The organism is Microbacterium murale (assembly GCF_030815955.1).
Classification (GTDB): Bacteria; Actinomycetota; Actinomycetes; order Actinomycetales; family Microbacteriaceae; genus Microbacterium; species Microbacterium murale_A.
This window is the reverse complement of sequence record NZ_JAUSXK010000001.1, coordinates 1,188,901-1,414,695: the sequence shown is the minus strand read 5'-3', so window position 1 is coordinate 1,414,695 and position 225,795 is coordinate 1,188,901. Positions and strand designations below refer to the sequence as shown.

At 66.7% G+C, this 225,795-nt stretch carries 211 protein-coding genes, 1 tRNA gene and 3 pseudogenes (1 of these 215 only partly in view); 94 read left to right on the top strand and 121 right to left on the bottom strand.

Annotation, left to right across the window (positions count from 1 at the left end; all coding sequences use genetic code 11):
- Positions 1 to 4 precede the first annotated feature (4 nt).
- The 10 genes from QFZ46_RS06925 (at position 5) to QFZ46_RS06880 (ending at position 9,833) form a co-directional block, all read left to right on the top strand.
- Positions 5 to 937, top strand: a complete 933-nt coding sequence (locus QFZ46_RS06925; RefSeq protein WP_307364518.1) for an ABC transporter permease — start codon at positions 5 to 7, stop codon at positions 935 to 937.
- Complete coding sequence (locus QFZ46_RS06920) at positions 937 to 2,916, top strand: dipeptide/oligopeptide/nickel ABC transporter permease/ATP-binding protein (RefSeq protein ID WP_307359754.1); 1,980 nt, start codon at positions 937 to 939, stop codon at positions 2,914 to 2,916. The genes QFZ46_RS06925 and QFZ46_RS06920 overlap by 1 nt, the downstream gene beginning before the upstream one ends.
- Positions 2,906 to 3,265 (top strand): ATP-binding cassette domain-containing protein, encoded by a 360-nt coding sequence (locus tag QFZ46_RS06915; RefSeq protein ID WP_307359752.1) that lies wholly within the window; start codon positions 2,906 to 2,908, stop codon positions 3,263 to 3,265. Before QFZ46_RS06920 ends, QFZ46_RS06915 begins: the two co-directional genes overlap by 11 nt.
- On the top strand, positions 3,252 to 3,770 hold the full coding sequence (locus QFZ46_RS06910) for an ATP-binding cassette domain-containing protein (RefSeq protein WP_307359750.1): 519 nt from the start codon (positions 3,252 to 3,254) through the stop codon (positions 3,768 to 3,770). The genes QFZ46_RS06915 and QFZ46_RS06910 overlap by 14 nt, the downstream gene beginning before the upstream one ends.
- A gap of 28 nt (positions 3,771 to 3,798) precedes the next feature.
- Positions 3,799 to 4,701 (top strand): alpha/beta fold hydrolase, encoded by a 903-nt coding sequence (locus tag QFZ46_RS06905; protein ID WP_307359749.1) that lies wholly within the window; start codon positions 3,799 to 3,801, stop codon positions 4,699 to 4,701.
- Positions 4,698 to 6,305, top strand: a complete 1,608-nt coding sequence (locus QFZ46_RS06900) for an ABC transporter substrate-binding protein (protein WP_307359748.1) — start codon at positions 4,698 to 4,700, stop codon at positions 6,303 to 6,305. Before QFZ46_RS06905 ends, QFZ46_RS06900 begins: the two co-directional genes overlap by 4 nt.
- A gap of 173 nt (positions 6,306 to 6,478) precedes the next feature.
- Entirely contained in the window at positions 6,479 to 7,231 is a 753-nt protein-coding gene (locus QFZ46_RS06895; RefSeq protein WP_307359747.1) for a 3-oxoacid CoA-transferase subunit A, read from the top strand.
- Positions 7,228 to 7,863, top strand: a complete 636-nt coding sequence (locus QFZ46_RS06890) for a 3-oxoacid CoA-transferase subunit B (RefSeq protein ID WP_307359746.1) — start codon at positions 7,228 to 7,230, stop codon at positions 7,861 to 7,863. The genes QFZ46_RS06895 and QFZ46_RS06890 overlap by 4 nt, the downstream gene beginning before the upstream one ends.
- Positions 7,860 to 9,029, top strand: a complete 1,170-nt coding sequence (locus tag QFZ46_RS06885) for a thiolase family protein (protein ID WP_307359744.1) — start codon at positions 7,860 to 7,862, stop codon at positions 9,027 to 9,029. The genes QFZ46_RS06890 and QFZ46_RS06885 overlap by 4 nt, the downstream gene beginning before the upstream one ends.
- A gap of 9 nt (positions 9,030 to 9,038) precedes the next feature.
- The gene (locus QFZ46_RS06880; RefSeq protein ID WP_307359743.1) at positions 9,039 to 9,833 is read left to right on the top strand and encodes an IclR family transcriptional regulator domain-containing protein; all 795 of its coding nucleotides are present in this window, start codon (positions 9,039 to 9,041) and stop codon (positions 9,831 to 9,833) included.
- A gap of 30 nt (positions 9,834 to 9,863) precedes the next feature.
- Here QFZ46_RS06880 and QFZ46_RS06875 read toward each other — a convergent pair whose 3' ends face one another.
- From QFZ46_RS06875 to QFZ46_RS06860, 4 genes are read right to left on the bottom strand one after another with little or no spacing between them, the layout of a single operon-like run.
- Positions 9,864 to 10,517, bottom strand: coding sequence for a response regulator (locus QFZ46_RS06875; RefSeq protein ID WP_307359742.1), 654 nt, complete (start codon positions 10,515 to 10,517; stop codon positions 9,864 to 9,866).
- A complete protein-coding gene (locus QFZ46_RS06870; protein ID WP_307359740.1) occupies positions 10,514 to 11,806 on the bottom strand; it encodes a sensor histidine kinase in 1,293 nt (430 codons plus the stop codon). Before QFZ46_RS06870 ends, QFZ46_RS06875 begins: the two co-directional genes overlap by 4 nt.
- Before the next feature lie 17 nt (positions 11,807 to 11,823).
- On the bottom strand, positions 11,824 to 12,636 hold the full coding sequence (locus QFZ46_RS06865) for an ABC transporter permease subunit (protein ID WP_307359739.1): 813 nt from the start codon (positions 12,634 to 12,636) through the stop codon (positions 11,824 to 11,826).
- Complete coding sequence (locus QFZ46_RS06860; RefSeq protein ID WP_307359738.1) at positions 12,633 to 13,559, bottom strand: ABC transporter ATP-binding protein; 927 nt, start codon at positions 13,557 to 13,559, stop codon at positions 12,633 to 12,635. The genes QFZ46_RS06865 and QFZ46_RS06860 overlap by 4 nt, the downstream gene beginning before the upstream one ends.
- Positions 13,560 to 13,785: 226 nt before the next feature.
- Here QFZ46_RS06860 and QFZ46_RS06855 point away from each other — a divergent pair, with 226 nt between their 5' ends.
- Together QFZ46_RS06855 and QFZ46_RS06850 are read left to right on the top strand one after the other, a co-directional pair.
- Entirely contained in the window at positions 13,786 to 15,324 is a 1,539-nt protein-coding gene (locus QFZ46_RS06855; protein ID WP_307359736.1) for an MFS transporter, read from the top strand.
- Positions 15,325 to 15,333: 9 nt separating this feature from the next.
- Complete coding sequence (locus tag QFZ46_RS06850; protein WP_307359734.1) at positions 15,334 to 16,350, top strand: magnesium and cobalt transport protein CorA; 1,017 nt, start codon at positions 15,334 to 15,336, stop codon at positions 16,348 to 16,350.
- Positions 16,351 to 16,354: 4 nt separating this feature from the next.
- Here the strand turns inward: QFZ46_RS06850 and QFZ46_RS06845 are convergent, their stop codons facing one another.
- The 6 genes from QFZ46_RS06845 to QFZ46_RS06820 form a co-directional block, all read right to left on the bottom strand.
- Positions 16,355 to 17,440 (bottom strand): PQQ-dependent sugar dehydrogenase, encoded by a 1,086-nt coding sequence (locus QFZ46_RS06845; RefSeq protein WP_307359732.1) that lies wholly within the window; start codon positions 17,438 to 17,440, stop codon positions 16,355 to 16,357.
- A gap of 46 nt (positions 17,441 to 17,486) precedes the next feature.
- On the bottom strand, positions 17,487 to 18,680 hold the full coding sequence (locus tag QFZ46_RS06840; RefSeq protein WP_307359730.1) for a MalY/PatB family protein: 1,194 nt from the start codon (positions 18,678 to 18,680) through the stop codon (positions 17,487 to 17,489).
- A 151-nt stretch (positions 18,681 to 18,831) separates the two neighbouring features.
- On the bottom strand, positions 18,832 to 20,391 hold the full coding sequence (locus tag QFZ46_RS06835) for a molybdopterin-dependent oxidoreductase (RefSeq protein WP_307359729.1): 1,560 nt from the start codon (positions 20,389 to 20,391) through the stop codon (positions 18,832 to 18,834).
- 52 nt (positions 20,392 to 20,443) lie between these two features.
- A complete protein-coding gene (locus QFZ46_RS06830) occupies positions 20,444 to 21,427 on the bottom strand; it encodes an acetylxylan esterase (RefSeq protein WP_307359728.1) in 984 nt (327 codons plus the stop codon).
- A gap of 3 nt (positions 21,428 to 21,430) precedes the next feature.
- A complete protein-coding gene (locus tag QFZ46_RS06825; RefSeq protein WP_307359726.1) occupies positions 21,431 to 22,591 on the bottom strand; it encodes a mandelate racemase/muconate lactonizing enzyme family protein in 1,161 nt (386 codons plus the stop codon).
- 58 nt (positions 22,592 to 22,649) lie between these two features.
- Positions 22,650 to 23,453 carry an IclR family transcriptional regulator gene (locus QFZ46_RS06820; RefSeq protein ID WP_307359724.1) on the bottom strand — a complete coding sequence of 268 codons (804 nt, stop codon included), beginning with the start codon at positions 23,451 to 23,453 and terminating at the stop codon, positions 22,650 to 22,652.
- A 232-nt stretch (positions 23,454 to 23,685) separates the two neighbouring features.
- Between QFZ46_RS06820 and QFZ46_RS06815 the strand changes: the two genes are divergently transcribed.
- From QFZ46_RS06815 to QFZ46_RS06800, 4 genes are all read left to right on the top strand, one after another.
- Entirely contained in the window at positions 23,686 to 24,618 is a 933-nt protein-coding gene (locus tag QFZ46_RS06815) for a carbohydrate ABC transporter permease (RefSeq protein WP_307359722.1), read from the top strand.
- Complete coding sequence (locus QFZ46_RS06810) at positions 24,618 to 25,475, top strand: carbohydrate ABC transporter permease (protein WP_307359721.1); 858 nt, start codon at positions 24,618 to 24,620, stop codon at positions 25,473 to 25,475. The genes QFZ46_RS06815 and QFZ46_RS06810 overlap by 1 nt, the downstream gene beginning before the upstream one ends.
- Before the next feature lie 54 nt (positions 25,476 to 25,529).
- Entirely contained in the window at positions 25,530 to 26,843 is a 1,314-nt protein-coding gene (locus tag QFZ46_RS06805) for an ABC transporter substrate-binding protein (protein ID WP_307359720.1), read from the top strand.
- Between the two features lie 91 nt (positions 26,844 to 26,934).
- Positions 26,935 to 29,586: a golvesin C-terminal-like domain-containing protein gene (locus QFZ46_RS06800; RefSeq protein WP_307359716.1), complete on the top strand. Its 2,652-nt coding sequence runs from the start codon at positions 26,935 to 26,937 to the stop codon at positions 29,584 to 29,586.
- A 182-nt stretch (positions 29,587 to 29,768) separates the two neighbouring features.
- On the opposite strand, the gene QFZ46_RS06795 is transcribed toward QFZ46_RS06800, so the two are convergent.
- Both QFZ46_RS06795 and QFZ46_RS06790 read right to left on the bottom strand, forming a co-directional pair.
- Positions 29,769 to 30,488: an SDR family NAD(P)-dependent oxidoreductase gene (locus QFZ46_RS06795; protein WP_307359714.1), complete on the bottom strand. Its 720-nt coding sequence runs from the start codon at positions 30,486 to 30,488 to the stop codon at positions 29,769 to 29,771.
- Positions 30,485 to 31,402, bottom strand: a complete 918-nt coding sequence (locus QFZ46_RS06790; protein ID WP_307359713.1) for a dihydrodipicolinate synthase family protein — start codon at positions 31,400 to 31,402, stop codon at positions 30,485 to 30,487. Before QFZ46_RS06790 ends, QFZ46_RS06795 begins: the two co-directional genes overlap by 4 nt.
- Positions 31,403 to 31,513: 111 nt before the next feature.
- Between QFZ46_RS06790 and QFZ46_RS06785 the strand changes: the two genes are divergently transcribed.
- Positions 31,514 to 32,419: an SMP-30/gluconolactonase/LRE family protein gene (locus tag QFZ46_RS06785; protein ID WP_307359710.1), complete on the top strand. Its 906-nt coding sequence runs from the start codon at positions 31,514 to 31,516 to the stop codon at positions 32,417 to 32,419.
- Between the two features lie 22 nt (positions 32,420 to 32,441).
- On the opposite strand, the gene cls is transcribed toward QFZ46_RS06785, so the two are convergent.
- A complete protein-coding gene (gene cls / locus QFZ46_RS06780; protein WP_307359707.1) occupies positions 32,442 to 33,914 on the bottom strand; it encodes a cardiolipin synthase in 1,473 nt (490 codons plus the stop codon).
- A 109-nt stretch (positions 33,915 to 34,023) separates the two neighbouring features.
- Here cls and QFZ46_RS06775 point away from each other — a divergent pair, with 109 nt between their 5' ends.
- Positions 34,024 to 35,646: a molybdopterin-dependent oxidoreductase gene (locus QFZ46_RS06775; RefSeq protein WP_307359705.1), complete on the top strand. Its 1,623-nt coding sequence runs from the start codon at positions 34,024 to 34,026 to the stop codon at positions 35,644 to 35,646.
- Between the two features lie 120 nt (positions 35,647 to 35,766).
- Here QFZ46_RS06775 and QFZ46_RS06770 read toward each other — a convergent pair whose 3' ends face one another.
- From QFZ46_RS06770 to QFZ46_RS06760, 3 genes are read right to left on the bottom strand one after another with little or no spacing between them, the layout of a single operon-like run.
- The gene (locus tag QFZ46_RS06770) at positions 35,767 to 37,185 is read right to left on the bottom strand and encodes a dihydrolipoyl dehydrogenase family protein (protein WP_307359703.1); all 1,419 of its coding nucleotides are present in this window, start codon (positions 37,183 to 37,185) and stop codon (positions 35,767 to 35,769) included.
- Positions 37,185 to 37,760, bottom strand: a complete 576-nt coding sequence (locus QFZ46_RS06765) for a hypothetical protein (protein WP_307359701.1) — start codon at positions 37,758 to 37,760, stop codon at positions 37,185 to 37,187. Before QFZ46_RS06765 ends, QFZ46_RS06770 begins: the two co-directional genes overlap by 1 nt.
- A 31-nt stretch (positions 37,761 to 37,791) precedes the next feature.
- On the bottom strand, positions 37,792 to 38,223 hold the full coding sequence (locus QFZ46_RS06760; RefSeq protein WP_307359699.1) for an organic hydroperoxide resistance protein: 432 nt from the start codon (positions 38,221 to 38,223) through the stop codon (positions 37,792 to 37,794).
- A 106-nt stretch (positions 38,224 to 38,329) separates the two neighbouring features.
- On the opposite strand from QFZ46_RS06760, the gene QFZ46_RS06755 reads away from it, so the two are divergent.
- Positions 38,330 to 38,920: a TetR/AcrR family transcriptional regulator gene (locus QFZ46_RS06755; RefSeq protein WP_307359697.1), complete on the top strand. Its 591-nt coding sequence runs from the start codon at positions 38,330 to 38,332 to the stop codon at positions 38,918 to 38,920.
- Between the two features lie 6 nt (positions 38,921 to 38,926).
- On the opposite strand, the gene QFZ46_RS06750 is transcribed toward QFZ46_RS06755, so the two are convergent.
- From QFZ46_RS06750 to QFZ46_RS06740, 3 genes are all read right to left on the bottom strand, one after another.
- Positions 38,927 to 39,805: an SMP-30/gluconolactonase/LRE family protein gene (locus QFZ46_RS06750; RefSeq protein ID WP_307359695.1), complete on the bottom strand. Its 879-nt coding sequence runs from the start codon at positions 39,803 to 39,805 to the stop codon at positions 38,927 to 38,929.
- 197 nt (positions 39,806 to 40,002) lie between these two features.
- The gene (locus tag QFZ46_RS06745) at positions 40,003 to 40,737 is read right to left on the bottom strand and encodes an SDR family NAD(P)-dependent oxidoreductase (RefSeq protein ID WP_307359692.1); all 735 of its coding nucleotides are present in this window, start codon (positions 40,735 to 40,737) and stop codon (positions 40,003 to 40,005) included.
- Between the two features lie 2 nt (positions 40,738 to 40,739).
- A complete protein-coding gene (locus QFZ46_RS06740; RefSeq protein ID WP_307359691.1) occupies positions 40,740 to 41,366 on the bottom strand; it encodes an NADPH-dependent F420 reductase in 627 nt (208 codons plus the stop codon).
- A 188-nt stretch (positions 41,367 to 41,554) separates the two neighbouring features.
- On the opposite strand from QFZ46_RS06740, the gene QFZ46_RS06735 reads away from it, so the two are divergent.
- Positions 41,555 to 42,217: a TetR/AcrR family transcriptional regulator gene (locus QFZ46_RS06735; protein ID WP_307359688.1), complete on the top strand. Its 663-nt coding sequence runs from the start codon at positions 41,555 to 41,557 to the stop codon at positions 42,215 to 42,217.
- Positions 42,218 to 42,255: 38 nt separating this feature from the next.
- On the top strand, positions 42,256 to 43,374 hold the full coding sequence (locus tag QFZ46_RS06730) for an epoxide hydrolase family protein (protein WP_307359686.1): 1,119 nt from the start codon (positions 42,256 to 42,258) through the stop codon (positions 43,372 to 43,374).
- Between the two features lie 25 nt (positions 43,375 to 43,399).
- Here QFZ46_RS06730 and QFZ46_RS06725 read toward each other — a convergent pair whose 3' ends face one another.
- Positions 43,400 to 44,113, bottom strand: coding sequence for an SDR family oxidoreductase (locus QFZ46_RS06725; protein ID WP_307359685.1), 714 nt, complete (start codon positions 44,111 to 44,113; stop codon positions 43,400 to 43,402).
- A 166-nt stretch (positions 44,114 to 44,279) separates the two neighbouring features.
- Between QFZ46_RS06725 and QFZ46_RS06720 the strand changes: the two genes are divergently transcribed.
- Positions 44,280 to 44,891 (top strand): TetR/AcrR family transcriptional regulator, encoded by a 612-nt coding sequence (locus QFZ46_RS06720; protein ID WP_307359684.1) that lies wholly within the window; start codon positions 44,280 to 44,282, stop codon positions 44,889 to 44,891.
- Positions 44,888 to 45,412 carry a PaaI family thioesterase gene (locus QFZ46_RS06715; RefSeq protein WP_307359682.1) on the top strand — a complete coding sequence of 175 codons (525 nt, stop codon included), beginning with the start codon at positions 44,888 to 44,890 and terminating at the stop codon, positions 45,410 to 45,412. The genes QFZ46_RS06720 and QFZ46_RS06715 overlap by 4 nt, the downstream gene beginning before the upstream one ends.
- 63 nt (positions 45,413 to 45,475) lie before the next feature.
- On the opposite strand, the gene QFZ46_RS06710 is transcribed toward QFZ46_RS06715, so the two are convergent.
- The 3 genes from QFZ46_RS06710 to QFZ46_RS06700 all read right to left on the bottom strand — a co-directional run bounded on the left by QFZ46_RS06710 (position 45,476) and on the right by QFZ46_RS06700 (position 47,825).
- Positions 45,476 to 46,333, bottom strand: coding sequence for an alpha/beta fold hydrolase (locus tag QFZ46_RS06710; RefSeq protein WP_307359680.1), 858 nt, complete (start codon positions 46,331 to 46,333; stop codon positions 45,476 to 45,478).
- A gap of 25 nt (positions 46,334 to 46,358) precedes the next feature.
- Positions 46,359 to 47,354 carry an NADP-dependent oxidoreductase gene (locus tag QFZ46_RS06705; protein WP_307364516.1) on the bottom strand — a complete coding sequence of 332 codons (996 nt, stop codon included), beginning with the start codon at positions 47,352 to 47,354 and terminating at the stop codon, positions 46,359 to 46,361.
- A 120-nt stretch (positions 47,355 to 47,474) separates the two neighbouring features.
- Complete coding sequence (locus tag QFZ46_RS06700; RefSeq protein WP_307359678.1) at positions 47,475 to 47,825, bottom strand: DHCW motif cupin fold protein; 351 nt, start codon at positions 47,823 to 47,825, stop codon at positions 47,475 to 47,477.
- A gap of 172 nt (positions 47,826 to 47,997) precedes the next feature.
- Here QFZ46_RS06700 and QFZ46_RS06695 point away from each other — a divergent pair, with 172 nt between their 5' ends.
- Both QFZ46_RS06695 and QFZ46_RS06690 read left to right on the top strand, forming a co-directional pair.
- Positions 47,998 to 48,777 (top strand): alpha/beta fold hydrolase, encoded by a 780-nt coding sequence (locus QFZ46_RS06695; protein ID WP_307359676.1) that lies wholly within the window; start codon positions 47,998 to 48,000, stop codon positions 48,775 to 48,777.
- A 94-nt stretch (positions 48,778 to 48,871) separates the two neighbouring features.
- Positions 48,872 to 49,807: a GNAT family N-acetyltransferase gene (locus QFZ46_RS06690; RefSeq protein WP_307359674.1), complete on the top strand. Its 936-nt coding sequence runs from the start codon at positions 48,872 to 48,874 to the stop codon at positions 49,805 to 49,807.
- Positions 49,808 to 49,944: 137 nt separating this feature from the next.
- Here the strand turns inward: QFZ46_RS06690 and QFZ46_RS06685 are convergent, their stop codons facing one another.
- The gene (locus QFZ46_RS06685) at positions 49,945 to 50,820 is read right to left on the bottom strand and encodes a LysR family transcriptional regulator (RefSeq protein WP_307359671.1); all 876 of its coding nucleotides are present in this window, start codon (positions 50,818 to 50,820) and stop codon (positions 49,945 to 49,947) included.
- 109 nt (positions 50,821 to 50,929) lie between these two features.
- Here QFZ46_RS06685 and QFZ46_RS06680 point away from each other — a divergent pair, with 109 nt between their 5' ends.
- Complete coding sequence (locus QFZ46_RS06680) at positions 50,930 to 51,925, top strand: nitrilase-related carbon-nitrogen hydrolase (protein WP_307359668.1); 996 nt, start codon at positions 50,930 to 50,932, stop codon at positions 51,923 to 51,925.
- 15 nt (positions 51,926 to 51,940) lie between these two features.
- Here QFZ46_RS06680 and QFZ46_RS06675 read toward each other — a convergent pair.
- From QFZ46_RS06675 to QFZ46_RS06645, 7 genes are all read right to left on the bottom strand, one after another.
- Positions 51,941 to 52,014, bottom strand: a tRNA-Gly gene (locus QFZ46_RS06675).
- A gap of 110 nt (positions 52,015 to 52,124) precedes the next feature.
- Positions 52,125 to 53,633 carry a PucR family transcriptional regulator gene (locus QFZ46_RS06670; RefSeq protein ID WP_307359665.1) on the bottom strand — a complete coding sequence of 503 codons (1,509 nt, stop codon included), beginning with the start codon at positions 53,631 to 53,633 and terminating at the stop codon, positions 52,125 to 52,127.
- Positions 53,630 to 54,667, bottom strand: a complete 1,038-nt coding sequence (locus QFZ46_RS06665) for a DUF917 domain-containing protein (protein WP_307359663.1) — start codon at positions 54,665 to 54,667, stop codon at positions 53,630 to 53,632. The genes QFZ46_RS06670 and QFZ46_RS06665 overlap by 4 nt, the downstream gene beginning before the upstream one ends.
- A 9-nt stretch (positions 54,668 to 54,676) precedes the next feature.
- Positions 54,677 to 55,780, bottom strand: coding sequence for a DUF917 domain-containing protein (locus QFZ46_RS06660; protein WP_307359660.1), 1,104 nt, complete (start codon positions 55,778 to 55,780; stop codon positions 54,677 to 54,679).
- Complete coding sequence (locus QFZ46_RS06655) at positions 55,777 to 56,868, bottom strand: DUF917 domain-containing protein (RefSeq protein WP_307359658.1); 1,092 nt, start codon at positions 56,866 to 56,868, stop codon at positions 55,777 to 55,779. Before QFZ46_RS06655 ends, QFZ46_RS06660 begins: the two co-directional genes overlap by 4 nt.
- On the bottom strand, positions 56,865 to 58,418 hold the full coding sequence (locus QFZ46_RS06650; RefSeq protein ID WP_307359655.1) for a hydantoinase/oxoprolinase family protein: 1,554 nt from the start codon (positions 58,416 to 58,418) through the stop codon (positions 56,865 to 56,867). The genes QFZ46_RS06655 and QFZ46_RS06650 overlap by 4 nt, the downstream gene beginning before the upstream one ends.
- Positions 58,419 to 58,446: 28 nt before the next feature.
- Positions 58,447 to 59,820, bottom strand: a complete 1,374-nt coding sequence (locus QFZ46_RS06645) for a purine-cytosine permease family protein (protein ID WP_307359653.1) — start codon at positions 59,818 to 59,820, stop codon at positions 58,447 to 58,449.
- A gap of 159 nt (positions 59,821 to 59,979) precedes the next feature.
- Between QFZ46_RS06645 and QFZ46_RS06640 the strand changes: the two genes are divergently transcribed.
- Genes QFZ46_RS06640 through QFZ46_RS06630 form a run of 3 tightly spaced genes read left to right on the top strand, consistent with a single transcriptional unit; the run spans position 59,980 to position 62,857 of the window.
- On the top strand, positions 59,980 to 61,017 hold the full coding sequence (locus QFZ46_RS06640; protein ID WP_373457668.1) for a zinc-dependent alcohol dehydrogenase family protein: 1,038 nt from the start codon (positions 59,980 to 59,982) through the stop codon (positions 61,015 to 61,017).
- A gap of 36 nt (positions 61,018 to 61,053) precedes the next feature.
- Positions 61,054 to 61,659, top strand: coding sequence for a dCTP deaminase (dcd, locus tag QFZ46_RS06635; protein WP_307359648.1), 606 nt, complete (start codon positions 61,054 to 61,056; stop codon positions 61,657 to 61,659).
- Between the two features lie 40 nt (positions 61,660 to 61,699).
- Entirely contained in the window at positions 61,700 to 62,857 is a 1,158-nt protein-coding gene (locus QFZ46_RS06630) for a hypothetical protein (RefSeq protein ID WP_307359646.1), read from the top strand.
- Here QFZ46_RS06630 and QFZ46_RS06625 read toward each other — a convergent pair.
- Positions 62,836 to 63,735 (bottom strand): alpha/beta hydrolase family protein, encoded by a 900-nt coding sequence (locus QFZ46_RS06625; RefSeq protein WP_307359644.1) that lies wholly within the window; start codon positions 63,733 to 63,735, stop codon positions 62,836 to 62,838. The two genes, QFZ46_RS06630 and QFZ46_RS06625, sit on opposite strands and share 22 nt — an antisense overlap.
- A 92-nt stretch (positions 63,736 to 63,827) precedes the next feature.
- On the opposite strand from QFZ46_RS06625, the gene QFZ46_RS06620 reads away from it, so the two are divergent.
- Positions 63,828 to 64,481 carry a TetR/AcrR family transcriptional regulator gene (locus QFZ46_RS06620; RefSeq protein ID WP_307359642.1) on the top strand — a complete coding sequence of 218 codons (654 nt, stop codon included), beginning with the start codon at positions 63,828 to 63,830 and terminating at the stop codon, positions 64,479 to 64,481.
- A 121-nt stretch (positions 64,482 to 64,602) separates the two neighbouring features.
- Here QFZ46_RS06620 and QFZ46_RS06615 read toward each other — a convergent pair whose 3' ends face one another.
- Positions 64,603 to 65,445 (bottom strand): MarR family winged helix-turn-helix transcriptional regulator, encoded by an 843-nt coding sequence (locus QFZ46_RS06615; protein ID WP_307359639.1) that lies wholly within the window; start codon positions 65,443 to 65,445, stop codon positions 64,603 to 64,605.
- 89 nt (positions 65,446 to 65,534) lie between these two features.
- Here QFZ46_RS06615 and QFZ46_RS06610 point away from each other — a divergent pair, with 89 nt between their 5' ends.
- Positions 65,535 to 66,092: a MarR family winged helix-turn-helix transcriptional regulator gene (locus QFZ46_RS06610; protein WP_307359637.1), complete on the top strand. Its 558-nt coding sequence runs from the start codon at positions 65,535 to 65,537 to the stop codon at positions 66,090 to 66,092.
- Between the two features lie 16 nt (positions 66,093 to 66,108).
- Here QFZ46_RS06610 and QFZ46_RS06605 read toward each other — a convergent pair whose 3' ends face one another.
- Complete coding sequence (locus tag QFZ46_RS06605; protein WP_307359636.1) at positions 66,109 to 67,479, bottom strand: MFS transporter; 1,371 nt, start codon at positions 67,477 to 67,479, stop codon at positions 66,109 to 66,111.
- A gap of 76 nt (positions 67,480 to 67,555) precedes the next feature.
- Entirely contained in the window at positions 67,556 to 68,419 is an 864-nt protein-coding gene (locus tag QFZ46_RS06600; protein WP_307359634.1) for a serine protein kinase RIO, read from the bottom strand.
- Positions 68,420 to 68,707: 288 nt separating this feature from the next.
- Here QFZ46_RS06600 and QFZ46_RS06595 point away from each other — a divergent pair, with 288 nt between their 5' ends.
- Positions 68,708 to 69,910 (top strand): MFS transporter, encoded by a 1,203-nt coding sequence (locus QFZ46_RS06595; protein WP_307359632.1) that lies wholly within the window; start codon positions 68,708 to 68,710, stop codon positions 69,908 to 69,910.
- A 165-nt stretch (positions 69,911 to 70,075) separates the two neighbouring features.
- On the top strand, positions 70,076 to 71,404 hold the full coding sequence (locus QFZ46_RS06590; RefSeq protein ID WP_307359630.1) for a DUF1254 domain-containing protein: 1,329 nt from the start codon (positions 70,076 to 70,078) through the stop codon (positions 71,402 to 71,404).
- Positions 71,405 to 71,652: 248 nt separating this feature from the next.
- Here the strand turns inward: QFZ46_RS06590 and QFZ46_RS06585 are convergent, their stop codons facing one another.
- From QFZ46_RS06585 to QFZ46_RS06555, 7 genes are all read right to left on the bottom strand, one after another.
- Positions 71,653 to 72,564, bottom strand: a complete 912-nt coding sequence (locus QFZ46_RS06585; protein WP_307359627.1) for a helix-turn-helix transcriptional regulator — start codon at positions 72,562 to 72,564, stop codon at positions 71,653 to 71,655.
- Positions 72,565 to 72,592: 28 nt separating this feature from the next.
- A complete protein-coding gene (locus tag QFZ46_RS06580; protein ID WP_307359625.1) occupies positions 72,593 to 73,369 on the bottom strand; it encodes an ABC transporter ATP-binding protein in 777 nt (258 codons plus the stop codon).
- Positions 73,366 to 74,187, bottom strand: a complete 822-nt coding sequence (locus tag QFZ46_RS06575) for an ATP-binding cassette domain-containing protein (protein ID WP_307359623.1) — start codon at positions 74,185 to 74,187, stop codon at positions 73,366 to 73,368. The genes QFZ46_RS06580 and QFZ46_RS06575 overlap by 4 nt, the downstream gene beginning before the upstream one ends.
- Entirely contained in the window at positions 74,184 to 75,047 is an 864-nt protein-coding gene (locus QFZ46_RS06570) for an ABC transporter permease (RefSeq protein WP_307359621.1), read from the bottom strand. Before QFZ46_RS06570 ends, QFZ46_RS06575 begins: the two co-directional genes overlap by 4 nt.
- Positions 75,044 to 76,006, bottom strand: coding sequence for an ABC transporter permease (locus tag QFZ46_RS06565; protein ID WP_307364514.1), 963 nt, complete (start codon positions 76,004 to 76,006; stop codon positions 75,044 to 75,046). Before QFZ46_RS06565 ends, QFZ46_RS06570 begins: the two co-directional genes overlap by 4 nt.
- Positions 76,007 to 76,071: 65 nt before the next feature.
- Positions 76,072 to 77,562 carry an ABC transporter substrate-binding protein gene (locus QFZ46_RS06560; RefSeq protein ID WP_307359619.1) on the bottom strand — a complete coding sequence of 497 codons (1,491 nt, stop codon included), beginning with the start codon at positions 77,560 to 77,562 and terminating at the stop codon, positions 76,072 to 76,074.
- Positions 77,563 to 77,591: 29 nt separating this feature from the next.
- The gene (locus QFZ46_RS06555; RefSeq protein ID WP_307359617.1) at positions 77,592 to 78,311 is read right to left on the bottom strand and encodes a DUF1684 domain-containing protein; all 720 of its coding nucleotides are present in this window, start codon (positions 78,309 to 78,311) and stop codon (positions 77,592 to 77,594) included.
- A gap of 238 nt (positions 78,312 to 78,549) precedes the next feature.
- Between QFZ46_RS06555 and QFZ46_RS06550 the strand changes: the two genes are divergently transcribed.
- The 3 genes from QFZ46_RS06550 (at position 78,550) to QFZ46_RS06540 (ending at position 80,365) form a co-directional block, all read left to right on the top strand.
- On the top strand, positions 78,550 to 78,924 hold the full coding sequence (locus QFZ46_RS06550) for a hypothetical protein (protein WP_307359616.1): 375 nt from the start codon (positions 78,550 to 78,552) through the stop codon (positions 78,922 to 78,924).
- Between the two features lie 88 nt (positions 78,925 to 79,012).
- Positions 79,013 to 79,474, top strand: a complete 462-nt coding sequence (locus QFZ46_RS06545; RefSeq protein WP_307359613.1) for a DUF3817 domain-containing protein — start codon at positions 79,013 to 79,015, stop codon at positions 79,472 to 79,474.
- Between the two features lie 18 nt (positions 79,475 to 79,492).
- On the top strand, positions 79,493 to 80,365 hold the full coding sequence (locus QFZ46_RS06540; RefSeq protein ID WP_307359612.1) for an alpha/beta fold hydrolase: 873 nt from the start codon (positions 79,493 to 79,495) through the stop codon (positions 80,363 to 80,365).
- Positions 80,366 to 80,420: 55 nt separating this feature from the next.
- On the opposite strand, the gene QFZ46_RS06535 is transcribed toward QFZ46_RS06540, so the two are convergent.
- Complete coding sequence (locus QFZ46_RS06535) at positions 80,421 to 81,098, bottom strand: hypothetical protein (RefSeq protein ID WP_307359610.1); 678 nt, start codon at positions 81,096 to 81,098, stop codon at positions 80,421 to 80,423.
- A 142-nt stretch (positions 81,099 to 81,240) separates the two neighbouring features.
- Between QFZ46_RS06535 and dnaK the strand changes: the two genes are divergently transcribed.
- The 13 genes from dnaK (at position 81,241) to QFZ46_RS06470 (ending at position 96,516) form a co-directional block, all read left to right on the top strand.
- On the top strand, positions 81,241 to 83,103 hold the full coding sequence (dnaK, locus tag QFZ46_RS06530) for a molecular chaperone DnaK (protein ID WP_307359608.1): 1,863 nt from the start codon (positions 81,241 to 81,243) through the stop codon (positions 83,101 to 83,103).
- Between the two features lie 2 nt (positions 83,104 to 83,105).
- Complete coding sequence (locus QFZ46_RS06525) at positions 83,106 to 83,762, top strand: nucleotide exchange factor GrpE (RefSeq protein ID WP_307359607.1); 657 nt, start codon at positions 83,106 to 83,108, stop codon at positions 83,760 to 83,762.
- A gap of 11 nt (positions 83,763 to 83,773) precedes the next feature.
- Positions 83,774 to 84,760, top strand: a complete 987-nt coding sequence (locus QFZ46_RS06520; RefSeq protein WP_307359605.1) for a DnaJ C-terminal domain-containing protein — start codon at positions 83,774 to 83,776, stop codon at positions 84,758 to 84,760.
- A 27-nt stretch (positions 84,761 to 84,787) separates the two neighbouring features.
- A complete protein-coding gene (locus tag QFZ46_RS06515) occupies positions 84,788 to 85,213 on the top strand; it encodes a heat shock protein transcriptional repressor HspR (protein WP_307359603.1) in 426 nt (141 codons plus the stop codon).
- Positions 85,214 to 85,345: 132 nt separating this feature from the next.
- Positions 85,346 to 86,035 carry a GntR family transcriptional regulator gene (locus QFZ46_RS06510; RefSeq protein WP_307359602.1) on the top strand — a complete coding sequence of 230 codons (690 nt, stop codon included), beginning with the start codon at positions 85,346 to 85,348 and terminating at the stop codon, positions 86,033 to 86,035.
- Positions 86,032 to 86,988: a carbohydrate ABC transporter permease gene (locus QFZ46_RS06505; protein WP_307359599.1), complete on the top strand. Its 957-nt coding sequence runs from the start codon at positions 86,032 to 86,034 to the stop codon at positions 86,986 to 86,988. Before QFZ46_RS06510 ends, QFZ46_RS06505 begins: the two co-directional genes overlap by 4 nt.
- Entirely contained in the window at positions 86,988 to 87,809 is an 822-nt protein-coding gene (locus QFZ46_RS06500; RefSeq protein ID WP_307359596.1) for a carbohydrate ABC transporter permease, read from the top strand. Before QFZ46_RS06505 ends, QFZ46_RS06500 begins: the two co-directional genes overlap by 1 nt.
- Positions 87,806 to 90,487, top strand: coding sequence for an alpha-L-rhamnosidase (locus QFZ46_RS06495; RefSeq protein WP_307359593.1), 2,682 nt, complete (start codon positions 87,806 to 87,808; stop codon positions 90,485 to 90,487). Before QFZ46_RS06500 ends, QFZ46_RS06495 begins: the two co-directional genes overlap by 4 nt.
- 67 nt (positions 90,488 to 90,554) lie before the next feature.
- Positions 90,555 to 91,814, top strand: a complete 1,260-nt coding sequence (locus QFZ46_RS06490; protein ID WP_307359589.1) for an ABC transporter substrate-binding protein — start codon at positions 90,555 to 90,557, stop codon at positions 91,812 to 91,814.
- A 78-nt stretch (positions 91,815 to 91,892) separates the two neighbouring features.
- Positions 91,893 to 92,759, top strand: a complete 867-nt coding sequence (locus QFZ46_RS06485; RefSeq protein ID WP_307359587.1) for a dihydrodipicolinate synthase family protein — start codon at positions 91,893 to 91,895, stop codon at positions 92,757 to 92,759.
- 42 nt (positions 92,760 to 92,801) lie between these two features.
- Positions 92,802 to 94,310, top strand: a complete 1,509-nt coding sequence (locus QFZ46_RS06480) for an exo-alpha-sialidase (protein WP_307359584.1) — start codon at positions 92,802 to 92,804, stop codon at positions 94,308 to 94,310.
- Between the two features lie 173 nt (positions 94,311 to 94,483).
- Positions 94,484 to 95,485 carry a Gfo/Idh/MocA family protein gene (locus tag QFZ46_RS06475; protein ID WP_307359581.1) on the top strand — a complete coding sequence of 334 codons (1,002 nt, stop codon included), beginning with the start codon at positions 94,484 to 94,486 and terminating at the stop codon, positions 95,483 to 95,485.
- Positions 95,482 to 96,516 carry a Gfo/Idh/MocA family protein gene (locus QFZ46_RS06470; RefSeq protein WP_307359580.1) on the top strand — a complete coding sequence of 345 codons (1,035 nt, stop codon included), beginning with the start codon at positions 95,482 to 95,484 and terminating at the stop codon, positions 96,514 to 96,516. Before QFZ46_RS06475 ends, QFZ46_RS06470 begins: the two co-directional genes overlap by 4 nt.
- A gap of 26 nt (positions 96,517 to 96,542) precedes the next feature.
- On the opposite strand, the gene QFZ46_RS06465 is transcribed toward QFZ46_RS06470, so the two are convergent.
- From QFZ46_RS06465 to QFZ46_RS06430, 8 genes are all read right to left on the bottom strand, one after another.
- Positions 96,543 to 97,238: an alpha/beta fold hydrolase gene (locus QFZ46_RS06465; protein WP_307359579.1), complete on the bottom strand. Its 696-nt coding sequence runs from the start codon at positions 97,236 to 97,238 to the stop codon at positions 96,543 to 96,545.
- A gap of 79 nt (positions 97,239 to 97,317) precedes the next feature.
- Entirely contained in the window at positions 97,318 to 99,183 is a 1,866-nt protein-coding gene (locus tag QFZ46_RS06460; RefSeq protein ID WP_307359577.1) for a beta-L-arabinofuranosidase domain-containing protein, read from the bottom strand.
- Positions 99,180 to 101,789 (bottom strand): alpha-mannosidase, encoded by a 2,610-nt coding sequence (locus tag QFZ46_RS06455; protein WP_307359575.1) that lies wholly within the window; start codon positions 101,787 to 101,789, stop codon positions 99,180 to 99,182. Before QFZ46_RS06455 ends, QFZ46_RS06460 begins: the two co-directional genes overlap by 4 nt.
- Positions 101,786 to 102,364: a D-sedoheptulose-7-phosphate isomerase gene (locus QFZ46_RS06450; protein ID WP_307359573.1), complete on the bottom strand. Its 579-nt coding sequence runs from the start codon at positions 102,362 to 102,364 to the stop codon at positions 101,786 to 101,788. Before QFZ46_RS06450 ends, QFZ46_RS06455 begins: the two co-directional genes overlap by 4 nt.
- Positions 102,357 to 103,319: an ROK family protein gene (locus QFZ46_RS06445; protein ID WP_307359570.1), complete on the bottom strand. Its 963-nt coding sequence runs from the start codon at positions 103,317 to 103,319 to the stop codon at positions 102,357 to 102,359. The genes QFZ46_RS06450 and QFZ46_RS06445 overlap by 8 nt, the downstream gene beginning before the upstream one ends.
- 102 nt (positions 103,320 to 103,421) lie before the next feature.
- A complete protein-coding gene (locus tag QFZ46_RS06440) occupies positions 103,422 to 104,450 on the bottom strand; it encodes a LacI family DNA-binding transcriptional regulator (RefSeq protein WP_307359567.1) in 1,029 nt (342 codons plus the stop codon).
- On the bottom strand, positions 104,447 to 106,294 hold the full coding sequence (locus QFZ46_RS06435; RefSeq protein WP_307359565.1) for an MBL fold metallo-hydrolase: 1,848 nt from the start codon (positions 106,292 to 106,294) through the stop codon (positions 104,447 to 104,449). The genes QFZ46_RS06440 and QFZ46_RS06435 overlap by 4 nt, the downstream gene beginning before the upstream one ends.
- Positions 106,291 to 108,072, bottom strand: a complete 1,782-nt coding sequence (locus tag QFZ46_RS06430) for a hypothetical protein (protein WP_307359564.1) — start codon at positions 108,070 to 108,072, stop codon at positions 106,291 to 106,293. Before QFZ46_RS06430 ends, QFZ46_RS06435 begins: the two co-directional genes overlap by 4 nt.
- Positions 108,073 to 108,121: 49 nt before the next feature.
- Between QFZ46_RS06430 and QFZ46_RS06425 the strand changes: the two genes are divergently transcribed.
- Positions 108,122 to 109,696, top strand: a complete 1,575-nt coding sequence (locus QFZ46_RS06425; protein WP_307359561.1) for a beta-N-acetylglucosaminidase domain-containing protein — start codon at positions 108,122 to 108,124, stop codon at positions 109,694 to 109,696.
- Here the strand turns inward: QFZ46_RS06425 and QFZ46_RS06420 are convergent, their stop codons facing one another.
- Complete coding sequence (locus QFZ46_RS06420; protein WP_307359559.1) at positions 109,697 to 110,992, bottom strand: cytochrome P450; 1,296 nt, start codon at positions 110,990 to 110,992, stop codon at positions 109,697 to 109,699.
- 199 nt (positions 110,993 to 111,191) lie between these two features.
- Between QFZ46_RS06420 and QFZ46_RS06415 the strand changes: the two genes are divergently transcribed.
- Positions 111,192 to 112,508 (top strand): HNH endonuclease signature motif containing protein, encoded by a 1,317-nt coding sequence (locus tag QFZ46_RS06415; RefSeq protein WP_307359558.1) that lies wholly within the window; start codon positions 111,192 to 111,194, stop codon positions 112,506 to 112,508.
- A gap of 214 nt (positions 112,509 to 112,722) precedes the next feature.
- Here the strand turns inward: QFZ46_RS06415 and QFZ46_RS06410 are convergent, their stop codons facing one another.
- Genes QFZ46_RS06410 through QFZ46_RS06390 form a run of 5 tightly spaced genes read right to left on the bottom strand, consistent with a single transcriptional unit; the run spans position 112,723 to position 117,631 of the window.
- Positions 112,723 to 113,115: a DUF1801 domain-containing protein gene (locus tag QFZ46_RS06410; protein WP_307359557.1), complete on the bottom strand. Its 393-nt coding sequence runs from the start codon at positions 113,113 to 113,115 to the stop codon at positions 112,723 to 112,725.
- Between the two features lie 49 nt (positions 113,116 to 113,164).
- On the bottom strand, positions 113,165 to 113,809 hold the full coding sequence (locus QFZ46_RS06405) for an aspartate/glutamate racemase family protein (RefSeq protein WP_307359554.1): 645 nt from the start codon (positions 113,807 to 113,809) through the stop codon (positions 113,165 to 113,167).
- Positions 113,806 to 114,678, bottom strand: a complete 873-nt coding sequence (locus QFZ46_RS06400) for a hypothetical protein (protein ID WP_307359552.1) — start codon at positions 114,676 to 114,678, stop codon at positions 113,806 to 113,808. The genes QFZ46_RS06405 and QFZ46_RS06400 overlap by 4 nt, the downstream gene beginning before the upstream one ends.
- Positions 114,675 to 116,084 (bottom strand): FGGY family carbohydrate kinase, encoded by a 1,410-nt coding sequence (locus QFZ46_RS06395; protein ID WP_307359549.1) that lies wholly within the window; start codon positions 116,082 to 116,084, stop codon positions 114,675 to 114,677. Before QFZ46_RS06395 ends, QFZ46_RS06400 begins: the two co-directional genes overlap by 4 nt.
- Before the next feature lie 11 nt (positions 116,085 to 116,095).
- Entirely contained in the window at positions 116,096 to 117,631 is a 1,536-nt protein-coding gene (locus QFZ46_RS06390; protein ID WP_307359545.1) for an FAD-dependent oxidoreductase, read from the bottom strand.
- A gap of 370 nt (positions 117,632 to 118,001) precedes the next feature.
- Here QFZ46_RS06390 and QFZ46_RS06385 point away from each other — a divergent pair, with 370 nt between their 5' ends.
- The 3 genes from QFZ46_RS06385 to QFZ46_RS06375 all read left to right on the top strand — a co-directional run bounded on the left by QFZ46_RS06385 (position 118,002) and on the right by QFZ46_RS06375 (position 121,380).
- The gene (locus QFZ46_RS06385; RefSeq protein ID WP_307364512.1) at positions 118,002 to 118,913 is read left to right on the top strand and encodes a carbohydrate ABC transporter permease; all 912 of its coding nucleotides are present in this window, start codon (positions 118,002 to 118,004) and stop codon (positions 118,911 to 118,913) included.
- Positions 118,913 to 119,866, top strand: coding sequence for a carbohydrate ABC transporter permease (locus QFZ46_RS06380; protein WP_307359542.1), 954 nt, complete (start codon positions 118,913 to 118,915; stop codon positions 119,864 to 119,866). Before QFZ46_RS06385 ends, QFZ46_RS06380 begins: the two co-directional genes overlap by 1 nt.
- A 149-nt stretch (positions 119,867 to 120,015) precedes the next feature.
- Positions 120,016 to 121,380: an extracellular solute-binding protein gene (locus tag QFZ46_RS06375; protein WP_307359539.1), complete on the top strand. Its 1,365-nt coding sequence runs from the start codon at positions 120,016 to 120,018 to the stop codon at positions 121,378 to 121,380.
- 81 nt (positions 121,381 to 121,461) lie between these two features.
- On the opposite strand, the gene QFZ46_RS06370 is transcribed toward QFZ46_RS06375, so the two are convergent.
- On the bottom strand, positions 121,462 to 122,490 hold the full coding sequence (locus QFZ46_RS06370; protein WP_307359537.1) for a lactonase family protein: 1,029 nt from the start codon (positions 122,488 to 122,490) through the stop codon (positions 121,462 to 121,464).
- A gap of 282 nt (positions 122,491 to 122,772) precedes the next feature.
- Here QFZ46_RS06370 and QFZ46_RS06365 point away from each other — a divergent pair, with 282 nt between their 5' ends.
- The 6 genes from QFZ46_RS06365 to QFZ46_RS06340 are packed head-to-tail and all read left to right on the top strand — an operon-like array spanning position 122,773 to position 129,041.
- Complete coding sequence (locus QFZ46_RS06365; RefSeq protein WP_307359536.1) at positions 122,773 to 124,089, top strand: ABC transporter substrate-binding protein; 1,317 nt, start codon at positions 122,773 to 122,775, stop codon at positions 124,087 to 124,089.
- A gap of 60 nt (positions 124,090 to 124,149) precedes the next feature.
- Positions 124,150 to 125,040 (top strand): carbohydrate ABC transporter permease, encoded by an 891-nt coding sequence (locus QFZ46_RS06360; protein ID WP_307359534.1) that lies wholly within the window; start codon positions 124,150 to 124,152, stop codon positions 125,038 to 125,040.
- Entirely contained in the window at positions 125,037 to 125,927 is an 891-nt protein-coding gene (locus QFZ46_RS06355) for a carbohydrate ABC transporter permease (protein ID WP_307359533.1), read from the top strand. Before QFZ46_RS06360 ends, QFZ46_RS06355 begins: the two co-directional genes overlap by 4 nt.
- The gene (locus QFZ46_RS06350; protein WP_307359531.1) at positions 125,924 to 127,420 is read left to right on the top strand and encodes an FGGY-family carbohydrate kinase; all 1,497 of its coding nucleotides are present in this window, start codon (positions 125,924 to 125,926) and stop codon (positions 127,418 to 127,420) included. Before QFZ46_RS06355 ends, QFZ46_RS06350 begins: the two co-directional genes overlap by 4 nt.
- Positions 127,417 to 128,073 carry a class II aldolase/adducin family protein gene (locus QFZ46_RS06345; protein ID WP_307359528.1) on the top strand — a complete coding sequence of 219 codons (657 nt, stop codon included), beginning with the start codon at positions 127,417 to 127,419 and terminating at the stop codon, positions 128,071 to 128,073. The genes QFZ46_RS06350 and QFZ46_RS06345 overlap by 4 nt, the downstream gene beginning before the upstream one ends.
- An 8-nt stretch (positions 128,074 to 128,081) precedes the next feature.
- Positions 128,082 to 129,041: a ketose-bisphosphate aldolase gene (locus QFZ46_RS06340; RefSeq protein WP_307359525.1), complete on the top strand. Its 960-nt coding sequence runs from the start codon at positions 128,082 to 128,084 to the stop codon at positions 129,039 to 129,041.
- A 22-nt stretch (positions 129,042 to 129,063) separates the two neighbouring features.
- Here the strand turns inward: QFZ46_RS06340 and QFZ46_RS06335 are convergent, their stop codons facing one another.
- A complete protein-coding gene (locus tag QFZ46_RS06335) occupies positions 129,064 to 129,861 on the bottom strand; it encodes a DeoR/GlpR family DNA-binding transcription regulator (protein ID WP_307359522.1) in 798 nt (265 codons plus the stop codon).
- 133 nt (positions 129,862 to 129,994) lie between these two features.
- On the opposite strand from QFZ46_RS06335, the gene QFZ46_RS06330 reads away from it, so the two are divergent.
- The 3 genes from QFZ46_RS06330 (at position 129,995) to QFZ46_RS06320 (ending at position 134,212) form a co-directional block, all read left to right on the top strand.
- Positions 129,995 to 130,978 carry a LacI family DNA-binding transcriptional regulator gene (locus QFZ46_RS06330; RefSeq protein ID WP_307359520.1) on the top strand — a complete coding sequence of 328 codons (984 nt, stop codon included), beginning with the start codon at positions 129,995 to 129,997 and terminating at the stop codon, positions 130,976 to 130,978.
- A 92-nt stretch (positions 130,979 to 131,070) separates the two neighbouring features.
- Positions 131,071 to 132,558: an FGGY-family carbohydrate kinase gene (locus tag QFZ46_RS06325; protein ID WP_307359518.1), complete on the top strand. Its 1,488-nt coding sequence runs from the start codon at positions 131,071 to 131,073 to the stop codon at positions 132,556 to 132,558.
- A 19-nt stretch (positions 132,559 to 132,577) separates the two neighbouring features.
- Positions 132,578 to 134,212 carry a fucose isomerase gene (locus QFZ46_RS06320; RefSeq protein ID WP_307359516.1) on the top strand — a complete coding sequence of 545 codons (1,635 nt, stop codon included), beginning with the start codon at positions 132,578 to 132,580 and terminating at the stop codon, positions 134,210 to 134,212.
- Positions 134,213 to 134,320: 108 nt separating this feature from the next.
- Here QFZ46_RS06320 and QFZ46_RS06315 read toward each other — a convergent pair whose 3' ends face one another.
- Entirely contained in the window at positions 134,321 to 134,890 is a 570-nt protein-coding gene (locus QFZ46_RS06315; protein WP_307359514.1) for a TetR/AcrR family transcriptional regulator, read from the bottom strand.
- A gap of 68 nt (positions 134,891 to 134,958) precedes the next feature.
- On the opposite strand from QFZ46_RS06315, the gene QFZ46_RS06310 reads away from it, so the two are divergent.
- Entirely contained in the window at positions 134,959 to 135,534 is a 576-nt protein-coding gene (locus tag QFZ46_RS06310) for a dihydrofolate reductase family protein (protein WP_307359513.1), read from the top strand.
- Between the two features lie 18 nt (positions 135,535 to 135,552).
- Here QFZ46_RS06310 and QFZ46_RS06305 read toward each other — a convergent pair whose 3' ends face one another.
- The 10 genes from QFZ46_RS06305 to QFZ46_RS06260 form a co-directional block, all read right to left on the bottom strand.
- Positions 135,553 to 135,966 carry a hypothetical protein gene (locus QFZ46_RS06305; protein ID WP_307359511.1) on the bottom strand — a complete coding sequence of 138 codons (414 nt, stop codon included), beginning with the start codon at positions 135,964 to 135,966 and terminating at the stop codon, positions 135,553 to 135,555.
- A gap of 5 nt (positions 135,967 to 135,971) precedes the next feature.
- On the bottom strand, positions 135,972 to 137,408 hold the full coding sequence (locus tag QFZ46_RS06300; RefSeq protein WP_307359508.1) for an aldehyde dehydrogenase family protein: 1,437 nt from the start codon (positions 137,406 to 137,408) through the stop codon (positions 135,972 to 135,974).
- Between the two features lie 16 nt (positions 137,409 to 137,424).
- Complete coding sequence (locus QFZ46_RS06295; RefSeq protein ID WP_307359505.1) at positions 137,425 to 138,198, bottom strand: SDR family oxidoreductase; 774 nt, start codon at positions 138,196 to 138,198, stop codon at positions 137,425 to 137,427.
- Position 138,199: 1 nt separating this feature from the next.
- Positions 138,200 to 139,120: a dihydrodipicolinate synthase family protein gene (locus tag QFZ46_RS06290; RefSeq protein WP_307359503.1), complete on the bottom strand. Its 921-nt coding sequence runs from the start codon at positions 139,118 to 139,120 to the stop codon at positions 138,200 to 138,202.
- The gene (locus QFZ46_RS06285) at positions 139,117 to 139,926 is read right to left on the bottom strand and encodes an enoyl-CoA hydratase-related protein (protein ID WP_307359499.1); all 810 of its coding nucleotides are present in this window, start codon (positions 139,924 to 139,926) and stop codon (positions 139,117 to 139,119) included. Before QFZ46_RS06285 ends, QFZ46_RS06290 begins: the two co-directional genes overlap by 4 nt.
- Positions 139,923 to 141,116, bottom strand: coding sequence for a CaiB/BaiF CoA transferase family protein (locus tag QFZ46_RS06280; RefSeq protein WP_307359497.1), 1,194 nt, complete (start codon positions 141,114 to 141,116; stop codon positions 139,923 to 139,925). The genes QFZ46_RS06285 and QFZ46_RS06280 overlap by 4 nt, the downstream gene beginning before the upstream one ends.
- Positions 141,113 to 142,474 carry an FAD-dependent oxidoreductase gene (locus QFZ46_RS06275; protein WP_307359495.1) on the bottom strand — a complete coding sequence of 454 codons (1,362 nt, stop codon included), beginning with the start codon at positions 142,472 to 142,474 and terminating at the stop codon, positions 141,113 to 141,115. The genes QFZ46_RS06280 and QFZ46_RS06275 overlap by 4 nt, the downstream gene beginning before the upstream one ends.
- Before the next feature lie 7 nt (positions 142,475 to 142,481).
- The gene (locus QFZ46_RS06270) at positions 142,482 to 143,804 is read right to left on the bottom strand and encodes an MFS transporter (RefSeq protein WP_307359492.1); all 1,323 of its coding nucleotides are present in this window, start codon (positions 143,802 to 143,804) and stop codon (positions 142,482 to 142,484) included.
- 156 nt (positions 143,805 to 143,960) lie between these two features.
- Positions 143,961 to 145,148, bottom strand: coding sequence for a CaiB/BaiF CoA transferase family protein (locus QFZ46_RS06265; protein WP_307359489.1), 1,188 nt, complete (start codon positions 145,146 to 145,148; stop codon positions 143,961 to 143,963).
- A 3-nt stretch (positions 145,149 to 145,151) separates the two neighbouring features.
- Positions 145,152 to 145,754: a helix-turn-helix domain-containing protein gene (locus tag QFZ46_RS06260; RefSeq protein WP_307359487.1), complete on the bottom strand. Its 603-nt coding sequence runs from the start codon at positions 145,752 to 145,754 to the stop codon at positions 145,152 to 145,154.
- A 114-nt stretch (positions 145,755 to 145,868) separates the two neighbouring features.
- Here QFZ46_RS06260 and QFZ46_RS06255 point away from each other — a divergent pair, with 114 nt between their 5' ends.
- On the top strand, positions 145,869 to 147,254 hold the full coding sequence (locus QFZ46_RS06255) for a flavin monoamine oxidase family protein (protein WP_307359485.1): 1,386 nt from the start codon (positions 145,869 to 145,871) through the stop codon (positions 147,252 to 147,254).
- Here QFZ46_RS06255 and QFZ46_RS06250 read toward each other — a convergent pair.
- Entirely contained in the window at positions 147,211 to 147,897 is a 687-nt protein-coding gene (locus QFZ46_RS06250) for a Pr6Pr family membrane protein (protein WP_307359483.1), read from the bottom strand. The two genes, QFZ46_RS06255 and QFZ46_RS06250, sit on opposite strands and share 44 nt — an antisense overlap.
- A gap of 179 nt (positions 147,898 to 148,076) precedes the next feature.
- Here QFZ46_RS06250 and QFZ46_RS06245 point away from each other — a divergent pair, with 179 nt between their 5' ends.
- Entirely contained in the window at positions 148,077 to 149,426 is a 1,350-nt protein-coding gene (locus tag QFZ46_RS06245; RefSeq protein WP_307359481.1) for a sensor histidine kinase, read from the top strand.
- A 26-nt stretch (positions 149,427 to 149,452) separates the two neighbouring features.
- The gene (locus tag QFZ46_RS06240) at positions 149,453 to 150,103 is read left to right on the top strand and encodes a response regulator transcription factor (protein ID WP_307359478.1); all 651 of its coding nucleotides are present in this window, start codon (positions 149,453 to 149,455) and stop codon (positions 150,101 to 150,103) included.
- A 64-nt stretch (positions 150,104 to 150,167) separates the two neighbouring features.
- On the opposite strand, the gene mgtE is transcribed toward QFZ46_RS06240, so the two are convergent.
- The 4 genes from mgtE to QFZ46_RS06220 all read right to left on the bottom strand — a co-directional run bounded on the left by mgtE (position 150,168) and on the right by QFZ46_RS06220 (position 153,582).
- Positions 150,168 to 151,538 (bottom strand): magnesium transporter, encoded by a 1,371-nt coding sequence (gene mgtE, locus QFZ46_RS06235; RefSeq protein ID WP_307359475.1) that lies wholly within the window; start codon positions 151,536 to 151,538, stop codon positions 150,168 to 150,170.
- A gap of 314 nt (positions 151,539 to 151,852) precedes the next feature.
- The gene (locus QFZ46_RS06230) at positions 151,853 to 152,509 is read right to left on the bottom strand and encodes a hypothetical protein (RefSeq protein WP_307359473.1); all 657 of its coding nucleotides are present in this window, start codon (positions 152,507 to 152,509) and stop codon (positions 151,853 to 151,855) included.
- Positions 152,506 to 152,949: a MarR family winged helix-turn-helix transcriptional regulator gene (locus QFZ46_RS06225; RefSeq protein ID WP_307359470.1), complete on the bottom strand. Its 444-nt coding sequence runs from the start codon at positions 152,947 to 152,949 to the stop codon at positions 152,506 to 152,508. The genes QFZ46_RS06230 and QFZ46_RS06225 overlap by 4 nt, the downstream gene beginning before the upstream one ends.
- Positions 152,950 to 152,994: 45 nt before the next feature.
- Positions 152,995 to 153,582, bottom strand: a complete 588-nt coding sequence (locus QFZ46_RS06220; RefSeq protein ID WP_307359468.1) for a hypothetical protein — start codon at positions 153,580 to 153,582, stop codon at positions 152,995 to 152,997.
- A 137-nt stretch (positions 153,583 to 153,719) separates the two neighbouring features.
- On the opposite strand from QFZ46_RS06220, the gene QFZ46_RS06215 reads away from it, so the two are divergent.
- Positions 153,720 to 154,961, top strand: a complete 1,242-nt coding sequence (locus QFZ46_RS06215; RefSeq protein ID WP_373457636.1) for a glycosyltransferase — start codon at positions 153,720 to 153,722, stop codon at positions 154,959 to 154,961.
- 11 nt (positions 154,962 to 154,972) lie between these two features.
- On the top strand, positions 154,973 to 156,190 hold the full coding sequence (locus QFZ46_RS06210; protein ID WP_307359467.1) for a glycosyltransferase family 4 protein: 1,218 nt from the start codon (positions 154,973 to 154,975) through the stop codon (positions 156,188 to 156,190).
- 36 nt (positions 156,191 to 156,226) lie between these two features.
- On the opposite strand, the gene QFZ46_RS06205 is transcribed toward QFZ46_RS06210, so the two are convergent.
- Positions 156,227 to 156,760, bottom strand: coding sequence for a hypothetical protein (locus tag QFZ46_RS06205; protein ID WP_307359465.1), 534 nt, complete (start codon positions 156,758 to 156,760; stop codon positions 156,227 to 156,229).
- A 28-nt stretch (positions 156,761 to 156,788) separates the two neighbouring features.
- A complete protein-coding gene (locus QFZ46_RS06200; RefSeq protein WP_307359463.1) occupies positions 156,789 to 156,950 on the bottom strand; it encodes a hypothetical protein in 162 nt (53 codons plus the stop codon).
- Positions 156,951 to 157,059: 109 nt separating this feature from the next.
- On the opposite strand from QFZ46_RS06200, the gene QFZ46_RS06195 reads away from it, so the two are divergent.
- Positions 157,060 to 158,025: a GlxA family transcriptional regulator gene (locus QFZ46_RS06195; protein WP_307359459.1), complete on the top strand. Its 966-nt coding sequence runs from the start codon at positions 157,060 to 157,062 to the stop codon at positions 158,023 to 158,025.
- An 11-nt stretch (positions 158,026 to 158,036) separates the two neighbouring features.
- Here QFZ46_RS06195 and QFZ46_RS06190 read toward each other — a convergent pair whose 3' ends face one another.
- Positions 158,037 to 158,741 (bottom strand): NRDE family protein, encoded by a 705-nt coding sequence (locus tag QFZ46_RS06190; RefSeq protein ID WP_307359457.1) that lies wholly within the window; start codon positions 158,739 to 158,741, stop codon positions 158,037 to 158,039.
- A 53-nt stretch (positions 158,742 to 158,794) separates the two neighbouring features.
- Positions 158,795 to 159,739, bottom strand: coding sequence for an NAD(P)-dependent alcohol dehydrogenase (locus tag QFZ46_RS06185; protein ID WP_307359456.1), 945 nt, complete (start codon positions 159,737 to 159,739; stop codon positions 158,795 to 158,797).
- Positions 159,740 to 159,796: 57 nt separating this feature from the next.
- Between QFZ46_RS06185 and QFZ46_RS06180 the strand changes: the two genes are divergently transcribed.
- Positions 159,797 to 160,420: a TetR/AcrR family transcriptional regulator gene (locus QFZ46_RS06180; RefSeq protein WP_307359454.1), complete on the top strand. Its 624-nt coding sequence runs from the start codon at positions 159,797 to 159,799 to the stop codon at positions 160,418 to 160,420.
- A gap of 24 nt (positions 160,421 to 160,444) precedes the next feature.
- Here the strand turns inward: QFZ46_RS06180 and QFZ46_RS06175 are convergent.
- A pseudogene (locus tag QFZ46_RS06175) lies at positions 160,445 to 161,924 on the bottom strand (peptide MFS transporter).
- Positions 161,925 to 162,015: 91 nt separating this feature from the next.
- Between QFZ46_RS06175 and coaBC the strand changes: the two are divergent.
- The 3 genes and pseudogenes from coaBC (at position 162,016) to QFZ46_RS06160 (ending at position 166,017) form a co-directional block, all read left to right on the top strand.
- Positions 162,016 to 163,218 (top strand): bifunctional phosphopantothenoylcysteine decarboxylase/phosphopantothenate--cysteine ligase CoaBC, encoded by a 1,203-nt coding sequence (gene coaBC / locus QFZ46_RS06170; RefSeq protein ID WP_307359452.1) that lies wholly within the window; start codon positions 162,016 to 162,018, stop codon positions 163,216 to 163,218.
- Between the two features lie 56 nt (positions 163,219 to 163,274).
- Positions 163,275 to 165,426, top strand: a pseudogene (locus QFZ46_RS06165) (ATP-dependent Clp protease ATP-binding subunit).
- 117 nt (positions 165,427 to 165,543) lie between these two features.
- Positions 165,544 to 166,017, top strand: coding sequence for a hypothetical protein (locus QFZ46_RS06160; RefSeq protein ID WP_307359450.1), 474 nt, complete (start codon positions 165,544 to 165,546; stop codon positions 166,015 to 166,017).
- Here QFZ46_RS06160 and QFZ46_RS06155 read toward each other — a convergent pair.
- From QFZ46_RS06155 to QFZ46_RS06125, 7 genes are all read right to left on the bottom strand, one after another.
- The gene (locus tag QFZ46_RS06155; protein ID WP_307359448.1) at positions 166,004 to 166,774 is read right to left on the bottom strand and encodes an enoyl-CoA hydratase/isomerase family protein; all 771 of its coding nucleotides are present in this window, start codon (positions 166,772 to 166,774) and stop codon (positions 166,004 to 166,006) included. The genes QFZ46_RS06160 and QFZ46_RS06155 overlap by 14 nt on opposite strands.
- A 21-nt stretch (positions 166,775 to 166,795) precedes the next feature.
- Positions 166,796 to 167,896, bottom strand: coding sequence for a 1,2-phenylacetyl-CoA epoxidase subunit PaaE (gene paaE / locus QFZ46_RS06150; RefSeq protein WP_307359446.1), 1,101 nt, complete (start codon positions 167,894 to 167,896; stop codon positions 166,796 to 166,798).
- Complete coding sequence (paaD, locus tag QFZ46_RS06145; RefSeq protein WP_307359444.1) at positions 167,896 to 168,396, bottom strand: 1,2-phenylacetyl-CoA epoxidase subunit PaaD; 501 nt, start codon at positions 168,394 to 168,396, stop codon at positions 167,896 to 167,898. Before paaD ends, paaE begins: the two co-directional genes overlap by 1 nt.
- A complete protein-coding gene (gene paaC, locus QFZ46_RS06140) occupies positions 168,390 to 169,229 on the bottom strand; it encodes a 1,2-phenylacetyl-CoA epoxidase subunit PaaC (protein WP_307359441.1) in 840 nt (279 codons plus the stop codon). The genes paaD and paaC overlap by 7 nt, the downstream gene beginning before the upstream one ends.
- Positions 169,226 to 169,528, bottom strand: a complete 303-nt coding sequence (gene paaB / locus QFZ46_RS06135) for a 1,2-phenylacetyl-CoA epoxidase subunit PaaB (RefSeq protein ID WP_307364507.1) — start codon at positions 169,526 to 169,528, stop codon at positions 169,226 to 169,228. The genes paaC and paaB overlap by 4 nt, the downstream gene beginning before the upstream one ends.
- Positions 169,528 to 170,496: a 1,2-phenylacetyl-CoA epoxidase subunit PaaA gene (paaA, locus tag QFZ46_RS06130; RefSeq protein ID WP_307359438.1), complete on the bottom strand. Its 969-nt coding sequence runs from the start codon at positions 170,494 to 170,496 to the stop codon at positions 169,528 to 169,530. Before paaA ends, paaB begins: the two co-directional genes overlap by 1 nt.
- 87 nt (positions 170,497 to 170,583) lie before the next feature.
- Entirely contained in the window at positions 170,584 to 171,003 is a 420-nt protein-coding gene (locus tag QFZ46_RS06125) for a pilus assembly protein CpaE (RefSeq protein ID WP_307359435.1), read from the bottom strand.
- Between the two features lie 95 nt (positions 171,004 to 171,098).
- On the opposite strand from QFZ46_RS06125, the gene QFZ46_RS06120 reads away from it, so the two are divergent.
- The gene (locus QFZ46_RS06120; RefSeq protein ID WP_307359433.1) at positions 171,099 to 173,222 is read left to right on the top strand and encodes a RecQ family ATP-dependent DNA helicase; all 2,124 of its coding nucleotides are present in this window, start codon (positions 171,099 to 171,101) and stop codon (positions 173,220 to 173,222) included.
- Here the strand turns inward: QFZ46_RS06120 and paaZ are convergent.
- Genes paaZ through QFZ46_RS06105 form a run of 3 tightly spaced genes read right to left on the bottom strand, consistent with a single transcriptional unit; the run spans position 173,211 to position 176,850 of the window.
- Positions 173,211 to 175,271, bottom strand: coding sequence for a phenylacetic acid degradation bifunctional protein PaaZ (gene paaZ, locus QFZ46_RS06115; RefSeq protein WP_307359430.1), 2,061 nt, complete (start codon positions 175,269 to 175,271; stop codon positions 173,211 to 173,213). The genes QFZ46_RS06120 and paaZ overlap by 12 nt on opposite strands.
- Positions 175,268 to 176,110, bottom strand: coding sequence for a 3-hydroxyacyl-CoA dehydrogenase family protein (locus tag QFZ46_RS06110; RefSeq protein ID WP_307359427.1), 843 nt, complete (start codon positions 176,108 to 176,110; stop codon positions 175,268 to 175,270). The genes paaZ and QFZ46_RS06110 overlap by 4 nt, the downstream gene beginning before the upstream one ends.
- The gene (locus QFZ46_RS06105) at positions 176,107 to 176,850 is read right to left on the bottom strand and encodes an enoyl-CoA hydratase/isomerase family protein (RefSeq protein ID WP_307359424.1); all 744 of its coding nucleotides are present in this window, start codon (positions 176,848 to 176,850) and stop codon (positions 176,107 to 176,109) included. Before QFZ46_RS06105 ends, QFZ46_RS06110 begins: the two co-directional genes overlap by 4 nt.
- 114 nt (positions 176,851 to 176,964) lie before the next feature.
- On the opposite strand from QFZ46_RS06105, the gene QFZ46_RS06100 reads away from it, so the two are divergent.
- Positions 176,965 to 177,591, top strand: coding sequence for a TetR/AcrR family transcriptional regulator (locus QFZ46_RS06100; RefSeq protein ID WP_307359421.1), 627 nt, complete (start codon positions 176,965 to 176,967; stop codon positions 177,589 to 177,591).
- Positions 177,592 to 177,619: 28 nt separating this feature from the next.
- On the opposite strand, the gene QFZ46_RS06095 is transcribed toward QFZ46_RS06100, so the two are convergent.
- The 13 genes from QFZ46_RS06095 to QFZ46_RS06035 all read right to left on the bottom strand — a co-directional run bounded on the left by QFZ46_RS06095 (position 177,620) and on the right by QFZ46_RS06035 (position 190,299).
- Positions 177,620 to 177,838 carry a ferredoxin gene (locus QFZ46_RS06095; protein WP_307359419.1) on the bottom strand — a complete coding sequence of 73 codons (219 nt, stop codon included), beginning with the start codon at positions 177,836 to 177,838 and terminating at the stop codon, positions 177,620 to 177,622.
- A gap of 13 nt (positions 177,839 to 177,851) precedes the next feature.
- Positions 177,852 to 178,895 (bottom strand): fatty acid desaturase family protein, encoded by a 1,044-nt coding sequence (locus tag QFZ46_RS06090; RefSeq protein ID WP_307359417.1) that lies wholly within the window; start codon positions 178,893 to 178,895, stop codon positions 177,852 to 177,854.
- A gap of 141 nt (positions 178,896 to 179,036) precedes the next feature.
- Positions 179,037 to 179,624, bottom strand: a complete 588-nt coding sequence (locus QFZ46_RS06085; RefSeq protein WP_307359415.1) for a nitroreductase family protein — start codon at positions 179,622 to 179,624, stop codon at positions 179,037 to 179,039.
- A 106-nt stretch (positions 179,625 to 179,730) separates the two neighbouring features.
- A complete protein-coding gene (locus QFZ46_RS06080; protein WP_307359413.1) occupies positions 179,731 to 181,167 on the bottom strand; it encodes an ATP-binding cassette domain-containing protein in 1,437 nt (478 codons plus the stop codon).
- Positions 181,124 to 181,381 (bottom strand): ATP-binding cassette domain-containing protein, encoded by a 258-nt coding sequence (locus QFZ46_RS06075; protein ID WP_307359411.1) that lies wholly within the window; start codon positions 181,379 to 181,381, stop codon positions 181,124 to 181,126. Before QFZ46_RS06075 ends, QFZ46_RS06080 begins: the two co-directional genes overlap by 44 nt.
- A gap of 2 nt (positions 181,382 to 181,383) precedes the next feature.
- Entirely contained in the window at positions 181,384 to 181,917 is a 534-nt protein-coding gene (locus QFZ46_RS06070; protein ID WP_307359409.1) for a GbsR/MarR family transcriptional regulator, read from the bottom strand.
- 37 nt (positions 181,918 to 181,954) lie between these two features.
- Positions 181,955 to 182,875: an ABC transporter permease gene (locus QFZ46_RS06065; protein ID WP_307359407.1), complete on the bottom strand. Its 921-nt coding sequence runs from the start codon at positions 182,873 to 182,875 to the stop codon at positions 181,955 to 181,957.
- Positions 182,868 to 183,800: an ABC transporter permease gene (locus QFZ46_RS06060; RefSeq protein ID WP_307359404.1), complete on the bottom strand. Its 933-nt coding sequence runs from the start codon at positions 183,798 to 183,800 to the stop codon at positions 182,868 to 182,870. The genes QFZ46_RS06065 and QFZ46_RS06060 overlap by 8 nt, the downstream gene beginning before the upstream one ends.
- Positions 183,800 to 185,182, bottom strand: a complete 1,383-nt coding sequence (locus QFZ46_RS06055) for a M14 family zinc carboxypeptidase (RefSeq protein WP_307359402.1) — start codon at positions 185,180 to 185,182, stop codon at positions 183,800 to 183,802. Before QFZ46_RS06055 ends, QFZ46_RS06060 begins: the two co-directional genes overlap by 1 nt.
- Positions 185,183 to 185,196: 14 nt before the next feature.
- Positions 185,197 to 186,792, bottom strand: a complete 1,596-nt coding sequence (locus QFZ46_RS06050; RefSeq protein WP_307359398.1) for a peptide ABC transporter substrate-binding protein — start codon at positions 186,790 to 186,792, stop codon at positions 185,197 to 185,199.
- Between the two features lie 263 nt (positions 186,793 to 187,055).
- A complete protein-coding gene (locus tag QFZ46_RS06045) occupies positions 187,056 to 188,156 on the bottom strand; it encodes an ABC transporter permease (RefSeq protein WP_307359396.1) in 1,101 nt (366 codons plus the stop codon).
- Positions 188,153 to 189,049 carry an ABC transporter ATP-binding protein gene (locus QFZ46_RS06040; protein WP_307359393.1) on the bottom strand — a complete coding sequence of 299 codons (897 nt, stop codon included), beginning with the start codon at positions 189,047 to 189,049 and terminating at the stop codon, positions 188,153 to 188,155. Before QFZ46_RS06040 ends, QFZ46_RS06045 begins: the two co-directional genes overlap by 4 nt.
- Positions 189,050 to 189,108: 59 nt before the next feature.
- The gene (locus QFZ46_RS06035; protein WP_307359390.1) at positions 189,109 to 190,299 is read right to left on the bottom strand and encodes a benzoate/H(+) symporter BenE family transporter; all 1,191 of its coding nucleotides are present in this window, start codon (positions 190,297 to 190,299) and stop codon (positions 189,109 to 189,111) included.
- A 132-nt stretch (positions 190,300 to 190,431) separates the two neighbouring features.
- Here QFZ46_RS06035 and QFZ46_RS06030 point away from each other — a divergent pair, with 132 nt between their 5' ends.
- Positions 190,432 to 191,004, top strand: coding sequence for an NADPH-dependent FMN reductase (locus tag QFZ46_RS06030; RefSeq protein ID WP_307359388.1), 573 nt, complete (start codon positions 190,432 to 190,434; stop codon positions 191,002 to 191,004).
- A gap of 75 nt (positions 191,005 to 191,079) precedes the next feature.
- Here QFZ46_RS06030 and QFZ46_RS06025 read toward each other — a convergent pair whose 3' ends face one another.
- The 5 genes from QFZ46_RS06025 to QFZ46_RS06005 all read right to left on the bottom strand — a co-directional run bounded on the left by QFZ46_RS06025 (position 191,080) and on the right by QFZ46_RS06005 (position 195,744).
- On the bottom strand, positions 191,080 to 191,604 hold the full coding sequence (locus QFZ46_RS06025; RefSeq protein ID WP_307359386.1) for a hypothetical protein: 525 nt from the start codon (positions 191,602 to 191,604) through the stop codon (positions 191,080 to 191,082).
- Between the two features lie 44 nt (positions 191,605 to 191,648).
- Positions 191,649 to 193,139, bottom strand: a complete 1,491-nt coding sequence (locus tag QFZ46_RS06020; protein WP_307359383.1) for a hypothetical protein — start codon at positions 193,137 to 193,139, stop codon at positions 191,649 to 191,651.
- A 32-nt stretch (positions 193,140 to 193,171) separates the two neighbouring features.
- On the bottom strand, positions 193,172 to 193,651 hold the full coding sequence (locus QFZ46_RS06015) for an ABC transporter ATP-binding protein (protein ID WP_307359381.1): 480 nt from the start codon (positions 193,649 to 193,651) through the stop codon (positions 193,172 to 193,174).
- 168 nt (positions 193,652 to 193,819) lie between these two features.
- The gene (locus QFZ46_RS06010) at positions 193,820 to 194,488 is read right to left on the bottom strand and encodes a response regulator (protein ID WP_307359379.1); all 669 of its coding nucleotides are present in this window, start codon (positions 194,486 to 194,488) and stop codon (positions 193,820 to 193,822) included.
- The gene (locus tag QFZ46_RS06005; RefSeq protein WP_307359378.1) at positions 194,485 to 195,744 is read right to left on the bottom strand and encodes a sensor histidine kinase; all 1,260 of its coding nucleotides are present in this window, start codon (positions 195,742 to 195,744) and stop codon (positions 194,485 to 194,487) included. Before QFZ46_RS06005 ends, QFZ46_RS06010 begins: the two co-directional genes overlap by 4 nt.
- 155 nt (positions 195,745 to 195,899) lie before the next feature.
- Between QFZ46_RS06005 and QFZ46_RS06000 the strand changes: the two genes are divergently transcribed.
- From QFZ46_RS06000 to QFZ46_RS05990, 3 genes are read left to right on the top strand one after another with little or no spacing between them, the layout of a single operon-like run.
- Positions 195,900 to 196,343 (top strand): VOC family protein, encoded by a 444-nt coding sequence (locus tag QFZ46_RS06000; RefSeq protein ID WP_307359376.1) that lies wholly within the window; start codon positions 195,900 to 195,902, stop codon positions 196,341 to 196,343.
- 1 nt (position 196,344) lies between these two features.
- Positions 196,345 to 197,040, top strand: coding sequence for a winged helix-turn-helix transcriptional regulator (locus tag QFZ46_RS05995; RefSeq protein WP_307359374.1), 696 nt, complete (start codon positions 196,345 to 196,347; stop codon positions 197,038 to 197,040).
- Positions 197,037 to 197,660, top strand: a complete 624-nt coding sequence (locus QFZ46_RS05990) for a dihydrofolate reductase family protein (RefSeq protein ID WP_307359372.1) — start codon at positions 197,037 to 197,039, stop codon at positions 197,658 to 197,660. Before QFZ46_RS05995 ends, QFZ46_RS05990 begins: the two co-directional genes overlap by 4 nt.
- 41 nt (positions 197,661 to 197,701) lie before the next feature.
- Here QFZ46_RS05990 and QFZ46_RS05985 read toward each other — a convergent pair whose 3' ends face one another.
- The 3 genes from QFZ46_RS05985 to QFZ46_RS05975 are packed head-to-tail and all read right to left on the bottom strand — an operon-like array spanning position 197,702 to position 199,965.
- Positions 197,702 to 198,511 (bottom strand): Cof-type HAD-IIB family hydrolase, encoded by an 810-nt coding sequence (locus QFZ46_RS05985; RefSeq protein WP_307359370.1) that lies wholly within the window; start codon positions 198,509 to 198,511, stop codon positions 197,702 to 197,704.
- 43 nt (positions 198,512 to 198,554) lie between these two features.
- On the bottom strand, positions 198,555 to 199,400 hold the full coding sequence (locus QFZ46_RS05980) for an exodeoxyribonuclease III (RefSeq protein ID WP_307359367.1): 846 nt from the start codon (positions 199,398 to 199,400) through the stop codon (positions 198,555 to 198,557).
- 28 nt (positions 199,401 to 199,428) lie between these two features.
- Positions 199,429 to 199,965, bottom strand: coding sequence for a YbhB/YbcL family Raf kinase inhibitor-like protein (locus QFZ46_RS05975; protein ID WP_307359365.1), 537 nt, complete (start codon positions 199,963 to 199,965; stop codon positions 199,429 to 199,431).
- 87 nt (positions 199,966 to 200,052) lie between these two features.
- On the opposite strand from QFZ46_RS05975, the pseudogene pyrE reads away from it, so the two are divergent.
- From pyrE to QFZ46_RS05960, 3 genes and pseudogenes are all read left to right on the top strand, one after another.
- Positions 200,053 to 200,614: pseudogene (gene pyrE / locus QFZ46_RS05970) on the top strand (orotate phosphoribosyltransferase).
- A 10-nt stretch (positions 200,615 to 200,624) separates the two neighbouring features.
- On the top strand, positions 200,625 to 201,527 hold the full coding sequence (locus tag QFZ46_RS05965) for an ROK family protein (protein WP_307359363.1): 903 nt from the start codon (positions 200,625 to 200,627) through the stop codon (positions 201,525 to 201,527).
- Positions 201,528 to 201,645: 118 nt separating this feature from the next.
- Positions 201,646 to 202,803, top strand: coding sequence for an anhydro-N-acetylmuramic acid kinase (locus tag QFZ46_RS05960; RefSeq protein WP_307359361.1), 1,158 nt, complete (start codon positions 201,646 to 201,648; stop codon positions 202,801 to 202,803).
- Positions 202,804 to 202,877: 74 nt separating this feature from the next.
- Here the strand turns inward: QFZ46_RS05960 and QFZ46_RS05955 are convergent, their stop codons facing one another.
- From QFZ46_RS05955 to QFZ46_RS05940, 4 genes are read right to left on the bottom strand one after another with little or no spacing between them, the layout of a single operon-like run.
- The gene (locus QFZ46_RS05955) at positions 202,878 to 204,260 is read right to left on the bottom strand and encodes a serine hydrolase (RefSeq protein ID WP_307359359.1); all 1,383 of its coding nucleotides are present in this window, start codon (positions 204,258 to 204,260) and stop codon (positions 202,878 to 202,880) included.
- A 56-nt stretch (positions 204,261 to 204,316) separates the two neighbouring features.
- On the bottom strand, positions 204,317 to 204,481 hold the full coding sequence (locus QFZ46_RS05950) for a hypothetical protein (RefSeq protein WP_307359356.1): 165 nt from the start codon (positions 204,479 to 204,481) through the stop codon (positions 204,317 to 204,319).
- Between the two features lie 4 nt (positions 204,482 to 204,485).
- Positions 204,486 to 205,277, bottom strand: a complete 792-nt coding sequence (locus tag QFZ46_RS05945) for an HAD-IIA family hydrolase (RefSeq protein ID WP_307359353.1) — start codon at positions 205,275 to 205,277, stop codon at positions 204,486 to 204,488.
- Between the two features lie 25 nt (positions 205,278 to 205,302).
- Positions 205,303 to 205,908 (bottom strand): bifunctional 4-hydroxy-2-oxoglutarate aldolase/2-dehydro-3-deoxy-phosphogluconate aldolase, encoded by a 606-nt coding sequence (locus tag QFZ46_RS05940; RefSeq protein WP_307359351.1) that lies wholly within the window; start codon positions 205,906 to 205,908, stop codon positions 205,303 to 205,305.
- Between the two features lie 149 nt (positions 205,909 to 206,057).
- Between QFZ46_RS05940 and QFZ46_RS05935 the strand changes: the two genes are divergently transcribed.
- Both QFZ46_RS05935 and QFZ46_RS05930 read left to right on the top strand, forming a co-directional pair.
- Entirely contained in the window at positions 206,058 to 207,350 is a 1,293-nt protein-coding gene (locus tag QFZ46_RS05935) for an alanine racemase (RefSeq protein ID WP_307359349.1), read from the top strand.
- A gap of 44 nt (positions 207,351 to 207,394) precedes the next feature.
- Positions 207,395 to 208,126, top strand: coding sequence for an IclR family transcriptional regulator (locus QFZ46_RS05930; protein WP_307359347.1), 732 nt, complete (start codon positions 207,395 to 207,397; stop codon positions 208,124 to 208,126).
- Between the two features lie 54 nt (positions 208,127 to 208,180).
- Here QFZ46_RS05930 and QFZ46_RS05925 read toward each other — a convergent pair whose 3' ends face one another.
- Positions 208,181 to 208,813 carry a metal-dependent transcriptional regulator gene (locus QFZ46_RS05925; protein WP_307359345.1) on the bottom strand — a complete coding sequence of 211 codons (633 nt, stop codon included), beginning with the start codon at positions 208,811 to 208,813 and terminating at the stop codon, positions 208,181 to 208,183.
- A gap of 22 nt (positions 208,814 to 208,835) precedes the next feature.
- Here QFZ46_RS05925 and QFZ46_RS05920 point away from each other — a divergent pair, with 22 nt between their 5' ends.
- The 4 genes from QFZ46_RS05920 to QFZ46_RS05905 all read left to right on the top strand — a co-directional run bounded on the left by QFZ46_RS05920 (position 208,836) and on the right by QFZ46_RS05905 (position 212,641).
- Positions 208,836 to 209,453 (top strand): TrmH family RNA methyltransferase, encoded by a 618-nt coding sequence (locus tag QFZ46_RS05920; RefSeq protein WP_307359342.1) that lies wholly within the window; start codon positions 208,836 to 208,838, stop codon positions 209,451 to 209,453.
- Between the two features lie 75 nt (positions 209,454 to 209,528).
- Positions 209,529 to 210,746 carry a sensor histidine kinase gene (locus tag QFZ46_RS05915; RefSeq protein ID WP_307359340.1) on the top strand — a complete coding sequence of 406 codons (1,218 nt, stop codon included), beginning with the start codon at positions 209,529 to 209,531 and terminating at the stop codon, positions 210,744 to 210,746.
- Positions 210,743 to 211,399, top strand: coding sequence for a response regulator (locus tag QFZ46_RS05910; RefSeq protein ID WP_307359339.1), 657 nt, complete (start codon positions 210,743 to 210,745; stop codon positions 211,397 to 211,399). The genes QFZ46_RS05915 and QFZ46_RS05910 overlap by 4 nt, the downstream gene beginning before the upstream one ends.
- 99 nt (positions 211,400 to 211,498) lie before the next feature.
- Entirely contained in the window at positions 211,499 to 212,641 is a 1,143-nt protein-coding gene (locus QFZ46_RS05905) for a hypothetical protein (protein WP_307359337.1), read from the top strand.
- On the opposite strand, the gene QFZ46_RS05900 is transcribed toward QFZ46_RS05905, so the two are convergent.
- On the bottom strand, positions 212,616 to 213,527 hold the full coding sequence (locus tag QFZ46_RS05900) for a hypothetical protein (protein ID WP_307359334.1): 912 nt from the start codon (positions 213,525 to 213,527) through the stop codon (positions 212,616 to 212,618). The two genes, QFZ46_RS05905 and QFZ46_RS05900, sit on opposite strands and share 26 nt — an antisense overlap.
- A 34-nt stretch (positions 213,528 to 213,561) precedes the next feature.
- Entirely contained in the window at positions 213,562 to 214,884 is a 1,323-nt protein-coding gene (locus tag QFZ46_RS05895; RefSeq protein WP_307359332.1) for an MATE family efflux transporter, read from the bottom strand.
- 183 nt (positions 214,885 to 215,067) lie between these two features.
- Between QFZ46_RS05895 and QFZ46_RS05890 the strand changes: the two genes are divergently transcribed.
- From QFZ46_RS05890 to QFZ46_RS05875, 4 genes are all read left to right on the top strand, one after another.
- Positions 215,068 to 215,628 (top strand): DnaJ family domain-containing protein, encoded by a 561-nt coding sequence (locus tag QFZ46_RS05890; protein WP_307359329.1) that lies wholly within the window; start codon positions 215,068 to 215,070, stop codon positions 215,626 to 215,628.
- A gap of 112 nt (positions 215,629 to 215,740) precedes the next feature.
- Positions 215,741 to 217,705 (top strand): M13 family metallopeptidase, encoded by a 1,965-nt coding sequence (locus tag QFZ46_RS05885; RefSeq protein ID WP_307359328.1) that lies wholly within the window; start codon positions 215,741 to 215,743, stop codon positions 217,703 to 217,705.
- Positions 217,706 to 217,817: 112 nt separating this feature from the next.
- Positions 217,818 to 218,735, top strand: a complete 918-nt coding sequence (locus QFZ46_RS05880; protein WP_373457635.1) for a serine hydrolase — start codon at positions 217,818 to 217,820, stop codon at positions 218,733 to 218,735.
- 146 nt (positions 218,736 to 218,881) lie between these two features.
- Positions 218,882 to 219,271, top strand: a complete 390-nt coding sequence (locus tag QFZ46_RS05875; RefSeq protein ID WP_307359326.1) for a hypothetical protein — start codon at positions 218,882 to 218,884, stop codon at positions 219,269 to 219,271.
- A gap of 30 nt (positions 219,272 to 219,301) precedes the next feature.
- Here the strand turns inward: QFZ46_RS05875 and QFZ46_RS05870 are convergent, their stop codons facing one another.
- Positions 219,302 to 220,732 (bottom strand): MFS transporter, encoded by a 1,431-nt coding sequence (locus QFZ46_RS05870; RefSeq protein WP_307359325.1) that lies wholly within the window; start codon positions 220,730 to 220,732, stop codon positions 219,302 to 219,304.
- A 70-nt stretch (positions 220,733 to 220,802) separates the two neighbouring features.
- On the opposite strand from QFZ46_RS05870, the gene QFZ46_RS05865 reads away from it, so the two are divergent.
- Positions 220,803 to 222,701: a glycoside hydrolase family 35 protein gene (locus QFZ46_RS05865; protein ID WP_307359323.1), complete on the top strand. Its 1,899-nt coding sequence runs from the start codon at positions 220,803 to 220,805 to the stop codon at positions 222,699 to 222,701.
- Between the two features lie 14 nt (positions 222,702 to 222,715).
- Here the strand turns inward: QFZ46_RS05865 and QFZ46_RS05860 are convergent, their stop codons facing one another.
- Positions 222,716 to 224,617, bottom strand: coding sequence for an ABC transporter permease (locus QFZ46_RS05860; RefSeq protein ID WP_307359320.1), 1,902 nt, complete (start codon positions 224,615 to 224,617; stop codon positions 222,716 to 222,718).
- On the bottom strand, positions 224,601 to 225,795 hold the 3' portion of the coding sequence (locus tag QFZ46_RS05855) for an ABC transporter substrate-binding protein (RefSeq protein ID WP_307359316.1). Its footprint extends 110 nt past the window's final position; only the last 1,195 of its 1,305 coding nucleotides appear in the window; its start codon lies beyond the right edge, outside the window; it ends in the stop codon at positions 224,601 to 224,603. The genes QFZ46_RS05860 and QFZ46_RS05855 overlap by 17 nt, the downstream gene beginning before the upstream one ends.

Below are 225,795 nucleotides of genomic sequence, written 5' to 3'. Positions count from 1 at the left end.
ACCGATGCTGGTACGACGTTTCGTGCTCGTGATCCCCATGATCATTGTCGTCTCGGTGATCATGTTCGTGCTCGCCTCCCTGGTGCCAGGCGACCAGGCCAGAGCGATCCTCGGGGAGACTGCGACGCCGGAGGCGATCGCCGCACTCCGCGAGCAACTCGGTCTGAATCTGCCGTGGTATCAGCAGTACTTGAACTGGGCGTCGAGCGCAGTGCGGGGCGATTTCGGGGCGTCGATCTACAGCGGCGAACCCGTCGTGAGCATCCTCGCGGGCAGATTCCCGGTGACAGCTTCGCTCGCACTGCTGTCGACCCTTTTGATCGCGGTGGCCGGGATCTCACTCGGGCTGATGAGTGCGCTCCGCGGCGGTGCAGTGGGCCGCATCCTCGACGCCGTGTCGCTGTTCGGGCTCGCCGTGCCGAGTTTTGCCATCGCCATCCTGCTCGTCTCGCTCTTCGCCGTCACCGTGCGCATCTTCCCAGCCACGGGTTACACGCCCATCGAGAACGGCGTCGGGCCCTGGATATGGGCACTGGTGCTGCCGGTCATCGCGCTCAGCCTCGGTGGGACAACGCTGGTCGCGAAACAGATGCGCGACTCGGCGAAAGAGTCGCTCAACAAGGATTTCGTGCGCTTTCTGCGGGCGAACGGAGTCGGTGAGGCGTCGATCCTCATACGCCACGTGCTGAAGAACGCGGCGATCCCCTCGATCACGATCCTCGGCATCGGGGCCGTCGCGGCGTTGACCGGAACCGTCTTCATCGAGAACGTCTTCGTCCTTCCCGGCCTCGGGTCCCTGGCGACCCAGGTCACGCTCAATCACGACTTGCCCGTCCTTCTCGGCGTCGGAGTGCTCTTCACCCTGATCGCCGTCGTCATCAGCCTGATCGTCGACCTGCTCTACGGCGTGCTCAATCCGAAGGTGAGGACCGCCTGATGCCCTCTCGTCAAGGTTCGCCCCGCGTCATCGCGAGCAATCGCCGCAGTCTCCTCGTGGACGTGCTGCGCAAGCCCATGGGGGCGGTGTCGATCGCCTACCTGCTGGTGGTGATCGTGATGTCGCTGATGGCGCCCGTGCTCGCGACCCACAATCCGCTGACGCAGAAACTCGATTCGGTGCGGCTGATGCCTTCCGCTGAGTACTGGCTCGGAACCGACGCTCTCGGTCGCGACATCTACAGTCGGCTCCTCTACGGGGGGCAGGAATCGCTTCTCGGAGTCGCGCAGGCTCTCATCGTCGCACTGGCGCTCGCGGTGCCCATCGGCATCGCGGCCGGATACTTCGGTGGATGGTTCGACTGGCTGGTGATGCGGAGCATCGACATCAGCCTGGCCATCCCGGGGATCATCGTGACGCTGGCTGTGCTCGCCATCTTCCAGAACAGCATGTCCGCCGCCATGGTGGTCTACGGCGTGCTCGTCTCGGCGAGTGCCGCGCGCGTGATCCGCAGTGTCGTACTGGGCGTCCGCGAAGAGCTCTACATGGATTCCGCGCGCACGACCGGTCTCACGAATGCGCAGATCCTGGTGCGCCATGTTCTGCCACGTACTCTCGGAGTGATCATCGTGCAGGCGGCCATGCTCGGTGCGATCGCCCTCGGCGTGCAGACGGGCCTAGCGTTCCTCGGATTCGGGCCCCAGCCGCCGGCGCCGACCTGGGGAGGAATGGTCGGCGAGGCTTCGTCGATGCTGCAGTACTTCAGCTGGATGATCGTCCCGACATCGGGGATCATCGTGCTCACGACCCTCGCATTCGGCCTTCTCGGAGACGCCGTCCGCGACGCGAACGCGGAGAGGATCGAGAGACCGGTGCGCGGCACCAGGAGATCCGCGGTCGCGCTCGCTGCCGAGTCGAAGGCCACCGCAGCGGATGCCGCACCGGACGAGGCCGCCCTGCCGGTCGATGAGACGGCACTTCTCTCCGTGAGGGAGCTCACCGTTGCGTTCGGTACCGGTGACAACGAGGTCGTGGTGCTCGACCGGGTGGGCTTCGACATCCGCAAGGGTGAGACGGTCGGGCTCGTCGGCGAGTCGGGATCGGGGAAGACCGTGACGGCGATGGCCGTGCTTGGCCTGCTCGCCGAGGGCGGTCGAGTCGTCTCCGGGCAGATCTGGTTCGACGGCGTCGACATCTCGGGATACACGCGTCGGCAGTATCGCGCGCTCCGCGGCACGAAGATGGCGATGATCTCGCAGGAGCCGATGGTCGCCCTCGACCCGACGTTCCGGATCGGATTCCAGGTCGCCGAAGTGGTGCGCGCACAGCATAAGGTCAGCGGGCGTGCCGCCCGCCGTCGCGCGCTGGAGCTGCTCGAGGCTGTCCGCCTTCCGAATCCCCAAGAGGTCGCGAAACTCTATCCGCACCAGGTGTCCGGTGGTATGGCCCAGCGCATCGCCATCGCTATCGCACTGGCCGGGCGGCCGCAACTCCTGGTCGCCGACGAGCCGACGACGGCGCTCGACGTCACCGTGCAGGCGGAGATCCTCGATCTTCTCCGCGCACTGCAGAGTCGGCTCGGCATGGCGATCCTGTTCGTCACACACGACTGGGGCGTCGTCGCCGACATCTGCGACCACGCGGTGGTCATGTACGCCGGACAGGTGGTCGAGCACACGACCGTCGAACGCGCCTTCGGCGACCCGCTGCATCCGTACAGCCAAGCACTGCAGCGTTCGAATCCGCACGATGCTCCCAAGGGCGTCCCGCTGCCCACCATCGGGGGGATGGTGCCGCCGGCCGGACGATGGCCGAACGGATGTCATTTCGCGCCGCGCTGCGCGCTGGCGACCGAGGCCTGCCGTGAAGGCCGGATCCCGCTGTTGAACGTGCAGGAGGATCACACGGCGAGATGCATCCGGATCGATGCCGCTCGCGTCGCTCGTGCGGAGACCCTGGAGGTGGTCGGTGAACGCTGAGCAGCGCCCTGTGCTCGAAGTCGAGAGTCTCGCGGTGGAGTATCGGCGAGGTCGTCGGCGCACGCGCGCGGTCGAGAACATCAGCTTCGACATCGCCGACGGCGAGACGCTGGGACTCGTCGGTGAATCGGGCTCCGGCAAATCGACGATAGGGAAGGCGATCCTCGGCCTCGCTCCGGTGACCGAGGGGGTCATCCGGTATCGCGGTACGGACATCAGCACGCTGACGAGGATGCAGCGGCGCGCATTGACGAGAGACGTGCAGGTCATCTTCCAGGACCCGCCACAGTTCGCTCGATCCGACGAAGCCCATCGGATACTCCATCGCGGAGCCTGTGCAGATCCATGAGCCGGCGCCCAAGGCGGTCGTGCGTGAGCGCGTGTTCGAGATGCTGCGCCGCGTGGGGCTCTCCGAAGATGCGGCCCAGCGGTTTCCGGCGCAGTTCTCCGGCGGGCAGAAGCAGCGCATAGCGATCGCCAGGGCGCTGATCCTCGCGCCGAAGCTCGTCGTCTGCGACGAGCCGGTCAGCGCGCTCGACCTCTCGATCCAGGCCGAGGTCATCAATCTCATGGCCGAGCTCCAACGCGAGACCGGAGCGAGCTATCTCTTCATCTCGCACGATCTGTCGATCGTGCACTACCTCTCCGATCGCATCGTCGTGCTCAAGAGCGGCCATGTGGTCGAGCGGGGGAGCGCCGAGGAGATCTATCGCGATCCGCAGCAGGACTACACTCGCCTGCTGCTGGATGCCGCACCCGTTCCCGATCCCGCCCTGCAGGCGCGACGGACAGCCGCCAGAGAGAAGGCCGGTCTGTCTGACCGCACCGACGCGATCGCCAGCCGTGTCCGATGACCACGGGCTCAGCCCACAAGGAGGTTCCATGCCCATTCAGAAGCTCGCCGATGTCGAACTCTGGTTCGACGAGTACGGCCCCGACGATGCGTCCGAGATCATCCTGTCCAGCGCGATGGGCTACTCGGGACTCGACGGATACCCCGAACGCCTGTCCGAAGCTCCGACGGAGTACAAGGTCTTCACGATCCAAGCACGCGGCTTCGGCCGATCCTCCCGGATGGACGGGATACCCGCCGAAGGTTGGTTGGCCCAGTGGGCGGACGACGTCGTCGCATTCGCCGATGCGAAGGGCATCGACAAGTTCGTCTACACCGGCGCATCGCATTCGGCGGGTATCGGCTGGTACATCGCCGTCCGCCACCCAGAGCGCCTGAAGGCGTTCGTCTCCGTCGTCGGGACGCCGCACGACCGCTTCGGCGTGACCGACTCCTCCGAGGGGCGCCGTGAATCGATCCGCGCGCGGATGGAGGGCGACGTCGCCGCCATGCGGGTGCAGTTCGAGAAGCTCGGCGGGTGGTTGCACGATGACGAAACCGAGCGTCGCCGCGAACGTGACCGGCTCATCGACGGCGCGATCGAGAGCGCGATGGCGCGCGACGACGACGAGTCGCAGATCAATCAGGGAATGCCTTTCCCCGAGGCGAAGACGAATGACGAGCTCGCGGCTGTGCTGCGCACCATCACCGTTCCCACCCTCATGCTCGCCGGAATGCGCGATGGCATCGTCTCACCCGAATCGTCTCTCCGCGGCGTCATGAACGTCCGAGATTCCAAGGCCGTCTTCTTCGAGAGTGAGGGGCATTACATGACCAGGGAGATCCCCGAACGCCTCATTCGCGAAGTCCGTCTCTACATGGACGAAATCAACGGCACCGCCCGACCCGAGCGGCGGCCGATCATCGATCACACGAAAGTAGACACAGTATGAGAAAGCTGACATGGGATCAGCGCCGCGTTCTGCGGTGGGGGGCGGTCGCCGCATCCTTCGCCCTGATCGCCGGCCTCACCGCATGTGGTCCCGCCACCAACGCCGACGACGCTGTCGGCAACGATGAACCAGTGGCAGAGCGGGGCGAAGAGCTCGTCCTGCAGTTCCGAGGAACTCCGATCAGCCTTGATCCTGCTCTGCAGGGCACGGCCAGCGGTTCGATCTTCACCGTGCTCGCCTATGACCCGATCATCTATCAGGCCCCTGACGGGAGCCTGCAGCCCTCGCTCGCAACAGGGTGGGACTTCATCGACGATGACTACCGTCAGTTCGAGTTCACGTTGAGAGAAGGCCTCGAATTCGCCAGCGGCGAGCCGCTCGACGCTGAAGCGGTGAAGGCATCCATGGAGTACTTCCTTGGCGCGGGCGGCGGACAGATTCCTCGAGTCGGCCCGATAGCGAGCATCGAAGCAGTCGACGAGCAGACGGTGCGCATCAACTACGAGCAGCCGTGGGCTGATGCGGCGTTCTCGCTGACGCAGACGGTGATGTTCGGCAACGTCATCGGTCCTGACGGGCTCGCGGATCCGGATTCCCTTCTCCAGGTCATGGATGGTGCGGGGCAGTATGTCTACGACGCCGAAGCATCCGTGCCGGATTCGGAGTACGTGTACACACTCAACCCCAACTACTGGAATCCCGACGCACAGATGTGGGACCGGGTGACCGTCGAGATCATCGCTGATCCGAACGCCGTGCTCAATGCGGCATCGACCGGCCAGATCGACTTCGGACTCGGATCGCCGCTGTTCGCCGACGCGGCGGAGGCCGCGGGCCTCACCGTGGCGACCGCGCCGTTCTACAACTGGGAGTTGCGACTGCATGACGTCAACGGCGAAGTGAACCCCGCCCTTGCCGATCCCCGCGTGAGAGAGGCGATCGGCCTCGCGATCGATCGTGAATCGATCGTGGCGGCCCTGGGTGGCGAGTACATGACTCCGAGTGACCAGCTCGTCGTCGAGGGCCTCGAGGGGTACAACTCCGATATCGGATGGGAGTTCGACCTCGATCGCGCGAAGGAGCTGATGGCCGAGGCGGGCTACGAGGACGGCTTCACGATGACGGTGCTCGACAGCAGCGTGCAGGACAACCAGTCGCAGATCGCCCAGGCGGTGGCGAGCTCCCTTGCAGAGATCGGCATCGACGTCGATCTCGTGGTGGACGCCGTGAGCATCCCCTCGTTCAGCGAGAAGCTCGAATCCAAGGAGTACGAGGCGAGCTTCTGGGCTTCCAACGGTGACGTCGCCAACTCCTATCGGCCGTTCCGCAGCGCCGGATCGATGAACAACCCGTTCGGGGTCATGGACGAGGAGATGGAGGCGCTGTACGCCCAGAGTCTCACCGTCGGTGGCGACGAACGCGAGGAGATCTACCAGCAGATGAGCGAGCGCTGGCAGGAGGCATCGTTCTCGATTCCGATCCTCACCGGATACTTCGTGAACTACATCGGTCCGAAGGTGACGAATGTCAATTCCTCCGCCAAGAACCCGGTGATGCTGCCGGTCGGGCCTGAGCCCGAGTACAACTGGCAGCCCGTGCAGTGAACTGGGAGAGGACCGCAGCGGAGGTTGCCGCGGTCCTCTTCCGTTCAGGACCGGGAGCGTCGGCTGAGCGCTTCTGAGTCTCCAGCGGCGCGGTTCCTTCCGCAGACGATTGACCGTATACTGGACGCACAGCGAACACACGTTCGCAGAGCGAACACATGCGAGGAGGCCCTGTGATCGACAAGATCGTGCCGGACGCGGCATCCGCCGTCGCCGACATTCCCGACGGTGCGACCGTCATGATCGGTGGCTTCGGCCGAGCAGGGCAGCCAGTCGAGTTGATAGACGCGCTGACTGCGCACGGCGCCAAAGACCTCACGGTCGTGAACAACAACGCCGGCAACGGCGATGTCGGGCTCGCGGCACTTCTCGCCAAGGGTCTGGTCCGAAAGATCATCTGCTCGTTCCCGCGGCAGAGCGACTCCTGGGTGTTCGACGACTTGTATCGCGCAGGCAAGATCGAACTCGAACTCGTGCCCCAGGGCAACCTCGCCGAGCGCATCCGCGCAGCGGGCGCGGGCATCGGGGCCTTCTTCTCGCCGACCGGAGTCGGCACCCAGCTCGCCGCAGGCAAAGAAGAGCGTGTGCTCGATGGGCGCCGCTACGTGCTCGAGTATCCGATCAAAGCCGACTTCTCTCTCATCAGCGCCTATCGCGGCGACCGCTGGGGAAACCTCGTCTACCGTGAGACCGCGCGCAACTTCGGGCCGATCATGGCGACAGCGGCCACCACGACGATCGTGCAGGTCGACGAGGCCGTTGAGCTGGGAACGCTCGATCCGGAGTCCGTCGTGACCCCTGGCATCTTCGTCGACCGTGTCGTAGCGGTGGGCGAGCGGGACTGGCTGCAGGATGGCGTGTTCGTGGGTGGAGTCGACCTCGAGGGTCGCACCCTGGCGGATGCCGGAGAGGACGAGGCCCGATGAGAACGCGAATCACACGCGACGAGCTGGCCGCACGCATCGCGCAGGACATCCCGGAAGGGGCATTCGTCAATCTCGGCATCGGCGCCCCGACGCTCGTCGCCAACTTCCTTCCCAGCGACCTCGAGATCATTCTGCACACCGAGAACGGCCTCCTCGGGATGGGCCCGGCTCCGGCATCCGATCGCGTCGACCCCGACCTCATCAATGCAGGCAAACAGGCGGTCACCGCACTGGCCGGCGCGGCCTACTTCCACCACGCCGACTCGTTCGCGATGATGCGCGGGGGTCACCTCGACGTCTGCGTGCTCGGTGCTTTCCAGGTCGCGCAGAACGGCGACCTCGCGAACTGGTCGACCGGCGCACCCGGTGCGATCCCTGCCGTCGGTGGAGCGATGGATCTCGCGATCGGCGCAAAGGACGTGTACGTGATGACCGATCTGCTCACGAAGACGGGCGAATCGAAGCTGGTCGCGGAGTGCGCATATCCGCTCACCGGCGTCGGCTGCGTGAGCCGTGTCTATACCGACCACGCCGTGTTCGACGTCACGCCGGACGGTTTCCGCGTGCGTGAGGTGTTCGGGGACAACACCGTCGAGTCCCTGGAAGAGCTGACCGGATTGGAGCTGTCATGATCACCACCTTCATATATGACGCCGTGCGCACCCCGTTCGGCCGTGCGGGCGGCGCGCTCGCCGGCATCCGTCCCGATGATCTCGCTGCGAATGTCATGCGTGCCACCGTGGAGCGAGTCGGCCTGGATTCCGCGCGCATCGACGACGTGATCTTCGGCGATGCGAATCAGGCCGGCGAGGACAACCGCAATGTGGCTCGCATGGCGGCACTGCTGGCGGGGTTCCCGACAACCGTCACCGGCGTGACCGTGAACAGGCTGTGCGCCTCCAGTGTCGAGGCCGTCATCCAGGGATCACGAGCCATCGAAACAGGGGATGCCGAGATCATCCTCGCCGGCGGCGTGGAGTCGATGAGCCGCGCCCCGTTCGTCGTGGAGAAGTCGGCAAAGCCGTATCCGGCGACCGGTAACCAGACGATGTGGAACACCGCGATCGGCTGGCGCATGACGAACAAGGCGCTGCCGACGCACTGGACCATCTCCAACGGCGAGGCCGCCGAGAAGACCGCGACGACCTGGGGCATCAGCCGTGCGGACCAGGATGCTTTCGCCGTGCGCTCGCACGACCTGGCCGCCAAGGCCTGGGCCGACGGCATCTACGCCGAGGAGATCGTGCAGGTCGAGGGTGCCGAGCTCGCCCGTGACGAGGGCATCCGCGACGGATCGACCGTCGAGAAGCTCGGCGCCCTGCGCGCGTTGTTCGCTGCCGACGGCACGGTCACCGCCGCGAACTCCTCGTCGATCAACGACGGTGCTTCGGCGGTCCTGTTGGGCGCGGAGGGGGCGCTCGACGTCGAGCCGCTGGCGCGCATCACCGGGCGCGGTGCACACGGCGTCGATCCGGACGAGTTCCCGACGGCGCCGATCGAGGCCGCGAACAAGGCCCTCGCGCGTGCCGGCCGTACGTGGGCCGACGTGGACTTCGTCGAGCTGAACGAGGCCTTCGCATCGCAGTCCCTCGCCTGCCTGCGCGGGTGGCCCGACCTTGACCCCGAGAAGTTGAACATCCACGGCGGTGCGCTGGCGATCGGGCACCCGCTCGGCGCGTCCGGAGGGCGCATCGTCGGTCACGCCGCACACGAGCTGCGCCGTCGTGGTCGCGGCGTCGCAGTCGTCGCGATCTGCATCGGCGTCGGGCAGGGACTCGCCCTCGTGCTGGAACGCTAGGTTGGTCGAGTGACTGAATCGGATGCCGCTGACGCGACGCCGTCCGCCGACTTCGTGCAGTCGCTCGCCCGAGGCCTCGCCGTCATCCGTGCCTTCGACGGCGAACCGGCCGAGCTGTCGCTCGCCGAGGTCGCTCGGCGCGCCGATATCCCGCGGGCTGCTGCCCGGCGGTTCCTGCGCACACTCGAGCAGCTCGGTTACGTGCGTGCGACGACGGATGCGCGATTCGGGCTGACTCCACGCGTGCTCGAATTGGGATACGGGTATCTGTCTTCGCTGTCGTTGCCCGAGATCGTGCAGCCGCACCTCGATGAGCTCTCGCACCGCATGGGGGAATCGGTGTCCGTCGCCGTCCTCGATGGCACGGACATCGTCTATGTCGCACGCGCCGCGGCCCGGCGCATCATGAGCGTGCGCATCACCATCGGCACACGACTGCCCGCCGCAGCCACGAGCATGGGCCGAGTTCTGCTTGCGGCGCTTCCCGAGACGGATTCCGAGGCCCTGCTCGATACTTCGGAACTCATCGCCTACACGCCGCGCACCCGCGCCGACCGTGCTGAGCTCACCGCCGAAGTCGATCGGGTTCGTGCACAGGGATGGTCCATGGTCGACGGCGAGCTCGAAGAGGGCCTGCGTTCGATCGCGATCCCGCTGCACGCCCTCGGGGGAGTGGTGGCCGCGCTCAACGTCTCGACCAGCACCGCGCGCGGCGCGGCTGAGGACGTCAGGGCAGAACTGCTGCCGGCGCTTCAGCAGACAGCGGCCGAAATCGATGCGGAGCTGCGCGCCGCCCGCATCTGACGCTGAGCGTACGTGAGCCGGCCATGATGGTCAGCTCATCCCGTACCGGTGCGCGAGGATGACGGCGTGGATCCGATCCCGGGCCTCGAGCTTCATCAGCACCCGTCCGACGTGCGTCTTGACCGTCGACTCGCTCAGATGCAGCTCGTGGGCGATCTCCGAATTGGTCAGGCCGCGGGCGATCGCCCGGAACACATCGCGCTCGCGCTCCGTGAGAGAGGCTGTACGACCAGAGCCGTCGTCCGCCGCGGGGAGGCGCGGGCCGAGATGCTCGAGGAGCCGGCGGGTGACGCGTGGCGAGAGCGCGGCATCCCCGCGGTGTACGGCGCGCACCGACGAAGTCAGTTCGTGCCGTTGCGCGTCCTTGAGGAGGAATCCGCTCGCACCGGCGCGGATCGCGCCGAACGCGTACTCGTCGAGATCGAACGTGGTGAGCACCAGGACCCGAGTGTCCGGAAGCGAAGCGACGATCGCCTCGGTCGCGGCGATCCCGTCGAGTCCGGGCATGCGGATGTCCATCAGCACGATGTCGGGCCGCAGCTCCGTCGCGCGTCGGATCGCCTCGTCGCCATCCCCGGCCTCGCCGATGACGAGCATGTCGGGCTCTGCTTCGAGCACAAGCCGGAAGCCGACCCGGATGAGGTCCTGGTCGTCGACGAGAAGCACGCGGATCGGGTCGGTCACTCGGACTCCTCAGTCTGGTCGGCGATGGTCGCTTCGGATGCTCCCGGCAGCTCAGCACGCAGCATCCAGCGGCGCTCGCCGACGGGCCCGGAGTGGATCGTGCCGTTCACATGTGCGACGCGCTCGCTGAGCCCGCGAAGTCCGAAACCGCTCGTCCCGGCCGTGTCGGTCACGCCATCGTTTTCGATCCTGATGACGATCGGGTCGCTGGCGTAGTCGATGTGCACCGCGATCCTGGTCGCGCCACGGGCGTGACGCATGGCGTTCGTGATCCCCTCCTGCACGACTCTGCCCACCGCGAAGCCCACGGCCGCTGACACGTTCGGCTCGCCGATCGTCGTGAGCGTGACCGGGTATCCGGCATTCTGGGCGGTGGCCACGGTCGCGTTCGGCGCCACCGATTCCATCGGCGCGAGGGGGACGTCGCCGGCGCCGTCGCGGAGTACTCCGAGCATCGATCGCATCTCCGTGAGCGCGCCGCGGGCAGTCGCTGCGGCGGCGGTCGCGGCATCCCTCGCACGCTCCCGATCCCCAGTGGCGGCCGCGCCCTCGGACAGGGCGACGATGACGGTCAGCGAGTGCGAGACGATGTCGTGCATCTCGCGCGCGATGCGGGCGCGCTCAGCGGATGCCGCGAGCTGAGCCTGCTGGTCGCGTTCGATGAGCAGCTGGCGTGATCTGTCGATCACCGCCTCCAAGTACCGCTTGCGGCCGCCGACATTCACGCCGATGAGTGTGCCGATCAGGGCGAGTGCGAGCTGTCCGAAGATGGCGTTCAACGAGGACTGGAGGGTGATGACCCCGGTGAGCTGGAGGGCGAACGAGATCAGGGTCAGCGAGCCCATGCCGATCGCCAGCCCCGTCCATGCCGTGCGGGCGGATCGGTACACCGCAAGCGAGTAGCTCGCGACCAGCAGCAGCGGACCTCCCGCTGGTTCCAAGAGGAACAGGTATCCGACCGCTGCGATGTACGCGGTGACGAATGCGATCAGCGGCCACTGCCGTCTCCGCAGCAGCAGTGCGCATGCGCTCAGCACCAGCGCGGCGACGACGATGCTCGCAGCCAGAGGCGGAGGGTCGACGAGGACCATTCCGCCGTCGGGCGTCGAGCGGTAGGTGCCGAAGTTCGTCGCCGGCGCGATCGAGAGGATCAGGCAGATGAGTGCGATCAGGACGTCTGCGAAGATCGGATGCCGCGCCCAGAAGCGCCGGACGAAGCCAGGTGTACGCGGCAGCCGCAGCTCCTCCTCCTCGTGGAGGGAGGCGCTGCGGCTGCGCGGGTTCGACACGGCCTCGACTCTACGCGTCACGCGTCGCGGGTGCGCAGCACCGCCCAGGCGGACGCCATGCCGGCAGCGACCCATGCGCCCAGCGTCAGGTAGGCCTCACCTACGGGGATCCCCCAGCCGTCCTGCGGCAGGATCGCACTCTGCGCCGCGGACATCGGCAGGTGGTTGGAGACGTCGATGATCCACGCCCACTCGTCGCCTGGCATCGCGAAGATGTTCATCACGATCGGAAGCACGAACAGCAGCCCGACGGTCGCCGCGATGGCGCCGGCGCCGGAGCGCAGGATGAAGCCGAAGGCGACGCCGATCAGCGCGAACACCGCCATGGCGACGGCCGCTGCGAGGATCGGAAGGAACGAGTCCGCAGGAGTGTCCCAGGGGAACGGCATGTCCCTGGACGCGAAGATCGGCGACACCGCGAGTGCTGCCGCGAGCGAGATGACCACCGAAGCGACGAACAGGAACACTCCGACGACGATCGCCTTCGCCGCGAGCACTGAGCCGCGCACCGGGTTGGCAGACAACGTCGAGCGGATCATCCCGGTGGAATACTCCCCGGTGACGGAGATGACTCCGAGGATGCCGGCGAGCAGCATCGTGAACTGGACAGGGGATACGACGGCCTGGATCGGCTCGAAGCCGGGAACGTCCATCGACTGTGCGATCAGCAACGCGACACCGACTGTGATGACGGCTGTGATGCCGATCGACCACCAGGTGGAGCGGAGGGTCGAGAGCTTGATCCATTCGCTGCGCAGTTGGCGCGGGAAGGCGAGGCGGTACGGCGAGGCAGTTCGTGCGCGCATCGCCGGTGCGGCTGTGGTTGTCATGCGAGTTCCTTTGCGGGATATTCGGCGGAACGGTACTCGACCGATTCGCCGGTGAGAGCGAGGTACGCGTCCTCGAGCGACCCGTTGGTCGGTGTCAGCTCGTGCAGGGGGATGCCGCGGTCAGCGGCGATATCGCCGATACGGGATGCCGGGAGACCGACGATCTCGAGCGATTCCGGACTGGTGCTGACGATCTCGACGTCGGCGCCGGCCACGGCGGAGGCGAGGTCGGCCACCCGCGGGCTCCGCACGCGAACAGTGGTGGTGGTCCACGCCCGGACGAGTTCGTCCAGCGGAGCATCCGCCAGCACCTGACCCCGACCCATGACGATCACGTGGTCGGCTGTCTGGGCCATCTCGCTCATGAGATGGCTGGAAAGCAGCACTGTGCGGCCTTCGGATGCGGCGAAGCGGACGAACTGGCGCACCCAGCGCACACCCTCAGGGTCGAGGCCGTTGACCGGCTCGTCGAGGATGAGCGTGTGCGGGTCGCCGAGCAGCGCCGAAGCGATGCCGAGACGCTGACCCATACCGAGTGAGAACTTGCCCGCGCGCTTGCGGGAGACGGAGCCGATCCCGGCGAGATCGATGACCTCGTCGACCCGCGAGGCGGGGATGCCGTGTGTGGCTGCCATCGCCCGCAAGTGATTCCTGGCGGTGCGGCCGGTGTGCACGGCCTTCGCGTCGAGGAGCACACCGACTTCGGTGAGTGGTGCGCGCAGGCGTCGGTACTCCTTCCCGTTCACCGTCGTCCGGCCCGAGGTGGGCTTGTCGAGGCCCACGATCATCCGCATCGTGGTGGATTTGCCGGCGCCGTTCGGACCGAGGAAGCCGGTGACGGTACCCGGCTGCACGGTGAACGAGATGTCCTGCACTGCGGTCTTGTCTCCGAACCTCTTCGTGAGGCCTTCTGCTGTGATCATGTCTTCAACGCTACGGACGGGCGTCGGGGTGCGCGTCCTCCCCAGGTACCGACCTGCAGCCGGGTTCCGTGGCACTGCGGGCCCACCGCGCTGTCGGGCGCGATAGGCGGCAACGCCGCGCGAGCTGCCGTCGAGGAATCGGCCGGTGAGTATCGTGAAAGCATCGAAGTCGGCGGTCAGGGCCACACGGTCTTGTTCGACCGGACAAGGGCCGAAGGGATCACCCATGTCGAACACCACTCCTGCCTCCGACGCGAGCGGATCTTCAGCATCCGATCCCCAGCGACGTGCGCGGCGCGGCAAGAAAGCGCTCGTGCGCCGCAGAAGGCTCGAAGTCGACGACGTGCTCGTCGTGAAGAAGTCGAAGTTGCGCACGGCGATCACAGGAACCGTGGTCGGCAACTTCATGGAGTGGTTCGACTTCGGCGTCTACGGCTACCTCGCCGTCACCTTGACGACCGTCTTCACGGGTGATGCACCCGGCGGGCTGGGCCTGCTGCTGACCCTGTTCGGGTTCGCGATCTCGTTCCTGGTGCGGCCGCTCGGTGGGCTGGTGCTCGGGCCGCTCGGCGACAGGATCGGGCGCCAGAAGGTGCTGTTCTTCACGATGGCCATGATGGCGATCGCGACCGCGCTCATCGGCGTGCTCCCGACCTCGGCGCAGATCGGCCTCTGGGCCATCGCGCCGCTCTATCTTCTGAAGATGGTGCAGGGCTTCTCCACCGGAGGCGAGTACGCCGGTGCGACCACCTACGTCTCCGAGTTCTCCCCCGACCGCTCGCGCGGCTACTGGTCATCGTTCCTCGACGTCGGCTCCTACATCGGCTTCGCCGCAGGTGCATCGGTCGTCGCCCTGACCACCTGGATCGCAGAGGCGAGCGCGGGGCCGGACGCGATGACGGAGTTCGGGTGGAGGATCCCGTTCCTCATCGCGATCCCACTCGGTGTAGTGGCGATCTGGTTCCGTCTGAAGATCCCGGAGACTCCGGCGTTCGAGGCCGAGCCCGAGGAGGAGCGGGAGGGCAATCCGGACGACCCGCTCGCGCGCCAGGGCATCATCGGCATCTTCCGCCACCACTGGCGCGAGGTGCTGATCGGCATCGCCCTGGTTTCGGCGACCAACACCGCGGGTTATGCGCTGACCAGTTACATGCCGACGTATCTCGAGACCGAGGTCGGCGTCTCCAATCTGATGGCCGCGGTCGCCACCGTGCCGGTGCTGGTGGTGATGAGCGCCTGCCTGCCCCTCATCGGAAAGCTGTCCGACCGCATCGGCCGCAGGCCCGTCTATGCGATCGCGGTGATCTCCACGATCGTGCTGATGGTGCCCGCGTTCGCGGTGATGCAGATCGGTCAGGAGTGGGCGGTCTTCATCGCCTTGGTGATGGTGGCCATTCCGGTCGCGTTCTATGTCGCGATCTCGGCATCCGCGCTTCCCGCACTGTTCCCCACAGCATCGAGGTTCGGCGCGATGGCGATCGCGTACAACGTCGCGGTGTCGCTTTTCGGGGGCACGACTCCGTTGTTCAGCCAGGCACTGATCGACCTCACCGGCAACACCTACATGCCCGCGTTCTACATCATGTTCTTCGCGGCGCTCGGCGGCGTGGCGATGCTGTCGATGAAGGAGACGGCGAAGCGCCCGTTGAAGGGTTCGTTCCCGAGCGTGGAGACGAAGGCCGAGGCCAAGGAACTCGTCGCCGAGCAGGACGGGAACGAACTGCTCGACACCAGCACGATGCCCCTCCCGATGATCCAGGACTGAGGTACTTCGATGGCCATCATCGACAACGGCATCTATGTGAGCGGCGTCCGCACGGAGAATCCACGGACTCTCAGCGAGACCTTCGAGACCATGCGCGAGCGTGGCGGAATGGGGTGGATCGGCCTGTACCGCCCCAGCGAGCAGGAGGTGCGAGAGGTTGCGGACGAATTGGGACTCCACGATCTCGTCGTAGAGGATGCGCTGGCCGGTCACCAGCGTCCGAAACTCGAGCGGTACGGAGACGTGCTCTTCATGGTGCTGCGACCCGCCCGCTATCTCGACGATGTCGAGGAGGTCGAGTTCGGTGAGGTGCACGTGGTCGCCGGTCCCGACTTCGTCGTCACGATCCGCCATGCCGAATCCCCGGACCTCGCGCGCGTGCGGGCCAGGCTCGAGCACGATCAACCGTTGCTGGCGCGCGGCCCGGAAGCAGTGCTGTACGCGATTCTCGACGAGGTCGTCGACGAGTACGCGCCGGTCCTCGCCGGGCTCGAGAACGACATCGACGAGATCGAGAGTCAACTGTTCGTCGAAGATGCAGATGCCACGGAGCGCATCTACAAGCTCGCGCGCGAGGTGATCGATTTCCAGCGTGCGACGCAGCCGCTCGCGGGGATGCTGGAGGCACTGCAGCGTGGATCCGAGAAGTATCAGGTCGAAGTGGAACTCCAGCAGTACCTCCGCGATGTACTCGATCACGTCTTGCGCATCGCTGATCGGGCGACGACGTTCCGGACGGTGCTCGACAACGCTCTCACGGTGGAATCGACCATCGTCGCGCGGCGCCAGAACGAGGAGATGCGTCGGATGACAGAGCTGAGCATCCGTCAGAACGATGAGGTGAAGAAGATCTCGGGGTGGGCGGCGATCCTGTTCGCCCCCACGCTGATCGGAACGATCTACGGGATGAACTTCACCGTCATGCCCGAACTCGACTGGACATTCGGGTACCCGATGGCCGTCGGAGCCATGCTCGCCATGGGAGTGGGGCTCTATGTCGTGTTCAAGAAGAAGGGCTGGTTGTAGAGGATCAGCCGACGACGACCCTGAGGATCCGGTCGTCGTCCGGTCCAGGATCGCCGCGTCCGTCGGTGTTGTTCGTCACGACCCAGGTCGACCCGTCGGGGGCGACGACGACGTCGCGGAGGCGTCCGTACTCGGCGATCAGGTGCTCGGTGGAAGCGGTCAGATCGGAGAGCGGCACTTCGCGAAGACGCTCTCCGCGAAGGTTCGCGATGAGGATGACGTCACCGGCGACGGCGATGCCGCTGGGGCTGGCATCGTGCGGTGCCCACTGCTGCACCGGATCGATGAAGCCGTCCTGCCCGGCGATGCCCTCGACCTCGGGCCAACCGTAGTTGCCGCCCGGTTCGATCACATTGAGCTCGTCCCAGGTGTTCTGTCCGAATTCGCTGGCGTAGAGGGCGCCGGCCGCATCCCAGGCGATGCCCTGGGGGTTGCGGTGACCATAGCTGTACACGGGTGAACCGGGGAACGGGTTGTCCTGCGGGATCCCGCCGTCGGGCGTGAGGCGGAGGATCTTGCCCGCGGAGCTCTCGAGGTTCTGGGCGTTCTGCGGGTTCCCTGCGTCGCCGGTCGTCGCGTACAGCATGTCATCTGGGCCGAAGGCGATGCGGCCGCCGTTGTGATTGCTCGCCGATGGGATGCCGTCGAACACCGTCTCGGGAGCGCCGAGGCTCAATGAACCCGGCTCTCCGATGAGCGAGAAGCGCTCGATGCGATTCTCGTCGCCGGCCGTGTAATACGCATAGAGCTGATCGTCGTGAACCGCGATGCCGAGGAGCCCGCCTTCTCCGCCGGGGACGACGCCTTGGATCACTGCGACCTCCCGCGAGCCTCCAGCGCCGTCGAGCTCGAGGATGCGCGCCGAGTCCCGCTCGCTCACCAGCGCGGTCGTGTCATGGAACGCCACGGACCACGGGGCCTCGAGCCCGCCGACGGCCAAGGACGCTGTCGGTGTCTCGGGTGCTGCCGGGATCGCGGGCGTCGTCTCGGATGAGGTCGGTCCCACGGGGCCGTCGCTGACGGTGCAGGCTGCGAAAGCAGCAGCAGCGAGGAGCAGAGCGGCCGCGCTCAGGAGGCGTCGCGTCGTCATGGATACCCACCCTTCCGCTGTGCTGGTGTCTCTCGCAGCGTCTCGGTCAGTGCGAGGAGACGGCTGACGTCAGCGCTGCGCGTTCTGTCAGAGCTGAGGCGATCCGCATGATCGCCTCGGTGATCAGCGGTCGCGGCATCGCGAAGACGAAGCGCGTGAAACCCACCGCTGCGACACCGCACGCCGCGCCATCGGTCATCGCCACCCCGGCGTTCTCGCGGAACCACGTGCCGAGGTCGCCGGTGAGACCGGTGCCGCGGAAGTCCAGCATCGCGATGTAGGTGCCCTCGGGCGTCGTCATCCGAACATCGGGAAGGTGCTCTGCGACGAGTTCGGCCATCAGGCGACGGTTGCCGTCGAGGTAGTCGACGACCTCCCGCAGCCAGTCACCGCCACCGGCATAGGCGCCGATGTTCGCGACCGCCCCGAGCGTGGAGGTGCCGTGACCGACCCACCCGCCGGCGCTCTCCCACATCAGGGCGTCGTCGTCGTTGGAGAGGATGATCTGCGCGCACTTGAGCCCTGCGAGGTTCCAGGCCTTGGACGCGGATGCCGCGGTGATGGTGTGACCTGCGGCGATGTCGGAGATCGAGGCGTAGGGGATGTGCTGGGCGGGGGCGTAGACCAGCGGCGCGTGGATCTCGTCGGAGAACACTCGTCCGCTCGCGGCGGCGACGGTCTCGGAGATGCGCTCGAGTTCTTCCCGCGTCGATACAGTGCCGAGCGGGTTGTGCGGGTTGCACAGGACGAACAGTTCGCCTCCATCGGCGAAGGCCGCGGTCACCGCATCGTGGTCGACTTGCCAGCGGCCGTCGATCTCGATGCTCGGCACCTCGATGACCCGGCGCCCGTGCATCTGCGGCACCATCAGGAACGGCATGTACGCCGGCGTCGGAACGATGACTGCGGCACCGGGGCTCGTGAACTGCTCGATCGCGAACTCGAACGCCGCGATGACGTCGGGAACATGATGCACGCGCGCCGCCGGAACGCCCCAGCCGTAGGAATCGCGGTACCAAGTCGACGTCGCCTGTGCGAGGTCATCGGCGAGATGGGAGGGGAGGTAGCCGGTGAGGCCGCGCTCCATCGCCGAGTTCACGGCATCCTTCACCGCCGGTGCGACGCCGAAGTCCATCTCTGCGACGAACGCGCCGACCATGTCGGGGAACATCGTCCACTTCATGCTGCCGGCCTCGCGCAGATCGTCCGCCGTGAGTGCGTCGAAGTTCTGGGGCGACATCCGCGCCCTCCTCTCGTTCGGAGCATGGGGAACGGACCGAAGGATCTGCCGCTCCGCATTCCAGCGTAACCAGGATCTGATGCGCGGGGCGGTTCGGGTTCGCGCTGCCGCGACAGCATCCAGGTTTCGCCGACGAGAGGCCGAGACGGTCTCAGCGCACGGTCACAGGGACGGCATGCCATCCCTCCGCGCCGTCGGGCACGACGGGGACGGGCGTCCCGCTCTGCCGTTCTCCCGTCGTGTCCGTCGCGCGAGCCTCGAGCACGTGGTCATCGGGAGTCGCATCCCACTCGTGCACCCATTGGACCCAGGTGTCCGAGGAGATCGGTGCCGCGAGGCGTGCAGGTTCCCACGGACCGCCGTCGACTCTGACTTCGACACCTCGGATGCCCGTGTGCTGCGCCCACGCGACTCCTGCGATTGCGACGGTTCCCGCCTCCACGCTCGCTCGGTTCGAGGGGACGTCGATGCGCGACCCGATCTTGATGGGCCCCTTCTCGGACCACCCGCGATGAGTCCAGTACGCGGCATCGTCGTCGAAGGTCGTGACCTTCAGTTCGGTGACCCATTTCGTCGCCGAGACGTAGCCGTACAACCCCGGGACCACCATCCGCACCGGGAATCCGTGCTCCGCAGGCAGGGGCGCGCCGTTCATGCCGACGGCGAGGATGCTGTTCCTGTTCTCGTCCTCGAGGATCTCGAGCGGAGTGCTCGCCGTGAACCCGTCAACGCTCGTCGAAAGGACCATGTCGGCACCGCTCTGCGGCTTCGCCTCGGCCAGCAGTTCGCGGATCGGGTATCCCAGCCAGACGGCGTTGCCGATGAGATCTCCACCGACCTCGTTCGACACGCACATGAGCGTGATGATCGTCTCGGTGAGGGGAAGCGCCAGAAGTTCGTCGAAGGAGATCTCGAGCTCGTTCTCGACCATCCCGGTCACTCGCAGGCGCCACGTGCTCGGGTCGATGGCGGGAACCTGCAGTGCGGTGTCGATCCGATAGAAGTCGTCGTTCGGGGTGATGAGGGGCGACAGTCCTTCGATATCGAGCGAGGAACCCGCCGGAATCGGCGCTGCAGTCGTCGTGGGCTTGGGCAACGAGATCGCCTCGCGCACGGTGGTGACTGCGACGCTTGCGGCATTGGCGATACGCGCTCCGACGCCCACGACGACAGCGACGGCTGCCGATCCGCCCAGCAGGAGCAGGAAGCTCCGGCGGGTAGGGGCGACCCCCGGCTCCGAGGACTCGCCGTGCATCGTCGCAGCCGTCTCCGACCAGTCGTGAAGACGCCGGATGGCGAGCCGGAGCAGGAGGCAGGCGCCGATCGTCCCGATGATCGCCGGGAGGGCCCAGAGGGCACTCGACTGCGCTCTGCTGACGACCGCCACGGTTGCGACCCCACCCAGGAGCAGGAGGACGACGGTGCCCCAGGGCGGAGTCCGGAACTCGAGCATGCCGGCGCCGGCGGCAGCGATCACGAGGACGATCCCGAGCAGCACGAGGAGGAAGACCTTGTCGTTCGTGCCGAACAGGGCGATCACGGCATCCTTCACCGCCGGGGGCGAGAGGTCGATGATCAGAGAGCCGACCGCGAGGAGCGGGCTGCTCTGAGGTGCGACGACCAGGGCGCCCAATTCGGCGAGGGCGAAGCCAGCGGCCGCGCTGATCAGCCCCGCGAGGGCCGCCCACAACCGTCTGAGTTTCGCATTCACTTCGTCATCGTATGTCGGATACCGGCGGCGCGGTCCTCGATACTCGCTGAGCTCATTCAGACGTGGTGAGCACTGACTGCAAGCGGCCTTCCGGGAGCGCGAAGAAATCGGCGGTGTCCTGCAGCATCAGCTGAACGGTCCTGTCGGCGATCGGCCCGTCGAGGTGTCCGTTCGCCCGCGCCCGGAGTCGCTTGGGGCAGCGGAGCGCGTGGTAGACCGCGAACTGTCCACGAGGGTCGACTGCGGGGTCGAGTATCGCAGGGCTCACCTGTACAGGGATGCGGATGCGCCGCGCGGCGATCGCAGCATCGAAGTAGTCCAGGACGGAGCGCACCTCGGGGTGCCGTCGCACGTGCTGGCGCACCGCCTCGCCGCTGCCGGTGCAGCGGCGACTGAGACGCACCCGATGGTCGCCGAAGCTCGGCACATCGAGTGCGGCGCGGCGGAAACGGGAATCCCAGGGGAGCGCCATCGCGCCGATACCGCCGCCGAAGCTGCTGCCGCTGAGGTCGAGTGCGCCGGACACCGCAGGAACGGCATCGAGCAGCACCGTCGCGGCGCGCCAGATGTCGGCGGCAGCGAAGCGGTGCGAGTAGGTGCCGCGGTGCGCGATCCCTGCCAGCACGTGTTCGTCGGGAAGCGCAGGGAAGCGGCTGGGGGTGTGCGCGTTCGTGCCGGGCGCGCAGGGGAAGATCGCGGCGGTGTCAGCGGGGACCTGATCGAGATCCGGGCCGGCGCGACCTCCGTATCCATGTCCGACCACAAGGCCGCGGCGGACGGCATCCGAAGCGTGCGGAATCATCAGATACGCGGTGGCGAGCTCGTCAGCAGAAGAAGCGAATCGCACCTCCGCCACCTGATGCGTTTCGGTGGCTGGGAAGTCGCGCACGACTTCCCAGCCCACGGTGCCCGTGCCGAATTCGTTGAAGGTCTGCTGCCAGAACTCGTCGAAGTCGACGGGTTCCGCCGGTGGCTCCGGCGGCGTCAGGAGCGCCGTCAGCGAGTACTCCGTCAGTTCCTCGGGGTGCTGCTGCACGGGTCAGTGCACCAGGTACTGCTGGATGAAGGCCTCGTCGACGTCGACGCCGAGACCGGGGCCGGTCGGCACCACGAAGTCGCCGTTGGGCCGCACCTCGAGAGGCGTCGTGAGGAGACGATTCGCGACAGGGAGGGTGAGCGGCTGGTACTCGAACGCCAGGAGCGATGCAGAGCTCGCGGCCACGTGCACGCCGGCAGCCATCGCGATCCCGAAGGCGGCGGAGTGGTGGGGCGCTACCTGGGTGTGGAAGGCATCGGCGACAGCCGCGATCGCGAGCCCCTCGGTGATGCCGGTGCGTCCGATGTCCGGCTGCGTGAGGCCGACCGCTCGGCGGGTCAGCCAGTCCGTGAACTCGAACCTGCTGCGCATCGCCTCGCCGACCGCGATGGGGGTGTCAAGAGATGCCGCGAGGTCGCGGTGCCCTTCGACGTCTTCGGGCGCGAGCGGTGCTTCGAAGAACCAGGCGTGTCGTCTGTCGAGTTCGCGGCCGAGGGCCATCGCCTCGCCGAGACGATAGCTCCAGTGCGCGTCGAGTCCCACCTGCAGGTCGGGGTGCACATCGCGGACGGCGTCGTAGGTGGCGAGGTCGGTGCGGAGGTCTGTGCCGAGGTGCATCTTGAAGCGGCGCACGCCCGCCTCGACGAGTACCGCTGTGCGCTCTGCGATCTGAGCATCGTCGACACCCCGCACTCCCGACACATAGGTCGGCAGGACTTCGGCGAACCGTCCGCCCGCGAGCTCGGACACCGAGAGCCCGGTCGCCTTCCCCCAGAGATCCCACAGGGCGATGTCGACGGCGGCCATGGCATCGGCCTGGTGGCCGGTGAGGTGCCCGCGTTCACGCATGGACTCCGACATCCGATGCCAGAGGGTGCGCACAGAGCGAGGGTCTTCGCCGATGATGAGGGGCGTGAGGAGGTTGTCGACGATCGCCGCGGCGACGGCAGGAGCGACGGGGGCGAGGGCCTCGCCCCACCCGACCAGGCCGTCGTCGGTCTCGATCTTCACGACGAGCGTCTCGTAGCCGGGGGAGTAGAGGCTCCGCCACGGCGGCCGGAGCATGTAACCGCGGTGCTCGACCGCCGCCTCGCCCGCGTAGGAGTTGTCGGCATCCTCCTTCGACAGGAAGAGCGGGAATGTCTGGACGCGCGCGATTCTCACAGTGTCTCCGGTGACTCGGGGGATCGGGATGCCGTCGGCGGATGCCGCAGCACAGGGGTCAGATTGCCGCGAACGCCGTCGCGGAGTGGGAGGGGCTGTAGCCGAGGGCGACGGAGATCTCGTCTGCCGCTTCGATGATCTGCAGCGCGAGCTCCTGGTGCGGTGCCTGCAGGTCGAGCACTGACAGGGGCCCGCTCGCCGAGAGGCCGGCGACGATCTCGCCGCCCTTGGTGCGGATGGGCGCGGCGATGCACGCGCGGCCGAACGCGAGCTCTTCGATCTCGGTCGCATAACCACGGCTACGGGTGTCATCCAGTGCGACCTGCATGGCTTCGCGATCGACGATGGTGTGCGGTGTGAACCGCTGGGGAGCGAGATCGAAGTATTCGTCCACCTTGGCCTCCGACATGCCCGACAGCAGTGCCTTGCCCAGGCCGGTGGCGTGCAGCGGACCGGTGCGGCCGGCCATCGCGAACGACTTCGGAGCGAGTGCGCCTTCGAAGTTGCACAGATAGGTGAGTGTGAACCCACTGAGTTCGGCGACATTCACGCCGATGTCGAGTCGGTGCGCGAGGTTCTGCGCGATCTGCCGTGATGCTCGGAAGATAGGAGAGCCGTTCAGAGCGATCGTGCCGAGGGACACGGCGGCCGGGCCGAGCCGGTAGAGGCCGGTGCGGTCGTCCTGGATGACGAACTTCATGCGATCCAGCGCCGACATCATGCGCGACACGGTGGACTGGCCGAGCCCGGTGAGAGTGCAGAGCTCGGAGACGCGCAGTTCACCTGACTCTTCGGTGAAGCACGCGAGCAACGACATCGCCCTCTCGACGGTCTGGGTGCCGCCTACCGATTCGGATGCCATCGTGACTCCTTCTCCAGGCTGACACCGCACCCTGTGACGCTGCGGCTCGTCGCCGCTGCCAGTCATCCTAATGAGAGAAGTTGCGGCGAGCAACACAAATGTGGGTTAGTTATGCATTTTGTGGATTTCAGATCCGCATTGTGATTTACTGGCCCCACGTCAACGTCGACGATTGTGACGACGACGCACAAGGCCTGGAAGCAGGCCGCCCACTGACTGGAAAGCACACGCAATGCAGCAAGCCACCCTTGACCGGCCCGCGACAAGCGAGCGGGTCGAGCCGCGCTCGGGGCGGCGGTCGACCCTCGGTGCGAAGGACCGCACGTTCGGTTTCATGATCGCGCTCCCCGCGGTCCTCCTCTTCCTCGTGATCGCGATCTACCCGCTCGTCTCGAGCATCGGTACGAGCCTCTACGATCAGTCCCTGCTGAGACCGGAGCGCACCTTCGTCGGATTCGGCAACTACACATCCATCTTCGGTGAGTTCGCAGAACGTCTGGGTACCACCCTCGTCTTCTCCTCGCTCTCCACGATCTTCCCCTTGATCCTCGGCGTTGCTCTCGCAATCCTTCTGAACGCGCGCATCCGCGGACGCACGATCCTCCGTGGAGCGCTCATGCTTCCGTGGCTGCTCCCCGGTGTGGTCGTCTCCTTCCTCTGGGCATGGATCTTCAACGACAGCTATGGCGTCCTCAACCACCTGCTCTCGATGGTCGGGCTGCCGGAGGTCAGCATGCTCGGCAATCCTGCCGGAGCCATGGCTGCCGTCGTGATCGCGAAGACATGGCACTCGTTCCCCTGGATCATGGTCGTCGCACTCGCGGTACTGCAGACCCTGCCGAGCGAGCAGATCGAGGCCGCGACGATCGACGGTGCCACCCGGTCACAGCGATTCCGCTACATCTCACTGCCCCACATCGTCGGTCCTGTCACCCTCGTGGCCGTGCTCGAGTTCATCTACAACTTCGGCAACTTCGACACGATCTTCGTGATGACCGGTGGCGGGCCAGGCGACTCCACCACGACCCTTGCTCTCAGCCTCTACCAGCTCGCATTCGGCAGCTATGAGCTCGGCAAGGCATCCGCCATGGGAGTGCTCTGGCTGGTTCTGCTCGCGATCATCTCGAGCGGATATCTGTTCCTCAACCGACGGCTGGAGAAGTGATGAGTCGTAGTCGTGACGTCGGTGAGGCGATCACCCGTCCAAGCCTGTCGATTCCAGGGCGAGTCGGCCTGACGCTGCTGGTCCTCTTCGGGCTGCTGCCGATCTACTGGCTGATCGCGACGGCGATCACGAGGAAAGAAGACGTCTTCTCCCTCGATCGGCCGCTGTTCCCGGTCAACCCGACCCTCGAGAACTTCGTCGGGTTCTTCCAGAACGACGCTCTGCTGAAGAGCCTCGTGAACAGTGTCATCGTCTCGAGCGGGACGGCGCTCCTGGCGGTCATCGTCGGCGGCTTCATGGCGTACTCGCTCTCGAAGTTCCGCTACCGCGGGCGCAACGCGATGATGTTCATGTTCCTCATCGGGCAGCTCATCCCCGGTGCGCTTCTTCTCATCTCGCTGTACCTGATGCTGAGCTCGGCCGGGCTGCTCTACACGTACACGGCTCTGATCATCTCGTTCACGACCTTCACGCTGCCCCTGGTGGTGTTCCTCTTGAAGGGCATCATGGATGCTCTTCCCGATGACATCCTCGAGGCGGCGAAGGTCGACGGGCTCTCCCGCATAGGGACGATGTTCAGGATCGTGTTCCCGCTCGTCGTGCCGGGAATCATCACGGCAGCGATGTTCGCATTCATGCGCGGCTGGAGCGATCTGCTCTTCGCGCTCACACTCGCCGGTCCGGACAAGCAGACCCTGCCCGCCGGCCTGACTCAGGCGTTCATCCGTGAGGGAACGGCCGATTGGCCGGCGCTCATGGCGGCATCCCTCGTCACATCGTTGCCGCTCGTCATCATCTTCATCATCCTCCAGCGCTACTTCGTCTCCGGCCTCGCGTCGGGGGCGGTCAAGGGATAGCGAAGCTCCACCGAACCACCTCGACCCGATCATCTCGACGAAGGAGCAGTTTCCATGAACATCTCGACCGCGCAACTCAGCCGCCGCGCCTTCCTCGGCGGGAGTACCGCGCTCGCCGCATTCGGCGTCCTCACGCTCGCCGGCTGCGCAACTCCCGCCGCGCCGGGAGCAGGCACCGGTGCCGGCGCGAACGCCGCCACAGAAGCCAAGACGATCAACTTCTACGGCAACTCATTGGGCGAAGAAGCTCTGAAGCCCGCGTGGCAGGCGATCCTCGACAACTTCTCCAAGGCGAACGACGTGACCGTCGCTCCGGTCGTCTACCCGTACGACCAGGCCGCGACGCAGCTGGCACTCACCGGCCGATCGGGCAACCTCATGGGTGTCGGGCAGTCTGGCGGATGGCAGGTGCTGACGCCGATGAACATCCTCGCCGACCTCACCGACCTGGCCGAAGACCTCGAGATCCCGCAGGGCGTGCTCGATGCCTACACGATGGACGGCAAGCTGCTCGTGCTTCCGCTGACCGCAGCCGGCATCGGCATCATCACCAACGGGGAGATCGCGAAGAGCGTCGGCATCAAGTCCGGTATGACCGTGGAGGAGTTCGCCACCGCGCTCGAGAAGATCAAGACGCAGGACCCGTCGTTGATCCCGTATGCCGCGGTGACGAAGAACCCCGATCTGAAGGATGCCGCCCACTGGATGTGGGGCTTCGGGAGCGAGGTCGTCACCGATGACTTCGAATGCACCATCGGTGACGAAGAGAGCGTCGAGGCGATCACCTGGTACAAGTCGCTGCAGGACGCCGGGCTCACGCAGACGAACGTCGCGCGCAGCGATGCGCGCATCCTGTTCGCGAGCGGAAGGGCGGCGCTCTACGACGACGCCCCGCTCGCCTCCACGTTCGTCGTGACGAACGGCGCTGCGCAGAACATCATCGACAACATCGGCGCGATCGCGCGACCGACCGCCAACGGCAATGAGTCGTACAACCGTGCCTGGGGTGGCGGGCTCTTCGCGACTGCAGGGGAGGGCGAGGTCACCAGCCGCGAGTTCATCCTCTATGCCTTGACAGACGTCAAGTCCGCGACGGACCTCTACGAACGATCTGCGGTGGCGCCGGCATCCAAGAAGGTCGCCGACCAGATCCCGGCGCTCGCCGCCGACAAGTTCCAGACCGCGTTCCGTACAGAGGTGTCCGAGCATGCTCGCGGTGCAGCCTGGGACCGCGTCGCAGTGACGGCGCAGATCGACACCGCGATCGGCGCAGGTGTCGCGAACATCCTCGCCGGTCAGGGTGACGTGCAATCCGGCCTCAACTCCCTGAAGAAGGAAGTGCAGGACCTGCTCGACGCGAACTCATAACGTCTCGACGCCGACCGTCTGCGGGGAACCGCGGGCGGGCGGCGATCGGGGTGCCTCAAAAGTATCCGCAGCAGTGCAAAGGAGCATTGTCATGGCACGAGATCGAACCTGTTTCCCCGTCCGTTCGCGACGCCTCGTCGGGCTGTCCGCGGCTTTTGCCGTCGCCGGCGCTCTGCTGGTCGCCGCCCCCGGCGGCAACCCTGCCGTCGCTGTCGAAGAGCCATCGCCTTCGAATGCTCCGCCCGGCTATCAGCTGGCATGGGCCGACGAGTTCGACGGCGTGAACGACGATGGCACCGGACTCGATGAGAGCGAGTGGTTCTATCGAGAGGGGGAGAAGGCCGAGTGCTCGAATCAGCCGGACAATGTGAGCGTCAGCGACGGCCTGCTGCATATCGCCATCAAGGCCGAGCAGGCCAACGGCGAGGATTACACGTGCGGTGGGGTGGTCTCGAATCGCTGGTTCGGCTACGGCTACTACGAGACGCGGGCGAAGCTCTGGGGCGACCAGGGCTTCCATTCCGCATTCTGGACCACCGGGCTCTCGGCGTACATCCCCGATGTGCCCGATTATCGCGGGCCGCACAATCGCATCAACGAGATTGACGGCTTCGAGGTCGATTCGCATGCGCCGGACAAGCTCGCGTACCACTCGCACTGGTTCGTGCCCGAGCACGTCGGCAACCAGGGCAAGCTCATCACCCAGGCGAACTCCGCGCTCGAGTACCACAACTACGGTTTCGAGTGGACGCCCACCGAGGTGCGCTTCTTCACGGACGGCGTGCTGATGAACGTGCTGCCGAAGGCCGGACCGCACGGTATCCAGAACATCTGGTTGACGACACTCGGCTACACCGCACCCGTCGATGAGACGAACCTGCCCGGTGAGACGACGTGGGACTACTTCCGCTACTTCGCACCGGTCGAGAGCGGAGCGGATGCGTCGGCCGCTCAGCTCATCGTCGACAACGGCGATGCCGGGTACGTCGAATCAGGGCAGTGGGCCGATGAGCTGACGGACGGTCGTCAGGTGGCATTCGGTGCTCAGGACAAGTCGGTGCGCCGTGCTGACGGTGCGGGCGCGACGGCCTCGTGGACGCCGGCGCTCACTGAAGCCGGCTCGTACGAGGTCTTCGTCTGGAACGCGAACATCCTGCAGACCGGGCACTCGGCGGCACGATACACGGTCACGAACGACAGCGGAGGCGTCGATGTCGTGGTCGATCAACGCGGGGCGGGGCAGCAATGGGTGAGCCTCGGAGTTCATGACTTCACGCCAGGTCAGGGCCAAGGCGTTGCGGTGGCCGGTGATGCCGCCGGCAGCGGGGTGCTGCGTGCCGATGCCGTGAAGTTCCTGCCGGCGGTGGTCGTCGAAGACGGCGGCGCCGGATACTCGGAGACCGGTACGTGGGGTGGGTCGACGGCGATCACCGGCTGGCGCGGCAGCAGCACCAGGTATGCGAGCGCCTCGAGCGCGACCGCACGCTGGACGCCGGAGCTGGATGCCGGAACCTACGACGTATACGCCTGGGTCGCACCGCGTGGGGAGAACCCATCGGATGCCCGCTACACCGTCGTCTCCGGTGGCGAACGCACCGATGTCACGATCGATGCGAGCGTGCCGACGGCGCGATGGGTCCGGCTCGGCAACTTCGCCCTCGGCGAGGGCGACTCCGCCGACTCCTACGTGGAGTTCGGCAAGGACTACGGTGTGACCGGGATCATGCGGGCAGACGCCGTGAAGTTCGTCGCTGCGGCACCCGAGGCCGGCGCCCCTTCGGCACCGACCGGTCTTGAAGTCGATGTCGAGCGCACGCCGCCGATCGGCGACAACTGGTTCACCGCCGAGTGGGGTGCCGTCGACGACGCCGACGTCGTGGGGTACCACGTCTACCTCGACGGACAGCGTCTCACCTGGCAACCCGTGCAGCGCACGTCGTTCCAGTTCCACGAACTGCTCGGCGGCGAGACCTACGCGATCTCGGTGACCGCGGTCGATCGGCTCGGCAACGAATCGGAGGCGTCCGCCGTGGTCCCTGCGGTCGTGCCGCAGGACACCCAAGCGCCGAAGCCGCCGACCGGTGTCGTGGCCGAGGCGGCCAACGGCAAGGCGGTTCTCTACTGGGACCAGAACAGCGAGCTCGACCTCGGTGGATACAACGTCTACGCCGACGGTGTGCTCATCACGCCTGAACCGTTCGGTAACACGAACGACGCCCACAATCGCGATCTCGGTTTCGAGGTTCCCGATCTGGACAACGGCATCGCCCACACGATCACGATCACCACGGTCGACTTCGTCGGCAACGAGTCGAAGCCGACAACGGTCGAAGTCACGCCGCTGCCGATGACGATCATCGGTGTGGAAGACGAGGGCTACACCGAGATCGCTGGAACCTGGGCGCCCTCGAGCGTACCTGGCTGGCTCGCGTCGAAGACGCGGGCGAGCAAGAACGGCGTCGCGAGCGTAGAGTGGCGGCCCGATCTGCCGGCCGCCGGCGAGTATGAGGTCTGGGCCTGGGTCCCGAACAATTCGAACTCCACACCGGTCGCGCGGTACACGGTGAGCGGCGCCGACGGCACGATCGTCACCGAGATCAACCAGACGAGCGGCGGAATGCAGTGGATGCTGCTCGGCACGAGTCGGTTCGATGCCGGAACGTCAGGGGCTGTGACGCTCACGAACGGCGCCGCCGGATACTTGCGCACGAACGCGGTGAAGTTCGTACCCACGGGCGGGTAGGCCCCGAACACCCCGGGCGACGGGGATGCGGGGAGGAAAATGTCGGCCTCCGACGTGGAGAACCGGCATTTTTCTCCCGGCATCCGGCATCCGGCATCCGGCATCCGATCCGGCACCCGCGGGCCGCGGCATCCGCCGGCCGACCGGCAACGCGGGCGGAGGGGCGGCGGTGAGGCGAGGGCTCAGAGCCAGCGCTCGCGCAGCGACGGCTTCAGCCACGCCGCAGGAGAAGAGATCGACAGACCGCCGTCGACCGGGATCGTCGCACCGGTGATGAAAGAGGCGGCGTCTGATCCGAGGAACGCCACGACCGCGGCCACCTCGTCCGGGCGACCGATGCGTCCGAGCGGGTAGCCCTCGCTCTCGCCGGTATCCGCCGCCGAGATGCTCCCTGGCGCCACGGCATTGACGCGGATCCCCCGGGGGCCGTATTCGAGCGCGAGCTGCCGCACGAGACCTTCGACGGCCGCTTTCGCCGAGGCATACGCCGGCACGCCGGGAGCCGCCAGCGAGGCATTGACCGAGGTCACCGCGATGATCGAGGAGCCGGAGTCCAGACGGGGAAGCACGGCACGGGTGACGTAGAACGCGGAGTCGACTGTTGCTGCGAAAGCGCTGCGCCAGTCCTCATCGGTCGTGGCATCCGCTCGGTCGATGGGCATGCGGGCGGCGGCGAGCACGACGACGTCGATCCGCCCGAGAGCCTCTTCGGCGTCGGACACCGTTTGCGTCGCGGCATCCGATCGGCTGCAGTCGGCGACGATGTACTGCGCGAAGACGGGGTCGGTGGACGCCTCGAGCCCCACTCCGACGACAGCGTCGCCGCGTTCGACGAAGGCGCGGGCGATCGCGAGGCCAATGTCTGATGTGCCGCCGATCAGCAGTACGCCGCGGCGGTTCACACGCGGATCGCGATCGGCAGGGGAGGAAGCTCGAGCTCCTCGATCACGAGGTCGACGGCGGCACGGCTGCCGGCATCCAGGCGCGCTGCCGGGTACCGGACGGTCGCGTGCTCGATGATGCCGCGCGCGACGAGGACCTCCTTGTGCACCGCCCATGCGATGCCGCCCTGCAGCCCTACCAGCACGAGAGGGAGCATACGACGGAAGTCTGCGCGCGCCTGTTCGACGCGCCCCGCGGTGAAGTGCGCGAGTACAGGAGCGAGCAGGTCGGAGAACTCGCATGCGGGCATCGTGCCGACGGCACCCCGGGCGTACTCCTCGAGGCAGAACTGCGCGTTCTGCCCGCCGAGCACCGCGAAGTCGGCGTCGCCGATGGCATCTACGACTGCGCCGACCTTGGGCGCTGTGGGTGGCGACTCGATCTTCACCGAGTCGACGCCGTCGAGTCGTGCGAGCTCAGCGATGAGCGAGGGCGGCATGGTGACGGCCGTGACGCCGGGGGCATCCTGCACCATGATCGACAGTGATGTTGCGGACGCGACGTCGCCGTAGAAGTCCACGAGGGTGGCCGCCGGCGGCTTGACCATGAACGGCGGCAGCACCATGAGGGCGTCGGCGCCGCCCTCTTCGGCGACAAGGGCCTGCTCGATCGAGGTGGCGGTCGAGGTGCCGTTCACCCCGGCGATCACGGGCACGCGGCCTGCGACGATGCCGACGACATCGTCGAGGATGACGCGTCGCTCGTCGCCTGTGAGCGCGAATCCTTCGCTCGCCATTCCGAAGACGGCCACGCCGTCGACGCCGGAGGCGAGCTCGAACTCGACCAGGCGGCGAAGGCTCACGCGGTCGAGCGCGCCCGTCTCATCGAAAGGAGTGGCCAGGATCGGCATCAAGCCGTGGAGCGTCGGAGCCATCGAACAATTCCCTACTTCATCATCATTGATTCGCGAGTATCGCAAGCCGTATGCATATTGTGAGTTAGTCTGCCATATATCGGGTACGACCACCACTGAAGGATGACACTGATGTCGCGCACCACGCCCTCACGAACCGTCGAGATCATCTCGGGGGAGCGATACGTGCAGGCCGAGTCCCCTCGGTGGGACGGCCGCGATGGAGGGCTGGCCTGGATCGACATGGCGACGGGATCGCTCCATCGGGGGCTTCTCGTCGAGGGAACGGTCGTGCCGGTATCGGCGGTGAAGGTCGGCGCGCAGATCGGTGCACCGATTCCGCTGGCTGAGCCGGGGGCCGGGTGGGCGGTCGCCGTCGATCGTGACTTCGTGCACGTGGGGGACGACGGGACGGTCACGCCGATCGCTACAGGCATTGCCGCAGCCGGAAGCTACATGAACGACGGCGGTGGCGATCCGTTCGGACGCTTTTGGGTCGGCAGCCAGTCCATGCCCAGGGCTCCGCACTGTGCGCTGTGGAGCATCGATCCCGAGGGCGCAGCCACGGAACGGCTTGGAGGGGTGACCGTGTCGAACGGGCTCGCGTTCAGCCCGACCGGCGAGACGCTGTACTACATCGACACGCTTCCGCACCGGAGTATCGAGGCGTTCGATGTCGCGCCCGACGGGCAGCTCAAGAATCGGCGCACCGTGTGCGAGGTCGAGGGCGGCAATCCGGACGGGATGACGATCGATCTCGAGGGGATGCTCTGGGTCGCGGTCTGGGATGCCGGCGAGGTGCGCCGCTACTCACCGTCGGGTGCACTGCTGGAGACGATCGAGCTCCCGGCGACTCGTCCCACCGCCGTAGCGCTGGTCGATCGACTGCTCGTGATCACGACGGCGAGCGTGGGTCTGTCGCACCCCACTGATGCAGACGGTGCGCTGCTCGGAGTGGACGTCGAAGTCGGCGGTGCCCCAGCGTTCCCGTGGCGCGGAAAGTCGCCGTCGGTCTCTGACGACATCCGGTTCCGGTGACCGTCGGTACTGGTGGTGCGCCTTAGTTCAGCGCCGAGGTCAGCCTCGCGACACCGTCCAGGAATGTGGCCTTGGCCGGCTCGCGCCGCCATTCGTCGAGGGTGAGCTCGCGGCCGGCATCACGGTAGGCCTGTTCGACCTCACGCATCTGGGCGACGAATGAGGCGCCGCGCACCATCATCGAAACCTCCATGTTGAGGCTGAATGAGCGGATGTCCATGTTGCTGGATCCGATCACTGCGATGTCGTCGTCGATGGAGAAGTGCTTTGCGTGGAGGATGAACGGCGCCGGGTACAGGAAGATGCGCACGCCGGCCTCCAGCAGTGCGTCGTAGTACGAGCGCTGCGCGTGGTAGACCATGCCCTGATCGCCGAGCTCGGAGACGAAGAGCTGCACTTCAAGGCCGCGCTGACGAGCCGTGGTGATCGCGTAGACCATCGCCTCGTCCGGGACGAAGTAGGGGCTCGTGATGATGACGCGGTCTGTCGCGCCGTGGATCAGTGACAAGAACAGTCGCAGATTGTTCTCGGTCTCGTACCCCGGGCCGCTCGGAATGAGCTGGCACACGAGCGCGTCAGCGGACGCACTCGCCGGGATATGCGCTGCTGGAACCGTCTCGTCTTCGAGCAGATCCCCCGTCTCGATGAGCCAATCGGAGAGGAAGACAGCGTCGATCTGGGCGACAGCGGGACCGTCGACGCGTGACACCAGCTCCTGCCATTTCAGGCCGCGGCTGATGTTCTTCGGCGCGTTGTACGTGCGGTCGATGAGGTTCTGGGAACCGATGAACGCGATGTGCCCGTCCACCACGACGAGCTTGCGGTGGTTGCGCAGGTCCGGGCGCTGATACTTGCGTTTGAGGGGCTGCACCGGCAGCATCCACGACCACTTCACACCGATTCTGTCGAGTTCGGCGAACGTCTGCTCGGCATTCGCGACCTTCCGCGACGCGATGTGATCGGCGAGCAGGCGCACGGTGACCCCGCGTGACACGGCATTCTCCATCGCGGTGAAGAAGACCCCCGTGGTCTTGTCCCAGCTCGCGATGTAGTACTCGACGTGCACGTATCGTTCGGCGGCGTCGATGGCGGCGGCCATCGCGGCGATCGACGCCTCGTAGTCGTCGATCAGCTCTGCCGTGTTGCCGTCGACGAGCGGCAGGCCGGTGAGCTTCTCGTTCTGCGCAGTGACGCGCGTGAACCAGGTCGGCCAGGTCGAGGAGTCGACCTGTGCGTCAGCGGCCGCGACCCGATCACGGATGATCCCGTCGATGCGTGCCTGCTCGGCACGGCGCCTCTTCGGCAGCTTGACGTTGCCGATGAGCAGGAACAGCACGAGACCGACGATCGGCAGCAGGAAGATCAGCAGCAGCCACGACATGGCAGCGGTGGGCTTGCGCCCCCGCGGGATGACGATCAGCGCGCCGACGTTGATGGCGAGAATCGCGAGAGCGCTCAACAGCCAGCCGAGGTTGGCCAGAAGAAGGGAGTCCATTCATGCAGTGTGCCGCATGACGTGTTGATCGGGGGAGGAATCACATCCGATAGTTCTCCGGCTCCGAACAACGGGGGAGCGCACTTCACATGCGACGTTGGAGGAGACCGTGGCCGAACGCAAGAGTGGCAAGCGATTCATCGCCTGGGCGGCCGTCGCGGGCGTGATCGGCGGCGCAGTATTCCTCGCGACCGCCGAGCTGTTCGCGCTGCTGTTCGCGCGCGCGGCCAGCCCCCTCCTCGCGGTGGGCGGGTTCGTGATCGACATCGTGCCGCAGCCCTTCAAGGAATTCGCGATCGCCACTTTCGGTGAGTACGACAAGATCGCGTTGCTGGCCGGACTCGGCCTTGCCGTGATCATCGCCTCGGCGATCTCCGGCATCCTTCAGTATCTGCGCCCTCCTCTCGGAGTGATCGCACTCGTGATCGCGGGCGTTCTCTCGACCGCCGCGATCGTGACCCGCGCCGGCGTGACGCCACTCGCCTTTCTCCCGCCCGTTCTCGGGACGATCGCCGGCTCCATCATCCTCGTACTCCTGTCGCGACGTCTGCGCGCGTGGCGGGCTTCCATCGTCGTCGATCGGAAGGGCGAGGACAGCGCGAAGGACAACGCGAAGGACAGCGCGGGCATCGAGGCTGCTGACGGCGAAGCTGCCCGGACCGGGTTCGACCGCCGACGCTTCTTCATCCTCGCCGCGATCTCCGGCGCATCTGCCATCGTCGTCGGCATCACCGCGCGAGCCGTGAGCATGGCAGTGGCGTCGGTCGAGTCGATCCGCAGTGCACTCAAGCTTCCGGCGCCCCGGACGAGCGTGACGGTGCCTGCCGGTGCGGAACTCGACATCAAGGGTCTGAGCCCGCTCTTCACCCCGAACAAGGATTTCTACCGCGTCGACACCGCGCTCACGGTTCCCACGATCGACCCGGAGACGTGGCGCCTCGTGATCGATGGCATGGTCGACCAGCGCGTGGAGATGACGTTCCAGGACATCCTCGACATGGGGCTCGATGAGTACGCCATCACCCTGACCTGCGTCTCGAACGAGGTCGGCGGAGAGCTCGTCGGCAATGCGATGTGGCTGGGCGTGCCGCTACGCGACGTGCTGAAGAAGGCCGGGGTCAAGTCCGGCGCCGACATGGTGCTGTCGCGCAGCGTCGACGGGTACACCGCGAGCACGCCGCTGTCTGCGCTGGTCGACGACGAGCGCGACGCGATCCTCGCAGTTGCCATGAACGGCGAGCCGCTGCCGCTCGAGCACGGCTTCCCGGTGCGAATGGTCGTGCCCGGTCTCTACGGGTACGTTTCGGCAACCAAGTGGCTCACCGAGCTCAAGGTCACGACCTTCGCGGACGATGAGGCGTACTGGACGCCGCGCGGGTACAGCGCCGAGGCGCCGATCAAATTCTCGTCACGCCTCGACACTCCGAGCATCGGCGAAGCGGTACCGGCAGGACGTATCCCGATCGCAGGCGTCGCCTGGGCGCAGTCGGTCGGCATCGAGCGCGTCGAGGTGCGCATCGATGATGGGGAGTGGATGCCGGTCACCACGTCGACGCCCATCAATGACGACACCTGGGTGCAGTGGTTCATGGAGTGGGACGCGACACCGGGCACGCACTACGTCGCGGTCCGTGCGATCAACAAGAACGGTGACCTGCAGATCGAGGAACGAGCGCCCATCGCGCCGAACGGATCATCGGGTTGGCAGCGCTCGCTCATCCGCGTCACCTGACATGAGTACGGTGCACAGCGCCACCCGGGTACCGACGAGGTGCGGTGGGGTGGCGCACACCGCCGACGAGGTTGCTCGGCGCGTCCCTGAACTCCGGGCTGCACCGAGCATCTCGGGCGATCAGCGAGGGCGACCGTAGGCCTCGAGGAGACGGAGCCACACCTCGCTGATGGTGGGATAGGCGGGCACCGCGTGCCAGAGCCGCTCTATCGAGACTTCGCCGACGATTGCGATGGTCGCCGAATGCAGGAGCTCAGCGACATCCTGCCCGACGAACGTGGCTCCGACGATGACGTGCCTGTCTTCATCGATGACGAGCTTGGCTCGGCCGGCGTAGTGATCGGCGTGGAGCTTGGCACCCGCAACCCACCCCAAGTCGTACTCCACCGCACGGGTGCGCAGCCCCGACTCGCGAGCGCCGCTCTCAGTGAGTCCCACGGCGGCGACCTCGGGATCGGAGAACACCACGCGTGGAACCGCTGCATGGTCCGCTGAGGCGACGTGCTGTCCCCACTGCTCGTCCCGCACTGCGGCTCCCTGCAGGCGCGCGGCGATCGCCTCGCCGGCCGCCCGAGCCTGGTACTTTCCCTGGTGGGTGAGCAGTGCTCGGCCGTTCGCGTCTCCGACGGCGTAGAGCCAGTCGGTTCCTTCGACCAGCATCGTGTCGTCGACGGCGAGCGGTGCGCCTGGTATGAGCCCGATCGTCTCCAGGCCGACGTCAGCAGTGCTGGGGCGACGCCCTGTGGCGACCAGGACTTCGTCGGCTTCGTGCTCGGCGCCATCGTCCAGGGCCACGGTGACAGTGCCTTCGGCATCGCGAGCGACCAGCGCCGGAGAAACTCCGATCTGCACGTCCACTCCCTCGTCGGCCAGAGCTGCGGCCACGTGCACCCCCACGAAGGGCTCTTCGCGGTCCAGGAGACTGGTGCGCGAGAGCATCGTCACGTGCGACCCGAGCGATGAGAAAGCGAAGGCCAATTCGGTACCGGCGACTCCGCCTCCGATGATGATGAGTCGAGGCGGGATGCTGTCGGTCGACGTTGCTTCGCGGGTGCCCCACGGTGAAGCATCCGCGAGCCCTGGAATCGGGGGCAGCGCGGGGATCGAGCCGGTCGCCACCGCGACAGCGCGCGCGGAGTAGGTATGGCCGGCGACCCGAACCTGGCCGGGGCCGACGATGCGCCCGTGGCCACGGATCAGGTCGATTCCGGCCGTATTCAACCAGGACACCTGGTTGTCATCCTTCCATTGATCGGTGAATGCCGTCCGCCGAGCGAGGACGGCAGACGCGTCGATCGTGCCGGTGATCGCATCTCGGGCTCCGGCGAGGCGACGAGCCGCACGGATCGCGTGGCCGCTGCGCAGTAGCGCCTTCGAGGGCATGCATGCCCAATAGGAGCACTCGCCGCCGACCAGTTCCGACTCGATGATCGCAACACTCACGCCGCGCTTCTTGGCGTAGTCGGCGACGTTCTCGCCGACGGCTCCGGCCCCGATGACGATCAGATCGTAATCGAAGCTCTTCTCCTGATCCGACATCATGCCTTCTTCCGCAGGATCATGCTCAGTCGAATGGCCGAGACGAGGAAGAAGATGGCGCCGAGGGTGGCGTATCCGGCCACTCCGGCGATGTTTCCGGCGCCCTGGAGGCCCTGGAACAGGAACCCGCTCCCCGCGAACACGGAGATGCCGCCGCTGAGCATCTGCGGCACCTGGCCACCAGCGCGACGGTTGCGGATGGCGGCGATCAACTGCGGGATGCCGGCGCCGATGGCCCACGCGCCCCAGACGGCGAGGGCTGCGGCGATCGAGATCGTCGATGCGACGCCGAGGGCGATCGCGATGATGACGCTGACGACGACGTTGATCCATTCCGCGGCCTTGGACCGCTGCGAGTCGGGGTTGGCGCGGAGTTGCCAGAGCACTGCGCCCGCGTCGAACAGCGGGTAGACGACCAGTAGTGCTGTCAGGACGGGGCCCGCCATGGTCGCGGTCGCGAACACCGAGCCGGCCCAGACGACGGCGAAGGCGAAGCGGATGAAGTACAGACGGCGAAGTGACGTACCGAACGTCGAGGTGGATGCCGACGTGGATGTTGTTGCTGACGAAGTCATGATGTGTGTTGCTTTCGTTGAAGGGCCGCGTTCAGGCGGTGGTCGTGGTGAGGGTGACGGGGATGTTGCCGCGAGTTGCGGCGGAGTACGGGCACACCTCGTGCGCCGCAGCCGTGAGGCTTTCGGCCACCTCGGGATCCATCCCGTTGCCGATGTGGACCTTGAGCGTCGCGCCCAGAGTGAAACCGCCCGCTTCCGTCGGTACGACCGCGATCTCGGCAGTCACCGTGGAGTCGATCAGCTTCAGCTTGCGCTGCGAGGCGACGAGCTTCAGGGCCGAGTGGAAGCACGACGACCAACCGGCCGCGAAGAGCTGCTCCGGGTTGGTCGCTCCGCCGGGTCCCCCCATGGAGGTCGGGATCGCGAGCGTCACGTCGAGGAGGCCGTCGTCGGTGGCGGCGCGGCCTCCGGCGCGACCGTCACCAGTGGACGTAGCGACGGCGGTGTAGAGGGATGCGGACATGATGTCTCCTTGATCGTTGAGGTAGAGTTACTAGTACGTCTACTTGAGAAACCATAGACTGCTTTCAGGGCTGGCGCAACCAGCTCGATCAGGATCGGAGCCCGAAGTGCACGACGACAACCCCGAGCCCTCAGCGCGGAAAACGAGCGGCGCAGGTACTCGACAGCGGATACTCGACGCAGCCAACGAGCTTTTCTACAGCCACGGGATCCGGGCGACGAGCGCTGATCGGATCATCGAGCAGGTCGGCATCACGAAGGTCACTTTCTATCGCCACTTCCGCACGAAGAGCGATCTTGTGGTGGCCTATCTGGAGCAGCAGTCAGCGGCCGAGAGGGCGTGGATGGAGAGCACCGCGCGCGGGGAAGACCCGCTCGCGAGAGCGCGCACTATCGCCGAGGACATCGGTGCAGCCAGCTGCAGTCCGGGATTCCGCGGCTGCGCGTTCATCAACGCGGCAGCAGAGTTCGCAGACCCCGAGGATCCCGTACGCATCGCCGTCGCCGCGCACCGCGGATGGATGGTCGGCCTTTTCGCCGAGATCGCTGCACAAGTCGGCGTACGAGACATCGGATCGGTTGCGAACCAGCTCATGATTCTTCGAGACGGTGCGATGGTGAACGGTTACCTTGGGGACTCGTCGTCCGTCGCGGGGTCGCTCGAGGCGGCATTCATGTCGATCCTCACGCCCGCATGACCGGTGTCAGAACCCAGCCGCCTTCGTCGAAGTGCGGATGCGGTAGAGGCTGGTCGTCGCGGCGATGAAGAGGTCGCTGCCGTCGTCACCGCCGAAGCAGAGATTGGCGACCACCTCGGGGACCGGAATGAAGAGCACTTCCGTCCCGTCCGGTGAGAAGACATGGATGCCGTCGCCGGCGGACGACCAGACGCGGCCGTCGACATCGACCGCGATGCCGTCGGGCAGACCGACCTCGATCGCGGCGAACTCCCGGCCTGTGCTCGCCTGAGGCCCGTTGACGTCGTAGGCGCGGATTCGGTGGTCCCGGCGGGCGCCGAGTTCCGCTCCCGTGTCTGTGACGTAGACGGTGCGACCATCTGGCGAGAATGCGATCCCGTTCGGGCGGTCCATATCGTCGATCACGGAAGTGAGGCCATCGGCATCCGACCATCGGAAGACCCGGCAGCCGCCGTACTCGCGGATACCCGGATGCCCCTCACGCGGCTGAGTGATCCCATAGTCCGGGTCGGTGAACCAGTAGGACCCGTCCGGTGCCAGTGCCACATCGTTCGGGGAGTTCAACCGGTGCTCGCCCCAGCGGCTGACGATCTCGGTGACCGTGCCGTCGGGCAATTCCCGTTCCAGACGACGTCGACCGTGCGAGCATTGCACGACGTTGCCGTCGCGATCCAGCATCCGTCCGTTGGTGAATTCCACATCGCTGCGATGCACGCTCACCTCGGAGGTCGCGGCATCCCAGCGCAGGATGCGGTTCCCAGGGATGTCGCTCCATCGCAGGGCTCCTTCATCGGGGATCCACAGCGGCCCCTCCGACCAGGTCGCTCCGGTGGCAAGCCGCTCGACGGCCGAGCCGTGGGGGAGCAGGTCCGTCTCGTTCGTCATCGACGCCCTTCCGTTCGTGCCTCAGCGTAGACGGATGGATGATGTTGAGGAGAGATCGAAATTCGCACGCCATGGCGAGCCAAGACGTGGCCATGACGTGTGTTCCTTGTGTGGTTGACGGACGAGCAGGTCGTGCGGGCCGTGCGCGGGTCGGGTGCCATCGCGGATCGGAATCCAGACGAGGGCACCCGACACGTTCAGATCACTGTCGTGCCGCCGTCGACGACGAGCTCCTGGCCATTCACGTAGCTCGAGTCATCCGACGCGAGGAACAACGCGACCGATGCGATCTCCTCGGGGTGGCCCATCTCTCGACGTGGGATCACTGACTCGAACGCCGTCTTCATCTCCGCGCTCAACGCGTCGCCCATCATCGGCGTGGCGACCTGACCGGGGGTGAGGACATTCACCCGGATCCTCCTGTCTCTCAACTCGGCCACCCATACCCGCGCGTAGGCGGGCAGTACGGCCTTGCTCGCGGCGTACACGCTCCAATCGGGGTAGCCCCGCAGGGAAGCGTTGGATCCGGTCATGAAGATCGAGCCGCCATCGTTGAAGAGCGGCAGCGCCTTTTGAACCGTGAACAGCGTGCCGCGCGCATTCAGCGAGAAGGCGGCATCGAACTGCTCCGCGGTGATCTCACCGAGCCTGCCCTGCTCGCCGCCTCCGGCGCTGGTCCACAGCACGTCGATCCTGCCCTTCTCCTGCGCGACCGTCTCGAACAGTCGATCAAGATCAGCGAGGTCGGCCGAATCGGCTTGCACGCCGGTCGCATTCCGGCCGATCAGCTTCACGGCTTCATCCACCGCGTCCTTGCGTCGACCCGAGATGAAGACGTGAGCCCCTTCATCCACGAACAACCTGGCACCGGTCAACGCCATGCCACTCGTCGCGCCTGTGATCACCGCGACCTTGCCATCGAGCTTTCCCATGACTACTCCGTTCCTCCGAGATTGACGCCGAGGGAGATGTTGAACCCCAGGCCGTTCCGGGCCAGACCCATCTCCAGCAGGCTTGCGCTCTCCAGCCAGTGCGCCATCTGCAGGTCACCCGCGTCGCGGGGCCGAAGCCCGAGGCTCGTGATGAAGGCCGAGACGGTCGCCTTGGCCTGCGTGTCACCGCCCGCCATGAACACGTCCACCGGTTCGCCGGCGGCCAGGACGTGGCTGAAGAGCGTGTTGAACGCCTTCACGACGTGGGCGTCTGGGGGAGACGCCTCGGCGACCATCTGCGCGACGGAGCTGCCATCAGGGACGGCCAGCCCCGAGGCGTCGGCGTTGAAGGGATTCGTGATGTCGACGATGATCTTGCCGGCAAGCGCGTCGCCGTACTCGCTGACCACCGGTACGGCGCCTGCGAACAGCACGGCCAGGATGACGATGTCCCCTGTCGGCGCTGCGCGCCACGTTCCGACGGTGGCGCCGTCACCGAGCGCCCGTGCCAGGGCCTCAGCTTTGCCCGAGTTCCTGCTGACGATCTCGACCGTGTTGCCGCCCTTGAGAGCCAGGGCGCCGATGGCACTGGCCATGTTGCCCGAGCCGATGATGCTGATGCCGCTCATGATGTGCTCCTTCGTGTTGTGCCTATGTCAGTGAACCGGCGGAAGTCGTCGGCAAGTGACTCGACCCGTCAAGGTGAGGTACCCCTCCGGTTAGTGGATTGAACCGGAGGGGTGCCTCATCTATTCCGGAGTGTGCAAGATACCTCGGAATCGGAGGACCCCCTCCGATTCCGAGGTAATCTGGATGGATGAGCATCAGCGATGTTGATCGGACACGGACGCCCCGGCGTCGTGACGCGCAGGAGCGTCATGTCAGGCTCATCGCTGCGGCCCGGCGCGAGTTCGCCGCCAGAGGCGTGGATGCCTCCTTGGAAAGGATCGCTCGCGACGCTGAGGTTGCCATCGGGACCCTGTATCGCCACTTCCCGACCCGTCTGGACCTGCTCCTGGCCGCCCTTGAGCCTCAACTCCGGGAGTTCATGGACGGTTCCAAGAAGGCTCTCGAGATCGACGACCCGTGGGAAGGATTCGTCTACTACCTGGAGAACCTGTTCCGCGTGCAGGCGGGCGACCGCGGTTTCAACGACTTCCTCTCCCGGCGCTTTCCCGGCAGCGCTGACACCGAGCGCATCCACGACGAGATGTGTCGGCAGATCGAAGACGTGCTCACTCGAGCCCAAGATGCAGGTGAGGCGCGCCCGGACATCACACGGGCCGACATCGTCAACCTCATCTGGTCCAACGGTCGGATGATCGACGCCACCAGCACCACCGTCCCCAATGCGTGGCGGCGTCACCTCCACCTCATGCTCGACGCTTACCGGGCTGAGCGGGCGCATCCGATCCCCGAGCCGCCGATGACGGACGCGCAGCTCTACGACGCCATGGTTCAACTCAACTCGGTGGACTAGAAACCGACATTCCGGGGACATTCGAAACGGAGCACCGCATGCAATCGCCGCTGATCTCAGTCTCCGAACACGACCTACGGGAGCTGCGCGCTCGACTGCGGGCTAACCGTTGGCCGCGGCCGTGGCCCACTGATCCCTGGGCCGCCGGAACGGACGTTCGAGAACTTCGCCGCCTCGCCGATTACTGGGCGGATGGTTTCGACTGGCGGGCCGTGGAAGCCGAGATCAATGCGCTTCCGTCCAATACGGTCAGTATCGACGGTCAGCAGGTGCACTATCTGAGGTTCGACGCGAGTGAGCCGACGGCGCCCTGGTTGCTTCTGACCAATGGCTGGCCGAGCACCGCGTATGAGCTGGTGAATCTGGCACGTCGACTTTCCAGACCGGAGGATTTCGGTCTCAGCGGAGCCCTGGGATTCACCGTCATCGTTCCTTCGTTGCCCGGCTTCACCTTCTCCGATCAGCCCGACTCGTCGCCGCCGCGCGTACCCACCCATGAGGTGTGGCATCGCGTCATGGCCGCGCTCGGCGCCACGCGCTTCTTCGCGCACGGGGGTGATCTCGGTGCAGGAATCACGTCGCGCCTCGCGGCGGCTCATCCCGAATCGGTTCGAGGTGTTCACATCCTTTCCGTGGGGGTGCCGCAGGAACTGGACGAGTCGACGCTCACTGCAGACGAGCGTGCGCACAGGGCGCGGGTCGCGACCTGGCTCGACGTGGAGGGCTCGTACATGCACCAGCACCGCACGCGCCCGATGACGCTTGCGTTCGCGCTCTCGGACTCTCCGGTGGGGCTGCTGAGCTGGATCCTCGAAAAGTACCGGGGGTGGAGCGATCGGCGTGCTTCCCCTCGTCCCATCGACGATGACTTTCTCCTCACGCAGGCGAGCCTCTACTGGTTCACCAACACGATCGGCACCTCGTTGCGTCCCTACTACGACGTGTACCCGCCACACGATTACGTGACGGTCCCGACCGCGCTGGGGCTGTTCCCCGCCGATCTGCAGTATCCGCCCCGCGAATGGGCGGAGCGTACGCACAACCTTCAGCGGTACACCGTCTTCGCGCGGGGCGGACACTTCGCTGCCATCGAGGCGACCGAAGATCTTGCCGATGACATCCGTACCTTCTTCGCAGGTCTTGACTCCTCGGGGTAGTCGCACCCAGTGCTGCGTCGTCGGTCTACTTCGTCGTGGCGAGCTGGGGGTAGAGCGCCTCGAGCGGTGCCGAGAGCGCGGCCCTGACGTTCACGGAGGTGTCATCCGCGAGCACTTCGTACTCGCCCGCCTCAGTGGCGTCGAGCACCTTGGTGACGAGCACGGCGGGGTCGAGCTTCGGGTCGGTGGTGTGCGCGGCCATGGCGGTGTCGACCCAACCGACGTGCACACCTACGACCTGGACGCCGAGGGGCTGGAGCTCGAGGCGAAGGGAGTTCGTCGCGGACCACAGGGCGGCCTTGGTCGCGGAGTAGATGCCGGCGGTGGCGTACCAGGCCAGCGCCGAATGGATGTCGATGATCGCCTTCTCGCCGTCGTTCGCCGTGAGCACGGGAGCGAAGGCGCGGGTCAGGAACAGCGGACCGAGGAAGTTCGTCTCGACGTTCCGGCGGATCTCCTCGTCGGAGTGGGTGAGGATGCCGGGAGTCGACACTGATGCGCCCGCGTTGTTGATCAGTATCGTCACGTCGGGTGCGGCCTCGACGGCAGCACGGATGGATGCCGAGTCCGTCACGTCGAGGGCGAGTGGCACGATGCGCTCGTCGTCCCACTCGCGCGGGGTGCGGGCGGTGGCGTATACCTTTGCTGCGCCGCGGGCGAGCGCCTCGCGGACGAAGTGCGCCCCGATTCCCCCGTTCGCTCCGGTGATGAGGACGATGGCGCCGTTCAATGAAGTCATGATGGGCTTCTTTCTGGTCGTGATCTGTTGGCTGTCAATGCCTCGGGCGCGGGCCTCGTCGTCTCGCACCCGCATGGAAGAATGAGCAGAGCCACGTTCGAGTCTCATGCGACATTGACTACACTCATAACTGAGGCCAGTCATGAGTTATTCCAGGAGGAGCAAAATGCAGGTGGCGTCACAGCAGCTCGGGCGACGCGAGCGGAACAAGCAGGCCAAGCTCGACCGCATCACCGCAGCCGCGACAGAGCTCTTCGCCAAGCATGGCGTCGATGATGTCACCACTCAGCAGATAGCGGATGCTGCGGACATCGGCACCGGCACGCTGTTCCTGTATGCGAAGACCAAGGGTGAGCTGTTGCTGCTGGTGCAGAATGCCCGCTATGCCACCGCGCTGGAACGAGGCCGCTCCGCGGCGGCTGATGCACCGGATGTGCTCGCCGGAGTTCTGGCGCTGGTCGCACCGGTCGTCGAATGCAACCGCACTCAGGTCGACAACGGGCGCACGTATCTTCGTGAGATGGTCTTCGGCGACCCGAGCGAGCCGCATCACGCCGAAGCGCTGTCCATCGTGGGGCAGACCGAGGCGGCCATTGCGGCCACGCTGATCGATCGGGCGGGGCTCGACGCGCCCGCGGCGTCGACGATCGCGCGGGTGGTCTCGGCGATCATGTTCCTGGAGATGGCCGCGAGCGTGAATGCCGGCTCGAGCAACCAGGAGATCCTTGCGAGCATCCGCTCGCAGGTCGCCGCGATTCTTCCCTCAGGACGCTCATGACGAATCAGAACCTGGGCGCTCCGTCGACCCGCTCGCGCACTCTCCACTACGAAGTGCCTGGGCGCGACAAACGAGCCCTGTTCGCCCGCACAGGGCTGGAGCAGTTGCGCGCAGTCGCGGCAGGTGACACCCCGCCGCCGCCGATCAGCAGCCACATCGGCCTCGACTTCGTCACGATCGATGACGGGGATGTCGTGATGACGGCGGTGCCCGACGAGTCGCACTACAACCCGATCGGCTCGGTGCACGGCGGGTTCTTCGCCACCGTGCTCGATTCGGTGTGCGGATGCGCCGTGCACACGACGCTGCCCGCCGGCGTCGGCTACACGAGCCTCGAGATCAAGGTGTCGTTCCTCCGCCCGATCACCGCCGACACCGGACAGGTGACAGCGCACGGATGGGTGACTCGCCGCGGACGCAGCGCCTCGTTCGCCGAAGCCGACATCCGTGACAGTGAAGGTCGCGTGCTTGCGACAGCATCCAGCACCTGTCTGATCATCCAGCTGGACGCTGCCTCGTAGGCATGGCCGCGTCGCGGCGCGTCGAACCTCGTCCTTCTTGCGGTCAGCGGTGGCCCCCGCAGGTCACGGGGCGAGGAACTTCGCGGCGACCGGAGCGAACTCCTCCCAGTACTGGAAGATGCCGCCGTGGCCTGAGTTCGGGTAGATGATCAGCTCGGAGTCCTTGATGCGCCGGTGCAGGTCGGACGAGAGGATCGAAGGAACCATGCGGTCGTTGTCCCCGTTGGCGATCAGCGTCGGCTGGGTGATGATCGAAAGGTCGGACGACGCAGAGCGGCCGTACCGCTGGATGGCCTTCAGCTGAGTGCCGAACGCCTTGTTGCCGATCGGTGCATCGCGGTCGATGGTCCGTTCCTTGAGCCGTTCCACGAACGCCTTGCCTGCCTGCTTGCCCGCCCTGTCGCGGTTGAAGAAGAGGAACTCCTTCGGATCCGAACGTGCGACCACAGAACGGAGGATGTCCCAGTATGTGACGGCCACGACCTTGTCCATGTCTTTCCCACCGCGCGGGCCGGTGCCGGTCAGCACGAGCTTGCGGACCAGATGCGGATGCTTGACGACGAGATCCTGCGCGATCATCCCTCCCATGGAGAAGGAGAAGACGTCGATCTTGTCGAAGCCGAGGGCTGTGATGAAGGAGTAAGCGTCGTCTGCGGCCGCCTCCAGAGTATCGGGTACGGTGCCGGAGGATCCTCCGACGCCGCGCTGATCGAACGTGATCACGTGGCGTGTGCTCGCGATGGCGTCGATGATGCGCGGGTCCCAGTTGTCGAGGGTCGCGGCGAGGTGCACGAAGAAGACGACCGGGATATCGCCCTTCGGCCCGAGCTCGCGGTAGGCGAAGTCGATGCCGGCGGCGGCGATGGTCTTGGCCGGGGCCTTCGCGTATGAGGCGATGACCGGCTCGTGGGTGGCGTTCATGATGGTGACTCCTTCGTGGTTCGTGTCAGGCGCCGGTGATGACGGTCTTGCCGTTGATGCCGCCCTTGGCCAGGGAATCGAGGGCATCCGGGGTCTCGTCGAACGTGAACGTCTTGCCGACCACCGGGCGGAGGGTGCCATCCTCGACGAGGGCCGCGATCTTGCGGAGCTGGTGTCCGTTCGCGCTCATGAAGAGGAACTCGTAGGTCACTCCGAGCTTTTTCGCCTGTCGGCGGATCTTGCCGCTCAATGCGGTGACCGCCAGTCGCAGCACCGGGTTCATGCCGGCCTTCTTCGCGAATGCAGGGTCGGGCGGGCCGGAGATCCCGATCGCCGTGCCGCCAGGACGCAGGATACGCAGCGACTTCTCGAGGTTCGCACCGCCGAGACTGTCCAGCACCAGGTCGTAGCCGGAGAGCTCCTTCTCGAAGTCCTGGCTGCGGTAGTCGATCACCACGTCCGCGCCCAGGTCGCGGACGAAGTCCGCGTTCTTGCCGGAAGCGGTTGTGGCGACGTACGCTCCGAGGTGCTTGGCGAGCTGGATCGTGATCGATCCCACGCCGCCGGCACCTGCGTGGATGAGTACCTTCTGACCTTGTTGTACCTTGCCCCGGACGACGAGCGCCTGCCATGCGGTCAGCGCGACCAGCGGCAAGGACGCGGCCTCCACCGGGCTGATCGAGGTCGGCGCCAGGGCGAGGTCGGTCTCGTCGATGGCGATGCGCTCGGCGAACGTTCCGATCCGCCCGTCGCGCGGCCGACCGAAGACGCGATCGCCGGGCGTGAAGCCCTGCACCTTCGACCCGGTGCGGATGACGGTTCCGGCGAGGTCGTGTCCGAGTACCAGGGGAGTCTTGTACGGCAGGATCGCCTTGAATTCCCCTTCGCGGATCTTCTCATCCAGTTGGTTCACGCCGGCGGCATCCACTCGTACCAAGACGTCGCGGTCACCCACGACCGGCTCCGGCACGTCCGCCTCGTGGACGACCTCCTTGTACTTGTCGAACACGAATGCGCGCATCATTCCATCTCCTCGAACTCGTTCCGGTTGCACTCAATTATGAGCGTACTCAGAAACGAAGTCAAGCCGCCGCCTTGCTCCCACCGCGAGTGTCAGTGGGACGGGAAGTGTGAGGCGCCGTCAATCGACGATGAAGAGCGTCGCGCCCGTCGTCGTCGATGATCGATGTGCTTCCTGGTCGTTCGCGACTTCGTAGCTCTGGCCGGCGTGAAGTGTCACGACCCGGCCGTCATCGAGCTCTGTATGCAACTCGCCGTTCAATACGAGCAGCACGTGCCCGCGCGAGCACCAATGATCGGCCAGATAGCGGGGCGTGTACTCCACCTTGCGCAGGCGCAGTGCTCCGATGGTCTTGGTGCGCCAGAGCGCCTTCCCTGATTCGCCTGGGTGAACGGTCGGAGCGATGGCGTCCCAGTCGGTTGTGGAGAACGCGTGCTGCCCTGGCACCGGGCCGGCCTGCTCATCAGTCATGTCTGCCCCATCCGTCACAAGCTCTCGTGTCCACGAACCCCCAACCTAGTCGGATAGAGCGTCGCGATTGCGTCGATCGCGAGCGTGGCGGAGGTGGTCGGGTCTATCAGGATCGGCGGCGAGATTGCTGGAGAATCTTGACGCGCCCGCAGTGCGGGTGTTGCCTTGAAGAATGGATCACGCCACCTCTGCAGACGGAACTCTCATCGCGATGCACGAGGTCGGTGCGGGCCCGACCGTCGTCATCGTGAACGGCGCTCTGTCGACCGCTCGTGATGCCACAGAGGTTGCGCACGCCTTCGCCGAAGCGGGACTGCGGACGATCACCTACGACCGTCGTGCCCGCGGCGACAGCGGAGACAGCGCGCTGGCCGCGCCGGAGCGTGAGGTGGAGGACCTGGCGGCGGTCGTCGCTGCATCCGGCACCGATGCCGCCGTGATCGGACATTCGTCCGGGGCGATCCTCGCGCTGTACGCGGCGGGAGAAGGTGTGCCGATGTCTCGCCTGTTCCTCTCCGAGCCGCCGTTCCGATTCGGTGAGGGCGACCCCGCGGAAGATCTCGAAGATCGCCTTCAGGCGTTCGTCGACGACGGACATCCTGAAGAGGCCGTCGTGCTGTTCCAGCGGGAGGCCGTCGGTCTGCCGGAATCGTTCATCGAGCAGTTCCGGGCCTCGCCGGCGTTCGCCCAGATCTCACGACTCGGAAGGTCGACGATCTACGACACCCTCGTGACCAGGCGCGTGTCGACGCCGTCCACCGAGATGCTCGGAGTGCGGATGCCGGTGACCATTCTGTGCGGGGACGAGACGATGCCGATTCTCGTGACCGCGGCATCGCGTCTTGCCGAGATGATGCCGCATGCCGAGTTCCTGCAGGTGTCGGAGTCGGTGGGGCACCGGATGGATCCTGCGGCGACGGCCCGGATCGTGGCGGCACGTATCGCTGGTTGATTCGCGGGCCGGACGCGACCAGCGATTTATGCCGGAGGCGGACTCGAACGTACAGTGGCGGATGTGCCGGTATCGCTGTCGAAGAGGGGTCGCGATGACTTTTGAAATCCGCCATTACCGCGGTGCTGACGACCTCGGGCTGTTCCTCAGCCTTCCGTATGTGCTCAATCACGAGGTCGCCGATGACCTCGAAAAGGGCCGGCGGCGCGAAGAGTGGATGTGGCTGGCGACCCGGGACGAACGCCTCGTGGGTCGCCTCTCGCTGTGGAGTCCTCCCGGTGGCGACACTCCCACCCAACTCGACATCTTCGATACCGATATCACGCTCTCTGAGGACGAGCAGCGCCGAGTCGCCGCCGCTCTGCTCGAGGCCGCTCGGGGAGAGGTCATCACAACGCTGAACAGCCCCCCGGAGTTCGCCCGTTACCTGTCGGCGGACTGGCGAGAGCATCCCGACTCCCGCCGCGAAACAGAGATGCTCATCGAAGTGATGGAGGCCTCTGGTGCCCGCGTCGTGGTGGAGAGGCTCCGTATGGAGTGGCGGGCCGGCACACCTATCCCACCGCCGGACGCACGGTTGTCGTTTCGCCCGTTCCGCTCTGAGGACGAGCTGCTCGATCTGACTGCGCTCGTCCTATCCGGGACCCTCGACGCGCACAGCGTGGAGGAGCTCGCCGGCGACGACGCGCGCGCGGTTGCGAGGTCACAGTACGAGGGCGAATTCCAGAAGTACTCGAGCCCGCGCGAGTGGTGGCGCGTGGCCGTGAATGAGGACGGAGACGAGGTCGGCTTCGTGTTCCCTGCCCGGAATTCGTACCACCCGATCATCGCCTACATCGGCGTGCTCCCCGATCATCGCGGCAGGGGCTACATCCACGGCATCCTCTCCGAGGGAACTCGGGTTCTCGGCGGGGCAGGGGCAGACCACATCCGCGCCTCTACCGATGTCGGAAACGTACCCATGGCGAACGCCTTCGCGTGCGGCGGCTATCCCACGTTCGAACGCCTCATCAACATGTCATGGAACTGATCGAATGCAACAGGCAGCGTCTGGGCGCGCATGCCGCTGAGTCATCTGCGCTCAGGTAATTCGAACGTCGGACCTCACGATTCGTCCGGCCGGGAGTGCCGCTCGACGCGGCGCTCGGAGGGCACGTTGGATACACGCTAGGTGCGCGATGCGCCGTCGGAGATCCGGGCGAGTTCGTCGAGGAAGGATCGGACTACGGGCGTCTCGTTGTCGGCGCGCCAGACCACGCCCACCGTCCAGCTCGCGCTCTCACCGTCGAGGCGGTGCATCGACACGCGAGCCGGGGCGATGTTGCGCGCGCTCTCCGGGACGATCGCCGCTCCGACCCCCGCGGCTACGAGGGCGAGAACGGTCTGCAGGTCGTCAGCTTCCTGGATGGTGTCTGACGGAGCCCCGATATGGGCGAGATAGCGGGCTGCCTGGGCCGCCAGACCGGGGCCGCGCCCAGAGGACAGTCGGACGAGCGGATGCTCGTGCAACCACCGGGCGGGTGAGGGCTCGTCAGGCGGCGCCTCCCATGCCTCTGGATGTGCGATCGCCAGCCGATCTGAGAGCACGGAGACGGCGCGCAGGTCCTGCGGGACGGGCATGCGCGCGAAGGCGATGTCCAGCTCCCCGCTTCGCACGCCCTCGATCTGCGCGGACGAGGACATGTCCTCCAGGCGCACCGACACGCCAGGAGAGCTCGAACGATACGCCGCGACCGCGCGGGGAGCGACGGTGATGCTCGAGAGTCCGAATCCGACGGTCAAGTGGCCTTCGTCTCCGGTCGACATGCGCTTCGCCCTGGCGTCGAACCGATCGGTGAGCTCAACGATCGACCGGGCGTGCTCCAAGAGTGCCGTACCCGCGGACGTCAGCACGGCTCCGTGACGACCTCTGCGGAACAACGGCGTTCCCACCAGGGATTCCAGCTGCTGGATCTGCTTGGTGAAGGCCGGCTGCGTGATCGACAGCGCAGCGGCGGCCTCACTGAAGGTCGGCCTGTCCGCAGCCGATACGAATGCGCGCATCAGGCGAATATCCATTCCTAGAACTTATACGAACTTGCCAATTGGTCATTGGAAGTAATGAGAGCGGTCCTCTTGACTGGAAACGAGATCAGACGAGAGGAACGACCAGATGACCGATTCCGCTGCCGGCCTTCGGGTGTCCGTGGTGCAGTTCGAGGCGGTGCCGTCCGACAAAGCCGGCAATCTCGCCACCGTGCGACGTCTCGCAGAGGAGGCCGTCGCGGGAGGCACGCAGCTCGTCATCTTCCCCGAGATGTGCCTGCTCGCGTACTGGCACCTCACGAAGACCACCGTCAAGCACCTCCGTGAACTCGCCGAACCCGCCGACGGCCCGTTGGTGCGCGCGCTCATCGACCTGGCGGCGGAACTGGGAGTCGGAATCGGCGCCGGCTTCCTCGAGTCCGATGGTGACCCGCTCTACAACTCATACGCCGTGTGCTTCCCCGACGGGACGGTGCATGTCCACCGCAAACTGCACGCCTTCGAGCACGCAGCGATCTCCAGCGGTGACCGCTTCACCGTGTTCGATACGCCGTGGGGCGTGCGGATGGCCATCCTGATCTGTTGGGACAACAACCTGGTGGAGAACGTGAGGGCCGTCACGCTGCTGGGCGCGAAGGTTCTCATCGCTCCGCATCAGACGGGCGGCACGAGCTCGCGCAGCCCGCACGGCATGAAGGTCATCCCGTCTGAGCTCTGGCATAACCGGGCGAACGATCCTGAGGCGTTGCGCGATGCGGTCAACGGACCGTACGGCCGTGGCTGGCTCATGCGTTGGCTTCCATCGCGCGCGCACGACAACGGGATCTTCCTCCTCTTCAGCAACGGCATCGGCCCCGATGACGACGAGATCCGCACGGGCAACGCCATGATCATCGATCCGTACGGACGCATCATCGCCGAGACTCCGGTCGCCGACGAGTCGGTGGTGACCGCCGATCTCGACCTGGACCTCTTGCCTCTGTCGACCGGGCGCCGATGGCTTCTCGGCCGCCGCCCCGAGCTCTACGGCGTGCTGACGCAACGATCAGGGCTCGAGCGCGACGCGCGGGCTGCGCGGCACTCCGACGCTCCGGTGCCCGACGACTTCCAGATCGAGCACTGAGCCGACCGGAGGCAGTGGAGGGACTGACGGGAATCGAACCCGCGCTATCTGCTTGGGAAGCAGAAGTTCTGCCATTGAACTACAGTCCCGAACTTGCTCATGAAGAACAGGTGAAGGCAAGCCTACCTGCACTCGCGTGGATGGCCAAAGCATGACAAGGGCCTCGGCATCATCTGGCTGTAGGGGCGATGCGGATCGCTCAGCGCACCGCCCGGCAGGCGAGGTGCACAGCGAGCCGAACCTCGGGATCGCTCATGTCGACGCCCAGCAGCTCCTGTGCCCGCTGGATGCGCGTCGCGACCGTGTTGCGGTGAAGGCCGAGCGCGGCCGCGGTCGGTGCCACGGCGGATTCGTGATCGAGATAGGCCGACAGCGTCGTCAACAGCTCGCCGCCGCCCGACCTCAGCGGGGCGAGAAGAGACTGCGCCGCTGGCACGAAGGTGTCGTTGCCGGTCCAGGCGAGCAGGAGCTGCTCGAGCCCCAGCCCGTCGACGCGAACGAACCAGCCGGTCGCCGAGCGGTTCGCCGCGATCTTCGAGGCGTCGGATGCTTCGCTGAGGGAGGCCGTGAGGCCAGGGGCTCCGCTGGCGAGCGATCCGACGCCGGTCGCGACGTTGAACACGCGCTGGGCGGCGTTGTGCAGCTCGCGCAGCGACGCGACGTGACGCTCGATCTGCGGGGGCGCCGGCGGCTCGGCGAACGTGAGCCACCCACTCACCCCGCGGCCGCTCGTGGTCGCGTGGGAATCGGTCGCGATACGGGCGAGCTCTCCCGTCACGAACCGCAGCAGCTGAAGCGCGTCCACTTTGCTGCGACCGATGACGCGGAACGCCAGGTGATATCCGGTCGTGCGCCAACCTCGCTCGAGCATGCGGCGCTCGACGTCGAGGTCCGATACACCGCGCAGGTCGACGAAGTCGCGCAGGACGCCGGATGACACGGCCGCGTCGTTCACCTCATCGACCTCATCGATCAGTATTCGCGCCGCCACTGCGGGCATGGCGACCTCGGCGGCGACAGCCAACGCGCTCACCTGCCGCTCACCCAGCCCCTCGCCGAAGAACGCCAGCCGCAGACCCTCCCGGCTGGGGCTGTCGACGCGCACCGAGGCAGCGGCGTGATCCGACGCTCGCGCGAGATCCACCCAAGGGCCGAAGTCGATGGCGGCATGGACCTCCGAGTCGAGTTCCCCGCCTGCTTGAAGGAGCACGCCCTCGGCGTCGATCAACGCCACCCCGTGTCCGACACTCGAAGAGAGATGGCGCAGCAGATCCGGCAGGCCATCAGCGTGATATTCGATGGACTGCGCGACCTTGCGGACGTAGTTCAGTGTCAACGCATCCCGCGCCTCGATGAGCTGCCAGCACGCCTTGGCGAGCAGCATCGGACGATCGACGTGGAGCAGGCTGATCCCGAGCCTGCCGGCCAGGGCACGAGTACCTGCGCCGAAGGTTTCCGCGTGAGGAATTGCGAGCGCGCGGAAGCCTCTGTCCCGGATGCGGCGGATGAGTGCATCCTGCTGCCACGGTCGAACGGGTGGCAGGCCGGTCAGAACAGCGAGCCGGTCGGCGCCCTCGGGAGGAAGGGACTCTTCGGCCGTCTCCACGGCGACGCCTGTCCACTCCGCGTCCTCGGGCCCGGCGATCAGCTGCACGCCGCCGTTCTCCGGGTGGGCGAGCAGTGCACTCAGCAGCAGTCCGTCGCTCATCCGTTGGCGTCCAACTCGTTCAGCCCGTACGTGGAGGGAACGACGTGTCGCAACCGATTCGGGGTATCAGACCACCATCGTGGACCGGGCAGGCTGATGACCGCCACGTGACGAGACATCGACAGGTCGGTGACCTCGAGAATGTCACGCGAGATCGCGTCGAGCACGACGATCAGATCGGGAGCCGCGGCATCCAGCCGTCCGTCCGTCATGAAGGCGAGGTTCTCCGAACGCGCCACGAGGCGGTGGATCTCCCCAGCACGTCCGTCGATTGCGATGGTCGTGACGTGAGCGTCTCTGGTGTCGGTCTCCAGCGCGGTGATGCGGCCCTCCGCAAGCAGCTGTCCGTCCAGTGCGCTCGCCAGCGTCGGCAGTGGCAACTGCTTCGCGGAAGCGAACGCCGAGCCCAGCTCGAGTGCGCGCGCGGTATTGCCGACGATGGAGTGCTCTCGCAGCGCACCGACGGTGAACCCGGCGAAGACCATGCCACCCGCCCCGCCGGCCTGAATGGTAGCCGCCCGGACGACGCGCTCGATGTCCACAGCGCGATCGGTCTGGAGCACTGCGACACCGCCGGCTCCGGTGTCGCAGGCCACGACGATGCCGGGAACTCGATCGACCAGCAGCGACATCTGGTCGAGCCCTGGCACGGCGCGGCCGGTCAGATCGGCGTCGACGATCGTGCGATCCCCGGCCAGCGTGAACGGAACCAGACCGTTGAGCCCGCCGCCTTCGAGCGAGCATACGACCGGCACAGGATGCCCCAGCCACCGTTCGACGGCTGCGATGAGCCGTGCGAACGGGTCCGATCCGGGTAGTCGTTCGCCCAGGAGCATGGTCGATCCGACGAAGGCCGCCGCAAGGCAGGGCGATGCCTCGTCGAGTTCGTCGACATCGTGCAGCGTCACCGGCCAGTTCGGCGAATCCTTCAGCACGAGCTCCAGCATCCGCGTGGCTCCACCGCCGCCAGAACCGAGCAGCGCGTACCCCGTCGCGAGCGCCGGGAGGCTGTCGAGCTCGAGGGTGGATGGCATGCGTCCAGCCTAGGCTCGGGCCCGCCCTTCCACCGGGGTGAACGATTCGCTCAGGCCGAAGGCCGCCGGTCCGAATGCGCGAAGCGCCTCCGGCGTGCGCATCATCTCGGGAGTGGAGATGCCGAGCACTCGGACGCGTTGTCCGTACCGCAGGCCCTCCGTGGTGATCGGCTCAGCGGATTCGTGGTCGACGACGCAGATGAGATCCGGCACGATGGCCACGAGCTCGCCATTGCGATGCGCGGTCAGATTCTCGTTCTGAAACGCGATCTCCATCCGATCCGTGCTCGACGGGTCGAGAGCGGAGATGACCGCGCTCCCCTTCGCGAAGCCGTCCGTCGTGCGGCGCTCCACATCAGAGACCTTGCCCACGAACAGTTCTCGGACATGCGAGTACAGCGTCGTGGAAAGGGTGGTGGCGATGGCCTCGAAGGGCGAGCGGTTCTCCTCGCGTGCGAGACGGATCGCGCGACCCAGTGCCAGCGCCATCGAGATCGTTCGAGGCACCGCGGTGCGCTTGACCTCGGCGCCGCTCATCGCGTACTCGGCGATATGAGCGACCCCGCCCAGGCGGATGGCGATGCCGCGTGCGAGCCACTCCATCTGCTTGTCGTCGTCGCCGGTGTCGATGATGACGCGTTCTCCGCGCTCCCCGGCCAGAGCGAGGGGTGAACCGTGCACCCCATAGACCGCGAAGGTCTCCATCGAAAGCTCCGGAAAGGCGCGACCCATGCCGTCGGCGTCGACGACGGGCAATCCTGTCTCCGCCGCGACCACCAGCGGGATCATCGAGTTGATGCCGCCGCACTCGATCGGCATGGTCGCATCCGCACGGCGCCCCAGGTGCTCCTCGAGCGTGCGCAGAGCCAGGGTCGGTTCGAACCCCGCGGGGATCTTCTCGATCATCACCGTCGGCGCGCCCATCTGCGCGGTGGGGATCACGAACATCTCGTCACTCAGATCATCCGGGTCGAGGACGGTGATCGAGCCCTGTCCGAGAACCTGCTCGACGAGCATCTTGCCGATGTACGGATCACCGCCGCCACCCGTACCCAGCAGGGTGGCGCCACGGGCGAGGTCACTCAGGTCTGCAGCTGTGAGCGTCCAGCTCATGCCGCTTCCTCCGCCAGGCCCTCGACACGACCGTCGAAGCGGTGGGAGGGGATGTCGTAGCCGAAGTAGCCCGGACCCACCATCGCGAGCCCGTCCGCACTGTGCCAGCGTTCGTCGCTCGGCGCAGCGATGACCCGCACGCGTTGACCGTAACGCAGCCCCTCGGTTGTGATCGGCTCACCCGAATCGTGTTCGACCACCATGATCAGATCGGGGGTCGTCACCAGAGTGCGACCGTCCAGCTGTGCCATGAGGTGCTCGTTCTGGAAGAAGAGCTCGAGCATCGTGTCCGGGTTCTCGATCCGTGCCCGCCCCCGAGCGAAGCCGGTCGTGGTCGCTCTCTCGACATCGACGACCTTGCCCGCGAAGAGCTCCAGACCGCCGAGAAGCCGGACGGTGTGCTGGACGGGATCGGTGTTGGTCTCACGCGCGTGGGCGATGCCGTCGCCGATCTCGCGACAGAGGGTCAGCGAGCCGGCGACGAGAGCCTCACGGGCCTGGGATCCGAGCATCGGGAATCCTGAGATCATCACGGAGCAGCCCATCTCGACGCAGGCCACTCGTGCTATCCGCTCGGTCCAGCTGTTGTCGACAGTGTTCAGCACGCCGACGTTGCCCTTCTCGTCGCCGAACGCGAGCGGAGACGCAGCGACGCCGTACAGCGTCGGCAGCACCATCTGCAGTTCGGGGAACGCCCGACCCATGCCGTCGGCGTCGATGAGCGGAAGACCGAGGGCCGCGGCGGCGGCGATCGGAATCGTGGAGTTGACGCCGCCGACCTCCGCGCACGCGATGTGCGTGACGGGACGGCCGAGGGAAGCGCTGAGCGCGTGCACCGGGGCGACGACCTCGTCGAGACTCGGGAGCTTCTCGACCATGACCGTTGGAGCGCCCATCATGGCGACGGTGAGCACGAGGGCATCGTCGGGTACTTCATCCACGGACACCACCGTCACATCGCCATGCTGTCGGAGGGCCTGCGCAGCGAGCAGCGCACCGATGTAGGGATCGCCGCCACCTCCTGTGCCCAGCACGGCGGCGCCCCTGGCGAGTCCGGGGATGTCCTCGGCGGTGATGGTCCAGCTCATCGCGACTCCTCCATCTCGAGGTCGCCGACGGCCTTGACGCGGATCCGTGTGGCGTTGCCCGGCAGGTAGGGGATGGGCACTTCATCGAAGTCGACGATGGTGACGGATGCCGGCACTGCGCCGGCGGCGATCGCTTTGTCGATCGCTTCGGCACGGACCGCGGCGATGGCTTCCTCCCGTCGACCTGGTTCGATCGCGTACACCTTGTCGATCTCGCCGCCGACCTGCGCGATGGAGGCTCCGATGGCATTCGCGACGGCATAGTTCTCCGGCCGGTGCACGGCACCGAAGATCGGCAGCTCGTCGGAGAGGAGGATCGAGCCGCCGCCGACGGCGACGACGGGGATCGGCTCGGGCGAGGTGCGCGTCCGATCGACGGCCTCCGCCACGCGCTCGCCGATCCGGGCGAGCACTCGATCGACGAACTCGCGGTCGAGGTGCGCGACCTTCGAGGCGTCTCCGATGTCGGCACGTCCGGCCGCGACGGCGATGTCCGTCGCAGTGAGCGTGGAGCCGCCGAAGACCAGCGCGTCCGTCATGAGGCGGTAGCCGACGGACTCGGGTCCGACCTCGGCGGTCTCCTCGTTCACGATGCTGCCGCCGCCGATGCCGAGCGACAACACATCCGGCATCCGGAAGTTCGTGCGGATGCCGGCGACCTTGACCTCGTTCGCGGTCTCCCGGGGGAAGCCGTTGATCAGCAGCCCGATGTCGGCTGTCGTGCCGCCGACGTCGATCACGGCGCAGGTCGCGAGACCGCTGGTCAGGGCGGCGCCGCGCATGGAGTTGGTCGGTCCTGACGCGAACGTCGCGACCGGGTACAGGCGCACGTAGTCCTCATCCATGAGCGTTCCGTCGTTCTGGCTCAGGAAGATCGGCGCCTCGATGCCCTGCTTGCGCACTGCCGCGGTCAGTCCGTCGACGATCTCGGACGCGAGCTCTCGCAGGGCTGCGTTGATGATCGTGGCGTTCTCGCGCTCGAGCAGGCCGATGCGGCCGATCTCGTAGGACAGCGAGATCGCGACATCCGGTCCGAGTTCCTCGCTGATTATCCGCGCGGCCTCGATCTCGAGATCGTGGTTGACCGGGCTGAAGACGGATGAGATGGCGACGGAGCGGATGCCGTTGGCCTTCATATCGGCGGCGTGCGCGCGCAGCTCGTCCGGATCGAGCGGGGAGATCGGTCGGCCGTCGAACTCGTAGCCGCCGTGCGCGAGATAGCTTCGCGCGCTGATCGCCTCCACGAGCTCCGCAGGCCAGTCGACGAGCGGAGGCAGCGCCTTCGTCGCGGGAAGGCCGAGCCGGAGCGCGGCGGTCGGAGCGAGTCGCTTGGCCTGCACGAGTGCGTTGATGAAGTGCGTGGTGCCGATCATCACCGCGGAGATCTGGTCGCCGTCGAAGTGATGGCCGTTTCGCAGATCTCCGATCGCCTGCACGATTCCGTTCGTGACATCCGGTGTGGTGGCGTGTTTGACGGCTGCCAGCGTTCGGGTGCCGTCCATGAGAACTGCGTCGGTGTTGGTTCCGCCGACGTCGATACCGATGTGCATAGGGGTGTTCGCTTTCTGCTGCTGTGGTTCAGTTCGTGGTGCCGGTGGCGCGATCGGGCACCGCGTCGCCGGGGCGGCCGTCTGCGTCGACTGGGAGCTGGGCGGTCTGCGCGATCCCGACGCCGCGGACCCAGCCGAGCTTTCCGGCGATCACGTAAAGCACCATCGAGAGGACCAGTGAGAGCACCGGAGGGATACCCCAGGTGATGAAGTAACCGGCCACGGCCGAGACCGCCCAGATGATGATGGTCGCCGGCACGATTCGAGGTGCCGTCTCCGGGAGCCTTCCGCTGGCCCGCGTCGCGTCGAGCTCGGGCCGCCAGCGGCGCACGATGAAGTACTCGGCGACCATGATGCCCGCGATCGGCGGGAACGCGACGCCGAGAATCGTGAGGAAGCCCGCGAACTGCCCGAGGATGCCGGCTGCGGCCAGCACCGAGCCGACGATGCCGAGCACGATAGTGGTGGTGACGCGGTTGAGGTTCTTGCCGAAGGCCGTCGAGATGAAGTTCACAAGCCCCAGCGTCGACGAGTAGAGATTCCAGTCGTTGATCTTCAAGGTGCCGGTGATGACGATGATCAGACCGACGAGGCCGACCGACGAGGTGACGATGGCGACGATGTTGCCGGATGCTGCGGCGTGCGCCAGCAGCACGCCGGCGAGGCCGATGACGAACTCTCCGAGCGAGACACCGACCACCGTCTGCTTGATCACGTCGGCACGCGAACGGTTGAAGCGCGTCATATCGGCGGTGATGATCGCGCCGACGATCAGACCGCCCGCGACGATTCCGGTGCCCGCCCAGACGCTCATGGACGGTCCAGGCGCCGGTCCGGTGAGCAGCTCACCGAGGTCGTGATCGGCGAGTTCGCTGATGATGGACCATCCGACCAGGATGAGGAACAGCGGCACCGTGATGTTGGCGAGCCACTGCATCCCCTTGAATCCGAATGCCACGATCGCGGTCACCGCGAGTCCGAACAGCAGGCTCCAGACCCAGATGGGCATGACGCCGGGCATCAGCGCATCGAGCGACTCCGCGGAGATGGCGCTCTGAATCCCGAACCAGCCGATCAGGCTGATGCCGATGGCGAGGCCGACGAGCGACGCGCCGATCTCGCCGAAGCCGGTCCACCGTGCGAGGAGTGCCGTGTTCAGCCCCTCCTTCTGCCCGATGATGCCGACGATGCACATGATCACTTCGAGGATGATCGATCCGAGCAGAAGCGCCAGGAACGCTTCACCGAACGTCATGCTGAAGCCGAGCGTCGCGCCGAGCAGGAACTGGGAGAGCGCCGAAACCTGTCCGAATCGCTGAACCGCGATTCCGAACCAGTGCTTCTGCGCCTCGGGGCGAACGCGGGTCAGAGCGAAGTCGTCTGCGTGTGCCATGCGAGCCATGGGGTTCTCCAGAGGAAGGGGACGGGTTGCGGCCACGCTACTGGCGTGCCCGTGACGCGCATATATGCAGATAGCGGCAATTTGGCGTTGGATTCAGCACTATGCACACCGGTGCCGCGTACGGCAGCGGGCGACAATGGGACCATGCTTCCCTCTGACATGCGTGCGGTCGTGTACTCGGCCTCCGGTGAGCGGCCTCTGGTTCGTGAAGTTCCCGTTCCGGAGTGCCCGTCCGATGGCGCCCTGGTGCGTGTGGAGGCGACAGGCGTCTGCCGCTCGGACTGGCACGCCTGGCGCGGGCACGATCCGGTGCCGTTGCCGCACATACCCGGTCACGAGTTCGCCGGCGTCGTCGCAGCGGTCGGTGCGAATGTGCGGCGATTCGAGCTGGGCGATCGCGTGACAGCGCCGTTCGTCAACGGATGCGGGACATGCAGCTGGTGTCTCGCCGGCGACGCGCACGTCTGCCCGGATCAGACGCAACCGGGCTTCACTCATGCGGGCTCGTTCGCGGAGTACGTCGTCGTCAGAGCAGCTGACGTCAATCTCGTCGCGCTTCCCGACAGCGTCGGCGCGCTCGCCGCAGCGTCCCTCGGATGCCGTTTCGCGACGGCGTTCCGCGCCGTGACCGCGCACGGGCAGGTCGGTGAGGGCACGGAACTGGCGGTGTTCGGCTGCGGAGGCGTCGGGCTCTCGACCGTGATGATCGCGACGGCGCTCGGGGCTCGAGTCACCGCGGTCGATGTCTCAGCAGCTGCGTTGGAACGTGCCAGCGCCCTCGGCGCCGTGCACACCGTGAACTCCGGGGAGTCAGACCCCGTCGATGCCGTGGCGCAGGCGACGGCGGGCGGTGCTCACGTGACAGTGGACGCGATCGGGTCGGCGGCGACCGCGCACGCGGCGATCCGGAGCCTTCGCCGCAGAGGAACGCACGTTCAGGTCGGCCTCATGCTCGGCGAGAACGCGGAGGCCCCGCTCCCATGGGGCCGCGTCGTCGCCTGGGAGCTCCGCGTGATCGGTTCGCACGGCATGCCGGCTGTCGACTATCCGGCGCTGCTGGATCTGGTCCGTGACGGCAGGCTGCATCCGGAACGACTGATCGGTGACGTCGTGGATCTGCAGGGCGCCGCGGACGCCCTCGTCGCGATGGATGATCCGCAGGCCGCGCGGGGCATGGTCGTCGCCCGGGTGGGCTGAGCCGGCGCGCCACTGCGTGTTGACTAGGCTGAACCCGTGCTTCTCAGCGACCGCGATATCAGAGCAGAACTCGCCTCCGGCCGGATCGGCCTGGCTCCGCATGAGCCGGAGATGATCCAGCCGTCCAGCATCGACGTGCGCCTGGATCGGTATTTCCGGCTTTTCGACAACCACAAGTACCCGTTCATCGATCCCGCCGAGGATCAGCCCGAGCTCACGCGACTGATCGAGGTCAAGCCCGATGAGCCGTTCATCCTGCACCCCGGCGAGTTCGCGCTCGGCGCGACGTTCGAGCAGGTCACGCTGTCTGATGACATCGCCGCACGTCTCGAGGGCAAGAGCTCACTCGGGCGACTCGGCCTCATCACGCACTCCACGGCAGGATTCATCGACCCCGGGTTCACGGGGCATGTCACCCTTGAGCTCGCGAACGTCGCGACATTGCCGATCAAGCTCTGGCCGGGGATGAAGATCGGGCAGCTCTGCTTCTTCCGCCTGACCTCTCCCGCCGAGAACCCTTATGGCTCCGGCCCCTACGGCAACCGCTACCAGGGTCAGCGCGGACCGACGGCATCCCGTTCGTTCCAGAACTTCCACCGCACCGACGTCGGCAACACCGACCTGGGGTCGTTCGGCGGCTGACCATGCGAACATCGTCGGGTCCGCACGTAGTATCGAGAGCGTGAGCGGCGAAAACACGGAGAACCCGCAAAATCCCGGCGAGGATGCCACGACTGATGCGCCCGTGTCCGGTGGTGAACCTCCGGTGCCACCGGCCCCGTCCGCACCATCCTCCGCGTCTGGTGTAGAGCCGTTCGCCGTCCCCGCGCCCGAGACGGTCGCGATCCCCGATGCTGAGGCGGCCATCGAGAACTTCGAAGTGCCGCCGCCGCCCACGTTCGGCGCGGTGCCGCCGCCGCCTGGCGCGGAGCCTGTCATCCCGGACCCGGTCATCCCGCCGGCGCCGTCCGAGAATGCTGCGGCTGACGCGACCGACGCGCCCGCGCTCCGCAAGCGCACACCCTGGGCGCCCGATGACACATGGACCTCGGCATCGGCCCACAAGCAGGAGGTGGTTCCGCCGACCGCCGCGCAGAAGGCGGAGTCGCGCGCCGCTGCATCGCGCGCCGCGACGGCCCGCGATGAGGCGAGCCGGAACTACGTCAGCCCGGCCGCTGGCGGTACGGAAGGCAACAGCTACCGTGGCTGGACGGTCGCGATCTTCGCAGGACTCACGATTCTGCTGATCGGCGCCATCGTCTTGATCGCCTACCTCGCGAACAACGCGCCACTGGCACTGCCGTCACCCGAAGAGACGACCGTCGCGTCGTCGCAGGACGAATCCGAAGCAGTCGACACGACCACCGTGACCGCACCCACACTCACCACCGAAGCGCCCACGGCCGCTGCCGGATGCGCTGCGGTGTGCACTGACGTCACTGCGCTCGTCGGTGACGAGGTCGTCGGGCAGGACGGCGTCATCTGGACCCTCGCAGGGCAGTGGACCACCGCTGACCCCGCGAGCCTTCCTGCAGCCGAGACCGTCGTCGGACACTATGCATCGATCGCGGGCGACTTGACCTTCACGATCTGGGCCTTCGACGACGACGTCGCGGCGGATGACGCATTCGCGACGCTTTCTGCAGAGCGCGGCTCGCCCGATCATTCGGACAGCGTCTACGACAACGGTTCCGGCATCCGTGACTCGTTCCTCACCGATGCGAGCGAGACCGTGCTCTGGTCGGTCACCGGGGACGAAGGCCGGCCGTGGGTGATGGAGGTCGCGGGCCCGAACGCCGACGGCGCGGTGTTCGACTTCTACCTCGCGCTGCCGATCTGAGCCGATACCTCCAGACCATCGACGGCATCCACGCCGCCGTTCGTCATCGCGACGACCGCATCGAGCACGGCGTCGTCCGAGAGCAGCCTGGCATGCCCGAGCCCGGATGTACGGATGAGCCGTGACCGTCCGCGGTGCCCGTCGTGAAGGCGAAGAGATCCGGCATCCGGCATCCGGCGATCTTCCCGATCGTGGATGACGAGGAGCTCCGTCGCGTGCGGAAGTGGGCGAGCGACGGCGTCATAGTGCGCGATCGCCGTGGCGGGGGTGTCGTCCAGCCGTGCGTAGAAGAGCCGCTCGAATTCCGAACGTGTCGCGTCGTCGAGTTCGAGCATCGTGCTGAACTCCTGCAGGAAGGCCGTGGGGCTCGCCGCGCTGGCGATCACCGCGACCGATCGGATCGACGCGTCATCCCGCGCGAGGGTCAGGCCGGCGAGACCGCCGAAGCAGTGTCCGATGATGGCCTCGAAGCCGCCGTAGCGGCGCGAGAGCTCGGCGCTCGCGTCGAGCCAGTCGGTGACGTCGGCGCGTCGACCGTCTGAGGCGCCGTGCGCGGGCGCGTCGAACGACACCACCCGGTACCCCGACGAGACCAGTTCGCGGACGAGCGGTGCGAGCTGCGAGGCCCGCCCCTGCCATCCGTGCAGCAGCAGCACCGTGCGCGGTCCCGTACCCCATCGATACGTCGCGATGTCCTGGCCTCGCATCCGCAGATACTCACGATGACCGGCCAGATCGGTCGCCGCATCCCTTTCGTGCACCGCAATCTTCGGACCCGGTCGGAAGAACGCACTGAGGGCGAGTCGAGCCGCGATCGTCGTCGAGATCGCGGCGGAGAGACGGATGCTGTGACGCAGAGCGGTCACTGATGCAGACATGATTCCTCGTTCCTGGGCTGATGGGTTTCCGAGCCGATGAATACGTACGATCGTATGTAGAGTATACGAACGATCGTGCGTACACTAGGGGTATGGCGGAGAAACTCGTTCAGGATGGGCGGCGCGCACGCGGCGACGCGACGAGGCGCGTCGTCTTGTCCAGTGCGACCGACCTCGCCTCCGTCGAGGGGCTCGACGGCTTGACGATCGGGCGTCTGGCCGGATCCTCGGGTCACAGCAAGAGCAGTATCGCCACGCTGTTCGGCAGCAAAGAGGCGCTTCAGCTCGCCACGATCGCCGCGGCCAGGGAGATCTTCATCGACCGGATCATCACTCCGGCACGCGAAGAACCGCGCGGATTACCGCGTCTCGTCGCCCTGCTGCGTGGCGCGATGGCCTACTCCCGCGATCGGGTCTTCCCTGGCGGATGCTTCTTCGCAGCAACGGCTGCCGATGTCGATTCCAAGCCGGGAGCGGTGAGCGACGCTGTGCGTGCCGCGTCAACCGACTGGTACAACTACATCGAGGCGCAGGTCCGTTTCGCCGCCGATGCCGGCGAGCTGGCGATCGATGAGGTGGGTGCAGAGGTGCTCGCGTTCCATCTGATCGCTCTGTACGAGGAGTCCAACTCGCGCTCGCTGCTCATGGATGACGACCGTCCGTACGTGCTGGCAGCAGCAGCGATGACGGAACGACTCATCGCTGCCGGCGCCGCGAGAGATCTGGTCGTCGCACTCGAGAAATGACGATGGCGGATGCCGAAGCATCCGCCATCGGTGAAACTGGGGAGTGCAGGCCGGGTGAAAGAAGAAAAGGGCGGGTGAAGATTGCTCACAACCCGCGTTATTCTTCTTTCATGCTCAGAGTTCACTGCGCATCGCGGCCGCGGGTGAATCCGGCGTCGAAGCCGCGCTCGTAGGAGCCCTGCACGAAGTGTGCGAAGTGCGCACGACCGCGGCCGTGGCCTCGGTGCCCGTGACCCTCGTGGACTTGGCGGCCGCCGCGGTGTCCGCGGTCGGCGTCGTGGCTGAACGGATGTTCGCCGTGCTGGCTGTGCTCGTGCCGGTCGCGCTCGGGAGCGCCGTGGCCCTCGTGGTCGAAATGCCGCTGACGGAAGCCGTGCGTGTCGAACCCGTGGGGTCCGAATCGGCGAGGGCCGAAGCCGTGCGGTCCGAAGCCGTGCGGTCCGAAGCCGTCCGGCCCGAAGCCGTCCGGCCCGAAGCCGTCCGGTCCGAACTCGCGGGGTCCGCCGAAACCGAATGGGCCGAAGCCGCGGCGTCCGCGTCCGCGTGGGAGCGGCGTCTCCTCGTCCCAGCCGAACGCGCGGGCAAGCTGCTCGAGCGTGACCGTGGTGGTGGCGAGGTCGTCGGCGGGAACGGCGTCGGTGACCTTCGCGCGGATGCCGTCGACGATGCTGCCGAGGCGCTCCTTGGCTGTGCGGCCTTCGTCGGTCAGGGTCCAGGTGCCTTCGGCATCCGTCACCCAGCCGAGCTCGATCAGCCGCGTCAGCTTATGTGCGGGCAGCGGACGATCGCTCTTCGGCCGGCCGGCCGGCATCGTGCCGTCGATGACGTTCAAGAGGCGCCATTCGCGGCGCGTGATGCCCTCGGACTCGAAAGCGTTGGCGAACTCCACCGCCATGAGGCGGTCGACGGCCTTGAGCCAGAATCCGAATGGGCGGGATGTCTCATCGGTGTTGATGGTGTTCATGGGATGAATCCTTTGCTTGTAACTGTGCATGTATATGTAGTTTGACATGCAATTCGAATACATGTCAAGTCGCATGTAAAATCAGATGCGTGAGCACTGACAATCCCGATCCGGCCGAGATCATCGCGCAAGCTCTGTCGCGCCTGCGCGGACGGCGACCGCACGGCCCAGGGCGCGGCGGCCCGCATGGGATGCGCGGCGATTTCACGGGGGACCACCACGGGCATGGCCATGGGCTCGGCGAACACCCGCCGCTCGGCCGCCGCGGGATCGTGCCTCCGCCGTGGGCCGGCGGACCTGGCGGGCGCCTGGGAGGACCGGCGTGGATGCGGATGCTGGAGGCCCTGGCCACAGCATCCGAACCGCTGAGCGTCAGCGCACTCGGCGAGGCCGTCGGCGTCGATCAGCCGCGCGCCTCACGACTCGTGCAGCAGGGCGTTCAACGCGGACTCGTGCAGCGGGAGGCCGACCCCGACGACGCACGGCGCACGCGCATCGCCCTCACGGACGCCGGTCGGAAGATCGCTCGCGGCATGCGCGGCGAGCGGCGCGAGGTGCTGACGAAGGCTCTCGAGTCGTTCACCGAAGAGGAGAGCCGCGAGCTCGCCAGGCTGCTGAGCAAGCTCGCCGACAACTGGGGGAGTTGAATCGGAAGTGCGGTCCCTATTCGATGACGGCTTGCTTCGCCTTGACCGGGATCATCAGCACCAGTCCGACGAGCAGGACGAGCACGATGCCGAGTATGCCGAGGCGGGTGTCACCGCTGAGGCCGACGAACAGGGCGAACAGGGTCGGGGCGAGGAATGACACAGCGCGGCCCGTGGTCGCGTACAGTCCGAAGATCTCGCCCTCACGTCCTTCCGGAGTGATGCGCGCGAGCATCGACCGGCTCGCGGACTGCACGGGTCCGACGAACATGCACAGGATGAGTCCGGCGATCCAGAAGCCCACCTGCGCGTCGCCGATGAACAGCACGGCGGTGCCGGCGACGACGAGTCCGATGAGGGAGGTCATGATCACTCGCTTAGGACCGAACGCATCGTCGAGGCGGCCGGCGATGATCGTGCTGATACCCGCGACCACGTTGGCGGCGACGGCGAAGTAGAGCACCTGCGAGCTGGAGAAACCGAAGACCTGTGCGGCGATGATCGCGCCGAAGGTGAAGACACCGGCAAGTCCGTCGCGGAAGACTGCGCTCGCGAGCAGGAACATGAGCACCTGCCGATTCCCTCGCCACAGCTTCGCGATCGTGCCACCGAGGATTGCGTACGAGCGGAAGAACCCCACTCGATTCTGTCGCTCACGGGCAGGGATCTCCGGTACGCGCAGCAGCACCGGAATGGCGAAGACGCCGAACCAGACGGCGGAGGCGAGTACCGCGAGACGGATGTGAAGGCCACCGTCCGTCGTGATCCCGAGCGGGCCCGGGCTCGAGACCAGACCGATGAAGCCGACGAGCAGAATGACCAGCAGCACGATGCCGCCGACGTATCCCATGCCCCAGCCGAAACCGGAGACCCGGCCCATGTTCTCCTTCGTGGAGACCTGCACGAGCATGGCGTTGTAGTTGACTCCCGCGAACTCGAAGAATATGTTGCCGACGGCGAGCAGGGTCGCGCCGAGGATGAGGTATTCGGGAGCGCCGACGACGAAGACCATCGCTGCCATGGCGAGTACAACGATGCCCGTGTTGATGCCGAGCCAGAGCTTGCGGCGTCCGGTTCCGTCGGAACGCTGGCCCAGGACCGGGGCGAGCACGGCGATGAGGACCCCGGCGATCGCGAGTGCCCAGCCGACCAGGCTGGCGTTCCCCGCGAGCGCAGCCACGAGTGTCGGGTCTTTCGCATCTCCAGCAGCAGCCGCCACGATCTCGGGATCGACGAACAACTGGCTCGCCAGGAACGTGCTGAACACGAAGGTCGTGACGACCGCGTTGAATGCGGCGGATCCCCAGTCCCACAGCGCCCAGGCGAGAACACCGCGACTGCGGGCGGGGCGTTCGATGTCTTCGGCCTTCGGTGTGGAAGCGCTCATGGTCGAAGTCTGGCGGGATCCGGTGAACGAGAGGTAGCGGCGCGCCGCGTCGAAGTTCTCGAAGCGGCACCGCCGCTCACGCGTACGACGACGCCACCAGTTCGGCGAACAGCCCCTCCGCATCACACGCCACCCGGTGCCTCGTGAACCAGTCGCAGACGTTCACGCAGTCCCGATGCAGCAGGTCGAGGCCCTGCGGGTTCGCGATGATGTCGACGATCTGCGGCAGGTCGATCACGCGCACCCGCCCCTCGTGAACGAGGAGGTTGTACGGGGAGAGGTCGCCGTGGGCGAACCCTGCTGCCGCGAAGATGCGCATGATGTCGACGATCTGGGCGTAGTAGTCGGCGAGAGCCCGACGGTCGCCGCGCTCCTGTGCGAGTCGGGGCGCTGCTGTGGCCTCCGTTCCGATGAATTCCATCAGCACCTCCGTGCCGCTGACCTGCACGGGGTAGGGCACAGGAGCGCCGAGCTCCCACATCCGGCTCAGCGCATTGAACTCGGCGAACGACCATTCGGCCGCGGCGACCTCCCGCCCGAAGGTGGACTTCTTCGCGAGGGCACGCGCGTCACGAGAGTTCTGCACCCGACGACCCTCGGTGTACGCCGTCGATCGGTGGAAGCTGCGGTGCTCCTCGCTCCGGTAGCGCTTCGCCGCCAGCAGCGTGCGCTGCGCCGGATCATCCGGCACAGCGCGCTCGATCAGGAACACGTCGGCCTCTTTGCCGGTCTTGAGGATGCCGAGTTCGGTGTCGAGCGCGCCAGCCGAGGTCACGACCCATGCGGGCCACGGCTCGGGACCGCGTTCGGAAGGGGTGATGGCCGGCCACGTCGACCAGCGCTGGCCGTCGCCGGGTTCGACGTCGGCGAAGGAGAGTTCGGTATAGGGGAGTTCGTCGAAGGAGAGGGATGCGTCGAACGACGCGAAAGGATCATTCACGGTGGTTGCTCCGGAAGGGAGACCACGCGCGGATCAGGAGCGAGCGGCCTCGAGGGGAAGGATGTCGGCGAGAGGCACGACGAAGACAGTGGACATCTCCGGCTCCTTCCGCTCGGTTCTTCCCGGGGCGACCCCGGTGCCCTCAGACATTACCGCGAGGGTGCGCTGATGTCACGTGATTCGTTCATTCCGTGCTGCGAATCCATGACGCCAAGCCAGCGGACGAATGATCGGATGCTGCGGACGCACGGTCGGGCGCCGGTCGGCCGATGCTGCGAGTCTTGGAACATGACCACGACTGCCTCCACACCTCTTGCATCAGAGACGCACGGCGACCGCATCCGGTACGGCGCACTGATCGTCATGATGCTGCTGAGCTTCCTGCTCGTCACAGCCGAATTCCTCCCCAACGGCATCCTCACGGAGATGGCAGACGGCCTCGGCATCACACCGGGCCAGGCTGGGCAGACGGTGACGGTCACCGCGCTCGTCGGTTTCATCGTCGCGCCGACTGTGGGGATGGTGTTCCCGCACCTCGATCGCCGCACTCTGCTGGTGTGGATGGCGCTCGCCGCTGCGGTGTCGAATCTCGTGGTCGCGATCTCGCCGAACCTGATCATCATCCTCCTCGCCCGTTTCCTGCTCGGTGCGGCGCTGAGCACGTTCTGGGCGATGTCGATCACGGTCGCCATGCGGATCGCTGGACCGGAGCGCATCGGTCGTGCCGTCATGTTCACCTCGGCCGGCACATCGTTGGCCACCGTCGCGGGAGTTCCGGTCGGTGTTCTGCTGAGCGAGATCATGGACTGGCGCGGCGTGTTCGCGCTCGCCGGCATCGCCACCGGGCTCCTCGCGATCGCCCTGCGCGCTCTGCTCCCGCAGGTCCCCGCCGCGCAGGTCTCCAGTTTCAGACTTCTCATCGACACGATCCGTCGCCCCGGTGTCGGTCTCGGACTCTCGGGGCACGTCCTGGTGGTGCTCGGGCACTTCCTCGCCTACACGTACATCCGACTCGCGCTGGAGCGGATGCCGGACGTCGACGCGAGCACGATCGTGGTGCTGCTCGCACTCTTCGGTGTCGGCGGGCTGATCGGCACCATAACCATCGGCGTGATCATCGACCGCTCGTTCCGACTCTTCGCCGTGCTCGGTCCCGCCGTGATCGCGGTGGCCGTCGGAGCGACCATCGTGCTGTCCGGCTCCATCGTCGGCGTCGGAATCGCCGTATTCGTCTGGGGCTTCTTCTTCGCCTCCTGGCTGATCGTCGTCAACACGTGGGTCGGGCACCGGATGCCTGATCGCCTGGAAGCCGGAGGCAGCCTCGTCGTCGTCGGGTTCCAGGGCGCGATCATGGTCGCTGCGGGCGTGGGCGGCGTGCTCGTCGACAGCATCGGCGTGGAGCCATCGTACGGTCTCGGCGCCGCCGCCCTGGTGGCGGGTGCCGCGCTGTTCGGTCTCTCGAACCGCACCCCGGCCGAAACGCACTCCTAGGCGGAACGGGGGCGAGCAACGCACGCCGAAATCGATCGTTTCCGGCAGGCCAGACGCGCACCGCTGAGATCGGTGGTTGCGGGCTGCGTCCTTCGGAGCTCGCCTCTGGGGCGCGGTTCGCTCTAGGCTTCGAGGAACAGGCGAGACTCCAGGGGGAGATGCACAATGTCGCAGTTCGATCTCAACAAGGTCGCCGTCGACGCGTACCTTTACGCGTACCCGCTCGTGACGATGGAGTACACACGGCGGCAGATGACGAACGTCCCGGACGCGAATACTGCGTTGCTGCGGGCACCGGCGAACCAGTTTGCACACGCCCGGGAGTACCCCGCAGCAGACTCCAAGGACGTCGTTCGTTTCAACTTCGACACGCTCTATTCGTTCGCGTGGCTCGATCTCCGCGACGGACCCGTGATCCTCCACGCCCCCGATGCTCCGGATCGGTACTACCTCACACCCATGCTCGACATGTGGACGGACATCTTCGCCGTTCCCGGCAGCCGAAACACTCTCGGCGAAGCTCGCGACTTCCTCATCGCGCCGCCTGCGTGGAGCGGCGAGGTCCCCAGCGGACTCGATCTGATCGTCGCCCCGACGCCGCACGTCTGGGTCATGGGTCGCACGCAGAGCAACGGCCCCGACGATTTTGCCGAGGTGCACCGCATCCAAGACCAGTACCGCATCATTCGCTTGGACGCGTACGGCCAAGAATCCAGCACGCCTTCTGCTGCGCCCGTCGACCCGAGCGTGGATGATGTGACGCCGCCACTGGAGCAGGCGAACGCGCTCACCAGCATCGAGTTCTTCACACTCTTCGCCGAGTTACTGAAAGAGAACCCGCCGCACGCTAACGACTACCCGATCCTGCACCGGATGCGCGCCATCGGAATCGTGCCAGGCGAGGACTTTAACCCCGCTGCGCTGGACGATGCAGCAAATGCCGCCGTCTCGGCAGCCCGAGACACGGCCCTGCAGGATCTCGTGAGAGCGATGACCGAAGCCAGCATCGGCATCGTGCGTAACGGGTGGAACTGGGAGCAGTCGTTTGGAACGTATGGCACCTCATACCGCGTGCGCGCACTTGTCGCAATGGCCGGCCTCGGAGCGAACCTCCCCGAGGACGCGATCTACCCCAACGCCTTCGCCGACGCCGATGGTCAACCATTCACCGGAGCACACGACTACGTGCTCCACTTCGACGCCGGTCAACAGCCGGGCGTGGATGCCTTCTGGTCCCTCACGATGTACGACGGCGACGGCTTCCAGGTGCCGAACCCTCTCAACCGCTTCGTGATTCGCGACCGCGACCCTCTGATTCTCAACCGTGACGGCTCGCTCGACATCTACATCCAGCACACTTCCCCGGGGACCGAGCGCGAAGCGAACTGGCTACCCGCACCACAGGGAGCTTTCGCCCCGATGCTCCGGCTCTACTCGCCCACCACCGAAACCCTTGCCGGCGACTTCACCCCGCCGAAGATCATCAAGAGATAGGGCAACCGAATCACGGTCTGACGCTGAGCCAAGTCCGGCTTACGAGCCGACCGAGAACCCCCGCCGTATGGTGATTCCGGTGAACGTTATCGGACCCCGTTCCGGGACGCGAGACCGGAGCACGCCATAAACGATCGTTTTCGGTGAACCCAGCGCAGATCAGGTTGCTGGAGAGTGCGAGAGACGTACATAGAGTGATTGCGTACCGCCCCACGGCCACCGCCGAGTTGCGGAAGTAGCGGACGAGTTCAGGCCGGTATCGGGGTGCGCTCGCTCGTTCTCCAGCGCGACGGTGTCACACCGGTCGCGCGGCGGAACGCGCGGCTGAAGCCCTCATCCGAGGAGTAGCCGAGCTCTCTTGCCGTCCCCGACACCGTGTTTCCGGCAGCGAGCATCGACTTCGCCGCATCCATCCGCACGTCGGTGACGTAGCTCGCCGGCGACTGGCCGACGACTGCACGGAATCGTTCGGCGAACACCGAGCGTGACATGGCTCCGACGCTGGCGAGTGACTCGACGGTCCACTCGCGCCCCGGCGTCCGATGGATCGCCGCGATCACGCGGTCGAGGAACGGGTCGCTCGAGCGAGCAGCCCACCCGTCGGGAGCGCAGCCCTTCTCCGCCCACGCACGGATCACAGATAGAAGCACCGTGGTCGCCATCATTCGGCAGATCAAGGGATCGCCCGAGCGCGCATCCGTGGCAGCGAACGGGGGCGTTCCCTGTTGGGCCGCGAGAGCTGCGGCGGCCGGCTCGAGTGCAGCGAAGTCATTGACGACGACGAAATCCGGCATCATCTGCAGTGCGCTCGGGTCGGTGAGTTCCAACTCGCCCACAGCCAGAATGGCGCCATTCGGTGCGTCGAGGATGACCGAGCGATCTCCCAGCGTGAGCAGCGCACCGCCCGCAGCCAACTCGCCAGGCGTGCTCGGCTGAGTGACGCTGATCGTCTGGGTCGCACGGTCGATGCCGAGAGTGCATCCGCTGGCAAGCGGCGGGTGGCCTCGCACCGCTCCGGCGACGACGTGCACGAAGCTCACGACGCCGTCGGCGAGGGGAAGCGCTCCGGATGACGGCAACTCGACGCGTCGTGTCCCGCCGGAGAACACGTTCACCCCGGAGAGCACGCGTTCGAGTGTCGCCTGATCGATCGTCGCCATGGTGGTGGCAACGATCAGGCGACGGCGCCTATTCCTGTTCTGCGGTGTGTGGCGGCGGCAGGCGCGGGATCGCCGACACCAGAGTTCGGGCATACTCCGTCTGCGGGCTGTGCAGTACGGCACCGGTGGCGCCCTGTTCGACCACGCGTCCGCCCTGCAGCACGATGGTCTGCTCGCACAGCGCGGCGACGGCACTCAGGTCGTGCGAGACCATGATCAGCGCGAGGCCGGTCTCGCGGCGAAGCCTCTGCAACAGCTCGATCACCTGGATGCGCGTGGTCACATCCAAGGCACTCACCGGCTCATCCGCGAGCAGAACCCGGGGTTTCGAGACGATCGCGCGGGCGATGGCGATGCGCTGCCGCTGCCCACCGGAGAACTCATGCGGGTACCGCCCCAGCACGTCGACATCCAGACCGACGGAGGTGACGGCATCCGTCACCGTCTGCCTCGCCTCGTCGCCGCGTGCGATGCCGAGTGAACGCAGCGGCTCTCCCACGATGCGGTCGATGCGCTGACGGGGGTCGAGCGAGGAGTACGGGTCTTGGAACACGGTCTGCACGTTCGCCCTGAACCGCCGCATGAGGCCGCGATCACGGCGATCGAGCGGGCCGCCGTCGAAATGCACGCTCCCTGCGCTCGGTGACGCGAGCCCGAGCAGGAGGGCGAGGATCGTCGACTTGCCGGCACCGGACTCGCCGACCAGTCCGACGGCTTCACCTGCGGAGACGCTGAGCGAGACGCCGTCTACGACGGTGCGGCTGCCGTACGCGAAGCGCGCATCGCGCAGTTCCAGGATGCTCATCGGCCGGCCTCGCCGTCCGTGGGCGCCGCGGATGCGGGCGCATCGAGCACAGAATCCAGGGCCCGGGCGCTCGCGACCAGCGCTGCCGTGTACGGATCGTGCGGTTCGCGGACGATCTGCTCGACCGATCCCTGCTCTACCGCGCGGCCGTCTCGCATCACGACGACCCGGTCGGTCATGCGCGATACGACGGCGAGGTCGTGGCTGATGAACATGAGCGCCATGTCGTGCTCTGCCACGAGATGGTCGAGCAGAGCGAGGATCTCGTCCTGCACGGTCACATCGAGTGCGGTCGTCGGCTCATCGGCGATCAGCAGCTTCGGCCGCGCGGCGAGGGCGATCGCGGTGGCGATGCGCTGGCGCTGCCCGCCGGACAACTCGTGCGGGAACGCCCTCGCGAACCGGGGATCGGGTAGAGAGACGTCTTCGAGTGCGGCGCGTACGGCATCGTGCAGAGCATCCCCGCGCAGGCCGAGATGGCGCCGTATCGGCTCGGCGATCTGCCGTCCGACGCGCATGAGCGGGTCGAGCGCGGTCAGTGGCTCTTGGAACAGGATGCCGGCCACTGGGCCGCGCAGGGGACGAAGCGCTCTGTCCGGAGCGCCGATGACCTGCGTGCCGTCGAGCAGCACTGATCCGGAGGCGGTGAGTGCGTCGGACAGGAGCCCGGTGACCGCGAGTGAGGTCACTGACTTTCCCGATCCGGATTCCCCGATCACGCCGACGCGCTCGCCGGGCGCGATCGTGAACGACACGTCGTCGACCAGACGCTGCTGCCCGGCGGAGACGGTGAGGCCGGAGACGTCGAGAAGGCTCATCGTTGCCTCCGGCGAGTGGGGTCGATGAAGTCGCGGAGGCCATCGGCGACGAAGTTCACGCCCAGCACGAGCGTGACCAGCGCGATGCCGGGCGCGATCGCGCCGACCGGAGCGGTGAGCACGGTGCCCTGCGCCTCCTGCAGGAGGCGACCCCACGATGCGTTCGGGGGCGGTGCGCCGAGTCCGAGGTACGACAGGCTCGCCTCTGCCAGCACTGCCGCACCGAACTGCAGGGCGAGGTTCACGCCGAGCGTGGGGGCGATGTTGGGAAGCACGTGGAACAGGACGATGCCGTGCCAGCGCGTGCCGCTCGTGCGCGCAGCGGTGATGAACTGCTCCTGCAGGACGCGGCGCGCGAGGATGCGGGTGAGCCTGGCCACGACCGCGGACATCGCGAGACCGATCGCCAGGATCGCCGACCACAGCGAGGCGCCCTGCACGGCCACGACGAGCATCGCGAGCAGCAGGACGGGGAAGGCGATCACGACATCGAGTGTGGCGGAGAGCGAGTCGTCCACCCATGGCCGTGCGAACGCGGCGATGAGACCGATGAGCACACCGAGCGCAGCGGCGAGGGCGACGGAGCCGATCCCGACGAGCAGGGCGATGCGTGCGCCGATCATGAGCTGTGTGAACAGGTCGCGCCCGAGCTTGTCGGTGCCGAGCAGATGCGCGGCGCTGGGGGCTTCCAGCCGTCCGCCACTGATGTCGGCGGGCGGGTACGGCAGCCAGACGAGTGACACGACGGCCAGGAGCACGACGAGCCCGGTGAGGGAGAGCCCGAGCACGAGGGTCGCGTGACGGCCGACGCGGCGCCGGGGCGCAGCATCCTCGATCTGCTGTTCGACGACGGCGCTCATCGGTTGCCCGCCACACTGCCTCGAAGGCGAGGATCGATGAGGCGCTGGCCGATGTCGGCGACGAAGCCGACGAGCAGCACGAAGAGGGTGCTGACCACGAGCACGCCCTGGATGTTCGCGAAGTCGTGCTGTTCGATGCCCGTCAGCAGCATGCTCCCGAGACCGGGGAGTGAGAAGACGCTCTCGACGACGACGGCTCCCAGCAGAGTGGTCGACAGCTCGATGCCGAGGATGGCGACGACCGGCACGGCGCCATTGCGCAGTCCGTGTCGCAGCAGCGCTTCGCCCAGCCCGGAGCCGCCCGCCCTCGCGGTGCGCAGATAGTCACTGCCGAGCACGTCGAGCGTGGCCGCGCGGACGTAGCGTGCCAGCGAGGCGCTCATGACGAGCGCGATCGTGATGACCGGCAGGATGAGGGCGCGCAGTGCTTCGGCCGGATCCTCCCAGTCGTCGCGCGGGAAGCCTCCGGAGGGGAGGATGCCGAGGCCGAGCGCGAAGGTCCAGACCAGGATGATGCCGACCCAGAACACCGGCACCGCGATGCCGAGCTGCGAGAAGCCGGAGAGCACCGAGCCGTACCAGCGGTCGGATTTGACGGCGGCCGTGATTCCCACGACGACCGAGATCACCAGTGCCAGCGTGAACGCGAGCAGCGTGAGCGGCAGGGTGATCAGCAGGCGGGATGCGATCTCCGGCGCCACCGGAAGAGTGCTGATGTACGAGTCGCCGAGGTCGAAGCGCAGCATCTGACCCGCCCACGTGAAGAACTGCTGCGCGAGCGGCTGATCAGATCCCACCTGCGCCTGCGCTGCCGCGATCTGCTCCGGTGTGGCATCCACCGACAGCAATGCGTTCGCGGGGTCACCGGGCAGCAGGCGCAGCAGTACGAAGATCACGATCATCGCGACGACGAGCGACACTACGAGGAATGCAAGGCGACGGAGGAGATAGGGGAGCATGGGCACGCAATGAGTCAGTGTGTGTGAGAGCTGCTGTCCGCGCCCTCACACACACTGCGAGCGGATCAGGACTTGACGATGTCGTAGGCGAAGAACTGCGAGTTCAAGCCATTGACAGGGTATCCGGTGACGTCAGCAGAGGCGACGACGATCTGCGGGTAGAGGTAGAGCCAGACGCTCGCAGCATCCTCAGCGATCTGCTGGTTCACCTTCTTGAGCAGCTCGGTCTGCGCCTCCGGGGTGGCTGCCTGCTCGGCTTGGGCGACCCACTGCTGCACCTCGGCGTTGTCGTAGCCCCAGTAGAAGTCGGGGTTGCCGTACCAGACGACGTCGCGGTCGTTGACGTGCTCCTGCAGCGTCGCCTCGAAGTCGCGCTCCTTGAACACCTTCGTGTACCACTCGTCGGCGCTGATGGTGTTGATGTTCACCGTGATGCCCACCTCGGCGAGCTGCGACTGCAGGAACTCGGCGACGGCCGGGTGCGGGTCGTAGCTCGGGGTGTCGAGAGTGAACTCGAAGCCTTCGGGGAAGCCCGCCTCGGCGAGCTGCTGCTTCGCGAGATCGACGTCGTACGGGTTCACGTCCGTGAGGTCTTCGTACCAGGGATCGGTCGGCGGAACCATCGAGCCGATCAGAGTGCCGTAGTCGGCCCAGATCGAGTTCAGGAGCTTCTTCGTGTCGATCGCCGAGTAGATCGCCTTGCGCACGAGCGGGTCGTTGAAGGGGGCGACGCGGTCGTTGAAGGCGAGCAGCTCCTTGGTCGTCGAGGTGCCCTCGCTGATCGTGTACGAGTCGTTGTCGAACTGCTCCAGTGCGTCGGGGCTCTGGATGCTGGTGATCAGGTCGATCTCGCCGGTGAGGAGCGCGTTGTTCTGCGCTGTCGCGTCGGTGTAATAGTTGAAGACGACCTCGCCGTTCTTCGCGGGCTCACCCCAGTAGTCATCCCAGCGGGCGAGCGTCAGGGTGCTGCCCTGCTTCCACTCGTCGAGCGTGTACGGGCCGGTGCCGTCTTCAGTCGTGGTGAGGTCCGTCGCCTCGCCGTTGACGATCCAGATGTAGGCGAGGTTGTACAGGAACGAGATCGACGGCTCGGACAGGGTGAAGACGACGGTCGCATCATCCGGCGTGTCGATGCCGGCGATCACGCTGAACGCCGAAGCGCGGGCGGACTGCGAGTCCTCGGCGGTGACGGCTTCGACGCTGGCTTTCACATCAGCCGATGTGAGGGCCTTGCCGGAGTGGAAGGTGACGTCGTCGCGGAGGGTGATCGTGTAGGTGAGTCCGTCTTCGCTCTTCACCGCGTCGGTTGCCAGCAGAGGCTCGACCTCGCCGTCGTCGGTGAGCCGGTACAGGCCCTCGTAGACGTTGCCGTTGAAGGCCTCGGTAACACCCTGCCCGCCGCCCTGGGTGTTGCTGAGGTTCTGGGGTTCGTAGAGCGAGCCGATGTAGACGCTGGCGTCTGCGCTGTCTTCTGCCGTCGGGGCGCTGGATGAGCAGCCGGCGAGGACGAGTGCCGAGACGGCGATGGCCGCGGCGAGCGCGAGTGGTCTTCTCAAGGGGTTCTCCTGGCGGGTCGGGTGGCGGTTCAGAGCGCGGCGTAGATGTCGAAGCCGTCGTGGAAGACGACGTTCTTCTCCCCGGCGCGGATCGGCTCTGCGAAGCGGTTCTGCGCCGGGGGCATCGGGCAGTTGTATTGCGCGGAGAAGCCGCACGGCGGCACGAAGGCGCGGTTGAAGTCGAGGGTGACGGTGCCCTCAGCGGCGAAGTCGGCCGCCTTGCGCGGCACGAAGAGGAAGCGTCCGGCCCCGTAGGTCTCCGTGCCGTTCGTGGCGTCTCCGAAGACGAGGAGCAGGGAGCCTGCGTCGTCGAACGCGGCCAGCCGATAGTCGACGCCGTTGCGAGTGAAGGTGATGTCGCCGGGGACCACGAGCTCGCGAGAGCCGCCGTTGTCGCGGATGTGCTCGAACGGCACGGTGCGGTCGGTGTCGACCGGCGTGAACTGGGCCTCGATCACCCAGTCGGGGTCGTACTCGTACGTGTCGATGTGGTCGAATGCCCTGATCGCCGGAGACTCGGCGTCCCAGATCCGCAACCCGTACTCGGCTTCGCCGGTCGTGAGGTCCTTGCGCTCGAGCGCCGTGACGGTGACGGACGCCGTGGCCTTCTCTGCCGTGAGATCGGGACGTTCGGAGCCGGTCCAGCGCGTCTCGATGAGGGCGAGGTTGCCGGTCCGTGCTGTCACCGCGTCGCGGCGCTCAGCCCGCCAGCGGGCGTGGTCATCGGATGTGGTCAGAGGTGTCGACATGGCTCTTCGATGCTAGGAGAACGGATGGTGGTGCGCAGGTCCCTGCGTCACAGCGGGCAACAGTGCGGTGCCTCGGGTGGGAAGGACCGGTCGCCCTTCTCATTCAAACGCATGAGCACGCCCGGCTATTCCGGGTGCCGACAGTCGGCATGGACCGCATCGCACCGAGCGCGAGCTGCACTACATCGCCCTCGACGATCGTCGGCGCACCGGAAGCGCTCTGGTTACGCTCGGGGTCATGGTCACGTTCGCGCTCATCGCCGCCGCCGTCCTCATCGCGCTGCTCGGCGTCGCGCATTCGATCCTCGGTGAGAAGCACATCATCCGCTGGTTGCTGGCGCACGATCTTCCTCGCCTGCTCGGTGGCGTCTCTTTCACCGCCGGGACGATCCGGTTCGCCTGGCACCTCACGACGGTTCTCTTCCTGGGCCTGGCCGGCGTGCTCCTCGTCGTCACGCTGGGGGCATCAGCTTCGGCTGTGCTCATGGTGGTGGGATCCACCTTCGTGCTGTGCGCTGTGCTTCCGATCTGGTTCACGCGCGGACGCCACATCTCCTGGGTAATCCTGCTGGTGGCCGGCGGACTGTGTTTCTGGGGTGCCGTGACCATCTGAGCTCGGTCCGTCTCGTGGCGGGCTCGCTCGCAGGCGGCGCATCGCGCATTTGCGTACTGTGGAAGGACCCCGATCCGCAAGGAGCACGATGTTCCGCACGCCTGCCCGCCTCTACCGAGTTCTCGCCGTCGCAGAGGCCATCACATGGACGGTCCTGATCGCCGCGCTGATCGCGCGCGCTCTCGGAGCGCCGGGAATCGTCGTCACGATCGGCGGAGGCATCCATGGATTCGTGTTCCTCTCCTACGGCGCGACGGCGATCCTCGTGGCATTCAACCAGCGCTGGTCGATCGGCGTCGGCGTTCTCGCCGTGGCAAGCGCGATCGTTCCCTATGCGACGATCCCCATGGAGGTCTGGTTGCATCGGAGCGGCCGGCTGAAGGGCGATTGGCGGCTCGAAGAGAGCGATCATCCGCAGGATCGCACCTGGTACGACCGCACCATGCGCTGGTTCCTGCGCCGCGCGTGGGTTCTCGTTGCACTCATCGCCGTCGCCGTGATCCTGCTCTACGTGGTGCTTCTCCTGGTTGGGCCGCCCGGCGGAAGATGACCGGCATAGAGGTGTGAGATGAGTCAGCGCGAGCACGCAACGATACGGCGTCGGCAGTTCCGGCTATCCGGTGGCGAGACGCTGTCGTATCTCGCAGGCGGCGACCCGTCGCGGCCCGCTGTTCTCCTCCTGCATGGCTTTCCGAACTCTTCGGAGATGTTCCGCGAGATCGCGCAGGAACTCTCCGAGTCCGCCTTCATCATCGCCCCAGATCTCCCGGGCTTCGGCGAGTCCGACGTCTTGACGATCACCACCTTCGATCGGTTCGGCGAGGCGGTGGCCGAACTCCTCAGCCACCTCGAAGTCGGAGCGCGGTACATCTACCTGCACGATTTCGGCGCTCCCGTCGGCCTTCACCTCGCGATGGCCGACCCAGAGCAGGTTCTCGGTCTGATCATTCAGAACGCCAATGCGCACTGGGCGGGCATCGGCCCTGACTGGGCCGGGACCATCCCCTATTGGACCGAACGCTCTGCAGAGAATGAAGCGGCGGCAACCTCTCATCTGACGCTCGAGGGCATTCGTGACCAGTACCTCGCTGAGGTGCCGCCCGATGTGACGGCGGGCATCTCGGACGAGAGGTGGAAAGAAGACTGGCGCGTGATGAACCTGCCCGGGCGGCGAGAGGTGCAGCGGGCGCTCATCGCGGACTACGGCACATACGTCTCGCGATTCCCGTCGGTCGCCGAGTATCTTGCACGCTGGCAGCCCTCAGCACTCCTGCTCTGGGGACGGCATGACGCATTCTTCGAGCTCGACGAGACGCTGTCCTGGATGCGAGCGTTGCCGCGAATGGAAGCTCACATCTTCGACGGTGGGCACCTGCTGCTGGAGACGCACTCGCCGCGGGTCGCGCCCGTCCTGCGCGACTTCGTCGAGCAACCCGCATGAGTTCGTGCCGGTCGCGCTGAACCGTGCCCACGCGACTGAGGCGCGAAACGCACGCTCAGTACGCGACGATGGCGTTCTTCTCGATGACCTCCGACAGCACCGCGTTCGCGTCGCCGCCGGTGCAGTCCACGATGAGATAGAAGCCGAGGCCGGGTGTGGCGAAGGCGCGAGCTGCCATGATCCAGGTGCGGTCGCCGTCCTGGCCCATGATCTGCCGGTTCGCGACATCAGTGTTCCCGCTTGTCTGGTAGGCGAATGCGCCGTCGACGGCGTTGGGGGTCACGGTCGCGGCATCCGTCTGGAGCAGTACGCCGAGGAGCGCGTCCGACGACGCGCTGTCATCGCCGGGCGTGACCTGCACGTCGGTGGTGTACCCCTGCCAGAACCGTGCGGTGCATGTGCCGTCGATCGTGCCGTACTCCCACCCGCCGTTGCCGTCGTCGGCCGAGGTGACCTTCCAGCCGTCGTCGATCAGGAGGCTGTCGCTCCATTCGATGGAGACGGAGTCCGACAGCAGGTCGCCATCGTCGAACGAGAGCGTCGCCGGCAGTCCGTCGTCCGTGCCCCCCGATTCTTCGGAAGTCGGCTCCGGGGTGCTGGTCGGCTCCTGGGTCGCCGATGTCTCGGTGGGGATGGAGCCGGACACGCATCCGCTGAGCGGCACGGTCGCGAGTGCGACGAGGGCGATCGCTGCAAGACGGTACGGGAGGGCCTTCGTGCGCATGCTGCTCATGCCGGTCAGCCTAGCGCTCGATAAAAGTTGAGCGTGGGCGTATCAAGTTTGTTTTGACAACATTTCGATCGGGAGGTACAGTTGAGCCATCGCGACTCAGGTTTTCCGGGTCGTCGCAGACTTCAACCAAAAGGAGAATCACATGGCACGTGCTGTTGGAATCGACCTCGGTACGACGAACTCCGTCGTCAGCGTCCTCGAAGGTGGCGAGCCGAAGGTCATCGCCAACGCCGAGGGCTTCCGCACGACCCCCTCGGTAGTCGCATACACGAAGGATGGCGAGGTGCTCGTCGGTGAGACCGCGAAGCGCCAGGCCGTCACGAACGTCGACCGCACCGTTGCATCCGTCAAGCGTCACATGGGCACCGACTGGGGCTTCGACGTCGACGGCAAGAAGTGGACTCCTCAGGAGATCTCCGCGCGCATCCTCATGAAGCTCAAGCGCGACGCAGAGTCGTACCTCGGCGACACCGTGACGGATGCCGTCATCACCGTCCCCGCATACTTCAACGATGCCGAGCGTCAGGCGACCAAGGAAGCCGGCGAGATCGCGGGACTCAACGTCCTGCGCATCATCAACGAGCCCACCGCCGCCGCTCTGGCCTACGGACTCGACCGCGGCAAGGAAGACGAGCTCATCCTCGTCTTCGACCTCGGTGGCGGAACGTTCGACGTCTCGCTGCTCGAAGTGGGCAAGGACGACGACTTCTCCACGATCCAGGTGCGCTCGACTGCAGGTGACAACCGCCTCGGCGGTGACGACTGGGACCAGCGCCTGGTCGATCACCTCATCAAGCAGTTCAAGGAGACCAGCGGCGTCGACGTCTCGGGCGACAAGATCGCACTGCAGCGTCTGAAGGAAGCGGCAGAGCAGGCGAAGAAGGAGCTCTCCTCCTCGACCAGCACCTCCATCAACCTGCCGTACCTGTCCCTGACCGAGTCCGGCCCCGTGTCGCTGAGCGAGACGATCACGCGCGCGAAGTTCGAGGACCTCACCAAGGACCTGCTCGATCGCACCAAGAAGCCGTTCGAGGATGTCATCCGCGAGGCGAACGTCAAGGTCGCCGACATCGACCACGTCGTACTGGTCGGTGGATCCACTCGTATGCCCGCTGTCGCCGAGCTCGTCAAGCGCGAGACCGGCAAGGAAGCGAACAAGGGCGTCAACCCGGATGAGGTCGTCGCCGTGGGCGCTGCCCTGCAGGCCGGTGTCCTCAAGGGCGAGCGCAAGGACGTTCTGCTCATCGACGTCACCCCGCTGAGCCTCGGCATCGAGACCAAGGGCGGCCGGATGACCAAGCTCATCGAGCGCAACACAGCCATCCCGACCAAGCGCAGCGAGACCTTCACCACGGCAGACGACAACCAGCCGTCCGTCGCGATCCAGGTCTTCCAGGGCGAGCGCGAGTTCACCCGCGACAACAAGCCGCTCGGTACGTTCGAGCTCACCGGAATCGCGCCGGCTCCCCGTGGCGTCCCGCAGGTCGAGGTCACGTTCGACATCGACGCGAACGGCATCGTGCACGTGTCCGCCAAGGACAAGGGCACCGGCAAGGAGCAGTCGATGACCATCACCGGCGGTTCGTCGCTGTCGAAGGAAGACATCGAGCGCATGGTCCGTGAGGCTGAGGAGAACGCCGCTGAAGACAAGAAGCGGGCCGATGCTCTTGAGCAGCGCAACCAGGCCGAGACCCTGTCGTACTCGATCGAGAAGCTCATCAAGGAGAACGAGGACAAGCTCCCCGCAGACGTCAAGGACTCCGTCCAGGCTGACGTCGATGCTCTGAAGACGGCTCTCGCAGGCGAGGACGACGACGCGGTGAAGGTCGCGTTCGACAAGCTGAACGAGTCGCAGGGCAAGCTCGGTGAGGCGATCTACGCACAGTCTCAGGCGGATGCCGCCGCAGGCGAGTCCGCCGCGGGCGAGGCACCGGCCGATGACGCTTCCGCAGAGGAAGACGTCATCGACGCCGAGGTCGTCGACGACGAGGACGAGAAGAAGTAACCATGACAGACAAGAACTTCAACGAGAACGGTGAAGTTCCTGAGGACGAGGGGTCGGATGCTGCGGCATCCGGCCCGTCGCCGCAGGAAGGCACGACGCCTCAGGACAATCCTGACTCCACGGAGGCGGCCGCCGCTGAGGGGTCAGACGACGACCTCACGGTCGACGACCTCACGGTCGACGACATCCTCGGCGCCGAGCAGACCGGCGAAGCTGCGGCAGAAGACGCCGTGCTCGCCGACCTCGAGACCACGCTGCTGAACGATCTCAAGCGTCTGCAGGCGGAGTACGCCAACTACCGTCGGCGCACCGAGGAGCAGCGTCAGGTCGAGATCGATCGCGCGAAGGGCGAGGCGGCCAAGGGCCTCATCCCCGTGCTCGATGATCTCGACCGCGCGACACAGCACGGCGATCTGGTCGAGGGAACCCCGTTCTTCGTGATCGGGGAGAAGATCCGCACGATGGTGGAACGCCTCGGCGTCTCGGCCTACGGCGAGAAGGGCGAGGAGTTCGATCCCCAGCACCACGAGGCGATCTTCCAGCAGCCGACTCCAGGAGCAGAATCCTCGACGATCCTCGAGGTCGTGGAGGTGGGCTATCGCCTCGGTGACGTGGAGCTGCGCCCGGCGAAGGTCGTCGTCGCGGTGCCCGCTGAGTAGGCGGGTGATCGATGGCTAGCCAGGACTGGTTCGACAAGGACTTCTACAAGACGCTCGGCGTCTCCAAGGATGTCACTGATGCGGATCTGAAGAAGACGTACCGCAAGCTCGCGCGGAAGTACCACCCCGACTCCAATCAGGGTGACGCGAAGGCCGAGGCGATGTTCAAGGAGATCAGCGAGGCGTACTCGGTGCTCTCCGACGCCGAGCAGCGCAAGGAGTACGACGAGATCCGAGCCATGGGCTCAGGTGCGCGATTCACCGCCGGCGGTGCAGGTGCGGGCGGGTTCGAAGACGTGTTCAGCCGGTTCGGTCAGGGTGGGCGTGGTCAGAGCAACGCCGACTTCGAGGACATCTTCGCGATGTTCAACCAGACTCAGGGCGGAAGCTTCGGCTCCGGTCGGTTCGGGCAGACGAGTGGGGGATACCGCGGCTTCGGCGGCCCGCAGAAGGGCGCAGACGTCACTGCGCGCACCACGCTCGACTTCGTCACCGCAGTGCAGGGCGAGACCATCACCCTGCAGGGTGAGGACGGCAAGCCGTTCAAGGTGAAGATTCCTGCCGGCGTCGCCGACGGGCAGAAGATCCGTCTGCGCGGCCGTGGCAGGCCGTCGCCGGACGGCGGTGAGAGCGGCGACATCGTCGTGCAGATCAAGGTGCGCCCGCACCCTGTGTTCACTCGTGACGGTCTGAACCTGCGCCTGACGGTGCCGGTGACCTTCACCGAGGCGACGCTCGGCGCGACGATCGAGGTCCCGACGCTGGCCGGTGACATCGTGAAGCTGCGCGTCGCGCCAGGCACCCCGTCCGGACGCGTCCTGCGCGTCAAGGGGCGCGGCGTCGCGACGTCGAAGGGCACGGGCGATCTGCTCGCCGAGCTGCAGGTCGCGGTGCCGACGCACCTGGACGACGCCGCGCGGGAGGCACTGCAGAAGTTCCATGATCTGGAGCCGAAGGAGAACCCGCGTGCGGAGATGATGGCGAAGGCGCAGGGCTGATGGAGTTCTTGAGCGGAGGTGATCGCGATGGTCGACGATGAGGACACCCCGGTCTTCGCGATCGCCGTCGCTTCTGGTCTCGCGGGCATGCACCCGCAGACCTTGCGGCAGTACGACCGCATCGGGCTGGTCGTGCCGGGTCGCACGCGCGGCGGCTCTCGCCGCTACTCCGCGCGGAACATCGTCCAGCTGCGCGAGGTCGCCCGGCTCTCCGCCGACGGCATGAGCCTGCCGGCGATCGCTCGCCTGCTCGATCTCGAAGATGAAGTGCGGATGCTTCGCCGCCGAGTGCTCGACCTCGAGGGGGCACTGCGGGCCGAGCGGGAGAACCGGCCCGGCGTGCGCGTCTTCGCGGCCGGCGCGAGCGGCGTCGTTCCGGTACCGAGCGGACGTCGCATCCGCCGTTCCACCGACGTCGTGCTGTGGCGGCCGGGCGGGCGTAGCGAAGACTGACGCTGGGCTTCGTTCGACGCCCGAATGAATAGGACCATCCTTATCGAAGATGAGGATGGTCCTTCTTTGTTGACATCTGAAATCGATTGCAGTTAACTGTAGTTCGTTAACGGTACACAAAGAGGTGAGTTCATGGTTTCGATGCGCCCGACCAGAGCGCCCGCGCTCGGCGAACAATTGGCCGCAGTACTGCGCGACCAGATCGTGCGACAGCACCTGGAGCCGGGCAGGCACCTCGTGGAAGACACGCTCGCCGCCGAGTACGACGTCAGCAGAGGACCGGTGCGGGATGCGCTGCGTCAGCTCGAGTCCCAGGGACTGGTCGAATCCCGCAGGCGCGGCTTCTTCGTCGTTGGGCTCAGCCAAAGCGATATCGACGACCTCTACGAGCTACGTGAGTCGATCGAGGTGGCAGCTGTCACCCGTGCGATCGGGCACGTCACCGACGAGCACGTGCGTACCGGCCGCGCGATCGTCAGAGAGATGGTTTCATATGCTGACCGTTCGGAGGCAGACGGCTTCGCCGACGCTGACATGCGGTTCCATGCGCTTCTTTATGAAATCGGCGGCAACCGCCGCCTCGTCGACGTGTGGGAGGCGTATGAGCCTGTCTTCGCCAGCCTCATGCAGCTGACCGTCGAAGAGGATCTCGACCTGCATCCCTCCGCGCACGACCACGGCCGTCTTCTCGACCTCATCGAAGAAGGCGACGTCTTGAAGATCCAGAAGGAGCTTCGAGAGCATCTGGACGGTGCGCGCGCCCGAATGGCGCACGCTGTCGATGCTCTCACCGCTGACCCCGATGAGGCGAGAGCTTCATGACACTGGTCGACATTGAAGGTTCTACGGATTCTGACGTCGTTACAGGCTCCGCCGCGCGGCAGGCCGACGGATCTCGACGCCGATTCGTCGGCGTCGCACAGTCGCGATCGCTGCTGGTCCTCGCGATACCCGCGCTCATTTTCTACGGGTTCGCCGTTCTGGTTCCTTCGATCAGAGGAGCAGTTCTCGCGTTCACGAACTGGGACGGGCTGTCCCGGAACTACGACTTCATCGGACTCGACAACTTCGTTCGCATCTTCACGTCGCAGAGCTCGCTAGACGCGCTGCGGATGACTCTGATCTTCGCGATTGCCGTCACCATCTTGCAGAACGGCATCGGTCTGCTTCTCGCCCTCGGTGTCAATAGCGGACTCAAATCGCAGAACTTCCTGCGCGTGCTGTTCTTCGCTCCTGTCGTCATCACCCCGGTGGTCGTGGCCTATCTCTGGAAGTTCCTGCTCACACCGAACGGCGCGGTCAACACTGTGCTCGACGCCGTCGGCCTCGGGGCTTTGGCGCCGAGCTGGCTAGGCGATCCTTTCTGGGCAGCGGCGTCTGTCGTGATGATGATCGTGTGGCAGCATGCCGGCTACTCGATGGTGATCTACATCGCGGGTCTCCAGTCGATCCCGCAAGAGATAAACGAAGCCGCGGCTGTGGATGGTGCGGGGTCGTGGCGTCGCTTCTGGTCCGTGACATGGCCGCTTCTCGCGCCGGCGACCGCGATCAACATCATGCTCACGATCATCGGCGGGCTGAAGATGTTCACCGAGGTGTTCGTCCTGACCGCCGGCGGACCTGGCGGATCCACCGAGACGATGTCGACGCTCCTTTACAAGTCAGCGTTCCAGTTCAACGAGTTCGGATACGGCATCGCGTTGGCACTCGTCCTCGCCATAGTCGTGGTGTTCTTCTCCGTCGCGCAGCAGCGCATGTCGCGAAAGGGCAGCTGATGTTCCGGTACACCAAGAGCACGTTCGCACGCGAACTGGTGATGCTCCTCGTCGCGCTCGTGTTCATCTTCCCGGTCTATGTGCTCGTGAACATGGCCTTACGGCCGGCGAACGATGCGACCTCGCCGCTGGTGCCGTCGCTTCAGCCGACTTTCGACAACTTTGCGCAGGCGTGGAGCCAGGCGGGGCTGGCGCAGGCGCTCCTCAACAGCGCGATCGTGACCATCACGAGTGTCGTGCTCATCGTGGCGATCTCGTCAATGGCGGCGTATCCATTGGCACGCGTCATGTCAAAACTGTCGACGACAGTCTTCTGGGTCGTACTCGTTGGAATGATGATCCCATTCCAGGTGGCGCTCATTCCGCTCTACCAGACCATGCGCGACCTGGGACTGCTCGGCTCACTCGCATCACTGATCCTGTTCTACACAGGCAGTCAAGTGCCGTTCTCGGTCTTCCTGTACACAGGTTTCCTCCGCACATTGGAGCGCGACTACGAAGAGGCGGCGGCACTCGATGGCGCCGGCACCTTCCGCACGTTCCTGAGCATCGTGTTCCCTCTGCTTCGCCCGATCACTGGAACCGTCATTATCCTGAACGCGATCACCGTCTGGAACGACTTCCTCGTGCCGCTGCTGTACCTCAGTGGCACACCTCAGCAGACGGTCACTGTTGCGCTTTACGCGTTCGTCGGGCAGTTCGTCTCGAACTGGCCGGTCGTGTTCGCCGGGCTCGTCATCAGCGTTGCTCCCGTCCTGCTCGTGTACTTCCTGATGCAACGGCAGATCATCAAGGGATTCGCCGGAGGGCTGAAGGGATGACCCTCACTCCGTATGCGCTGCGCGTGGATGGCCAGACCGAGCCTCAGGGCATCGTCGGCTCTCCCACGTTCTCCTGGCGGCTGCGCGCAGCATCGCGCGGGGCCAGACAGAAGGCGTTCCGCGTCATTGTGTCTCAGCGTGTCGCCACAGGTTCCACCGCGCGCGTGTGGGACTCAGGGCACGTCGAGACTGAGTCGACCGTCGGAGTGCTGTATGACGGCGCGCCGCTGGGTTCCTCCGCCGACTACGCCTGGACGCTCGAGGTCGAAGACGAGAACGGATTCATAGAGAAGGCGCATGGCGCGTTCGCAACAGGAATCGTTCATCGCGACGAGTGGCGCGCCGCCTGGATCGGTCGCAATCCTGTGTACCGTCAGGTGGCCCTGCCGCCTCAGGACACCGACATCAGCTTCACCGTCAATAAGCTCCAGCCGGTGCGCCGCTTCGTGCGGCAGTTCGATCTCGACGAGGTTCCTGCTGTCGCCAAGGTGCACGCATCGGCCAAAGGCGCGTACCGGCTGTATGTGAATGGGAAAAAGGTAGGAGACGACGAGCTCGCCCCGGGTTGGACGGAGTATCGCGACCGGATCACGTACCAGTCCTGGGATGTCACCTCACTGCTGCGCCCTGGCCGCAACAGCGTGGCCGCCCTGCTCGGTGATGGCTGGTACGTCGGGTTCATCGGCACAGACCGACGCCACCAGGCGCAGCATTACGGGAAGGAGCCGGCTCTCCTGGCACAGCTCGTCCTGGATGCTGCGGACGGCGGGCGCAAGATCCTCCCCACTGACGAGGCGTGGAAGGAGCAGGCGTCCGACATCCTCTACGCCGACATGCTCATGGGCCAGTATGAGGATTCACGCCGCGCCGAAGCCTCTTGGTTCCTGCCGACGCACGACATCGCCAGCTGGTCCGACGCGGTCGTCACAGACCGGTCGGTCGATCTGCTAACCCCTGAGGTCGACCCTGGCGTGAGGGCCACTCTGCAGTTGCCCGCCATCTCGGTCGAATCGCGTGGTGGTGGACGGTTCATCGTCGACTTCGGTCAGAACCTGGTCGGTCGGGTGCGGCTGCGGTTGCGCGACCAGCCAGCGGGCCGCCGGATCCAACTCAATCACGCAGAGGTCCTGGACGACGGTGAGCTCTACACCGCGAATCTTCGCACGGCAGAACCCGTCGACGTCTTCTGGACGAACGGCGACCATGACCAGACGTTCGAGCCGCGTTTCACCCTGCACGGCTTCCGGTACGCCGAAGTCCAGGGAATCGAGGGCGAGTTGCGAGCGGAGGACGTCGAGGCCGTCGTGCTGCACAATGACGTCGAGTTCGTCGGTGACTTCGTCTCCTCCGACCCAGCGCTGGATCGACTGTTCGCGAACATCCAGTGGGGTCTTCGCGGCAACTTCGTCTCAATCCCGACAGATTGCCCGCAACGCGACGAGCGGCTGGGTTGGCTCGCCGACGCGCAGGTATTCGCCCCCACCGCCCTCGTCCTCGCTGATCTCGGACCGCTGCTGAAGCGCTGGATGCGGGACGTGCGCAGCGCGCAGAGCGCCGACGGTGCGTTCCCGGATATCGCTCCGCATCTGATCCATCTCCGCGAGGGCGCTCCGGCATGGGGCGACGGCGGCGTCACGGTCCCCTGGAACGTGTATCGTGCGACCGGCGATGAGGGTGTGCTGACAGAGGCGGCCGATTCGATGGTCGCCTGGGTGCGCCACATCGAACGCCACAACCCTGACCTGATCTGGCGGCAGCAGGTCGGCAACGACTACGGGGACTGGCTCCAGATCGGGGAGGAGACCCGCAAGGACGTCCTTGCGACGGCGTACTTCGCCTACAGCGCGGATCTGACCACACGTACGCTCTACCTGCTCGGGCGCGAAGCGGAAGCGGACAGCATCCAGCAACTGCGCGATCGGATCCGCGACGCGTACCGGGCCGCATTCTTGTCCGGCGACGGCACCATAGCGGGTGATACCCAAGGCGCTTACCTGCTAACGCTCGCTTTCGGATTGTATGGCGACGACCTCGAACGTGACCGGATCGCGCAGAAGCTCATCCGCGCAGTTGAGCGCCGCGACGTCGCCCTCACCACGGGGTTCGTCACAGTCGGTCTGCTTTGCCCTGTGCTCGCCGCTGTCGGGCGAGAGGACCTCGCCTTCCGACTGCTGCACAACGACCGCTACCCCTCCTGGCTGTTCTCCGTGCGAAACGGCGCGACCACGATCTGGGAGCGTTGGGATGGCTGGACCGCCGAGAACGGCTTCCAGTCGGCCCGGATGAACAGCTTCAACCACTACTCGCTCGGTTCGGTCGGGGAGTGGTTCCTCTCCGGGATCCTCGGAATCCGACAGGCAGAGAACTCGGCAGGCTACCGGAACATCGAGCTCGCACCTCGATTCGATACGTTCCTCGATCACGCATCCGGGGCGTTGGAGAGCCCGCGTGGACGGATCGAGAGCGCATGGTGGCGCCACGAGGGACAGATTGCCTGGACCGTTTCCATTCCGCCGGGGCGGGCCGCTATGGCGGAGCTTCCCACGGCATCCGAAATCACGGAAGGAGGCGAGAACGCGACGCACTCGCACGGCGTCACCCTGATGGAGAACGGTCAGAACACCACCCGTCTTCGGCTGGAGTCCGGAATCTACCAATTCCGTTTCTCGCCCGGGTAGTACCTGACACTTTCTCACCCGTTACCCGGGGGCTCCCGCCCCCTTCCTGCATTGGAGTCTAGTCACCATGAAATCGCGTTACATCGCCGTCGTCGCCGGTGTGGCCGTCGCGGGCCTCGGCCTGTCGGCGTGCTCGTCGTCAGAGCAGACACCGCCCAACGAGCCAACCGATTCACTCACGATCGCCACGACCTCGAACAACCAGGGCCCTATGGAGGCCGTGGTCGAGGCGTACAAGGAGAAGACCGGCATCGACGTCAACCTGACGGTCGCCGACACTTCCCAGTTCCAGACGACGATCCGCACTCAGCTTTCCAGTGGCACAGCGCCTGACGTCTTCACAGTCTGGGCTGGTGGGGGTAATCCCGGTGCCATCGACGTGCTCCAGGGCGCCGGCTATCTCGCGGACCTATCCGACCGAGACTGGGTCGGCGATGTCGATCCTGGCACAGCCGACACGCTTCAGATCGACGGTAAGACATACGGACTGCCGTCCAAGCTCGATGCGGTCGGAACGATCTACAACACCGCGACGCTCGCCGAACTGGGGCTCGAGGTCCCGACTACCTACAGCGACCTGCTCAGTTACTGCGCGGACGTCAAGGATGCGGACAAGGTCGCCTTCGCCCTCGGAATCCAGACCGACTGGGTGACTCAGCTCATCCCGTACGCACTGGTGGCCTCGACCGTGTACGGCGACGAGCCCGAGTTCGATGCGAAGCTGACCGACGGTTCCGCCACCTTCGAAGACTCGGGCTGGGGTGATGCGCTCGACAAGTACCTTGAGATGAGTGAGGCCGGTTGCTTCAACGACGACCCGCTCGGCACCGACGTGACGGCGTCCTATGACCTCGTCAATTCCGGTGAGGCCGTCGGCGTCGTCCAAGTGCTCGCGTCCTACCCGCAGATCGCGTCCACCGCGCCCGAGGGAGCCGAGTTCGGGTTCTTCCCGCTGCCCGGTGACGACTCCGGTGAGCCGTCGATCCCGCGTGGGATCGGTGTGAGCTTCGCCGTTAACGAGGGCGCGAAGAACAGCATCAATGCCCTCGAATTCGTGGACTGGCTCGCGACCCCGGAGGCGACCGCCGTCTGGTTCGAAGCTGCGCCCGGCATTCCGGCGCTGACCACCGCCGAGGTCGAGCTCGACTCCGTCATGCAGTCCGCCGCCGATGTGATTGCCGACGGTCGAACGGCCCCGATGCCTGATCAGGGGTGGCCGAACGCCAAGGCGCAGTCGGCGTTGTTCATCGGAGTGCAACAGCTCTTCTCGGACCAGGCCGGTCGTGATGACGTGCTGCGGTCGATGGACGAGGCCTTCACAGGCTGATCCACCCGGCTTCGGGGGCGGCGGCCATGTCGCCCCCGAAGCTTCCACCTGCCAGTTCTCGAAAAGAAACACTCACGCATGCCATCGCACGACATCATCACCGCCGTCCCTCTCGCCTTCGACGAGAGCGGCGCGCTCGACCTCGCCGGCAGCCGAGCGATTCTCGAGTACGTCGCAGGATCAGCGGTGCAGGGGGCGCTCGTCCTCGGCACCACCGGAGAGTTCCCGGCGCTTTCGATAGAGGAGCGCAATGCTGTAGCGGCGCTGTCCGTTGAGGCGCTGCGAGGTATGCGCGTGATCGTGCACGTCGGGGCGGCGAGCAGGTACGAGGTGTCGCAACTAATCAGCGGTGCGCGCGCGGCAGGAGCAACGGAGATCGCGGTGCTCACGCCGTACTACCTCCCCGCTCCGCCTGAAGAGGTCTTCGACTTCTTCAGCGAAGTGGTTGACGAAGCAGCAGGACTCGATGTCTACGTCTACATGTTCGAAGCACGAACCGGCATTCCGGTCGATGAGGAGCTCATCGTCCGGCTCGCCGAGCTGACCGGTGTCGTCGGGGTGAAGGTCAGCGGGGAATCGCTCGAGCTCATCTCATCGTTCCGCGAGCGGCTCCCCGATGGATTTCGCATCTACACCGGCTCGGACGGCGACTTCGCCCGTGCTGGGCTCGCAGGCGCCGACGGTGTGATCTCCGGCGTGGCCTCGGCTTTCGCCCGTCCGTTCACCGCGATGCGCGAAGCGCTGCTCGACGGTGACGGGGAACGAGTTGCTGAACTACAGACAGACATCGACGAAGTCGTCGAGGCGGTGAGCGGATCCCCTGCGCGGATGCGTTCTGTCCACCGACTCGCCGGACGTCCGGTCGGCGGGCGGCGCATGCCGATCCCCGAGCCGGATGCTGCGGTACTCGCGCGCCTGGAACGTGCGCTGCCGCGATTCCATTGAAGAAGCGGCGCCTCATCGGCGCCGCGAGACGAAGGAGAAGCAATGTTGCCCTCAGTAGTCCCATCTCGGCGGCGATCCATCGCCGCCGGAGCTCTATTCGGCACGGCCGTGCTGGTCGCTGCACTTGCGGCGGGTCCGGCCATGGCCGATGTGGAGGAACCTCCCGTCGCGGTCATCGACGGTCTCATCGACACGAGCGACCTCAATGCCCTCGGGTTGCCGCAGGCCGAGAATGCCGAGACTGTCACCATCTTTTCTCCCGGGGATGACGACTTGAAGTTCAATCACGGCACGGTGCTGATGCCCTTCAAAGGCAAGCTGTACGCGCAGTGGCAGAGCTCCGAGCGGGACGAGGACGCGCCGGAGACCATCGTCCGCTACAGCGTCAGCGACCAGAACGGAGACAACTGGTCTGATCCGCTCGATCTGACTGCGCCGAGGACGGATGGGTACACCTCGAACGGCGGCTGGTGGACGGACGGGGAGACGCTCGTCGCCTACCTCAACGTGTGGCCGGCCGACCTTTCGCCTCGTGGCGGGTACACGCTGTATGTGTCGAGCACCGATGGCATCAACTGGACGGATCCTGCACCTGTCACGGACCAGAACGGCGAGCCGGTTCTCGGCATCATCGAACAGGATGTGAAAGCTCTGCCGAGCGGTCGCGTCCTCACCGCCTTCCATGTGCAGCCGGGCCTGCAGGTAAAGCCCTACTACACGGATGATCCGCTCGGAGTGACCGGTTGGACGCAGGGCGAGTTCGAGAATCAGGAGTACCTGCCTGGCGAGATGTCGCGGGAGCTCGAACCGAGCTGGCATGTCCAGGAAGACGGAGACGTCGTGATGACGTTCCGCGACCAGGGCGGCAGCAGCATGTTCAAGCTGGCAGCGGTCAGCGAGGATGACGGTGAGACGTGGTCACGGTCGGCAGTGACGGACATCCCAGATTCTCGTACCAAGCAGAGCGCGGGCAACCTTCCGGACGGCACCGCCTACCTGGCGGGAAGCCTTACCGGAACGAAGACGCGCCATCCGCTCGTGGTCGTGCTGAGCGCCGACGGAGAGAGCTTCACCGACGGCTTCGTGCTGCGGGACTCGGAGGACCTCCAGCCGCTGCGGTACGAGGGGAAGTCGAAGAACCTCGGCTACAGCTATCAGAAGAGCGTCGTCTGGGGCGAGTACCTCTACGTTTCGTACGGCACGAACAAGGAGGACGTCGAGTACACACGCGTGCCGCTGGACGACATCTCGATGCGTGACGTTCCGAGTGCTGCGGAACGCCCCGCAGTCGAAGGGGGTGGGGGCTCTCTCAGCGTCAGCTGGACAGCGCCGGCAGACTCCGGGGACGCGGAGATCAGTGGCTACGTGATCGAGGCGACCTCGCGATCCGGGCGGACGTCGACGGTCGAAGTCGCCGGCGATGCGATGTCGACGACACTCGCGGGGGTGCGCCCTGGGCGTTACAGCGTGACGGTGACCGCCGTGAATGCGTACGGCTCCGGTGAAAGCTCCGTACCTTCGGACTGGGTGACGGTGACCGGCAAGCACTGACCACGACGTGCAGCCCGGCTCCTCCGCTGAGCGCGCCGGGCTGCATGGTTCTCCTGACGGTCACGTGTCGCGGATGATCGCCGGCACGTGTGGTAACGTTGCCACAATCCACCCGGTCGCACCTGCAGTTCGGTGTGCATGCGAGCGGCACAGACACACGAAGGAGTGCACCGTTGACTGACACCATCGGCGTCGGAGTCGCCGGGTTCTGGCATGTCCATGCGGACGACTACGCGCGGGAGGTCAGCGAGCACCCCGGTACACGGCTCGTCGCCATGTGGGATGAGGACCGCGATCGGGGCAGCGACGGCGCGAAGCGGTGGGGGAAGGGGCAGACGGACAGCCTCGATGCGCTACTGGCCCGTCCAGATGTCGACGCCATCACCGTGACGACCGCGACCAACGAACACACCGACGTGATCGAGCGGGCCATCGCTGCGGGCAAGCACGTCTTCACGGAGAAGCTGCTCGCCCCGACCGTGTCCGAGTCGGAGGAGCTCGTCGCCGCAGCCCGCGCAAACGGTGTCGCACTCGTCGTCTCGTTACCTAGGCTCTCCGAACCGCTGATCACGACAGCATCCGGTCTGATCGACGACGGCGCGCTCGGCGACGTGACGTACGCGCGCGTGCGCATGGCGCATGACGGCTGGCTCGGCGGCTGGCTGCCCGAGCGCTTCGCCGACCCGATCGCTGCGCTCGGCGGCGCATTCGCCGACCTCGGATGCCACCCCGCTTACCTCGTGCAGCGCTTTCTCGGCGCGCGCCCCAGCACAATCGTCGCATCGTACGGGAACGTCACCGATCGCGCCGTCGAAGACAACGCCGTGGTCGTCGCCCGCTATGCCGACGGTGCCCTGGGGGTCGCCGAGGCGAGCTTCGTCACGACCCCCGGTGCCTTCGCGCTGGAGCTTCGCGGAACAGAAGCCTCGCTGCTGTTCGGCTTCGGGCGTGAAGAGCTGATCGGGAAGGGCGGGCGGTTCGGCGATGACTGGACGCCGGTACCTCTCGACTCCGGCGCGGCGACTCCGTTCGATCTCTGGGTGGATGCGATTCGCGGTGGGGCTGACACCTCCGACAACCATCAGGCCGCGATCGATCTCACGCGTTTCGTGGTGGCGGCCAACGCCGCAGCGGCGTCCGGCACGGCCGTCGTCGAACAGAAAGGGCACGCATGACGAAACCCGCTGAAGACAGAATCCGGATCGGGCTCATCGGGGCCGGAGGCATAGCCGGCGCGCACGTCGCCGGGTACCGGCTCAACCCCGAGACCGTCGTGTTCGCAGCGGTCGCCGACCCCGTGCCCGAGAACGCCGAGAAGCGCCGAGGCGACGACTCGGATGTGCGCGTGTACGCGGACTATCGCGACATGATCGCGGCCGGCGGGCTGGATGCCGTCGACATCTGCCTTCCGCATCACCTGCATGCCGAGGCCGTGATCGCGGCGGCGGATGCCGGGCTGCATGTGCTCTGCGAGAAGCCGCTGTGCCTGACGCTCGACGAAGCAGCAGCCATCACAGAGGCGGTCGAGCGCAACGGGGTGACTGTCATGTGCGCGCACAACCAGTTGTTCCTGCCGGCGGTCGCCGCGGCGAAGAAGCTCGTGGACAGCGGGGCACTCGGCCGCGTGTACGAGGTGCGCACGACCGACAGCTTCTACAACGACTTCACGATCGAGAGCATGGGCTGGCGTGCGCATGCCGCAACGGCGGGCGGCGGTGAGCTCATCGACACCGGCTATCACCCGCTCTACCTGCTGCAGCACCTCGCGGGCGGCACCCCCGTCGAAGTCGGTGCGATGCTCTCGCGTCATCGCTTGGACTTCATGGAGGGTGAGGATTCGGCTCAGGTGCTCGTGCGCTACGACAACGGCGTGGTCGGCCATGTGACCACGAGCTGGGCCTACCAGCCGGCTGTCGGCACTGAGAAGTTCTCGCTGGTCGGCGAGAAGGGGTCGCTGAGCTCTGACGGCACGACGCTCGTATCCCGAGTGCGTGGTGAGGAGCCGGTGACCGTGGCCTTCGAGCTGGTGCACGAGCTCGCCGCCGAGGTGGCGCATTTCGCCGAATGCCTGCGCGAGGCACGCCGTCCGATCCAGACGCACGTCGAGGGAATCGATGTGCTCGGCGTCATCCTCGCCGCCTACGAGTCGGCCGGGAGCAGGTCGATCACCGCGGTGCACAACGCGGCACGCGTGCGCACCGCCTGAAGCCTCGCGTGTCGGCGCCGCGCCGCTCAGGCGGCCGAGCGCGCATCATCCGCGAGGGCGTCGACGATGATGCGGGTGAGATCCGCGCTGCGTTCGAACTGCGGCCAATGGCCAGCCGGCAGATCGACCAGGGTGACATCGCGGATGCGCGCCAGCTCAGTGGCCGGATCGGCGGGTTCCGTCATCCACCGACGCACATCCTCAGAGGTGTATTCCGAGGCGATCACCGTCGCCGGTACGTCGTAGCGCCGATCATCGGTCAGCCGCTGCGAGGTGTCGATGCCCTGTCCGTCGCCCGTGCGCTGGCGCTCGCGCAGCGCCGCGAGGGCGTCGTCGACCGCGCAACGCCGAGCAATGTCGGCCGTGTCGTGGTGGGAGTCGGCGGCGAAGCCGGTGAGGACGTAGGTGCCGTCGGCGCTGGGCAGGCCACCGACGTGGAACGTACGCGCGACCCGATCGGGGCGGCGGTTGGCGGCAGCATGCACCAGACCGCACGCCTCGGCGTGGCCGACCAGCGCCACGGGGCCGCCCATCTGGTCGATCGTGTTCACGATGAGCGCGACGTGGTCGGCGAGCATCACGCCGGAGCGGTCGGCGGTGCGAGAGGTCAGGCCGCGCAGCGTCAGAGGGTGGGGCACATGACCCGCTTCTCTGAGTCGGTCGGACACCTCCTGCCACGACGAGCTGTCGAGCCACAAACCAGGCACCAGAATGACGTCCATCACGCCTCCTTCGGGGTCGATCATCATCCTGCACAGGAGAAGAAGGCGCGCCGAGGGGCTTGACAGCGAAGCGTTCCCGTCAGTCCGCTTCGCCGGCCGCGATCGCGTCCTCGCAGCCGAGCAGCAGTACGCCGGCGCTCCAGGCGTGCGACAGGGTGAGCAGCATGCCCTTCGGCTGGAAGCACTCGGTCTGGTAGTAGCGCTCGGTGACCATGCCGCGGTACGCGTTGAAGTCGCCGTCGAAGCGTGCGACGAACTGCCGGAAGCATGCGAGGGACTCCAGCGCGCGCTCGCGAAAGTGCGCGTCGCCCGTCACCTCTGCCAGCCGCAGCATCTCGCGCGTCATCACGAGCCCGTAGGCATGCAGGTGCTGGTTGGACGGCGACGCCTGGTCGGAACCTCGAGTGCCGAAGTCGAAGATCCCGAGCATCGACGTCGCAGGAAAGTCGACGTCGTACGTGTAGCGGAACGACAGCGCGAAGTCGGCCGCGCGTCGAGCGAGATCGAGCCAGCGGGATTCGCCGGTCGCGTCGTACAGCGCCACATACGCCATCACGGCGACGTAGCCGTCTTCGCTGGTGCCGGCGAGATCGACGTCCTCCGGCGCACCGTGCAGATCCTCGTCGAGCACCAGCCGCGCGTACCAGTCGCCTGCGCGCACGGCCGCGGGAAGATACCTCTCGTCCCACTCTGCGGCCTCGGCCAGCGCGCCGACCCACGCGAGTCCAGCCGATCCGTCCCACACCAGGACCTCGCCGGTCTCCGCATGGTGGATGCTGCCGAGATTGCCGTCTGCGCGCTGACGCGTCACGACGGCGTCGAGGTTGGATGCCGCGGCGCGCCGCCAATCGTCGCGTTCGGTCAGCGACACCGCACGCACGAGGAACTGCGTCGCCTCGCCGAGCGTGCGGCCGTGCAGGCCCTGGCGGTGCGAGGTCCAGCTCTGCGTCCAGCCGCTCCCGCGGTACCAGACGCCCCAGAACGTGCCGCTCGGCGACAGCTCTGCTGTGCAGAAGTCGATCACGCTCTCCGCAGCCTGTCGCAGAGCGGAATCATCGGCGCGGGCCGCATGTCGCAGCATCGCATAGGCCCAGGGGATGCCGGAGACCCACCCGACATGCATCGCATGCCGGTCGACGGACTTTCCGTCGCGGCCTGACACCTCACGGTCGAAGCCCACCGTCTCCAGCAGCACTCCGGGATCGGGGTCGTAGTGCCATCGGTGCAGACCCTCCGCGCTCAGTGCGGCGGCGCTCGGAACGTCCACCCATGGGCGAAGTGGAGCGGATGGCGCGGATGCCGCATGCAGCTCGCGCAGGACGCGCGCGTAGTCGTGACGATCATCCGAGAGTTCATGCACGCGCACGACGATCTCGACGGTCGCGCCGGCCTCGAAGACGTGATGCAGCACCTCGGGCTCGCGCGGCGCCGCATCGCCGTAGTACGTGACGGGGAACTCGCGGGCCGGGAAGGTCACGCTGAGAACGGCGTCGCCGCCGTGCAGGGCGAAGCCGAGACCGGTGAGACCGAGAGCGGTCACGGGCGCAGCCGACAGCGCGACGCCGTGGCGTGCACGATCCGGCCAGACGAACACGGCAGGGGTCGCCGCACGGTCGGAGCGGAAGTGCCACTCGTCGCTGACGAACGGATCGGCATCGGCGGCGGGGTGTGCTTCGAACCGAGGATACGGCCGGTCATTCCCCGCTGGCCGGTTGTCGCCGTAGAACAGTCCGGGGATCAGCCACCACGGCTCCACAGCATCCGCGATCCTGACCGACAGGCGCACTGCCGCCGCCATGGGGCTCGTGCCCAGGTATCGGACGCGGACGCGACGGATCTCGCCGTCGGTGTGCACGTCGATCCGGAACAGCGCCGGATCGGCGTCCAGGACCTCGGCCTCGAGGATTCGGGCGGTCAGCGGGCGACCCGGATCGGGAGCGCTCACTCCGGCTGCTCTCCCAGTGGCCATTCCAGCAGGTCGACCTCGACGATGTCGGCATCCGGATCGAGCGGAACGCGGAATGTGCGCACCTGGTGCGGCCGGAACTCGCCCTCGATCGCGCGATCGACGAACGGCAGTTCCAGCCGGGCGCTCGTGGCCCGCCCCGTGGTCTCGACGGCACGCACGATGATGTCGGCAGCGCCAGCATCCGGGACGTCTTCACTGCCCTTGATCGCCGTGATCATCACGGCATCCGATCCGTCGTCGGCGAAGTTGTTGCGCGCCGGAAGGTCGCCGGAATGGAACGACTCCTGCTGCGCGCGTACCGGTGCGCCGAGCACCGCCGCGCGTCGAGTGGGTTGCGAGGTGCGCCAGTCGCCCGCGTGCGGGATGAGCTCAAGGCTGAAGCGCTGAATGCCCTGGTCCTGGAAGGAGTAGATCCCCTCGGGGTCGAGCAGGCGCGGATCGTGCCACGAGTACACCGGGCTGCGCACGGCGGTGATGCCGATGCTCGAGGTCTCGAGCCCGGCGGATCCGGCCGGTGAGACGTCCCAGCCGTGCTTGGTGGTGGCCACGACGGTCAGACCGGCGGGGGCGCCGTCGACGGTTCCGGTGAGGTCGACCCACGACTGGGCCGGTTCCTCAGCGCCGTCGACCGGCCGCTCGATCGTGCCGTAGGGGATCTCGTAGGTGGCGGACGGGTCGTCGAGCCCGACCGGGAAGCGGAGCTTGAGCAGATGAGCCTTCTCCCGCCAGTCGATCGTGACATCGACTCTGACTTCGCGCGCATCGTGGTCGAGGAGATACTCCTCGATGAGCGTGCTCGCACCCCAGGATCGCTCGACGCGCACGCGCGAACGGAGCGGACCGGTCTCGCGCACCACGATGCGGTCGAGCGTCATCGCGGCACCTGGCCACGCGTACGAGATCACGCGGTGGCCCCACGTGTCGGTCGGGTCGTCGCAGACTGCCGTGCGCGGCTGTCCCTTCGTGCCGTGCAGCGGGTCGAGTCCGGTCGCCTTGTCGCGCAACGCGATGACATCGCCGGTGCGGGGGTCGAGTTCGACTCGGAGGTGCGCGTTCTCGATGACGGTGCCGTCAGCTGAGACGGACAGCGAAGAGGTCTGCGGGATCGCGGGCCCGGGGAGCAGCCGGTACACCGCATACCCGAACGCCGGCACGTCGGCGCGGAACGTGACAGCGCCGCGACCGCGGTCGCCGGTGGTCGCGGACGACTGCGTCGCCTGCGAGAACACCTCGACACCGCCATGATCCACCACTCTGACGCCGTGCGGCTGCACGCCGAACTGGAAATCGACGTCGGTGGAGACTGGCCACGGATGCGGGTTGAACACGACGATCGGCTGCGTCGCGGCATCCATCGGGATGTCGATCCGGCGCGCGATCCGGTTGTGCGCGCGGGTGATGATGCGTTTTGCGATGGCGACGGCTTCGCCGAGCTGATCGCGGGCATCATCGTACGAGGGCTCGATCGCCGACCCAGGAAGGATGTCGTGGAACTGGTTGAAGAGGATCTGCTTCCACGCGCGCTCGAGGTCCTCGCGCGGGTAGTCCTCGGCGCCGAGGACCACATCGACCGCGGCCCAGCGCTCGGCGGAGAGCACAGCGTGCTGCGCCCTGCGCTGCCACGCCTTGATGCCCGAGTGCGCCGAGTAGCAGCCTGGCGCGTGGTGCTGCAGGTCGTCGCGGCGGACGACCAGGTTGTCGAGGAAGCCCTCGCCTCGGCTGAGCATCTCGTCGAAGTACACGCGCGGTGACGACATCGCCATCCTCCCGAAGGTTCCCATCCGGTCATAACGGTGGATCGAGTCGATGTTGGCCTTCGTCGGCCCGCCGCCGTGATTGCCGACACCGTAGAAGACCATCATTTCTCCGAGAGTGCGGTCCAGCTGGCCGAGAGCCTTTTCGGTCTGACCGGAGACGTCTCCGGGCGGGCTGCAGTACTCGAAGGGGATGCGGTAGGCGAGCACCCGGGAGCCGTCGGCGGACTCCCAGTGGAAGAGGGTCTCCTCGAGGTCGCCTTCGTGCGGGCCGGGGCGCATGAAGCAGTACGAGTCGATCCGGTGGCCCTGCAGGATCTGCGGCAGGCTCGCGCTGTGCCCGAACGGGTCGACGTTCATGCCGACCGTCGAGATCTTCCCGAACCGGGACTGCAGATAGCGCTGACCGTAGAGGCCCTGGCGCGCGAACGACTCGCCCATGGGCATGTTGCAGTCCGGTTCGACCCACCAGCCGCCGACGTTGACCCAGCGCCCCTCGGCGACGCGCAGGGCGATGCGTGCGAACATCTGCGGATCCTGCTCTTCGACCCATGACAGCAGCACGATCTGATCGCACGTGAAGATGAAGTCGGGGTACTCGTCCATCCGGTCGAGTGCGCTCGCGAAGGTGGCGCGCGCCTCCTGGTAGCCCTCCTGCCACGGCCACAGCCATACCGGGTCGAGGTGCGCGTTGCCGATCATGTGCAGCGTGCGATCCGGCGTCGCGACAGGGCGAGCCGCCGGGGTGAGGTCGCCGGGCTGCTCGCCGGAGGGGGCGTTCGCGATCGGTGCGCGTTCGATCGGCGCGCGTTCGGCTGGCGTGCTCACGAAAGGTCCTCTCCGGCTGCCCAGGCATCCAGGATCTCGGAAAGCGCGTGCAGAAGGAAGGTGTGCAGCTCCTGGATCCGCGGGGTCTCATCGGAGGGCGCGAGGAGCGCATAATCTGCCAGGCCCAGCGACGGACCGCCGTCGCCGCCGGCGAAGAGCAGCGTGGTGGCGCCGTTGGCCCGGGCGGCGGTGAGTCCGCGAACGATGTTCTCCGAACGCCCCGATGTGGTGAAGGCGGCGACCACGTCGGCCGGATGAGCGAGAGCCTCCACTTGACGCGAGAAGATCTCCTCGAAGGCGTAGTCGTTGGCGATGCAGGTCGACACCGTGGCATCCGTCGTCAGTGTCACGGCGGGCAGCGGCCGCCGGTCTCGCCGGTAGTGCCCGATGACCTCGCCCGTGAAATGCTGAGCGTCGGCGGCGCTGCCGCCGTTGCCGAACGTGTAGAGGGTGCCGCCGCGCTCGAACGCGTCGATGAGCATGTCGCCCACCTCGCGAACTCTCGGGAGCAGTGCTTCTGCGCCTTCGGCGGTGCGGATGTGTGCGGTGAGCTGGTTGTCGAGCCAATCAGACACGGGTGGTCTCCATGAGGTCGAGGGCGAGGACTCCGGCGCCGACGACACAGACCTCGTCGCCGAGGGCGGCGAGGGTCACTGTCGCGCGTGCTGCCGGCGCCATGGCGGTCGTGCGCACGATGTGGCGCACAGGATCCAGCAGCTGCGCGCCGGAGCGGGTCACGCCGCCGCCGAGGACGACGACGTGCGGTTCGAAGAGGTTCACGAGGTCGGTGACCGCCTGCCCGAGCAGGTCGGTGGTCTCGCTCCACAGTTCACCGGCGAGCGGATCGCCGGCCGCGGCCGCGGCGGAGACATGCTCGGCGCGCACCACCGGCAGCTCGCGCAGCGATGAGTCGCGATCGGATGCCGCGAGCAGGTCAGCGGCGCGTGCAGCGATGGAGCTGCCGGAGGCGTAGGCCTCGAGACAGCCGCGGCGGCCGCACAAGCAGTCGCGACCGCCGGGCCGTACGGTGATGTGGCCGAACTCGCCGCCGTTGCCTGCGGCGCCGCGATGCAACCGGCCGTCGATGATCGATCCGCCTCCGACGCCGGTCGAGAGCGTGAGGTACAGGGCGATGTCGGTGCCTTGCGCCGCGCCGAAGCGGTGTTCGCCGAGCACAGCGGCCGTCGCGTCGTTCTCCACCACGGCCGGCACTCCGAACTCGTGCTGAGCCATCGAGACGATCGGGATGTCGATCCAGCCGGGCAGATGCAGCGGGTGGGTGAGCACGCCGGCGGCCGCATCGAGCGGACCGCCGCAGCTGATGCCGACGGCGAGCGGCTGTCCGAGGCCGGCGTCCGCGATGCTGCGCCTTCCCATGTCGAACAGGTGCGCGATGACAGCATCCGGTCCTCGGTGCTTCTCGGTCGGCTCTGAAAGGAAGGCGTGGGTGCGACCGTCGGGAGTCACCATCGCCACGGCGATCTTGGTCCCGCCGATATCGAGCGCGAGCACGCCCCGTTGCGTTGCCATTCATTCCTCCGGCCTGTGCGACATGTTCTGCGCACAATGTGACATCGTTCCCACATCATAGCAATGCGATCAATCGCCGCAACAGCGATCAGGTGTTTCGCCCTATCCCGGAGGCGCCGCGATCGAACCGCGATCGACGAACACGGTGGGCATCACGATCGTTCGCACCGGGGCGTCCGGCGACTCGATGCGCTCGAGCAGTGCACGAAGCGCGGCGGCGCCGAGCGCGCCGGGATCCTGCACCCTGGTGGAGACGCCGGGATGCACCATGCTCATCCACGGGGCCTCGTCGAAGCCGGCGATACTCACGTCCTCGGGGATGCGGAGTCCGAGTTCGGATGCCGCGCGCCAGGATCCCTCGGCGAGCACGTTGTTCGCGGCGAAGACCGCCGTGGGCCGGTCGGGTCGGGAGAGGATCCGCAGTGCGGCGTCCTTCGCCTCGTCGGCATCCCATCCTGCCTGCACGATGAGCGACTCGTCGAGGCGCACCTTCCGCGCCTCGAAGGCGTCGATGTAGCCGCGCTGGCGCTCTTCACCGGTCGTCCACTCGGTCTCGTCGATAAGCAGCGCGATGCGCTGGTGGCCCGCCTTGAGCAGCCTCGTGGTCGTGTCGCGCGCCGCGGCGCGGTTGTCGACGACGACCGCGTCGGTCGCCTCGGCGTCGAAGCGCCGGTCGACCTCGATCAGCGGCACGCCGATCCTGCCGAGGTACTCACTGAGCTGAGCGGTGACGGGAGTGGCGATGACACCGGAGACCCGCGAGCCGACGAGCGTCTCGGCGGCGGCGAGTTCATCCTTCTCGTCTCCCCGGAGATCGACGAGCACCACGGTGCGCCCGTGCGCCCGTGCCTCTTCACCGATGCCCGAGGCGAGCTCCGCGTAGAAGACGTTGCGCAGGTCCGAGACGAGCAGGCCGACCGAGCGGCTGGTGCGCTGTTTGAGGCTGCGCGCGGTCACATCGACGACGTAGCCGATCTCCTTCGCGACGGCTTGCACGCGCTCGCGCACCTCAGGCGCCGCGTAGCCGTTGCCGGAGAGTGCACGTGATGCGGTGGACCGCGAGACGCCGGCCGCGGAGGCGACCTCTCTGATGGTCGGGCGAACCACCGGCTGACGTCGCTGCTCGCTCATGCGTGGGCATCCCGCACGTCGAGCAGGGCCTCCGCGTGCTGGCCGAGGCGCAGCGATCCGATCGTGACGTCGATCGCGAGGCGCTGCCGCCTGCCCGCCGAGGACGGTGTCACGGTAAGTTGCACGGATGCCTCCTCGCTGGGTCCGAGGTCGAGATCGATCTCGGACCGGGACGAGCGCCAGCCTACCGGCAACACCATCCGGACCCTGGTCGCTGCCCGCTCGCCCAGGGGGTTGCGCACGCGCACCGAGTACTCGATCTCGGTGCCGACCACAGCTTCTCCGCGGTAGGGCGTGATGCGTGCCGCCTGTCCGTCCGGGCCTATCGAGATCTCCTCGAGCGGCAGCAGTCGCTCGTGCAGATCGTCGACGAGTCGCCCCGACTCATCGAGATAGTCGAGGTACGCCGCATCCACCCAGCGCGGCTCCCAGTGGCCACTCGCCATCAAGCCTGGCCCGAGGCGGCGGTACAGCGCGGCGCTTCGGGAGTAGTCGCCCAGGCGGAACAGGTTCCGGTACTGGTAGTTCATGATGTCCCGACGGCCGTCGCGGCCTCCCAGGCCCTCCTGCTGGTCGCCGGTGAAGACGACGACGAGGTCGTCGATCTCCAGTGAGTACGCCACGGCGTAGAGCGTATGTCCCGGCTGCGCATGCGCGGTGAACGTGTACTCGTTCCAGGTGAAGGGTTCATCGAGCGGCAGCACCCGGTCGGCGGTGATCGGGTCGTACCACTGGCACGGCAGATCCTCGAGCCAGGGGTCGGCCATGGTCGGTGCCACGTTCTCGGGGATCCACAGCTCGGTGCCCTCGACGTCGCGCAGCAGCGGCATGCCGGCGATGTGGTCGTCGTGATAGTGGGTCGGCAGGGCGACGGTGATGCGTGTCACGCCGTGGTTGCGACGAAGGGCGGGCAGTGATGCGAGCCACGGCCGGCGGGCTGCGCGCTCCTGGCTGGGGACGAGGCCGGTCGTCATGTCGTATCCGTAGTCGATGATCAGGGCCTCACCCGTCTCGGACAGCACGACGTAGGAGCACGACATCGACGTGCGATTCATGAGCAGATGGGGCGAGAGCGCGACATACGGGTCGTCTAGACGCGCGAGCAGATCCCAGGGGTAGGAGCGCCGTGAGTCGACGTATTCCTGCATCGTCTCCGCGAGGCGATCGAGCGCTGTCGGCGCCTCCTCCATCAGCTCGCCGTGCGAGGGCGCGAGGTGCGTGACGCCCTCGCGGGCCAGCATCCGCGCACTGAGCACCGTCATCCCCGGACCCTCGTTCTGCGTGTACGACCACTGCGTCGCCGCGAGCGACCACACCTTGCCCGGCGCGTAGATGAGGTCGCCCGTGAAGGCGATGACATCGCCGTCGCGTGCGAGCAGGTAGCTCACGGAGCCGATCGTGTGGCCGGGCGTGGGGATGACGCGCAGGCTGACGCCTGAGACATTCAGGTCTCGGTACTCGGGCACGACGGCATGCACCGGCACCGAACTGAGCAGGGAGAAGCGGTCCTGACGCAGGTTGTAGTCGTTGTCGAGCGGGCGGCCCTCCCACATCGTCTCGACGCTGTCGAACAACTCGCGCTCCACCGGCGGTACGTGGATGCGCGCGCCGTGCTCGACTGCCAGAGGGAGGCCTTGGCCCTGATCGCGATGATGGTGGGTCATGAGCACATCCGTGATGCGGCGGATGCCGAGTTCGTCGAGGTGCTCGAGCGCGAGGCCGGAACCGAAGTCGATGGCGACGGCGTCGCGTTCGACATCCGGGGCATCGGGATCGACAAGGAGGTAGACGTGACAGGTGTCAGCGATCCGCCACACGCCCCGTGCGATCTCCGTCGCCGTCATCTCAGCGTCTCCCGATACCGATCCCACAGCCGGCCCACTTCGGCGAGATGCTCGATGTCGATCGGCTCGTCGCTCTCACCGACGCGCTCCAGGTAGTAGAGCGCAGGAACACCGTACTGCCCCTGCGACCTGGCGTAGTCGAGCCACTCCTCACGGTTCGGCATCGGCCACTGGTCCGTGTCGACCGGATGCTCCGGAAGCGTCGCCGCGACGATCTCGTGCCGCGCGCGCAGCTGGGCTGCGACCGAGACCGGCTCGCCGGTGGTGTCGTGCTCGAGCACGTCGTTGGTGCGGATCATGTCGGAGATGTCGCCGAACGCCGGATGCACGGTGTGCGTGATGATCAGGGCGTCGTCCTTGATGCCGGTGGCGGCCGTGTGCAGGCGTCCGACGAGCCGGTGCAGCGCCGCGATCCCCCAGACGCCGTCGCTGTCGGGAGCCGAGCGCAGCATGGTTCCGCTTGGTGTGCGCTGCGTGAAGTCGACCTTGAAACCGTCGGCGTCGAGCCCGTCGGCCGACAGCAGGCGCTCGACGATCGCGTCGAGCCGTGCGAGGTAGGCGGGGCTGCCAGGGTCGACCGCGATGGGTCTGCCTGCGGCATCCGTCACGCACTCGTCGGCGGGGAGTCCGGCCGGGTCCCATGCCTTCCACCAGAGCAGCACGCGCCGCCCCCCGGCGTGCTGTCTGGCGATCCAGCCGCGCATGTCGGGCCAGGCGTCGGTGTCCGGTTCCGCCGTGCCGTACTGCTTCTGCCACCGGTCGTCGATGACGATGGTCCCCGGATCGAGTGATGCGGCGTGGAGTGTGCCGAGGAAGTCGTCGTAGATCTCCTGCCGGCACAGATCGGGTGCCGGTGCGCCACCGCGGGCGACCTGCGCACCCCAGCCGCAGAAGATCGGCTCGAGCCACCACGGTCGCACGTGCTTCGCCGGGGCAGGTGCGCATCCGGTGTCGAAGAGGTCGGCGCGGTACTCCGCCAGCGCGGCTGCAGGGGCGGCGACCGGACGAAGCACGACGGTCGGAGAGCGCCACGTGCCGTCGACCGGAGTGTGGCCTTCGAACGCCAGGTGCAGCAGTGCGCCATCGTCGACCGGATCGAAGCGCATGGCAGTGAATCGCAGCAGTTCCACTGGCGCGCGCAGCCACGCAGCGAGCCAAGGGCCTTCGCCGGGGGTGAACGCATCGGTGGCGGGTGAGCGGCCGAATGCCAGCAGAAGCGGGGGCGGGGAGAAGATGCCGTTCAGTCGGCCGGGGTCGGCGTCGCCCACCACCCCTAGTGACGCGGCCGACCAGATCGGGCGCACGAAGGCGACGGGTTCGGTCGGGCTCGGCACATAGAGGGAGCGCGCATCGAAACCGGAGCGGAAGGTGCCGGCCGCGCCGGTCGGCAGGATGCCGTCGCCGCCGAGGATCGTGACGTCGGTGAGTTCGCCGCCACCCGTGACGAGCATCGTGATCTCGACCGAGTCCGCCGTGCAGCGCAGTTCGAGATCGTGCTCCTGCCAGACGGGCGATTCCGTGTGCACGGTGACTACGATCGCATCCGGCTCGGTGCGCACCTGCGGCTCAGCGATCTGCATGGCCTCGTCGCGCGCGGTACGTGTGTGTGCGCTCGACAGCGCGCTCAGCCGCATCCACCGGTCGCTGTCGGCGCCGGAGAATTCGAAGTAGGGCGAGCGGGTGATCCCGTTCGCCCCGGTTCGCCAGGAGAGGGAGTAGGTCTCTCCCTTGATCGTGCAGCGATCAGGATCGCTCGTCAGCGAGGGAGCAGAACTCATGCACCCCAGGTTATATGACAACGTTCCCAGGATCGAGTAGCGTGCCACTGTGCGCGATGACGACACCGAACTCCTCGACCTCCCGTTGATCCCCCGGCCGCAGCGAGGTGAAGTGCACGGCGGTGGTCGCGCACTGGCAGCGGTGCTCTCCGACCTCGTCGAAGTGCCGCAGCCGGGCGTCGCGCCCGAGGGGTATCACGTCGAGGTGCGGGGCGGCCGTGCCACCGTGCGCGCCGCTGACGCGCGTGGATTCCGGTACGCCAGAGTCACGTTGGATGAACTCGCGCGACTTCACGATGGACAGGTGCCGGACATTGCGATCGACGATGCGCCGGTGCTCGCGCGGCGAGGGATCATCGAGGGTTTCTACGGCGAGCCGTGGTCGCACGCCGAGCGTCTCGCTGCGGTGGCTTTCGCGGGGCGGTTGAAGCTCAACTCCTACGTGTACGCGCCGAAGGATGATCCGTTCCACCGCGAGCGGTGGCGCGAGCCGTACCCTTCGGAGGACCTGACGAGGCTCGTCGACCTTGCCGAAGAAGGGGCGAAGCATGGCGTCGACGTTGTGGTGGCATTGCATCCAGCGGGATCGATGGTGTTTGCGGACGATGCTGAGCATGAGCTTCTCGCGAGCAAGGCGCGGCAACTGCTCGATGCCGGTATCCCCGACGTAGCCCTGCTCTTCGATGACGTGCCGCCGACGCCCGTGCACGAGCGTGACAAGGCGCGGTTCGGGGAGGACGACGCTGCACTGGGTGAGGCACACGCTCTCACGATCAGACGGTTCCAGGATGCTGTGGGCTCGCACCTCTCCGACGGACACCTTCTGGTGGTGCCGATGGACTATGCCGGGACGGCGGCGTCGGAGTATCGCACCGCGTTCGCCGCTGGACTGCCCGATAGCGTGCTGGTCTGGTGGACGGGCGCCGACATCGTCGTGGGCGAGATCACCCGGCAGGACATCGATGCCGCGGCCGAGGTCTTCGGTGATCGGCTGCTTCTGTGGGACAACTTCCCGGTGAACGACTTCGACCGAGGGCGTGCGTTCCTCGGGCCGCTGCTTGGACGCACGACGGAGGTCGCCGGGTCAGTCCTGCACGGCGCGTGGTCGAACCCGATGGTCGAGTATGTGCCGGGTGGGTTCGGTATCGCGTCGTTCGCCGACTGGGCCTGGAACCCCGCCGGCTACGTTGCCGCACGATCCGCGAAGGCCGCGCTGCAGGTGGTCGCCGGACCCCGGGCCGACGCGCTCGCACCGCTGGTGCGGACGCTGTCGTCGTGGCCGCCGTCGGCGCCGATGGACCAGTCGCTCGCTGATGCGGCGGATCGGGCGCTCGAATCGGCTTCGAACGCGGCCGAACTGCGGATGCGTCTGGAGCAGTGGCGGGCGCTCGCGGACGTCGACACATCGGCGGAGCCGGCTCGCTCATTGGAGCCGTGGCTGCGTGCTGCGGTGGACATGGCGGCGGCAGGCCTGATCGCGCTGGACCTGCACGAGGGACATGCCGGATCCACAGCCACGGACACCGCGGCGGCGCTGGCACGGGCCGAGGCGCACAAGGCCAAGGTCGGTGTCGATGTGATTCCGGAGTTCGTGCGTCAGGTGCTCAAGCGCTCCAGCGTCTGACTAGTGGAAAGGGCACCGCGATGTTGCCCCAGCGGCTCGCACCCGGCCGCCGGAGGCGGGCTTGGTCGGCAGACGCCGACGATTCACGTCGAGTCCCTCACCGGAGATCGTCACACGAGGATCGCTCATGGCAGCGATGGCCGCGGTGAGCCCCGTGATCGCCAGCTTCTCGCCCGGGCAGCGATGTCCCGTCTCGACATCTGCGCCACCATGCGGGATGAACACCTTCAGCGCCTCATAGTCTTCGACGTCCACGAACCGGTCGGGGTTGAAGTCGTCCGGTGACGCCCAGGATCGAGCATCCGTGTTCGTTCCGAGGATGTCGAGCACCACGCGCCCGCCCGCCGGCACGCGCTCGCCGTCCAGTTCGACATCTTCGAGGGCCCATCCCGGCAGCATCGGCACGAAAGGTGAGGTGCGGCGGACCTCCTGGGCGAACGCGGTGGCGAGAATTCCGCCGACCAGCGTGCCGCGTTCTGCGGTTTCGTCTGCGATGCGCGTGCGCCATTCGGGACGATCGTGCAGCTCTTTCGCGGCGAATGCGACGAAGCGCGCGACAGCGATCATCGGGCGGATGCTGTTCTGCAGCTCGATGCCCGCGAGGCGGGCCGGCAGCAGTGCGCCATCGCGGTCCCGGTGCCAAGACCACTCGTACAACGCCGTCCCGGCCTCGGCCGAGAGCGTGCTCGCGCGAACGGCCTCGACAAGTCTCTCGGCGTGCCGGTCCGACCAGCCCCTGTTCAGCCAGGCGAGCACGAATCCGGGGGAGTAGGGCGCCCCGAAGCCGTCGACGATCTGCGCGAGCCTCGCTGCCCACCTCGTCTTCGCGGCGGGAGTGCCTGGCAGCCCCGCCCATCTCATGATCGACCTTCCGAACGCGCCGACCGCCGCATCGTAGGCGGAGCGGTCGCTGGTGCCATCGACCCAGGCGCTTAGTTCGCCCTGCCACTCGCGATCGAGAAGCGGCGCCAGCCGTTCGACCTGTGCGTCCTCATAGGCGACATCGACGAACGTCGCCTTGCGATGGTGGTGCTCTTCACTGTCCAGGCTGTGCACCGATCCGTGTCCGAAGAGCGTCTCCTGCACGATCGCGGGCATGGCGCCGTGGCGCCCGATGAGACGTTGGTCGTAGAAGAGCTCGACGCCTTCCGCGCCGCGCACGAGGATCGCCTCGTCACCGAGCAGTCGCATGGGCGCCGACCGCGCACCTGCCTGCACCCTGCGCCAGATATGCGCACCGAAGTCGTAGCCGCGGGTGAGGATGGAGACCGAGTCATCGCGAAGAAGATTGCTCATGCCGCAACGGTGCAGGAAGCAGAACCGAAATTCCAGGGGGAAGCGCGGTTCGATCCTTTGTGCTAGATGAGTGAGTCCGATCGGGTCAACTCTTGATGAGAACCCACAGAACATCTGAGTAGAACCGTGGTGTCAATTCTCATAACTATGAACGAATGTCTGAGGCCAGTAGTTCAATGTATATATGAACATTTCGACGATGACTTCTCCGGTGCTGAACGCGCTGCTCGAAGACGTCGTCACGACGCTCTCGTCGGTGGAACAGACGATCAACCAGTTGATGGCGACGAAGTCGGCGCTGTTGGCGACGGCTTCGCGCATCGCTGATGATGAGCCGTTCGACTCTGTCGATTCGCGGGAGATGTCGCAGCGAGCGATCGCGACCGAGATCGGTTCCGCGCTGCGGTTGAGCGATCGGACGATCGAGTCGCACATAGGCGCCGCTGCAATGCTTCAGGAGTGCTTTCCTGTGACGGCGGCATCGTTCGCCGCGGGTCACATCTCGCAGGTCCATGTGCGGGTCATCATGGATGCCGGTGAGCAGATCGAGGATGCTGAGAACAGGGCGCGTTACGAAGCGATTGTGGTCGCGCGCGCCGAGGTCGAATCCCCGAACAGGCTGCGTCCGTTCGCCGCGCAGACGGCCGAGCTCTTCCGCGCGACCTCGTTCGCTGAGCGGCATCGCGAAGCGCGCGAGAAGCGCGGAGCGTGGGTGCGCGGGCGCGACGACGGCATGAGCGAACTCACGATGTTCGGACCGAGCGCGATCGTCAACGGCATGCACGACAGGGCGACGCAGATGGGCCTGAAGGTCAAGGCGGAGAACGCGCGGCTCGCGAAGGAGTGCGGTGGTGCTCCGGCGGATGCCGTGGCGGATGACTTCGCAGACGAGAGGTCGATGAATCAACTGCGGTTCGATCTGCTCGCCGATCTGATCCTCACGGGCACTCCTACCGGGCATGAGACCGAAGACGGGCTGCTCGGAGAGATCCGCGCGCACATCGACATCACGGTCCCGGCGCTGAGCCTGACCGACCCTGACGAGATCGCTTCTCCCGCGCATCTGGAGGGCGTCGGCCCGGTCGATCCTGCGACCGCGCGGATCCTGGTCGGCAACGCTCCCGGTTTCGATCGAGTCTTCACGCATCCGGCGTCGGGGATGGTGCTCGGAGTCGACAGATATCGCCCCTCGTCCGAGATGCGTCGGTATCTGCGAGCCAGAGATCGGCGCTGCAGGTTCCCCGGATGCCGACTGGTGGCAAGGCTGTGCGACGACGATCACACGATCGATCATGCGCACGGTGGTGCGACGACCGTCGCCAATCTGGCCGATTTCTGCCGCCGACATCATGTGACGAAGCATCAGACGCCATGGAAGGTGCGACAACTCGGCGGTGGCGTGCTGGAATGGACCAGCCCCACCGGCAGGATCTACGTCGATCGCCCACCGGGCGTCGCCACATACGTCACCCTCGACGACGTCGCCGACCGCATGCCATCCGAAGCACCCTTCTGATCGTTGCGGCCGACGGCCCTCTGAGCACGGCGAACCTGAGCGCCCGCCCCTAGGTGGATGGGTCTAATTGGCTCGCCACACCGTCACCTCATCGCATCCGGGCGGGGCATCTCACCAACGCACCCGCCAAAGCGCTCACTCATCACCCACGACCACTGAACCCAATCGGACTCACTCATCTAGACGATGCGTGACGAGACAGCGGGCAGCGCGTCTACTCCTCAGCCAGCCAAGCCCGGATGACCGAGATGATCGGGTCGCGTGCACCGGCGAGGTCGGCATCGTTCGGCAGTGCGAGACTGGCCCGAATATCCGAATGCCATGTCAGCAGGCCATCGGGATCGCCCCCGAACGTCGGCGCGGCGGCCTTGTCTTCAGCCCGGTCGGTGCCGAAGTGCAGGATGAGTCGCACGGGCCCTCTGCCTGCCGCGTTGATCGTCAGCCGGTCGACGCCGTCGAGCGTGTAGTCGGGTGAGTTCCATTTGACGATCTCGGTCAGCTCCGGTTCGGCGTGTTGCACGAGTGCACGCATCGAGTCGACGTCGGCGCGTCGTTGCGGCTGCAGCGAAGCGAGGAAATCGTCGACAGTGGCGAAGCGCTCTGGCATAGGGCGAGACTAGGGGAGGTCTCCGACAATGCCGAGCATGCGTGGTCAGTCAGCGGCGCAAGGCCGAGACGAACGCCGCTGCGCCCGATTCCGGCGAGGTGAGCGCACGATGATCATCGCCCGCACCGGATGCCATCGACGCCTGCGCAAGCACGATCGCATCCGCATCCCCGGCTTCGGTGACGGCTGCGGCGATCAGTGCGTCGTGCGTCTCGAGGTCGCCGGCGCTGCGCGCAGCCGCCGCGCCCTCCACCACGCGTGATTCGACAGATACCGCGCCAACCGTTCTGGCGGCGGCCTCGACCAGACGCGTCGTCGGTCCGAGCGTCGCAGCCAGGGTCGCCAGCACGAGCACTCTGCTGCCGCCGGCCACGGCCCGATCGACGGCCTCCGCGGCCATCGCCGCATCGACGCGAACGAGCGGCACATCGACCGCCTGCGCCGCGTGGACCGCGGCCTCGCCGATCGACGAACAGGTCACGAGTACAGCCGCGGCGCCCGCACTGCGCAGCGAGGTCAGGTGATCGCGCAGCGTCGCGTGCACATCCTCGGTGACCCCGTGAGCGACCGCGCGCGACAGCAGCGAGGCATCCGCGACATGCACGATGTCGAGGTCGTGGCGCCGGGCGAGCAGCAGGTCGTTGAAGACCGGCACGAGCGCGGGTACCGTGTGCAGCGCTCCGATGCGGATCATGCCCTGCTCCAATCACGCCACGAGCGTGCATGCTCATCGACCACGTCTGCGAGGGTCCTGAGCCGATCGATCGACCGTGCGCGCAGCTCCGATCGCACGTCGTTCTGGCTGACGACATCGCTCCACAGCGCCCGTCCGGCGAGGAAACCACTCGCCCCTTCCAGGCAGGCGGCGCGCACGGCATCCGCGAACCGCTCCCGCTCGACGCCCTGCGACAGCACGACCCAGGGTCTGCTCATGCATTCGTTCAGAGCGGCACTCGCCGTCCGCTGCTCCGCCTCGGTGCCTGCGCCCGCCATCGGAACCTGCGACTTGTAGAGGTCCGGATCGAGGGCCGAGAGTTCACGCGCAGCCTCGCGGATCGCAGCATCCGCATCGAAGTCCGTCTCGCCGGGTGCCGCGCGCACGACCGGCTCCAGCACCGAGAGCACTCCGCGCGCGCGGGCCTCCGCGATGAAGCGCGACGCGAGTTCCGCACGTGCCTCACGCTTCTCGTCGCGCCGCCAGATGACCAGCAGCTTGATCGCGTCGACGCCCGCCGGGAGCTCTTCGAGAACAGCCTCGTCGAGTGCGGTGTCCTCGACGGGGCCGCCCTCGACCTGATCGAGCGCATCGACTGCGAGGATCAGCCCTGTCGATTCGGGGACAGCCGCGCTGACTCGATCGAACCCGAACTGCCGGTCGGCGAGGAACCCCGAGGCAAGCGGACCGAGTTCCGCGGCGACGGCGACCTTGAAGTCGATGAGCACCTCGTCCTCCGGGCGTCCGCGCCCCGCGAGGTCGAACATGTGCCGCAGGCTTTCCCTCTGATCCATGGCGACCATGGCGAAACCGCCGGAGGGGCGGGCGATGGTTTCGAGCGTTGTCATGATTCTCCTTCTGCTGTGACGGCCGCGAGGAACCGCCGGTACGTGTCTTCGAAACCTGCTGCCCTCAGCGGGGCGACCTTCGTGTACGCGAGCGTCGGCGCATCACGCGGTGCCTCGCCGGCCCGGACTGCCGCGAGGAGTGCGGCTCCGGCGGCCACGGGCTCCTCGTCGGTGCACACCGATGTCGCGACACCCGCGGCGGCGATGAGCGGAGCCCAAGTCGGGATTCGCTCCGTGAGCGAACCCAGGACGGCGAGCGCTCTCGTCGGAGAGCCGGCGAGCACGTCAGCGGTCTCGCGCATCCATCGCGAATGTGCGACGAGCGACTGCAGCAGGCTCCGCGCTCGATCCGCCGCATCCTGCGTATCGCCGAGCAGCCGCACGCGGGCATCGGGATCGGGCATGGGGCACTGGCGGCCCGATGGGTAGGGCATGACGAGCGCAGAGCCACTTTCCCACGCATCCGTTCCCAGCGCTCCCAACCGCGGGAGCATCCTGTCTTCGGGGTGCTCAGCATTCCACCAGGTGAGCATCGCTCCGCAGGCGGGACTGCCGCCGAGGACCGTCGAGGCCGTGCCGTCGACGGTCCTGCTGACCGAAAACCCTGAGTCGACGGCGCGCGCGATGTCGACGGCATCCGTCACGCGCACGACCGCTTCCGCCGTCCCCAGAGAATGGCCGGTATCGCCCGGCTCCCGCACGCCGGTTGCCCACGCGCCGACGGCGTGGTCGTGCCCGGCGACGTATACGTGGATGCCGGGAGTCAGTCCGAACCGCTCTGACGCAGCGGATGTCGTGCCGACCGGTTCTCCCGGAGCGCGCAGCTCAGGCAGCAGCGTCTTATGCGCAGTGAGACTCTCGACGATCTCGGAGTTCCACGCCTCTCCGCCGAAGTCGGCAAGCATGGTGCGAGCTGCGAGCGTGTGATCGGTCGCGCGCTCGCCGGTGAGTGCGTGCGCCACGATGTCGGCGACTCCTGCCCAGTGCCGCATGGCGCCGAACACCGCAGGTTGTTCTGCGCGAAGTGCGACCAGAGCGACCGCGGCAGGCTTGGTCGTCGCCGGGATGCCGGTTGTGGCGGGCAGTTCTGGATGCTGCGCCAGCAACGCCTCGAGGTGGGAACGATCGACCGTGCGATCCCAGCGGAGCAACGGGGTCAACGGCTTTCCCTCGGCATCCAGCGCCGCACCGCTTTCCGCCATGGCGGCGATGCCGATCGCTGCGATCGGACCGGATGCTGCGGCAGCGCACACGCCCAGGACTTCGGCGGCCGTGGCGACGAGTGCATCCGCATCCGGCGGCGTGGGCCTGCGCGCGATACGCATCACAGACACCTCATCGGACACTGCGACGAGCGCCGCCTTCGTCGTCGTGCTGCCGATGTCCAACCCGAGAACCAGGGTCATTCGCAAACCGCTCACACTCCCAGCACCGCGCCGGAGTCGCGCAACCCGGACTGCAGCGCGGATATGTCGATGTCCTGCACGCGTCTGCTGGTTCGCGCGGCTGCGGCCGCGGCCATCCCCGCCGCGTGCCCGAGCATCTGGTATTGCGGCTCCATTCGCAGCGATGAGAACGCCACGTGGGATGCCGACACGCAGACCGGGACGATGAGGTTCTCGCACTCCTCGCGGCGCGGGACCAGCGAACGGTACCCGACCCCGTAGATCGGCACGGGCACGGACAGGTAGCCCTCGGTGACGACCATCGCGATCGGGTCCGGATGCTCGTAGACCCAGCGCCACGCGCGCTGCACCTCACGGATGTCGAGGTGGTACGAGCCGAGGGCGATGACGTCGTCGGGCACTGCACCTGCGCGCACTTCGTGTTCGGTGAGGATCGTGTCCGAGACCATCCGCCGTGCTTCTCTGACGTACAGCTGATGCGGCAGATGATCGGTGTCGGCGAACTCGTCCGCCGGAAGCCCCCATTCCTGCATGCCGCGACGGACGCTCGCGGGCACCGCCGGATCGTTCGCGAGGAACCACAGCAGGTCCTCGGCATGGTGCAGATGGTGGAGTCTGATCTCCTCGCGGCGCTCGGCAGCCGCGTCGGGGTACTCCCATGCCGATCCGTCGAGCACGCTGAGAGAGAAGGGCCCGAGTGAGTTGCCGTCCGCCTTGCCGCCGGGCAGGTTCGGCTCGAGACCGACGTACCAGCCGGTGGGATGCACGTCCCCGCGTCGTTGGGCGTCTGCGAAGATCCGACGACCCAGCTCCCAGTGCGCGTCGTCGTAGCCATCGCGTCGACGGAAGGGGATGCGGTCCTCGGCGCTCGACAAGCACACGCGATACCCGAACGACATGATTCCGCCGTCGCCGCTGCCGACCTCGGCGAGAGGCTCCGATCTGATCTGGGGCAGAAGCGACCCGGCCGATCGACCGCTCTCGTCATCGAGGAACGGAGAGATCCAGGGCGGCGTCGAGTGTCGACCGGGTGCGATCTCCCGACGGCCTGCGAACTGCTCGTCGTGGAGCGTCCGATCCTCCCGGCCGACGGCGTATGAGACGCCGGCCGCGGCCAGCAGATCACCCTCGTAGCCGGCATCCACGAATACGTCCGCGGTGATGACCGAACCGTCCGAGAACCTCGCCGAGACGATGCGTCGATCGCGGATCTCGACTGTGCACACCGTGGCGTTCAGCACGATGTCGATACGGGGATCATCGAGCCATCGCAGGAAGATCGTTTCGGCGACGTGCGGTTCCGGTCCTGCGAAATGCCCGACGGCCAGGCCGTAGTGCTCGGCCACGGCGGCCCTGAACTCACGCGCCATGCCGCCGAGTGCGCGCAGATCGCCGACGTCGGTGTTACCGAGTCCACCGCTGGTCATGCCCCCGACGTGGCGTCCAGGTTCGACCACGATGACCCGGGCACCGCAACGAGCTGCGGACACCGCCGCGCAGACGCCTGCGGCGGACGCGCCGTACACGACGACATCGGCGTCGATCATCGTTCGCCCTCCCTCCGGAGCACAGTGCTGAACCCTCGCGCAACCCCCGTTGCGGGTGAGCGGGGGATGCCTAGCATGACGGCATGTTGCCGGGTTCCCCTGCCGATGATCGCGTTGGCGCGACGTGCGAAGCGGTCCTCTCCCAGGGCGAGGGCCGGTTGCGCGGGCACGAGTCCGCACCGTATAGTCACTGCCATGTGGTAACGATGCCACATTTCTACGGGAGAAGCGTCATGACAGACAGGAATCGCGTGAACCTCTCGGAACGGAGGGTGCGGGGATGAGCCTCAGAAATGAGACCGAGACTCAGAATCTGATCCTCGGGAAGAACGCGGACGGTACGAAGCGGCGACGTCGCGGCGTATTCCGGATGCCGGGTTCGAAGGTGAGTTACAACAAGCGCGAAGCGCTGGCCGGATACCTGTTCATCCTGCCCTGGATCGTGGGATTCCTGATCTTCACGGCGGGCGCGATGATCTACAGCCTGTACATCTCGTTCAGCAGCTACAACCTTGCGACGAACACGGCGCGTCCGATCGGCATCGACAACTACGCGCAACTCTTCGAGGATCCGCGCGTCGCGGTATCGCTCGCGAACACGCTCTTCTACGTCGTGATGGCAGTGCCGCTGGAGATCATCTTCGCGTTGGCTCTGGCGATGCTGCTGAGCAGGCTGGCCCGGGGCGCCGGATTCTTCCGCACCCTGTACTACCTGCCGAAGATGACGCCTGCAGTGGCGACGGCCTCGGTGTTCTTCCTTCTCCTCAACGGGAACTCCGGCGCGATCAACGAGTTCCTGCGGTTCTTCGGTATCCAGGGGCCGCAGTGGCTGGTCGATCCGGACTGGGTCAAACCCAGCATCGTGATCATGACCATGTGGACGGTGGCGGGGACGATGGTCATCTTCCTCGCAGCCCTGAAGAACGTTCCTGTCGAGCTCTACGAGGTCGCCTCGCTGGATGGTGCGGGGGCGATCCGGAAGTTCTTCTCGATCACGCTGCCGATGATCTCCGGCGCGATGTTCTTCAACGTCATCGTGCTGTCGATCGCGGCGTTCCAGATCTTCGATCAGGCGTACATCCTGTTCTGGCGAGATCAGAGCAACTCCTCTCCAGAGGCATCGCTGTTCTATGCGATCTATCTGTTCCAGCAGGCCTTCCGCCAGTTCAACTTCGGCTTCGCCGCAGCCATGGCATGGCTGCTGTTCGTGATCATCATGATCATCACAGTCATCCAGGTGAAGTTCGGCAACCGATTCGTCTACTACGAGGGAGACCGCTGATGTCCGCGCCACTGCAGCAGACCCCTCGTCCCGTGAGGCCGGCCCGCGAGCTCGAGACGGTCAACGTGACTGTGCCCAAGCGCTCGCGCTGGCGCCGCTCGCTGGCGCGGCCCAAGAGCCTTGCCGCCCGAATCGTTCTCGCGATCCTCTCGATCTTCTTCGGGTTGCTGTTCCTCTATCCGTTCGTGTGGCTCCTCGCGGCCAGCTTCAAGCCCCGAGGCGAGGTCTTCGACAACGCGCTCATCCCCAAGACCTTCGTTCCGGAGAACTACGTCGAGGTCTGGAACCAGCTGCCCCTGATGAGCTGGATGTGGAACAGCATCGCGATCGCGCTGCTGGCGGCCACGGCTGTGGCCGTCTCCAGCTCGATCGTCGCGTTCGGCTTCGCGTACTTCAAGTTCCCGGGGCGCGGCATGTTGTTCGGGCTCGTGCTGGCGACGATGATGCTGCCCGGCGCGGTCACGATGATCCCGATCTATCTGATCTGGAAGGAGACGGGGTTCCTCGGCACGTGGGTGCCACTGTGGGGCATGAACCTGTTCGGTTCCGCGTTCTACATCTTCCTCCAGCGCCAGTTCTTCCTCGGGCTCCCGAAGGAGTTGTTCGAGGCCGCGCGGCTGGACGGTGCCAGTTACTGGGGGCTCTTCTGGCGTATCGCGATGCCGTTGTCGGTCCCGTCGTTCATCATCGTCTTCCTGTTCGAGTTCCAAGCGAGCTGGAACAATCTGCAGTCAGCGCTGATCTACCTGAACGCGGGCTCGGTCGACGAGTTCACCGCCCCGCTCGGCATCGCCTACGCGATGACCAAGTACAGTCCCACGGCCGGTGGCCATGGCGACTATCAGTACGTGATGGTGGCCTCTCTCATCGTCACAATCCCCATGCTCATCATGTTCGCATTCGGGCAGCGGTACTTCATCGAAGGTGTCGCAACGCAAGGACGCAAGGGATGAGCAACCCGCAGAAGATCACAAACCAGTAAATACGCGGCAGCCCCGTTGCCCGGCCGCCCCTGTTCGGCTACCTTGCGTGGGAAGGTTCCCACAACAAGCAGACCGATCAGGCGGAGGCGATGGAGCCGCCCCAATCGAAAGGGAAGATGATGCGTAAGCGCATTCTGGGAATCGCCGCGATGGCTGCGGCGTCCGCTGTCGTTCTCGCTGGCTGCAGTGGCGGTGGCGCAGGTGAGGTCGCCGGAGACGTCGACTTCAGCACCGAGCCCACCGGCACGCTCAAGGCGTGGGGGTTCGAGAACGCAGACGATGTAGGCACCTCGCGGATGGACTATGCCGCTGAGCAACTGAGCGATGTCGAGGTCGATCTCGATGCGACGGCGTTCGACGCTCAGAAATTCACCACGAGGATCGCCAGCGGCGACGTGCCCGACGTCGTGCAGATGGACCGGCGGTACGTCACGACCTATGCGGCACAGGGGCTCATCATGCCGCTGGAGGAGTGCTTCAAGGCGCAGGACGTCTCGCCGCGTGACCACTGGTATCCGTTCGTCGTCGACGACGTCACGTACGACGACGCGATCTGGGCGGTGCCGCAGTTCTACCAGCCGCCGGCGATCATCGTGAACAAGAAGGTGCTCGCCGAGGCTGGGGTCACGCCCGACCAGATCGACACTTCGAAGCCCGACGTGCTGCTCGAGGCGATCGGCAGGATGTATCAGGAGTCCGGAGGGGTGCCGTCGCGCCTCGGCTTCGACCCGGTCGCAACGGGGCAGTCCGGTCTCTGGATCCTCGGAATGGGCGGGCAGCTCAACGATGAGGACGGTGCACCGACCTTGGACGACCCGAGCAACATCGCGGGCATCGAACTCCTGAAGCAGATCACCGATGCACAGGGCGGCTTCGCAGGGGTCAAGAGCTTCACCGACTCGTTCGATACGTTCGGCGACAACAACCAGTACGTCGCAGGACAGGTCGGTGCGCAGGTGAACGCGCAGTGGTACCCGAATGTGCTCGGCCCGTACGCCGACCAGATCGACATCGAGGCGGTTCCGTTCCGCGACGCGGACGGCGAGCCCTTCTCGGTGGCATCGGGCACCTCGTTCGTGATCCCTGTCGGCGCGAAGAACCCGGCTGCCGCATGCGCATGGATGGTCGATCTGACGTCCGACGACGCGTGGATGGCTGCGGGCGAGGCGCGTGCGCAGACGCTGGACTCGGAGGGCGGCCTCAACACGGGCCTGTTCACCGGGTCTCCGGCCTCGGACAAGGCGATCCGCGAGCAGTTCGTGACCGAGACCGGCAACGCCGGGTTCGACCAGGTCATCTCCACGTTCTACGACGTGGTCGACTACGGGCAGTCGTTCGGCTCCTCGCCCGCCGGCCAGGAGATCCAGAACGAGCTGAACAACGCCGTGACAGCCGCGCTGCTCGGAGACAAGACGCCCGAGGAGGCGCTGGCCGACGCGCAGCAGGCGGCGATGCGGGCGTACGAGAACGCGACCGCGGGCTGACGAGTCCGCATTCCTGGGGGAGAGGCGAAGGGGCGGGGCGACTTCGGTCGGCCTGCCCCCTTCGTTCGCTTTGCCGGCTGTTCAGACGAAGCGGACCCAGTTCGCGCCGCGGCCGGTCTCGATCTGCTGAAGGAGTTCGAGGTCGTCATCACGCACGGCGTAGAGCGAGACGGTCGTCGACAGCTCTCCTGCCGCGACGAGGTACGCGCCGTCGGGGCTGACCGCGAATCCACGCGGCTGCGTCTCGGTGACGGTGAAGCGGTCCGGGGCCGACACCGATCCATCGTCGGCCACTGACACCGCGCCCAGGGTGCTCTCGGTGCGTTCCGAGCTCCACAGGCGGCGGCCTCCGGCACCGAAGTGCAGGTCGGCACCCCAGATGTAGTGATGAGCGAGCGGGTCCGCGCCGAACACGCTGTGGCCGAGGTTCTTGGCCGTGTCGTAGGCGGTACTCGCACCGCGAAGTGTGAGTTCGCCGCTGCTCGTGTCACGGCCGTAGTGGAGCACCTCGCCGGAGAACTCGGTGAGCACGTACGCGGCATCCTGCGCTGTGTTCAGCACGATGTGACGCGGGCCGCTGCCGGGCGGGGCCGCCACTGTCTCAGGCGTCAACGGCACAAGTCGATGATCGTCAGTCACCGCGTACTGTGCCACCAGGTCGGCGCCCAAGGACACGAAATATGCGTACCGGCCGTCTGTGCTCGGCAGCACCGAGTGCAGGTTGGGAAACTCGATCCTCGACGCGGGATCTCCGACGGTGCCGTTAGAGATCGGGCAACTGATGCCGTAGCCGCCGCCGTATGACGCACCGAGGAGACCGGTGCCGTCGCTCGTGAGGGCGAGATAGTTCATGCCTCCGTCGGTCAGGTCGAGGCGGGACTTCGGAGTCAGCCGCCCGCTCTCACGATCGAGCGCAAGGGTCAGGATGCCAGCGGGAGCGCCCTTCACTCCGGCATAGACAAGGTCACGTTCAGCGTCGACGGCGAACGTCGAGCATCCGTCGAGTCCGTCGGTGACGGCCAGACATTCGAGTCGCCCGCCGTCGAGGCTGAAGGTGCTGATGGATCCATCGCCCGAGTTGGCGACCAGGACGAGCGGAGAGTCGGTCATCACTCGATCGTAGGGCGCTGGGCGGGTTGCATCTCGCGAGAGCACGTAGCGTACCTTCCCGATCGATGGACGGTTGCGAGCAGGCAAGCCTGATGCTGCGTTGTTCCGCTAGGTATCCCCATGTTCACTTTCGGTTTCAAAACTCCTTGCATGCGATAACACAAAAAAGGAAAGAACTTCATCAATAAAGCCTGATTTTCTAGTAGTAAATACGCAAATAAAACTAAGCTAAGCGGAGCCGGCATTTGCCGAGGACTTTACAGCGAAGTAAGGGGATTGCAGATGAAGCTCAAGAGGAGCCTGGCAGGAGTGGCGACAGTCATCACTGCACTGGGGGTCACCGCGTGCGCCGGTGGCGCGGCGCCGGTGGAATCAGGGAACGCGTCTGGGGATGCGATCACGTTCCGTTCCTGGAGCCCGATCGAACAGACGACGCGTCAGATGATCGATGCCTTCCAAGCCGAGAACGAGGGTGCGAAGATCGATGCGACGATCTTCAACTACCCCGAGTACCTCGTCGACCTGCAGAGTCGCGCGAGCTCGAACACTATGCCCGACGTTCTAGGACTCCAGCCCGGGGCGCTCACCCAGCAGTACCGTGAGAACCTGATGCCTCTGCAGGACTGCGCGGCCGAAACCTGGGGTGACGACTGGGAGAGCAAGTTCTACCCAATCGGCATCGAGCAGGCCCGGATGGGCAACCCCGAGGGCGACGACAACTTCTACTCGCTGCCGATCCTCACCCAGACGGTCAACCTCTGGGCCAACTCCGAGATCTTCGACGATGCGGGCCTCAGCGTGCCGAAGACCTGGGACGAGCTCGTGCAGACCACCAAGGACCTCGGCGGCGATGATGCCGCGCCGTTCCTGCTCCCGGCTAAGGATTCCTGGCTGCGCAACGTGGTGTTCCTGCAGATCGCGAACAACGTCTCGCCCGGCACCGTGTACGAGGCGGAGGCCGGAGACAAGGACTGGACGGATCCGGCGATCGTGAAGGCGTTCGAATACTGGGGCAAGCTCTTCTCCGATGGCATCGCCCAGGACGGCGCGATCGGACTCGATGCCTACCCCTCGGCCGTGAACCAGTTCGAGGCAGGCAACGCGGCCATGATCCCTTTGGGCGCCTGGTGGATCCAGCAGTCCGACCCGACCAAGTCTGACATCCCGCCGCTGTCGGAGGGCATGTCCGGATATGAGCCCTTCTTGTTCCCGACCATTCCCGGAGGAGCTGCGGAACCGCAGTTCGTGGGCGGCATCGACGTCAGCCTAGGCATCTCGAAAAACACCGCCAACCCCGAGCTGGCGTGCAAGGTACTCACGGACTTCATCGCCGGTTCCGCGGCGCAGAAACTCGTCAACACGATGAACGACGTCCCCGCCGTCACCGGCCTCGCTCCCGAGAAGTTCACGAGCGAGAAGCAGGAGCAGATCTGGAATCTGTTCGTCGACGAGTGGCTGCCGCAGGTCAAGTGGTCGCGCTACTTCGAATCTCCCAAGCTCGACCAGGCGGTCGCAGACGCGCTCGCCGCGATCGCGACAGGTGACGCCACTCCGCAGGAGGCCGCGGAATCTGTGCAGGCTGTCCAGGACACTCTGTAACAACCGGGTTCGTGCAGGGTTCGGGGCGTCATCCCCGAACCCTGCCTGAGAGGGGCGCGCATGAAGATCCTGACGAGAGAGAGGCTGGTGGGACTGGCCTTCCTGGCTCCGACCCTCATACTCTTCGGCGTTTTCGTCGTCTACCCCATCTTCTACAACGTGCAGGCGAGCACGCTGCAGTGGGACGGCGTCAACGTCGGCACCGCCGTCGGGATCGACAACTACCTGGAGTTGTTCAGGGATCCGACGTTCCTCATCACCCTCCGCAACTCGGCTTTCTGGATCGTGCTCACCATCGTCCCGCAGGGGTTGATCGGCTTCCTCCTCGCGGTGGCTGTCAACCAGGGCCTGCGTGGCAGCACGATCTACCGGGCGATCTTCTTCATCCCAGCGATCCTCTCGCCGGTCGTCGTTGGCATCGTCTGGCAGCGTATCCTCGATCCGTTCAACGGCGTGCTCACGGCCATCGGCAAGGCCACGGGACTCAGCTTCCTCGGCGGCAACTACCTCGCCGACCCTCAAACCGCGATCTTCGCCGTGATCTTCGTGAACGTCTGGATGTGGACCGGGTTCTCGATGCTCTTCTACCTCGCCGGTCTGCAGCTGATCGATCCGAGCCTGATGGAGGCGGCGCGGATCGATGGAGCGAGCGGGTTCCAGACGATGGTGCGCATCACGTTTCCGCTCCTCAAGACCACGACCCTCTCGCTCGTGCTGCTCGGGATCATCGGGTCGCTCAAGACCTTCGAACTCGTCTACGTGCTCACGCAGGGCGGACCCAACCATGCGTCCGAGATGCTGCCGACCTTCGCGTTCCTCGAAGCCTTCCAATTGCAGAACGTGGGCTACGCCTCGGCGATCAGCGTGGTGCTGCTGGTGATCGCCGTCGTGAGCTCGCTCTCGATGGTGCGGGTCTTCGGCGCCGGATTCATCACAGGAGAAGAGAAATGACCGCGATGAACGAGACCCGCAACCTGATCGTCCCGAAGGAGGCGGCGAAGACCCGCTCTCGGCATGGGGCGCCCGGTCGTCGTGTGGGCTGGCTGCACTTCGTGCTGGTGCCGCTGTCGGTGCTCTGGCTAGTACCGATCATCATGGTCATCGGCCTCTCGATGATGCCGCCGAACAACCCCGGCACCCAGTTCTTCGGGATCTTTCCCGAGGAGTTCAGCATCAAGAACTACTTCACGATCTGGGCGCAGAATCCGATCCTGCTGCACCTGCTTAACAGCCTGCTGATCACCGTGCCCTCGGTACTGCTGGTGTGCGTGCTCGGTTCGATGACGGCGTTCGCGCTGGCTCGACTGCGCGTGCCGTTGAAGGCCCTGATCTTCGGCATCCTGATCCTCGCGCTGATCCTGCCGATGTCGAGCATCGTGGTCGCGACGTTCCGGATCCTGCAGTCGATGCAGCTCTACAACAACCTCCTCGGACTTGTGCTGGTGTATACGGCGCTCGGATTGCCGTTCGCGGTGATTATCATCCGCACCTCCTACCTCGCGATCCCGCTCGAGACCTATGAGGCTGCGCGTCTGGACGGTGCCAGCTCCTGGCAGATCTTCTGGCGCATCTACCTGCCGTTGGGCAAGCCCGCGCTTGCGGTCGTCGCGGTGTGGCAGACGATGATGAGCTGGAACGACTTCCTGCTGCCGCTGGTGACTCTGGGCGACAACGCCCTCAAGCCGCTTACCCTGGTGCCGCTCGCCTATCGGGGTATGTACCTCTCGCAGCCGGGAGCGCTCTTCGCGATCCTGGTACTGATCTCGATCCCAGTCGTGCTGCTGTTCCTCTTCATCCAGAAGTACCTCGTGAACGGCCTCTCGGGGGCAATCAAATGAGCGTCATCGGACTGGACCTCGGCACCAGCGGCGTACGCGCCGTGGCCTTCTCCGCCGGAGGCGACGTGCGCGGTGCGGCCTCTGCGGTGCTCACGCTGCGGCGCGACGGCACGGGCCGCGTGGAGCTCGAGGCCGAGGAAATCATCACGGTGGCCGAAGACGTGGTCCGTCGCGCATCTCAGCAGGCCGCGGAGTCCGGTGATCCTGTAGGGGCGGTCGGGTTCAGCGTGCTGGGCGAAGCGGTCGTCCCGATCGATGGTTCCGGCGCCCCGTCGGCACCGGTCGCCGTGAGCATGGACACCCGGGGGACGGCGGCGGCCGCCGCGGTCGGCGCGCTCCTGGGGGACGGACGCTTCACCGAGATCACCGGTCAGCCGCTGCACGGTATGTTCTCGCTGTTCAAGATCATGGCCGGAGACGGCGTCTGGGCAAATGCGGCCGGCTACCGCTGCATTGGCGACCTGCTGGCGGAGCGATGGAGCGGCGTCGCGGCGATCGACCTGGGTCAAGCGGCGCGCACCGGCATGCTAGATGTGGACAGCGGGGAGTGGAGCGCGGAGATCCTGGCTGCGGCCGCGGCCTCAGCGCCATGGGTGCGGGCAGAGCGCCTGCCCGCACCCGTCGCATCCGGCAGCGTCATCGGCGTCGTGCGCGAGGAGGCAGCCGGTGCTCTCGGGGTCGCGCCTGGTACCCCGCTGGTGGCGGGGACGCACGATCAGGCTGCGGCCTTCCTGGGGGCGGGAGGCGAGCCCGGAGTGCGTTCGGTGATCGCGCTTGGATCCAGCGACTGTCTGACCGTCGGTTCACGTGTGCGCCCTCACGGGCTCGGCGCCACAGGCTTCGCGAGTTACCGTGTCGACGAGGAGCTGTGGGTCACTCTCGCCGGCACAGCAGCAGGCGGATGGGCCTTGGAATGGCTGGCCGGACTGCTCGACAGGGAGGTCGCAGACGTGTTCGGCGCGCTCGCGGACCTGCCTCCTGCGCTTCTAGTGCTGCCCTATCTCGCCGGTTCAGGAACGCTCGACAACGACCCTTCCGCACGTGGCACGATTCACGGACTGACCCTCGACACCACGGTGCCGGAACTAGCCCGCGCGGTGGTCGAGGCAGCGGGTTTCGAGTTTCACAAGATCATCGCCGCGCTCAGTGCGCACGGCGTCGAGGTCTCCGCCCTCCACGTCACCGGAGTAGGAGCGGAGAACGCGGACGCGCTCGCCGCCCGCGCGGCGGCCGCCGGTGCGTCGCTGACCCCTGTCGGGCGGGATGCCTCGTGCCGCGGGGCCGCGATGCTCGCGCTCCGCGGCATCGACGGAGACCCGGCGGCGCTGCGTCTCGAACCGGGCGATGCGGCGACTGCTGGTGCCGCTGACGCGGATGACGACTGGTACGCCGGTCAGCGCGCCGCCTATGTCGCGCTCTACGAGGCGACACGCTCGCTCAATCCGCACCTGACCTCACGACCCCAGCCACACCAGAAGGAGAACATGACATGACCGAGACCACGCTGCAGGTCGACTTCGACATCGCCGCCGCGAAGAGAGAGATCCTAGACTACTGCCTGCGCTCGATGGAGTACGGACTCAACTTCAACACGCAGGGCAACATCAGCATCCGCGTGCCCGGTGTCGAGGATCGCTTCCTCATCACGCCGACCGATCTCGAGTACGACAAGATGACCCCCGAGGACATCGTCCTGGTCAACGGCGACAGCGAGCTGGTCGAAGGACGCCTCGGCCCGTCGAGCGAGGTCACTGTGCACATGGCCGTGTACAAGCGTCGTCCTGATGTGAACGCGGTCGTGCACTCCGAGCCCATCTACTCGAACGTGTGGGGCGTCGTGGGTTCCCCGATCCTCGGCACTCTGGTCAACATGGTGATCTACACCAAGGGCGACGTACCGATCATGCCGTTCGAGCTCAGCAACAACACCGAGTTCGGTGAGCACATGTGCGACGCGATGGGCGACCTGAACGCGGTCGTGTGGGCGAACCACGGTCTGCTGACCGTCGGACCCAACCTGCGCGACGCGTTCAAGACGAGCGTAGCCGTGGAATCCGCCGCGAAGGTGCAGGCGTACGCCCGTGCACTCACCGACACCCCGATCGTGCTCGACTACGACACGCTCGGCATCACCGAGTCGCTCTGAGGCTTGGGATGACACTTCAGACGCTGCGGGCCGCGCTCGCCGAGGCCGAAGCCGGCGAGTACGCCGTCGGTGCCTTCAACGTGTCGAGCATCGATCAGGCTATCGCCGTGCTCGACGCCGCCGAGGCGGAGCACTCGCCCGTGATCGTGCAGTCGATCGCCGGGATGTCGGCATACGACAACGAGTCGCGCTGGTGGACCCGTCTGCGGGGGCTCGTGGAGGAGTACACCGCGGTGCCGGTCGTGCTGCATCTCGACCACGGCCGCACGTACGACGACTGCGTGCGGGCGATCGACAACGGATTCACGAGCGTCATGATCGATGCGAGCCGCTCGACCGACACGGATGAACCAGCCTCGTTCGATGAGAATGCGGCCGCGACCCGACGGGTGGTCGACACGGCGGCTCCGGCCGGTGTGAGCGTCGAAGGCGAGCTCGGCACGATCGGAGGTGCGGAGGCGGGCGTCAGCGGCATCGTCGAGGAGATCGTCTTCGCCGACCCCGACCAGGCTGTCGAGTTTGTCGCGCAGACCGGGGTGGACGCCCTCGCCGTGGCCGTCGGCACCAGCCACGGCTCGGTCAAATTCACGGATGCCGCGGGCGGACAGCGCCTGCGCCTCGAGCTCATCGCCGAGATCAGGAGTCGCCTGCCCGACACGTTCCTCGTGCTGCACGGCTCCTCCTCGGTGCCGGCCGATGCCGTCTCCGTGATCAATGCGCACGGTGGTGAGGTGCGTCCCTCGTACGGGATCTCCCCGGCGCAGAAGTCGCAGGGCGTGGCCGCCGGTATCCGCAAGATCAACCAGGGCACCGACTCGCACCTCGCCTGGAGCGCAGAACTGCGACGGTTCCTCCAGGAGAACCCCGCCGTGGTCGAGCCGAGCGAGCAGCTGCGCCCCGCGATCGGCGGCTTCCGCGCGATGGTTGCGCAGCGCATGCGCGAGTTCGGATCCTCCGGACGGGCCTGATCCCGATCAGGTCAGATCCGGGTCAGGCGAGCTCGATCGTCAACCCGGCCTCTCGAAGCGCCTCCAGCTCCATTGGAGGCGCTTCGACGCCGGTCACAAGGGTGTCGATGCGGTCGAGCGGCGCGACCTGGATCATCTGGCTCTTGCCGATCTTGGAGCTGTCGGCCACCACGATGCGTCGGGCGGCCGAATCCAGGTAGCGGCGCTTCATCGTGACCTCGGGGAGGCTCGAGTTCGTGAAGCCCGTGACCGAGACGCCATTGCATCCGATGAAGCACAGGTCGCTGTGCACCGAGCCGAGGAACATGTCGCCCAGCGGATCGATCAACGAGCGCTGCTTGTAGCTCACGGTTCCGCCGGTGACCACGACCGTGATGTGATGCGGCTCCGCCACGCCCAGCTCGAGGGCGATCGTGAGCGAGTTGGTGAAGACGACGACGCCGCGCAGATCCTCCCGGGCGCGCAGGGCACGGGCGAGCGCGAGGGTCGTGGTTCCCGCGTCAAGGAGGATGGCCATCTCGCTCTCGACGAGTGCCGCGGCAGCATTGCCGATCCGCCTTTTCTCGGTGACCGCTCGGGTCAGTGCGCGCTCGTAGTCCGGCGAGTGCGCGGTCGACTTGATGCCCGACATCGCGCCGCCGTGCACGCGCTGGATGATGTTCTCCTCGGCGAGCAGATCGAGGTCGCTGCGCACTGTGACCTCGGAGACGCTGAGCACCCGGCTCAGTTCCTGTACGCGAGCGAATCCCTGGCGCTCGATGATCGACACGATCTGCTCGCGCCGCACCGTGGCGGGGACCGTCTGCGACCACTCTGGCATGTTGATCAGCGTAGCTGCGTATCGAGGAGCCTTGGAGCTCGATGTTCAACCCTCGGCTTCTGCAAGAGAGTCGATCGATCGACGAGATACTGTACTTCACGCGGGTAGTGAGATGAACGGTGATGAGGTGGGCATGACCACGATCTATGACGTCGCGAAGCATGCGGGAGTTTCGCCTGCGACCGTGTCGCGCGTCTTCAACGGCACGAACGTGTCCGCCGAGAAGGTCGCCGCCGTTCGCGAAGCAGCTGAGCTGCTGAAATTCACCCCGAATCGCACTGCGCGATCTCTGCGGTTGCAGAGTTCGGAGGTCATCGCGCTGGTTATCCCCGACATCGAGAACCCCTATTTCACCGAGATGGCGCGAGGCGTGGAGGATGCTGCCTCCGAGGCCGGGTACTCGGTCGTGCTCTGCAACTCCGACTCGCAGACGGAGAAGGAAGCGACGTATCTGGGCATCGCCGTTGCAGAGCACATGTCGGGGGTCATCATCGCCCCGGCATCCGAGAAGACTGATCTGACTCCGGTGCTCTCAACGGGGCGCCCCGTCGTCGTCGTCGATCGTGGCACTGGATATGACGTCGACGGGGTCGTGATGGCGAACCGCGTCGCCGGTGTCGCAGCCACGCAAGCGCTGATCGACGCGGGCTATCGCCGGATCGCCTACATCGGCGGTCCGGAACAGATCGACACCGCTGTGGAGCGTGCGGAGGGATGGCGCTCGGTCGTCTCCGCCTCGGAACCCGCGTTCGACACCGATGCTCTGGAGCGCTTCGCGACGTTCCGCGTCGAGGGCGGCCGTGAAGCCATGCAGGAGCTGCTGGCATTGCCGCACCCTCCGGATGCCGTGGTCGCCGGTAACAACCTCATCGGTGTCGGCGCGATTCAGGTGCTCACCGAGCGAGGGCTCACGCCGCCTCAGATTGGCGTCGCCGTCATCGGCTCGCTGCCGTTCACCACGTTGTCTCCGACCGCAGTCACTGTCGTGCGTCTGCCAGCCCGACACATGGGCACGACGGCCGCGAAGATGCTGCTCGAACGCATTCGCGGGGATAAGCAGCCAGCGCGCACGGTCGTACTGCGAAATGAGGTCCAGGTGGCCAGCGCGCTGCGCTGATCCGCTGCAGACTCAGAGTCCTGCTCCGTTCTTGCGTCATGAAATCGATTTCGCGTAGGGTTGTAGAACGGACGCGTTCAAGGAGGACCGCCATGCATTGCACCTTGGGTGTCGACGTGGGCACGTCGAGCACGAAGGGCGTTCTCGTCGCGCACAACGGTGAGATCCTTGCGTCCGCAACCCGTGCGCACGAGGTGGATCGTCCCCACACCGGTTGGGTCGAGATGGTTGCGCACATCTGGTGGGACGAGTTCGTCAGCATCGCCGGAGAGCTGATCTCGGCGCACCCGGATGTCGAGATCACCGCCGTCGGGGTGAGCGGCATGGGCCCGTGCGTGCTGCTCGCGGACGCGGACGACCAACCGGTGCGGCCCGCGATCCTCTACGGCGTCGACACGCGCGCCGGCGCCCAGATCGCGCGCATGACCGACGAGCTCGGCATCGACGAGATCACGCGAGTCGGAGGCTCGACTCTCACATCTCAGGCCGGTGGCGCGAAGATCGCCTGGATCTCGGATGAGGAGCCGGATGCCTGGGCCGAGGCCAGGCGCTTCTTCATGCCGGCAACCTGGCTCGCCCGTAAGCTCACCGGCGCGTACGTGCTCGATCACCAGTCGGCGAGTCAGACGTCTCCGTTCTACGACATCGAGAACGAGGCCTGGTACGACCCGTGGTGGCAGCAATACGCCGGAACGATCGAACAGCCTCGCCTCACCTGGGCGGGCGACCTCGCCGGAGAGGTGACGGACGCGGCATCCGCAGTGACCGGTATCCCCACGGGCACTCCGGTCATCACCGGCACCATCGATGCCTGGACCGAGGCCGTCAGCGTGGGCGCCCACGAGATCGGCGACCTCATGCTCATGTATGGGACGACGATGTTCCTCGTCGCGACCGGCGAGCAGACGCTGCGCACACCGTCCATGTGGACGACGGCCGGTGCGTTCCCTGGCACGCGTAACCTCGCCGGCGGACTCTCCACGTCCGGCGCGCTCACCGCATGGATCAAAGATCTCACCGGATCTGATTACCCCGAACTCCTCGCAGAGGCTGAGCTGTCGGGGCCGGGCGCCAAGGGCCTGCTGATCCTGCCCTACTTCGCGGGTGAGCGCACGCCCATCCAGGACCCTGACGCCCGCGGCGTCATCGCAGGTCTCACCCTCGAGCACGGCCGCGGGGATCTCTATCGCGCAGCGCTCGAGGCCACGGCGTTGGGAGTGCGCCACAACGTCGAGACCATGCGGGCCGCCGGTGCAGACATCCGCCGCATCGTCGCGGTCGGCGGCGGCACTCAGGGGCAGCTCTGGCTGCAGGTCATCTCCGATGTCACCGGACTCGTGCAGGAGGTGCCGGAGACCACGATAGGTGCCAGCTACGGCGCCGCGTTCCTCGCAGCATCCGCCGTCGCATCCGAAGGTGCCGCACCCGTGATCACCGATTGGAACCCGATCACGCAGACCATCACCCCGAACCCTGTCCACCGTGACTTCTACGACACCCTCTTCGACCGCTACGTGCGGCTGTACGAAGGATCGAAGGACGTCGTCCACGAACTCGCCGCAGATCAGCGCGGCGCCTGACCACAACCCCGGAGGAATCATGACCACCTACACCCTTCCTGCCACGGCATCCCGCCCGGCATCCGCCCCGAAGACCGCGTACCTGATCACCTCCGGTGACCTCCGAGAGTCGGCCAACGTCGCCGGCTGGGCGGTTCAGGAGGCGACCGAGGCGGCCGTCATCGCTGCGTTCGAGAGTCTCGGGTGGAGCGTCATCCGTCCGTTCGGGGTCGACCCGAAGACCGGCCACGGATACATCTCGAGTCAGCGCATGGGCATGGAGGTGTTCAAGAACATCCCGATCGATGCGCCGTTGATCGTCGCGATCGCCAACTGGCAGTACTCGCATCACGTGCTTGCAGGGCTGCGCACCCACGAGGGTCCGATCCTCACGACCGCGAACTTCGCACCGGACTGGCCGGGTCTGGTCGGGCTGCTCGGCCTGAACGCCGGACTCACCAAGATGGGCAAGCCCTATTCGTCGACGTGGTCGGTCGACTTCTCCGACGACTGGTTCAAGGCCACGATCAAGGAGTGGATCGAGACCGGCACCATCACACACGACTATTCCCACGTGCGTGAACTGCCCGCTCTGCCGGACAGTCCGGAGAAGCAGCTCGGCGAGGCGCTCGCCGCGCAGCTTCGCGACGAGAAGGCCATCATCGGCGTCTTCGACGAGGGCTGCATGGGCATGTACAACGCCATCTTCGATGACGAGCTGCTCAACCAGACGGGTATCTACAAGGAGCGCCTGTCGCAGTCGGCGCTGTACGCCGAGATGCTGCAGGTGAAGGAGGACGAGGCCGACGCCGCATACGACTGGCTCATCGACCACGGCATGACGTTCCGCTACGGCGAGGACGGCACCACCGAGCTCACCCGCGAGCAGGTGCAGTGGCAGATGAAGATGTACATCGCCGCCCTTCGCATCGCGGATGACTTCGGCCTGGATGCCGTCGGTATCCAGTACCAGCAGGGACTGAAGGACCTCGTGCCGGCATCCGACCTCGCCGAGGGCATCCTGAACTCGACCGAACGTCCTCCGGTGACCTCCCGCGATGGCTCACGCATCATCCACGAGGGTCGCGCGTTCCCGCACTTCAACGAGGCCGACGAGGGCGTCGCGGTCGACACGCTCGTCACGGACCGCGTGTGGCGGGCGATGGGTCTCGTGCCCGACAACACGCTGCACGACGTGCGCTGGGGCGAGGAGTACGACGGCCAGTTCGTCTGGGCGTACGAGATCTCCGGCTCCGTCCCCGCCTCGCACCTCGGCGGCTGGGACAAGGCGGAGGGCTGGCGTCAGGGGCACGTCTTCTTCCCCGCCGGCGGCGCAACGCTCAACGGCGTCTCCCAGCCCGGTGAAGTGGTGCTGAGCCGCGTGTTCATCGCCGACGGCGTCCTGCAGGCCGACATCTTCCGCGCCTCCGTCGTCGAACTGCCGGAGGAGGAGACGCAGCGTCGCAAGGCCGCGACGAATGAGGAGTGGCCTCTCGCGCACGTCGTGCTGCACGGCGTCTCGCGCGACCAGTTCATGGCTCGTCACAAGGCCAACCATGCACAGCTCGTCTACGCCCCGGATGCTGAGACCGCCGACCGCGCCCTGGTCGCGAAGGCGGCGATGTTCGATGGCATGGGCATCAAGGTCAACCTGATCGGCGACGTCGCGATCTGACCTTCGCCCACCGCACGAGACCGAGCCTGCGGCATGAAACAGAGCGTGTGAACGCCGGTTTCGTGCCGCAACCTCGGTCTCGGCGGACGCCGTGCGCTTTAGGCGCTATCAGTCGGGCAGCAACCCTGCGACGAGGGCATCGACGACCTCGTCGGTGGGGGTGCCCGGATCGATGGGCGAGGTGAGCCGGTCGAACACCAGGCCGTCGATCGCGTAGTGGAACAGCGCCACCTCGTGGCGCCCGCCCGGCAGTCCGGCCGCTTCGTTGAATGCGATGTCGCCCGCGAAGCCGGCGCGCTGCCATTCGGCCAGCGAAGCGGCGAGTTCGGGACGACGGGCGGCGTCGAGTCTCAGCTCGAAGAGCGCGAGCGTGACCTCGCGGTTCGTGGTCAGACGGCGCACGATGTCTCGGATGTAGTCGGCGAAGAGTTCGCGACTGGGGTGTTCAGCGGCGCGGATCTCCAGATCTTCCGCGGTCGGCGCCAGGCGGATGCCGATGCGCTCGAACAATCCGGTGACGAGCGCCTCTCGGCTGCGGAAGTAGTTGGAGGTGGTGCCGACGGGCACATCGGCCTCCACATCGATGGCCCGATGGGTCAGGCCTCGTGAGCCCTCGCGCGCCAGTACCGCGATGCCCGCGTCGGCGAGGAGCGCTCGCCGGGTTTCGTTCTTCGCCATGGGGCGACCCTAGCGCAACCACTGCAACTGTTGTAGTCTCCAATCACTGCACCTGTAGTTATTGGAGAATGATGCGAGAACTCACCTATTACGTCGCCGTCAGCATCGACGGATTCATCGCCGGTCCTGACGGCGAGTTCGATCGGTTCCTGTTCGAGGGCGATCACGCCGCCGACATCGGGAAGAAGTATCAGGGCACAGCGCCGACCGTGCTCGCCGAGGGGGCCGGCTTCCCGATCGATGGCGGCCCGTTCGACACCGTGCTCATGGGATGGAACACATATGCTGTCGGCTTGCCCGAGCTGCCGAATCCGTATCGGCATCTTCGGCAGATCGTCTTCACCCGAGAGCACGACGCACCTGAAGGTTCCGATGACGTCGAATTCACCGATCGTGATCCCGTCGAAGTCGTGCGCGAACTCAAGGCCGAAGAGGGCAAGGGGATCTGGCTCTGCGGCGGCGGGGCGCTGGCATCGGTAGTGCGCGACGAGATCGACCGCCTGGCACTCAAGCGCAATCCGATCCTGTTCGGCGACGGCATCCCGCTGTTCGAGGGGCGCGACTACGCACCCGCCGCCTTCCGCCCTACCGGGATCACACCGTACGAGTCGGGCGTGGTGCTCGCCGAGTACGTGCGCGTGTGAACCTGCCGCCGGTCGACGTCAGGAGTCGTACGTCTGTGCGCGTACCCACGGAATGGGCAGGAGATCCGCTGGCTGGACGACGTCCAGTTCACCCGAGTGGTCGACGATCACCCGAATGTCATCCCCGTAGCGGCGGACGAGCTCGCGGCACACACCGCACGGGTTGACGACGCGAGGGACTCCGGTGGCGTCCATGCCCACGGCCACGATCGTGTGCACCGCATCTTCTCCACCTATGCGGGCGTTCGCGATCGCGCTGGGTTCCGCGCAGACGTTCACTCGATCCGAACCGAGATGAAGGCCGAGGTACGTCGACCCCGATGCTCCGCGCACGGCCGCCGCGACGCGGTGGTCGCGTTCATCGTAGGAGCGCAGCAGCAGAGCGGACGCGGCGCTGATGAGGTCCAGGTCGTCGGAGGTCACAGCGGACATGACGTTCACTCCGTCCCGATGTAGGTCGTCTTCTCCCACGTGTAGAACTGCGTGGCCGAGTGGCCCTGCTCGCGGAACGTGTTGGAAGAGGACTCCTTGATGCCGCCGAAGGGAACGTGGAGGTCCAGCCCTGACGTGGGTCGGTTGACCTTCACGACTCCCGCCTGCACGCGGTCAGCGAAGTCGGAGGAGTACTTGAGGCTCGTGGTGCAGATGCCGGCCGTGAGCCCGTATGCGGAATCGTTCAACGCGCTGAGACCGGCCTCGTAATCGGGCACGTCGATGACCGCGACGACCGGCCCGAATATCTCCTCGGTGGCGATAGGTGCGGTGTGCTCCACGTCGATGGCGATCACCGGTGCGAACCGGAGTCCGTCGGAGTCGGCCGAGCCGGTCAGGAGCCGTGCACCTCCGTCGATCGCCTGCTGGACAGCCGACACATCCCGTTGCAGCTGATCATCGCTCACAACCGGCCCCATCGTGCTGGCGTTGTCCAACCCGTCACCGGGTGTGTAGTTGCCGGCGAACTCAGCGAGCGCATCAAGGAACTCGTCGTGGATACCGGGAGTGACGTAGACACGCGACGTCGCAGTGCACGCCTGCCCCGTCAGCGAGAAGCCGCCTGCGGACACGACCTGTGCGGCGCGCCGGGCGTCGGCGTCGTCGATCACGAGGACGCCGTTCTTGCCGCCCATCTCCAGCTGCACGCGCGCGCGACGTGTCTGAAGCGTCTTCTCCAGCCCCAGTCCGACGGTGGTCGACCCGGTGAACGACAGTGCGGTGACCCGCGGGTCCCTGGCGATGGCGTCTCCGACGACTCTGCCTCCGCCGTGCACGACGTTGAACACGCCATGCGGCAGCCCGGCGTCGTGGAGGGCCACCGCGAGGTGCGTCGCAGACATCGGGGTGAGTTCGGCTGGTTTCAGGACGACAGCGTTGCCGCTGATGAGCGCGGGAGCGGCCTTCCAGGCCGGGATCGCGATGGGGAAGTTCCAGGGTGTGATCAGGCCGACGACCCCGATGGGCTCGCGCCGGGTCGTGATCGTCGTACCGGGCAGAGCGCTCGAGAACGTGCTTCCTGTGGAGGCCCAGCCGAGCGATCCGAAGAACTGCAGCACACCGATCGCGCGACCGACTTCTCCGGTCGCCTCGCCGATCGTCTTGCCTTCCTCACGGACGAGGTCGGCCGCCACCTGCGGCGTGCGCTCACGGAGCAGCTCCGCGGCCTTGAGCAGGATCGCCCCTCGTGCCGGCAGAGGCGTGCGTGCCCACTGCGGCTGTGCCGCGACAGCCGCAGAGATCGCATCGTCGGCGTCGGCCGGGGTGCCCGAGGGGGAGAGCACTGCGATCTCACCGATGCGCGCGGGATTGGCGCGCTCCTTCATCGGCTCGCCCAGGAGCTCGCCGTCGATGAGGTGCCTTGCCAATGCTGGAGTCGTCATGAGTGTCCTTTCCAATTCACAGCGAACGGACGAGTCCGCCGTCGCATCGCATCGCGATGCCGGTGATGTACGAGGCTGGTGCGCTGCACAAGAAAGCGGCAGCGGCACCGAACTCCGCTGGATCGCCGTAGCGACCCGCGGGGATGGTGTTCTGCGAGCGCTCCCGCACGGCGGTGACATCCTCGCCCGAGCGCGCGGCGTTCGCGGCGTCGAGCGAGGCAACACGATCCGTGGCGATCCGGCCAGGAAGCAGGAGGTTGACCGTCACGCCGTCGCGCGCGACCTCCGTGGCCAGAGTCTTCAGATATCCGGCCAGCGCAGCGCGCCCGAGGTTCGACGCCGCGAGGTTGTCGAGGGGCGCGGTCACTCCGCTCGAGCCGATGGCGATAATCCTGCCCCAGCTGCGAAGTCGCATGCCGGCGAGGGTGCGAGATATCAGATCCCGACCGGGGGCGACCAGCTGCGCGAACGCGGCTTCGGCGTCGTCCGCGGTGAGATCCGCCGCCAGCGAGGGGCGCGGCCCCGGACCGTTGACGACCAGGATGTCTATCGGACCGAACGCCTCTTCGACCGTGGTGATCGCCGCTGCCCGTGAATCCGCGTCGAGCAGGTCGGTCTCCACTCCGATCGCAGAGGGAAGAGCGGCCGCGATCCTCTCGGCCTCATCCCCGCGTCGGCCGGTGATCGCGATGTTTGCGCCTTCGCGGCCGAGCGCTTCCGCCACGGCGCGACCGAGCCCGGAGGTCGAGGCCGCGACGAACGCAGTCCTGCCCTGGATTCCGAGATCCACGTCAGCGCCTCCCGCCCACGAGCAGCGCCTCGGCGCGCGCGAGATGCTCGACCGCGAGACGTTCGAGTTGTCCGGGGAAAGGGGCCGCGGGTGGGCGCACCGCGCCCTCGTCGAACAGGTGGCGGCGCGTGAAAAGATCCTTGCGCAGGGCGAGGGCGATCTTCGGCTGCTGCTCGAAATTGACGAGCGGGAGATATGGCGTGAACGCGCGGCGTGCTTCATCGTGGTCGCCCGCGAGCCAAGCCGTGACGCATGCCACGAGAGCCTCTGGGATCGAGAAACCTGTCATCGCACCGGCGGAGCCCGAGGCGAGTTCGTCGAGCAGGCTCTGCCCGCCGAGCCCGCCGAACACGGACGCCGAGGTGCGTTCCGCGATCAGTGCGATGGCCGCCGCCGTCGGGGGAGCCTCTGCTTTCACGGCGCAGATGAACGGACAGGCGTCGATGACGCGCAACAGTGCCTCGGTGGAGATCACGACTCCGCTGGCGACAGGGTAATCCTGCAGAACCACCGGTGCCCCCGTGGCGGCGTGAATCTCATGCAGGTGCGCGATGACGATCTCGGCTCGAGGCGAGTTCACCTGCACCATCGCGGCGACGATGCGTCCATCGACAGCGCCGAGAGCCTCGTCGATCTCGGCGATCGCGGGTGCCGTGGCAAGGGACGACACGCCGGCGACGATGGGCAGTCGGCAGTGCTCGGCTGCAGTGGACAGCACGAGTGCGCGTTCGCGCACCGTCAGACTGCTCGCCTCTCCGAACACGCCGAGCACCGTGAGCCCGGTGGCGCCGACGGTTTCATAGTGGGCGACGAGTCGGCCGAGGCTGCCAGGATCCACGGCGAGCTCAGGTCCGCGGAACGGGGTCGCGACCACGCCCCACACTCCGCGCTGCAGTGGTCGAGTGCGCTCTTCGGAGGTCATGACCGTTCCGCCCAGGAGGGGGCGCGCTTCTGCTGGAACGCGAGCACGCCCTCGTCCTGCTCCGTGGATGAGAGCGAGGTCATGAGGGCGGGCAGGCGGGCGTCCCGTGCCTCAAGTGCCGTGAGGTGGGCGGTGCGATTGACGATCTGCTTGACGGCGCGGACCGACGTGGGTGCGCACAACAGGATCTGCGTGACCCACCTGTCGACGGCATCGGAGAGATCGGCGAGCGGTACGACCTCGTTGACGAGACCGAACTGCGCCATCTCGGATGCCGAAGCCTTGCGTCCGGTCAGCAGCATCCCCATCGCCTGTGTGTACGGGATCCGTCGGACGAGCTTCGGGATACCGCCGTCCAGAGCCAGACGACCGACACGAGGCTCCGGCAGCGCGAACTGGGCGTTCTCGGATGCGATCACGATGTCCGCGCCGAGCACGATCTCCATGCCTCCGCCGAGGGCATAGCCATTGACGCGCGCGATCACCGGCACATCGAGCGTCGTGCGCAGGCTCAAGCCCCCGAATCCGTTGGGATCTCCGTCGGCCCAGTACTCGACGCCCGTCTTCTCCACACCTGTCGTCGTCATGTCGGCTCCGGCGCAGAACGCCCGTTCGCCCGCACCGGTGACGATGACCGCGCGGATCGTGTCGTCCTCCTCCAACTGCATCCAGATCTCGTTGAGGCGTCTCAAGGTGCGGCCGTCGACCGCGTTGAGCACATGCTGCCGATCGATGGTGACAGTGGCGACTCGCCGGTCGTCGATCGTCAGCTGCACCCGGTCGATTCGTTCGGCGTCCTGGCTCATCTCAGTACTCCCAGTTCTTGCAGTCGCGCGATGGTGTCATCGTCGAACCCGTTCTCACGCAGCACTTCGACGTTGTGCTCACCGAGGCGCGGTGCCACTCGCCGCACGGTGGCTGGGGTGCCCGACAGATGGATGGGCACGTCCAACATCTTGAAGTGGCCGGCGGCTGGATGCTCGGCCTCGATGATCATGCCGTTCGCGGCCGTCTGCACGTCTTCGAGAGCCTCGGCAAGGCTGTGCACGGGGGCGTTGAGCACGCCTTCGGTCTCCAGGCGCGCGGTCCAGTGAGCGGTGGAGTTCGTGGCGACACGTGCGGCGAGCACGTCGTGCAGTTGGACGCGATTGGCCATCTGATCCTCGAAGGTGGCGAACTCCGCGCGGAGCGTGAGGTCCTCGTCGAATTCGAGCGCTCGGGAGATGTGCGTCAGCGGGTCTGGAGTGAAGCCTCCCACCATGCACACGGCGCCGTCCGTCGTGGCGAACACCGCAGAAAGAGGCATGCGTCCCCAGTTGACCTCATAGCCGCGGTTGAGTTGCATGCAGGCCTCCTGCATCTGCATGTGCAGCATCGAGTCGTACATCGCCACTTCGACCTTCTGCCCCTCGCCGGTTCTCTCCCGCGCGCGCAATGCCAGCAGGATGCCCTGGAACAGGTGCATGCCCGTCGTGTAGTCGCAGAGCGTCGTCGGGTAGATCGAGAGCGGGTCCTCCGTGCCGCTTCGACGCCACATCACCCCGGAGTACGCCTGATTGATGACGTCCTGGCCGCCATAGGTCGCATACGGCCCTGATGTGCCGAAGCCGGTTCCCGACGCCCAGATGAGCCGCGGGTTGATCTCACGCAGCTCGTCGTAGCCGAAGCCCATCCGCTCCATCACGCCTGAGCGGAAGTTGCTGACGACCACGTCAGCCTCTGCGATGAGGCGCCGCAGCACATCGCGGCCGTCCGCGCTCTTCGTATCGATCGACAGGCCCCGCTTGTTCCGGTTGATCGACAGGAAGATCGGGTTGTCCTGTCCATCCTTGTCCGGGTACGAGTTGCGCGAGGAGTCGCCCGTACCCGGGCGCTCGACCTTGATGACGTCGGCGCCGAAATCCCCGAGCAGCTGGGTGCAACTCGGGCCCATGAACACCTGGGTGAAGTCGATGACGGTGATCCCGTCGAGGGGGAGTGCCGTCTGCGCCGTCATACCATCACCTCAGCATCGATCGTCGCGTTAGCCGAGGGCTGGTCGCCGGGATCGGCGTTGTGCGCGCGCATTCGCGTCTGGATCTCGACGGGATCGACGTCGCGGACGAGCATGTTCTGGGACAACGCCAATGCGGCTGCGACGCCGGTCGCCTGACCCATCGCCATGCACGGCGGGATCTCGCGCGATGACTTCTGCGCCTCGGGCGTCGCGGAGTAGTGTCGCCCGGCGACCAGCAGCTGATCGACGTTCTTGGGCAGCAGCGAACGGTACGGGTAGTAGTAGTCGCGTCCTCGGGCGACGCTATCGGCGAAGTGGCGCCGCTGCACGACGTCCTCCTTGGTCATCACGTACTCTCCCTGCAGCAATCGGGTCTGGCGCACGCCCATCTGAGGCGCGGTGTCGAGGACATACGCGTTGTCGAACCCGGGCAGGTTCTCACGGACGTACTCCATCGCCTCGGCTATGCGATCGCGCGCCACGAAATCGGCCTCGGTGAGCGAGTGGGGATCGGTGCCATCGAACCCGCGCATGTGGGGCGCGTTGCACCAGACGACGCCGGGGAGAGGAGTCTTCAGCCACCACAGGTCCCACGCGCCGCCAAGGATGCGCTTGACCTTGCGGTTGATCGCGCGCGCGGCTTTCGGTTCCTGCTGCTCGAACTCCTCGGCCCGCTGGGTGTCGACGCCGCCGAGACGGAAAACCAGAGTGGTCAGGTAACTGCCCTGGATGTAGTCGGCGCCGGCCCGCGAAGCCACATCGATATCGCCGGTGGTATCGATCACGATGTCTCCGAGGTACGCCTGAGGTCCCGCCTTGGTCTCGACGATGACCCCCTTCATCACTCCATCGTCGACGATCGGACGCGAGAACACCGAGTGCAGTGCGAGTGTGACGCCGGCCTCGCGGACCAGGTCGTTCGAGACGCGCTTCCACCCGTCCGGATCGAATGCTGCGGCGTAGCAGATCGGCTTGGGCTGGGTGTGACTGTGAAAGTCGAAGGTGCCCCACCGACCCCATTTGTTCCACAGCTCCTGCGACTGCTTGCGGTCCTCCTTGGGAGGAACGACGGCGAGTCCGAGCTTCTGGAGCCGCTCGATGTACTCGGAGACGATGCCGGTGACCGTGATCTCCTGGCCGTTGATCATGTCATCGAGCACGAGCACCATGCCACCGGCGGCGAGACCGCCGAGCGAAGGGTAGCGCTCGATCAGAGTCACGGATACGCCCGAGCGAGCGGCAGTGACCGCGGCGGCGACTCCGGCGGGACCGCCGCCCACGACGATGACATCCGAGCGGGAGATGACGGGAGCCTGCAGGTCGGAGGTGGCGACGGCGAGAGCGGTGCTGTTCAACATGGGTGGTTCACTTTCCGAGGTGGATGCCGTTGACGCGGCGGGCGATGAGGTAGAAGACGACGCTGAGCGCGCAGAGCGTGGCGACGTACGTCGGGAACAACCAGTGCAGTCCGAGGGATTGGAACCACACCAGCAGGTATGACGCAGTGCCTCCGAAGAGCGCGACGCCGAGGCCGTAGCCGAGAGAGGCGCCGGCACCGCGGTAGACCTTGGGTATGAGGGAGGCGGACACCACGTTGTAGAGCGTCATGTTCAAGACCAGGACGACTGATCCCCCCAGCAGAACCGCAGCGAAACCGCCCAGACCCGGCTGCACGTACATCAGCATGATGAAGACGGACGGAATCGCCAGCAGACGCGTCACGATGAACCAGCGCGACAGGGAGCGGCCGTCGACGAGCTTGCCCACGACGAGGCTGCCGATAACCAGTACGAGACCGAGCAGAGTCGTGTAACCGAACACCGCGCTGGGATCTTCTTTCATCGTGCTGCGGGCGGCATTGGGAAGGCCGACGTTCCATGCGTAGTTGTAGGCCTGGACTGCGCCGACGACGAACACGATGGCCAGGACGCTGAGCCAACTCTTGCGGACGCCAGTCCACACCGACCCGGTGGTCGTGTCAGCCAGCTCCTCCTTGGTCATGGTCTCGGGAAGCGTGCGACGCAGATAGATGATGATCACGCTCAGTGCCGCACCGAATGCGAACGGAATCCGCCAGCCCCACTCGGACATGTCGGGTTCGGCAACGAAGAGCGTGACGAGCCAGGTGACGAGTGGAGCCCCGACGATCCCGATGTTGACGAAGAAGGAGATGATGCCGGCGACGAATCCTTCACGGCCTTCCGGCACGAGTTCGACGGCGTGCGCGGTCGAGAGGGGTGCCTCCACGCCGGTGGAGATGCCCTGCAGCACTCGGCACAGCAAGAGGATGATGCCCGCCCACGGGCCGATCACTTCGTAGGTCGGCAGCACGGCGATGACGAGGGTGCTGACGGCCATGAGGACGATCGACACCATCATGACCTTGCGGCGGCCGATGCGGTCTGCAGCAGTGCCGAGCACGATTCCGCCGAGCGGCCTGAAGAAGAACCCGACGGCGAAAACCGCGAGAGCGTTCAGGGTCGAGACGACAGGGTCGTCCGATGGGAAGAACTTCGGGCCGAGATAGGCGGACAGGAGCCCGAAGATCATCCAGTCGTACCATTCGAGCGTGTTGCCGAGGCCCAGGCCGAGCAGACCGCGCTTGGCATCCGGCGAGAGCCGGTGAATGATTCGGGTCGTGTCGGCGGCTGCGCTGCTGCCGTCGGACGTGATGCGGGTGTCGGTCATGATTCTCCTTGTCAAGCGACACTGCTTGCAGGCGGTCCAGGCGCGTTGAATCGACTGGACGAAGGAAATGCCCACGCGAACGTTTTGGGGAGGCTCCGGATGCCTCGATCGGTGACTTCAGTTTAGTGAAGAAATGCAGAATAGCAAAGAAAATATTTAGAGAATCGCGCCTGTTGTCTGCATAGTTGCGATTCTGGCGGCGTTGTACCCCAGTTCAGTGAGGACCTCAGCCGTGTGCTCGCCCAGGCGAGGCGGCGCCTGTCGCACGAGCGGCGGGACATCCGACATCGCGATCGGCGGTGCGATCGTGCGGATCGTACGACCGTGCTGATCCTCGAACTCGAGGATCATCCCGTTGTGCGACGTCTGCGGGTCGCGCAGCGCTTCGGACAGCGTGCGCACTGGACCGCACAAGACATCCTCGCGCTCGAGCGCCGCGATCCAGTGCGCGGAAGTGTTCTGCGTCAACCGGTCGCCGATGATCCTGCGGATCTGCGCTCTGTTCCTTCTGAGGTTCTCCAAAGTGTCGAACCGGTCATCGACGGAAAGGTCAGGAAGCTCGAGTGCGCGACAGATGTCGGCCAGGGGATTCTCCTTGAAGGCGCCGATGATGACGATCTCGGAGTCACTCGTCGGAAAGCACCCCGTAAGCGGCATCAGCGCCCAGTTGAGCTCCTTGTCATACATCAGCCGGGTCGTGGCTTCCTGCATCTGCATCGCGAGCATCGAGTTGTACAGACTCACCTCGACGCGCTGACCGATCCCGGTGCGCTCACGATGCAGCAGTGCCAGGAGAATGCCCTGCACCAGGTGGAGTCCAGCGGTGTAGTCCGCGATCGGGGTCGCGTAGATCGTCACTGGATGCTCGGGGTCGGCGAGGCGCTTCATCACTCCCGAGTAAGACTGGCCGAGGATGTCCTGTCCGCCCTTGTGCGCGTATGGTCCGGATGTGCCGAACCCCGACCCGCACGCCCAGATCGCTCTCGGGTTGATCTCGGCGACCGCCTCGGCTCCGAGCCCCAGCCGTTCCATGACGCCCGGGCGGAAGTTGCTCACCACGACATCGGCGGTACGAATGAGGTCGGTGACGATCTCGCGACCCTCCGGCGAGGTGATGTCGACGACGATCCCGCGCTTGTTGCGATTGAGGGCCAGGAACACCGGATTGTCGCCTCCGATGTCTGCGAGGACCCCGGTGCGCGAAAGGTCGCCGGTGCCGGGGCGCTCCACCTTGATGACGTCGGCACCGAAGTCGCCGAGGGTCTGCGTGCAAGAAGGGCCCAGCATGACCTGCGTGAAGTCGATGACGCGGATGCCGTCAAGCGGTCGTGTCGGCTCGGTCACGGATCACCACGTGGGGGGAGTGCTCACCCATACGGCGACGCACTGCTCATCGGAAGAGTTGCGGAACCAGTGGGGCTTGGTGGAATCCAACCGGATGGAATCGCCCGCTTCGAGCGTGTAGAGGTCGTCGCCGATGCAGACGTCGAGCTGTCCCGAGATGATCAGGCCCAGCTCCTCGCCCCCGTGCGTGAATGGAGTACTGCTCGTGTCATGGCCGGGATCGGTGACGACCCACAACCCTTCCAGCGCGCCGTTCAGATCAGGAACGAGCAGTTCGTAGACCGCGTGCCCCATCCCTTCCGGCGTGCTGCGTCGCAGATCTCGTCGGTCGCCCTTGCGCACGACGGGCGACTTCGTCTCGTGATACGACGGCAGCAGTTTGCCGACGGGGATGTCCAGACCGTGGGCGAGCTGGGCGAGGGTGGAGAATGACGGGTTCGCGCGTCCGCGTTCGAGCTGGCTGATGATCGCAGAACTCAACCCTGTGGCGTCGGCGAGTTCGGCAAGGGTGAGCTTCTGCTTCTTTCGCAGCGCTCGAACCGTGTCGCCGATGTCTTCGAGGAGATCCGCGACGGCAGGCGCGGAAGATGCGGATGGTGCTTCCATGGTGGCTCCTGCCGACTGGTTCATCCCAACTATAGTAAATCTCTTCACTGTGCCGCCCAACATGCTGCTCGTCGTCGGGCGGCGGCAACCCTGAGCGGGTAGTGTGGCGACACCATGAGGATGACGCGTCGAGAGCTGCTGATCGGCGCCGGAGCGGGTGCTCTCGGTGTGCTGCTCGTCTCCTGCACGCCGGAGCCGAAGCCGACACGCACCCCGACGCGCACACCATCGCCGCTTCCGACCACGAACGTGCCCGCCCCTGCAGACAGCGTGCGCAGCTCTTGGGCCACGGACCAGTACTCGCGCGGCGCCGTGAGCTACACCCGCATCGGTGTGCAATCGGACACGCGCGCGACCCTCGCAGAGCCCGTGGAGGGACGGGTGTACTTCGCGGGCGAGGCGACGGATGTCGACAACCCCTCCACGATGCGCGGAGCCATCCACTCCGGTGAGAGCGCCGCGATGCGACTGCGGGCCACAGCCGAGGCCGGGGAGCGGATCGCGGTGATCGGTGCTGGGCTCGCCGGTGCGACCGTCGCCGCTGATCTCGCTGACCTCGATGTCGAGGTGACCGTCTTCGAGGCGAGGGACCGCGTCGGTGGCCGCGTGCACTCCCACCTCGACGACGACTGGCCGATCCCTGTTCAGCTGGGCGGTTGGCTGGTCAGCCCCGACGACGACAGCGACCTCGCCGAGAGCGTGGATCTCGCATCCGCGCTGTGGCGCTCGGCGGGGGCCGACATCGAGCCCGTCGCCAACGCGCCGCTGGACGCCGCCATCACCCTGGCGCAGACCTTTCCGGCCGACGTCTCGCTGACCGAGGCTCTCATCGCGACCGGCGCCGACCCAGAGGAACCCGGTCTGGCCTCGCTTCTCGCGTATCTCGCGACCACCTCTGGCGCCGACGCGGAGAAGCTCTCCGCCTGGTTCCCCCCGGCGCTGCCGCGCGCAGCTTCGAAAGGAATCGTCGGCGATCTCGGGGCGTATGTGCGGACGCAACTGAGCGATGCGCAGCTGACCCTCTCGTCGCCGGTGACCCGTATCGCCTACGACGACGCGGGTGTCAGCCTGCGCCTGGGAACGGGGGAGTCGACCTCATTCGACCGGGTCGTGGTCACCGTTCCGCTCGGCGTGCTGCAACGCGACGGCATCGAATTCGCCCCTCCGCTGCCCTTCACCCACCGCGGTGCACTGAACGCGCTCGGCATGGGGCACGTCGAGACGATCTGGCTGCGTTACGACGAACCGTTCTGGGACACCGAGGCGACGATCTGGCATGCCGTGGGCGATGGGCCGGCCGGCGGCGGCGGGCTGACGCTGGAGGATGCAGTGATGGTGCGCACCTGGATCAACCTGCTACCGGTGACCGGCGAGAATCTGCTCGTGGGCATCGTCGGAGGTGACGACGCGGAGAAGTTCGCCGAGCTCGAGGAGGAAGGAGCGCTGCTGTCGGCGCTCACATCGCTTGAGCTGTTCCTGCCTTCCGGCGCGACGGGCTGACGCGGCTGATCACCGCGAGCACGGTGGCGATGAGCGCGAAGATCGACAGAGCGACCGCGCTCGTGAGCAGGAACTCTCCGATCCCGCTGACCTGGCGCAGATCGAGGAAGTAATACGGGTACCAGCCGATCATCGGCCCGCGCCACATCGTCACCCCGCCCCACAGAAGCGGGAATACCAGCGATCCGGGGATGATCCACCATGGGACTGCGCGGTGGCCCGGCGTGAGCGTCCACGCGATCGCGGTGAGCGCCGGAAGCCAGAAATGCAGCACCTGATCCGACCAGGGCACATCGACGCGGATCCCGCGTATTCCGGCCTGCCAGACGATGAGTGCGAACGCGAGCCCCGCAGTGATGGTCCACGTCAGCACGAGTGAGAGGGCGATGCTGAACCAGCGAGGATCATCATCACGACGGAATGCGATCAGACCGCCGACAACGAGCAGCACGACCAGCGCGCAGTTCGATTCGACCGTGAGGTACGCGAAGAAGTTGCGGCCGGCGATGGTCTGAGAGCTGAGGCCCCAGAACAGGCGGTGAACGAGCGCGGTCAGACACACTGCGGCCGTGACCAGACGAAGCACGCCGAACGTGTTCCGTGCCTTCACCGTCGTTTCGCCTCCGCCCCGACGCGCATCCACGCCATCCGGCGAGTCTACGGAGAACTCGAGTCGAGTTCCGGCGATGGCGCGACCGAACCGGGGGTTATCCCCACCGGCATCCGTCGGTGCACTGGATGCCGTGGAGGATGGCCGCCGGAAAGACTGAAGTCATGACAACCACTGCCCTCCGTCCGGCGCCATCTGCCAACCTGGACTCTGTGAGCGATTCTCCTCCCGGCCTCTACCCTCGCCTCTGGCAGCTCGTGCCCAGAGAGCTCGGCTTCCTTCTTCTCGGTGTGCCCACTGCGGTGGTGGGCTTCGCGGTGACGATTCCTCTGTTCGCTCTGGGGATCGGCACGCTCATCACCTTCTTCATCGGGCTGGTGTCGCTGATCGCAGCGCTGTACGTCTCGCGCTGGTTCGGAACCGTGGAACTCGTGCGGCTCGAATGGGCTGGTCGACCCGCGATCGTCAGACCCGAGTGGCGGCCTGTCCGGGCAGCCCCTGGGTTCCTCGGCTGGGTGAAGCGGATGCTGGGCAACGGTCACTACTGGCTGTATCTGCTGCACACGACCATCGTCAATTTCGTGGTCTCGCTGGTCACGTGGGTGGTAGCCCTCGTCTGGGTCGTCGTGGGCCTCGGCGGCATCAGCTACTGGTTCTGGGGGCGCTTCCCCGCGAATGACACCGACGGGTGGTACCTCTCCCGGTCGATCTTCTGGTTCTTCGGCATCCCGTCGGACGGCGTGGATTTCGAGGCATGGGATTCGGTCTGCTACTTCATCGCCGGGATAATCCTGCTCGCGACATTGCCGTTCATCACCCATGCGCTGACGCTCGTGCATCAGGGCATCGCTGCGGGGATGCTCGGCGCGTTCAGGTCGGACGCGCTGAAGCACGAAGTGGCGAGCCTCAACGAGTCCCGCGGTGCAGCCATCGCTGCCGAAGGGCACTCGTTGCGCCGACTGGAACGCGATATTCACGATGGCCCCCAGCAGCGACTCGTTCGCATGCAGATGGATCTGTCGGCTGCCGACCGACAGGTCGAGGTCGATCCGGGGAAGGCGCGCGCACTGATCGCTGAAGCCATGGAGCAGTCGCGAGATGCGCTCGATGAGCTGCGGGCTCTGTCGCGCGGCTTCGCGCCGCCGATTCTGATGGACCGCGGGCTGGTCGCTGCGCTGGAGTCCGCGGCCATGCGCAGCACCGTCCCGGCACGAGTGGTGAACCAGTTGCCCGCAGGCGTCGAACTCGAGCAGGACGTCGAGCGCAACGCGTACTTCGTCGCGAGCGAAGCGATGGCGAATGCGGCCAAACATGCGGACGCCGCCGAGGTCGAGGTGCGAGTCGGAGTACTCGCCAAGGGCCTCGACGGCAACAGCCTGCTGGAGGTGGTCGTGACCGACAACGGTCGTGGCGGTGCCACGGAGCTCTCCGGTCACGGTCTGGCTGGTCTTGCCGAACGACTTCGCGGCCTCGGCGGCACGCTCGACATCCAGAGCCCTCAAGGCGGTCCGACCGTCGTCGGCGCTCGACTGCCGCTGACGGCATCCGTCTCATCGCCGTGACGTGATCACCGCATAGTGTGGGGTGCATGAGTGCTCTTCGCGTCGTCGTCGCCGATGATTCGGTTCTGCTTCGCGAAGGCCTCGTGCGCATCCTGATGGAGGCAGGCGTCGAGGTCGTCGGATCGTATCCGGATGCCGAGCTGCTGTTGGCGGATCTCGTCGAGATCGCCCCGGATCTCGTCGTACTCGACGTGCGGATGCCGCCGACCTTTCGTGATGAAGGCGTGCGGGCAGCGCTCGCGGCGCGTGAGCTTCTTCCCGGCGTGGGGATCCTGTTGCTGTCGCAGTACGTCGAAGTCGCCTATGCGCAGGAGCTGCTCTCCTCCGGCACTGGCGGCGTCGGATATCTGCTCAAGGACCGGGTCGCGTCACTCGACGAGCTCAAGGATGCGATCGACCGGATACAGGCCGGGGGAACCGTGCTCGACCCGGAGGTCATCGCGCAACTGATCAGCCGCAGGCAGGATCCCCTCGAGACGCTCACGCGGCGCGAGGGCGAGGTGTTGGCAGGGATGGCCGAGGGGCGCACGAATACGGCCATCGCATCTGCCCTCTTCATCGGTGTCGGTGCGGTCGAGAAAAACGTCACGGCGATCTTTCAGAAGCTGAATCTTGATGCTGCCTCTGGCGCCGATCACCGCAGGGTGCTCGCCGTGCTGGCCTGGCTGCAGCGCTGAGCATCTCTTCGCGTACGCCAAGAGGAAGCCGGTCGCGCGCTCCGATGGGCGATAGTGCAGGTCCTCAGATGCCCAGGATCGCCTTGGCGATGACGAAGTAGATCACGAGCCCGGTGGCATCCACGAACGTGGTGATGAACGGATTGGAGAAGACCGCCGGGTCCACCCTGATCGTTCGGGCGACCAGCGGCATGATCCCGCCGATCGTCGCGGCCACGGAGCACACGGCGACGAGGGTGCACCCGATCACGAGCCCGATCTGCCAGTCGTACACCAGCGCCGTGATCCCGAACCCCAGCAGGCCGAGAAGCACCCCCAGAGACAGCCCCACGCGCAGTTCGCGGGTCAGCACGCGCACCAGATCCCGCGGGCGCACTTCCCCGAGCGCGAGCGCACGAGTCACGGTCGTCGCGGCCTGATTCCCGGTGTTCCCGCCCGTCCCGATCAGCAGCGGCACGAACAACGCCAGCACAGTGAGCTGTTCCAGCGTCGCTTCGAATACCGACAGCACCTTCACGGTGAGGGTCGCGCCGACCGCGAGAACAAGGAGCCACACGACGCGCGAGCGCACGATCCGTCGGATCGGCGTGGACAGGTACGGTCGGGCGAGCGGCTCCACTCCACCCTGGCGGGCGGCATCCTCGCTCTCCTCGCGCTTGAGGATGCGCGCGGCATCATCGATCGTGAAGATCCCGACAAGGCGATGCTCGCTGTCGACCACCGGGACCGCGAGGAGTCCCAGATCAGTGCAGTCGCGAGCAGCGGCCTCGGCGCCGGAGTCGGCCGGCACGGTGTGCGCGTCCTGCATCAGGGACTCGACGAATGCGTCGTCATCGGCGGCCAGCAGGTCGCGGAGGCTGACGACGCCGACGACCCGACGCGCGTGGTCGGTCACCGGAAGGGTGTAGATCGTCTCCGCATCGGCGATGCGAGCACGCATGCGCCGCAGGGTCTCCGCTGCGGTGAGGTCGGGATGGGTGGTCACGTACTCGGGGCTCATGCGCCGACCGATCGAGTCCTGCGAATACCCGAGTACCGACGCTGTGAGCTCCCTCTCATGCGGCGAGAGCCCTCGGAGCAGGCGCGGAGCGACCGACGCCGGCAGCTCATCGAGCAGCCAGACCCGGTCGTCCGGGTCCAGCTCGGCGAAGAGCGCAGCGACCTCGGCATCCTGCAGGCTGCGCACGAGCTCGCCCTGCAGCTCCGGAGAGAGCGCCTCGAAGACCTCGACGGCCTGCTGCTTCGGCAGCAGCCGGTAGACGACGGCGCAGTCTCGGGGGTTCAGCCGTTCGAGAACCTGCACGATCTGCCATGTCGGCACCGGTGACAGAGTGGTCGATGCTGCGGCCAGATCACGACGGGACAGACTCTGCTCGATCAGTTCGAGGAGGTCAGCGGTGTCGAAGTTCTGGGTGGGGATCTGCTCCGTGGTCATGGAGGGCTTCTTTCGGGCAAGCCGACGAGAAGCGCAAGAACATGCGCCGGCGGTCGTCGGCTGGACGGATGAGTCGAAGCCGGACACCCGCGCGAGACGTCAGAGGCTGGGCGTCTCGAATGCGATGGCGGAGTCCGGATGCTGATGGCAACTATCACCACTCATGGGAGTACCACCTCGCTTCCGTCTTCGCAGACCGCCTCAGATGCGGTCAGGATTCAACAACGCGATCGCGCTGCTGCCTCCGCCAATGTAGTCCATCAGAATGGACGACGCCTGCGCGCCGTCCATTCTGATGGATGAGCAGCACTGCCTCAATCCGCATCGAGGAGGAACGGGCGGGCGGCGTCGAGGAATGCTCGTGGGTCGTCGGCCCAGATCCGCACCGAGGCGACGAGGTGCTCGCCGCCACGAGGCGGCAGGCCGGGCAGCCGCACCGCGTACGGCCGTTCCAGCTCGATCTCGATGTTCGTCTCGTCCTGCATCCGCTCGGCGTACTCCGCACCGATGATCCTCGGCTGCTTGGGTTCGTCGATGCGCCGGTTGATCGCGACGGACGCGACTTCCGCCCAGGGCAGCGCGACGTCGATCTCGAGACCGTTGCGCACCTGGATGCCGTCGGGGCCCACGGAATGCGGGCGCAGCAGCATCGCGCAGAGCAGCCCGATCATCCAGGTCAGGCCCCAGATGCCGACGATCAGGAATGCGATGCGCACGGCGGGCCAGCGGTGCACGATCAGATCGATGATCGGCAGCTCGACCGCCGACAGCACGATGAACACGATGAGGATGGTGAGCACTGGGCGGTGATATCCGATCCCGGTGCCGCCGCGGGGTACTGCCGGGCGGCGGGCGATCGCCCGGCCGATGCTGGCGTAGATGCGCAACTCTGCGAGGAGTGCGCGGTGTGCGAGGGAGAGGAACCGGCGCCACGGGGAAGGGGCTGCCGTCTCGATCGAGACGGTGCTCATGTCGCGCTCTCGGCTTCGGCCACCAGCACTGCCAAGTGCTCCGCGAGAGCGGTGACCCCGCGCTCTACGGCGTCACGATCTTCCGGAGCGATCGCCGAGATCAGGGTCTCGTTGAGTTCGACGTGCTCCTGCTGCATCCGCGTCATCGTCGTGACGGCGCTCGGCGTCAGCTCGACCAGCACGGCCCTGCGGTCCGTCGGGTGGGGTGTGCGGCGCACATGACCCGAACTCTCCAGCCCGTCGACGAGACCGGTGATGTTGCGAGGACTCACCGCGCAGAGCTTCGCCAGAGCCTGCTGGGTAGAAGGACCGGCATGCTGCAGCACCCACAGAAGATGCACGCGTGCTGGCGTCAACCCAGTCCCGTCGAATGCGCGTGCCATGTCCTTCTGGAACAGCTCGGCGATCTGCAGCAGGCGGTCGAGCAGCAACGGGTTCATGGTAGTGATGGTACTACATCATTACCTTACTTCACTAAATTGGGTTCAGGCGGGGTCGATCCGCAGCACTTCGGGTGACTCGCCGCCCTCGAGGTCGCCGGCGATGCGGATGCTGCGAGCCAGATCGTCGAGAGCCGGGATGAGCATGCCGAAGGTCTCACGGGAGCCGCCCACGGCGGACAGGGTGACCAGATGCGTACCGGTGTCCCAGGTGTACGTGGCGAACGGAAGAGCCGAGGGCTGTTCGGGGAACGACATCACGAGCTTCTCGCCGACGCCGAGACGAGTGGGGAACGACTCGGTGTCGTCGTACTCGATGGGCATCATGGCCCGCGCCCTGCGCACATCGTTCGTCAGCTCCTGCGTCGTCGCCATGGCGACGACGATCTCCGGATCCGCCTTCCACGTCCACACCAGCACGCGGCCGTCAGCGCGCTTCATCATGGCCGGGGCGAGCTGGCTGATGGCCCAGGCGCCGATGCGCGTTCCGCGGGCGGGAGTACCGCCGCCTGCCTGCACGGCATTGCCCATCAGCATCCGCAACGCCGCTTTGCGATGGCGGCGGCCTTTCCATCCGAATGAATCCGTCACGGGGATCCAGAGCTGCGGGTCTGCGGTGCTGGCGATGCGCATGTCACCACGGTAGAGGATGAGCCTGCGCGAGCGCTCTGACTGCGGCTGGCCTCCCGAGGGCGTGCAGACCGCTCGGGTAGAGTTGCCAGCGCCCTGAACCGGGCACTTCTCCGACGCGTACCTTAAGGCTGCCATCCGTGACCTCCTCTGACGCTCCGATCGACCCGATCGACCCGTCGAGCGCCCCCGAGTCCACCCACGCAGGAAACGATCGCCCGCTGCGCATCGTCATCGGCTGCGACACTTTCGCTCCGGACATCAATGGCGCGGCGCGTTTCGCCGAACGTCTGGCGGCCGGCCTCGTGCAGCGCGGCCATGACGTGCATGTCGTGGCGCCGAACCAGAAGTACCGCCGGGCAGAGCCTCGCACTGAGGTGATCGAGGGCGAACCGATGACCCTGCATCGTCTGCCATCGGTCCGCTGGGCGCCGCACGACTGGTTGCGGTTCGTGTGGCCGTGGCGCTCCAAGCACTACGCGCGCAAGGTGATCGACCGCGTGAAACCCGACGTCGTGCACATCCAGTCGCACATCGTGATCGGTCGCGGTCTGTCACGCATCGCCCACGAGCGCGGCATCCCGGTCGTGGCGACCAACCACGTGATGGCCGAGAACATCCTCGATCACACCGCGCTTCCCGAGTTCATCAACCGCCGGGTCATCGACTTCGCGTGGGGCGACGCGGAGCGCACGCTCAAGCTCACCAGGGCGGTCACGACGCCGACCCGACGGGCGGCGGACTTCCTGGAGAAGACGATCGACATCAGCGGCGTCATCCCGATCAGCTGCGGGATCGACCGCACCCAGTACACGCCGGTCATCGCGCCGCGGGAGAAGAACCGCATCATCTTCGTCGGGCGCCTCACCGCCGAGAAGCAGATCGAAGTCATTCTGCAGGCGATGACGAAGCTCGACCCCGCGCTCGAGGCGACATTCGACATCGTCGGCGGTGGGGATCAGCGAAAGAACCTCGAGCGTCTCGCGGTCGAGCTCGGTCTCGCCGGCCGCGTGACATTCCACGGCCGCACCACTGATGAGGAGCTGCGCGCTCTGCTGTCGCGCGCAAGCCTGTTCGTGATCGCATCGATCGCCGAGCTGCAGTCGATCGCGACCATGGAGGCGATGGCGTCGGCGCTGCCGATCGTCGCCGCGGATGCTGTCGCGCTGCCGCACCTCGTGCACGACGGTGAGAACGGCTACCTCTTCGAACCGGGTAACGCCGAAGAGCTCGCCGCACGCCTCACGGATGTGCTGACTGCAGAGCCCGCAGAGTACGAGCGGATGCAGCAGGCATCGCTCGACGGCGTCGCCGTGCACGACATCAACCGCACTCTCGACACCTTCGAAGCGCTCTACCGCGACGAACCACTGCCGGAATAGCGGGGCCGCCCATGCACATCGTCTTCTTCGGCGATCAGCACCTGGAGTCGCTCGGTGGCGCACAGGTGTCGATGAGGCTGCAGCGACGATATCTGGAGCGCGCCGGGCACACGGTGACGGTGGTGGCTCCGAAGATGCACGTGGCGCGAGACTCGGATGCCGGCTACCTGGACACCCCGTCGATCCCGATCACCGGTGACCGCGAGTACTCCATGTCGTGGCCGGGGCGGCGCAACGATCGCTTCCTCGACCGGGCATGCGCCCACCGGCCGCCTGTCGATCTGGTGCACGTGCAGGCCGACTTCTGGGGGGCGTTCATCGGGCATCGCTTCGCCCACCGTCACGGCATCCCCGTCGTGCACACGATGCACAACCGGGTGGACGTCGGCATGGCCGCCGTCACGCCGCTGCACAAACCGGTGCTGGCCGTGCTCAATCTCTGGCGGCGAATCGCGATGCGGGGGATCGGTCGGCCGGTCCCGGGCGGCGACGGGTGGGCGTTCCTGCGTGGCATCGCCCAGGGATCCGACGCCGTCACGGCACCGTCCGGCCACTTCGCGCGCCGGCTGGAGCGTCACGGCGTCTTCGAGCGCGTGGATGTGGTGTGGAACGGCATCGACGACGAGCTGCTGGCCCAGACGCTCGCTGCACGGGACGCCGCGACTTCGCATCCGCAGCGCCCGCGCTTCGTGTGGCTCGGGCGCATGAGCCCGGAGAAGCGGCTGCTGCCGTTCCTCGAAGCCGTCGTCGAATCGCGGGTGGATGCCGATATCGAGGTCATCGGAGGGGGCGCGCAGCGACGTGCCGCTGAGAAGATCGCTCGTGGCCATGACGGCATCCGTTTCGCCGGCCGCCTCTCGTACGCCGAGACGCTCGCGAGGATCGCTGCGGCGGATGCCGTGGTGCAGACCTCGATCGGCTTCGAGACGCAGGGCATGACGCCGTTCGAAGCGGCGACGCTCGGGACGCCGACCATCGTCAGTGACCCCGACATCGCCGGTGAGCTGCGCGGCGGGCTCTGGGCAGTGCCCGGCCCTGGAGCCGATGGGCGCACCGCATCCGAAGCCCAGCGCATCACGGCGCTCGCTGCGACACTGCAGCGAGCGGCATCCGACATCGCCGCAGGTGCCGCGCCGAAACCCGATCCTGACGTCGCAGAGGCGTTCCGCCAGTCATCGCGCACCGCGGCGATGATCGAGATCTACGAACGCGTGGTCGGAGCACACTGAGACGGCTCTCACCTATGAGGGCAGCCCGCTGTCGCCTCAGAAGTAGAAGACTGAGCTGACCGCGTTGAGGATGAAGGTGAAGCCGGCGCCGACGACGCCTGCGCCTCCGAGTCCCGTCGCGATGCCGGCGAGTCCATGAGGAGCGCCGACTCTACGGAGTCCGATGAGCCCGAAGATGAGAGCCGCCAGCGAAGCGAGGAACGTGAGCACCGAGAGCGCACCGCTGACGAGGCCGATCAACTGGTAGTCGGCGGAGCGGATCATGATCTGGATGATCACGTTCGTCAGCAGGCTGACAGCGAGCCCGATGAGGCCGATGATGAACCCGATGCGGCCCGGAGTGTTGGAGTCGGCAGGCCCGGATGCGGCTGGGGAGTAAACGGGCTGGCCGTACTGCGCCTGCTGGGGCTGGGTGTACTGGGGCTGCGCCGGTGGGGCCTGTGGTGCCCCGCCCTGATAGTAGTGATGCGCGGTCGGGGCCGGCGTACCCGGCGCAGGGTACCCAGGCTGAGGAGGCTGCCCCGGGTTCGACGCATACGGCGGAATCTGAGGCTGCTGCGGGTCGCTCATGTCGCTGAGCATAACCGCCTGTTGATCGTCAGCGGTAGGCGGGCGTCGATTCTGCGTCTTGGATGCTGTCGCGCTCTGCCACGCGAGTCCAGTCCGTTGCGACAGCATGGAAGCCATCCCGACGCAGTTCGACGAGAGTCGCAACGAGACCGGTGAGGGCGAGTGCTGCAAGGAGGATGATGATGACCATGGCAGAAATGCTACGTATGGTGCTTTAACGTCACGAGTGGCAGAATCGACATAGATCATCGAAAAACTGCCAAACTGGCGTCATCAGGATCCACGTCGAAGGAGCGCTCATGAAGACTGTCGCCTGTATCGTCCAAGACGGGTTCGCCCCCTTCGAGTTCGGCGTCGCCTGCGAAGCGTTCGGCCTCGATCGTACGGATGACGGCGTGCCGAACTTCGACTTCCGCGTCGTCACCGCCGATCCGGGCAAAGTGACCTCGAAGATCGGCTTCTCCATCAACGTCGAGGATGACCTCTCCTTCGCGTACGAGGCCGATCTCGTCGTGGTCTGCCCGATTCCGCGCGAGTGGTGGGGCGACACTGACCCTCGTGTTCTCGAGGTCGTGCGCGATGCGGATGCCAGAGGGGCGTGGCTGCTCACCATCTGCAGCGGGTCGTTCGTCATCGCGCAGGCGGGCGTGCTCGATGGTCGCCGTGCGACGACGCACTGGATGTACGCCGACGTGATGGCGTCGATGTATCCGCAGATAGACGTCGATCCCGACGTGCTGTTCGTCCAGGACGGCCGCATCATCACGAGCGCGGGCACGGCGGCCGGTCTCGACGCCTGCCTTTACCTGCTGCGGCAGGAGATCGGCGCTGAACTCACCAACCGCGTCGCGCGTCGCATGGTCGTGCCGCCGCAGCGCGACGGCGGCCAGGCGCAGTACATCGATCGGCCGCTGCCCGTTGCGCAGACCGATTCGCTCGTCGCTGTCACCGAGTGGGCGATCGGAAATCTCCGCGAGGAACTGACCGTCGATCAACTCGCGTCGCGTGCGCACATGTCGCCGCGCACGTTCGCGCGGCGTTTCAAGGCCGAGCACGGCGCGACGCCGGCGTCGTGGCTGGCCAGGCAGCGCATCATCCACGCGCAGCGACTGCTCGAGCGCTCCGATCTGGGTCTGGACGCGATCGCCGTCGAGTGCGGCTTCGGTTCTGCGGCGGTGCTGCGGCAGAACTTCTCACGGGTGCTGGCGACGACGCCGACCGCGTACCGCGCGAAGTTCGCATGCGTGGACGAACCCGCTGCCTGACCCTGACCCGCTCAGTCTCCGGGGCGCGACCAATGGCCCGGCGCGGCCAGGTCTGCCTCGCGCACGTCGAGCCCCGTGTGACCGATCGCCGCCAGGCAGTACAGGAGCGATTGCGTCGGATAGCCGTGCGGACGGTTGTCCCTGATGATCGCCGCGTCATCTGTGGGATCGAGCGCAGCGGATGCCGCAAGTACCTCGACCCACTCGGCTTCCCAGTCGTCCGACTCGGCTGCATGGGCTCTGAACTCCGGCAGCCACCGGGCGATGCGGGCTGTGGCAGGGTCGTCGAGCCCGTCATGCGCGATCATATGCACGCCCGTCGGCACCGGCGTCTCACTCAGCCTCTCACCGTCCCACGACAGCACGCGCGCAGCATCCGGCCCGACCTCGAGAAGATTGAATCCGTGCATCCGCAACGGCGCCGTCGGTGAGCGACCGGCGACGGATTCCAGCGCGAGGCTGCCACGGCTGAGCACCTGGTCCTCGGGGAGGTCGAGGGTGTCTGCCCGGTTCAGCAGCACGGCAAGACGTCCGGCGCTCCGGTCCGCTGCAAGCCATGCACCGCCCGCCCGGCGATCACGGATCCCGATCACTCCCGGATAGCGCTCCGGCCACCATGCGCCGAGCGGATCCCATGCGCGCTCCGGATCTTCATCGCGGATCGCGAGAAGCCGCGACCCTCCTGGCTCAGCGACATCGATCACGACGGTGCACACGCGACCCAGTCTAGGTGTGCTTCCGACCACGGGTGGGCGGCCACCCGATGTGCTCAGATCTCGATCACGACCTTGCCGCGGACGCCTCCGCGCTCCAACGCGCGATGGGCTCCGGCGATGTCCGACAGTGGGAACACGCGATCGACCTGCGGGCGGATCGCGCCGGCGGAGACCCACCTGCCCAGTTCAGCGAAGAGCGGAGTCTTCGGATCGCCGCTGAAGAATCGTGCCCAGCGAGTGCGCCGAACCGAGTTCGCAGCGATGTATCCGAGAGAGCGAACTGGGTGGTCGAGGTCGAACGAGATCGCGACCATCCGACCGTCGGGGGCCAGCAGGCGCCGGAACGCGGCCAGATCGGTGCCGACCGTGTCGAGTATGACGTCGAACTGCCCCAGCTCGCCGGGGTGGCGGTAGTCGATCGCTTCGTCCGCGCCCAGTTCTCGCACGAGATCGAGATTGGGCGCGCTCGCCAGGCCGGTCACGTGGGCGCCCATCGCCTTGCCGAGTTGGACGGCGACGTATCCGACTCCGCCCGTCGCCCCGCGCACCAGCAGTCGCTCGCCGGGCGCCAGGGCTGCCTTGTCGCGGAGCGCGGTGATCGCGGTCGTGCCCGCGGGGAGTGCTGCGGCCTGTACCGCATCCAGTCCATCCGGGACCAGGCCGAGCCGATCGGGGCGGATGGCTGCATATTCTGCTGCTGTGGAGAGGGGCATCCCTCCGATGCCCCAGACGAGGTCGCCGACGGCGAATCGGGATGCACCCGGATCGACGACGTCACCCACGACGTCGAGCCCGACCTGCTTGGGGAATCGATTGCCGCTGAACGGCCGCAGTCGTCCTGCTCGCATCGCCAACTCGCCGCCGTTGACCGAGAGCGCACGGACCCTGATCAACACTTCTCCTGGTCGCACGCGGGGGAGCGGCCCGGTCACTTCGTGGAGCACGTCCGCTGGTCCGTACCTGTCGTAGCTGGCCAGACGCATGGAATCTGAAGTCATGCTTCATGTCTAACATCCGAAACGGAGCGACCACTCCGTTTCGCGTAAAGTGAGAGCATGACCACGAAATCGACTCGGTTGCGCGCGGATGCCGCCGCGAATCACGCGCAGCTTCTCGAAGTCGCACGGCAGGCGTTCAGGGATCAGGGCCTGGGGGTGTCGATGAGCGCGGTCGCCCGGCGCGCGGGGCTCGGCGTCGCCACGTTGTATCGACACTTCCCCTCGAAGGGCGATCTCGTCGCCGAGTCGTTCGCCGCTCCGATGGGGGAGTGCGTTGGAATGCTCGACGATGCACTCGCCGATCCTGATCCGTGGCGTGCGTTCTGCCGGGTGATCGAGGAGGTGTGCGAGATGCAGGCGCACGACCGGGGGTTCTCCGCTGCGCTCGTTTCGGCACTCCCCGGCACGTCGGATTTCGGTGCGCTGCGCGACCACGCCGAATCGACCTTCGCCGAGCTGACTCGCCGCGCGAAGGAGTCCGGCGACCTCAGGGCCGATTTCTCGACGTCTGACCTGATGCTGATCCTGCTCGCGAACTCGGGAGTTCGTGCGGGCGCCGGAGACGCGGCGCCCGCGGCGTCGCGGCGGCTGACGGGTTATCTGCTGCAATCCTTCCGCGCCAGTGCAGCCGCGCCGCTCCCCCCGCACGTGGCGCTTTCGCTCGACGTCGCGGCTCTCTGAGCGAGTGCCGGGCCCGCCGGACGCTTACCGCACGCCCTTCATGAGGCGCAGGACGGGCTTGGCTGCGAGCAGCAGGGCGACGCCGACCGCTGCCGCAATGAGCCCGAGCGTGAGGAAGTACGGAACCTCGTTGGTCGGGTCGTAGAAGGTCGCGAGCTGACCGGCCAATGCGGTGCCGAGCGACACGGACAGGAAGAACAGGGCCACCATCTGCGTGTGGAATGCCTGCGGGGCGAGTTTCGTCGTCACGGACAAGCCAACGGGCGAGAGCAGCAACTCGGCGACGGTGAAGGCGAACAGGATGCCGATGATCGCCAGCATCGGCGTCGAGTTCTCGCCACCCCCGGCGAAGGGCAGGAACAGCAGGAAGGCGCCGCCCATGATGATCGCGCCGAGGGCGAACTTCACCGGCGTCGACGGCTGGCGATCGCCGAGGCGCGTCCAGAGCCAGGCGAAGACGCCAGAGAGCACGATGATGAACACCGGGTTGATCGACTGCACCCATGACACCGGCATCTCCCAGCCGAAGAGGTCACGGTTCAGGCGCTTGTCGGAATAGACGGTGAGCACCGTGAACTGCTGCTGGTACAGCGACCAGAACGCGACAGAGGTGAGGAACAGCGGTACGAATGCCCACACGCGGCTGCGCTCGACGGGGGTGACTCTCTGACTGCTGAGGATCACGGTGAAGTACGCGATCGTCGCGGCGATGACCGTGATGATGACGACGAGGGCGAGGTTGTCGGCGCGGATCACGCCGACGAGGACGAGCACGACGATGAGGACCAGGGCTGCCGCCGCGATACCTCCGACGAGCGGATACCCGCGTCTGGGAAGTGGATTCGGCACCGCCCCCGCTTCTTTCGGAAGGCCGCGCCGACCGAACGAGTACTGCACGAGACCCGCGGTCATCCCGACCGCGGCGAGCCCGAAGCCCCAATGGAAGCCGAGCGTCGACTGCAGCAGTCCTGTCAACAGCGGGCCGAGGAATCCGCCGAGATTGATGCCGAGGTAGAAGAGCGAGAAGCCGCCGTCGCGGCGGGTGTCGTCTGGGGAGTAGAGCGTGCCGACGACCGAGGTCGCGGTCGCCTTCAGCCCGCCGGAGCCGATGGCCACGAGGACGAGACCCACGCCGACGCCGACGAACCCGGGGAGCAGCGCCAGTGTGACGTGTCCTATCACGATGACGATCGCGCTGAAGAAGAGCACGCGCTCCGCCCCGAGCAGTCTGTCGGCGATCCATGCACCGAGGATCGTCGACAGGTAGACGGCACCGCCCATACGCGCCGACGACGCCGGCCGCCACCGTCTCGGGCATGCCGAGGCCGCCGTCTGCGACGGAGTAGTAGAGGTAGATGAGCAGGATGCCCTGCATGCCGTAGAAGCTGAACCGCTCCCACATCTCCACGCCGAAGACATGGGCGAGCGCGCGAGGGTGGCCGAAGAAGCCCTTGTCTGCGGACCCGGCGGCGGGCGTCGAGGAAGCAGGAGGAGGAGTGCTCATATCCCGCCACGTTACGCTTTCGCGCTCCCGTCGTCACGGATCGATTCGCATCGGCTGCCCCCGCTGAGTCGACACAGGGCAGAATCGAAGCATGAACATCGTCGTCGGAGTCACTGGCGGCATCGCCGCGTACAAGACCGTTCATCTGGTTCGACTGCTCATCAAGGCGGGCCACGAGGTCACCGTGATCCCCACCGAGGATGCGCTGCGCTTCGTCGGCGCGCCGACCTGGGAGGCGATCAGCCGCAACCCTGTCACGACGAGCGTGCATGACGACGTGGCGAAGGTGCGTCACGTCGCGCTCGGACAGGCGGCAGAGCTGGTGATCGTCGCCCCCGCCACCGCGAATACGATCGCGAAGATGACCGCGGGGCTCGCCGACGACCTGCTGGGCACGACCCTGCTGGCGACAACCGCTCCGGTGGCGATCGCCCCCGCGATGCACACCGAGATGTGGCGGCATCCGGCCACTCAGGCGAATATCCAGACCCTGCGCGAGCGCGGGGTCAACGTCCTCGGTCCCGGTGACGGAGAGCTGACAGGTGGAGATTCGGGTCCGGGGCGGATGCTCGAACCGGAGGAGATCGTCGACGCCGCCCTCGCGCTGCTCGGCCCGCAGGATCTCGCGGGACTGCGGGTGGTCGTCTCGGCAGGGGGAACGCGCGAGCCGATCGATCCGGTGCGCTTCCTCGGCAATCGCTCGAGTGGAAGGCAGGGCATGGCGCTCGCCGCCGAAGCCGCAGAGCGCGGCGCCGATGTCGAGTTGGTCGCCGCGAACGTCGCGGCCGACGTGCTCGCCGAGGCACGGCATCCGCGTATCCGTGTGCGCACGGTGGGCACTGCTGCGCAGCTCGGTGATGCGATGGCGGATGCTGCGGCATCGGCTGATGTCGTGATCATGGCCGCCGCCGTCGCAGACTATCGGCCGGCCCACGCGTCGGATCAGAAGCTGACCAAGGAGGGCGGTCCCCTCGACCGCATCGAGCTGGTGGAGAACGCCGACATCGTCGCGGGGCTCGCGGCGTCCCGCCCGCAGGGGCAGACGATCGTGGCCTTCGCGGCTGAGACCCTGCTCGATGCGGAAGAGCGGCGCGAGCGCGCCCGTCGCAAGCGCGAGCGCAAGGGTGTCGATCTGCTCGCGGTCAACCTTGCGGATGCCGAGCACGGCTTCGAGAAGTCCGACAATGCGATCGAGATCATCGGAGCCGAAGGTGCGGTCGTCGCATCCGCCGAGGGATCGAAGCGCCAGGTCGCTCGTGCCATCTGGGACGCTGTGCATAAAAGTCGCAGTTGAGGTAAAGTTGAGTCATCACCACTCAACTTTGAAGAGGAGCAGTCCAGGAGGACACGATGACCAACCCCGCACAGCCGCAGCAAGACGACCAGCAGTCCGCCCTCGAGCAGTTCGGCATCAACCTGACCGATCGTGCCCGCCAGGGCAAGCTCGATCCGGTGATCGGGCGTGACAGTGAGATCAGGCGCGTCAGCCAGGTGCTCACCCGCCGCACGAAGAACAACCCCGTGCTGATCGGCGAGCCAGGTGTCGGGAAGACCGCCGTCGTGGAGGGATTGGCGCAGCGGATCGTCGCGGGGGACGTCGCGGAGTCCCTCAAGGACAAAGAGCTCATCACGCTCGACATCTCCGCCCTCGTCGCCGGTGCCATGTATCGCGGTCAGTTCGAGGAGCGCCTGAAGCAGGTGCTCAAAGAGATCACCGAGTCCGACGGCCAGGTCATCACGTTCATCGACGAGCTGCACACGCTCATGGGTGCCGGGCGGAGGCGAGGGGTCGGTCGCAGCATCCAACATGCTCAAGCCCATGCTCGCCCGTGGTGAGCTGCGGCTGATCGGCGCGACGACGCTGAACGAGTACCGCGAGTTCATCGAGAAGGATGCCGCGCTCGAACGCCGTTTCCAGCAGGTCTACGTCGGCGAGCCCTCGGTCGAGGACACCATCGCGATCCTCCGCGGACTCAAGGAACGCTACGAGGCGCACCACAAGGTCGCGATCTCCGACAGCGCGCTGGTCGCCGCGGCATCCCTCTCCAACCGGTACATCCCGAGCCGGCAGCTGCCGGACAAGGCCATCGACCTCATCGACGAGGCCGCATCCCGACTGCGCATGGAGATCGACTCTGCCCCGGTCGAGATCGACGAGCTGCGCCGTCATGTCGATCGGCTGAAGCTCGAAGAGCTCGCGCTCAAGAGGGAGAAGGACGCCGCCTCGAAGGAGCGTCTCGCCACACTGCGCGAGGACCTCGCCTCCGAGCAGTCGCGCCTCGGCGAGCTGCAGGAGCGGTGGGAGCGCGAGCGTGCCTCGCTGAACAAGGTCGGCGACCTCAAGACCAGGTTGGATGCTGCCCGCAGCGACGCCGAACGCGCACAGCGCGAGGGCAATCTCGAGAAGGCGTCGCGACTGCTGTACGCCGAGATCCCCGCGTTGGAGCGCGAGCTGATCGAGGCGGAGCAGTCGGAGGAGTCCGAAGACGGCGAGGATCGCATGGTGGGCGACCAGGTCACCGAAGCCGATATCGCGGGCGTGATCGCGGCGTGGACCGGCATTCCCGTCGGGCGTCTGCTGCAGGGCGAGACCGAGAAGCTGCTGCACCTGGAGGCCGAGCTCGGCAAGCGCCTGATCGGGCAGAAGGATGCCGTGCAGGCGGTGTCTGATGCGGTCCGCCGCTCCCGAGCGGGTATCAGCGACCCCGGCCGCCCGACCGGATCGTTCCTGTTCCTCGGCCCGACCGGCGTGGGAAAGACAGAGCTCGCCAAGGCGCTCGCCGAGTTCCTGTTCGACGACGAGCACGCCATGGTGCGCATCGACATGTCGGAGTACGGCGAGAAGCACACCGTCTCGCGGCTTGTCGGTGCCCCTCCTGGCTATGTCGGGTACGAGCAGGGTGGTCAGCTCACCGAGGCGGTCCGTCGCCGCCCGTACAGCGTCGTACTGCTGGACGAGGTGGAGAAGGCGCACCCCGAGGTCTTCGACGTGCTGTTGCAGGTCATGGACGACGGTCGCCTGACCGACGGGCAGGGACGCACGGTCGACTTCTCGAACGTCATCCTGATCCTCACCTCCAACCTCGGTTCGCCGATCCTCATCGATCCGACGCTGTCGCTCGACGACAAGCGCGAGAGCGTCATGGCGCTGGTGCGTCAGTCGTTCAAGCCGGAGTTCGTGAACCGTCTCGACGACATCGTGATCTTCCAGGCGCTCACGGAGGACGACCTGGCCCAGATCGTCGAGCTCGCGATCGACCAGCTGCACACGCGGCTGCGCGAGCGCCGGCTCACCCTCGCGGTCACGCCCGATGCACGGTCGTGGCTCGCCGAACGGGGATACGACCCGGTGTACGGCGCGCGCCCGCTGCGCAGGCTCATCACGAACGAGGTGCAGAACAAGCTGGCGACGGCCCTGCTCTCGGGCGGCGTGCGCGACGGTGACTCCGTTCGGGTCGACGTGGCCGCGGACGGCTCGGGGCTGGTGCTGACCTCGGCATAGGCGGCCAGCGGGCGAGACGGCATCTCCTGCATGAGAAGGGCTCTCCGTGATGCCTTCTCATGCAGCAGCTTCCTTCTCGCGCTGGGTCGGCACCGCTGGGGCGATAGGGTCGACGGCATGAGACTCTCCGGTCGGTTCGTCCGTGTCTTCCAGTGGATAGCACCTGTGCTGCTGCCGGCGCTCGTGGTGTTCGGGCGGGGGCTCCTTGGCGCGCCGATGGGGTGGATGATGCTCGTCGCCATGATCATCGGCCCGCTGGTGGTGATCGCGATGTACATCGCCCCGATCATCGTGCTCTTCGACCGTGACGCGAAGGCGGCCCGCAGTACGCGGGTGCTGTACAACGTCGCGAGCTGGGTGACCTGGGGAGCGCTGCTGGTCATGATGTTCACGCTCGTCGACGGCGGGGACTCGCCTCCGTTCGGCTCGGTGCTCTCGACGTGGGGATGGATGAGCAGCGATGCGTCATCGATTTTCTTCGCCGCCGCGATGGCGGCCGTCGTCATCGGCTGGCTGGGGACGATCACGACCGCGATCTTCGGGGTCGTGCAGTCGCGCAGTGCGAAGCCGCCATTGCTCAGCGCCCCGTGAACTCCGCCTTGCGCTTCTGCTGGAACGCCGCGAAGCCCTCGTGGTAGTCGGCGGTGTCGCGCAGCGACGCCTGGTTCGCGTTCTCCTCGGCCACGGCATCCCACAGCGCGAGACGCTCGTCGCGCAGCCTGGCGATCAGTCGTTTGCTGGCGAGGAACGCCCGGGTCGCGCCGATGGCGGCGCTGGTTGCCGCGGCATCCGTCGCCGCAACGACTTCGGTGGCCGGCAGCACCCGTGAGAACAACCCGGACTGCACTGCCTCGGTGCCGCTCATCAGCCGGCCGGTGTAGATCAGGTCGAGCGTCTTGTGCGCTCCGAGCCGCTCGAAGAACAATGCGTGCCCGCCGGAGTCCAGCGTCGCGCCGAGCGCGGCGAACGGCGATCCGATCTTCGCGGTGTCGGCGACGTACACGACGTCTGTGGCGATCAACAGGCCGAGTCCGACGCCGAGGCATGCGCCGTGCGCGGCGGCGAACGTGGGGGCGGGGAATGCCGACATCTTCTGCAGCAACGGAGTGACCCTGCCCTCGAGGTACCCGGTCACATCGTCGGTGACAGGGTCGACACCGGCGATGTCGCGCCCCGCGCAGAATCCCGCGCCCTCGCCGCGCAGCACCAGCGCCCGCACGCCGGCCGCTGCGGCCTCGTCGTAGGCCGCGCCGAGGTCGGCCAGAGCGGCGACGTCGAGCGCATTGCGCTTCTCCGGCGCGTTCAGCACGACGTGGGCGACCCCGTCGGCGATGGTCAGCTCGATCATGAGGGCTCCTTCATCGGGCGATCAGGTGTCGTAGTCGACGACGACGTTCTTCGTCGTCGGGTGGGACTGACAGGTGAGGATGTATCCGCGCTCGATCTCGTCGGGCTCGAGCGCGTAGTTCTGCGTCATCCGCACCTCGCCCTCGATCAGCCGCGCGCGGCACGTGCCGCAGACTCCTCCTGCGCACGCGAACGGCACGTCGCCGCGTACTCGCAGCGCAGCATCCAGAATCGCCTCGTTCGCGGGTACCGGCGACTCGACCGTCGATGACAGCCCGTCGAGGGTGAACTCGATCAGGCGCATCTCGTCGCCCTCGCTGACGACGACGGGCCGTCCACGATCGATGCGCGGGCCGTCGGCGTCGCTCGTGAACAACTCGAAGCGGATGCTGTCGTGCGGCACCCCTCGGCCCTCGAGCGTCTCGCGGCAGAGGGCGACGAGGTCGAACGGCCCGCACAGGAACCACTCGGTCACCGTGTGCGGCGGCAGCAGGTCGTCGAGGATCGCGTTCAGCTTCTCGGCGTCGATGCGCCCGGAGAGCAGCGGTGCGGTGCGCTGCTCGCGGGAGAGCACATGGTGCAGGGCGAGACGTGCGGGGTAGCGATCCTTCAGATCGGCGAGGTCGTCGAGGAACATGACGTCCTGCGTGGCGCGGTTCGTGTAGATCAGGCTGAACTGCGCGGTCGGCGAGGATGCCAGCACGTGAGATGCCAGCGCCATCATCGGCGTCACGCCGGAGCCGGCGGCGATCCCGGCGATGTGCGCATGGTCGAGGTCAGGCAGGTTCGTGGTGAACGTGCCCTCGGGGCTCATCACCTCGATGCGGTCGCCCGGCTTCAGATTCTCGTGCGCCCAGACCGAGAACAGCCCGCCACGGTCGCGCTTGATGCCGACACTGATACTGCCGGAGGTGGGCGGTCGGCAGATCGAGTAGCTGCGCCGTACCTCATGCCCTTCGACGTGTGCCCGCAGGGCCACGTACTGCCCGGGAAGATAGTCGTAGTCGCCCTGCAGCTCGGGCGGCACCGCGAACGTGACCTCGATGCTCTCCGCCGTCAGCGGCCGGACATCGGAGACGGCGAGTTCGTGGAAGCGGCCTCGGCGTCGCGTCGCGGTTCTCATCACAGCACCTTGAAGTGGTCGAAGGGCTCGAGGCACGTGCGGCACTCGAAGAGCGCCTTGCACGATGTCGAACCGAACCGGGCGATCTCGCGGGTGTCGAGCGATCCGCAACGAGGGCACTTCACCGCCAACCGCAGCCGGATCGGTCCCTGCCCGAGCGCGGCGCGGCCGTGCGGTGGGGCGATGCCGTAGGCATGGAGCTTCTGCTTGCCGGCATCCGTCATCCAATCCGTCGTCCACGCCGGCGACAGAGTCGTGCGCACCTCGACGTCATCGAAGCCCGCTGCCGTCAGCGCAGACGTCACATCGTCGCGCATCGCGTCGAGCGCGGGGCATCCGCTGTATGTGGGGGTGAGCGTGACGATCACTTTCATGCGATCCAGCGTCACGTCGCGGAGGACGCCGAGATCCTCGATCGTGAGCACGGGGATCTCCGGGTCGGTCACCGTGGCGGCGATCGCCCAGGCATGCTCGCGGCGCGTGGTCGTGGCGCTCACCATGATGCCCCCGGATGCTGTCTGGCCAAGACCTGCATCTCGGCGAGGAGGTGCCCCATGGCGGGGAAGTGGCTGCCGCGTCGTCCGCCGCCGGATGATGCCCGAACGTCGGGGACGTCGAGTTCCGCCTCGGTGAAGACCGGCTCGATCACGGCGTCGAATCCGGCACGCAGCGTGGATGGACGAACCGCGATGCCGTCGAGCTCGTCGATCAGCGGTTCGTCGCGGAACAGCTCGTCGACGTACGGCCAGACATCCCGTACCGCGCGGATCATCCGGCGTCGCGATTCCTCTGTGCCGCCGGCAAGGCGCAGCGTCCACTGCACGGCGTGGTCGCGGTGGTAGTCGACCTCCTTCAGCGCCTTCTCGGCGACCGCGGCGAGCGTCGCATCCTTCGACGCCCGGAGAGCCGAGTAGAGCTCGAACATGTAGACGGATGCCGCGAGCTGCCGTGCGATCGTCTGAGCGAAGTCTCCGTTGGGCTGCTCGAAGAGCCAGGCGCTGCGGAACTCCGGCTCATCGCGGAAGTACGCCAGGTCGTCCTCGCTGCGGCCGTCGGCGGTGCCGGCCCAGGCTGTAGAGGCATAGTGCAGCAACGAGCGCGCGTGACCAAGCAGATCGATCGCGATGTTGCCGAGCGCGACGTCCTCTTCGAGCTCGGGCGCGTGCGCGATCCATCCGCCGAGCTGCTGCGACAGGATCAGTGCGTCGTCGCCGAGCCAGAGCGCGTACTCGGCGACGGCCGGAGTCGCGGTGGCGTCGGCGTCGCCGGTGAGTTCGGCGGAGAGCTCCACCTCGTCGACCGTGACGTGCGGGAGCGGACGGGAGTCGCTCACAGGTGCGGCACCCCCTCGGATGCGGTGTAGTACACCGCGTGACGGTAGTTCTTGCCCGCTGGACTCTCGAAGAACGAGCCCTTGGCGTCCGGATCGCTCGTGGTGATGGCGTCCGCCGGAACGACCCAGATGGATGTGCCCTCGCCGCGGCGCGTGTACAGGTCGCGGGCGTTGCGAACGGCGAGCGCGGCGTCTGGCGCATGCAGCGACCCGGCGTGCACGTGGCTCATCCCACGGTTCGCGCGGACGAACACCTCCCACAGCGGCCAGGTCTCGGCGGCAGTCTCCGTGCTGACCATCACGCGGCCTCCTTCGAGTTCCGTGTCGCCTTCTTGCGGGCATACTCCGCCGCGGCCTCGCGCACCCAGGCGCCGTCTTCGTGCGCCTCGCGCCGCGCCCGCAGGCGTTCGACGTTCATCGGACCGTTGCCGCCGAGCACCTCGAAGAACTCGGTCCAGTCGATTTCGCCGCCCACGTACTGCTGGGTCTTCTCGTCGAAGTGCAGCTCCGGGTCGGGCAGTGCGATGCCGAGCGCCTCGGCCTGCGGCACCAGCATCCCGATGAAGCGCTGGCGCAGTTCGTCGTTGGAGAACCGTTTGATGTTCCACGCCATTGACTGCGCCGAGTTGGGCGAGTCGCCATCGGGAGGGCCGAACATCATCAGGCTCGGCCAGTACCAGCGGTTCACAGCATCCTGCGCCATCTCGCGCTGCGCATCCGATCCCTGCATCAGCGCCAGCAGGATCTCGAAGCCCTGTCGCTGGTGGAACGACTCCTCCTTGCAGATGCGGATCATCGCTCGCCCGTACGGTCCGTAGGAGGCACGGCACAACGGCACCTGGTTGCAGATCGCCGCGCCGTCGACGAGCCACCCGATCGCACCCATGTCGGCCCAGGTCGGGGTGGGGTAGTTGAAGATCGACGAATACTTCGCCTTGCCCTCGATGAGCTGCATGGTCATCTCGTCGCGGGTGATGCCGAGCGTCTGCGCGGCCGAGTAGAGGTAGAGGCCGTGGCCGGCCTCGTCCTGCACCTTCGCCATCAGGATCGCCTTGCGCTTGAGGCTCGGGGCGCGAGTGATCCAGTTGCCCTCGGGCTGCATGCCGATGATCTCGGAGTGCGCGTGCTGCCCGATCTGACGGATCAGCGCGCGGCGGTAGGCATCCGGCATCCAGTCGCGCGGCTCGATGCGCGAGTCGGCGGCGATGATCTCGTCGAACCGGCGCTGCTCGGCGGAGGGTTCAGCGGCGACATCAAGGGTGGCCATCGCGACTCCTTCGTCTTTCCTGACCGTACGTTCAGTAATTCTCCCATAAGTGAGCCGCGCCCGCACGCAGTGTGCGGGATTCGAGCGTCAGCGGGAGCGGGAGACGAGCGCCAGGAGCGCCCGGCCGTACGCTTCTGACGGATCGGGATGCTCGAAACGCAGCACCTCACCACTGATCTCGATCTCCACCAGGAAAGAGTCCTCCAGGCGGACCAGCCTGCGGAAGGTGCCGCGCAACAGGTCGCGCAGCTGATCCTCGCGGGGCAGCCACACGGCGTCCGCCAGCTCGACCGAATCGAGCGCCCACTCGGTCGTGCCGTTGAACGCCAGGTCGGTGCCGAGCGGCGTCCGACGCGCCTCGATGGTCATCTCGCTGACGGTGAAGATCTCGGCCTCGACCTCGAGCTCGACCTCGTCGGGGAGGTCGAGCAGGAAACGGTCGCCGCTCTGGGGGAGCCACACGAGGCCGGCCTGCCGCAGTGCGACCGCGAGTTCGCGGGTGATCACCTTTTCCACGCTAGACGATGCGGCGGGGCGCGCGGCCGACCCTCCGGCGTTCGTGACCCGGCCGCTGTGTCCGTCGACTAAGGCAGAGTGGGAGTATGACCTCCCTGTCTGCCGTTGACACTCGCGCCGCCGCGCTCGCCGCACTGCGCGAACTCGTCGGCCGCCCCGACGCCGAGTTCCACGAGGGGCAGTACGAAGCGATCGAGGCACTGGTCGCCCAGCGTCGGCGGGCGCTCGTGGTGCAGCGAACGGGGTGGGGCAAGTCCGCCGTCTACTTCGTCGCGACCCTGCTGATGCGCCGGCAGGGCGCCGGCCCCACAGTGCTCGTCTCGCCGCTGCTGGCGCTGATGCGCGACCAGATCGCGGCGGCCGAACGTGCCGGCGTGCGTGCGGTGGCGATCAACTCGACGAACGCGCACGAATGGGGTGACGTGCTCGCGCAGCTCGACCGCGACGAGGTGGACGTGCTGCTGGTGTCACCGGAGAGGCTGAACAACCCCGCGTTCCGCGAGCAGCAACTGCCCGCGCTCGTGCGCCGCATCGGCATGCTCGTCGTCGACGAGGCGCACTGCATCAGCGATTGGGGCCACGACTTCCGTCCTGACTACCGGCGTCTGCGCGACCTCATCACGCAGATGCCGGCGGGGGTGCCGGTGCTCGCCACGACCGCGACGGCGAACAGCCGGGTCGTCGCCGACGTCGAAGAACAGCTCGGGGTCGCGGGTGCGACGGGCGCCACGGCAGGCGAGGGTGTTCTCACGATCCGCGGCCCGCTCGCCCGCGCATCCCTGCGACTCGGCGTTCTGCGTCTTCCCGACGCGGCCAGCCGGCTGGCCTGGCTGCTCAGCCATATCGGCGACCTCCCAGGATCGGGCATCATCTACACGCTGACCGTCGCCGCGGCCGTCGACACCGCCCGGCTGCTGCGCGAGCGCGGCCATGAGGTGCGCGCGTACACCGGGCAGACCGACACCGATGAGCGTGAGGAATCGGAGGGCATGCTCAGGCGCAACGAGGTGAAGGCGCTCGTCGCGACGAGCGCGCTCGGCATGGGCTTCGACAAGCCCGACCTCGGGTTCGTGCTGCACCTCGGAGCGCCGTCGTCGCCGGTGGCCTACTACCAGCAGGTGGGGCGTGCGGGGCGCGCCAGCGAGAGCGCGGACGTGCTGCTGCTGCCGGGGGTGGAGGACCGCGACATCTGGCACTACTTCGCCACAGCATCCATGCCCGATCAGGAGCGCGCCGAGCGCGTGATCGCCGCCCTCGGCGACGCGCCGATCTCGACCCCTGCGCTCGAGGCGATGGTCGACATCCGTCGCACCCCGCTCGAACTGCTGCTCAAGGTGCTCGATGTGGACGGCGCGGTACGGCGTGTGCAGGGCGGGTGGGTCGCCACCGGCGAGAACTGGACCTACGACCGGGACCGCTACGAGCGCATCGCCGCCGAACGCGTCGCAGAGCAGCAGCACATGCTCGAATACGAGCAGACCGACGAATGCCGCATGGAGTTCCTGCAGCGTTCGCTCGATGACGACACGGCCGCACCCTGCGGACGGTGCGACAACTGCGCCGGCGGGTGGTTCCCTCGCGAGATCGGGCAGGCGGCGACGTCAGCGGCATCCGAGTCACTCGACCGGGTCGGCGTGGCGATCGACCCGCGCCGCGTGTGGCCGACGGGTGCCGACCGACTCGGGGTTCCCGCGAAGGGGCGCATTCCTGCTGGTGAGCAGGCCGGCAGTGGACGAGCGCTGGCCCGACTCACGGATCTCGGCTGGGGTGGCACTCTACGTGCGCTGTTCGCTGCGGGTGCGCCTGATGCGCCGGTGAGCCCGCAGGTGCTCGCCGGCTGCGTGCGGGTGCTTGCAAGATGGGGATGGGCCGAGCGGCCCGTCGCGGTCGTCGCGATGCCGTCGCGATCGCGTCCCCTTCTCGTCGATTCGCTCGCGCACGGAATCGCCGAGATCGGCAGGCTGCCCTTCATCGGCGCGCTGACGCTCGTCGACGGCGGGCCCACCGGACAGCCGGGCGGCAACAGCGCGTTCCGGCTCGCCGGTCTCTGGGAGCGCTTCAGCGCCGATGGGCTCGAGATCCCCGAAGGGCCCGTGCTGCTCGTCGACGACCAGACCGACAGTCGCTGGACCCTCACCGTCGCCGCCCGTTCCCTTCGGCAGGCGGGGGCGACCGAGGTGCTGCCGTTCGTGCTCGCGCTACGCGGCTGAGCGCTCCTTCTCGACGAGCGTCAGCACGTCGTACGTCGCGACCGTGTCGTAGTTCTGGTTGCGGATAACGGCATCCCACCGCACCTCGCCGTACTCGTCGGTCTCACGCGGAGTGATCTGCTTGGCGGTCAGCTCGACGCGGATGCTGTCGCCGGGCGAGACCGGAGTGATGAAGCGCAGGTTCTCCAGTCCGTAGTTCGCAAGAACGGGCCCTGGCTCTGGATCGACGAACAGCCCGGCTGCCCATGACACGAGCAGGTAGCCGTGCGCGACACGTCCGGGGAAGAACGGATTGGCGGCGGCTGCCTCCTCATCCATGTGCGCGTAGAACGTGTCACCCGTGAAGTGCGCGAACGTCTCGATGTCATCCAGGGAGACCTCGCGAGACGCCGAGGCAATGCGGTCACCGATATGCAGCTCCGCGAGCGACTTGCGGAAGGGATGCACTCCGTCCGAGCGCGCCGCGGCACCTGCGTGCCACACGCCCGTCAGCGCCGTGAGCATGTCCGGGGAACCCTGCACCGCCGTGCGCTGCATGTGATGCAGCACCGCACGGATGCCACCGAGCTCTTCGCCGCCGCCCGCGCGGCCGGGGCCGCCGTGCACGAGCCCTGGCATCGGCGAACCGTGGCCGGTGGAAGAGCGTGCGTCATCTCGGTCGAGGAACAGCACTCGTCCGTTCGAGGCGGCGATGCCGGTCATCAGCTCCGCTGCGAACACGGGGTCGTGCGTCGCGACACTCGTCACGAGCGATCCGCCGCCGCGAGCCACCAGAGTCGCTGCTTCGGACGAGGTCGAGTAAGCCAGCAGCGAAGCGACCGGGCCGAAAGCCTCGACCTCGTGCACCGCATCCGCATCGGCGTCATCGAAGCGCAGCAGCACTGGCGCGACGAAGGCGCCGTCGGTCGCGGCGGCGGTGGAGCCGTCGGCGAGCAGTACGTCCGGCGCATCCGTCGATCCGACCACGATCCGGCCACCCGCATCCTGCAGCACCTGCACTTGTCGCAGCACCTCGTCACGCTGCGCGAGCGAGACGAGCGGACCCATCGTCACGCCTTCCGCACGCGGGTCGCCGATCACGACCTTCGCCTCGAGCCGCGCGCGTACGGCGTCGATCACGGCATCGGCGGATGCCGCCGGCACGATCGCGCGACGGATCGCGGTGCACTTCTGTCCGGCTTTCGTCGTCAGTTCGGTGACCAGCTGGCGTACGTACGCGTCGAGCTCCGGCGTGCCGTCGATCGCATCGGGCCCGAGCACCGAAGCATTGATCGAGTCGGTCTCAGCGGTGAATCGCACCCCGGTCGGAGTCTGCGACCGCAGACCGTTCGCGGTCGATGCGCTGCCGGTGAATCCGACGATGTCACCCAGACGCAGCTCATCGAACAATGTGGGCACGCTGCCGCTGACCAGCTGCAGCGAGCCCTCCGGCAGCAGGCCGGACTCGACCAGGATGCGCACGAACGCCTCGGCGAGGTAGCCGGTCGGCGTCGCAGGCTTCACGAGCGTCGGCATCCCGGCGAGGAACGCGGGCGCGAACTTCTCCAGCGACCCCCACACCGGGAAGTTGAACGCATTGATCTGCACGGCCACTCCCGGCAGCCGAGTGAAGACGTGGCGGCCGAGGAACGTGCCGTCCTTCGAGAGCGGCTCGATCGGACCGTCGACGTACATCTGACTGTTGGGAAGTTCGCGCCGACCTTTGCCCGAGTAGGCGAACAGCACGCCGATGCCGCCATCGATGTCGACCCAGGAGTCCGCCTTCGTCGCTCCGGTTCGGGCGGACAGGGCGTAGAGCTCGTGCTTGCGCTCGGTCAGAGCGAGCGCGAACTGCTTGAGCAGCACGGCGCGCTGGTGGAACGTCAATGCTCCCAGCGACGCCTGGCCGACCGTGCGGGCATACTCGAGCGCGCCCGCCAGGTCGATGCCTTCACTGTTGACTCTGGTGATCTCCGCACCGGTCGACGCGTCACGCACGATCAGCGCACCGGCGCTGGAATCCGGCGTCCACCATGAGCCCTGGACGTAACTGGGCAGAACCTCGGTCATTCGCCATCCCATCTGTAGAAGCCTTCGCCGCTCTTGCGGCCGAGCCTGCCGTCCGCGACCATCTGCCTGAGCAGCGCAGGCGGCGCGAAGCGCTCGCCGAGCGTCGCGTACAGCTCTTCGGCGATGTCGAGGCGGACATCGAGACCCACGATGTCCGTCGTGCGCAATGGGCCCGTCGGATGCCGGTACCCGAGCTCCATGGCTCGATCGATGTCCTCCGCCGAGGCAACGCCGGCATCCAGCATCCTGATCGCTTCGAGTGCGAGAACGAGACCCAGCCGGCTGGACGCGAACCCTGGTGAATCTCGAACGACGATCGGCGTCTTTCCCAGTGCGCCCACCCAGCCGCGCGCCCGCTCGATGATCGTCGGATCGGTCGCGACTCCGCTCACGATCTCGACGAGCGACGACGACGGCACGGGATTGAAGAAGTGCAGGCCGAGGAAGTTCTGCGGTCGTTCGAGGGACGCGGCAAGCGTATCGATCGAGATCGACGATGTGTTCGTGGCGAGCGGGGCGTCAGGGTGGATGATGGCCTCGATGCGCGTGAGTGCGTCGAGCTTGAGCGCGCGATCCTCGGGGACGGCTTCGATCACGACCTCGCGATCGGCGAACGCCGCAAGATCGATGCCGGCGTGGATACGGCGGGTCAGGTCATCCGGTTCAGACGAGGTGGCGCCGCGCTGCACGGAGCGAGCGAGACTTTCCCGGATGCGGGATGCCGCGGCAGTTGCCGACTCCTCATCCTGCTCGACGACCACGACATCGTGGCCTGCGAGCAGGAACGCGTGCGCGATCCCCGCACCCATGCGGCCTCCGCCGAGGACGCCGACCTTCATCGTCGACCTCGCCTTTCGAGGAACTCGGTCATTCGCCGCATCTTCTCCGGGCTCTCGAACAGCTCGGCCTGCAGCTCGCCGTCGATGTCGGGATGCGCGTCACGCGGAGCGCGCATGGCCCGTTTGGTGTGCCGTGTGGCGAGGGGATCGTTCGCCGCGATCCGATCCGCGATCGCATGCGCGGCCGTCATCAATTCGGATGCCGGATGGATGCCGGAGATGAGGCCCGCGCGCAGTGCCTCATCCGCCGTGAGCGGGCGTCCGGTGAGCAGCATCTCGCTCGCCAGTCCGTCTCCGACGATCTCCCGCAGTCGCCAGGCGCCTCCGGCTGCGGCCATGATTCCGAGCCCTGTCTCGGGGTTGCCGATCTTCAATGCGGGCGTGGCGATGCGGATGTCTGCCGCGTACGCGAGCTCGGCGCCACCGCCGAGGGCGTAGCCGTCGATCGCGGCGATCACGGGCATCGGCAGTTCGTGGATGCGGATGAAAGCCAGCGCGTTGATACCGCGGCGTGCGTCTTCGGCGCGGCGGGCCCGCAGCTGGGTGATGTCGGCGCCGGCAGCGAACACGCGGTCGGCGCCGGCGAGGATCAGGATGCGCGGCTCGACCTCGAGCTCCGCGCACAGCATGTGCAGGGCGTCGATCATCTCGCGGTCGATCGCATTGCGCTTCTCGGGTCGGTTCAAGCGGGCGACGATGCGGTCGGGGCTGCGATCGATGACGAGAGGCTCCTCGTTCATGTGCGCTCCTGACTCCATCGTCTGGTCGTGCCGGTAGTTTCTGACCGATCGTTCAGTAATTTATTATGTCAAGGATCGGGAGGGCAGGCAATCGCTGATGCCAGACTGGGACACGTGTCAGCGTCATCGTCCGAGGAATCCGCGGGACCGGCGTCGACCGTGCGCCGCGGACGCCCCGGATACGACCAGCGGCAGATCCTCGAGATCGCCGTGCAGGTGTTCATCGAGCAGGGCTACGATGCGACTTCGGTGTCATCGCTCGCCGACCGTCTCGGCCTCTCGAAGTCCGCGCTGTATCACCACTACGCGTCGAAGGAGCGACTGCTCGAGCTCGCCCTGGATGAGGCGATGGGTGCGCTGGAAGCCGTGCTGCTCGAACCCGGTGCCGCGGCCGGATCGGCGGGGGAGCAGCTCGAGCATGTGCTCCGCGGTGCAGTGCGAGTGCTCGTCGACAAGCTCTCGTATGTGACTCTGCTGCTGCGCGTGCGCGGTAACAGCGACATCGAACGCGCGGCGCTCGCGCGGCGGCGCGGATTCGACGATCAGGTCACTCAGCTGGTGCGGGCCGCTCAGGCGGAGGGGACGGTGCGCACCGATATCGGAGCGGCCGTCGCCACGAGACTGCTGTTCGGCATGGTCAACTCGATCGTCGAATGGTATCGACCTAGCGGGCCAGAAGGCGCGACCGAACTCGCCGACGACGTGCTCACCGTCGCACTCGACGGGCTGCGCACGCGCTGACCGTCTGCTCGGTGTCCGCTGCCCGATGTCAGGCGTCGTCCGCTTCGTCGTCTTCTTCTATCTGGATGGTCGCCGACGGGCAGAGGTCTTCTGCTTCACGCACGGCGTCCCACTCCGATTCGGGTGGTCGCTCGTCGAGAATGCTCATGAATCCGCCGTTCTCGTCCAGGTTCGCGAACACTCTGGGTGCGGTCCGGCTGCAATTGCCCGAAGCTATGCAGGTGGTGGGGTTCGCGGTCACTTTCATGGCTCCTCCATCTTCAGCCGCGGTACTGGCGAACGAGCGGGCAGGTGTACGGGTCGCGGTTCTTGAGCCCGACCTGGTTCAGATAGGCGATTATCGTCCGGAAGGCCTCGGCCAACGAGGTTTCCGTATAGGGGATGTCATTGTCGGCGCAGTGCTTCCGCACCACCTTTTGCAACGCCGGCAGATTGGGACGGGGCGCCATCGGGAACAGATGATGCTCCACCTGGTACTCGAGGCCGCCCATGAAGAAGTGCACGAGCGGCCCGCCCCGAACATTGCGGGACATGTGCACCTGTCGACGGAGGAAGTCGATGTCGGCGTCGTGCGGGACGGTCGGCATCCCGATGTGGTTCGGAGAGAACGCGCCACCCAGGAGGAAACCGAAAACCGCCACTTGCACGGCGACGAAGGCGACGGCCATTCCTGGCGGAAGAACGATGAACACGAAGGCGAGGTAGCCGAGGACGCGGATCCCGACGAAGAGGATCTCGGTCCATCGGTGCGTCACATGCCTATCGGTGAAGATGCTCTTGAACGATTCGACGTGCAGGGTGAAGCCTTCGAACAGCAGCAATGGCAGGAAGTAGTAGCCCTGGTACTTTCCGATCCTCGCGGCCAGACCGGTGCGAGAGTCGGTGCCCTCCGGGGTGAAGGACAACACCCCGGCCTCGGCATCGGGATCTTCGCGTTCCTTGTTCGGGTTCGCATGATGACGGCCGTGCTTGTCCACCCACCAGCCGTAACTGAGGCCGGTGAGGAGCCCGGCGATGACCCGTCCTGTCCACTCGTTCCATGTGGCAGACGAGAAAGCCTGCTGGTGCGCGGCTTCATGTCCCAGGAACGCGAGTTGCGCCATTGCCACGCCGAGCAGCGCGGCCAGGATCAGCTGCCACCAGGTGTCGCCCAACATGACGACGCCGATCAGAATCGCAACGGTGGCAAGGGCCCAGAACAGGATCATGCTCCAGTAGTACCCATGCCGACGTCGCATCAGCCCCGCATCGTTGACTTCCGCCGTCAGCTGATGAAACGCCTCCACGTACCGATCGCCAAGCATCACCGCTCCCCGCATGTCTCCGTACATTTCGGGGCACAAGGCGGAATCACGACTGGCCTGTCGACCATGCGAGCCGTTCCGATGTGCCCACGTCTAGAGCATAAAGGCGCGGTCCCCGGTCGCCGCAAGGGGGGAGTCCGTTCAGGCTGAGGCGATCACGGTCTCGGCGAGTGGGCGCCGCGCGCGCGGCGCGGACTCCCGCTGCTGCAGCTTCTCGGAGAGCGCTGAAGGGTCCCCGAGGTCACCGAGAGCGATCACGGAGATCGGCGCGAAGCGGTCTTCGACGCCGGGAAGCCCTGCGAGCTGGTCGCGCTCGACGCCGCCCATCTGGTGCACGAAAAGCCCGTCGGAGTGCGCCTGCACCGAGAGGTGGGCCACGGCCTGCCCGAGGTCGTACTGCGCCCACGGCCGGGGGTTGCCCTCAGCATCCGTCTGCTCCGCGAAAGCGGCGATCAGCACGGCAGCGTTGCCCGCCCACTCGCGATTGAACCCCATGAGTGCGGCCTCGATGCGTGCGTGCAGTTCGGTGCCTCGTCGTGCCACGATGAACCGCCATGGCTGCGTGTTGCTCGCGGACGGTGACCAGCGAGCGGCTTCCAGCGCTGACGCGAGCTTGCCCTCGTCGATCGGGGTCTCGGCGTCGAAGGCGCGCGGACTCCAGCGTGCCGAGAGGATGTCGAGGACGGGCACTGCCGTCTCAGCGTTGCGTTCGATAGTGGACGTGCTCATGATGCCTTTCGGGGTCGAATCGTGCCGACCCCGTCGTCCGCGTTACTCCAACGCTAAACCTATCCATGCGCGCGCATATTCCTGATGACCCGAAATGACGGACCGCCTAAGCGCCGACGGCGGCCAGCCGTGCCTCCCTGCGCGCCTGTTGCACATCGGGGTCCGGCACCGGGGCCGCCGCCAGCAGCGCGCGCGTGTACGGATCGGACGGGTGCTGCAGCACCTGTGCACGCGAACCCCATTCGACGACCGCTCCGCGCCGCAGCACGGTCACGCTGTCGCAGAGCTCGTCGATGACCGCGAGGTCATGGCTGATGAACACGCACGCGAAGTTCAACCGTTCCTGAAGCTCGCGGAACACGTCGAGCACCTGGGCCTGCACCGAGACATCCAATGCGCTGGTCGGCTCATCCGCGATGAGCAGTGCCGGATCCAGAGCAACGCCGCGCGCGATCGCCACGCGCTGCTTTTGGCCGCCGGAGAGTTCGTGGGAGTAGCGCCCGGCGCGATCGGCGAGGCCGACGGACTCGAGCAGGGCGTCCACGCGCTCGCTGAGTGCGCTGCCGCGCAGTCCCTTGATCGCCGCGAGCGGTTCTTCGACGCTCTGCCGCACGGTGTAACGCGGGTTGAGGGACAGAGCGGGATTCTGGAACACGACGCCGATCCGTCGCCGCGTCTCACGACGTACCGCTCGGCTCGCGGAGCGCATGTCGATGCCATCCACGACGATCGAGCCATCGGACACGGGAGCGGCGCCGATGATCGCGCGCCCGATAGTCGACTTGCCGCTGCCTGACTCGCCGACCAGGCCGAGGATCTCGCCCCGGTGCACCTGCAGGCTCACTCCTTCGACGGCGCGGAAGCGACCGCGCAGGCGCCCGCCGTACGTGACTTCCAGGCCGGCGACATCCAGCACAAGGGGTGAAACGGTCTCCGGCGCGGCTGCCACCGGGCGCTCGCCGATGCGCGGCACCGCGCTGAGCAGCTGCTTCGTATACCCCTCCGTCGGCCGCAGCAGCACACCGCGCACGGAACCCTGCTCGACGAGCTCGCCCTCGCGCATGACGACGACGCGGTCGGCCAGCTCAGCGACGACACCCATATCGTGCGTGATGAGCAGGACAGCGCGTCCTTCGCGACGGCCGAGGCGGGCGAGTACGTCGAGCACTTCCGCCTGCACCGTGACGTCCAGCGCCGTGGTCGGCTCATCGGCGATCAGCAGCCGGGGATCGGAGGCCAGTGCCATCGCGATGCCGACGCGCTGGCACTGTCCGCCGGAGAGCTCATGCGGGTACTGCTTCATGCGCCGACTCGGATCGGGGATCTCGACCAGCTCGAGCAGTTCGATCGCCCGCTGCCGCGCAGCACCGGCGCTGAGCCCGCGGTTGTGCGCACGCACCGCCTCGACGACCTGGAAGCCGACCGTGAACACCGGATTGAGAGAAGCGACGGGATCCTGCGAGATCAGGGCGATCTCCGCCCCGCGTACCCGACGCAGGTCAGCGGGTCTCAGCCCGATGAGCTCCCGGCCGTGCAGCTTCACCGACCCCGTGGCGTGCGCGTTCTCCGGCAGCAGACCCGATCACAGACAGCGCGGTCACCGACTTTCCCGATCCGGACTCGCCGACCACTGCCACGACTTCGCCTGGTGCGATGTCGAGATCGAGACCGTGCACGACCTCGATCGGGTTGCGGGTGCCGAAATGCACGCGCAGATCCCGGACGCGGAGAATCGGGTCGCTGCTTGGCGCAGTCAAGTTCAGGCCTTCTTCTCGCCCGCGTCGCGGGCACGCTTGTGCTCGCGCCAATCGGCGAGCATCTTGTGGTGATACTCCTGAATCCACTCCAGGTAGTCGCGTCCGTTCGTGAGGCGGATGCGGGCTTCCGCCTCTTCGGGGCCCAGCCAGCTCAGTGCCGAGTCGATCGAGGCGATGTGCCGGTCGAAGTAGCGGCGCTCGTTCGCGAGGAAGCTGCCCCAGGGGTCTTCCTCCGCCTTGAAGTAGTGACTGCGGTCGCCGGGCACGGAGTGGCGGCGGATGTAGTTGGTGTCGATCAGGCGCCTGGTCGCCATCGACACCGCGCCGGTGCTGGCACTGAGGGCTGCCGCGAGATCGGCCGATGAGATGTACGGCTGATCCATGATCATCAGATAGCCGAGCACGCGACCGTCCATGCGCGAGGTGCCGGTCATCTCCCAGATCAGGCTGATCTCCTCGGCGAACTGGCGCCGGTACTGCTCGCGTTCGTCGATCTGCTCGCCCTTGCCGATCTGCTCTGGGGCTTCTTCTGCCATGTTCGATCCCTTCTCCTGCACCATCAGCATCCCACTCTCATCGACGCTCACGCGGATCGAAGACGGTGCGCAGCTCCTCGCCGAGGGCGACGATGGCGAGGACTGTGACGGCCAGCATGATGCTGGGCAGCACGAGCACGTGCGGTGCCGTCTGGAACACCCGTGAGCCGGCGGCGATCTGCAGGCCCCAGGAGATCGCCGGCGACGAGAGCCCGATACCCAGATACGTGAGGGTGCTCTCCGCGACGATGACGCCGCCGATCGTGAGCGTCGCCATCAGCATGACCGGCTGCACCGCGTTCGGCACGACGTAGCGGGTGACGATGCGACCGACGCCGAGCCCCATCGTGCGAGCGGCGAGCACGTGGTCGGCTCTTGCGACGGATCGCACCGACGCGCGCATCAGCCTGGCCATCATCGGCCATCCGAAGACGCCGAGTACGACTCCGACCGTGAGCACGTTGCGGGTGCCGAACATGTTGAGCACGACGATCGCGGCCAGCAGGAACGGGAAACCGAGGAAGACCTCGGTCAGACGCGACACGATCCAATCGGCGATTCCGCCGCCCATGCCGGCGAGCAGACCCATCACGAGGGCGATCGCAAGTGCGATGCCGGTGGCGAGGAGTCCGACGGTGATCGATGCCTGGGCGCCGTAGACGGCTCCCGCCCAGATATCGCAGCCCTGGAGGTCGAAGCCGAACGGATGGCCGGGTGCCGACTCGACCTTGCTGTCCGCGAGATCGCAGGCGCGCGGGTCGCCGTTGCCGAACAATCCGGCGAACGGGGCCGGCGCGATCGCGAAGGCGAGCATGATCAAGAGGATGATGGATGCCATCCAGAACAGTGGCCTGCGCAGCAGCAGTCGCCACGCCGATGGCCCGGTGCTCTGCGGCAGCGAGGTGGCCGTGGTTCTCGGTGCGGGAATCTTCGCGGTGATGGGAGGGATCTCAGGCACGTCGGATCCTCGGGTCGAGCAGCGCGTGGATCGCATCCACGAGCAGCGAGGTGATCAGGAAGATGAGGATCAGAGCGGTGGAGATTCCGACCACCATCGCGGCCTCGTGATCGCGGATCGCGGTGAACAGCAGGTTCCCGACGCCGGGCAGGTTGAAGATGCCCTCGATCACGACCGTGCCACCGAGCAGGAAGCCGAGGTCGGTGGCGAGGAAGGTCGCGGTCGGGATGAGGGAGTTGCGCATGACGTGCAGACCGATGACGCGACCTTCGCCGATGCCTTTCGCGCGGGCGGTGCGCACGTAGTCGGCCTCGAGGTTCTCGATCATCGATCCGCGCACCAGTCGTGACACGGAGGCGAGGCCGATCGCGGCGATCACGAGCGACGGAAGCAGGTACGAGAGCGGCCATCCTTCTCGAATACCGGCCACTGGCAGCCAGTCCAGCCGGACTCCGAATATGATCTGCGCGGTGATGCCGAACACGAAGACGGGGATGCAGCTGAGCCCGATCGTGATGACCAGCAGCCCCTTGTCGATCACCGTGCCCTTCTTGAGCGCCGACACGATGCCGACCGCGAGTCCCAGGATCACCTGAAGCGTCCATGCGGTCAGCGCGAGAGTGATCGTGACCGGCCAGCGATCCGCGAGCTTGTCGGCGACGGGGCGACCCGTGAGGTCGAGTCCGAGATCACCGGTGAGCAGGTTGCCGAGATAGTTCGTGTACTGCACCCACAGCGGCTGGTCGAGCAGGTACTTGGCGTTGATCGCGTCGATGACCGACTGCGGCAGCTGCCGGTCTCCGGCCAGTGCGCGGATCGCGTCGCCGGGAAGACTGAACACGGCCAGGTAGATGATGAACGTCACGCCGATGAAGACGAGCGCGAAACCCGCGACCCGCTGCAGCACGCCCACCGTCATGCGCATCAGTCGCGCTCCAGCTGGGCGTGAGCGGCGAGGATCGCGCCGTACTGCACTCCGACGACGCGGGCCAGGGGGATCGGCGACGAGTGGCGTCTGGCGGTTGCTTCGCGGAGCCAGGCGCCGAAGATGCGATGCGCGTCCCTGGTGGTGTTGCGCACCTCGGGAGAAGCGAGGCCGGCGTCGACCTCGGCCTGCAGCGCTCGCAGCAGCATGCCGCCCCAGCGCAGTCGGTGCAGGTCCACGAGCCCTTCCAGGCTCGACACCTCTGCGACGGTCGCGAATCGGTCGTCCTCTGCATCCGCCCGCGCGATGTTTCCTTCACCGGCGGTCACCGCCATCGGGGAGAACACCCGCGCCGCGCGCAGCAGCGCGGTGTCCATCCGCACCTGAGACTCCACGCGCTCCAGCAGCTTGACGAGCGTGGTGCCGGTCTCGATCAGGAGATCACCGCTCTCGCGCAGGGCATCACGGTAGATCGTCGAGGTCGGGCTCGTGTCGTCGGCGGTCGGATCGCTGAACTGGGGCAGCTCGGCGATCAGGGACAGCGTCCCGTACTTCGCGGCGTACGAGGTCGAGGCGTCGCCGGCCGAACCAGGGGGATAGGGGTCGAAGCCCTGCGCCTCGGCCCAGTCGTAGGCGCCCTGGAGAGTGCCCATCTCGTAGATCGCCTCGTCGAGCACCGTGAAGTGCGCGCCCTCCGCCTCGCCCGCGTGCAGGGGCACGCCGCAGGATGCCGTGACCTGGTGCAGCAGCGGATAGAGCTCGGGCAGCGGGCGGGACAGGTAGAAGTACGCCCCGCCGCCCTCGCTGTTGTGCAGCGGCACGTAGAGATCGGGGCGGGTGCTGTCGATCGCCCGCGCCAGCGCCTGGGTCTCCGGCATCATGGCGTCGAAGTATGCGGACTTGTAGTCGAAGGGGAACGTCCACTCGACCTGCTCGTCCGGTGCGGGGCGGAAGAACTCGCGGGCGTATCGCTCTCGATCTGAAGGATCGGCGAACCAGCCCTCATTCAGGCGCATCCCGTCGGGATCGGCGCAGGGGACGATGTGCCAGGCCGTGTCGAGTCCGTCGCGGAACGAGTCGTCGTGCAGCAGCTGTTCGATCAGATGCAGGATCGTCAGCGAGCCGATGGGCTCGTTCGGGTGCACCGCTCCGACGATGAGCGTCGACCGTGCGCCGGAGCCCAGGTGGTACAGCCGGATCGGCTCACCGAGCCTGCTGGTGCCGATGCGCTCGAGGGTGAGCAGATCGGGGTGCTCGGCGCGCAGCCGTTCGATCCGCTCGTGGAGCTCGTCGACGGTGGGTATCTGCGTCTGGTCTGGCACCGCACCGGCACGGCGGAGGATGTCCTCCGCCGTGCCGAGCGTTGTTGCGGGGTCGTGCAAGGTTCTGCTCCGGTTCAGTCGGCGACGACGATCTCGGCCACGTCGACCGCGCCCGAGTTGGTGTGCAGCTCAGCGATGCGGTCCGAGGTGACGTACAGGTAGCGGTTGCCGAAGAGCGGAACCGTGGGGAAGTCCTGCAGAATCCGCTCCTGCACAGCGGTGTATCCGGCCAGTGACCCCTCGAGGTCGGGGGCGGCGTTGGCGGCCTGCAGCAGCTCGACGACCTCTGGGTTGTCATACCCGCCCGCCCCGAAGTTGCCCTCGCCCGTCGGCGTGAAGACCGCAGTCAGGGTGTTCTGCTGGCTGGGGTACAGCGCGCCCCAGCGTGCACGGAACGGCCCGTTCGCCGCGCCCTGAGTGATCATGTCGGTGAAGGCGGCGAAGTCAGCAGACGGTGTGGCGACGGCGCTCTCGATGCCGAGGTTCTGGCGCAGCTGATTGGCGATGGCCTCGAAGAGATCCTCCTGACCCCAGTTGGCGATGAAGTGCACCTGCAGCTCCCCGTCGAAGCCGCCCGCCTCTTCCAGCAGCGCCTTGGCGGCGTCCGGGTCGAACTCGCAGTACTCGCCGCAGATGCCGGCCGGGTCGCCGGGCATGCTGGGAGCGGTCAGCGAGGTCGCTGGTACCTGTGATCCGCCGAACACCGCATCGTTGATCGCGTCGCGGTCGATCGCCATGGAGATCGCCTGGCGAACGCGGATATCCGCGAAGCGCGGATCGGCGAGATCGAAGCCGAGGAAGTCGACGCCGGGCGCATCGAGCTCATGCACGTGGTCTCCGAACTCACCCCGCGCCTGTTCGGCCTGCGAGCCTGCGATCGCGACGATGTCGATCTCGCCGGCGAGGGCGTCGGTGTACGCAGTCGCCGTGTCCAGGTACGGCACGAACGTGACCGCGTCGATCGTGGGCTCGTCCCCGGCGAAGTCCTCGTAGGCGACAGCCTCGATCGGGTCGGTGGCCGACCAGCCGTCGACGAGGCTGAACGGACCGTTCCCGATCGGGCTCGCCTCCCACGACTCAAGATCTTCCAGCGCACCATCGGGCAACGGGTACAGTCCGGTCTGTCCGATCGTCAGCTGCAACGGGTACTGACGGTCGGGAGCGACGAGTTCGACCGTGAAGGTGGTGTCGTCGACGACTGTGAGGCCGGCGAGCTCGGTGGCCGTCGGCTCTCCCTCCGCGGGGTTCATCTCGGCGTAGCCGACGACGTTCGCCAGCTGTGCGCCGTTCACCCAGGCGTTGGGCCCGTAGGCGGCGTAGTTCCAGGTGTCCACGTAGTTCTGCGCGGTGACCGGGGTGCCGTCGTGGAAGGTCCAGCCCTCGCGGAGGGTGATGGTCCAGGTCTTCGCGTCATCGGACTCGACGGATTCCGCGGCGACGTAGCCGATCTCGCCGTCTTCACTGATGTCGGTGAGGGGCGAGAAGATCGTCTCCAGGATCGCGTACGAGCCGAACTGGTTGCCGGGGATCATCGAGTCCGGCTCCTCGACCGCGTACCGGATCGGCTCGGCGGTGTCGGCGGAATCGTCCGTCGATCCTGCCGAGCATCCTGTGAGCGTCAGTGCCACCACCGCTGACGCGGCTGCCAACAGACGTGCCTTGCTGTGCATAACTCCTCCTTGAGCCACAACGTACGGAACGTGTGCGGCGGGGATGGGCTGCTCGGGTGTGCAGCCGTTCCTCGCACGCTAGGGCGCGTCCGCTTCATTCGTCAATGAACTTTCAGTGATTACTGAAAGTTGTAATAGGAGTGAAACACGTGTGACTCGGGAGCGCAATACCCGGTGCGCCCCTCGCGGTCGACGAAAGAAGGAAAACGGGGGTTCCCGGCCGTGGGAACCCCCGTTTTCCTTCTTTCAAGGTGCGTGACCGCTCAGCCTCGCAGCGCCTCGCGGAACTTCACGCGCGCCCCCATCTTCAGCAGCGAATTCTCGTAGATCTTCGCGCCGATCAGGATCACCACGACGCATGCGACGAGCATGATCGCCAACGATGCCAACGGCTCCCACCACTCCGCCTCGTTGAAGAACAGCCGGATCGGCATCCCGACCGGGGCCGAGAACGGCACGTACGAGAGCACGGTCATCACGACCGGGTTGTCGCCGAAGAAGATCACAAGGAAGTACGGGATCATCGTCAGGTACATCACCGGGGTCAAGGTGGTGCCGGCATCCTCCTGGCGCGACACCATCGATCCTGCGGCCGCGAACATGGCTGCGAGCAGAATGAACCCGAACAGGAAGAACACTGCGAACCAGATGACCGGGCCGCCGAGTCCTGCCAGGAGTCCTGTCTGACCGGTGACGATCAGCCCGATGCTGCCGATCGTCGCCAGCAGCACGATCTGCGAGATGGCGAGGATCGTGTTGCCGACGACCTTGCCTGCCAGCAGAACGCGTGCCGGGATGCTGGAGAGCAGGATCTCGACGACGCGGGTCTGCTTCTCCTCCACGACGCTCGTCGCAACGGGCATGCCGAACATCATCGCCGACATCATGAACACCAGACCGAAGCCGATGCCGAGCAGGTACCGGAGCGGTCCGCTCCCCGCGGCATCCGGGTTGAGCAACTCGACCTCCGGGGTGGTGGAGAGCGCCATGAGCAGGCTCTGGGGTGCCTCCTTGTCGGCGATGATCACGAGGCCGGTCGCGGACGACGTGTCGTCGATCACTGCGGCGTCGACCTCGCCGGATTCGACGAGCTCGGTGGCCTCATCCCGATCGGCGACCTCGGTCACGTCGTAGCCGTCGACCTGCGAGAGAGCGGATGCCGTGGCACTCGTCGCCGCGATCGGCGTCGAGCTGGAGGTCGAAGAGGAGAAACCGGCCCAGATGACGCCGGCGAGGGCGATCAGCAGCAGGATGCCGGTGGAGATCAGGTACGCCTTGCTGCGCAGCTTGGTGCTCAGCTCGCGCTCTGCGACGAGCCAGACGCCCTGGCCGGTGGAGACGGCCTTGGTCGATGAGGCGTTCACTGGATGACCTCCTTGAAGATCTGTGCGAGGGTGGGATGCTGCGGACCGAACCTGCTGACGTCGCCGTCCTGAAGTGCGCGTCGGAGTACGCGCTGCGCGGTGGCCGGATCGTCGACATCGAACACGGCGCTGCCGCCGTCGAAGTCCAAGACGCTCACGCCCGGCTCTTCCCGCAGCCAACCGACGTCGCCGTTGCTCTCCAGCTCCCACCGAGGGGCCGAGTACTGCTCGCGCAGCTGATCACGTGGCCCGGATGCGCGGATCGTGCCGCCGGCGATGATGACGAGGTCATCGCACAGGCGCTCGACCACATCGAGCTGATGCGAGGAGAACAGTACGGAGACACCGCGCGACGCACGCTCCTGCAGAACGGCGGCCACCGTGTCCACGGCGAGCGGGTCGAGTCCGGAGAAGGGCTCGTCGAGGATCAGCACCTCCGGGTCATGCACGAGGGATGCTGCGATCTGCGCGCGTTGCTGGTTTCCCAGTGAGAGTGCCTCGATGTTGTCGTTCAGGCGCTCGCCGAGTCCGAGCTCCTCGAGAAGTGCGGTCGAACGCGTCGTTGCATCGGTCTTGGAGAACCCGTGCAGGCGCGCGAAGTAGACCACCTGCTCGAGGACCTTCATCTTCGGATACAGCCCGCGCTCCTCCGGCATGTAGCCGAACTGGCGACGTGCATCAGCAGTCAAGGGCGTGCCGCCGAGCGTCACCGAGCCGCCGTCGGAGGCGAGCAGTCCGAGCACGATCCGCATGGTGGTCGTCTTGCCGGCGCCGTTTCCGCCCACGAAGCCGGTGAGGTGGCCGGCCGCGACCGGAAAACTGACATCGTCGAGCACCCTTCGCGAGCCGTAGCTCTTGGTGATGCCGGTCAACTGCAGGGTTCCTGAGGTCATGGCTCCACGCTACGGAGCGTGGCTGTCTCCGACATCCCCCCTGCGGCGGACTTCCGCTGTCAGCCCTCGGACGGACGGGTGGTGGTGCGGGTGAGGATGAGGCGCACCACGAGTCCAGCGAGAAGTGCCCAGAAGGCCGCGCTGATCCCGGCGAGGGAGATGCCGGATGCCGCGATGAGGAAGGTCACCACGGCGGGCATGCGCTCACCGGGCTCAGCGACGGCCTGCTGTACGGCGGAGCCGAATGCGGCGAACAGAGCGAGACCGGCGACAGCAGGGATCACCGCTGCGGGCGCGAGGACGACGAGTGCCGAGAAGGAGGCCGCGAAGCCGCCGAGCACGATGTAGGAGGCACCCGTCGAGAGCCCCGCCACCCAGCGGCGGTTCGGGTCGGGGTCGGCCTCAGGCGACGCCGCGAGGGCGGCGCTGATCGCCGCGAGGTTGATGCCGTGCCCACCGGCCGGTGCTCCGATGGCTGTGCCGATGCCGGTCACGAGCATTGCCGGGCGCCATGGCACCTCGTACCCGTAGCTGCGCATGATCGCGACGCCGGGAACGTTCTGCGAGGCCATCGTCACGATGAACAACGGCAGTGCGATGCCGATGAGAGCGCCGACGGTGAACGTCGGCGCTACGAACTCGATGCGGGGGATGAGGATGCTCGTGTCCATCGGGGAGCCGGTGCGCACCAGCCCCACGCCGACCACGATCGCGGCGGCGACGAAGGCGAGCGGCACGGCCCAGCGTGGTGCGATCCGAGCGAAGACCAGCCAGGTCAGCACGACGGGGATGACGCCCCATGGGTTCTCGGCGATCCCGGTCACCGGCGCGAGGCAGAGCGGGAGCAGCACTCCCGCGAGCATCGCCTGTGCGATCGAAGCCGGTATCCGGGCGATGAGTCCGCCGAAGCCGGTCCATGCTCCCGCCAGGAGAGTGAGCGCGGCCACGACGAGAAACGCTCCGGTCGCCGCCGGCCAGCCGCCGTCGACGACTCCCGTGGCGGCGAGCAGCGCGGCACCGGGCGTCGACCAGGCCGCCGTGATCGGCATCCGATATCTCCAGGCGAGGATGACGCAGGCCAGCCCCATCGTGATGCTGAGGACCAGCAGGCCGCTCGCGGCCTGCGCAGGGGTCGCCCCCACGGCAGAGAGCCCGGTGAGGACCACGGCGAATGAACTGGTGAAGCCCACGAGAGCGGTGACGACACCCGCGAGGATCGGCCTGGACAGCGGGGCGGGCGCGTCGGTCATAGGGGCGAGGTTAGCGCGACAGCTCTGCGTCCAGGGAACACATTGCATTCATCGGAATAGAATCTTGCTGACGGTCGTTGCCACTGAAGACCGCCCTGCTCATGTCCGAGCCCGAAACAGAAGGATTCACCTGTGACCCGCACCATCGGCTACATCGTCGGCAGCATCTCCAGCACCTCCATCAACCGTCGTCTGGCGCGTGTGCTGGCGAACCTCGCTCCTCAGGGCACCGAGCTCGTCGAGATCCCGATCAAGGACCTTCCGTTCTACTCGCCCGATTTCGACGGCGAGTTCCCCCAGGTGGCCGTCGATTTCAAGAAGGCCATCGGCGACGTCGACGGCGTCATCATCGTCACGCCCGAGTACAGCCGCTCGATCCCGGGTGTGCTCAAGAACGCCCTCGACTGGTCGACGCGCCCCTACGGCGAGATGTCGTTCTTCGGCAAGCCCGTCGCCGTGATCGGCGCTTCGGGATCCGGTGTCGCGACCGCTGCTGCGCAGCAGCACCTGCGCGCGATCCTCGGCCATTTCAACGCGATCACCATGGGTCAGCCCGAGGGCTTCATCCAGGACCGCCCGGGGCTGTTCACCGAAGACGGCCAGGTCACCGACGAAAGCACCGCCGGCTTCCTCTCCGGGTACCTGCAGGCCTTCGACGGCCTCATCTCGCGTGTGCAGCACTCCGCTGAGCTCGTGAACGCCTGACCTTCGCTGGATCACGAATGCCCCGCGGCGCTTCTGCCGCGGGGCATTCGTCGTCTCCGGATGGGCGCGACCCGGCTAGGACTCCCCGAGCAGCTCGCCGATCACTCCTTGCCGGTCGACTGCGCCGAATAACAGAAGCAGCGACAGCGCCACGTTCGGATCGAAGTCCTCTGCCGGCTGCAGTTCGAAGATCCGGACGGTGCGTCGTCTGTGGCTGCTCTCTCTGACCGACATGAAAGGTTCGCGATCGCGATGCACCGTGAACCTCGTCTGCGAGGTGAGAAGGCTCTGGATCCGAGAGCCGGGCCGCACCGTGTAACGGCCCGTCGAGAGGACGGGACCGATCACATCGAGCTCTTTGCCGTGCGCTCTGGCGATCTCGTGCGTACCTTCGCCGTCGGTGATGAATCGTTCGTCGCGTGCGTAGTGGACGACCGCGAGCGGTGGTGAGTCCGCGGTTCCTCCGACGGGGCGAAGGCCGTGACGCGCCTTTCCTGCCCCGACCGACCAGGCCACGGTCCGGCCGACCTCGTCTTCCGGATGCTCGGCTTGCGAGAGCACGGCACTGAACACGGTGATCATGGCGCGAAGCGGGGCCATCAGGCGCCTCCCGCTCGTCGCTCCACGGTGCCAACCATAGGCGATCAGGATGCTGCGCGGCGCAGTCGTCCGGCCGTGAGCGCCGCGAGCAGCCCGGCGATGGGCAGCGCCCAGAGCAGGGTCGCCGGACCCGCCGTGGACGACGTCGACAGCCAGAAAGCGACAACGCCTGTCCACAACAGCGCATCCGCCTGCCACGCCCACATCCCGATCGCCGAGGCGTCGCCGGCCGGTGTCGGGACGGGCATCATCAGTTCGATCGGCATCGGCCCCTTGGTCGCGTCGTAGGCGCGAACGGCGACGAGTGCCACACCGATCGTCGCGACGATGGCGGCGGTCTCGACACCGCCGCCGGCGACGATGGCGGCCGCGGTGGGCACCATCACACCTGCGAGCAGTGGCAGCGGCAGATTCAGGAGCAGCATCCCCCACGCCGTTCGACCGTACACGGCCGGGCGCCCGGCCATGTCGGCCGCCTCGCGGAATCCATCGCTGAAAGCCCCGATCGCAGCGAATGTGAGCAGCCCCGCGCCGACCGCGGGAACCCAGCGCGGCCCCGCCTGCAACTCTGCGAACCACGCCCAGCCCACGCCCGCAGTGGCAAGCGCGATCAGGGCGACGACGGCGCGAAGCGGCGTACGCGCAGCCCCGATCGCCGCCCTTTGCAGAACTGCGAGGATCAGCGGCTGCGAGAAGGGGATGCGCACGCGGCGCCCGACCGTCGGCCGCGCACGAGTGCGATCCAGTGCGCCGGAGATATCGCCGGTGGTGGCCAGCACCGTCATCGCTTCCCACCGTTGCGCGTGCTCCTCGACAGTCGTCGGCAGCATCCGGTCGAGCAGGACCACGAACGCCCAGAGGGCGGCGACAGCAGTGGTCGCCAGAACGACCAACGCCGTACCCGTCGCGCCGGGCGTGCTCGGCCACAGATCGGCGAGGGCGGATGCCGGCAGCAACGGCGGATCGAGAGGGATGGCGACAGCGGCGACCAGGAGCAACACGAGCGCGCTGCCGAGGATGACGGCACCGCGCCGACCGAGAACCTGGCCGGCGAGCCAGATCGCCGTAGTCGACACCGCGAACAGCACCGTGCCGATGATGAACGAGACGCTCGCGCCGACCGCCGCTGCGTGCGCGAGGAATCCGCTCACCGCCAGCGCCGAGATCGCCCCCAGCACCAGCACCATCCCTACGGCGGAGCCGAAGAAGTCGCGTGCCCATGCCACGCGTGGCGAGATGTCGGACCGGCTCAGCGTCGCAGCCACGAACGGCGGAGGAACGACCGGGCCGCGGGCGCGGCCCCCCGCCAATGCGCCCGCCCAGATCAGGGCGCCGAGCACGGCCACGATCCGTTCTGTTCCCGCTTCGCTGAGAGTGCTCATCGCCGCGGGCGTCGCGAGCGCAAGAACGATCGCGCGAACGATCGGTACACCGGCGATCGCCGCAACGAGCACGGAGACGTAGACCACGTAGGCCGTGTCGCCGCGTGTCCGGTGCGCATTTCGCGCCCGGTGCACGGCGCGGGTTTCTGCCATACGCGCGCGATCACCCGCCCGGCTCGCTCCGCTCACTCGGTCTCGCCGACCGTGAGCACGTCGGAGCCCACCGCACCCACCAGTGCGGTGCTGTGGGTTGCGAAAGCGATGGCGCATCCGTCATTCAACCGACGGCGCATCGCGTCGGCCACCAGACCGCGTCGGTGCGCGTCCAGGCGCTGTTCGGGCTCGTCCAGCAGCAGTACACGACAGGGGCGTGCCAGCGTCAGCGCCAGGGAGAACAGCTGCAGTTGCCCGGAGGACAGTTCGGACGGATAGCGCATCTCCAGACTCGCGATGTCCAGTTCCTCAAGGCCCATCCTGGCCGCCCGTTCGCCGGTCGCAGCGTCGTCGCCCCACGTCGCGCGGACGAACCGCAGTTGCTCGACGAGGGTGAGATCTCTCGCCAGCGGCGGAGCGCCGATCATTGCGGCGACCGCTGCTCTGTGCCCGCCGCGACGGATGTGCAGCGGGTCGCCATCGAGCATCACACTCCCTGACGTCGCGGGCATGAGACCCGCGAGTACCCGCAGGAGTGTCGTCTTGCCCGCTCCGTTCGGGCCCGCGCACCGCGAGCGCCCGGCCGGTGTCGAGCGACAGCGAAGTGATCGGCAGCAGCACCTGTTCATCGACAGTGACGGTCACGTCGGAGGCGGTGAGCAGTGCGGCGCGTCCGGCGCTCATCGCACCAGCCCGTGCCGGTGCGCGAGCACGACGGCCTGCACGCGGTCGCGTGCCCCGAGCTTCTGCAGCACGCGCGACACGTGCGTCTTGACGGTGGCTTCGCCGATGAACAGCGACGCTGCGATCTCGGCGTTGCTCATCGCCTCGGCGACGAGAGCCAGCACCTCGGCTTCGCGATCGGTGAGGCGTTCGGCGAGCTCGAGCCCAGTGGATGCGGTGGCAGCTTCGGGCGCAGTCGTGGCGTACCGCTGCACGACTCGACGCGTCACCTCGGGCGCCAGCATCCCGTCTCCGGCGGCGAGCACTCGCACTGCTGCGATCAGATCCTCCGGGCCGCTGTTCTTGAGCAGGAAGCCGCTGGCTCCGGCATCCAGAGCGCTGAACAGGTAGTCGTCCCGGTCGAAGGTCGTCACGATCGCGATGGCAGCCTGCAGGTCGCCGTCCGCGACGATCCGTCTGGTCGCCTCGATGCCGTCCATGTCGGGCATCTGCACGTCCATGGTGATGACATCCGGTCTGAGAGCGGATGCTGCCGCCACTGCCTCCGCGCCGGTGGCGGCCTCTCCGACGATGGTGATGTCGGGTTGGCTGTCGAGGATCGTGCGGAACCCGGCGCGCAGCATCTCATGGTCGTCCACCAGGAGGACGCGGATCGGATCGCTCATGCGGTTGCCCCTGCCAGCGCGGCGGGTGAGGCGAGGGGGACCTGCACGCGTACGCGCCAGCCGCCGCGCTCGCGCGGCGCTGACTCGATCGTGCCGCCTGATGCCAGTGCGCGTTCGCGCATACCCAGCTGCCCCATGCCGCTTCGCGGAGCGACGACGATGCGACCGGTGTTCACGACCTCGAGTTCGATGTCATCGCTCGTGTAGCGCAGGCGCACGTCGGCGGTGGCTGCGGTGCCGGCATGTCGGCGCGCGTTTGTGAGCGATTCCTGGGCGATCCGATAGAGGTTCACCTGCACGACTGAGGGGACGGCGCGCTCTTCGCCGACGACCGTGTAGGCGGTCGGCAGCCCCGCAGCACTCGATGCTTCGACGAGCAGTGCGATGTCGGCGAGAGTGACTGTCGATGCGTCCTCGGCGTCGTGATCAGAGGACCGCAGCGTCTCCAGCAGGTGACGAAGCTCACTGATCGCCTCTCGTGCGGAACTCTCGACGTCGGCGAGGATCTCCTTCGCGGTTCCGGCATCCTGGTCGATCACCATGCGCGCGGCCCCCGCCTGGACTCCCATCACCGAGACGTGGTGGGCGACGACGTCGTGCAGTTCGCGAGCGATGTGCACGCGGTCCAGCGCCACGGCCTGCGCCGCCGTGACCTCGCGTTCGCGCTCGAGATCGACGGTGCGTCGTTCGAGAGCCTGGCGCTGCATCGCTGCCCGCCACGCGTGCTCACCGAAGTAGTAGGCGCCGGCGAAGTAGAGCACGTTCACCAGCAGCTGCAGCATCATGAACGCGAGGTAGGGCGACATGGCGCCCGCGATGATGTCCTCCTCGCGGGCGGTGTCGATCGCGTCGCGGTACATCGTGATCATCAGCCAGGCGAACATGCCGGCGATGATCAGAGAACGCACGATCATCGCCGCCCGGCGGTTCGCCATCCAGGCGCCCACCGTGTACAGCGCGATGAACATCGCGACGTTGCCGGCGTACAGCTCGGGAATACGCAATGTGACGGCGACGAAGTACGCGAGCGAGACGATGATCGCGACCTGCGCGGGCCAGATGCGTCGCCAGGCCAGGGGCGCTGCCACGAACACCAGGTACACCAGCGCCTGCCACAGCGGTGCCTGCTCGTCGCCGTAGATCTCCGAAGCCGCAGACAGTGCGGCGCTGATCACGCCGGCGACGAAGACGACGACGGCCAGCAGCGCGTCTGATCGTCGTTGGCTCGCGGTGAGCGTGCGGAATGATGCGGACATGCCTCCAACGGTACGGGGGGACGGATGCCGAGGCATCCGTCCTGCGGGGGATCAGGACGAACTTGCCATTGACAAGGTTGCTTGTTTTTTGCAAGTATGACTCTCATCGGGCGCAGCGATCACGCCGTCGCCGACCATCAGACAAAGGAGTCAGCATGTCAACGAAGGTCTTCGTCAACCTCCCCACCACCGATCTCGAGCGCAGCAAGGCGTTCTACACCGGTCTCGGCTGCGACATCAGCCCAGAGTTCACCGACGAGAACGCCGCCTGCATCGTGTGGAGCGAGGACATCTACTTCATGATCCTCAAGCGCGATTTCTTCGCGACCTTCACCGATAAGCCGATCGCCGACCCGAACGAGTCCGTGCAGGTCTCGGTCTCGTTCAGCCAGGACTCTCGAGAGGCCGTCGACGCGATCGTCGCGAAGGGTCTCGCCGCCGGCGGTACCGAGCCGAAGCCCGCGCAGGACTACGGGTTCATGTACTCCCGTGATCTGGACGACCCGGACGGCAACAGCCTCGGATTCCTCTACATGAGCGAAGAGGCTGTGGAGGAGGGCCCAGAAGCGTACATGGCCGAGCAGGGCGCCGCGTCCTGACGTGGCAGCGCGCAGCTACGGCCAGTACTGCGGGGTCACGACCGCCGTCGAACTGATCGGGGAGCGGTGGGCGATGCTCATCGTCCGCGATCTGCTCGTGGGGCCGAGGCGTTACACCGATCTCAAGCAAGGTCTGCCGCGCATCCCGACGAACATCCTGTCCACACGGCTGAAAGACCTGCAGGAGGGTGGCGTCGTACGCAGGGTGCCGCTGAAGAACTGCGGACTCGTCTACGAACTCACCCCCTACGGCCGCGCTCTCGAGCCGATCATGCTCGCACTCGGTCGTTGGGGCTTCCAGGCGATGGGCGATCCAGAACCTGGCGACGTCGTCACCGCGGATTCGCTCACGATGGCACTGCGAACCGCGTTCCGCCCCGAGACGGCAGCGGATGCCGACTACGAACTGCACGTCGGCGACGTCGCACTGCGTGCTCAAGCGCGCGGCGGCGAGTTGTCCGTCTTTCAGATCGCGCCTCCGGCTCCGCCCGTCGGCGGGCGGATGCCGAACGGGGAACCGGATGCCGTGCTCGTCGCCGGCCCCGGCATCCGCCGCCTCATCGGTGGCGAGATCACGCCCGCCGAGGCGATCGCGCAGGACATCGTCGCGGTCGTCCGTGGCGAAGAATCATTCCTTGATTCATTCGCTGCGACCTTCCATATCGCTTCATTCGAATTGCAAGGAGCCGCAACATGACCGGCCGCATCATCATCGATCTGTTCACCACGCTCGACGGCGTCGCCCAGGCACCAGGCGGCCCGGATGAGGATGTCTCGGACGGCTTCCCCTTCGGGGGCTGGCAGGCAGGGGTTCCTGACGACGCCGTCGGCAAATGGGTCAGGGAGGGGATGTCGACGCTCGACGCGCTGCTGCTGGGTCGTCGCACCTACGACATCTTCGCCTCGTACTGGCCGCACCACACAACCGGTCCGGCGGGGCCCATCGGGCAGCTGTTCGATCGGGTGCCGAAGTACGTCGCCTCTCGCGACGCCGACATCGACCTGGAGTGGCAGGGGAGTTCACGTGTGGGCGCCGACCTGGCTGCTGAGATCGCACAGCTTCGCTCGCAGCATGAGGATGTGCACGTGATCGGCAGCGTCGACCTCGTGCAGACCCTGCTCACCGAGCAGCTGTTCGACGAGCTGCAGCTCTGGGTGTATCCGGTAGTGCTCGGTCAGGGCAAGAAGGTGTTCCCCGACGGCGCTTCCCCCGCGAACCTGACGCTGATCGGTGCGGAGGTCGGCGACAACGGCGCCGTGAGTCTGCGCTACGCGCCGGCGCCCGGTCCGGTGCGCACCGGCACGATGGGGGAGTGAACCCTGACATCAGCTCTCGATCGGTGATCTCGGAACTTCTTTCACCCCAGCATCCGCTCGATCACCCGTGCGACGCCGTCCTCGTCGTTCGAGGTCGCGACCTCATCGGCGGCATCCTGAACGGCCTGCTCTGCGCCGGCCATCGCAACCGAGTGCCCAGCCCAGCGGAGCATCTCAACGTCGTTGAGTGCATCGCCGAACGCGACCACGTCGGTGCGCTTGACTTCCAGGTGCTCGCAGAGCCGCGCCAGACCCGTCGCCTTGGTCACGCCCTCGGCCATCACCTCGACGAACGGCGCGCCCGAGAGCGTGGCCTCGAATCCGGTGAGGCCGAGACGGCGCAGGATGTCGAACAGGGCCGGAGGTGCGAGTTCGGGATGCCGGATGACGAACTTCAGACTGGGTTCAGCCAGCACCTGGTCGAGTGGCACTCCGCCCATCGTGCGAGGATCTCGCTTGTGGTCGGCGAGCTTGGCGATCTGTGCGTAGCCATGCTGGGCCACGAACGTCTCGCCACCGTCCCGCACACTTGCGAACAGCAGCCCGGGCAGGGTTGCCTGCAGCGCCGCCGCGAGGGTGCGAACCGTCTCGGCCGGCAGTGCCTCGGCGAACAGCATCCGTCCGTCTGCCAGATGCGTCGCATAGGCTCCGTTGCCGCACAGCGCCCAGTCGTCGAACCCTGCTTCGGCGGCGATCATCCGCAGACCGATCGGTTGGCGTGCTGTGACGGGGACGATATGGATACCGACGGCTCGGGCGGCATCGAGCGCTCGCCGCGTGCGCGGTGACACGGCTGAAGCCGAGTCGAGCAGGGTCCCGTCGAGGTCGGTCGCGATCAAGCGGAGGGGCATCGGCGTCTCATCGCATCTTGTCGCGTTGTTCGACGACCAGCGCTCAGGCGAAGATCATCGGCATGTCGTCGTCATCATCGGCACCACCGAGGTCGAGGTCGACGACGACCGGCACGTGATCGCTGGGCTGCTCGCCCTTGCGCTCGTCACGGTGGATGGACGCGCCGGTGACGGCGCCGGCGAGCGCGGGCGAGCCGAGCACGAAGTCGATGCGGATGCCCTCGTTACGGGGGAACTTCAGCCGCTGGTAGTCCCAGTAGGTGTAGCCCTCGGGAAGGATCGGACGCACGACGTCGGTGAGCCCCGCATCCTGGAACGCGAAGAACGCGGCACGCTCCTGTGGGGAGACGTGGGTGGAGACGCCCTCGACGATGTCTGGATCGCCGTTGTCTGAGTCGAACGGGATGATGTTGAAGTCCCCGACGAGCGCCAGCGGCAGGTCGGGGTTCTTCTGCAGAGCGGATGCCGTGTGCTGACGCAGTTCGTCGAGCCAGTGCAGCTTGTACGCGTAATGCGGATCGTCGAGCGCACGGCCGTTCGGCACGTAGAGACTCCAGATCTGCACGCCGTCGACCGTCACGCCCAGCGCGCGCGCCTCGAGCGGAGCATCCGGGCCCTCATGACCCTTCGCGAAGCCTGGCATCCCGTCGAACGCCGTCGACACGTCCGTCATCGGCAGGCGGCTCGCGATCGCGACGCCGTTCCACTGATTGAGGCCGTGCACCTCGACCTGATAGCCGGCCTCTTCGAACTGCGCATACGGGAACTGCTCGGGCTTGCACTTGATCTCTTGCATCGCGAGCACATCGATGTCTTCGCGCACTGCGAACTCGACGGTGCGGCGCACGCGAGTGCGGATGGAGTTGACGTTCCAGGTGGCCAGGCGCATGCATCCAGCCTAGATGCGGGGTCGGACCTCAGCGCTCCGCTGGGTCGGCCGTGCCGATCAGCACACCGCGGGCAAGCGAGTGGAAGTGCCGGTTGAAGCCGAGCACGGCCGGGGTCGCGCCGGCATCGAGATCGAGTGCTTCGACATCGAGCGCATCCACGACGAAGAAATACCGATGAATGCCGGTACCCTCGGGCGGCGCCGCTCCGATGAATCGCTCCAATCGAGCCTCGTTGGGCGTCACCTTGGAGCCTGCAGGGAGGCTCGCGGCCGTGCCATCGGACGAGTCGAGGGAGGTGAGGTCGGCCGGCAGATCGAACGCTGCCCAGTGCCAGAATCCCGATCCGGTCGGAGCATCCGGATCGAAGCACGAGACAGCGATGCTGCGCGTACCGGACGGCGGCGTAGACCACCGCAGCGCAGGTGATCGATCCTCGCCGCCTCGATTGGCCGACCACGCGAACAGCGGCAACGGTCCGCCGGGTTCGAAGTCGGGGCTGGTCAGCTCGAGCGGCGCGAAATCGCGCAGCGTGGCGAGTTCGGCATAGGGGTCGTACGAGAGCATGGGGCCTCCTTCGCTGAGGGACGGTGATGTCCCGGCCCACGATAGGCGCACCACGCAGGTCGCACCAGCGGCTCTAAGCTGGATGCCGTGACCGCACTCGACGCAGACCGACAGTCCCTCCTCGCCCTCATCAAGGACGAGGCGGTGTTCCACGGAGACTTCACGCTTTCCAGCGGCAAGCAGGCGACGTACTACGTCGACATGCGCAGGCTCACGCTCGACCATCGGGCGGCCCCCCGCCATCGGTCGCATCATGCTCGACCTGATCGGTGGCCTCGACGCCGCAGCCGTCGGTGGCCTGACGCTCGGTGCAGACCCGATCGCGAACTCCGTGCTGCACGCGTCCGTCGCGACCGATCGCCCGCTGGACGCGTTCGTCGTCCGCAAGGAGCCCAAGGACCACGGCAGAGGTCGCCAGATCGAGGGTGCTGACATCGCGGGCAAGCGCGTCGTCGTGCTCGAGGACACCTCGACCACGGGTCAGTCCGCGCTCAAGGCCGTCGAGGTTCTGCGCCGCGAGGGCGCCGAGGTCGTCGCCGTCGCCGTGATCGTCGACCGCAAGACCGGAGCGCAGGCAGCGATCGAGGCGGAGGGCCTGCAGTGGCTGGCAGCCTTCGATCTCGACGATCTCGGCCTCGACCCGCAGTGACGCGCAGCGAATGACTCGATACGCACTGGCCGTCGATGTGGGCGGCACGAAGCTGGAAGCTGCACTCGTCGGCGACGACGGCGCGTTGATCGCCAGCAGCCGCAGCAGGCAGGCGACCGGCCGCACGGCGACGCCGTCGACATTGGATGCCGCGGTCGAGGCTGTCATCGCGCATGCGCTCGCCGGGCTGCCGGAAGGCGCCGAGCTCGTGGGTGCCGGTGTCGGAAGCGCGGGACCGATCGATCTCTCGACCGGCTCGATCGTGCCGGTGAACATGCCCGATGCTCGCGGCTACGGGCTCGCCGCGGCTGTCACCAAAGCGGCATCCGCAGTTCTCGGACGCGATGTGCACACGGTGTTCGGGCACGACGGCGGCGCGCTCGCGCTCGCCGAAGCGTGGCTCGGAGCGGCCCGCGAGGCGCGCTCGTCGCTGTCGATCGTCGTGTCCACAGGGGTCGGCGGCGGATTCGTCATCGGCGGGCAGTACATTCGCGGAGCGTCGGGCAACGCCGGGCACCTCGGGCAGGTGCGCCGTGAGGGCGGGCTGACGCTCGAGGAGATCGCCTCCGGCCCGGCCAGCGCCGCGTGGGCACAGGCTCAGGGATGGACCGGCGCCACCGGCGAGGATCTTGCCCGCGACGCGGCATCCGGTGATCCGATCGCCCGCGCGGCGATCGAACGATCCGCGAAAGCAGTGGGTGAAGCGCTGGCGGATGCCGCGACCCTCGTCGATCTCGACATGGTCGCTATCGGCGGCGGGTTCTCGCGGGTGTCCGACGACTACATCGACCTCGTGCAGCAGGCGCTCAGCGCGAGCGCTGCGCACGACTACTCCCGTCGCACGCGGGTGGTGCGCTCCGGGCTCGGCGATGAGGGCCCGTTGATCGGCGCCGCCGCGCTCGTGCTGCGTTAGGGGCGCGACACTTCGGGGGACGAGACGACGGATGTCGGACCGATCACCGGGAAAGTGTCCGACATCCGTCTGTGCGGCCCCCAGGCTGTCGGCGATCGAAAACGAAAGAAGGACCACGATGCGCGTACTCGGCCTGCTCTCGGGCACCTCACACGACGGGATCGACGTCACGGTCGTCGACTTCACTGAGGCGGATGGCGCCGTGCGCGGCACGGTGCTGTACGAGGACAGCGTCCCGTACGCTCCCGCGCTGCGCGCGCGGCTCGTGGCGGCGCTGCCTCCTGCGCAGACGACGCTCGCCGAGGTGACCGAGCTCGACACCCTCATCGGTCAGGCGTTCGCCGACGTCGCAGCGGATGCTGCGGCATCCGTCGGCGGAGTCGATGCCGTGTGCACGCACGGGCAGACCGTCTACCACTGGGTCGAAGGCGGCCATGCCCTCGGCACATTGCAGATCGGTCAGCCCGCGTGGATCGCGGAACGCGTCGGCTCCCCGGTGGTCTCGGACGTGCGCATCCGCGACATCACGGTCGGCGGGCACGGCGCCCCACTGGTGTCATTCCTGGACGAACTGCTGCTGCGCGGCCGCACCGGGACGTCGGCGGCACTGAACCTCGGTGGCATCGCGAACATGACCGTCGTGGGTGCCGGTGCGGTCTCGGCGTATGACGTCGGACCGGCGAACGCGCTCGTCGACGCGGTGATCACGACGTACGGGCTCAACCCGCTCGGTTACGACGAAGACGCCCGCATCGCTCTCTCTGGCGAGGTCGACGAGGCACTGCTGGCCTCGCTGCTCGCCGATCCCTACTACGCGCTCGCCGCGCCCAAGAGCACTGGCAAGGAGTACTTCCACCTCGACTACGTCCGGTCGCACGCGACGGCTCTCGGCCGCGACATCCCCGTCACCGCCCTCGTGCGCACGCTCACCGAGCTGACCGTGCAGACCGTCGCGCGCGATGTTCAGGCTGCCGGTATCGGCTTCCTCGCCGTGTCGGGTGGCGGATGCCACAACCCGCTGATCATGGATGGGCTCCGGGCCGCGCTGCCGGACACCGAGGTCGTGCTCGCCGATGAACTCGGCGCATCCGCAGACAACAAAGAGGCGATCCTCTTCGCTCTGATCGGCTGGTGCACGATGCACGGCGTACCCGCTGTGATCCCCGGTGGCACGGGCGCGCGCGAGCCACGGATCCTGGGATCGATCACCCCGGGCGCTGGTCCGCTCCGGATGCCGGAGCCGGTGGCATCCGTCCGCAGCCTGACCCTGAGCTGACCTCAGCCCTTCCTCGTCACAGGTGTCTCTGGGGCGAGGTGCTGTTCGTGTCCGGGGTCATGATGAAACTCTTCTCATTCCGCCAGAAGCGCGGCAGCATCCTCTGCGTATCCCAGCACTGACACCGGGTCAGCCAAGGCTTGCGGGTCGTCCGAACGAGCGAGGATCGTGAGCACCACGGGTGCAGCATCCGCTCGCTCGAGATACCACGAGCCCGCCAGCGCGCCCATCGAGCTTCCTCCCTTGAAGCCGACGTAGGTCCACTCGTCGCCGAACGTGACGCCCGGGTTCGCGGAGAGGATGTCGCGAATGGGCGCGCCGGCGGCTGTGGTTGCACGTTCCTGCAGCGCGATGTGTGCGCGGACGAGGTCATCGTGCGTGGCGAACCATTCCACTCCGGACTGCCACGCGGCGACCGACCAGTCGACCGAGTTTCCGTCGGGCACACCAGCGGGGACCTCGCCGAGAAGCGCTTCACGTTCTACGGCATCCGCTTCCGCCCAGGATTCCCGCAGCCCCTCGTCTCCCCAGCCGATCCAGAACAGTTCGCGCGTCGTGAGCAACGGCGCATTGTCTTCCGGCGAGGCATGGCCCATATCAGTGAGCGCTGCGGAGACTGCGTCCCTTCCCACTGCGCGGATCAGGAGGTCGGTGGCGGTGTTGTCGCTGATCGCTATCATCTTCTGTGCAGCCTCCAGCACGGTGACTGTCGAGCCGTCCGGCAGGTCCTGCAGCTCACCCGTCGGAAGGCTCCGCACCTCCGCATCGATCGTGAGCGGCGACTCCCACGTCAGGGCCCCCGAATCGATGGCGTCGACGACGGCCCCGAGTACATACAGCTTGATGATCGAGCCGATCGGGGAAGATCCGGTGTCGCCGATCAGGATGTCAGGCTCAGCTGCTCCGACTTCGCGGACCTGAAGCGACACCTCATACGGTGCGTCCTCGAGCTGCGATTGCAGTGCCTTCCAGCTCGTGACGGGAGTGCGCTCGGGCTTCGGCGCGGCGAAGAAGAGGCCGTTCATCAAGCCTTCACCGGACGCTGACACGCTCATGTCGTACGTTGCCGCCGCCGACTCGATCGTGGCCTTAGCTTGCGTATCGTCCCCTTCGTACGCGGTCGGTATCCACGGTTGTGCGGCGCGGAGGTCTTCGAGGATCGTACGCAGTTCGGGCACAGTCAGGCTCTCGAAGAACGAGGGGTCGAACCGCGCCTCCAAGTCATCGTCTGCGCTGAGTTCTTCGCTGTTGATCTCGTCCAGGACCCACTGCACCTGTGCGCCCACGGCAGTGTCTGGGATCTCGACCGAATCGGCAGACGGCTGCGGATCCGGTGTGCAGGCGGTGACGATTATCACGAGGACAGACGTGACGACCAGCGCGAGAAGAGAGCGGATGCCGCGAGCAGGACGAGTGACCGAGTTCTGAGTCTTCTGAGTGACGGTGTGGGTGGCCATGCCCTCAGCCTCCCAAACTCACGGGACGGTGACATCCGTCGCGCGACGGATACCGCTCAGCCCTTCCGGTCGTCGTCCCAGGGGCCTTCCCACCAGTTGCCGCCGCGATCGTCATCGCCCGGTCCGCGTCGGCGGGATCGGACGAACTGCACGATGATGACTGTCAACGTGGTGAGCCCGATCAGCAGCATCACGAGGAAGAGCAGATCGCTCTGGTTCATGGCGTCAGCCTTCCGACGAACCAGACGGCAGCAGATCGGCGACCGAGTTCACGATCTCGTCAGGGCGGAACGGGTACTTCTCGATCTCGACCTGGTCGCTGATCCCCGTTAGCACGAGTACCGTGTGCAGGCCGGCTTCGATGCCTGCGACGACGTCGGTGTCCATCCGATCACCGATCATGCCGGTGCGCTTCGAGTGTGCGCCGATCTTGTTCAACGCCGAACGGAACATCATCGGATTCGGCTTGCCGACGACATACGGCTCTTTGCCGGTGGCCTTGGTGATCAGCGCGGAGATGGCGCCGGTCGCCGGCATCGGCCCGTCGACGCTGGGGCCGGTGGCATCCGGGTTCGTGGCGATGAATCGCGCGCCGCCGTTGATCAGCCGGATCGCCTTGGTGATCGCTTCGAACGAGTAGTTGCGCGTCTCGCCGACGACGACGAAGTCCGGGCTCGTCTCCGTCATGACGAATCCGGCGTCGTGCAGAGCCGTGAGGATGCCGGCCTCGCCGATGACGAATGCCGAGCCGCCGGGGAGCTGCTGCTCGAGGAACGCGGCGGTGGCGAGCGCAGACGTCCAGATCCGGTCCTCCGGCACGTGCAGTCCGCTGGAGCGCAGGCGCGCCGAGAGATCACGGGCGGTGAAGATCGAGTTGTTGGTCAGCACCAGATACGGGATGCCGGCGGCTTCCCAACCGGCGAGCAGTTCGGCGGCACCCGGGATGGCGTCGTTCTCATGGACGAGCACGCCGTCCATGTCGGTGAGCCAGCATTCGATCTCAGAGCGTTCAGCCATGTGCTCAGCCTATTGGTCGCGGATGCTACCCGCGGAGCAGGCTCGCGAGCGCCGGGAGCTGAGCGGAATCTTCCAACGCGGAGCCGACGGCGACCACGCGCACGCCCGCGTCGAGGAACTGCGCGGCGTTGGTCGAATCCATGCCGCCGGTCGCGACGAAGTTCGCCTGCGGGAAGGGGCCGGACATCGCCTTGAACCAGCCGGGTCCGAGCAGCGACGCCGGGAAGGCCTTGAGCCATGTGAGACCGGACTTCATCGCGAGCTGCACGTCCGTGGCGGTGGCGACGCCGGGGAGCGCCGGCATCCCGGCATCGTGGGAGGCCTTCACGACCTCGAGGTCGAAGCCAGGGCTCACCGTGAAGGAAGCGCCGGCGTCTGCAGCCTGGTGCACATGCTCGACGGAGATGACCGTGCCTGCGCCGACCGTCAGCCCGCGCTCCCTGGCGGCCTCGGCCAGCACTCGCAGCGCCTCGACATCGGCCGGCGTCTGCACCGGAACCTCGACGCTCGTGATGCCGAGATCCCAGGCGGCTGTGGCGACTGCGAGTGTGCGCTCCGCGCCCATGCCGCGCAGGATCGCCATCAGGGGGACATCGCCGAAGAGGGTTGCGAAAGAGGAGTTGTCGAGCACGGGGTGTCGCCTTTCGGGAGCGCTGCCTTGAAGAGCACGGATGAGTCGCGACAGGAGCGCGACTACACTTCGAGTGTGACCAGAGTGAGCGCCAACTGCAATTCACGTTGCAGCATATGCACATCTGGATGAACGCGGAAGGACGACAGATGAACGAGATCGCCGAGATTCGACTGACTGCGCGGCACAAGGGCCTGCCTGAGCGAGCCGTAGGGATGACGACGGCGGAGTTTCTGGCATCCGGTCCTCGACTGTCCGAGTTCTGGACGCCCCTGGTGGTGCTCGATGACACCGCGATGCGGCACAACGTCGAGGTCATGGCGAACTGGTGCGCAGAGCGCGGTCTCGAACTCATGCCGCACGGCAAGACCACCATGGCTCCGGCTCTCTGGCAGCGCCAGATGGATGCCGGCTCCCTCGGCATCACTCTCGCCACGATGGGGCAGGTGCGCACCGCCCGCACGTTCGGCGTCTCGTCGATCATGTTGGCCAACGCCGCCGTCGATGCGCACTCCCTGCGCTATCTCGCCGGTGAACTCGCCGATATCGAGTTCCGCTTCGTCTGCTGGGCCGACTCGATCGCGACTGTGGAGGCGATGGAGGCTCCGCTGCGCGATGCGGCCGCGCAGCGCAAGGTCGATGTGCTGGTCGAGCTCGGGGGCGAAGGCGGCCGTACCGGTGCCCGAACGATCGATGAGGCGATCAAGATCGCCGAACGCATCGCGGCATCCGATGTGCTCCGGCTCGCCGGCGTCGCCGGTTACGAGGGATCTCTCGCGCATGATCGCAGCGTGCGCGCGATCGACGCGGTCGAGACCTACCTGCGCCGTCAGGTCGAGTTGCACGAGGGCATCAGTCATCTCTACGACGGCGGCGACGTGTACGTCACAGCGGGCGGCAGTGCCTATTTCGATCTCGTCGCCGAGGTGTTCGCGGAGGCGGGCGCCGCCGCGGACGCCGCGGAGCGCCCCGGCGGAGGTCGCACGCTGTTCACGTTGCGTTCCGGTGCCTACATCGTGCACGACGACGGCTTCTACCGTGGCATCTCGCCGTTCGATGAGGCGCGCATGAGCGACGATGAGCCTCGCTTCGTCCCCGGCATGTTCGGCGTCGGCCGTGTTGTCTCGCACCCCGAGCCCGGCCTGGCGCTGATCGACGGAGGCAAGCGCGACTTCCCGTTCGACGAGGGGCTCCCGATCCCTCGTGCGATGAGTTCGCAGCTGGGTGCCGCGTGGCAGCCCCTGCCAGGGGCATCCATCTCCGCGATGAACGACCAGCACAGCTACGTGCGTCTCGAAGACGGTGGCAATCTCGCGATCGGCGACCTCGTGCGCCTCGGACTCTCGCACCCGTGCACCGCCTTCGACAAGTGGACGGTGCTGCCGGTCGTCGAATCGGTGGACTCCGACGTTGTCGTCGACCTGATCCACACCTTCTTCTGATGACGGAGGGCGGGCGCGGACTGCGCCGAGAGGACGTGGTTTAGATGTCGCAGAGCGTCGAACGTGCTGCGGCCATCCTCGATTCACTCGCTGAAGAACCCAAGGCCGTCTCTCCTCTCGCACTGGAGTTCGGCATCCACCGTTCGACGATGTTCCGTGAGCTGCAGACGCTGCAGAAGGTCGGTTTCGTTCGCAGGCGGGACGACGGTACGTATGCCGTCGCATTCCGTCTGGCCGTGCTCGGTGCCGCCGCTCTGGAGGATGTCGCACTGAAGGAGGCGGCGCACGTGCCTGTGCGCCAACTGCATCGCGTGGTCGGCAATACCGTGCACGTCGCGGGGCTCGTCGGTGATGAGATCTTCTACGTCGACAAGGTCGAGGATCCGCGACGGGTGCGGCTGTACTCGCGTGTCGGATCACCGGTGCATCCGAATCGCAGCGCAGTGGGCAAGGCGATCCTCGCCGGGTTGCCGCAGAAGCGCCGCGACGATGTGCTCGCCGGTGCCGACTGGACTCGTCACACCGCGCAGACGCTGACCACCAGGGCTGAGCTCGACGCAGAACTCGAGAAGACGTCGGCTCGCGGATGGGCTGTCGACCAGGGCGAGTTCGAGGACATCGTGAACTGCGTCGCGGTACCCATCACGACCGCGGCGGGCGTCGTCGGGGCCGTATCGATCACTGCGCTGCGCATGGTCCACGACCTCACACAGCTGGAGGGGCATGTCCCTCTCCTGAGACAGACGGCCGAGCAGATCGCACACGCGCTGCGCTGATCGTCTGCCCGACTCGCAGGGCCGGGCGCGACTTCGCGTGCTTCGTGACGGATGCTACGCGCTGAGCCAGACGACTTCGACGGCGCCTTCCGGCAGTGTGACCGCGACGCCGTCGATCTCGATTCCGCCCTCGGTGACACGTACGACGGAAGACACCGAGAGTCCCAGGTCCTCCAGGGCGCACAAGAGGTCCGGATCGGTGTCGGAGACGCGCAGCACGCGGCCTTCATGCCCGACAGCGGCCTGAGCCAGCAGCACGAACGGTTCGCGCGCGACATGGCCCGCGGCATCCGGGATCGCGTCACCGTGCGGGTCGAAGCGGGGTCGGCCGAGTCGTTCGTCGATGCCCTCCAGCAGTCGGTCGCTGATCGTGTGCTCGAGAACCTCTGCCTCGTCGTGCACCTCGTGCCAGCCGTAGCCGAACTCGCTCACCAGCCATGTCTCCACGAGGCGGTGGCGGCGCACCATCGACAGTGCGCGCTTCTCGCCCTCGGACGTCAGCCGCACCGCGCCGTACGGCACGTGCGAGACCAATCCTGAGGCCGCGAGCTTCTTGACCATCTCGGTCACGCTCGATGGTGCGATGCCCAGCTTCGCGGCGAGCTGCGACGGAGTGATCGGGGCGTCCTGCCACTCGGTGTGCGCATAGACGGTCTTCAGGTAGTCGTCTGCCGCTGGGGATGCCACGCTCCCAGACTACGCTGGCTGAGTGACCGAGACCCCTGAACGCACCACGCATGGACTCGGACCATGGGACGGCGACTGGCCGGAGGGGGAGCAGTACGACCCGGAGCTGCTGGAGAACGGCGACACCCGCAACGTCATCGACCGCTATCGCTACTGGCGCATGGAGGCGATCGTCGCAGACCTCGACACGCACCGGCATCCGTTCCACGTCGCGATCGAGAACTGGCAGCACGACATGAACATCGGCTCGATCGTGCGCAGCGCCAATGCGTTCCTCGCCGACACCGTTCACATCATCGGACGCCGCAGGTGGAACAAGCGCGGCGCCATGGTCACCGACCGCTATCAGCATGTCGTGCATCACGAGGATGTCGCCGCGTTCGCCGCCTGGGCTGCCGCTGAGGGCATCCCGATCATCGCGGTCGACAACGTCGAGGGCGCCGTGCCGGTGGATCGTGCTGAGCTCCCCGAGCGCTGCGTACTGCTGTTCGGCCAGGAAGGGCCAGGGCTCACGGACGAGGCGATCGCCGCGGCATCCGGTCATATCGAGATCACCCAGTACGGCTCGACGCGCTCGATCAATGCGAGCGCCGCCGGCGCCGTGATCATGTACGAATGGTGCCGCCGGTACGCGCAGTGACCCCTGCCAGGGATTGAGCACGGTTCACCCTCTCGGGTGATCCGCCGCCGACCACGCCCGTGAGAGCATGGGGCCGTGTCCGGCGCCCCGAGGAAGAACGCGAATTCCGACGGCTGGCGTGTGCTGAACCGCCCCGATGTGATCCTGGCGATCGCCATGACGGTGCTTCTGCTGCCGGCAAGTCTCATCGCGGTCGTCCAGGCGCAAGCGATTCCCGACCCTTCAGCGGCGGCGGTGATCACCGCATTGTTCGCGCTCGTGCACGCCGCGTCTCTCGTGTCCGTGCGCCTTCCCGTCACCGCCTTCGCCGTTGCCAGCCTCGCCATGCTCGCGCTCGCACTGCTGCCAGGAGGTGCGGGGGTCGCCGGCGCTCCGGCGGCACTGTTCCCGTCGTCCTTCGCCTACCTGCTCTGCATCGGCGAGGTCGTCGCTCTGCGGACGTTGTCCTTCGCCCTCGGTGCGCTCGTCGTCGGCGTGGCGGGAGCCGCCGTCATCGCCTGGACGCCGGCGTCCAGCATGGCGGACGACATCCGCATGGGGCTGTTCGTCGGCCTCTCTGCGATGATCGCCGCCGCGTGGGTGATCGGGCTGCTGCAGCGGCAACGCGGTCAATACGCCGAGGAGCGTCAGCGCACCCGAGTCCGCGAGGCCATCGCTGCCGAGCGGATGCGGATCAACCGTGATCTGCACGATGTCGTCGCGCACTCGATGACGGTGATGATCGCCCAGGCGGATGTCGCGCGCGCTCTCATCAACGATGATCCGGATGCGAGCACCCGTGCGCTGCGCGTCGTGACCGACACCGGACGGGACGCGTTGCGCGGGATGCGAAGCGTGATCGCTGCGGACGCTGACGCGCCGCGAGAGCCTGTACCGGACATCGATGCGATCGACGGACTGGTCGACCGCGTGCGCAGCACTGAGACAGACACGCGTCTCGAGGTGACGGGCGCGCCTCGGAGGCTCGAGTCGGATGCGCTCATCGCGCTGCATCATGCCGTGCGCGAGGCGCTCACCAACGCCGTCAGGCACACCATGCCCCCGCGGCGGATCACGGTCGCGCTGGAGTGGAGCGCGAACCAGGTCGTCGTGACGGTCGATGACGACGGTGGGAGCGGCCCCGGCCCCGTGAGTCCGGGGAGCGGGCTCGGCCTCATCGGCATGGCCGAACGCGTACGCCTCGCAGGAGGAGCACTGAGTGCAGGACCGCAGCACCAACAGGGATGGCGCGTGCGCATCGAACTGCCGTACGCGGAGGACGAGGCTGCACGCCGGGACGGACGGGTCGGATGAGCGTCCGAGTACTGATCGCCGATGACCAGGCCCTGTTCCGCGAGGCCATCGCCGCGCTGCTCGCGCGTGACCCGCGGTTGGAGATCACGGCGTCCGTCGATTCGGGTGACGCCGCGATCGAGTTCGTCCGTGCGCACACCGTCGACGTCGTGCTGATGGACATCCGGATGCCGGGGACGGATGGCATCGCGGCGACCAGGGAGGTGCTGCGGCTGCGGCCGCAGGCGCGGGTGCTGGTGCTCACGACGTTCGATCTCGACGAGTACGTGTACGCCGCGGTGCGTGAGGGCGCCAGCGGATTCCTCACGAAGGATGCGACGCCCGAGGCGCTCGCGGATGCGGTCGTCGCGGTCGGTGCCGGGGAGGCAGTGATGTCGCCGAGCGCGACCCGAGCCCTGCTCGGATTCGTGCGGGAAGGCGCCCCGGAGACGGATTCGACCGACGCGCTGGCCGTCCTCAGTCCGCGCGAGCAGGAGATCGCACGAGTGCTGGCGACCGGAGCATCCAACGACGACATCGCCCGCCGTCTCTTCCTCTCCGAGAACACCGTCAAGACGCATGTGAAGGCGGTTCTCGCCAAGCTCGGTCTGCCCGACCGCATCCACGTCGTCATCTGGGCCTACGAGCACGGAATCCTGCGCCCGCGCGCGTGAGGCTGAACGGTCGGGGTCGCAGCGCCTCACCCGCGCGGGTGACCAAGATCACCGCTCGGGGCGATGCCTGCGAGCTGGTCGGATTCATACCGTGAAGTCATGAACTCACGATTCCAATCCCTCCTGACGTTCGTCGTCGTGCTCTGCTCCGCGGTGCTGGCCATCGTCGGCGGCATCCGCCTCCTCGCCCCCGGATCGCTGGACTGGATGGCGGACGTCGCCCCTGGACTCGCCGGGCGCGTGCTGCCCGAAGCTGTCGACGCGGCGGTCGGTCTCGCTGTCGGCCTTGCCGGCATCGCCGTGGGCCTGCTCGGGCATGCCGCTGCGCGTGCCGCTCGATCATCCGCGCTCCTACGGATCGCGACCGTCGTCGTGATCGTCGCCATGATCCTGCTGACTCCAGGAGGGCTGATCCCGATCGCCGGGTATTCCTTCGCGGCGGTCGTCATCGTCGGCGTCGTCGTGATGGTCGTCCTGCTTGTGCGACGGCATCCATGGTGGGGTATGGCCGCAGTCGCCGCGGTCGCCGCCATCGCCACCTGGGCAGTCGTCGGTCTGCAGAGCGCAGAGGTCGTGGGCAGGTTCGGTCCGGCATTCGTCGAACGGCTCCCCGGAGTTCTCTACGCCGCCGCGCATCTGATCGCGGCCGTCGGCCTCATTGCGCGGTTGGCGGTGAGCGGGAACCCTCGTCGAGGCCCCTTCGCCATCTGGGTGCTGCGCCATCGCACCGCGATCACCGTCGTCGCCGCATGTTGCGCCCTGCCGTACTCGATCGCTCGCGCATCGTGGTTGACGCCGTGGCCGTTGCTGTCCCCGAATGCTGTCGATCTCGCGGAGCTTCCAGGCGCGCTGTTCACCGGGCTGAGCCTCGGCGCGGCGATGCTGGCCGGTGGACTGCTGACGCTCGGTCTCATCCGGCCGTGGGGTCGTCGTTTTCCGCGATGGATGGCAGGTCTGGGCGGACGCCCGGTACCGATCGCACTCGCCGTGGTGCCGGCTTCCATAGTTGCGGCGCTGTTCACGGTCGGCGGCGTCGACATGATGCTGTCCGTTCTCGAGGGCACGCTGGGCGACGGGAGCATCGGACAGCTTCTCGAGTTCCTGCTCGCATTCCCGTTCTGGCTGTGGGGGCCGCTGCTCGCCCTGGCGACCTGGGGGTATGCGATGGCTCGTCGCTCGGACGCCGCGCCCGTCGTGCAGCAGGAGCCTCAGCCGTTCAGTCGAACCGTCCCTCGACGCTGAGCCGATCGCCCGTGCCGACACACACGTCGTGGAGACGCAGGTTCGTACCTTCCTCGGCGATCATCTCGTTGAGGTCGACCTGGCGGCCTACCATCCCGCGCACGTGCTTGCGTGCGAACAGCAGAGCGGCCTTCACCAACAGGTTGCGGCTGCCGAGTGTGAGGTCGCGGACCGTGATGACGGCATCCCTCGTCACGTCGATCCGCGCCTCGGCTCGCGCCGACGCCATGACCAGCTTCCAGCGGACACCGGCGTAAGCCGCGACACGGATGCCGTCGCTGCCGTCCCGTGCGATCTCGAGGCGCAGTCGGCCCAGGTGAATGCCGTTGCCCCGCAGCATCGGCCGCGCCACGGAAGCGATCAGCGGGACGAGGTCTTTGGTGGCGATGGAAACGTGGAAGGTGCCGCGCAGTCCGTCGAGGTCATCGTCCGGGACGATCGTATGAGCGCTTTCCGGAACACCTGGTTCGGCGGGCTCGGCGGCGGTCAGCCAGAGGACCGGGATGTCGAACGCCTGCACGTCGACAGTGAGCGCGCTCCGCTCGATCCGCATCGGTCGGGCGGAGAATCGGAAGTTCTTCACGATGCCGGGCTCGCGGAGGATGATCTCCGATTCGGTCGCGTGGTCGGTGACGGGGTCGAGCCGGGCGGGCGCATCCGTGGCGGGACCGGCCGGCATCGGTGGTGCGTTCCAGTCGAGCGTGAGCTTCGTGCCGGTGGCATCGATGGTGAGGTGATCGAGGTCGTTGCCGGTGACGTCCGCCGTGACCTCGATGTCTTCAAGACCCTTCAGATCGATCTCACCCGAGTCCCCTGCGGTATGCCGGAGGGTCGACCGCACCCAGCGCACGACTGTCGCGCTGTCGCCGGGCCACGCTGTCGTCATACGACCATCCTGGCGCACCGGGTGTGACTGTCGGTCACACCGCCGCGTTCAACCATCCGCCGGTCTTCACCCGCCAGCCCAGCGTCGCGAAGCGGGCGAGCATGTAGACGCCGAAGAACGCCACGGCCAGCCAGGTCACCCCGGCGGTGCCGTCGACGCCGACGAGCGTGATGATCCACAATGCGGGCAGGAAGGGCACGAGGTTGAGTCCTCCGGCGATCGCCAGGTACCGCACGTCGCCGGATCCCATCAGCACGCCGTCGAGCACGAACACGATCCCTGCGATCGGCTGCGCCACGGCGAGCACGATCAGCGCCGGTTGGATGAGAGCCGCGATGGCCGGGTCGCCGGTGAAAGCGAGCCCGATCACGCCGGACAGCGCCGCGATCAGCCCGCCGACGATCACGCCGAACCATGCGCCCCACGCGACAGTGCGCGCGAGCACCTGCCGCACACCGGGGATGTCGCCGGCGCCGAGTCCCTTGCCGATCAGCGCCTGCGCAGCGATCGCGAGCGCATCGAGCGCGAACGCCGCAGCGGAGAAGATGGTGAAGACCACCTGCCAGCCGGCGAGTTCGGTGGTGCCGATGCCGGTGGCGATGCCGACGGTGATGAGCAGAGCGACGCGCAGGCTCACGGTGCGAAGGAACAGCCAACCGCCAGAGCGCGCCGAGCCCCGGACGCCGTCACGCTGTGGTCGGACGGATGCCGAGTGCCGTCGTGCGAGGCGGCCGATGATGAGCACGTAGGCGGCGACCATGCTCCACTGCGCGACGACGGTGCCTGCGGCCGAGCCGGCGATGCCCCAGCCGAAGCCGTAGATGAACAGCCAGTTCAACAGCGCGTTCGCGCCGAATCCCGCTCCCGCGATCCACAGCGGGGTCATGGTGTCCTGCATGCCGCGCAGCAGCCCCGTCGCCGCGAACACGATCAGCATGGCGGGAAGGCCCCACATCGAGATGGACAGGTAGATGTCCGCCTGCTCGGCGACTTCGGCCGATGCCCCGAACAGCGAGACCAACCACGGTGACGAGAGGGCGCCCGCGACGGCGAGGATTGCTCCGAGTCCCAGCGCCAGCCACATGCCGTCGATGCCGACGCTCACGGCATCCTGCTTGTCGCCCGCGCCGAAACGTCTCGCGACCGCCGGCGTCGTCGAATAGGCGAGGAAGACCATCAGGCCGACGATCGTCTGCAGCACGGCACTGGCGATGCCGAGGCCGGCGAGCGGTGTGACGCCGAGGTGGCCGACGAGCGCAGCATCCACCATGAGGAACGCCGGCTCTGCGACCAGCGCGCCGAGAGCGGGGACGGCGAGGCGCAGGATCTCTCGGTTGAGGGTCTGGCGTGCGGTCACCGTTCGAGCCTATGCCGTGCCGGCAGGCCCGGCGCCCGCGCCAGCGTGACGTCTGCTGCCGCCGTCTGCCGCCGTTGAAAGGAGCTTTTCGTCGGTTATGAGCCGGGATAACCGGCGAAAAGCTCCTTTCAACGCTGTGCGCCGCCGTCGTAGGCTGAAGGAACCGGCATCCGGAGGTGGACGATGACTGATCCTCGAGACGCAGCAGCCCGATACCGGGCGCGGCAGGGCGACGAGCAGGATGACGGGCCGGACGCCGAGGCGGAAGCGCCCCCGATGCAGCTCACCGCCGAGAACCAGCACGAGTTCGTCGAGACCGCGATCCAGCTGGCGATCCGCCGTGGCGAGTTCGACGATCTGCCCGGTGCCGGCAGACCGATCGAAGGACTCGGCACGCACCATGACCCCGACTGGTGGATCCGTCGCAAGATCGAGACCGAGAACCTCTCCGGCCTCGGGCCGCCTGCGCTGCTGCTGCGGGTGGAAGACCGCGGACTCGACGCCGACCTCGACCGACTCGCACGTGAGGGCGATGTGCGCGACGTGCTGGAGGACTTCAACAGCCGCGTCATCTCCGCCCGGCGCCAGCTGCAGGGCGGTCCGCCGGTCGTCACCCGCACACGGGATGTGGATGCCGAGATCGAGGCCTGGCGCGAGCGTCGTGCTGCGCGCCCCGCGCCGGTCGCGGCACCGGAACCCACTCGTCGCCTGTTCGGTCGACGGAGGAAGGAGAACCGGGGTTAGAACGCCGTCGAGACCCGGAAAGTGTTCTCGCACGATTCTCGCGCGCGATCCCACCGCAGACGATCCCATCCGAACGGCTCGCGTGTCCGAGACCGCGTTTAGGGTGGACATCATGACTGATGCTCTCCCCACAGGTCTTGCGACCGAAGAATTCAGCTCCGAGATCCGTCCGCAGGACGACCTCTACCGGTACGTGAACGGCTCGTGGCTCGAGCGCACTGAGATCCCAGAGGACAAGGCCAGGTGGGGCTCGTTTCACCTGCTCGCGGAGCAGGCGGAGAAAGACGTTCGCGCGATCATCGAGGAGTCGCAGAACGCAGAGGCCGGCACGCTCGCGCGCAAGATCGGCGACATGTTCTCGAGCTTCATGGACACCGAGCGCATCGACGCCGCCGGCGTCACTCCGCTCGCCGAGACTCTTGCCGAGATCGATCAGATCGACAGCATCCCCTCGCTCCTCGCCACCATCGGTGAGTACGAACGCGACGGTCGTGCGCATCTGATCGGCCTCTACGTCGACGGCGATCCGGGAAACCCCGAGCGCTATCTGCCCATCCTCGTGCAGTCCGGACTCTCGCTGCCGGACGAGAGTTACTACCGGCTCGAGAACTTCGAGGGCACCCGCACCGCGTACCGGGCGCACCTCGCGCGTCTGCTCTCGATCGCCGGTATCGCGGACGCCGCGGGCGACGCCGAGCGCTCATTCGCACTCGAGACGGCGATCGCCTCCCATCACTGGGACAACGTCGCCAGCCGCGACGCCGTCGCCACTTACAACCTCAAGACATGGGACGAGCTGCAGAGTCTCATCGGCGTCGACCTCGCGCCGTGGCGAGACGGCGTCGTGCCGTCCAACCCGGATGCCTTCACCGAGGCCGTCGTCTCGCAGCCGAGCGCTCTTGAGGGGCTGGGCTCGCTGCTGACCGAGGAGCGCCTGGACGAGTGGAAGTCATGGTTGCGCGCGCACGTCGTGCATGCTGCCGCTCCGTACCTCACCGACGACATCGTGCAGGAGAACTTCTCGTTCTACGGCACGGAGATCTCCGGCGTCCCCACGATCCGCGAGCGCTGGAAGCGCGGCGTCTCGGTCACGGAGGGGGCACTCGGCGAGGCCATCGGCAAGGTGTACGTGGAACGTCACTACCCGCCGACGGCGAAGGCCGCGATGGACGAGCTCGTGGCCAACCTCATCGAGGCATACCGACGGAGCATCACGACGCTCGAATGGATGAGCCCGGAGACCCGTGAGCGGGCGCTGGCGAAGCTCGACGCGTTCACCCCGAAGATCGGCCACCCCGAGGTGTGGCGCGATTACTCGACGCTTGAGATCGACGGTGCGGACATCTTCGGCAACGTGCGACGCGCGAACATCTTCGAGCACGATCGCAACGTCGACAAGGTCGGAAAGCCCATCGACCGCAACGAATGGCACATGCCGCCGCAGATGGTCAACGCCTACTACAACCCGTCGATGAATGAGATCGTCTTCCCCGCGGCGATCCTGCAGTACCCGTTCTTCGATGCCTCTCGAGACGCCGCGGCCAACTACGGCGGCATCGGTGCCGTGATCGGTCACGAGATCGGTCATGGATTCGACGATCAGGGCAGTCGCTATGACGGCTCAGGCAAACTCGATGACTGGTGGACGGATGCTGACCGCTCAGCCTTCGAGGAGCGGACGAAGGCTCTGATCGCACAGTACGACGCGCTGGTCCCGGTGGGATTGGGCGAGGGGAACCATGTGAACGGCGCGCTCACGATCGGCGAGAACATCGGCGACCTCGGTGGTCTCGGCATCGCGCTGAAGGCGTACGAACTGTCGCTCGACGGCTCGCCGTCGCCCGTGATCGATGGGCTCACCGGTGTGCAGCGGCTGCTGCTGTCGTGGGCGCAGGTGTGGCAGCAGAAGAGCCGCGACGCCGAGACGATCCGCCTGCTCACGATCGATCCGCACTCGCCGAACGAGTTCCGCTGCAACCAGATCGTGCGCAACATCGATGCCTTCTACGAGGCGTTCGACGTGACAGAAGCGGACGCGCTGCACCTTCCCCGAGAACAGCGTGTGACGATCTGGTGATCTTTGTCTGCAGGTCGTGACACGCATGTGTCGGACGGGGTTACGATAGCCAATACTGCTGGGGCGTAAGCCTCCGCGGCCTCCCCCAAAACCTTCCCGGGAAGGAACATGCGTGGGCACTCCCCCCGAGCCTTCGCCGCCTGCGATGCTGCGCAGATCACAGCGCAGCCATCGACGACTCCCGCGCCGCGCCGCCGTGGGCCGCCGGTCGTTCGTGGCCACTCTGCGTGCGCTCGAAGAGCTGGCGGATGCCGGTGCCCAGGTGTCGGTGCACGTCACCGACCTCGACAGCGGGGCCGAGGTGCTCGCCGGGGATGACCACGTCACGATGCCGATCGCCGGGCTCGGTGTGGTGCCGCTGCTGATCGAGGTCGCCGCAGGGTTCGAAGCGGGAACGCTGGATCCTCTGGAGATCGTCGATCGGTCCTCGACTGATCTTGTGACGACAGGGGGCATGTGGCGCAATCTGCGGGCGCCCGCCCTGCCGCTGACAGACCTCGCCGTGCTCGCCGCGACGGCCGGTGATCCGATCGCGGTGAACGCCCTCCTGACGTACGTGCGGGACGACCGTGTGAACGAGCGTCTTGAGACGCTCGGACTCACGCAGACCGCGCTGCTCGATCGTTTCCGGGATGAGCGAGGACCGGATGATGCTCCGCATCTCGCGGTCGGCACGACGCGCGAGCTCGCCGGGCTGTTCTCGGCGCTGGTGAACTCCACGGCGGTGGACGTCGCCGTCAGCGCGCAGGTCTCGGAGTGGCTGAGCCTCAACCATGATCTGAGCCTGGTCGCGGCATCCACAGGTCTTGATCCCTTCTCGCACGACCACGACGCCCATGGCCTGCTGTTCATCAACAAGACGGGCCGCGAACGCGGTGTGCGCGCTGAAGCCGGAGTGCTCGCGGGGCCCAGAGCGGGCATCGCGTACGCGATGATCGTGTGCTTCGATGACCTGTCGATCACCCATCGGCTCCGCGCGCATGACGCATTCCGCGTGCTCGGGCTCGAGCTGATGGAATACACGCACTGACGAGCCCCGCACACCTGCAGGGAGATCGTACGGCTGCAGGGGTAACGATCGGCATGTCGCCCTGCATCCGTGCATCGGACCTGCAAGTGTGCGCGGCGCCGTGCGTCTGTGCACGGCGCGATCGCGGCGCATCGTAGGCTCGTCGGATGGATGACTGGACCCCGCATCGCCGCGACGACGGAGAATTGCTCGGCTGGATCCACCCAGCGGGTGACGAGTGGGTCGCGGTCGACGTGCTCGGCCGTCCGATCACCGATTCCATCGAGTGGCTGGATGCGGAGGCGGCGCTGGAGGAGCACGGGCTGTCATGGCTCGCCGATCCGTGGATGCTGGACGGTGAAGCAGAACACCCTCTTCGAGTGCGCATGGTCGAGGTCACCCCGGACCGTGACGGCAGTCCAGGCCGCATCGTCGTGAAGATCGATGACTACGGCGACATGACTCGCACGGCGGCGCAGCAGTTCGTGCTGGCGTGGCCGATCCCCGAGAGGCTGCGGCCGCCGCGGCCTGGCGATCCGGACGGCTTCACGCTCTGATTCTCGGCCGAGGCTGGCGAGGACGGGCGCTCAGCTCGGCAGTGACGGATGCCGTTCGATGGTGCGGCTCTTCGGGATGAACAGCGACAGCACCAGCGCGACGATTCCGGCGGCGATCGCCAACCAGAAGCAGACATCGAACGCCTCGCGGGTCGGGACGGCCACCCCGTCGATCTCGACGCTCATCGCGGCGAGAACACCGCCCATCACTGCGGATGCGCTGGACGTGCCGACAGAGCGGAAGAGGGCGTTGAGGCCGTTGGAGGCACCGGTCTCGTTCGCGGGTACTGAGCGCATGATGATCATCGGCATGGCGGCGAAGGTGAAGCCGATTCCGACGCCGATGATCGCGTTCGAGACCAGGATGTGCCACCACTCCGATGACCAGATCAGCACGTAGACGTATGCCAGCACGATCGCGGCGGCGCCGACCGTGAACAGCGGCCGGGGTCCGACCGTGCGCTCGAGCCAGCCCGACAGTGGCGAGATCACCATCATGACGAGGCCGGCGGGCATGATGATGAACGCCGCAGTCAACATGTCGAGTCCGAACCCGGAGCCGCTCTCCACCGGGAGTTCGAGCATCTGCGGGAACGTGACGTTCGAGGAGAACAGTGCGAACCCCATGCCGATCGCGGCGATGTTCGTGAACAGCACAGCGGGCCGCGCGGCGACGCGGAGGTCGAGCAGCGGTTCGTTCGTGCGCAGCTGATACCAGCCCCACACCAGCAGCACCAGGACGCCGCCGATCAGAAGCGAGAGTCCGACGGGCGAAGTCCAGCCCCACTCCGCGCCTCGCGAGACGTACAGCAGGAGCCCGGTGAGCCCGATCGCCAAGCCGATCGCGCCGGGCACGTCGAGGCGGCTGGGGGAGAGCAGCACGTCTTCCGGTACGAACAGGAAGACCAGGATGAGCCCGATGATGCCGAGGCCTGCGGCGAGCCAGAACAGCGAATGCCAGTCGGCGTTGATCGCCAGATACGCGGCCAACGGCATCCCGAGTGCGCCGCCGACGCCCATCGTCGCGCTCATCAGCGCGACGGCGGTGCCGAGCCTGTTGGTGGGCAGGATGTCGCGCATGATCGCGATGCCGAGCGGGATGACGCCGGTGACTCCGCCCTGCAGTGCGCGGCCGATGATCACGCCGACGATGGATCCGGACAGTGCGGCGATCACCGAACCGACGATGAGCATCGCCATCAGCACCACGACGACGCGGCGCTTGCCGTACATGTCGCCGAGGCGACCGGAGATCGGAGTGGCGATGGCGGCGACCAGCAGGGTGATGGTGACGACCCAGGTGGTGTCCTCGCGCGATGCGTTCAGCAGCGTGGGCAGCTCGGCCTGAAGCGGCACGACCAGGGTGAACATGAATGAGGAGCAGAGCCCCGCGAAGGCGAGAACCGCGACTGTGAGGCCACGATTCGGGGTTGCGAGAGAGGCGTTTCCTGGCTTTGTCATCTCTATCTCCCACTACGCCAGGCTATCGGTGCCCAGCGGGGGTGGGCGCGACGCGGGGGAGATGGATGCCGTGACCTCTCCGGTAGAGTCATGCGCGGTTGCGCACGACGCGCAACCGTTCCCGCTCGGTGAAGTGCCGGAAGAAGTCACGCAGGAGTCCCTGATGAATCGCGAATTCTCGCCACCTCGAGACGCCTCCTCGGCGATCACGTGGAGCGATGGGCAGCTCATCCGTGGTGGTCGTCCGCATCGCATCCTCGCCGGCGCGCTGCATTACTTCCGCGTGCACCCCGACCAGTGGGAAGACCGTCTGCGCCGCCTGGCCGCCATGGGCGCGAACACGGTGGACACCTATGTGGCATGGAATTTCCACGAACGGGTCGAGGGCGAGCCGCGTTTCGACGGCTGGCGCGACCTGGAGTCGTTCGTCCGGCTCGCGGGTGAGGTCGGGCTCGACGTCTACCTGCGCCCGAGCCCGTACATCTGCGCCGAGTGGTCGAACGGCGGGCTGCCGTTCTGGCTGACCGGACGCGTGAGCGCGCTGCGCACGAGCGACCGCGAGTACCTGGCCGCCGTGGATCGCTGGTACGACGCGCTGATCCCGCGCATCGTGCCGCTGCAGGCCGCGTTCGGCGGCCCGATCGTCGCCGTGCAGGTCGAGAACGAGTACGGCTCATTCGGCAGCGACAGTGCGTACCTCGAGCATCAGCGCGATGCGCTGCGTTCGCGGGGAGTCGTCGAACTGCTGACGACGGCAGACGGCACCACCTCCGACATGCTTAGGCACGGCTCGGTCGCCGGCGCACTGCCCACCTTCACGTTCGGCACCGGCGTCGAGATCGCGCAGGAGTTGCGCAGGACCGATGACGCGCTGATGTGCAGCGAGCTCTGGGGCGGATGGTTCGACCACTGGGGTGAGCGGCATCACGTGCGCTCTGCTGAGAGCATGATCGGCACAGTCGACGAGCTCCTCGCCGCAGGCGGGTCCGTCAGCATCTACATGGCGCACGGTGGCACGAACTTCGGGCTGTGGAACGGCGCCAATCACGACGGTGCACTGCAGCCGACGATCACCAGTTATGACTCGGATGCCCCGATCGGGGAAGACGGATCGCTGAATGCCAAGTTCGAGGCACTGCGCGCTGCGTTCGCCCCGTTCCACGACGGTGAGCTGCCGGAGCGCCCCGCACCTGCGCCGGTTCAGGCTGCGCAGGCAGTCGTGCTGCACCCGGTCGTCTCACTGCGCGACCTGGTCGAGGCGCTGCCCGAGATCGGCGAGCAGACCCCGATGCCGCAGACCTTCGAGCAGCTCGGCGTCGAAGACGGCATCGTCGTCTACCAGGCGCAGATCGACGTGCCGGCGGACGCCACGGTCGATGTCGACACCCTGCACGATCGCGCCACGGTCTTCCTCGACGATGAGCGGGTCGGCACGCTGGAGCGTGACGGAGTGCTGTCGCTCCCACTTCCCGGCGGTGCACGCCGGGCCCGGCTCACGATCGTGGTCGAGAGCCTCGGCCGCATCAACTACGGCCCGCGCATGGGCGAGGGCAAGGGCATCATGCGCGGCGTGCGCATCAACGGTCGCCGCTACGTGCACGGTTGGACGCACCGCGCACTTCCGTTCGACGCACCCTCCGTCTCCGGTTCACCATCCGCCTCGAGCGCGCCCTCCGCCTCGAGTGCGGCGGGAGCCGACGGTGTCGCCCGTGCCGCGATCGAGGTCGATGCCCCGGCGGACGCCTGGCTCGCCTTCCCCGGCGGTGTCAAGGGCTTGGTGTGGCTGAACGGCTTCCTGCTCGGCCGCTACTGGAAGGTCGGTCCGCAGGAGACGCTCTACGCGCCCGCGCCGCTCTGGCACCCGGGAGCGAACGAGATCGTCGTGCTCGACCTCGACGGGCTGGGCTCGACCGTTGAGGTTCGGGAGAGGCCAGAGTTCGGCCCGACCGAGGAGTTCGTCGGTTCCTGACGGGCTCGCATGCATCACTTGATGCCGGAGCTCGCGATCCCCTGCACGAACTGACGCTGGAACACCAGGAACACGACGAGCAGCGGGATGACGGTGATGGTCGCCACCGCCATGACCGGGCCCCAGGGGGAGCTGAAGGCGGGATTGGTGGTGAGCGTGGACAACGCCACCGGCACGGTCAGGTTCTCGTTGCCCTGCAGCACCACGAGCGGCCAGAGGAAGTCGTTCCATCGGTTCATGAACCCGAGGATCACGAGCACGCCCACCAGCGGGCCGCAGCTGGGGAGGACGACTCGGAAGAACACGACGAACTCGCTTGCACCGTCCAACCGCGCTGCTTCCATGAGCGCGTCCGGGACGCCCAGCATGAACTGCCTCGCGATGAAGATCCCGACCGTGTCGAACAGGGTGGGCAGGATGACAGCCCACGGGGAGTCGACCAGGCCGATCCTCGCGACCACGAGGAACGAAGGCACGAGAGTCACCTGGATCGGGATCATGATCGTGACGAGGAACAGCGCATAGAGCAGGCCCCGCCCACGGAACCGGAACTTGGCGAGTGCGTACCCTGCTGACAGTGAGATGCAGACGCTCAACGCCGTTCCGATGCCGGCGATGAACAGGGAGTTGCCGAGCCAGGCGAGCACCGGCTGCGTTGCGAAGACCTCCACGTAGTTCTGCATCGTCGGTTCGCTGGGCACCAGGTAGAAGCTGCCGCTCTGCGACTGCCCGCCCGGTGTCAACGCTGAAACGAACATCCAGTAGACCGGGAAGACCATGAGGATGGCGAGCGCGGTGAGGGCGGCGAAGAGCAGCCAGCGACGCGGGGAGGTCCGCTCCCTGGAAGTAGCCGGCCTGACCGCCGGCAGGTTCCGGGTGGACAGTGCGTCCTGCGACGCCGTGCCGAATCGGGATGTCGTCATCACAGTTCCTCCTCGGCTCGTCGCGTCGCTCTCTGACGCAGGACGGTGAAGAGGAGGAGCACCACGACGAGCACCACCCCCGAGGGCCGCCGCGTATCCCATCCGGGCGTCGATGAAGGCGGAGCGGAAGATGTACTGCATGAGGACGGTCGTCGAGAATCCGGGACCGCCGCCGGTCATGACGTAGATCACGTCGAACGCCTGCAGCGAGAACACGACGTTGAGGATGAGGAGGATCGATGTCGTCGGTCGCAGCAGGGGCCAGCTCACGAGACGGAACCGCGTCCATCGTGACGCACCGTCGAGGGCCGCTGCCTCCTTCAATTCCTCTGGAATCGCCTGCAGCGCTCCCAGATAGATGACCATGCAGAAGCCGATCCGCGTCCAGACCACCACCAGGATCAGCGTCGCCATCGCCCATCCCGGCGCGGTCAACCATGGAGCGCGCTCGAGTCCCAGAAACGTCAGTGCGTTGTTGGCGACGCCGTAGTCGCCGTTGAAGATCCATGACATCACCACTCCGACCACGACGCCGGCGGCGACCATGGGGACGAAGAACAGTGCGCGCAGCACGGAACGTCCGGGGATCCGTCGGTTGAGCGCGACCGCGAGGGCCAGCCCCATCGCCATGGACGTCGGAACCGTGCCCAGCGTGAATACGAGCGTGTTCAGCAGCGCCGTGCGGAACAGCGAATCGCCGACCATCCTGCCGAAGTTCTCCCCGCCCACCCATTCGCCGTCTCCGAGCGTCGCCGTGTCCTGGAAGGAGAGGACGATCGCGATGCAGATCGGCACGAGGGAGAAGCACAGGAAGAGGATCGCTGCGGGCCCGACGAAGAAGTACGGCGTCGCGCCTCCCACGCGTCTGCCCCGGCGCCGACGAGCCGCCGGGGTGCCGTCATGGGCGGGATCGCCGGCTTCGATCCTCGGCCGATCCGACTGCGCGATCGTCTCGATCGCCGCCGTCTGCTCGAGTTCACTTCGCTGTGACACTGCGCATCGCCTCCATCATCTGTGCTGAAGCCTGCGTGGGCGAGAGCTCGCCGAGCAGACAGAGATCGAGGTAGTCCGCGAACACCATGTTGAGCGAGCTGAAGTATTCCCCCGTCTCAGCCCTCACCATCTCGATCGGGATCGTCGAACCCTGGTCGATGAACTGCTGGAGCGTCCGGGCGTTCGCCGCGTAGCCGATGGTCCCCGCATCCAGGGACGATCTGGCGGGAAGCCAGTTACCGTCATGACAGAACTTCACCATCTTCTCCCGGCTCGTCACGAACGCGACGAGCTGAGCTGCCAGCTCCGGATGCTTGCTCGATTTCGTCACTGCCAACGCATTGCCGCCGAGATCAGATGCTGCCGCCACATTGCGGATCATGTAGCTCGTGGTCCATTCATCGGGCATCTCGGCGTCCAACTGCGAGATCGACTCCGGATTGTTCAGCATCATGCCGATCTGACCGGTGAGGAACAGGTTGCGGGCCACGTCGCCGCCGCCGGATTTGCTCATGTTCCCCGGGGCGACGAGCTCCTCCTCGTACCAGCGGCGTCCGAACGCGAGCGCTTCGATCGAGCCCTCCTGGTCCATGCTGGGAGTAGCGCCATCGTCCCCGAGGAAGCTCCCGCCGTTCTGGTACACGATGGGAAGCCAGCGGTAGGCGGTCTCCGCTCCACCCCAGCCGTAACCGAACGCGTACTTCCCTGTGACCTTCTTGACCTCGCGGGAGATCTCGAGGAACTCGTCCCAGGTCCACGCGGTATCGAGGGTCTTCGGCGGGTCGATTCCGATCTGCTCCATGATGGGTCTGTTGAGATAGGTGATGAAGTTGTCGGTGTGCTGGAAGACCCCGTAGATGCCATCCTCACGGGCACCGATGGCCCAGAACGCTTCGGACCAATCGGCCGCGTAGTCGGACGGGATGGCGTCCGAGATGTCGATGAGGCTGCCGTTCGCGGCGTATCGCCCGATCTGCTGCGGTGTGATCCGGATGATGTCCGGTGCGAGGTCCGCGGCCAGGCGGGTGATGAACCACTGGTGGAACTGCCCGGTGGTGACTTCGATCGCGACACTGGTTCCGGGGTTCGCCGCGACGAACTCGTCGGCGATCGCCTGGTACGACACCAGATCCGTGGGGATGTTCCAGGAGGACAGTCGCAGATGTTTCGTCGCGGTC

Excerpts from the sequence above, each read along its gene's own strand:
- QFZ46_RS06925 (WP_307364518.1), top strand. The coding sequence starts at position 5 with ATGCTGGTACGACGTTTCGTGCTCGTGATCCCCATGATCATTGTCGTC.
- QFZ46_RS06920 (WP_307359754.1), top strand. The coding sequence starts at position 937 with ATGCCCTCTCGTCAAGGTTCGCCCCGCGTCATCGCGAGCAATCGCCGC.
- QFZ46_RS06905 (WP_307359749.1), top strand. The coding sequence starts at position 3,799 with ATGCCCATTCAGAAGCTCGCCGATGTCGAACTCTGGTTCGACGAGTAC.
- QFZ46_RS06900 (WP_307359748.1), top strand. The coding sequence starts at position 4,698 with ATGAGAAAGCTGACATGGGATCAGCGCCGCGTTCTGCGGTGGGGGGCG.
- QFZ46_RS06890 (WP_307359746.1), top strand. The coding sequence starts at position 7,228 with ATGAGAACGCGAATCACACGCGACGAGCTGGCCGCACGCATCGCGCAG.
- QFZ46_RS06885 (WP_307359744.1), top strand. The coding sequence starts at position 7,860 with ATGATCACCACCTTCATATATGACGCCGTGCGCACCCCGTTCGGCCGT.
- QFZ46_RS06865 (WP_307359739.1), bottom strand. The coding sequence starts at position 12,636 with ATGACAACCACAGCCGCACCGGCGATGCGCGCACGAACTGCCTCGCCG.
- QFZ46_RS06860 (WP_307359738.1), bottom strand. The coding sequence starts at position 13,559 with ATGATCACAGCAGAAGGCCTCACGAAGAGGTTCGGAGACAAGACCGCA.
- QFZ46_RS06855 (WP_307359736.1), top strand. The coding sequence starts at position 13,786 with ATGTCGAACACCACTCCTGCCTCCGACGCGAGCGGATCTTCAGCATCC.
- QFZ46_RS06850 (WP_307359734.1), top strand. The coding sequence starts at position 15,334 with ATGGCCATCATCGACAACGGCATCTATGTGAGCGGCGTCCGCACGGAG.
- QFZ46_RS06845 (WP_307359732.1), bottom strand. The coding sequence starts at position 17,440 with ATGACGACGCGACGCCTCCTGAGCGCGGCCGCTCTGCTCCTCGCTGCT.
- QFZ46_RS06840 (WP_307359730.1), bottom strand. The coding sequence starts at position 18,680 with ATGTCGCCCCAGAACTTCGACGCACTCACGGCGGACGATCTGCGCGAG.
- QFZ46_RS06820 (WP_307359724.1), bottom strand. The coding sequence starts at position 23,453 with ATGGCATCCGAATCGGTAGGCGGCACCCAGACCGTCGAGAGGGCGATG.
- QFZ46_RS06815 (WP_307359722.1), top strand. The coding sequence starts at position 23,686 with ATGCAGCAAGCCACCCTTGACCGGCCCGCGACAAGCGAGCGGGTCGAG.
- QFZ46_RS06810 (WP_307359721.1), top strand. The coding sequence starts at position 24,618 with ATGAGTCGTAGTCGTGACGTCGGTGAGGCGATCACCCGTCCAAGCCTG.
- QFZ46_RS06805 (WP_307359720.1), top strand. The coding sequence starts at position 25,530 with ATGAACATCTCGACCGCGCAACTCAGCCGCCGCGCCTTCCTCGGCGGG.
- QFZ46_RS06800 (WP_307359716.1), top strand. The coding sequence starts at position 26,935 with ATGGCACGAGATCGAACCTGTTTCCCCGTCCGTTCGCGACGCCTCGTC.
- QFZ46_RS06790 (WP_307359713.1), bottom strand. The coding sequence starts at position 31,402 with ATGGCTCCGACGCTCCACGGCTTGATGCCGATCCTGGCCACTCCTTTC.
- QFZ46_RS06785 (WP_307359710.1), top strand. The coding sequence starts at position 31,514 with ATGTCGCGCACCACGCCCTCACGAACCGTCGAGATCATCTCGGGGGAG.
- cls (WP_307359707.1), bottom strand. The coding sequence starts at position 33,914 with ATGGACTCCCTTCTTCTGGCCAACCTCGGCTGGCTGTTGAGCGCTCTC.
- QFZ46_RS06770 (WP_307359703.1), bottom strand. The coding sequence starts at position 37,185 with ATGTCGGATCAGGAGAAGAGCTTCGATTACGATCTGATCGTCATCGGG.
- QFZ46_RS06765 (WP_307359701.1), bottom strand. The coding sequence starts at position 37,760 with ATGACTTCGTCAGCAACAACATCCACGTCGGCATCCACCTCGACGTTC.
- QFZ46_RS06760 (WP_307359699.1), bottom strand. The coding sequence starts at position 38,223 with ATGTCCGCATCCCTCTACACCGCCGTCGCTACGTCCACTGGTGACGGT.
- QFZ46_RS06750 (WP_307359695.1), bottom strand. The coding sequence starts at position 39,805 with ATGACGAACGAGACGGACCTGCTCCCCCACGGCTCGGCCGTCGAGCGG.
- QFZ46_RS06745 (WP_307359692.1), bottom strand. The coding sequence starts at position 40,737 with ATGGGAAAGCTCGATGGCAAGGTCGCGGTGATCACAGGCGCGACGAGT.
- QFZ46_RS06740 (WP_307359691.1), bottom strand. The coding sequence starts at position 41,366 with ATGAGCGGCATCAGCATCATCGGCTCGGGCAACATGGCCAGTGCCATC.
- QFZ46_RS06735 (WP_307359688.1), top strand. The coding sequence starts at position 41,555 with ATGAGCATCAGCGATGTTGATCGGACACGGACGCCCCGGCGTCGTGAC.
- QFZ46_RS06730 (WP_307359686.1), top strand. The coding sequence starts at position 42,256 with ATGCAATCGCCGCTGATCTCAGTCTCCGAACACGACCTACGGGAGCTG.
- QFZ46_RS06725 (WP_307359685.1), bottom strand. The coding sequence starts at position 44,113 with ATGACTTCATTGAACGGCGCCATCGTCCTCATCACCGGAGCGAACGGG.
- QFZ46_RS06720 (WP_307359684.1), top strand. The coding sequence starts at position 44,280 with ATGCAGGTGGCGTCACAGCAGCTCGGGCGACGCGAGCGGAACAAGCAG.
- QFZ46_RS06715 (WP_307359682.1), top strand. The coding sequence starts at position 44,888 with ATGACGAATCAGAACCTGGGCGCTCCGTCGACCCGCTCGCGCACTCTC.
- QFZ46_RS06710 (WP_307359680.1), bottom strand. The coding sequence starts at position 46,333 with ATGAACGCCACCCACGAGCCGGTCATCGCCTCATACGCGAAGGCCCCG.
- QFZ46_RS06705 (WP_307364516.1), bottom strand. The coding sequence starts at position 47,354 with ATGCGCGCATTCGTGTTCGACAAGTACAAGGAGGTCGTCCACGAGGCG.
- QFZ46_RS06700 (WP_307359678.1), bottom strand. The coding sequence starts at position 47,825 with ATGACTGATGAGCAGGCCGGCCCGGTGCCAGGGCAGCACGCGTTCTCC.
- QFZ46_RS06695 (WP_307359676.1), top strand. The coding sequence starts at position 47,998 with ATGGATCACGCCACCTCTGCAGACGGAACTCTCATCGCGATGCACGAG.
- QFZ46_RS06690 (WP_307359674.1), top strand. The coding sequence starts at position 48,872 with ATGACTTTTGAAATCCGCCATTACCGCGGTGCTGACGACCTCGGGCTG.
- QFZ46_RS06685 (WP_307359671.1), bottom strand. The coding sequence starts at position 50,820 with ATGCGCGCATTCGTATCGGCTGCGGACAGGCCGACCTTCAGTGAGGCC.
- QFZ46_RS06680 (WP_307359668.1), top strand. The coding sequence starts at position 50,930 with ATGACCGATTCCGCTGCCGGCCTTCGGGTGTCCGTGGTGCAGTTCGAG.
- QFZ46_RS06670 (WP_307359665.1), bottom strand. The coding sequence starts at position 53,633 with ATGAGCGACGGACTGCTGCTGAGTGCACTGCTCGCCCACCCGGAGAAC.
- QFZ46_RS06665 (WP_307359663.1), bottom strand. The coding sequence starts at position 54,667 with ATGCCATCCACCCTCGAGCTCGACAGCCTCCCGGCGCTCGCGACGGGG.
- QFZ46_RS06660 (WP_307359660.1), bottom strand. The coding sequence starts at position 55,780 with ATGAGCTGGACGCTCACAGCTGCAGACCTGAGTGACCTCGCCCGTGGC.
- QFZ46_RS06655 (WP_307359658.1), bottom strand. The coding sequence starts at position 56,868 with ATGAGCTGGACCATCACCGCCGAGGACATCCCCGGACTCGCCAGGGGC.
- QFZ46_RS06650 (WP_307359655.1), bottom strand. The coding sequence starts at position 58,418 with ATGCACATCGGTATCGACGTCGGCGGAACCAACACCGACGCAGTTCTC.
- QFZ46_RS06645 (WP_307359653.1), bottom strand. The coding sequence starts at position 59,820 with ATGGCTCGCATGGCACACGCAGACGACTTCGCTCTGACCCGCGTTCGC.
- QFZ46_RS06640 (WP_373457668.1), top strand. The coding sequence starts at position 59,980 with ATGCGTGCGGTCGTGTACTCGGCCTCCGGTGAGCGGCCTCTGGTTCGT.
- QFZ46_RS06625 (WP_307359644.1), bottom strand. The coding sequence starts at position 63,735 with ATGTCTGCATCAGTGACCGCTCTGCGTCACAGCATCCGTCTCTCCGCC.
- QFZ46_RS06620 (WP_307359642.1), top strand. The coding sequence starts at position 63,828 with ATGGCGGAGAAACTCGTTCAGGATGGGCGGCGCGCACGCGGCGACGCG.
- QFZ46_RS06615 (WP_307359639.1), bottom strand. The coding sequence starts at position 65,445 with ATGAACACCATCAACACCGATGAGACATCCCGCCCATTCGGATTCTGG.
- QFZ46_RS06605 (WP_307359636.1), bottom strand. The coding sequence starts at position 67,479 with ATGAGCGCTTCCACACCGAAGGCCGAAGACATCGAACGCCCCGCCCGC.
- QFZ46_RS06595 (WP_307359632.1), top strand. The coding sequence starts at position 68,708 with ATGACCACGACTGCCTCCACACCTCTTGCATCAGAGACGCACGGCGAC.
- QFZ46_RS06590 (WP_307359630.1), top strand. The coding sequence starts at position 70,076 with ATGTCGCAGTTCGATCTCAACAAGGTCGCCGTCGACGCGTACCTTTAC.
- QFZ46_RS06585 (WP_307359627.1), bottom strand. The coding sequence starts at position 72,564 with ATGGCGACGATCGATCAGGCGACACTCGAACGCGTGCTCTCCGGGGTG.
- QFZ46_RS06580 (WP_307359625.1), bottom strand. The coding sequence starts at position 73,369 with ATGAGCATCCTGGAACTGCGCGATGCGCGCTTCGCGTACGGCAGCCGC.
- QFZ46_RS06575 (WP_307359623.1), bottom strand. The coding sequence starts at position 74,187 with ATGAGCCTTCTCGACGTCTCCGGCCTCACCGTCTCCGCCGGGCAGCAG.
- QFZ46_RS06570 (WP_307359621.1), bottom strand. The coding sequence starts at position 75,047 with ATGAGCGCCGTCGTCGAACAGCAGATCGAGGATGCTGCGCCCCGGCGC.
- QFZ46_RS06565 (WP_307364514.1), bottom strand. The coding sequence starts at position 76,006 with ATGCTCCCCTATCTCCTCCGTCGCCTTGCATTCCTCGTAGTGTCGCTC.
- QFZ46_RS06555 (WP_307359617.1), bottom strand. The coding sequence starts at position 78,311 with ATGTCGACACCTCTGACCACATCCGATGACCACGCCCGCTGGCGGGCT.
- QFZ46_RS06550 (WP_307359616.1), top strand. The coding sequence starts at position 78,550 with ATGGTCACGTTCGCGCTCATCGCCGCCGCCGTCCTCATCGCGCTGCTC.
- QFZ46_RS06545 (WP_307359613.1), top strand. The coding sequence starts at position 79,013 with ATGTTCCGCACGCCTGCCCGCCTCTACCGAGTTCTCGCCGTCGCAGAG.
- QFZ46_RS06540 (WP_307359612.1), top strand. The coding sequence starts at position 79,493 with ATGAGTCAGCGCGAGCACGCAACGATACGGCGTCGGCAGTTCCGGCTA.
- QFZ46_RS06535 (WP_307359610.1), bottom strand. The coding sequence starts at position 81,098 with ATGAGCAGCATGCGCACGAAGGCCCTCCCGTACCGTCTTGCAGCGATC.
- dnaK (WP_307359608.1), top strand. The coding sequence starts at position 81,241 with ATGGCACGTGCTGTTGGAATCGACCTCGGTACGACGAACTCCGTCGTC.
- QFZ46_RS06525 (WP_307359607.1), top strand. The coding sequence starts at position 83,106 with ATGACAGACAAGAACTTCAACGAGAACGGTGAAGTTCCTGAGGACGAG.
- QFZ46_RS06520 (WP_307359605.1), top strand. The coding sequence starts at position 83,774 with ATGGCTAGCCAGGACTGGTTCGACAAGGACTTCTACAAGACGCTCGGC.
- QFZ46_RS06515 (WP_307359603.1), top strand. The coding sequence starts at position 84,788 with ATGGTCGACGATGAGGACACCCCGGTCTTCGCGATCGCCGTCGCTTCT.
- QFZ46_RS06510 (WP_307359602.1), top strand. The coding sequence starts at position 85,346 with ATGGTTTCGATGCGCCCGACCAGAGCGCCCGCGCTCGGCGAACAATTG.
- QFZ46_RS06505 (WP_307359599.1), top strand. The coding sequence starts at position 86,032 with ATGACACTGGTCGACATTGAAGGTTCTACGGATTCTGACGTCGTTACA.
- QFZ46_RS06500 (WP_307359596.1), top strand. The coding sequence starts at position 86,988 with ATGTTCCGGTACACCAAGAGCACGTTCGCACGCGAACTGGTGATGCTC.
- QFZ46_RS06495 (WP_307359593.1), top strand. The coding sequence starts at position 87,806 with ATGACCCTCACTCCGTATGCGCTGCGCGTGGATGGCCAGACCGAGCCT.
- QFZ46_RS06490 (WP_307359589.1), top strand. The coding sequence starts at position 90,555 with ATGAAATCGCGTTACATCGCCGTCGTCGCCGGTGTGGCCGTCGCGGGC.
- QFZ46_RS06485 (WP_307359587.1), top strand. The coding sequence starts at position 91,893 with ATGCCATCGCACGACATCATCACCGCCGTCCCTCTCGCCTTCGACGAG.
- QFZ46_RS06480 (WP_307359584.1), top strand. The coding sequence starts at position 92,802 with ATGTTGCCCTCAGTAGTCCCATCTCGGCGGCGATCCATCGCCGCCGGA.
- QFZ46_RS06470 (WP_307359580.1), top strand. The coding sequence starts at position 95,482 with ATGACGAAACCCGCTGAAGACAGAATCCGGATCGGGCTCATCGGGGCC.
- QFZ46_RS06465 (WP_307359579.1), bottom strand. The coding sequence starts at position 97,238 with ATGGACGTCATTCTGGTGCCTGGTTTGTGGCTCGACAGCTCGTCGTGG.
- QFZ46_RS06445 (WP_307359570.1), bottom strand. The coding sequence starts at position 103,319 with ATGGCAACGCAACGGGGCGTGCTCGCGCTCGATATCGGCGGGACCAAG.
- QFZ46_RS06440 (WP_307359567.1), bottom strand. The coding sequence starts at position 104,450 with ATGAGCGAGCAGCGACGTCAGCCGGTGGTTCGCCCGACCATCAGAGAG.
- QFZ46_RS06435 (WP_307359565.1), bottom strand. The coding sequence starts at position 106,294 with ATGACGGCGACGGAGATCGCACGGGGCGTGTGGCGGATCGCTGACACC.
- QFZ46_RS06430 (WP_307359564.1), bottom strand. The coding sequence starts at position 108,072 with ATGAGTTCTGCTCCCTCGCTGACGAGCGATCCTGATCGCTGCACGATC.
- QFZ46_RS06420 (WP_307359559.1), bottom strand. The coding sequence starts at position 110,992 with ATGAGCAATCTTCTTCGCGATGACTCGGTCTCCATCCTCACCCGCGGC.
- QFZ46_RS06415 (WP_307359558.1), top strand. The coding sequence starts at position 111,192 with ATGACTTCTCCGGTGCTGAACGCGCTGCTCGAAGACGTCGTCACGACG.
- QFZ46_RS06410 (WP_307359557.1), bottom strand. The coding sequence starts at position 113,115 with ATGCCAGAGCGCTTCGCCACTGTCGACGATTTCCTCGCTTCGCTGCAG.
- QFZ46_RS06405 (WP_307359554.1), bottom strand. The coding sequence starts at position 113,809 with ATGATCCGCATCGGAGCGCTGCACACGGTACCCGCGCTCGTGCCGGTC.
- QFZ46_RS06400 (WP_307359552.1), bottom strand. The coding sequence starts at position 114,678 with ATGACAACGCTCGAAACCATCGCCCGCCCCTCCGGCGGTTTCGCCATG.
- QFZ46_RS06395 (WP_307359549.1), bottom strand. The coding sequence starts at position 116,084 with ATGACCCTGGTTCTCGGGTTGGACATCGGCAGCACGACGACGAAGGCG.
- QFZ46_RS06390 (WP_307359545.1), bottom strand. The coding sequence starts at position 117,631 with ATGATCGACGCCGATGTCGTCGTGTACGGCGCGTCCGCCGCAGGCGTC.
- QFZ46_RS06385 (WP_307364512.1), top strand. The coding sequence starts at position 118,002 with ATGCCGGGTTCGAAGGTGAGTTACAACAAGCGCGAAGCGCTGGCCGGA.
- QFZ46_RS06380 (WP_307359542.1), top strand. The coding sequence starts at position 118,913 with ATGTCCGCGCCACTGCAGCAGACCCCTCGTCCCGTGAGGCCGGCCCGC.
- QFZ46_RS06375 (WP_307359539.1), top strand. The coding sequence starts at position 120,016 with ATGCGTAAGCGCATTCTGGGAATCGCCGCGATGGCTGCGGCGTCCGCT.
- QFZ46_RS06370 (WP_307359537.1), bottom strand. The coding sequence starts at position 122,490 with ATGACCGACTCTCCGCTCGTCCTGGTCGCCAACTCGGGCGATGGATCC.
- QFZ46_RS06365 (WP_307359536.1), top strand. The coding sequence starts at position 122,773 with ATGAAGCTCAAGAGGAGCCTGGCAGGAGTGGCGACAGTCATCACTGCA.
- QFZ46_RS06360 (WP_307359534.1), top strand. The coding sequence starts at position 124,150 with ATGAAGATCCTGACGAGAGAGAGGCTGGTGGGACTGGCCTTCCTGGCT.
- QFZ46_RS06355 (WP_307359533.1), top strand. The coding sequence starts at position 125,037 with ATGACCGCGATGAACGAGACCCGCAACCTGATCGTCCCGAAGGAGGCG.
- QFZ46_RS06350 (WP_307359531.1), top strand. The coding sequence starts at position 125,924 with ATGAGCGTCATCGGACTGGACCTCGGCACCAGCGGCGTACGCGCCGTG.
- QFZ46_RS06345 (WP_307359528.1), top strand. The coding sequence starts at position 127,417 with ATGACCGAGACCACGCTGCAGGTCGACTTCGACATCGCCGCCGCGAAG.
- QFZ46_RS06340 (WP_307359525.1), top strand. The coding sequence starts at position 128,082 with ATGACACTTCAGACGCTGCGGGCCGCGCTCGCCGAGGCCGAAGCCGGC.
- QFZ46_RS06335 (WP_307359522.1), bottom strand. The coding sequence starts at position 129,861 with ATGCCAGAGTGGTCGCAGACGGTCCCCGCCACGGTGCGGCGCGAGCAG.
- QFZ46_RS06330 (WP_307359520.1), top strand. The coding sequence starts at position 129,995 with ATGACCACGATCTATGACGTCGCGAAGCATGCGGGAGTTTCGCCTGCG.
- QFZ46_RS06325 (WP_307359518.1), top strand. The coding sequence starts at position 131,071 with ATGCATTGCACCTTGGGTGTCGACGTGGGCACGTCGAGCACGAAGGGC.
- QFZ46_RS06320 (WP_307359516.1), top strand. The coding sequence starts at position 132,578 with ATGACCACCTACACCCTTCCTGCCACGGCATCCCGCCCGGCATCCGCC.
- QFZ46_RS06315 (WP_307359514.1), bottom strand. The coding sequence starts at position 134,890 with ATGGCGAAGAACGAAACCCGGCGAGCGCTCCTCGCCGACGCGGGCATC.
- QFZ46_RS06310 (WP_307359513.1), top strand. The coding sequence starts at position 134,959 with ATGATGCGAGAACTCACCTATTACGTCGCCGTCAGCATCGACGGATTC.
- QFZ46_RS06305 (WP_307359511.1), bottom strand. The coding sequence starts at position 135,966 with ATGTCCGCTGTGACCTCCGACGACCTGGACCTCATCAGCGCCGCGTCC.
- QFZ46_RS06300 (WP_307359508.1), bottom strand. The coding sequence starts at position 137,408 with ATGACGACTCCAGCATTGGCAAGGCACCTCATCGACGGCGAGCTCCTG.
- QFZ46_RS06290 (WP_307359503.1), bottom strand. The coding sequence starts at position 139,120 with ATGACCTCCGAAGAGCGCACTCGACCACTGCAGCGCGGAGTGTGGGGC.
- QFZ46_RS06285 (WP_307359499.1), bottom strand. The coding sequence starts at position 139,926 with ATGAGCCAGGACGCCGAACGAATCGACCGGGTGCAGCTGACGATCGAC.
- QFZ46_RS06280 (WP_307359497.1), bottom strand. The coding sequence starts at position 141,116 with ATGACGGCGCAGACGGCACTCCCCCTCGACGGGATCACCGTCATCGAC.
- QFZ46_RS06275 (WP_307359495.1), bottom strand. The coding sequence starts at position 142,474 with ATGTTGAACAGCACCGCTCTCGCCGTCGCCACCTCCGACCTGCAGGCT.
- QFZ46_RS06270 (WP_307359492.1), bottom strand. The coding sequence starts at position 143,804 with ATGACCGACACCCGCATCACGTCCGACGGCAGCAGCGCAGCCGCCGAC.
- QFZ46_RS06260 (WP_307359487.1), bottom strand. The coding sequence starts at position 145,754 with ATGGAAGCACCATCCGCATCTTCCGCGCCTGCCGTCGCGGATCTCCTC.
- QFZ46_RS06255 (WP_307359485.1), top strand. The coding sequence starts at position 145,869 with ATGAGGATGACGCGTCGAGAGCTGCTGATCGGCGCCGGAGCGGGTGCT.
- QFZ46_RS06240 (WP_307359478.1), top strand. The coding sequence starts at position 149,453 with ATGAGTGCTCTTCGCGTCGTCGTCGCCGATGATTCGGTTCTGCTTCGC.
- mgtE (WP_307359475.1), bottom strand. The coding sequence starts at position 151,538 with ATGACCACGGAGCAGATCCCCACCCAGAACTTCGACACCGCTGACCTC.
- QFZ46_RS06230 (WP_307359473.1), bottom strand. The coding sequence starts at position 152,509 with ATGAGCACCGTCTCGATCGAGACGGCAGCCCCTTCCCCGTGGCGCCGG.
- QFZ46_RS06225 (WP_307359470.1), bottom strand. The coding sequence starts at position 152,949 with ATGAACCCGTTGCTGCTCGACCGCCTGCTGCAGATCGCCGAGCTGTTC.
- QFZ46_RS06220 (WP_307359468.1), bottom strand. The coding sequence starts at position 153,582 with ATGCGCATCGCCAGCACCGCAGACCCGCAGCTCTGGATCCCCGTGACG.
- QFZ46_RS06210 (WP_307359467.1), top strand. The coding sequence starts at position 154,973 with ATGCACATCGTCTTCTTCGGCGATCAGCACCTGGAGTCGCTCGGTGGC.
- QFZ46_RS06205 (WP_307359465.1), bottom strand. The coding sequence starts at position 156,760 with ATGAGCGACCCGCAGCAGCCTCAGATTCCGCCGTATGCGTCGAACCCG.
- QFZ46_RS06200 (WP_307359463.1), bottom strand. The coding sequence starts at position 156,950 with ATGGTCATCATCATCCTCCTTGCAGCACTCGCCCTCACCGGTCTCGTT.
- QFZ46_RS06195 (WP_307359459.1), top strand. The coding sequence starts at position 157,060 with ATGAAGACTGTCGCCTGTATCGTCCAAGACGGGTTCGCCCCCTTCGAG.
- QFZ46_RS06185 (WP_307359456.1), bottom strand. The coding sequence starts at position 159,739 with ATGACTTCAGATTCCATGCGTCTGGCCAGCTACGACAGGTACGGACCA.
- QFZ46_RS06180 (WP_307359454.1), top strand. The coding sequence starts at position 159,797 with ATGACCACGAAATCGACTCGGTTGCGCGCGGATGCCGCCGCGAATCAC.
- coaBC (WP_307359452.1), top strand. The coding sequence starts at position 162,016 with ATGAACATCGTCGTCGGAGTCACTGGCGGCATCGCCGCGTACAAGACC.
- QFZ46_RS06160 (WP_307359450.1), top strand. The coding sequence starts at position 165,544 with ATGAGACTCTCCGGTCGGTTCGTCCGTGTCTTCCAGTGGATAGCACCT.
- QFZ46_RS06155 (WP_307359448.1), bottom strand. The coding sequence starts at position 166,774 with ATGATCGAGCTGACCATCGCCGACGGGGTCGCCCACGTCGTGCTGAAC.
- paaE (WP_307359446.1), bottom strand. The coding sequence starts at position 167,896 with ATGAGAACCGCGACGCGACGCCGAGGCCGCTTCCACGAACTCGCCGTC.
- paaD (WP_307359444.1), bottom strand. The coding sequence starts at position 168,396 with ATGGTGAGCGCCACGACCACGCGCCGCGAGCATGCCTGGGCGATCGCC.
- paaB (WP_307364507.1), bottom strand. The coding sequence starts at position 169,528 with ATGGTCAGCACGGAGACTGCCGCCGAGACCTGGCCGCTGTGGGAGGTG.
- paaA (WP_307359438.1), bottom strand. The coding sequence starts at position 170,496 with ATGGCCACCCTTGATGTCGCCGCTGAACCCTCCGCCGAGCAGCGCCGG.
- QFZ46_RS06120 (WP_307359433.1), top strand. The coding sequence starts at position 171,099 with ATGACCTCCCTGTCTGCCGTTGACACTCGCGCCGCCGCGCTCGCCGCA.
- paaZ (WP_307359430.1), bottom strand. The coding sequence starts at position 175,271 with ATGACCGAGGTTCTGCCCAGTTACGTCCAGGGCTCATGGTGGACGCCG.
- QFZ46_RS06110 (WP_307359427.1), bottom strand. The coding sequence starts at position 176,110 with ATGAAGGTCGGCGTCCTCGGCGGAGGCCGCATGGGTGCGGGGATCGCG.
- QFZ46_RS06105 (WP_307359424.1), bottom strand. The coding sequence starts at position 176,850 with ATGAACGAGGAGCCTCTCGTCATCGATCGCAGCCCCGACCGCATCGTC.
- QFZ46_RS06095 (WP_307359419.1), bottom strand. The coding sequence starts at position 177,838 with ATGAAAGTGACCGCGAACCCCACCACCTGCATAGCTTCGGGCAATTGC.
- QFZ46_RS06090 (WP_307359417.1), bottom strand. The coding sequence starts at position 178,895 with ATGCTTGGCGATCGGTACGTGGAGGCGTTTCATCAGCTGACGGCGGAA.
- QFZ46_RS06085 (WP_307359415.1), bottom strand. The coding sequence starts at position 179,624 with ATGAGCACGTCCACTATCGAACGCAACGCTGAGACGGCAGTGCCCGTC.
- QFZ46_RS06070 (WP_307359409.1), bottom strand. The coding sequence starts at position 181,917 with ATGGCAGAAGAAGCCCCAGAGCAGATCGGCAAGGGCGAGCAGATCGAC.
- QFZ46_RS06060 (WP_307359404.1), bottom strand. The coding sequence starts at position 183,800 with ATGCGCATGACGGTGGGCGTGCTGCAGCGGGTCGCGGGTTTCGCGCTC.
- QFZ46_RS06050 (WP_307359398.1), bottom strand. The coding sequence starts at position 186,792 with ATGCACAGCAAGGCACGTCTGTTGGCAGCCGCGTCAGCGGTGGTGGCA.
- QFZ46_RS06040 (WP_307359393.1), bottom strand. The coding sequence starts at position 189,049 with ATGACCTCAGGAACCCTGCAGTTGACCGGCATCACCAAGAGCTACGGC.
- QFZ46_RS06035 (WP_307359390.1), bottom strand. The coding sequence starts at position 190,299 with ATGACCGACGCGCCCGCCCCGCTGTCCAGGCCGATCCTCGCGGGTGTC.
- QFZ46_RS06025 (WP_307359386.1), bottom strand. The coding sequence starts at position 191,604 with ATGGCCCCGCTTCGCGCCATGATCACCGTGTTCAGTGCCGTGCTCTCG.
- QFZ46_RS06020 (WP_307359383.1), bottom strand. The coding sequence starts at position 193,139 with ATGGCAGAAACCCGCGCCGTGCACCGGGCGCGAAATGCGCACCGGACA.
- QFZ46_RS06015 (WP_307359381.1), bottom strand. The coding sequence starts at position 193,651 with ATGCCCGCGACGTCAGGGAGTGTGATGCTCGATGGCGACCCGCTGCAC.
- QFZ46_RS06010 (WP_307359379.1), bottom strand. The coding sequence starts at position 194,488 with ATGAGCGATCCGATCCGCGTCCTCCTGGTGGACGACCATGAGATGCTG.
- QFZ46_RS06005 (WP_307359378.1), bottom strand. The coding sequence starts at position 195,744 with ATGTCCGCATCATTCCGCACGCTCACCGCGAGCCAACGACGATCAGAC.
- QFZ46_RS06000 (WP_307359376.1), top strand. The coding sequence starts at position 195,900 with ATGTCAACGAAGGTCTTCGTCAACCTCCCCACCACCGATCTCGAGCGC.
- QFZ46_RS05990 (WP_307359372.1), top strand. The coding sequence starts at position 197,037 with ATGACCGGCCGCATCATCATCGATCTGTTCACCACGCTCGACGGCGTC.
- QFZ46_RS05985 (WP_307359370.1), bottom strand. The coding sequence starts at position 198,511 with ATGCCCCTCCGCTTGATCGCGACCGACCTCGACGGGACCCTGCTCGAC.
- QFZ46_RS05980 (WP_307359367.1), bottom strand. The coding sequence starts at position 199,400 with ATGCGCCTGGCCACCTGGAACGTCAACTCCATCCGCACTCGCGTGCGC.
- QFZ46_RS05975 (WP_307359365.1), bottom strand. The coding sequence starts at position 199,965 with ATGCTCTCGTACGACCCCTATGCCGAACTCGCCACGCTGCGCGATTTC.
- QFZ46_RS05965 (WP_307359363.1), top strand. The coding sequence starts at position 200,625 with ATGACTCGATACGCACTGGCCGTCGATGTGGGCGGCACGAAGCTGGAA.
- QFZ46_RS05960 (WP_307359361.1), top strand. The coding sequence starts at position 201,646 with ATGCGCGTACTCGGCCTGCTCTCGGGCACCTCACACGACGGGATCGAC.
- QFZ46_RS05955 (WP_307359359.1), bottom strand. The coding sequence starts at position 204,260 with ATGGCCACCCACACCGTCACTCAGAAGACTCAGAACTCGGTCACTCGT.
- QFZ46_RS05950 (WP_307359356.1), bottom strand. The coding sequence starts at position 204,481 with ATGAACCAGAGCGATCTGCTCTTCCTCGTGATGCTGCTGATCGGGCTC.
- QFZ46_RS05945 (WP_307359353.1), bottom strand. The coding sequence starts at position 205,277 with ATGGCTGAACGCTCTGAGATCGAATGCTGGCTCACCGACATGGACGGC.
- QFZ46_RS05935 (WP_307359349.1), top strand. The coding sequence starts at position 206,058 with ATGAACGAGATCGCCGAGATTCGACTGACTGCGCGGCACAAGGGCCTG.
- QFZ46_RS05930 (WP_307359347.1), top strand. The coding sequence starts at position 207,395 with ATGTCGCAGAGCGTCGAACGTGCTGCGGCCATCCTCGATTCACTCGCT.
- QFZ46_RS05910 (WP_307359339.1), top strand. The coding sequence starts at position 210,743 with ATGAGCGTCCGAGTACTGATCGCCGATGACCAGGCCCTGTTCCGCGAG.
- QFZ46_RS05905 (WP_307359337.1), top strand. The coding sequence starts at position 211,499 with ATGAACTCACGATTCCAATCCCTCCTGACGTTCGTCGTCGTGCTCTGC.
- QFZ46_RS05900 (WP_307359334.1), bottom strand. The coding sequence starts at position 213,527 with ATGACGACAGCGTGGCCCGGCGACAGCGCGACAGTCGTGCGCTGGGTG.
- QFZ46_RS05890 (WP_307359329.1), top strand. The coding sequence starts at position 215,068 with ATGACTGATCCTCGAGACGCAGCAGCCCGATACCGGGCGCGGCAGGGC.
- QFZ46_RS05885 (WP_307359328.1), top strand. The coding sequence starts at position 215,741 with ATGACTGATGCTCTCCCCACAGGTCTTGCGACCGAAGAATTCAGCTCC.
- QFZ46_RS05875 (WP_307359326.1), top strand. The coding sequence starts at position 218,882 with ATGGATGACTGGACCCCGCATCGCCGCGACGACGGAGAATTGCTCGGC.
- QFZ46_RS05870 (WP_307359325.1), bottom strand. The coding sequence starts at position 220,732 with ATGACAAAGCCAGGAAACGCCTCTCTCGCAACCCCGAATCGTGGCCTC.